The sequence below is a fragment of the Buttiauxella sp. JUb87 genome, assembly GCF_004361975.1.
Classification (GTDB): domain Bacteria; phylum Pseudomonadota; class Gammaproteobacteria; order Enterobacterales; family Enterobacteriaceae; genus Buttiauxella; species Buttiauxella ferragutiae.
On record NZ_SNVY01000001.1, the window covers coordinates 1038086 to 1268771 of the forward strand.

The 230686-nt window shown below is 50.1% G+C and carries 230 protein-coding genes, 2 tRNA genes, 1 pseudogene, 1 riboswitch and 1 other annotated feature (2 of these 235 cut by a window edge); of the genes and pseudogenes, 89 read left to right on the forward strand and 144 right to left on the reverse strand.

Annotated elements, in window-relative coordinates:
* From EC843_RS04840 to EC843_RS24635, 16 genes and pseudogenes are all read right to left on the reverse strand, one after another.
* Nucleotides 1-365: the 5' portion of a KilA-N domain-containing protein gene (locus EC843_RS04840; RefSeq protein WP_133522064.1), read on the reverse strand. Its footprint begins 163 nt before the window's first position; 365 of the gene's 528 nt are visible here — the first part of the coding sequence; its start codon is at nt 363-365; its stop codon lies beyond the left edge, outside the window.
* A gap of 191 nt (nt 366-556) precedes the next feature.
* Complete coding sequence (locus tag EC843_RS04845; protein ID WP_133521768.1) at nt 557-1087, reverse strand: DUF2514 domain-containing protein; 531 nt, start codon at nt 1085-1087, stop codon at nt 557-559.
* Nucleotides 1084-1563, reverse strand: coding sequence for a lysozyme (locus tag EC843_RS04850; protein WP_133521769.1), 480 nt, complete (start codon nt 1561-1563; stop codon nt 1084-1086). The genes EC843_RS04845 and EC843_RS04850 overlap by 4 nt, the downstream gene beginning before the upstream one ends.
* A complete protein-coding gene (locus tag EC843_RS04855) occupies nt 1564-1836 on the reverse strand; it encodes a hypothetical protein (RefSeq protein WP_133521770.1) in 273 nt (90 codons plus the stop codon).
* A gap of 585 nt (nt 1837-2421) precedes the next feature.
* Nucleotides 2422-3036, reverse strand: coding sequence for a hypothetical protein (locus EC843_RS04860; RefSeq protein ID WP_133521771.1), 615 nt, complete (start codon nt 3034-3036; stop codon nt 2422-2424).
* Nucleotides 3033-3698: a metallophosphoesterase gene (locus tag EC843_RS04865; protein WP_133521772.1), complete on the reverse strand. Its 666-nt coding sequence runs from the start codon at nt 3696-3698 to the stop codon at nt 3033-3035. Before EC843_RS04865 ends, EC843_RS04860 begins: the two co-directional genes overlap by 4 nt.
* Nucleotides 3695-3877, reverse strand: a complete 183-nt coding sequence (locus EC843_RS04870; RefSeq protein ID WP_133521773.1) for a hypothetical protein — start codon at nt 3875-3877, stop codon at nt 3695-3697. Before EC843_RS04870 ends, EC843_RS04865 begins: the two co-directional genes overlap by 4 nt.
* Nucleotides 3874-4236 carry a RusA family crossover junction endodeoxyribonuclease gene (locus EC843_RS04875; protein WP_133521774.1) on the reverse strand — a complete coding sequence of 121 codons (363 nt, stop codon included), beginning with the start codon at nt 4234-4236 and terminating at the stop codon, nt 3874-3876. Before EC843_RS04875 ends, EC843_RS04870 begins: the two co-directional genes overlap by 4 nt.
* Nucleotides 4233-4523 (reverse strand): DUF1364 domain-containing protein, encoded by a 291-nt coding sequence (locus tag EC843_RS04880; protein ID WP_133521775.1) that lies wholly within the window; start codon nt 4521-4523, stop codon nt 4233-4235. The genes EC843_RS04875 and EC843_RS04880 overlap by 4 nt, the downstream gene beginning before the upstream one ends.
* Nucleotides 4516-4908 carry a hypothetical protein gene (locus tag EC843_RS04885; protein ID WP_133521776.1) on the reverse strand — a complete coding sequence of 131 codons (393 nt, stop codon included), beginning with the start codon at nt 4906-4908 and terminating at the stop codon, nt 4516-4518. Before EC843_RS04885 ends, EC843_RS04880 begins: the two co-directional genes overlap by 8 nt.
* The gene (locus EC843_RS04890) at nt 4898-5071 is read right to left on the reverse strand and encodes a protein NinF (RefSeq protein WP_133521777.1); all 174 of its coding nucleotides are present in this window, start codon (nt 5069-5071) and stop codon (nt 4898-4900) included. Before EC843_RS04890 ends, EC843_RS04885 begins: the two co-directional genes overlap by 11 nt.
* The gene (locus tag EC843_RS04895) at nt 5055-5510 is read right to left on the reverse strand and encodes an ASCH domain-containing protein (protein ID WP_133521778.1); all 456 of its coding nucleotides are present in this window, start codon (nt 5508-5510) and stop codon (nt 5055-5057) included. Before EC843_RS04895 ends, EC843_RS04890 begins: the two co-directional genes overlap by 17 nt.
* Complete coding sequence (locus EC843_RS04900; RefSeq protein WP_243739138.1) at nt 5507-5650, reverse strand: NinE family protein; 144 nt, start codon at nt 5648-5650, stop codon at nt 5507-5509. Before EC843_RS04900 ends, EC843_RS04895 begins: the two co-directional genes overlap by 4 nt.
* A gap of 8 nt (nt 5651-5658) precedes the next feature.
* Nucleotides 5659-6339 carry an MT-A70 family methyltransferase gene (locus tag EC843_RS04905; RefSeq protein WP_133521779.1) on the reverse strand — a complete coding sequence of 227 codons (681 nt, stop codon included), beginning with the start codon at nt 6337-6339 and terminating at the stop codon, nt 5659-5661.
* Nucleotides 6336-6745: pseudogene (locus tag EC843_RS04910) on the reverse strand (recombination protein NinB). The gene EC843_RS04905 and the pseudogene EC843_RS04910 overlap by 4 nt, the downstream one beginning before the upstream one ends.
* Nucleotides 6720-7031, reverse strand: coding sequence for a hypothetical protein (locus EC843_RS24635; RefSeq protein WP_208111307.1), 312 nt, complete (start codon nt 7029-7031; stop codon nt 6720-6722). The pseudogene EC843_RS04910 and the gene EC843_RS24635 overlap by 26 nt, the downstream one beginning before the upstream one ends.
* On the opposite strand from EC843_RS24635, the gene EC843_RS04915 reads away from it, so the two are divergent.
* A complete protein-coding gene (locus tag EC843_RS04915) occupies nt 6977-7180 on the forward strand; it encodes a hypothetical protein (RefSeq protein ID WP_133521780.1) in 204 nt (67 codons plus the stop codon). The two genes, EC843_RS24635 and EC843_RS04915, sit on opposite strands and share 55 nt — an antisense overlap.
* 8 nt (nt 7181-7188) lie before the next feature.
* Here the strand turns inward: EC843_RS04915 and EC843_RS04920 are convergent, their stop codons facing one another.
* The 5 genes from EC843_RS04920 to EC843_RS04940 all read right to left on the reverse strand — a co-directional run bounded on the left by EC843_RS04920 (nt 7189) and on the right by EC843_RS04940 (nt 10008).
* Nucleotides 7189-7560: a hypothetical protein gene (locus EC843_RS04920; RefSeq protein ID WP_133521781.1), complete on the reverse strand. Its 372-nt coding sequence runs from the start codon at nt 7558-7560 to the stop codon at nt 7189-7191.
* Nucleotides 7557-8258 (reverse strand): replication protein P, encoded by a 702-nt coding sequence (locus EC843_RS04925; RefSeq protein WP_133521782.1) that lies wholly within the window; start codon nt 8256-8258, stop codon nt 7557-7559. The genes EC843_RS04920 and EC843_RS04925 overlap by 4 nt, the downstream gene beginning before the upstream one ends.
* Nucleotides 8255-9250: a replication protein gene (locus tag EC843_RS04930; RefSeq protein WP_243739124.1), complete on the reverse strand. Its 996-nt coding sequence runs from the start codon at nt 9248-9250 to the stop codon at nt 8255-8257. The genes EC843_RS04925 and EC843_RS04930 overlap by 4 nt, the downstream gene beginning before the upstream one ends.
* Nucleotides 9251-9326: 76 nt before the next feature.
* Nucleotides 9327-9665 (reverse strand): hypothetical protein, encoded by a 339-nt coding sequence (locus EC843_RS04935; protein ID WP_133521783.1) that lies wholly within the window; start codon nt 9663-9665, stop codon nt 9327-9329.
* 115 nt (nt 9666-9780) lie between these two features.
* Nucleotides 9781-10008 (reverse strand): helix-turn-helix domain-containing protein, encoded by a 228-nt coding sequence (locus EC843_RS04940; RefSeq protein ID WP_133521784.1) that lies wholly within the window; start codon nt 10006-10008, stop codon nt 9781-9783.
* Between the two features lie 104 nt (nt 10009-10112).
* Here EC843_RS04940 and EC843_RS04945 point away from each other — a divergent pair, with 104 nt between their 5' ends.
* The 21 genes from EC843_RS04945 to EC843_RS05050 all read left to right on the forward strand — a co-directional run bounded on the left by EC843_RS04945 (nt 10113) and on the right by EC843_RS05050 (nt 21373).
* Complete coding sequence (locus EC843_RS04945) at nt 10113-10826, forward strand: helix-turn-helix transcriptional regulator (protein ID WP_133521785.1); 714 nt, start codon at nt 10113-10115, stop codon at nt 10824-10826.
* Between the two features lie 109 nt (nt 10827-10935).
* A complete protein-coding gene (locus EC843_RS04950) occupies nt 10936-11499 on the forward strand; it encodes a hypothetical protein (RefSeq protein ID WP_133521786.1) in 564 nt (187 codons plus the stop codon).
* Nucleotides 11496-12248, forward strand: a complete 753-nt coding sequence (locus EC843_RS04955) for a DUF1828 domain-containing protein (RefSeq protein WP_133521787.1) — start codon at nt 11496-11498, stop codon at nt 12246-12248. Before EC843_RS04950 ends, EC843_RS04955 begins: the two co-directional genes overlap by 4 nt.
* The gene (locus EC843_RS24515) at nt 12224-12427 is read left to right on the forward strand and encodes a hypothetical protein (RefSeq protein ID WP_208111308.1); all 204 of its coding nucleotides are present in this window, start codon (nt 12224-12226) and stop codon (nt 12425-12427) included. The genes EC843_RS04955 and EC843_RS24515 overlap by 25 nt, the downstream gene beginning before the upstream one ends.
* Before the next feature lie 1274 nt (nt 12428-13701).
* Entirely contained in the window at nt 13702-13998 is a 297-nt protein-coding gene (locus EC843_RS04970; RefSeq protein ID WP_133521790.1) for a hypothetical protein, read from the forward strand.
* Nucleotides 13999-14000: 2 nt separating this feature from the next.
* Nucleotides 14001-14261, forward strand: a complete 261-nt coding sequence (locus EC843_RS04975; RefSeq protein ID WP_133521791.1) for a hypothetical protein — start codon at nt 14001-14003, stop codon at nt 14259-14261.
* 104 nt (nt 14262-14365) lie between these two features.
* On the forward strand, nt 14366-14671 hold the full coding sequence (locus EC843_RS04980; RefSeq protein WP_133521792.1) for a hypothetical protein: 306 nt from the start codon (nt 14366-14368) through the stop codon (nt 14669-14671).
* A gap of 90 nt (nt 14672-14761) precedes the next feature.
* Entirely contained in the window at nt 14762-14893 is a 132-nt protein-coding gene (locus tag EC843_RS04985; protein ID WP_133521793.1) for a hypothetical protein, read from the forward strand.
* Nucleotides 14878-15033 carry a host cell division inhibitory peptide Kil gene (locus EC843_RS04990; protein WP_133521794.1) on the forward strand — a complete coding sequence of 52 codons (156 nt, stop codon included), beginning with the start codon at nt 14878-14880 and terminating at the stop codon, nt 15031-15033. The genes EC843_RS04985 and EC843_RS04990 overlap by 16 nt, the downstream gene beginning before the upstream one ends.
* The gene (locus tag EC843_RS04995) at nt 15030-15320 is read left to right on the forward strand and encodes a host-nuclease inhibitor Gam family protein (protein ID WP_133521795.1); all 291 of its coding nucleotides are present in this window, start codon (nt 15030-15032) and stop codon (nt 15318-15320) included. Before EC843_RS04990 ends, EC843_RS04995 begins: the two co-directional genes overlap by 4 nt.
* Entirely contained in the window at nt 15317-16147 is an 831-nt protein-coding gene (locus tag EC843_RS05000; protein ID WP_133521796.1) for a PD-(D/E)XK nuclease-like domain-containing protein, read from the forward strand. Before EC843_RS04995 ends, EC843_RS05000 begins: the two co-directional genes overlap by 4 nt.
* A complete protein-coding gene (locus EC843_RS05005) occupies nt 16147-16707 on the forward strand; it encodes a hypothetical protein (protein ID WP_133521797.1) in 561 nt (186 codons plus the stop codon). Before EC843_RS05000 ends, EC843_RS05005 begins: the two co-directional genes overlap by 1 nt.
* Nucleotides 16707-17117, forward strand: coding sequence for a regulator (locus EC843_RS05010; protein ID WP_133521798.1), 411 nt, complete (start codon nt 16707-16709; stop codon nt 17115-17117). Before EC843_RS05005 ends, EC843_RS05010 begins: the two co-directional genes overlap by 1 nt.
* A gap of 71 nt (nt 17118-17188) precedes the next feature.
* Complete coding sequence (locus tag EC843_RS05015; RefSeq protein WP_133521799.1) at nt 17189-17482, forward strand: hypothetical protein; 294 nt, start codon at nt 17189-17191, stop codon at nt 17480-17482.
* 10 nt (nt 17483-17492) lie between these two features.
* Nucleotides 17493-17660, forward strand: a complete 168-nt coding sequence (locus EC843_RS05020) for a DUF2737 family protein (protein WP_133521800.1) — start codon at nt 17493-17495, stop codon at nt 17658-17660.
* Between the two features lie 112 nt (nt 17661-17772).
* Nucleotides 17773-18195 carry a hypothetical protein gene (locus EC843_RS24640; protein WP_133521801.1) on the forward strand — a complete coding sequence of 141 codons (423 nt, stop codon included), beginning with the start codon at nt 17773-17775 and terminating at the stop codon, nt 18193-18195.
* Nucleotides 18188-18847, forward strand: a complete 660-nt coding sequence (locus tag EC843_RS05030) for a hypothetical protein (RefSeq protein WP_133521802.1) — start codon at nt 18188-18190, stop codon at nt 18845-18847. Before EC843_RS24640 ends, EC843_RS05030 begins: the two co-directional genes overlap by 8 nt.
* A 1-nt stretch (nt 18848) precedes the next feature.
* The gene (locus tag EC843_RS05035) at nt 18849-19187 is read left to right on the forward strand and encodes a DUF551 domain-containing protein (protein WP_133521803.1); all 339 of its coding nucleotides are present in this window, start codon (nt 18849-18851) and stop codon (nt 19185-19187) included.
* Nucleotides 19184-19651, forward strand: coding sequence for a hypothetical protein (locus EC843_RS05040; protein ID WP_133521804.1), 468 nt, complete (start codon nt 19184-19186; stop codon nt 19649-19651). The genes EC843_RS05035 and EC843_RS05040 overlap by 4 nt, the downstream gene beginning before the upstream one ends.
* Before the next feature lie 145 nt (nt 19652-19796).
* Nucleotides 19797-20054: an excisionase family protein gene (locus EC843_RS05045; RefSeq protein WP_133521805.1), complete on the forward strand. Its 258-nt coding sequence runs from the start codon at nt 19797-19799 to the stop codon at nt 20052-20054.
* A 32-nt stretch (nt 20055-20086) separates the two neighbouring features.
* Nucleotides 20087-21373 (forward strand): DUF3596 domain-containing protein, encoded by a 1287-nt coding sequence (locus EC843_RS05050; protein WP_133521806.1) that lies wholly within the window; start codon nt 20087-20089, stop codon nt 21371-21373.
* A 35-nt stretch (nt 21374-21408) separates the two neighbouring features.
* Here EC843_RS05050 and fliE read toward each other — a convergent pair whose 3' ends face one another.
* Entirely contained in the window at nt 21409-21720 is a 312-nt protein-coding gene (fliE, locus tag EC843_RS05055) for a flagellar hook-basal body complex protein FliE (protein WP_121813821.1), read from the reverse strand.
* 217 nt (nt 21721-21937) lie between these two features.
* On the opposite strand from fliE, the gene fliF reads away from it, so the two are divergent.
* The 14 genes from fliF to rcsA all read left to right on the forward strand — a co-directional run bounded on the left by fliF (nt 21938) and on the right by rcsA (nt 33452).
* Nucleotides 21938-23620 carry a flagellar basal-body MS-ring/collar protein FliF gene (fliF, locus tag EC843_RS05060; RefSeq protein ID WP_064545527.1) on the forward strand — a complete coding sequence of 561 codons (1683 nt, stop codon included), beginning with the start codon at nt 21938-21940 and terminating at the stop codon, nt 23618-23620.
* Entirely contained in the window at nt 23617-24609 is a 993-nt protein-coding gene (gene fliG / locus EC843_RS05065; protein ID WP_064545525.1) for a flagellar motor switch protein FliG, read from the forward strand. The genes fliF and fliG overlap by 4 nt, the downstream gene beginning before the upstream one ends.
* Nucleotides 24602-25303, forward strand: a complete 702-nt coding sequence (fliH, locus tag EC843_RS05070) for a flagellar assembly protein FliH (RefSeq protein WP_064545523.1) — start codon at nt 24602-24604, stop codon at nt 25301-25303. Before fliG ends, fliH begins: the two co-directional genes overlap by 8 nt.
* Complete coding sequence (gene fliI / locus EC843_RS05075; protein WP_064545521.1) at nt 25303-26661, forward strand: flagellar protein export ATPase FliI; 1359 nt, start codon at nt 25303-25305, stop codon at nt 26659-26661. Before fliH ends, fliI begins: the two co-directional genes overlap by 1 nt.
* Nucleotides 26662-26743: 82 nt before the next feature.
* The gene (gene fliJ, locus EC843_RS05080) at nt 26744-27190 is read left to right on the forward strand and encodes a flagellar export protein FliJ (RefSeq protein WP_064545519.1); all 447 of its coding nucleotides are present in this window, start codon (nt 26744-26746) and stop codon (nt 27188-27190) included.
* A complete protein-coding gene (locus EC843_RS05085; RefSeq protein WP_243739126.1) occupies nt 27187-28407 on the forward strand; it encodes a flagellar hook-length control protein FliK in 1221 nt (406 codons plus the stop codon). The genes fliJ and EC843_RS05085 overlap by 4 nt, the downstream gene beginning before the upstream one ends.
* 124 nt (nt 28408-28531) lie before the next feature.
* Nucleotides 28532-28999: a flagellar basal body-associated protein FliL gene (gene fliL / locus EC843_RS05090; RefSeq protein WP_064545585.1), complete on the forward strand. Its 468-nt coding sequence runs from the start codon at nt 28532-28534 to the stop codon at nt 28997-28999.
* A gap of 4 nt (nt 29000-29003) precedes the next feature.
* Nucleotides 29004-30008, forward strand: coding sequence for a flagellar motor switch protein FliM (fliM, locus tag EC843_RS05095; RefSeq protein ID WP_133521807.1), 1005 nt, complete (start codon nt 29004-29006; stop codon nt 30006-30008).
* Nucleotides 30005-30415, forward strand: coding sequence for a flagellar motor switch protein FliN (gene fliN, locus EC843_RS05100; protein ID WP_064545513.1), 411 nt, complete (start codon nt 30005-30007; stop codon nt 30413-30415). The genes fliM and fliN overlap by 4 nt, the downstream gene beginning before the upstream one ends.
* A gap of 4 nt (nt 30416-30419) precedes the next feature.
* Entirely contained in the window at nt 30420-30812 is a 393-nt protein-coding gene (fliO, locus tag EC843_RS05105) for a flagellar biosynthetic protein FliO (protein WP_133521808.1), read from the forward strand.
* Nucleotides 30812-31549 carry a flagellar type III secretion system pore protein FliP gene (fliP, locus tag EC843_RS05110; protein ID WP_064545509.1) on the forward strand — a complete coding sequence of 246 codons (738 nt, stop codon included), beginning with the start codon at nt 30812-30814 and terminating at the stop codon, nt 31547-31549. The genes fliO and fliP overlap by 1 nt, the downstream gene beginning before the upstream one ends.
* An 11-nt stretch (nt 31550-31560) precedes the next feature.
* Nucleotides 31561-31830, forward strand: coding sequence for a flagellar biosynthesis protein FliQ (gene fliQ / locus EC843_RS05115; RefSeq protein ID WP_064545507.1), 270 nt, complete (start codon nt 31561-31563; stop codon nt 31828-31830).
* Nucleotides 31827-32612, forward strand: a complete 786-nt coding sequence (gene fliR, locus EC843_RS05120) for a flagellar biosynthetic protein FliR (RefSeq protein WP_064545505.1) — start codon at nt 31827-31829, stop codon at nt 32610-32612. The genes fliQ and fliR overlap by 4 nt, the downstream gene beginning before the upstream one ends.
* A 216-nt stretch (nt 32613-32828) precedes the next feature.
* Complete coding sequence (gene rcsA, locus EC843_RS05125; protein WP_064545503.1) at nt 32829-33452, forward strand: transcriptional regulator RcsA; 624 nt, start codon at nt 32829-32831, stop codon at nt 33450-33452.
* Between the two features lie 110 nt (nt 33453-33562).
* Here rcsA and dsrB read toward each other — a convergent pair whose 3' ends face one another.
* Complete coding sequence (gene dsrB / locus EC843_RS05130) at nt 33563-33751, reverse strand: protein DsrB (RefSeq protein ID WP_064545501.1); 189 nt, start codon at nt 33749-33751, stop codon at nt 33563-33565.
* Between the two features lie 101 nt (nt 33752-33852).
* On the opposite strand from dsrB, the gene yodD reads away from it, so the two are divergent.
* Entirely contained in the window at nt 33853-34074 is a 222-nt protein-coding gene (yodD, locus tag EC843_RS05135; RefSeq protein WP_064545499.1) for a YodD family peroxide/acid resistance protein, read from the forward strand.
* 426 nt (nt 34075-34500) lie between these two features.
* Complete coding sequence (locus EC843_RS05140; protein ID WP_064545497.1) at nt 34501-35322, forward strand: mannosyl-3-phosphoglycerate phosphatase-related protein; 822 nt, start codon at nt 34501-34503, stop codon at nt 35320-35322.
* Between the two features lies 1 nt (nt 35323).
* On the opposite strand, the gene dgcQ is transcribed toward EC843_RS05140, so the two are convergent.
* The 3 genes from dgcQ to EC843_RS05155 form a co-directional block, all read right to left on the reverse strand.
* Nucleotides 35324-37000, reverse strand: coding sequence for a cellulose biosynthesis regulator diguanylate cyclase DgcQ (dgcQ, locus tag EC843_RS05145; RefSeq protein ID WP_133521809.1), 1677 nt, complete (start codon nt 36998-37000; stop codon nt 35324-35326).
* 213 nt (nt 37001-37213) lie between these two features.
* Entirely contained in the window at nt 37214-37393 is a 180-nt protein-coding gene (locus tag EC843_RS05150; protein WP_064545493.1) for a DUF2158 domain-containing protein, read from the reverse strand.
* A 92-nt stretch (nt 37394-37485) separates the two neighbouring features.
* Complete coding sequence (locus tag EC843_RS05155; RefSeq protein ID WP_064545490.1) at nt 37486-38400, reverse strand: DUF808 domain-containing protein; 915 nt, start codon at nt 38398-38400, stop codon at nt 37486-37488.
* Nucleotides 38401-38577: 177 nt separating this feature from the next.
* On the opposite strand from EC843_RS05155, the gene yedA reads away from it, so the two are divergent.
* Nucleotides 38578-39495 carry a drug/metabolite exporter YedA gene (gene yedA / locus EC843_RS05160; RefSeq protein ID WP_064545487.1) on the forward strand — a complete coding sequence of 306 codons (918 nt, stop codon included), beginning with the start codon at nt 38578-38580 and terminating at the stop codon, nt 39493-39495.
* Here the strand turns inward: yedA and EC843_RS05165 are convergent, their stop codons facing one another.
* A complete protein-coding gene (locus tag EC843_RS05165; protein WP_064545485.1) occupies nt 39496-39996 on the reverse strand; it encodes a very short patch repair endonuclease in 501 nt (166 codons plus the stop codon).
* A 326-nt stretch (nt 39997-40322) separates the two neighbouring features.
* On the opposite strand from EC843_RS05165, the gene EC843_RS05170 reads away from it, so the two are divergent.
* A complete protein-coding gene (locus EC843_RS05170; RefSeq protein WP_133521810.1) occupies nt 40323-40820 on the forward strand; it encodes a hypothetical protein in 498 nt (165 codons plus the stop codon).
* A gap of 326 nt (nt 40821-41146) precedes the next feature.
* Nucleotides 41147-41794, forward strand: a complete 648-nt coding sequence (locus EC843_RS05175; protein ID WP_121813830.1) for a hypothetical protein — start codon at nt 41147-41149, stop codon at nt 41792-41794.
* Nucleotides 41795-41875: 81 nt separating this feature from the next.
* Here EC843_RS05175 and EC843_RS05180 read toward each other — a convergent pair whose 3' ends face one another.
* From EC843_RS05180 to drpB, 19 genes are all read right to left on the reverse strand, one after another.
* Complete coding sequence (locus EC843_RS05180) at nt 41876-43201, reverse strand: VasL domain-containing protein (RefSeq protein ID WP_133521811.1); 1326 nt, start codon at nt 43199-43201, stop codon at nt 41876-41878.
* Between the two features lie 16 nt (nt 43202-43217).
* Entirely contained in the window at nt 43218-45785 is a 2568-nt protein-coding gene (gene tssH / locus EC843_RS05185; RefSeq protein WP_133521812.1) for a type VI secretion system ATPase TssH, read from the reverse strand.
* A gap of 42 nt (nt 45786-45827) precedes the next feature.
* On the reverse strand, nt 45828-49262 hold the full coding sequence (locus EC843_RS05190; RefSeq protein WP_133521813.1) for a type VI secretion protein IcmF/TssM N-terminal domain-containing protein: 3435 nt from the start codon (nt 49260-49262) through the stop codon (nt 45828-45830).
* A gap of 4 nt (nt 49263-49266) precedes the next feature.
* Entirely contained in the window at nt 49267-49893 is a 627-nt protein-coding gene (locus EC843_RS05195; protein ID WP_133521814.1) for a DotU family type IV/VI secretion system protein, read from the reverse strand.
* A complete protein-coding gene (gene tssK, locus EC843_RS05200) occupies nt 49890-51284 on the reverse strand; it encodes a type VI secretion system baseplate subunit TssK (protein ID WP_133521815.1) in 1395 nt (464 codons plus the stop codon). The genes EC843_RS05195 and tssK overlap by 4 nt, the downstream gene beginning before the upstream one ends.
* Nucleotides 51284-51898, reverse strand: a complete 615-nt coding sequence (locus EC843_RS05205) for a type VI secretion lipoprotein TssJ (RefSeq protein ID WP_133521816.1) — start codon at nt 51896-51898, stop codon at nt 51284-51286. The genes tssK and EC843_RS05205 overlap by 1 nt, the downstream gene beginning before the upstream one ends.
* Nucleotides 51895-52950 (reverse strand): type VI secretion system protein TssA, encoded by a 1056-nt coding sequence (tssA, locus tag EC843_RS05210; protein ID WP_133521817.1) that lies wholly within the window; start codon nt 52948-52950, stop codon nt 51895-51897. The genes EC843_RS05205 and tssA overlap by 4 nt, the downstream gene beginning before the upstream one ends.
* 11 nt (nt 52951-52961) lie before the next feature.
* Nucleotides 52962-53261 carry a PAAR domain-containing protein gene (locus tag EC843_RS05215; RefSeq protein WP_064545467.1) on the reverse strand — a complete coding sequence of 100 codons (300 nt, stop codon included), beginning with the start codon at nt 53259-53261 and terminating at the stop codon, nt 52962-52964.
* Nucleotides 53261-53770, reverse strand: coding sequence for a hypothetical protein (locus tag EC843_RS05220; protein ID WP_133521818.1), 510 nt, complete (start codon nt 53768-53770; stop codon nt 53261-53263). Before EC843_RS05220 ends, EC843_RS05215 begins: the two co-directional genes overlap by 1 nt.
* A gap of 10 nt (nt 53771-53780) precedes the next feature.
* Nucleotides 53781-55748, reverse strand: a complete 1968-nt coding sequence (gene tssI, locus EC843_RS05225) for a type VI secretion system tip protein TssI/VgrG (RefSeq protein ID WP_133521819.1) — start codon at nt 55746-55748, stop codon at nt 53781-53783.
* 3 nt (nt 55749-55751) lie between these two features.
* Nucleotides 55752-56699: a type VI secretion system baseplate subunit TssG gene (tssG, locus tag EC843_RS05230; RefSeq protein WP_133521820.1), complete on the reverse strand. Its 948-nt coding sequence runs from the start codon at nt 56697-56699 to the stop codon at nt 55752-55754.
* Entirely contained in the window at nt 56690-58492 is a 1803-nt protein-coding gene (gene tssF / locus EC843_RS05235; RefSeq protein ID WP_133521821.1) for a type VI secretion system baseplate subunit TssF, read from the reverse strand. The genes tssG and tssF overlap by 10 nt, the downstream gene beginning before the upstream one ends.
* 12 nt (nt 58493-58504) lie before the next feature.
* Nucleotides 58505-58921: a hypothetical protein gene (locus EC843_RS05240; protein WP_121813842.1), complete on the reverse strand. Its 417-nt coding sequence runs from the start codon at nt 58919-58921 to the stop codon at nt 58505-58507.
* A gap of 46 nt (nt 58922-58967) precedes the next feature.
* On the reverse strand, nt 58968-59462 hold the full coding sequence (locus EC843_RS05245) for a type VI secretion system tube protein Hcp (protein WP_064545455.1): 495 nt from the start codon (nt 59460-59462) through the stop codon (nt 58968-58970).
* 25 nt (nt 59463-59487) lie between these two features.
* Complete coding sequence (gene tssC, locus EC843_RS05250) at nt 59488-60966, reverse strand: type VI secretion system contractile sheath large subunit (RefSeq protein WP_121813843.1); 1479 nt, start codon at nt 60964-60966, stop codon at nt 59488-59490.
* Nucleotides 60963-61451: a type VI secretion system contractile sheath small subunit gene (gene tssB, locus EC843_RS05255; protein ID WP_121813844.1), complete on the reverse strand. Its 489-nt coding sequence runs from the start codon at nt 61449-61451 to the stop codon at nt 60963-60965. Before tssB ends, tssC begins: the two co-directional genes overlap by 4 nt.
* A gap of 382 nt (nt 61452-61833) precedes the next feature.
* Nucleotides 61834-63249: a DNA cytosine methyltransferase gene (locus EC843_RS05260; RefSeq protein WP_133521822.1), complete on the reverse strand. Its 1416-nt coding sequence runs from the start codon at nt 63247-63249 to the stop codon at nt 61834-61836.
* A gap of 110 nt (nt 63250-63359) precedes the next feature.
* A complete protein-coding gene (locus EC843_RS05265) occupies nt 63360-64064 on the reverse strand; it encodes a phosphohydrolase (protein WP_064545446.1) in 705 nt (234 codons plus the stop codon).
* Nucleotides 64065-64167: 103 nt separating this feature from the next.
* Entirely contained in the window at nt 64168-64404 is a 237-nt protein-coding gene (gene drpB / locus EC843_RS05270) for a cell division protein DrpB (RefSeq protein WP_064545583.1), read from the reverse strand.
* A gap of 579 nt (nt 64405-64983) precedes the next feature.
* On the opposite strand from drpB, the gene ompC reads away from it, so the two are divergent.
* From ompC to EC843_RS05300, 6 genes are all read left to right on the forward strand, one after another.
* Nucleotides 64984-66117 carry a porin OmpC gene (ompC, locus tag EC843_RS05275; RefSeq protein WP_121813847.1) on the forward strand — a complete coding sequence of 378 codons (1134 nt, stop codon included), beginning with the start codon at nt 64984-64986 and terminating at the stop codon, nt 66115-66117.
* Nucleotides 66118-66426: 309 nt separating this feature from the next.
* Nucleotides 66427-67224 carry a DgsA anti-repressor MtfA gene (mtfA, locus tag EC843_RS05280; protein WP_121813848.1) on the forward strand — a complete coding sequence of 266 codons (798 nt, stop codon included), beginning with the start codon at nt 66427-66429 and terminating at the stop codon, nt 67222-67224.
* A gap of 100 nt (nt 67225-67324) precedes the next feature.
* Nucleotides 67325-67400, forward strand: a tRNA-Asn gene (locus tag EC843_RS05285).
* A gap of 266 nt (nt 67401-67666) precedes the next feature.
* A complete protein-coding gene (locus tag EC843_RS05290) occupies nt 67667-68710 on the forward strand; it encodes an extracellular solute-binding protein (protein ID WP_064545440.1) in 1044 nt (347 codons plus the stop codon).
* Nucleotides 68694-70382 carry an iron ABC transporter permease gene (locus EC843_RS05295; protein ID WP_133521823.1) on the forward strand — a complete coding sequence of 563 codons (1689 nt, stop codon included), beginning with the start codon at nt 68694-68696 and terminating at the stop codon, nt 70380-70382. The genes EC843_RS05290 and EC843_RS05295 overlap by 17 nt, the downstream gene beginning before the upstream one ends.
* Before the next feature lie 11 nt (nt 70383-70393).
* Nucleotides 70394-71086, forward strand: a complete 693-nt coding sequence (locus EC843_RS05300; RefSeq protein WP_133521824.1) for an ABC transporter ATP-binding protein — start codon at nt 70394-70396, stop codon at nt 71084-71086.
* A gap of 21 nt (nt 71087-71107) precedes the next feature.
* Here EC843_RS05300 and EC843_RS05305 read toward each other — a convergent pair whose 3' ends face one another.
* The 3 genes from EC843_RS05305 to EC843_RS05315 are packed head-to-tail and all read right to left on the reverse strand — an operon-like array spanning nt 71108 to nt 73101.
* Complete coding sequence (locus tag EC843_RS05305) at nt 71108-71410, reverse strand: putative quinol monooxygenase (RefSeq protein ID WP_121813850.1); 303 nt, start codon at nt 71408-71410, stop codon at nt 71108-71110.
* A 2-nt stretch (nt 71411-71412) separates the two neighbouring features.
* On the reverse strand, nt 71413-72066 hold the full coding sequence (gene nfsB, locus EC843_RS05310) for an oxygen-insensitive NAD(P)H nitroreductase (protein WP_064545432.1): 654 nt from the start codon (nt 72064-72066) through the stop codon (nt 71413-71415).
* Nucleotides 72067-72093: 27 nt separating this feature from the next.
* Nucleotides 72094-73101 (reverse strand): zinc-binding alcohol dehydrogenase family protein, encoded by a 1008-nt coding sequence (locus EC843_RS05315; protein WP_064545431.1) that lies wholly within the window; start codon nt 73099-73101, stop codon nt 72094-72096.
* A gap of 110 nt (nt 73102-73211) precedes the next feature.
* Here EC843_RS05315 and EC843_RS05320 point away from each other — a divergent pair, with 110 nt between their 5' ends.
* Complete coding sequence (locus tag EC843_RS05320) at nt 73212-74126, forward strand: LysR family transcriptional regulator (protein ID WP_064545429.1); 915 nt, start codon at nt 73212-73214, stop codon at nt 74124-74126.
* Nucleotides 74127-74176: 50 nt separating this feature from the next.
* Here EC843_RS05320 and EC843_RS05325 read toward each other — a convergent pair whose 3' ends face one another.
* From EC843_RS05325 to EC843_RS05355, 7 genes are all read right to left on the reverse strand, one after another.
* Nucleotides 74177-75691 carry an AbgT family transporter gene (locus EC843_RS05325; RefSeq protein WP_133521825.1) on the reverse strand — a complete coding sequence of 505 codons (1515 nt, stop codon included), beginning with the start codon at nt 75689-75691 and terminating at the stop codon, nt 74177-74179.
* 278 nt (nt 75692-75969) lie between these two features.
* Complete coding sequence (locus tag EC843_RS05330; RefSeq protein WP_064545425.1) at nt 75970-77403, reverse strand: EmmdR/YeeO family multidrug/toxin efflux MATE transporter; 1434 nt, start codon at nt 77401-77403, stop codon at nt 75970-75972.
* A gap of 205 nt (nt 77404-77608) precedes the next feature.
* Nucleotides 77609-78340 carry an ABC transporter ATP-binding protein gene (locus EC843_RS05335; protein ID WP_121815376.1) on the reverse strand — a complete coding sequence of 244 codons (732 nt, stop codon included), beginning with the start codon at nt 78338-78340 and terminating at the stop codon, nt 77609-77611.
* Nucleotides 78337-79212, reverse strand: a complete 876-nt coding sequence (locus EC843_RS05340; protein ID WP_064545421.1) for an ATP-binding cassette domain-containing protein — start codon at nt 79210-79212, stop codon at nt 78337-78339. Before EC843_RS05340 ends, EC843_RS05335 begins: the two co-directional genes overlap by 4 nt.
* Nucleotides 79209-80501: a high-affinity branched-chain amino acid ABC transporter permease LivM gene (gene livM, locus EC843_RS05345; protein ID WP_121815374.1), complete on the reverse strand. Its 1293-nt coding sequence runs from the start codon at nt 80499-80501 to the stop codon at nt 79209-79211. The genes EC843_RS05340 and livM overlap by 4 nt, the downstream gene beginning before the upstream one ends.
* A 10-nt stretch (nt 80502-80511) precedes the next feature.
* A complete protein-coding gene (locus EC843_RS05350; protein ID WP_064545417.1) occupies nt 80512-81426 on the reverse strand; it encodes a branched-chain amino acid ABC transporter permease LivH in 915 nt (304 codons plus the stop codon).
* A 163-nt stretch (nt 81427-81589) separates the two neighbouring features.
* Nucleotides 81590-82711, reverse strand: coding sequence for a branched-chain amino acid ABC transporter substrate-binding protein (locus EC843_RS05355; RefSeq protein ID WP_064545415.1), 1122 nt, complete (start codon nt 82709-82711; stop codon nt 81590-81592).
* A 455-nt stretch (nt 82712-83166) separates the two neighbouring features.
* Between EC843_RS05355 and EC843_RS05360 the strand changes: the two genes are divergently transcribed.
* Nucleotides 83167-83242 (forward strand) — tRNA-Asn (locus EC843_RS05360).
* 97 nt (nt 83243-83339) lie between these two features.
* Here the strand turns inward: EC843_RS05360 and ldtA are convergent.
* The 3 genes from ldtA to EC843_RS05375 all read right to left on the reverse strand — a co-directional run bounded on the left by ldtA (nt 83340) and on the right by EC843_RS05375 (nt 86479).
* Nucleotides 83340-84269 (reverse strand): L,D-transpeptidase, encoded by a 930-nt coding sequence (ldtA, locus tag EC843_RS05365; RefSeq protein ID WP_166642052.1) that lies wholly within the window; start codon nt 84267-84269, stop codon nt 83340-83342.
* Nucleotides 84270-84363: 94 nt separating this feature from the next.
* A complete protein-coding gene (locus EC843_RS05370; protein WP_133521828.1) occupies nt 84364-85806 on the reverse strand; it encodes a Cu(+)/Ag(+) sensor histidine kinase in 1443 nt (480 codons plus the stop codon).
* Nucleotides 85796-86479, reverse strand: a complete 684-nt coding sequence (locus EC843_RS05375; RefSeq protein ID WP_064545410.1) for a copper/silver response regulator transcription factor — start codon at nt 86477-86479, stop codon at nt 85796-85798. The genes EC843_RS05370 and EC843_RS05375 overlap by 11 nt, the downstream gene beginning before the upstream one ends.
* Before the next feature lie 182 nt (nt 86480-86661).
* On the opposite strand from EC843_RS05375, the gene EC843_RS05380 reads away from it, so the two are divergent.
* The 6 genes from EC843_RS05380 to EC843_RS05405 all read left to right on the forward strand — a co-directional run bounded on the left by EC843_RS05380 (nt 86662) and on the right by EC843_RS05405 (nt 96047).
* Nucleotides 86662-88047, forward strand: coding sequence for an efflux transporter outer membrane subunit (locus EC843_RS05380; RefSeq protein WP_133521829.1), 1386 nt, complete (start codon nt 86662-86664; stop codon nt 88045-88047).
* Nucleotides 88048-88081: 34 nt separating this feature from the next.
* On the forward strand, nt 88082-88426 hold the full coding sequence (gene cusF / locus EC843_RS05385; RefSeq protein ID WP_133521830.1) for a cation efflux system protein CusF: 345 nt from the start codon (nt 88082-88084) through the stop codon (nt 88424-88426).
* Nucleotides 88427-88511: 85 nt separating this feature from the next.
* The gene (locus EC843_RS05390) at nt 88512-89762 is read left to right on the forward strand and encodes an efflux RND transporter periplasmic adaptor subunit (protein WP_133521831.1); all 1251 of its coding nucleotides are present in this window, start codon (nt 88512-88514) and stop codon (nt 89760-89762) included.
* 10 nt (nt 89763-89772) lie between these two features.
* Nucleotides 89773-92910: a CusA/CzcA family heavy metal efflux RND transporter gene (locus EC843_RS05395; RefSeq protein ID WP_133521832.1), complete on the forward strand. Its 3138-nt coding sequence runs from the start codon at nt 89773-89775 to the stop codon at nt 92908-92910.
* A gap of 92 nt (nt 92911-93002) precedes the next feature.
* Nucleotides 93003-93701, forward strand: coding sequence for an RluA family pseudouridine synthase (locus tag EC843_RS05400; protein ID WP_133521833.1), 699 nt, complete (start codon nt 93003-93005; stop codon nt 93699-93701).
* Nucleotides 93702-94034: 333 nt separating this feature from the next.
* A complete protein-coding gene (locus EC843_RS05405; protein ID WP_133521834.1) occupies nt 94035-96047 on the forward strand; it encodes an acyltransferase family protein in 2013 nt (670 codons plus the stop codon).
* 127 nt (nt 96048-96174) lie between these two features.
* On the opposite strand, the gene EC843_RS05410 is transcribed toward EC843_RS05405, so the two are convergent.
* The 3 genes from EC843_RS05410 to EC843_RS05420 form a co-directional block, all read right to left on the reverse strand.
* Nucleotides 96175-97560: an FAD-binding oxidoreductase gene (locus EC843_RS05410; protein ID WP_133521835.1), complete on the reverse strand. Its 1386-nt coding sequence runs from the start codon at nt 97558-97560 to the stop codon at nt 96175-96177.
* Between the two features lie 290 nt (nt 97561-97850).
* Nucleotides 97851-99041 carry a cystathionine beta-lyase gene (gene metC / locus EC843_RS05415; RefSeq protein ID WP_064545393.1) on the reverse strand — a complete coding sequence of 397 codons (1191 nt, stop codon included), beginning with the start codon at nt 99039-99041 and terminating at the stop codon, nt 97851-97853.
* A 32-nt stretch (nt 99042-99073) separates the two neighbouring features.
* A complete protein-coding gene (locus tag EC843_RS05420; protein WP_064545391.1) occupies nt 99074-100306 on the reverse strand; it encodes a dicarboxylate/amino acid:cation symporter in 1233 nt (410 codons plus the stop codon).
* Nucleotides 100307-100530: 224 nt separating this feature from the next.
* On the opposite strand from EC843_RS05420, the gene EC843_RS05425 reads away from it, so the two are divergent.
* A complete protein-coding gene (locus tag EC843_RS05425; protein ID WP_064545389.1) occupies nt 100531-101457 on the forward strand; it encodes a LysR family transcriptional regulator in 927 nt (308 codons plus the stop codon).
* 84 nt (nt 101458-101541) lie between these two features.
* Here the strand turns inward: EC843_RS05425 and EC843_RS05430 are convergent, their stop codons facing one another.
* Complete coding sequence (locus tag EC843_RS05430) at nt 101542-101805, reverse strand: DUF1471 domain-containing protein (RefSeq protein ID WP_064545387.1); 264 nt, start codon at nt 101803-101805, stop codon at nt 101542-101544.
* A 427-nt stretch (nt 101806-102232) separates the two neighbouring features.
* On the opposite strand from EC843_RS05430, the gene EC843_RS05435 reads away from it, so the two are divergent.
* From EC843_RS05435 to EC843_RS05445, 3 genes are read left to right on the forward strand one after another with little or no spacing between them, the layout of a single operon-like run.
* Nucleotides 102233-102817, forward strand: a complete 585-nt coding sequence (locus tag EC843_RS05435; protein ID WP_232886870.1) for a DUF1571 domain-containing protein — start codon at nt 102233-102235, stop codon at nt 102815-102817.
* Nucleotides 102818-102832: 15 nt separating this feature from the next.
* A complete protein-coding gene (locus EC843_RS05440) occupies nt 102833-103303 on the forward strand; it encodes an SRPBCC family protein (protein ID WP_121815364.1) in 471 nt (156 codons plus the stop codon).
* Between the two features lie 37 nt (nt 103304-103340).
* Complete coding sequence (locus tag EC843_RS05445; protein WP_133521837.1) at nt 103341-104048, forward strand: GNAT family protein; 708 nt, start codon at nt 103341-103343, stop codon at nt 104046-104048.
* A gap of 299 nt (nt 104049-104347) precedes the next feature.
* Here the strand turns inward: EC843_RS05445 and EC843_RS05450 are convergent, their stop codons facing one another.
* Nucleotides 104348-104794: a GNAT family N-acetyltransferase gene (locus tag EC843_RS05450; protein ID WP_064545378.1), complete on the reverse strand. Its 447-nt coding sequence runs from the start codon at nt 104792-104794 to the stop codon at nt 104348-104350.
* A 51-nt stretch (nt 104795-104845) separates the two neighbouring features.
* The gene (locus EC843_RS05455) at nt 104846-105307 is read right to left on the reverse strand and encodes a DUF6389 family protein (RefSeq protein ID WP_064545376.1); all 462 of its coding nucleotides are present in this window, start codon (nt 105305-105307) and stop codon (nt 104846-104848) included.
* Between the two features lie 418 nt (nt 105308-105725).
* Here EC843_RS05455 and EC843_RS05460 point away from each other — a divergent pair, with 418 nt between their 5' ends.
* Nucleotides 105726-106559, forward strand: a complete 834-nt coding sequence (locus tag EC843_RS05460) for a hypothetical protein (RefSeq protein ID WP_133521838.1) — start codon at nt 105726-105728, stop codon at nt 106557-106559.
* Between the two features lie 375 nt (nt 106560-106934).
* Complete coding sequence (locus EC843_RS05465) at nt 106935-107558, forward strand: pyridoxamine 5'-phosphate oxidase family protein (protein WP_064545372.1); 624 nt, start codon at nt 106935-106937, stop codon at nt 107556-107558.
* Nucleotides 107559-107825: 267 nt separating this feature from the next.
* Here EC843_RS05465 and EC843_RS05470 read toward each other — a convergent pair whose 3' ends face one another.
* Complete coding sequence (locus EC843_RS05470) at nt 107826-108158, reverse strand: helix-turn-helix transcriptional regulator (RefSeq protein WP_133521839.1); 333 nt, start codon at nt 108156-108158, stop codon at nt 107826-107828.
* A 282-nt stretch (nt 108159-108440) separates the two neighbouring features.
* Here EC843_RS05470 and EC843_RS05475 point away from each other — a divergent pair, with 282 nt between their 5' ends.
* From EC843_RS05475 to EC843_RS05495, 5 genes are all read left to right on the forward strand, one after another.
* Entirely contained in the window at nt 108441-108911 is a 471-nt protein-coding gene (locus EC843_RS05475; RefSeq protein WP_241939767.1) for a carboxypeptidase-like regulatory domain-containing protein, read from the forward strand.
* A 2-nt stretch (nt 108912-108913) separates the two neighbouring features.
* Nucleotides 108914-109930, forward strand: a complete 1017-nt coding sequence (locus EC843_RS05480; protein WP_133521840.1) for a hypothetical protein — start codon at nt 108914-108916, stop codon at nt 109928-109930.
* Nucleotides 109931-109985: 55 nt separating this feature from the next.
* Nucleotides 109986-111938: a hypothetical protein gene (locus EC843_RS05485; protein WP_133521841.1), complete on the forward strand. Its 1953-nt coding sequence runs from the start codon at nt 109986-109988 to the stop codon at nt 111936-111938.
* 78 nt (nt 111939-112016) lie between these two features.
* Nucleotides 112017-112991, forward strand: a complete 975-nt coding sequence (locus EC843_RS05490; protein WP_121815356.1) for an MDR family oxidoreductase — start codon at nt 112017-112019, stop codon at nt 112989-112991.
* A 115-nt stretch (nt 112992-113106) separates the two neighbouring features.
* Nucleotides 113107-114396 (forward strand): Fic family protein, encoded by a 1290-nt coding sequence (locus EC843_RS05495; protein WP_133521842.1) that lies wholly within the window; start codon nt 113107-113109, stop codon nt 114394-114396.
* A 9-nt stretch (nt 114397-114405) separates the two neighbouring features.
* Here EC843_RS05495 and cobT read toward each other — a convergent pair whose 3' ends face one another.
* The 24 genes from cobT to dacD all read right to left on the reverse strand — a co-directional run bounded on the left by cobT (nt 114406) and on the right by dacD (nt 135187).
* Nucleotides 114406-115458, reverse strand: a complete 1053-nt coding sequence (cobT, locus tag EC843_RS05500; protein WP_133521843.1) for a nicotinate-nucleotide--dimethylbenzimidazole phosphoribosyltransferase — start codon at nt 115456-115458, stop codon at nt 114406-114408.
* A 96-nt stretch (nt 115459-115554) separates the two neighbouring features.
* Complete coding sequence (gene cobS, locus EC843_RS05505) at nt 115555-116298, reverse strand: adenosylcobinamide-GDP ribazoletransferase (protein WP_064545358.1); 744 nt, start codon at nt 116296-116298, stop codon at nt 115555-115557.
* Nucleotides 116298-116840 carry a bifunctional adenosylcobinamide kinase/adenosylcobinamide-phosphate guanylyltransferase gene (cobU, locus tag EC843_RS05510; RefSeq protein WP_121815353.1) on the reverse strand — a complete coding sequence of 181 codons (543 nt, stop codon included), beginning with the start codon at nt 116838-116840 and terminating at the stop codon, nt 116298-116300. The genes cobS and cobU overlap by 1 nt, the downstream gene beginning before the upstream one ends.
* Nucleotides 116837-118372 (reverse strand): cobyric acid synthase, encoded by a 1536-nt coding sequence (locus EC843_RS05515; RefSeq protein WP_133521844.1) that lies wholly within the window; start codon nt 118370-118372, stop codon nt 116837-116839. The genes cobU and EC843_RS05515 overlap by 4 nt, the downstream gene beginning before the upstream one ends.
* A complete protein-coding gene (locus EC843_RS05520; protein WP_133521845.1) occupies nt 118369-119178 on the reverse strand; it encodes an ATP-binding cassette domain-containing protein in 810 nt (269 codons plus the stop codon). Before EC843_RS05520 ends, EC843_RS05515 begins: the two co-directional genes overlap by 4 nt.
* An 11-nt stretch (nt 119179-119189) precedes the next feature.
* Nucleotides 119190-119867 (reverse strand): energy-coupling factor ABC transporter transmembrane protein, encoded by a 678-nt coding sequence (locus EC843_RS05525; RefSeq protein ID WP_133521846.1) that lies wholly within the window; start codon nt 119865-119867, stop codon nt 119190-119192.
* Nucleotides 119854-120135 (reverse strand): energy-coupling factor ABC transporter substrate-binding protein, encoded by a 282-nt coding sequence (locus tag EC843_RS05530; RefSeq protein WP_064545326.1) that lies wholly within the window; start codon nt 120133-120135, stop codon nt 119854-119856. Before EC843_RS05530 ends, EC843_RS05525 begins: the two co-directional genes overlap by 14 nt.
* A 1-nt stretch (nt 120136) precedes the next feature.
* Nucleotides 120137-120868 carry a cobalt ECF transporter S component CbiM gene (gene cbiM / locus EC843_RS05535; RefSeq protein ID WP_133521847.1) on the reverse strand — a complete coding sequence of 244 codons (732 nt, stop codon included), beginning with the start codon at nt 120866-120868 and terminating at the stop codon, nt 120137-120139.
* A gap of 53 nt (nt 120869-120921) precedes the next feature.
* Nucleotides 120922-121623 carry a cobalt-factor II C(20)-methyltransferase gene (locus tag EC843_RS05540; RefSeq protein WP_121815347.1) on the reverse strand — a complete coding sequence of 234 codons (702 nt, stop codon included), beginning with the start codon at nt 121621-121623 and terminating at the stop codon, nt 120922-120924.
* A complete protein-coding gene (locus EC843_RS05545; protein WP_133521848.1) occupies nt 121620-122417 on the reverse strand; it encodes a sirohydrochlorin cobaltochelatase in 798 nt (265 codons plus the stop codon). The genes EC843_RS05540 and EC843_RS05545 overlap by 4 nt, the downstream gene beginning before the upstream one ends.
* Complete coding sequence (locus tag EC843_RS05550; RefSeq protein ID WP_133522068.1) at nt 122414-123211, reverse strand: cobalt-precorrin-6A reductase; 798 nt, start codon at nt 123209-123211, stop codon at nt 122414-122416. Before EC843_RS05550 ends, EC843_RS05545 begins: the two co-directional genes overlap by 4 nt.
* Before the next feature lie 104 nt (nt 123212-123315).
* Nucleotides 123316-124041, reverse strand: a complete 726-nt coding sequence (locus EC843_RS05555; protein WP_121815345.1) for a precorrin-3B C(17)-methyltransferase — start codon at nt 124039-124041, stop codon at nt 123316-123318.
* The gene (gene cbiG, locus EC843_RS05560) at nt 124035-125096 is read right to left on the reverse strand and encodes a cobalt-precorrin 5A hydrolase (RefSeq protein WP_133521849.1); all 1062 of its coding nucleotides are present in this window, start codon (nt 125094-125096) and stop codon (nt 124035-124037) included. The genes EC843_RS05555 and cbiG overlap by 7 nt, the downstream gene beginning before the upstream one ends.
* Nucleotides 125077-125850 carry a cobalt-precorrin-4 methyltransferase gene (locus tag EC843_RS05565; protein WP_121815343.1) on the reverse strand — a complete coding sequence of 258 codons (774 nt, stop codon included), beginning with the start codon at nt 125848-125850 and terminating at the stop codon, nt 125077-125079. The genes cbiG and EC843_RS05565 overlap by 20 nt, the downstream gene beginning before the upstream one ends.
* On the reverse strand, nt 125843-126412 hold the full coding sequence (locus EC843_RS05570; protein WP_133521850.1) for a decarboxylating cobalt-precorrin-6B (C(15))-methyltransferase: 570 nt from the start codon (nt 126410-126412) through the stop codon (nt 125843-125845). Before EC843_RS05570 ends, EC843_RS05565 begins: the two co-directional genes overlap by 8 nt.
* Complete coding sequence (locus EC843_RS05575; protein WP_064545308.1) at nt 126402-127004, reverse strand: cobalt-precorrin-7 (C(5))-methyltransferase; 603 nt, start codon at nt 127002-127004, stop codon at nt 126402-126404. Before EC843_RS05575 ends, EC843_RS05570 begins: the two co-directional genes overlap by 11 nt.
* Nucleotides 126998-128146, reverse strand: coding sequence for a cobalt-precorrin-5B (C(1))-methyltransferase CbiD (cbiD, locus tag EC843_RS05580; protein WP_133521851.1), 1149 nt, complete (start codon nt 128144-128146; stop codon nt 126998-127000). Before cbiD ends, EC843_RS05575 begins: the two co-directional genes overlap by 7 nt.
* On the reverse strand, nt 128143-128775 hold the full coding sequence (locus EC843_RS05585; protein WP_121815339.1) for a cobalt-precorrin-8 methylmutase: 633 nt from the start codon (nt 128773-128775) through the stop codon (nt 128143-128145). The genes cbiD and EC843_RS05585 overlap by 4 nt, the downstream gene beginning before the upstream one ends.
* A gap of 9 nt (nt 128776-128784) precedes the next feature.
* Nucleotides 128785-129744 carry an adenosylcobinamide-phosphate synthase CbiB gene (gene cbiB / locus EC843_RS05590; protein ID WP_133521852.1) on the reverse strand — a complete coding sequence of 320 codons (960 nt, stop codon included), beginning with the start codon at nt 129742-129744 and terminating at the stop codon, nt 128785-128787.
* Entirely contained in the window at nt 129741-131123 is a 1383-nt protein-coding gene (locus EC843_RS05595) for a cobyrinate a,c-diamide synthase (RefSeq protein WP_133522069.1), read from the reverse strand. The genes cbiB and EC843_RS05595 overlap by 4 nt, the downstream gene beginning before the upstream one ends.
* 102 nt (nt 131124-131225) lie before the next feature.
* A riboswitch (cobalamin riboswitch) is annotated at nt 131226-131403 on the reverse strand.
* 303 nt (nt 131404-131706) lie between these two features.
* Complete coding sequence (locus EC843_RS05600) at nt 131707-132027, reverse strand: DUF496 family protein (protein WP_064545298.1); 321 nt, start codon at nt 132025-132027, stop codon at nt 131707-131709.
* Between the two features lie 155 nt (nt 132028-132182).
* On the reverse strand, nt 132183-133241 hold the full coding sequence (locus EC843_RS05605) for an FUSC family protein (protein ID WP_064545296.1): 1059 nt from the start codon (nt 133239-133241) through the stop codon (nt 132183-132185).
* 90 nt (nt 133242-133331) lie between these two features.
* The gene (gene sbmC / locus EC843_RS05610) at nt 133332-133802 is read right to left on the reverse strand and encodes a DNA gyrase inhibitor SbmC (RefSeq protein WP_064545295.1); all 471 of its coding nucleotides are present in this window, start codon (nt 133800-133802) and stop codon (nt 133332-133334) included.
* A gap of 218 nt (nt 133803-134020) precedes the next feature.
* Nucleotides 134021-135187 (reverse strand): serine-type D-Ala-D-Ala carboxypeptidase DacD, encoded by a 1167-nt coding sequence (dacD, locus tag EC843_RS05615; RefSeq protein ID WP_064545354.1) that lies wholly within the window; start codon nt 135185-135187, stop codon nt 134021-134023.
* A gap of 276 nt (nt 135188-135463) precedes the next feature.
* Between dacD and sbcB the strand changes: the two genes are divergently transcribed.
* Nucleotides 135464-136891, forward strand: a complete 1428-nt coding sequence (gene sbcB, locus EC843_RS05620) for an exodeoxyribonuclease I (protein WP_064545293.1) — start codon at nt 135464-135466, stop codon at nt 136889-136891.
* Between the two features lie 113 nt (nt 136892-137004).
* On the opposite strand, the gene EC843_RS05625 is transcribed toward sbcB, so the two are convergent.
* The 4 genes from EC843_RS05625 to EC843_RS05645 all read right to left on the reverse strand — a co-directional run bounded on the left by EC843_RS05625 (nt 137005) and on the right by EC843_RS05645 (nt 141793).
* Nucleotides 137005-138369: an APC family permease gene (locus EC843_RS05625; protein ID WP_064545291.1), complete on the reverse strand. Its 1365-nt coding sequence runs from the start codon at nt 138367-138369 to the stop codon at nt 137005-137007.
* Between the two features lie 206 nt (nt 138370-138575).
* Nucleotides 138576-139874, reverse strand: a complete 1299-nt coding sequence (gene gabT, locus EC843_RS05635) for a 4-aminobutyrate--2-oxoglutarate transaminase (protein WP_064545289.1) — start codon at nt 139872-139874, stop codon at nt 138576-138578.
* A gap of 126 nt (nt 139875-140000) precedes the next feature.
* The gene (locus tag EC843_RS05640) at nt 140001-140927 is read right to left on the reverse strand and encodes a LysR substrate-binding domain-containing protein (protein WP_064545288.1); all 927 of its coding nucleotides are present in this window, start codon (nt 140925-140927) and stop codon (nt 140001-140003) included.
* Nucleotides 140928-140965: 38 nt separating this feature from the next.
* Nucleotides 140966-141793 (reverse strand): SDR family oxidoreductase, encoded by an 828-nt coding sequence (locus tag EC843_RS05645; RefSeq protein WP_121815334.1) that lies wholly within the window; start codon nt 141791-141793, stop codon nt 140966-140968.
* 223 nt (nt 141794-142016) lie between these two features.
* Nucleotides 142017-142139 (forward strand) — a sequence feature (His leader region).
* 36 nt (nt 142140-142175) lie between these two features.
* Here EC843_RS05645 and hisG point away from each other — a divergent pair.
* The 8 genes from hisG to hisIE are packed head-to-tail and all read left to right on the forward strand — an operon-like array spanning nt 142176 to nt 149226.
* Entirely contained in the window at nt 142176-143075 is a 900-nt protein-coding gene (gene hisG, locus EC843_RS05655; RefSeq protein WP_064545284.1) for an ATP phosphoribosyltransferase, read from the forward strand.
* Between the two features lie 4 nt (nt 143076-143079).
* Entirely contained in the window at nt 143080-144387 is a 1308-nt protein-coding gene (hisD, locus tag EC843_RS05660) for a histidinol dehydrogenase (protein ID WP_133521853.1), read from the forward strand.
* Nucleotides 144384-145466: a histidinol-phosphate transaminase gene (gene hisC / locus EC843_RS05665; protein WP_064545280.1), complete on the forward strand. Its 1083-nt coding sequence runs from the start codon at nt 144384-144386 to the stop codon at nt 145464-145466. The genes hisD and hisC overlap by 4 nt, the downstream gene beginning before the upstream one ends.
* On the forward strand, nt 145463-146530 hold the full coding sequence (gene hisB, locus EC843_RS05670; protein WP_064545278.1) for a bifunctional histidinol-phosphatase/imidazoleglycerol-phosphate dehydratase HisB: 1068 nt from the start codon (nt 145463-145465) through the stop codon (nt 146528-146530). Before hisC ends, hisB begins: the two co-directional genes overlap by 4 nt.
* Nucleotides 146530-147120, forward strand: a complete 591-nt coding sequence (gene hisH / locus EC843_RS05675) for an imidazole glycerol phosphate synthase subunit HisH (RefSeq protein WP_121815329.1) — start codon at nt 146530-146532, stop codon at nt 147118-147120. Before hisB ends, hisH begins: the two co-directional genes overlap by 1 nt.
* 5 nt (nt 147121-147125) lie before the next feature.
* A complete protein-coding gene (gene hisA, locus EC843_RS05680; protein WP_133521854.1) occupies nt 147126-147863 on the forward strand; it encodes a 1-(5-phosphoribosyl)-5-[(5-phosphoribosylamino)methylideneamino]imidazole-4-carboxamide isomerase in 738 nt (245 codons plus the stop codon).
* Entirely contained in the window at nt 147845-148621 is a 777-nt protein-coding gene (hisF, locus tag EC843_RS05685) for an imidazole glycerol phosphate synthase subunit HisF (protein ID WP_133521855.1), read from the forward strand. The genes hisA and hisF overlap by 19 nt, the downstream gene beginning before the upstream one ends.
* Nucleotides 148615-149226, forward strand: coding sequence for a bifunctional phosphoribosyl-AMP cyclohydrolase/phosphoribosyl-ATP diphosphatase HisIE (gene hisIE / locus EC843_RS05690; protein ID WP_121815327.1), 612 nt, complete (start codon nt 148615-148617; stop codon nt 149224-149226). Before hisF ends, hisIE begins: the two co-directional genes overlap by 7 nt.
* A gap of 64 nt (nt 149227-149290) precedes the next feature.
* Here hisIE and wzzB read toward each other — a convergent pair whose 3' ends face one another.
* From wzzB to EC843_RS05900, 42 genes are all read right to left on the reverse strand, one after another.
* Nucleotides 149291-150277, reverse strand: a complete 987-nt coding sequence (gene wzzB / locus EC843_RS05695) for an LPS O-antigen chain length determinant protein WzzB (protein ID WP_133521856.1) — start codon at nt 150275-150277, stop codon at nt 149291-149293.
* 249 nt (nt 150278-150526) lie between these two features.
* A complete protein-coding gene (gene gndA / locus EC843_RS05700; protein WP_133521857.1) occupies nt 150527-151936 on the reverse strand; it encodes an NADP-dependent phosphogluconate dehydrogenase in 1410 nt (469 codons plus the stop codon).
* A gap of 146 nt (nt 151937-152082) precedes the next feature.
* The gene (cpsG, locus tag EC843_RS05705) at nt 152083-153456 is read right to left on the reverse strand and encodes a colanic acid biosynthesis phosphomannomutase CpsG (protein ID WP_133521858.1); all 1374 of its coding nucleotides are present in this window, start codon (nt 153454-153456) and stop codon (nt 152083-152085) included.
* A gap of 61 nt (nt 153457-153517) precedes the next feature.
* Nucleotides 153518-154969, reverse strand: a complete 1452-nt coding sequence (cpsB, locus tag EC843_RS05710; protein ID WP_133521859.1) for a mannose-1-phosphate guanyltransferase — start codon at nt 154967-154969, stop codon at nt 153518-153520.
* Nucleotides 154969-156072, reverse strand: a complete 1104-nt coding sequence (locus EC843_RS05715; RefSeq protein ID WP_133521860.1) for a glycosyltransferase — start codon at nt 156070-156072, stop codon at nt 154969-154971. Before EC843_RS05715 ends, cpsB (EC843_RS05710) begins: the two co-directional genes overlap by 1 nt.
* A 2-nt stretch (nt 156073-156074) precedes the next feature.
* Complete coding sequence (locus tag EC843_RS05720; protein WP_133521861.1) at nt 156075-157133, reverse strand: glycosyltransferase family 1 protein; 1059 nt, start codon at nt 157131-157133, stop codon at nt 156075-156077.
* Nucleotides 157130-158398 (reverse strand): oligosaccharide repeat unit polymerase, encoded by a 1269-nt coding sequence (locus EC843_RS05725; RefSeq protein ID WP_133521862.1) that lies wholly within the window; start codon nt 158396-158398, stop codon nt 157130-157132. Before EC843_RS05725 ends, EC843_RS05720 begins: the two co-directional genes overlap by 4 nt.
* Nucleotides 158399-158492: 94 nt before the next feature.
* Nucleotides 158493-159701 (reverse strand): hypothetical protein, encoded by a 1209-nt coding sequence (locus EC843_RS05730; RefSeq protein WP_133521863.1) that lies wholly within the window; start codon nt 159699-159701, stop codon nt 158493-158495.
* A gap of 3 nt (nt 159702-159704) precedes the next feature.
* Nucleotides 159705-160265, reverse strand: a complete 561-nt coding sequence (locus EC843_RS05735) for a DapH/DapD/GlmU-related protein (RefSeq protein WP_133521864.1) — start codon at nt 160263-160265, stop codon at nt 159705-159707.
* The gene (locus EC843_RS05740) at nt 160259-161380 is read right to left on the reverse strand and encodes a glycosyltransferase family 2 protein (protein ID WP_166642042.1); all 1122 of its coding nucleotides are present in this window, start codon (nt 161378-161380) and stop codon (nt 160259-160261) included. The genes EC843_RS05735 and EC843_RS05740 overlap by 7 nt, the downstream gene beginning before the upstream one ends.
* Nucleotides 161381-161469: 89 nt before the next feature.
* Nucleotides 161470-162786: an MATE family efflux transporter gene (locus EC843_RS05745; RefSeq protein WP_133521866.1), complete on the reverse strand. Its 1317-nt coding sequence runs from the start codon at nt 162784-162786 to the stop codon at nt 161470-161472.
* Nucleotides 162787-162817: 31 nt separating this feature from the next.
* Nucleotides 162818-163834, reverse strand: coding sequence for a CDP-paratose 2-epimerase (locus EC843_RS05750; protein ID WP_133521867.1), 1017 nt, complete (start codon nt 163832-163834; stop codon nt 162818-162820).
* Complete coding sequence (locus EC843_RS05755) at nt 163831-164661, reverse strand: NAD-dependent epimerase/dehydratase (RefSeq protein ID WP_133521868.1); 831 nt, start codon at nt 164659-164661, stop codon at nt 163831-163833. Before EC843_RS05755 ends, EC843_RS05750 begins: the two co-directional genes overlap by 4 nt.
* A 35-nt stretch (nt 164662-164696) precedes the next feature.
* Nucleotides 164697-166010 (reverse strand): lipopolysaccharide biosynthesis protein RfbH, encoded by a 1314-nt coding sequence (gene rfbH / locus EC843_RS05760; protein WP_133521869.1) that lies wholly within the window; start codon nt 166008-166010, stop codon nt 164697-164699.
* 26 nt (nt 166011-166036) lie between these two features.
* A complete protein-coding gene (rfbG, locus tag EC843_RS05765; RefSeq protein WP_133521870.1) occupies nt 166037-167119 on the reverse strand; it encodes a CDP-glucose 4,6-dehydratase in 1083 nt (360 codons plus the stop codon).
* Between the two features lie 4 nt (nt 167120-167123).
* Nucleotides 167124-167897 carry a glucose-1-phosphate cytidylyltransferase gene (rfbF, locus tag EC843_RS05770; RefSeq protein WP_133521871.1) on the reverse strand — a complete coding sequence of 258 codons (774 nt, stop codon included), beginning with the start codon at nt 167895-167897 and terminating at the stop codon, nt 167124-167126.
* Nucleotides 167898-167912: 15 nt separating this feature from the next.
* Entirely contained in the window at nt 167913-168887 is a 975-nt protein-coding gene (locus EC843_RS05775) for an FAD-binding oxidoreductase (protein ID WP_133521872.1), read from the reverse strand.
* A 5-nt stretch (nt 168888-168892) separates the two neighbouring features.
* A complete protein-coding gene (gene rfbC, locus EC843_RS05780; protein ID WP_133521873.1) occupies nt 168893-169441 on the reverse strand; it encodes a dTDP-4-dehydrorhamnose 3,5-epimerase in 549 nt (182 codons plus the stop codon).
* Between the two features lies 1 nt (nt 169442).
* Entirely contained in the window at nt 169443-170321 is an 879-nt protein-coding gene (gene rfbA, locus EC843_RS05785) for a glucose-1-phosphate thymidylyltransferase RfbA (protein ID WP_133521874.1), read from the reverse strand.
* Nucleotides 170322-170376: 55 nt separating this feature from the next.
* A complete protein-coding gene (gene rfbD / locus EC843_RS05790) occupies nt 170377-171279 on the reverse strand; it encodes a dTDP-4-dehydrorhamnose reductase (protein WP_133521875.1) in 903 nt (300 codons plus the stop codon).
* Nucleotides 171276-172361 (reverse strand): dTDP-glucose 4,6-dehydratase, encoded by a 1086-nt coding sequence (rfbB, locus tag EC843_RS05795; protein ID WP_133521876.1) that lies wholly within the window; start codon nt 172359-172361, stop codon nt 171276-171278. The genes rfbD and rfbB overlap by 4 nt, the downstream gene beginning before the upstream one ends.
* Nucleotides 172362-172732: 371 nt before the next feature.
* Nucleotides 172733-173629, reverse strand: a complete 897-nt coding sequence (galF, locus tag EC843_RS05800; RefSeq protein ID WP_133521877.1) for a UTP--glucose-1-phosphate uridylyltransferase GalF — start codon at nt 173627-173629, stop codon at nt 172733-172735.
* 177 nt (nt 173630-173806) lie between these two features.
* The gene (gene wcaM, locus EC843_RS05805) at nt 173807-175234 is read right to left on the reverse strand and encodes a colanic acid biosynthesis protein WcaM (RefSeq protein WP_133521878.1); all 1428 of its coding nucleotides are present in this window, start codon (nt 175232-175234) and stop codon (nt 173807-173809) included.
* A gap of 9 nt (nt 175235-175243) precedes the next feature.
* The gene (gene wcaL / locus EC843_RS05810) at nt 175244-176470 is read right to left on the reverse strand and encodes a colanic acid biosynthesis glycosyltransferase WcaL (RefSeq protein ID WP_133521879.1); all 1227 of its coding nucleotides are present in this window, start codon (nt 176468-176470) and stop codon (nt 175244-175246) included.
* A complete protein-coding gene (gene wcaK / locus EC843_RS05815) occupies nt 176467-177747 on the reverse strand; it encodes a colanic acid biosynthesis pyruvyl transferase WcaK (RefSeq protein WP_133521880.1) in 1281 nt (426 codons plus the stop codon). Before wcaK ends, wcaL begins: the two co-directional genes overlap by 4 nt.
* 72 nt (nt 177748-177819) lie before the next feature.
* Nucleotides 177820-179310: an MOP flippase family protein gene (locus EC843_RS05820; protein ID WP_133521881.1), complete on the reverse strand. Its 1491-nt coding sequence runs from the start codon at nt 179308-179310 to the stop codon at nt 177820-177822.
* 108 nt (nt 179311-179418) lie between these two features.
* On the reverse strand, nt 179419-180813 hold the full coding sequence (wcaJ, locus tag EC843_RS05825; RefSeq protein WP_121815304.1) for an undecaprenyl-phosphate glucose phosphotransferase: 1395 nt from the start codon (nt 180811-180813) through the stop codon (nt 179419-179421).
* Between the two features lie 119 nt (nt 180814-180932).
* Nucleotides 180933-182306 carry a colanic acid biosynthesis phosphomannomutase CpsG gene (gene cpsG / locus EC843_RS05830; RefSeq protein WP_133521882.1) on the reverse strand — a complete coding sequence of 458 codons (1374 nt, stop codon included), beginning with the start codon at nt 182304-182306 and terminating at the stop codon, nt 180933-180935.
* A gap of 61 nt (nt 182307-182367) precedes the next feature.
* The gene (gene cpsB, locus EC843_RS05835; RefSeq protein WP_133521883.1) at nt 182368-183813 is read right to left on the reverse strand and encodes a mannose-1-phosphate guanyltransferase; all 1446 of its coding nucleotides are present in this window, start codon (nt 183811-183813) and stop codon (nt 182368-182370) included.
* A gap of 2 nt (nt 183814-183815) precedes the next feature.
* A complete protein-coding gene (locus EC843_RS05840) occupies nt 183816-185036 on the reverse strand; it encodes a WcaI family glycosyltransferase (protein WP_121815301.1) in 1221 nt (406 codons plus the stop codon).
* The gene (locus EC843_RS05845) at nt 185033-185512 is read right to left on the reverse strand and encodes a GDP-mannose mannosyl hydrolase (protein ID WP_133522071.1); all 480 of its coding nucleotides are present in this window, start codon (nt 185510-185512) and stop codon (nt 185033-185035) included. The genes EC843_RS05840 and EC843_RS05845 overlap by 4 nt, the downstream gene beginning before the upstream one ends.
* A gap of 2 nt (nt 185513-185514) precedes the next feature.
* A complete protein-coding gene (locus EC843_RS05850; protein WP_133521884.1) occupies nt 185515-186480 on the reverse strand; it encodes a GDP-L-fucose synthase in 966 nt (321 codons plus the stop codon).
* A gap of 2 nt (nt 186481-186482) precedes the next feature.
* Complete coding sequence (gene gmd / locus EC843_RS05855; protein WP_064545254.1) at nt 186483-187604, reverse strand: GDP-mannose 4,6-dehydratase; 1122 nt, start codon at nt 187602-187604, stop codon at nt 186483-186485.
* Between the two features lie 130 nt (nt 187605-187734).
* Nucleotides 187735-188280 (reverse strand): colanic acid biosynthesis acetyltransferase WcaF, encoded by a 546-nt coding sequence (gene wcaF, locus EC843_RS05860; RefSeq protein ID WP_133521885.1) that lies wholly within the window; start codon nt 188278-188280, stop codon nt 187735-187737.
* A gap of 97 nt (nt 188281-188377) precedes the next feature.
* Nucleotides 188378-189130: a colanic acid biosynthesis glycosyltransferase WcaE gene (gene wcaE / locus EC843_RS05865; protein WP_133521886.1), complete on the reverse strand. Its 753-nt coding sequence runs from the start codon at nt 189128-189130 to the stop codon at nt 188378-188380.
* Between the two features lie 8 nt (nt 189131-189138).
* Entirely contained in the window at nt 189139-190359 is a 1221-nt protein-coding gene (gene wcaD, locus EC843_RS05870) for a colanic acid polymerase WcaD (protein ID WP_133521887.1), read from the reverse strand.
* On the reverse strand, nt 190334-191551 hold the full coding sequence (locus EC843_RS05875; RefSeq protein ID WP_133521888.1) for a glycosyltransferase: 1218 nt from the start codon (nt 191549-191551) through the stop codon (nt 190334-190336). Before EC843_RS05875 ends, wcaD begins: the two co-directional genes overlap by 26 nt.
* On the reverse strand, nt 191548-192033 hold the full coding sequence (wcaB, locus tag EC843_RS05880; RefSeq protein ID WP_074388546.1) for a colanic acid biosynthesis acetyltransferase WcaB: 486 nt from the start codon (nt 192031-192033) through the stop codon (nt 191548-191550). Before wcaB ends, EC843_RS05875 begins: the two co-directional genes overlap by 4 nt.
* A gap of 2 nt (nt 192034-192035) precedes the next feature.
* Complete coding sequence (gene wcaA / locus EC843_RS05885) at nt 192036-192872, reverse strand: colanic acid biosynthesis glycosyltransferase WcaA (RefSeq protein ID WP_064545201.1); 837 nt, start codon at nt 192870-192872, stop codon at nt 192036-192038.
* Nucleotides 192873-193003: 131 nt separating this feature from the next.
* Entirely contained in the window at nt 193004-195172 is a 2169-nt protein-coding gene (gene wzc / locus EC843_RS05890; RefSeq protein ID WP_121815295.1) for a tyrosine-protein kinase Wzc, read from the reverse strand.
* Nucleotides 195173-195174: 2 nt separating this feature from the next.
* The gene (gene wzb, locus EC843_RS05895; RefSeq protein ID WP_064545197.1) at nt 195175-195618 is read right to left on the reverse strand and encodes a low molecular weight protein-tyrosine-phosphatase Wzb; all 444 of its coding nucleotides are present in this window, start codon (nt 195616-195618) and stop codon (nt 195175-195177) included.
* 6 nt (nt 195619-195624) lie between these two features.
* A complete protein-coding gene (locus EC843_RS05900) occupies nt 195625-196758 on the reverse strand; it encodes a polysaccharide export protein (RefSeq protein ID WP_064545195.1) in 1134 nt (377 codons plus the stop codon).
* A 660-nt stretch (nt 196759-197418) separates the two neighbouring features.
* Between EC843_RS05900 and EC843_RS05905 the strand changes: the two genes are divergently transcribed.
* Nucleotides 197419-198999, forward strand: a complete 1581-nt coding sequence (locus tag EC843_RS05905) for a TerC family protein (protein ID WP_064545193.1) — start codon at nt 197419-197421, stop codon at nt 198997-198999.
* Nucleotides 199000-199104: 105 nt separating this feature from the next.
* Here EC843_RS05905 and asmA read toward each other — a convergent pair whose 3' ends face one another.
* The 3 genes from asmA to udk form a co-directional block, all read right to left on the reverse strand.
* Nucleotides 199105-200949 carry an outer membrane assembly protein AsmA gene (gene asmA / locus EC843_RS05910; protein ID WP_064545191.1) on the reverse strand — a complete coding sequence of 615 codons (1845 nt, stop codon included), beginning with the start codon at nt 200947-200949 and terminating at the stop codon, nt 199105-199107.
* 23 nt (nt 200950-200972) lie between these two features.
* Nucleotides 200973-201554: a dCTP deaminase gene (gene dcd, locus EC843_RS05915; RefSeq protein WP_064545189.1), complete on the reverse strand. Its 582-nt coding sequence runs from the start codon at nt 201552-201554 to the stop codon at nt 200973-200975.
* Between the two features lie 86 nt (nt 201555-201640).
* Nucleotides 201641-202282 carry a uridine kinase gene (gene udk, locus EC843_RS05920; RefSeq protein ID WP_064545187.1) on the reverse strand — a complete coding sequence of 214 codons (642 nt, stop codon included), beginning with the start codon at nt 202280-202282 and terminating at the stop codon, nt 201641-201643.
* A gap of 360 nt (nt 202283-202642) precedes the next feature.
* Between udk and EC843_RS05925 the strand changes: the two genes are divergently transcribed.
* The gene (locus tag EC843_RS05925; RefSeq protein WP_133521889.1) at nt 202643-205975 is read left to right on the forward strand and encodes a diguanylate cyclase; all 3333 of its coding nucleotides are present in this window, start codon (nt 202643-202645) and stop codon (nt 205973-205975) included.
* A 20-nt stretch (nt 205976-205995) separates the two neighbouring features.
* Here the strand turns inward: EC843_RS05925 and alkA are convergent, their stop codons facing one another.
* Nucleotides 205996-206847, reverse strand: coding sequence for a DNA-3-methyladenine glycosylase 2 (alkA, locus tag EC843_RS05930; RefSeq protein ID WP_121815292.1), 852 nt, complete (start codon nt 206845-206847; stop codon nt 205996-205998).
* A 98-nt stretch (nt 206848-206945) separates the two neighbouring features.
* Here alkA and yegD point away from each other — a divergent pair, with 98 nt between their 5' ends.
* A complete protein-coding gene (gene yegD, locus EC843_RS05935) occupies nt 206946-208304 on the forward strand; it encodes a molecular chaperone (RefSeq protein WP_133521890.1) in 1359 nt (452 codons plus the stop codon).
* Between the two features lie 31 nt (nt 208305-208335).
* Here the strand turns inward: yegD and EC843_RS05940 are convergent, their stop codons facing one another.
* Entirely contained in the window at nt 208336-208653 is a 318-nt protein-coding gene (locus tag EC843_RS05940) for a helix-turn-helix transcriptional regulator (RefSeq protein WP_064545179.1), read from the reverse strand.
* Nucleotide 208654: 1 nt separating this feature from the next.
* Entirely contained in the window at nt 208655-209002 is a 348-nt protein-coding gene (locus EC843_RS05945; RefSeq protein ID WP_064545177.1) for a type II toxin-antitoxin system RelE/ParE family toxin, read from the reverse strand.
* Between the two features lie 229 nt (nt 209003-209231).
* Between EC843_RS05945 and EC843_RS05950 the strand changes: the two genes are divergently transcribed.
* The 11 genes from EC843_RS05950 to yegQ all read left to right on the forward strand — a co-directional run bounded on the left by EC843_RS05950 (nt 209232) and on the right by yegQ (nt 226568).
* Entirely contained in the window at nt 209232-210482 is a 1251-nt protein-coding gene (locus EC843_RS05950) for an MdtA/MuxA family multidrug efflux RND transporter periplasmic adaptor subunit (protein ID WP_133521891.1), read from the forward strand.
* Nucleotides 210482-213607, forward strand: a complete 3126-nt coding sequence (locus EC843_RS05955) for an MdtB/MuxB family multidrug efflux RND transporter permease subunit (RefSeq protein WP_133521892.1) — start codon at nt 210482-210484, stop codon at nt 213605-213607. Before EC843_RS05950 ends, EC843_RS05955 begins: the two co-directional genes overlap by 1 nt.
* Entirely contained in the window at nt 213604-216684 is a 3081-nt protein-coding gene (gene mdtC, locus EC843_RS05960) for a multidrug efflux RND transporter permease subunit MdtC (protein ID WP_133521893.1), read from the forward strand. Before EC843_RS05955 ends, mdtC begins: the two co-directional genes overlap by 4 nt.
* Before the next feature lie 85 nt (nt 216685-216769).
* On the forward strand, nt 216770-218185 hold the full coding sequence (locus EC843_RS05965; protein ID WP_133521894.1) for an MFS transporter: 1416 nt from the start codon (nt 216770-216772) through the stop codon (nt 218183-218185).
* Nucleotides 218182-219576 (forward strand): two-component system sensor histidine kinase BaeS, encoded by a 1395-nt coding sequence (baeS, locus tag EC843_RS05970; RefSeq protein WP_064545167.1) that lies wholly within the window; start codon nt 218182-218184, stop codon nt 219574-219576. The genes EC843_RS05965 and baeS overlap by 4 nt, the downstream gene beginning before the upstream one ends.
* Nucleotides 219573-220295 (forward strand): two-component system response regulator BaeR, encoded by a 723-nt coding sequence (gene baeR / locus EC843_RS05975; protein ID WP_064545165.1) that lies wholly within the window; start codon nt 219573-219575, stop codon nt 220293-220295. The genes baeS and baeR overlap by 4 nt, the downstream gene beginning before the upstream one ends.
* Nucleotides 220296-220321: 26 nt before the next feature.
* On the forward strand, nt 220322-221029 hold the full coding sequence (locus EC843_RS05980) for a tetratricopeptide repeat protein (protein ID WP_133521895.1): 708 nt from the start codon (nt 220322-220324) through the stop codon (nt 221027-221029).
* 27 nt (nt 221030-221056) lie between these two features.
* Entirely contained in the window at nt 221057-222259 is a 1203-nt protein-coding gene (locus tag EC843_RS05985; protein ID WP_133521896.1) for a PcfJ domain-containing protein, read from the forward strand.
* Between the two features lie 32 nt (nt 222260-222291).
* The gene (locus EC843_RS05990; protein WP_133522072.1) at nt 222292-222978 is read left to right on the forward strand and encodes a DUF1266 domain-containing protein; all 687 of its coding nucleotides are present in this window, start codon (nt 222292-222294) and stop codon (nt 222976-222978) included.
* 11 nt (nt 222979-222989) lie between these two features.
* Nucleotides 222990-225098, forward strand: coding sequence for a DUF4034 domain-containing protein (locus EC843_RS05995; protein ID WP_133521897.1), 2109 nt, complete (start codon nt 222990-222992; stop codon nt 225096-225098).
* 108 nt (nt 225099-225206) lie between these two features.
* Nucleotides 225207-226568 (forward strand): tRNA 5-hydroxyuridine modification protein YegQ, encoded by a 1362-nt coding sequence (gene yegQ / locus EC843_RS06000; protein WP_133521898.1) that lies wholly within the window; start codon nt 225207-225209, stop codon nt 226566-226568.
* Between the two features lie 409 nt (nt 226569-226977).
* Here yegQ and EC843_RS06005 read toward each other — a convergent pair whose 3' ends face one another.
* Together EC843_RS06005 and EC843_RS06010 are read right to left on the reverse strand one after the other, a co-directional pair.
* Complete coding sequence (locus EC843_RS06005; RefSeq protein WP_133521899.1) at nt 226978-229347, reverse strand: diguanylate cyclase; 2370 nt, start codon at nt 229345-229347, stop codon at nt 226978-226980.
* A 247-nt stretch (nt 229348-229594) separates the two neighbouring features.
* Nucleotides 229595-230686: the 3' portion of an autotransporter domain-containing protein gene (locus tag EC843_RS06010; protein ID WP_232886676.1), read on the reverse strand. The gene runs 1053 nt beyond the window's last position; only the last 1092 of its 2145 coding nucleotides appear in the window; its start codon lies beyond the right edge, outside the window; the stop codon is at nt 229595-229597.

The following is a 230686-nucleotide window of genomic DNA, read 5'->3' on the forward strand; positions in this document are numbered from 1 at the left end:
TCGAGCCGGTTAAGTCGCGTCATGTTGCTTACGCCATTTAGCACTGCTTCACGGAAGGTGTTGTATACCCGGATTTCAAACATTGGATTCAGCCAGGCTGCATAGCGAATGGCGATTAACTCCAATCCCCAAGAACCCTGTTCTTTCCCGCCGCGTATGGTTTTTACCGATGCGATTTTTGTCGCATCGCTCAATGCCCTGATGAATCGCTTGATTTGACGGCTTTTAAGAAATTCACCGGGTCGCTGAGATTCATTTGCCTCACCTTTCATTACGGCGGCGGCATGCAGGTCATTGAGGCTGTATCGGCCATCGTGATCTACGCGAACTGAAATGCCATTAACAATTACGGTTGGGTATTGCATAGCGATTACCTTTTAGAAAGATGAGCCTGCTCGCACAGAAAAGCCGCCCCGAGATGGTCGCCACCATATACGGCAATTCTCAGGCTCAGCTTTCTGAAAGACTCGGGATGATTTGCGCTGCGAGGCGCGATGTTTACTGCGGGTATAAAAAAGCCCGACCGAAGTCAGGCTCTGTTACTTAGGGTGACGAATCACTTGGCGGTGGAAATGGAATCGTATGACCGCTCACATGCCATGCCATTTACTCGCCATTCGTCAGCAGTTGCTGCCAGTTGCTGATTTCGTTCGACAGATTTGCTGAGCACGTCGGCAAGCAATACTCCGGAGTTGGCCCTTGTCGCGCTTGCGTTGGCAATTGCGGAAAGCTTGCTGGTTTCACTTGCTGCGAGCTGACGCCGGATGTTTGCGATGGTGAGTTGCAACTTGTCAGCAGCAGACTGAGCGTTAGCAGCATCAAGCCGCGCTTTGTCGAGTTGAGTTTGTGCATCAGCTGTTACCTGGTTGATTTGGTTCTGGCGGCGCTGTTCTTCGGTGCGTTCCTGCTCTTGGCGTCCGGCGAGTTCGAGTAAGTCCTTTCCATCACGTTCAGCCCACTTGATATTCCAGTCCTGATTAGTGTCGAACTTTCCAGACTCGTAGCCATTGTGATGGAGTGCGTAGCCGATGCCGCCGAGTACCGAGAATACAAAAGCAATGATGAGTATCAGGTAGCGGGTTTTCATTTCTGGCCCCAGGTGCAAACCTCATATTCAACGTCGCGGCGATTCATCAGGCCTTTCCATTTCTTCCCGCCTGCGTATATCCACTGCTTGAGTCCGTCACACGCCGCCTGGTAATTACCGGCGTTGAGGTTACGCAGCAAGGAAGAGCGTTCAAATGCCGATGCACCAACGTTGAAACTAAAACTGATAAGAGCCGCTTTCTGGTATTCACTGGATGGCACCTTTACGGAACGCTCAACGGATTTGGCGAATGGCTGAAGGTCTTTGTCGAGAATGGCCTTGCACTCTTTCTCGGTGTACTTCTTACCGATGATGATGTCTTTGCCTGTGTGCCCGTAACAGACGGTGAGCACTCCAGCGACATCGTAATAAGGCTCGTATCGCACACCCTCAAGGTCAGGAATCAGCACCGCGGCTATTGCAAGAGCGCCAGAGCCTGAAACCGCGATCAGCTTATTGCGTAGAGACGAATTCATTCAAATCTCCCGGGGCGCTTTCTGACTTAGGTCAGCGATAACTTGAGCTGTTGCTGAAGGGTTTTTTACGTCTGTCTTGCTCAGGATGTCTTGCAGTATCTTCGTGCGCTTCATCTGCTCACGCTTGTTGAGCCGGTATGTGAGGACGCCGAGGATAATGCTAAAGGCGACACCAATTATGAAGCCCCAATCCTGTAGGGACAGGCTGGCAAAGAAAGCCGCAAGACCAGCACTACCATATGAGGCGTTACTGTATCTTTCGTCCATCTTCATAGTCTCTCTCCTCGCGTTGTTGGCGGGAGCTGTGTGTGTTCGGGGAAAGCGCCAGCACATGCCACGGCACGTTATCTATGAGTGATATTGGTTGCTGGATGGTTGGCGCTAAATAAGAAAGGCCGCCGATTGGCAGCCTAATTGTATATTTTTCAACTACTGCATTTTTTGCAGGAGTTCGATTTAGAAGGCCGCAGCATAACAATCACAGGTGAAAGCTGAATTGCCAGTTAGGGCTACGGCTCAGTTGAAATTGTGGCGGCTGGCGTCGATAGTGCCAGCTAGGAGGATTTCGGCCAGGTCGCAATGCCCCGCACCTCCGACCCTTATACAGTCTCGCGATCGACCTGCGAATTCACCACAACGAAAAGCGCCATCTCCATGCTATGCAAGGGTGGGCGTTACCACCAAATGACGCTTATCTGTTGTGCAGAAACAAGAAAGCCACCGGGATTAACCAGTGGCCTTTTGTTAGTGACGCTTCATTTCGTCGTCACCGCGCTCTTTCGTCTTTGACTCCTGAGCATACATGAAATGTAATATGCCCAGGTGACGTTTTCAAGTTATTTTTATCGAATATTCAATTTAAGCAGCAATTTGCTGATGAATCACCTCCATTTCACGTTGCAGACCATGGTAAACAGCAGCCTCAAGCAACTTCATGCACCACTTTACTCGGGTCTTGCTGTTTTCAATGTGCATACCGGTTAACTCGGTAATCTTGTATGCGATATCTTGCGAGCACTTGCGCTCGCAGTAGTATTTAATGGCTACTGCACGGATGGGGTTGTCGCCCTTGAATATCTTGCACATCACTGCTTCTACCAAATCAGCCTCTTCCTGTTCGTTGGCGCGTTCCAGAAGAGGTTTAATTTTTGAGTTCAGTAATACGATTTGCTGAGCTTTGACGAATAACTCAGTTCCGCTGTATCCCTGCTTATGAAGGTCTTCCACAACCTTAATGATTCTTCCGGCTTCCTGGTCAGTGCATCGCTCGCGGATCATCAGCCTTCCGATTACCGAGCACTTGCTCGTTTCTGGCCCTTCCTTGCCACCATACTTTGCTCCCCATACATCAAGCATGCAGCGCACCCACGCAGACTGTAGTGGAGTGATTGTCTGAACTGGTTTGAGGTATTTTTTGCGGAGATCTGACTTGCGGAGGGTGTTGGCTAACTGAGTGAGGACGTCGCTTTTCATGCTTCCCCCTGCAACTGGCGTAATGTGAGATTCCCGCAGAACACAGCACCGGTATCGATGTAGTTTTGATTCCAGTATTTGAGCGGATTCTTTGCCGGGGTATGCCCGAAGATAAACTCATCCGCTCCGGTGATCTGGCTACCGATCCCGTCCCACGCATTGCTGACTCGCTCACGATTCCAGATGACCTGCTCGGTCTTGACCGGTTTTCCAAACTCATATTCGCTGTGCGGATAGTCCGCATGGCAGATGACGTATTTCTTGTCGCCGGATACCAGTTCGATAATCAGCGGAAGCTCTGCCACTTTGTGAACCAACGCTTTTGCCTGGCGCTCTTTGTCATAATCGAGATAGAAGAACCAGCCACCACCGTTAGCCATCCAGTGATTAACGTTACCGTGCTCGCTAAGTCCATCAAGCATCATCTGTTCGTGATTGCCACGTACTGCGCGGAACCATGGGAAGGTGATTAGCTCCATGCACTCAACGTTTTCAGTGCCGCGGTCGATGAGGTCACCAACGGAGATAAGCAAGTCTTGTGTCGTATCGAATCCGATTTCATCCAACTTGTTCATCAGTAGCGTGTAGCAGCCGTGAAGATCGCCGACCACCCAAATGTTTCGATAAGCGGAACCGTCTATTCGCTGATAGATTTCTGTCATGCCCTGACCCTCCGGCGCTGTTTCGCTTTGCGGCGCTCTGCTGCTTTACCGGTTCTACGGTTATTGGTGAGCGGGTATGAGTAGCCATTCGTCTCCATAGGAATGGTGGCAATCATCGGTGGCTGCCAGCCATGCGACATAAATGCGCCTACCACACCTAATGCGATGCTTTTTTTCATGCTGCCTCCAGCTCTGTAATGATCACTTCCAGCCTGCCGCCCTTAACCACTTCGCAACGAACCATGCGCACGTCATCAATCAGGCTGTCGTCAGCAATGACGCCTGCACTGGTGAGCGAGTCGAGAGGTGCTTTGAATAGGTTGTCGAGGTCACGCCGGGCGCGTGTAGGTGGATATGCGAGAATTTTTACTTTGAGTTTGCCAGCTAGGTGGAACTGCTGATTTGCTTCGGTGATTTGTTGAGTTACTGCGGTGGTGTATTCCCTTCCCTTCTTGCTCTTTATCTTTCGGCCCCGGAAAACTGAGAAGAGGTGATTATTGCCGGGCGGCCAGGGTAGCGTTATTCGATACTCGTTCACGTTTTCACCAATCCCTCTTTCAGCCAGATAACCTGAGTTCGCGCCATTCCTTCCAGTGCGCACTCTTTCGCGTATTCGGCATCTACAACGTGCGTACGGCGATCAATCTCATCGTGACAGTGACTGCATGCGATTGTGGCGATAAGGTCAGGAGGTTTGATTCCGGTGCCGCATAAGCCGGGTAATCGGATATGGGCTAAGACTGAGGTTTCTGCGTTGCCGTTACACACTCCAGGAATTCTGACCTGGCATTCACGGCCTCGGGCTGCATTGCGTAAGTTAGCCATATTTTCTACCCCACTTCCGTTCACACTGCCGAATCCAGCTATTCATGTTGTTGGTGATGGTACTGTTATGTGGCCCTTTGTACTTTTCTCTGCCGGTTTTGCATCGCATGTGAATAACGAGCGCAAGAATCGGATAAGTGAAGGTGAGAATTGCTAACAGAATCGACGCTACGGTCACCTTAATGGTGAAGGCTGGCAAATCCCTTACTTCGGTATCTGGAAGCGCTACAACTTCATCCCACGCGTTATCTGCTACGTTGCTCATGACCTGAGTCGAGGCTGACAGACAATCAAAATAATTGAAGTCGTAACCGGCTGCGGCAGCCCAATATGGATTGTCCTGGAAGTGCCTGAAGGTTATCGGCCCGTATCTGCTAATTATCATCATTCATCCTCGAGTTCGGATCGGTTTCTACATACGCCTCGTGAGCGCATTCGTTACATGCGTAAACTTCGCCAGGCTGCAAAGGCTTTGTACACGCTGCGCAATATCCTGCTGCTGCGTTGCTGTTGCGCTGGTAGGTGGTGATGTCAGATGGCTGGAGCATTGATACCTCTCAACTCACCTTCCTCCACCTCGTAGCCTGTTTCGAAGAAGCTCAACTTCCCTTTCATCGTCAGGAATGGTAATGGTCTGGCATCGGAAAGGGTGAAGCCCTTGGGGCCAAAGAACCACGGAGAGACACTTTCAGAGATGCAGTCGGTGATGGTCGCAGCACCAACGATGCCACCACGCTCAATGCCTTTGTGTCCCGGCCAGTTTCCCGGGTGGCTGAAAGCATTCCAGGTCGGAAAGTCGATGTGGTACATCCTGTGCTTCAGCAAGATGTCAATAACTGCGCTGTAGTCGTCCATTGATGGCTTTGCTGCGCTGGCATGAATTAGTACTGGCCCGCGGTATTTGGTGTTCCAACTTCGGTTCTCAATGTCCTTGTACCCGTTAACGATTAGCCATGCCCACGGCTGACGGATTGAAATGGCTTTCATGCTCTTGTCCTTCTCATGCGATCCCATTTAGCGCGCAGCAGAACGTAAACGTAGTCATACGTTTTTACCTGGCTTTCGGTTGGGATTGGTTTGGGTTTGTTGCGGGAACGTTTGGTGGGTTTGAATATGGACGCATCCATTACTGCGACTATGCTGCTCTTTCGCTGGCGCATTCCTTATCTCCAGTCCAGTAAGTGCCGGTTATCGCTACACCAGGAACCAAGGAAACATCACTGTTGCACTGATTGCCCCATGCATCCCAGCCTGGTGATGACTCGCGAGCGAACAACTCAATGCGCGGCACATCTCCGTAAAGTTGCTCAAGCTTGTTTCTAGCCTCCCATGGTTTGCTGCTGTGCTCTCCGATCGGTGAGTAAATCACTTGCTTCACCGATGCCGATAAGCGCTCAAGTCCGGTACCGCGCACGGCGATCAGCAGGTCTTCCGTATTTGCCCGGGTGTAGTTGCCGCCGTTCATTCTGGTTTGCTTGTTCAGCAGATCGAGGAAGCCGTAAAAGTCCTGCACCTCCCCAGCCTCAAGCGCCTTATTGATGTGCTGCTCAGCCAGTTGGTTCAGCTTCACCCAGGTAAACCCTTTCATGGTGCGAACCTTGAAACCCCACGCCTCAGCCAGCTTGATTGCTTCCTCGCTGTGAGTGCCGGTGTACCACATGGCAAGCACTGCGTTTTCGTCTGCCAAATCCCACACTGGCAGCCGCATCAGGTCGGTCATGGTCATGGTGCTGTAGTGATCTTCCGCTGCGCCATTGCTGATTGTGTTGCTGTATTGCCAAGGCGGATCTGCGTAGATAAGTTTGAATTTATTCATGAATAACGTCCCTCTGTGAATTTAATCCCCTGCCCAACTGCCCAGGCCGTGACATATTCGATAAGACTCGCCATGCGGCTGACGCTCATCTCTGCGCTGCTCTCCCGGATGTTTACGAACTCTCCCTCAATGCCCGGAACAATCTCTGCCTGCTGCTTTGTGGCGACGGCGTGACCGCTAATGAGCAAACCTTCCACTGCTCAGGCTTCAGCTTCTTGCCGCACCATTCAGCCTGGCGAGCAATGTCACCCAGGAGCGCATGAAATTTTGCATTCTGATCGAGGTTGCGTTTGTAGTCGGAGATGCGGATTGTTACGGGTCGGTCTTTGTCGGTCAGGAGGGAGTTGATGATGTTTATTGCGTTCTGCCTGATTCGTTCGTCACGAAGCATTAGCGTTTGCTTCATCGCTATCTCCTTTAACGGTTATGCCAGCGGCGCGGAGGGTTCGCTCAACTTCTGTCATCCACACGGCATCGATACCACAATCGTGAGGTGAGAACGTGTCGAAGTCATATTTATCAATAACGATGCTGGCACGGCCTGCTTTCCACCCTCGCCATACCGAGTCAGTTAATGATGATACGTAACCACCGTCATCAAACTTAGCCAGCCCACCATTCAGGAGCCCATCTCTACATGCCGCTTCAAATCTCTGCTGCTCTTCTTCAACCTTCAGTGGTGATGTGGTCATTGAAGCTCTCCGAATGTGTAATCATCGTCGTGCAAAACATCGTCATGGACATAGATAAATCCACCATCGTCAGTGCGAGCCTCTTCGCCGTCATCATCAACATGGGGTTCAATGCTTCGCTGGCAGAGCGGGCAATATTTGGCATTTAATTGAGGGATCACGTTCGCACCCCACTCAATAATTGATTAATCCGATAACCCTGCCAGTTGGCGCGGCACTCTTCGAATACTGAATTGCCCGGCGTCGGCTCCATGAAAATGGCTGGCTTTGCCGGCTCTTTGCCGAGCTTGTACGAGCCGCGACCGTACATCACTGGCGGGCTTGACTTGTTAGCCGTGTAGGCTCGGATCCCCTTCTTACCCTGGGTGCAGATATTCCCGGCCTTCACCATTTTGGTAATGGCATCAGAAATGTTCTTCGTGTGGCTGCCCATTGCTTTGGCTACATCAGGCATCTTGATGCCGGGGTTATCTTTGATGATTAACCAGAGCTGGTATGCGCGGGATAGTTCTTTGATTTCGGTGGTCATGATTGATGCCCTCTCTTCAGGCCAAACTTCGACCGGATTTCTGCGAGCTTATCCAGTGCCTTATCGTTGCTAACCGGGATGCTCAGTTTCGGTATTTGAACGACTGGTGCCGGGATTGCCTCTCCCGCCTCGATACGCTTCGACATGGCTTTAAGTTCACTGGCGCAGCGCTTGCGCAGTTCCGGCTCTGTTAGGTTCAGAGATCGCATCTGGTTAAACAGCGCGGTCACCATCCAGAAACAGGCTGGCGATTCCCATGGGTAAGCTTCTGCCGAACTGTAATAGCCACGGTCACGGCTGTACTTCATGACCATGCGGTAAAGTTCATCCAGGTCAGGTAAGCCGTTAGCCTTGATAATTCCCTGCTTGCACCATGCGATGAATTGCCCCGGGGAAGGCCAGAATGCCGACTCACTGGCTCGGGCATGCTGCATACCTGCCGATAACTGATCGCGGGTTCTGATTCCGTTCTCAGCGAATGCAGCGATCCACTGACGTTTAGCCGCGGCTTCGTCGGACGGATTGCGGAATACTGTCGATACCGCAGCCGGGAATACTTGCTTCAGGTTCTGAAAAAGCGCGTCTACCAGCTTTTCAGCGTTTTCGTTAACGATGCTCACTGGCTCAGGGTTAGCCCCTGCCATGCTTGCCAGCGCACCGCCGTCACGGTTGGCGATAATGCTCGTCAGATTTCTCATATGAACTCCTGCCATGCTTCGCGTGTATTCCAGACTTCAGGCTTGGAAGATTCCGCAGCGCGAGTATTTCTACCTGGCTGATTCATCTGAGCCTTGAGTGTGTCCCATTTTTCACGAAGCTTTGCAGGGCTCATGACGTTGGTCTGCCAGAAGTGATCGGCATTCGCCCATTTGAAGACTTCGCATATTTCTTGATGGCTTACCGCGAGAGCGTTTCGCATCAGGCGGATATCGTTTGACCAGGATGACCAGGTTGGCTCCTGCGCTGTAGGTGAGATTATTTGTACTTTCTTGAACATCCATTCCGCAGCCTTCAGGTCATCTGCATTGCCCCACTTGTCACCTTTGGGGCTTTGCACTGCTGCACCTGGTCTAACTACAGGAAGATTTTTAGGGGGCTTGTCAGAGGATTCGTCAGAATTCTCGGACGTAGTCTTTTTATTATTGTTATTACCTTCTTGTTCATGATGCGCGGCTTTATGCTCGGGCTTATGCGCGGGGTGTGCCTCTGAGGCCGCGCCAGTACTGGCTTCGTTATGCTCGGGCTTATGCGCGGAGTTATGCGCGGGTAAATCGGGTGTTTTTTCAGCATATTCGGCATAGTTCAGGATAGTGATTAGCGTCCCTTTTCGCCGTTCTGCATGAACTGAAATCATCCCTTCTTTCTCAAATACAGTAAGCATCCTTTCAACTGCGTGGCGACTTGTTGGCTCCCCGCTTCTGTCGCAGAGAGCCAGACCAAGATCAGCTGAGGTCGTTACCAGTTGTCCGGTTTCCAGTCGCCATGTATGCCCTTTAAAGTTGGCTACGAATGGTTGTCTGGCAGCGTCGAGCAAGATGTTCTCCCAGAGCGTTCTGAGATAGACATCCTTTGCCCATAGTTGCTTCTTGACGCTCCGGTACAACGGGATGTAACCATTCTTCTGGTTCTCCATCCTGTTGCTCCTGCGCTTGCGGGCAGCGTTAAAATCAAAGAGTTCAGCAGTAGACATCGCCTCCCCCTCCACTGTTTACACATCCAGTTATTCCTGGCATAATTACTCCTGTGAATTGATCCAGTTATTCGCACTAAGCCGCAAAGGAGTTACAGCTCTCTTGCGGCTTTTCTTTTGTCATTTCCAGTTGCAGCCGTGAATATTCAAGCTGTATCCAGATCAAGTGCCGGTAGTGTTCAAGCGGCATCTTCCTTTCTCCAGACATCACAAAATCCTCTACACCGCTGGCGGCGAGAGTTTCCATAATCTCGGGGTACTTTTCTGTTCTGCGCAGGACGGTTGAGTCAGCTACGTTAAGCAGCTTTGCCACTACTGATTGACGGGTGTTTGATAATGCCTGGTGAGCAGCAGACAGCAGGTGCCGCCCGATAAACGCAATGGTTGTTGATTTGCGTGGATTTGCCTGTTCCATTTTGTAGTATTTCCCTTGGTGAATTAGTTAATTGCGTGACAATGCGGTGAGCAAGTCACTTTGGGTTTCCCCACAATGGCGGGGACGAGTTCAGCGTTTTAAAGAGCGGTGGTGCTTATGCTGCTTGAACTGGGTGAGGGAAAAGCCCCGGCAAATCAGGTCGGATTTCGTGAGCCTTTACTTCACCATTTGTTGCCGTGACCACGCGAACAACTTGTTCCGGGGCTACTTTCGACTTGTTGTGCAACCACTTGTAAACAGCCTGTTGTGTAACACCACATGCAGAACCAAGTTTTTGTTGCGATCCAACTAAGTCAATGGCGGTTTTAATTGCGTTGTTCATAACAACCTCCATTGTTAATAAATACCAGTATAAAACTATAGTTGTTTATTTTGCAACAACTATGCTCGTTTGATTGCAAACAACTGAAGTTGTAGATTATGGATATGAAAAATACGCTTGCCGAAAGGCTAAAAATGGCGCGGCTTCAGGCTGGATTATCCCAGAAGGTTTTGGGTGAGAAAGTCGGCATAAGTCAGGCTGCTATACAGAAAATTGAAAATGGGTCTGCGAAAACCTCGACGAAGCTCATAGAGATCGCCAGGGTTGTTGGTGTGCGTCCGGAGTGGCTATCTGAAGAGAAAGGCCCGATGAGTGCAGCAGAAATAGAGAACTCTATTCCTCCTGAAAGTGAGTGGGGAACAGTTGATGTTTGGGATAGCAAAACACCACTGAGAGATGATGAGGTGGAAGTGCCATTTTTGAAGGATATTGAATTCGCGTGTGGTGATGGTAGCTATAACGAGGAAGACTATAACGGGTTCAAACTGCGATTCTCCAAGTCAACCCTGCGCCGCATTGGTGCCAGCACTGATGGGCATGGAATTCTTTGTTTCCCAGCTCGCGGAAACAGCATGGAGCCAAATATTCCTGATGGAACAACCGTAGCAATCAACACTGAAGATAAAAAGATCATCGACGGAAAGATATATGCCATAAGCGAGGATGGGTGGAAGCGCGTAAAAATGCTACATCGTGTCGGTCCTGATACAGTAAGCGTACGTAGTTACAACGTAGCTGAGTATCCACCAGAAGATAAGCCAATCAGCAATATAGAAATCATTGGTCGTGTATTTTGGTGGTCAGTACTGGACTACTAGCAGTGGCCTGAAGATATCTTCGAGTAGGTGAATTTTGCGATTCGGTGATTAATTGCATTCTTGGAATCACTTTAGCTCACCTTGGTTTGGGAAAATGGAAATTTAATTAGTGGCTAAAACAGACGATTACCTACCCAGCCAAGCTGAGGTTGACCATGTACTTTATAGTAAAAAATCAGTCAATTTCACTGGAGTGAAATGGGGGCCAAAGCCTCCACCTAATAGGCCGTTGATGTGGTTACAAATGCAAATTATTCCCACCGATCAGGATGACATTCCTATACAAGGGTTATCCTTCCTTCTTCAGTGGAAGCCAGACCATGAGTCACAAACTGTCGCTGGAATTACTTACCCAAAAATTAATCTTGTTGCACTTTACAATAAGAAACGAATTTTTGCTGTAGATACTTATCCTTTTGATAAACATAAAAATAGCTATCGAATTGACAGGCCTGATTATCAAGACAGTGTTTTCGGACCTCACTATCATGTGTACTACGAGGAAGCTGGGTACTATAGTGAAAAAATTGGATTCCCTATTACTTCGGGCATAAAACCTGACGACCTGGTAGGGTATTGGAACTACTTTTGCAATAAACTCAATGTTACTTGTGCGGGGAAAATACCTATCCCTCTTGAGGATGAATCTGGACAGATAGGACTTGGATTATGATGTGCTCAACGGTGATCTCACAACTCGGTTTCGAATGCCATCCTATAGGCGAAACTATGAGAATTATCAGCCCATTCACTTATTGTGATGATGGGGAGCATGTTGGTGCATTTGTTAGAGAAGTAAATGGAAGGTTCTTGGTAAGCGATAGGTGTGACGCGCTCATGAACATGGAGGCGAGAGGCATATCCCTCACTAAAAAACGCCTAGATGAAATTCGTTATCTGCTTCATAGAGAAGGGGCTGAATTAAACGAGCGCGGCGAGATTATTGGCTGGGCCACTGAGAGTAACATTGGTTCAGTAACTTCAGATATCATCAGAGCTGGCATTCTTGCATCGACCTTATCAATTGATTGGTATCAGCCAGTTCAGGCTGAAAAATTCGAAAGTGTAGTGATCGATTACCTTTATCATTCTGTGGTGAAAGATCTAATTTCACTTAGAGATAATGTCATAGGAATGAGCGGACATCAGATAACAGTCCCCGTAACTTTAAAAACTGCCGAGCCGAAATATATATTCACCTCAAGCGTCAAGCATGGTGGTAGTTGGAACAGTGCCTATTCACTTCTCGGCAAGTTGATTGACCTGAAAAACGCCAATGATGCACTTAATAACCGATTCATAATCGTGGATAGTGACGCCATCGGGGATCAGATGCAGCAGCTTTCACTTCTTTTTAATGAGTCCAGCCATGTGTTGCCTTTTTCGAAGAGAGAGTCATGGATAAAGAGGCTTGCAGCCTAATGCATAACCCGGCCACCGAGCCGGGTTTTTATTGCCCGCTACTTAATCGCCACGCTACCTTTCCGAACTATCTCGGCGGCATCCCTGTTAACCCCCTTGCCGATCACATTACCCGTCTCCTTGCGGTACTGCTCCAGCTTGTCGATGATAGCCTGCTGCGTTACTGGCTGATTGGCTAACGATAATTCCATTACAGCCTTTCCCATAGCACTAACCATCATGTTTACTCGCTCTTCATCCAGATCCATGACATTCCCTCGATTGAATTTCGACCATAACAACCTACCACATAGCCGCTAAGATGGCATTTACAAAAAATAAACACCCAATAAAAACAACCACAAAGATAAAATAACAACTAAAAAAACCGAAACAAACAACAATGGTTGTTGACTATAAAACAACTATAGTTTTTAATTAGTCCATCAGCAGGACGCTGAAGCAGTACGACAAGGAACGCAGTCACTTTAACATTGATGGATTATTTCTCCCGCCCTTGTGGGAGACCAAAGAGTAATTGGCTTTGGGGTGTGGTGAGTCAGAAATGACTACTACGGCATATGGGTGACGGCAGGCTCGAAAGGCTGACCGTGTGACACGTTCGATTCGTGTAGCCGCAGGAATGCGCACACCACACCACCAAAGCTAATAACCGGAGGTGAACATGATCACTTTAGTTGCAAAGAATAGCGTTACTCGTCGCTACTTAAAGCGCGGAGAGTTGATGGCAAAGCGCCGAGCTGAATCTTGCGGCTCGGTAAAGACGGACGCTATTTCTGGACGAGTTGAGCTCGCTCTTCGCGCTCCAAACTGGCGTGAGCCTAAAGGCGAGTCAGGAGGTGCTTGTTTGCCACAGGTGGCGATCTTTAGCGCGGGATTCCGCAAGAGTGAAAATTTAACAGCGAGGTGATAAGGGATGGTAACTGACAAGCTAATAATAATCCGTGTCAAATCTACTGGCAGAGAATTCGCCTATCCCGCAAGTCGTTACAGCGAGCTTCCTACGGTCAGTATTGAGGCGGGCACTCCAGGTCACACTAACTTTGGACGCAGCGAGCTCGTATTCATGGAAGAGAACGGACTCGCGACCAGGGTCGGTTACGCAAAGCTGGCGTTGGATATCAGCTATGAACTTAATCAAACAGAAGCATGAGAACACATCAACTTCCCTGCCACAGGTGGCTATGTATAGCGCTGGGCATCGTAAGTCAGAGAACATTACAGCGAGGTAGTTATGTCAGAGCAAATAGAAGTGATTGATGTATTTCATCAGAACTACGGTCCAGAGGATGGTATCCCACCTCATTGGTGCTGCCAGTACCTCAAGAATGGATTCGCTGAATATGAATATTTCGACACTAAAGACGAGGCATATGATTACGCCTTTAAGCACGGCTACAAACCATTTTGAGGTCGCCTAGTGCGGCCTTTTTTATGCAGATTGGAGTGAATGATGAGTGAGTTCAAAGGAACGCCGGGGCCATGGCATGTAAGTGCGGAAGAGTGCCTTGTCATCCGTGATGATTACGAATTTTCGGTGGTTGCAAAATACGTTGGCTATCTGGCAGATGATGTTGAGATGGCAAACGCAAAGTTAATCGCAGCATCGCCTGAATTACTCGAAGCTTGCCAGCGCGCCCGCAACCAGTTTTACGCGGCAGGATATGAGCCTAAAGCTGGTTCAATGAACCCTACAGAATGTCTACTGGCTCAGTTAATCGCCGCTATCAGCAAGGCTACAGGAGAATAGATATGACGAAGAAGCAATTTTTCATGTACGACCCCGACAATGGATTTGAAACATATCCAACAGCAGAGTTAGCCAAAACCGCTGCCGAGGAAGCTATCGATTATTACCGTGGCGATGCTGGTGACGGCTGGCCTGATGAGGTGGCGCAGGTCTGCTGGGGCGAGATTAAGCAGGAGTCACAGCAGATCGGATTACGCCCATGCGAAGAAGGCGATCCGGGTAATTGCGAGATGATTTGTGATTACGCGCTAGAAGATGTTTAACCAGCTTCCGTATCTGCTTTCAGCTTTCCCTGAGAACAGATACTGAACCCTCGTTGTTCCGATTGCCGTCCATTGTGGCGGCATTTTTTTAACTGGAGAAAAGTATGAAAGAACTGCGCTTTTATGGTGCCAGTGATGACTTGTTTGAATGTGAAGGCGCTATTCGAGAGGAGATTGGCTGCTTTAACGATGCTGGTAAATATCACCTTAAATCAAGCGAAGGCGAGCTGTTGGTTGTTGGTCAATATCTTGATACCGGTTTGTGGAGTGTGGGGCTATCACCAGTCGGTGAAGGCGCTGCCGTACCGCCATGGCCTACATCCTATTCAATCTATGAGCATGGATATAGCACCCTGCTTACCTTGCAAGTTCCTGACGATACGGTGCTTGTCATGGAAGATGACGATTAATCACGCAGCCACCTTCGGGTGGTTTTTTATTGCGTCCATCCCTGAGCGTCAACGCTGATGAATGAACACAAACCTAACAGGAGCTCACCCATGATGTACGCCATCGCGGGCAGCGGCATCATGTCCGCTTACTACCCGCCAGAATCCGAACTATCCCGACGTTTCAAGCAAATCGTTAAAGCAGCCCGTAAGTACCTGGAGGCTTTATGCAGAGTTCACTGAGCATCAACCACAACAAGCTTAAAGCAGCGCAGAACAAGGCTGTTATCGCTCGCTACCTCGGAGACGGCCGGATGTGGTTACAGGCCAACGAAGAAATGAAGTCGGCAATTAACCACCCGTGGTATCGGAGGGGAAAATGAACGCTTATCGCGCTTATGACCGTGAAGAAGTGCGCCGTGAGAATGCCGAGGCACTCAAGGTGCTTGATGAGGAAGAAGAGGCAGAGTTGGCGGATCAGTTCGATAACGAGCTACCACTCAGCAAGCTCGAAGCAATGATCACCTCCTCCCTGAGCGCCGATAAGAGAGCCGTTTCACAGGCATTCATGGATAACGTTGAGTTTCAGGATGCGGCGGCCAACTTTCTGCGGCTTGCAGCGGAAATCATCGCAACCAACCAGGCGAAAATTAACAGGAGCTTCCAGTGAGCGAATTACGATCGGGGATTTATTACGACCTGTCGAATGAGGACTACCACAAGGATGAGGCTGTCGGCTCAACGACAATCAAGTCGATTAGCGTCAGCCCGGCAAATCTCTATTTCAACCCATTCAAAGGCAGCAAATCGGCGCAGATCGGAACGGCGATACACGCAGCTCTGCTTGAGCCGGAACTGTTTGAACGGGAGTTCCTGTTAAAGCCAGATATCAGCACCCGAGCATCAAAGGAATACAAAGCGCTGGCGTCTGGTTGCGATCCGGAAAAGATACTCATCGGCAATGAAGTCGACACCATAAACCGGATGATTGAATCGTCTGGCCTTAATGATGATTTTGCCGATTACATGGCGGCAAATGGGCGCTCAGAAGTTTCAATGTTCGCCACCTGCCCTATTACTGGCATGCGCCTCAAGTGCCGTTTCGACAGACTATCAGATAGCCACCCCTACCCGCTGGATGTGAAAAGTTGCAGGGACGCAACGCAGCGCGGATTCAGCCAGGCATTCGGTCAGTATCACTACCACGTGCAGGCGGCATTTTACTTGTACGTTCTGAAGCTGGTCACCGGGCGCGAGCTTAACCAGTTCTGTTTCTTCGCTATCGAGAACACCGCGCCATTCAAAAACTGCATGTACTACATCGGAGAGGACTCTCTTGAGCTCGGCAGAAAGATCATGTTTGAGGCCATGAATAAGCTCGTTGAGTGCATGGCTGGCGACACGCCGCAGACGGAAGGAATGGTCTTGCCATCAAGCGAAATCAACGTGCCTGGCTATCTGTTTGAAGAAGAATTTGACGAGGAGGTATATCTCTAATGGATCTGTCACAAACAATAATTCCCAAATCTGACCAGCTCAACTTTGAGGATGTGCAGTCGCAAAGCATAACGGCAGTAATCAAATCAGTTCGTGCTGGAAACAAAGAACAGCCGGTAATGATTGACCTTGAAGGTTTCGATGGTCGTCCATACAAGCCGTCTAAATCAATGCGTCGCGTTCTGATTGGTGGCTGGGGAAATGATGGGCATTCGTGGGTGGGTAAGTCACTGACACTTGTTGGTGACCCGTCAGTTAAGTATGGCGGCGTGGCAGTTGGCGGCATCAAAGTTAAGGCAATGAGTCACGTCGAGGCGGCATTCTCGCTAATGCTCACCACTTCCCGCGGCAAACGTACCGAGCACCGAGTTGAAAAGCTGAATGTCGTCGATCCGCTTTCATGGTTCTGTGAGCGGGCAATCGCTGCCACCGACAAGAAGCTCGAGCACTTCTACCAGAAAACGAAAGCCGCATTAACTGGCGATGAAGACAAACTCAAAAAGCTTGATGAAGCATACCAGGCGCGGAAATCAGAACTCGGAAATGAAAATGGTGAGTGATGAAACACTTAATTTTCTATCGGCGCGGGTGCAATAACTCAGGGATGAAGGAGCGAGTTTGCTGGCGGCTAAGTAAAGGGCCAGCAACCGGATCGGAGCTTGCCGCAATGCTCGGAATGGATTTACCAGCATTCAACCGCTATGCACGTAGCGCCCTGCTTTCTGGCTCTGCCACTGCGGTTATATCAGCAAGTGAATGGGTTAAGCTGGAAGGAAGGAGGCTGGACAGGATTTACACACTCGAAAGCATCGGCGGCAACCGGGTAAAACCAACCGCAGGTAAAAGCATTCTGGTTAGCAAAAGGACGCTGTCACACCTTCACCCAGGCATGAAAGAGAAGAACATCGAAGCGGCGAAGCGCCGGGCCAGACTTATCAAAGCTGGCATTTATATCGACGCACTCGGCTGATTCCAGCCACCTACCCCGACTATCAAATCCAAACACAAACCTCATCGCACTAGCGACTAAGGGGATTACCCATGGAAATGTATAAGTGCTGCCTCTGCAAGAAAGAGGTAGATGGCAATAACGCATATGAGTACCGCGGCTTTACTTCATGTGCTGATTGCTTCGACAAGGTCATTGAGAAAGTCGATATCCGGCGCGGTGAAATTATTGCCCGCAATGAAGCCGTAACCGCCCCGCTCGCAGGCCTTGATATCCATCCTGACTCAACCATTGGCAAAGCCAACAGAAAGCTTCTGGCTCCGGCTATTGAAGCATCCAGCAAAGAAACCTTAGCCGAGCAGCAGTATCGCGCCGGAAAACTCTGAGGGATTACCCATGCGAAGCAACTCATACAATCCCGATCTGACGCCGGGAGACTTAAAAATCGAACGCAGACAGCGCCCAATGCCAAGTGAAACAGAATTGAAAGCGCGGCATAGCTTCCCACCGCCTGACCAGAACCGGCACATCGACGCCTTCATGAAGAAAATAACTCACCACTGAGGCTCTCATGAACGCAACAGAGAGCAATGCAATACGAGCCACTGCGCGTACCTGTGGCGATATGCGACTAAACACGAACGCGAGCAATTTGCTCAGCATTGAGGGATGAGAGATGACAGTTAAACGTTATGACTTTTACTACAACGACGATTTTGGTGCGGAGTTTTCAGCTTTCCAAAATGAAAACTCCGATGGTGAATATGTCTCGCATGAAGACTATGCCGCGCTACTGAAAGAGCGTGATGCGCTGGTTGCGGAAAATGTGGGGTTGAAGAAATTCTGTAAGAGCGCGGCCTTCGATGCTGATTACGAAGCTGAGCTTTGCATGGAGCGCGGGGGATTTACTGACGCGCTTAACGATATCAAAACCCAGGCCACCGACGCTGCTATTGCAAACGTTCAGGCGCAGGGCGTGGATATGTTCGTCGCACATATTGACTACCCGCACAGCCCGGTGGATTTCACGCATGGATATGTTGATGAGCTTGCAAAAGCATTCGCCTCGCAACTGCGCAAGGAGTCCACCCATGACTAACCCAGCATACGAAGCCACTAACAGTGATGTGCGAATGATTGCGATAACTAAGCAATTATCAAGCTTAATGGTCGAGCGGTTCACCATGAATCCTATCAGCGCGAAGATTCTGCGTGAAGATTGGGAAAAGGAGTTTCCTGACAATGAATCCATAGCCCAACGCTTCAATGCACTGATAGCGGCGCTGGAAGCCGAAAATGCGCTAAACAAACATCTGGATTTGGCAATTCGCAAGGCTGAGGGTTGCAGTGAGGCGCTGAGGAGACGAGCAGAAGCCGCAGAGAATCGCAGGGATGAACTCGAATCCGCACCCAACGGCATGATGCAGCTATCCAATGAACTGACAGAGATGAAGCGGAAGTGTGCGGAGCTGCAAGAGCAGAAGGATAAATGGGCAGTATGGGCGATAGCTCTTGGCGCTAAGGCTGATGAGCTGGAATTTCGCCCACTATGCGTTAAGTCCAATGATGCTATGCGTGAAGCTGCGCCGCTATACGTTAAGTTGCCAGATGGTTCCAAGCCGTCAGTGATTCGAGGCGGGCAGCAGTCTACATCGTATCGAGCAATTATGAGCGGTTCCGGAGACTGGCTCCATAAGGACATGGTCATCGAAGCAATCCGCGCCGCTGGCGGCACAGTGGAAGGTGAGTGAGATGGGTAAAGTAACTTTCGTTGTTGAGTTTGAGGACGGGAAGGAACCGGCAGTTAACGCAGGTATTGAAATACTCGGCGGGAAGCTTGTGTCTGTGGCATGGCGCGATGCAGTTAATGAGGCGTGGTTTAGTGTTCACGACTGCCTGCCACCTGGTAACGAGAACGTATTGCTTTTTGATGCCAATGGTGAGGGCAAGCTAATTGGATGGCGTTCTTTATGGTATGGGATGGGCCAAGTCGAAACCGGCGAGTGGGAATGGTCATTCCAGATTGAAGGCATGACAGACCTCGACATCACCCATTGGGCACCTATTCCAGAAGGACCGGAGGATCTATGACTACCAATCGCATGGGATTAGAGCAGGTGCTGAGTGATGAGCGGCTTGAAGAAGTAGCAAATATTGGAAGCGTTGATCAGATGGCATTCCCTCCATCACATACACAGTGCGCAGCTATGGCGCGCGAGCTGCTGGCGTACCGGAAGGCAAGCAAGGAGCCTATTGGTGAGGTTTGCTTGGGAGAATATGACGACAGCGGTAGTCATCCTGATGCGCGAGTTGTCTGCCTACATTCGCATGCGGACTGGAATAATTTTACTGACGGATTCAAGTTATTCTCAACCCCGCCACCCCAGGCTGTGCCGGTGCCGGATGAATGGACTGATGCGCAATGTCTGGAGTTCCTGACGGTGGCATTCAGACACAATCGCATCAAGGGCGACATTGAGTTCAATGATATTCGCCTTGGCGTGAAGATGGCTAATGATTATCGACCGCCGAAAAGTGTCACAAATGAACCATAACCACCTCACCACTCACCAATAAGCTCGCATGTGAGCCATTGCAACAAGAATGGATTACGTGTGAGCTATTCGCAGTAAATTTCACCGATTAAAGACCATATATAACCTACCGCCGCGTGCGGTTTTTTTACGCCTGGAGAAAGCCATGAGCGAATTAATTCAACTGGTTCCAAATAAGTGGGTAACAGAAGAAAAGCTGATCCAAGTTACCGGCCTGCGTGAAGGCACCATTCGCCGCGCGCGCAAAACATCCTGGATGCAGGGGCGCCAATATCTGCACGTGTCGCCAGAGGGTGAGCCGAAACCTACCAGCGAGTGCATGTACAACCTTCCTGAAATTAATGTATGGATTGAACGCCAGGCATCAAATCAGCCTGGTGCCGCGGGACGCAAAAAAGCTTAACCTGTCACCCCTTTCAACAAACAGGAGTCATCATGGGAAAGATAGTGTATCCACCGGGTGTTGAGAACCACGGAGGGTTTTTGCGTATCTGGTTTATGTATCAGGGTAAGCGCGTTCGGGAGAAGTTGAGCATTCCCGATACGCCAAAAAACAGGAAGTCAGCGGGTGAATTGCGTTCGTCAGTGGCGTTCGCAATAAAGACCGGCACATTCAATTACGCAGCACAGTTCCCGAGCTCCTCCAACCTCATGAAGTTTGGCGAGGAAAGGAATGGCATCACAGTTAAGGATCTGGCTGAGAAATGGCTTTCGCTGAAAGAGATGGATATCTGCAATAACACGATGGGCCGCTATCAGTCTGCGTTAAGAAATACAATCCCAATGATTGGCGCCGGAACTCTAATCACATCAGTTAACCAGGAGAGGATGCTTTCGCTTAGGAAGGAGTTGCTAACAGGGTTACAGAATCCAAAGCGTGGCCACAAATCAGTTGTAATCGGGCGCTCGGTTGCCACCGTTAACTTTTACATGGGTGTGCTGTATGGAATGCTCTGTTTCGCTAAGTCTAATGGCTATGTGAAAGAGAACCCAATGGAAGGTATGGCGCCAATGCGTCGCTCTAAAGTCGAACCAGATCCACTCACTCGCGATGAGTTTATCCGGTTGATTGATGCTTGCGCCAACCGGCAAGTTAAAAACTTCTGGTCACTGGCTGTGTATACCGGTCTGCGTCATGGGGAAATGTGCGCATTAGCCTGGGAGGATATCGACTTGAAGGCCGGAACTATTACCGTTCGCCGTAACCACACGCTGAAGAAGGAGTTCACCCTTCCAAAAACTGACGCGGGTACGGATCGGGTGATTGCGCTTATTGATGCTGCAAAGGACATACTTCGTGATCAGGCCGAGATGACCAGATTAGGAAAACAGTATGAGATTGATGTGCTGCTCAGGGAGTACAGAAAGAAGGAAGTCCACAAATGCACGTTTGTGTTCAACCCTTCCCTGCATGCGAAGAACGGACGTTCTGGTCATCACTATGCCGTAGGCTCGGTAAACCAGAGTTGGGAGGCTGCTATGCGCCGCGCGGGATTACGCTATCGGAAAGCGTATCAATCCAGGCACACATATGCTTGCTGGTCTTTAACAGCCGGAGCGAACCCAAGCTTTATTGCTTCGCAAATGGGCCACTCGAATGCACAGATGGTTTATCAGGTTTACGGTAAGTGGATGGCTGATAACGACAGCGACCAGATTGCCATACTTAACCAGAAATTGTCGTCATTTGTCCCATCCATGCCCCACGCAAAAGCAGTTTGATGATAATTTCTTTATATATCAAATAGCTTAAACCACTAAACCTGCATATTCATCACTTCCTGATACGCCGACACCATCTTATTGCGCACCTGGATACCCATCTGTAGCGAAACCGACGATTTTTGCAGATCGACCATCACATCATTGAGCGCAACACCCGGTGTTCCGAGGGCAAAATTTTCAGCCTGAGTACGGGCAGCGGTTTGCGTTTCACTGATACGGCCAAGAGCTGCCTGTAACTCACCGGCAAAACTCACTTTTGGCTCGTAATTCTGAACCGGATTCCCCGCTGACAGCGCGGTTGCCTGCAACTGCTGAAGTACGCCTTCGATACCTTGAATTGCCATTTCCCTGCCCCAGTGATTTTAAACGCGGCAAGATTACCACCTTGTCACCAGGACAAAGGCGCTAAATAGCGGCAATAAATAGAGCTAATTCAGCCATCAAAACCGCTAAGAAAGAAAATAATAACGTTGCCATCTTTGTGGAACTTTTGTTGTGGGAGCTCGTTTTGTTCACTCTGTCTATTAAATATGTTGTCTACGCCCAGCTGCGAGGTGCTCAATGACCGCAGCAAGCCTGCCACAAACGCCGCAAAACAAAACCCAGGAGTGGCTGGCCCGCATTCGTGCAAATCCTAAAATCCCGCTAGCGGTCGCAGGCGCTGCGGCTATCGCCATTCTTGTCGCGCTGGTGCTGTGGGCCAAAACGCCTGATTACAAAGTGCTGTACAGCAATCTGGCCGAGCAAGATGGCGGTGCCATCGTCACTCAACTGACCCAGATGAATGTGCCTTATCGTTTCTCTGATAACGGCAGCGCGATTTTGGTCCCGGCAGATAAAGTCTACGATCTGCGTTTGCGCATGGCACAGCAAGGGTTACCGAAGGGTGGCGCAGTCGGCTTTGAATTACTGGATCAAGAAAAGTTTGGCATCAGCCAGTTTAGCGAGCAGGTGAACTACCAACGCGCACTGGAAGGCGAACTGGCGCGTACCATCGAAACGCTTGGCCCGGTCAAGACAGCGCGTGTGCATCTGGCGATGCCTAAACCTTCTTTGTTTGTTCGCGAACAAAAATCCCCTTCTGCTTCAGTCACACTTAGCCTGGAAGCTGGTCGTGCGTTAGACGAAGGACAAGTCAGTGCCGTGGTGCATATGGTGTCGAGTGCGGTTGCTGGTTTGCCGCCAGGCAATGTGACGCTAGTCGACCAGGGCGGGCATTTGCTGACGCAGTCCAATACCGCAGGCCGTGACCTTAACGATGCACAGCTTAAATATGCAATGGATGTCGAAAGCCGTTACCAGCGCCGCATCGAAGCCATTCTTGGGCCGATTGTCGGCAACAATAATGTCCACGCGCAGGTCACCGCACAAATTGACTTCTCTAATAAAGAACAAACACAAGAGCAGTATCACCCGAACAGCGATCCCTCTCAGGCAGCGGTGCGTTCGCGCCAGCTTAACCAAAGCGAGCAAGTGAATGGCCGTAACCCAGGTGGTGTGCCGGGTGCACTATCTAACCAACCTGCCCCACCGAATAACGCCCCCATTTCAACACCGCCACAAGCTACGCCAGCGAATGCTCAGCCGCAGCAAACACAGGCAACATCCACCTCTGCGCAGAGTGGCTCGAGTAACACCCAGCGTGACGAGACCACCAACTACGAGGTCGACCGCACCATTTTGCATACCAAGTTGAACGTCGGTGATGTTCAGCGGCTGTCTGTCGCGGTGGTGGTGAACTACCGCCAGCTTACCGATGGCAAACCACTGCCATTGACTGCCGATCAGATGAAGCAAATTGAAAATCTGACGCGTGAAGCGATGGGTTATTCCGATAAACGCGGCGATACGCTCAATGTCGTTAACTCACCGTTTAGCGCCAGCGACGAAACCAGTGCGGAACTGCCGTTCTGGAAGCAACAAGCCTTCTTCGAGATGTTGATGTCGGCCGGTCGTTGGTTGTTGGTGTTGATTGTTGCCTGGCTGCTGTGGCGCAAAGTGGTGCGCCCACAACTGCAACGCAAAGAAATGGCACAACAAGCCCTGGTTGAAGCCCAACGCCAGCGTGTGGAAGAGGAAGACGCCGTTTCTGTACGCCTGACGAAAGACGAACAGCAGCAGCAACGCAAAGTTAACCAACGCCTCGGCGCTGAAGTCATGAGCCAGCGTATTCGCGAGATGTCTGATAACGATCCGCGCGTGGTCGCGCTGGTGATACGCCAATGGATGAGTAACGAACTATGAGTATTAGCGGAACAGAGAAAAGCGCCATTCTGTTGATGACCATTGGCGAAGACCGTGCGGCGGAGGTGTTCAAGCATCTCAGTCCACGTGAAGTCCAGCATCTCAGTGCCGCGATGGCCAGCATTCGCCAGATTTCTAATAAGCAACTGACCGAGGTGTTGGCCGAGTTCGAACAAGAAGCCGAGCAGTACGCCGCGCTGTCGGTCAACGCGAACGATTATCTGCGTTCGGTGTTGATCAAAGCCCTGGGCGAAGAGCGTGCCTCCAGCCTGCTGGAAGATATTCTGGAAACCCGCGAAACCACGTCGGGCATGGAAACGCTCAACTTTATGGAACCGCAAAGTGCTGCGGACCTGATTCGCGACGAGCACCCGCAAATTATCGCTACCATCCTGGTTCACCTCAAACGTGCTCAGGCGGCAGATATTCTGGCGTTGTTCGACGAGCGTTTACGCCACGACGTGATGCTGCGTATCGCGACCTTCGGCGGCGTGCAGCCTGCGGCATTGGCTGAGTTGACCGAAGTGCTCAACAACCTGCTCGACGGCCAAAACCTCAAGCGCAGCAAAATGGGCGGCGTGAGGACGGCAGCAGAAATTATCAACCTGATGAAAACTCAGCAGGAAGAAGCGGTTATCACTGCCGTTCGCGACTTCGATGGCGAGCTGGCACAAAAAATCATCGACGAAATGTTCCTGTTCGAAAACCTCGTCGAAGTCGACGACCGCAGCATCCAGCGCCTGTTGCAGGAAGTGGAGTCCGAATCGCTGCTTATCGCCCTCAAAGGTGCCGAACAGCCACTGCGCGAGAAATTCCTGCGCAACATGTCGCAACGTGCGGCAGATATTCTGCGCGACGACCTCTCCAACCGTGGCCCGGTACGCCTGTCGCAGGTAGAAAACGAACAGAAAGCCATTCTGCTTATCGTTCGTCGCCTGGCAGAAACCGGCGAGATGGTCATTGGCACCAGCGAGGATACTTATGTCTAACGGGCTTGCGTGGAAAATCTGGACGCCAGACGATTTAGCACCGCCGTCGCAGGCATTTGAGCCATTGTTCGCCTCTGATGCTGAAGATGAACCCACTGAATCGCCTGAAGAAAGCGAGCCCAACTTGCAGCAGCAACTGGCGCAAATGCAGATGCAGGCGCACGAACAAGGTCATCAACTGGGTTATGCCGCAGGGCATACAGCGGGTGCAGAAGAAGGCCGTAACGCTGGTTTTCAGCAAGGCCTGGAGCAGGGGCTGGCTGAAGCTAAGCAACAGCAAGCACCGGTTCATGCGCGGATGCAGCAACTGGTTAGTGAATTCCAGTACACCCTGGATGCGCTCGATAGCGTCATCGCTTCGCGTTTGATGCAAATGGCACTGGAAGCGGCACGTCAGGTTATTGGTGAGTCAAAAGGCATTGATAACAGTGCGCTGATTAAACAGATCCAGGCGCTTTTACAACAAGAGCCGCTGTTCAGTGGCAAACCACAGTTGCGCGTGCATCCCGATGATTTACAACGTGTTGAAGAAATGCTCGGCGCTACACTCAGCCTGCATGGCTGGCGTCTGCGTGGCGACCCAAGTCTGCATCAAGGCGGCTGCAAAGTGTCTGCCGATGAAGGCGACCTCGACGCAAGCGTGGCAACGCGCTGGCAGGAACTCTGCCGCCTTGCAGCTCCAGGAGTGTTGTGATGACTGCCCGTTTAACACGCTGGCTCAACACGCTCGATAATTTCGAAGCGCGGATGTCACAGTTACCCACCGTTCGCCGTTATGGCCGACTGACACGGGCCACCGGCCTGGTGCTGGAAGCCACCGGTTTGCAATTGCCCCTTGGGGCGACCTGCATTATCGAACAGCACTCCAGAGATATTGAGTGCGAAGTTGTCGGTTTTAACGGCAAGAAACTGTTCCTGATGCCCCTTGAGGAAGTCGAAGGGATCTTGCCAGGTGCTCGCGTTTACGCGCGCGCCACCGCTGAAGGTGGCCTGCATAGCGGGAAACAATTGCCACTTGGCCCGGCACTATTAGGACGGGTACTTGATGGAAGTGGCCGTCCACTAGATAGCCTTCCGGCCCCTGAAACCACCACTATGGGGGCGCTGGGTGCCGCGCCATTCAACCCGTTACAACGAACGCCTATCGAACACGTTCTGGATGTCGGCGTGCGCCCAATTAACGCACTGCTGACTGTCGGGCGTGGGCAGCGTATGGGGCTGTTCGCCGGCTCCGGCGTCGGCAAGAGCGTGCTGTTGGGCATGATGGCGCGTTATACCCAGGCTGATGTGATTGTGGTGGGTTTAATCGGTGAGCGTGGTCGTGAGGTTAAAGACTTTATCGAGAATATTCTTGGCCCTGAAGGCCGCGCCCGTTCGGTGGTGATTGCCGCTCCAGCAGATGTTTCACCGCTATTGCGTATGCAGGGTGCCGCGTATGCCACGCGCATCGCCGAAGATTTCCGTGACCGCGGTCAGCATGTGTTGCTGATTATGGACTCCCTCACCCGCTATGCGATGGCGCAGCGTGAAATCGCGCTGGCGATTGGTGAACCTCCGGCTACCAAAGGTTATCCGCCGTCGGTGTTTGCCAAGCTCCCGGCGCTGGTTGAACGTGCTGGTAACGGTATCTCTGGCGGCGGTTCGATTACCGCGTTTTACACCGTGTTGACCGAAGGCGATGACCAACAAGATCCGATTGCCGACTCCGCGCGCGCCATTCTTGATGGTCACATCGTGTTGTCGCGCCGCCTTGCGGAAGGCGGCCATTATCCGGCTATCGACATTGAAGCCTCCATCAGCCGCGCCATGACCTCACTCATTACCGACCAACACTACGCCCGTGTTCGTCATTTCAAGCAGTTGTTATCCAGCTTCCAGCGTAATCGCGATTTAGTCAGCGTTGGCGCGTATGCCAAAGGCAGCGATCCGCAGCTCGACAAAGCCATTGTGTTGTGGCCGCAACTGGAAGCCTTTTTGCAGCAAGGGATTTTCGAGCGCAGCGGCTGGGAAGAAGCGTGCCAGTCACTGGAGATTATTTTCCCTGGGGTTTGATGTTCACAACAACGGTGGATGACGGGTTTCGTCGGTCGGTTAAGCGAAGCGCCATCCGACACTAGCTTGATGGGAGATCGGTATGAACCAAAGCACCGCACTGGATACCCTGTGTGACCTCGCAGTAAAAGAGGTCGACGATGCAGCAGTCCGCTTAGGTGAAATGCGCCGCGGCTGCCAGCAGGCGGAAGAACAACTCAACATGCTGATTAACTATCAGTTTGAATACAGCAGCAGCCTGAATGACAACATGAGCCAGGGGATCGCCAGTAACCGTTGGCAGAATTATCAGCAGTTTATACAGACACTTGAGAAAGCTATTGACCAGCACCGCCAGCAACTCTCGCAGTGGAACAATAAGGTCAACCTGGCGCTCAACTTCTGGCAAGAGAAGCAAAAAAGATTACAGGCCTGGCAAACTTTGCAAGACCGAAAAGCCGCGCAGGTGTTACTGGCCGAAAACAAGCTTGATCAAAAACTGATGGATGAATATGCCCAGCGGGCAACACTGAGGAAGGTCGAACAATGATGCAGCCCCTGATAATCACTTCTCCTGATGTCGCAAGCCGCTCGACTACTGCGGGCGGTGCCACCGTCGCAGATAAAGGTTTCAGCGAAGATTTTCTGAGCCTGCTCGGTAAAGCGTTACCCGGCGAGATTTCGCTGGCAGACGGCAAAACCGTGTCGCTTGAAGCCGCGCTGAATAAAACGGCGAGCAAAGGCACCAGCACTGCCGATGAAAAAGTGACTCTCGCCTCACTGCTGGGCAATCTCGACACGCCAGAAGCACTTTCCGCCCTGCTTGCTAATGTGAAGAAAACCAGCAGTGACGATAAAACAGTGCAAATTGAAGCGCCGAGTGAGCAAAACCATACCCTGAGCAATGCGGATATGCAGGCGTTGAGCGCCCTGTTTGCCATGTTGCCGCAGCAAACGCCAACCGCCAGCGCCCTGAATATGCAGCCTGAAACGGATGGCGAGGGTTCAAACGCGCTAAATGTTTTGCTCGCAGGCAGCGGTATCAAAAACACCCTGACGACGGATAGCCGTGACACCGCCAGCGCGTTAGACAAAACCCCTGGGCTTCTGGATAAATCCACGCTAGGGAATACTGCGCCGTCCACCAGCAACGAACCCGTGGTCGACACGAAAACCTTCGCCGCCTTAAACAATGTGGAAAATGGCAGCCGCGATAATGCCGCCAACAATACGGCCACTACATCAACGCTCACCGCACCAGCCTTCAGTACCGCAACCGTTGCCACACCGGCCACAACACAAATTGCCGTGCCTGTCGCACCACAGATTAGCGCACAACTGGGAAGCCAGGAGTGGCAGCAGTCGGTAAGCCAGCACATCGCTTTATTCACCCGCCAGGGCCAGCAAACGGCTGAGCTACGTCTTCATCCTGAAGATCTCGGCCAGATTCAAATCAGCATGAAACTCGACGATAACCAGGCGCAATTGCAGATGGTTTCAGCCCACAGCCATGTGCGTGCCGCACTCGAAGCCACGCTGCCCAACTTGCGTATTGCGCTGGCGGAAAGCGGCATTCAGCTGGGGCAAAGCAGTATCAGCAGTGAAAGTTTTGCACAACAGCAACAACAGCAATCCGGGCAACAGCAGCAACAGGCACAACGTTCAGCAGGCAGCTTCCCGTCGATGGGAGAGTCTGAATCGCTGGCCGTTCCTGCCAGTATTCAACGTTTAGCGTCGGGAAATAACGCGGTGGATATTTTTGCCTGAGCCGCTCTCCCTAAGCTAAACGTCAGATGTAGAGATAAAAATCCCCTGTTTTCGGGCCTTTGAACGCCCGCAGACACGGGATAATTGACCCATATGCAGTACCGATACAGGAAAGATGCGTTTTATGACTGACACCGCTTTGCCAAAAAGCCGCAAGGGCTCCATCTGGATGATGTTACTGGTCCTGATTACTCTTGCAGCGTGTGCTACCGCAGGTTACAGCTACTGGCGTATGAAGCAAGAACCGGCTTCTGCTCAGACGAAAGCACCGGAGCCACCACCCGCGCCCGTGTTTTACGCACTGGATACGTTCACCGTTAACCTCGGTGACGCTGACCGCGTGTTGTACATCGGTATCACGTTGCGTCTGAAAGACGATGCCACGCGTCAACGCCTGAGCGAATTCCTGCCAGAAGTGCGTAGCCGCTTGCTGCTGCTGTTCTCCCGTCAGGATGGTGCAGCCCTGGCGACCGATGAAGGCAAACAAAAACTGGTTGAAGCCATCAAGAATACGCTGGCTCCACCGCTTGTCGCCGGGCAACCCCAACAGGCAGTCAGCGACGTGCTGTATACCGCCTTTATTTTGCGGTAATCCCATGGGCGATAGCATTCTTTCTCAGGCCGAAATTGACGCACTGTTAAATGGCGACAGTGACAGTAGCGACGAACCGAAGGCTGGCTCGTCGCCAGAAACGGACATTCGTCCGTATGACCCTAACACTCAGCGTCGTGTGGTGCGTGAACGCCTGCAAGCGCTGGAAATTATCAACGAGCGTTTTGCCCGTCAGTTCCGTATGGGGTTGTTTAACCTGTTACGCCGTAGCCCGGACATCACGGTCGGGGCGATCCGCATTCAGCCCTATCACGAATTTGCCCGCAATCTGCCGGTACCCACCAACCTCAACCTGATGCACCTCAAACCGCTGCGTGGTACCGGTTTGTTCGTGTTTTCACCGAGCCTGGTGTTTATCGCCGTGGATAACCTGTTTGGTGGCGACGGGCGTTTCCCGACAAAAGTGGAAGGCCGCGAATTCACCCATACCGAACAGCGGGTGATTAACCGCATGCTGAAACTGGCACTGGAATCGTACAGCGATGCGTGGAAAGCGATTTATCCGCTCGATGTGGAATATGTGCGCTCCGAGATGCAGGTGAAATTTACCAACATCACCACGTCGCCAAACGACATCGTGGTGAACACTCCGTTCCATGTCGAGATAGGCAACCTGACCGGCGAGTTTAATATCTGCCTGCCATTTAGCATGATTGAACCGTTGCGCGAGCTGTTGGTGAATCCGCCGCTGGAAAACTCCCGCCAGGAAGACCAAAGCTGGCGCGATACGCTGGTGCGCCAGGTTCAGCACTCCGAACTGGAACTGATAGCCAACTTCGCTGACATACCGCTGCGTCTGTCGCAAATTTTAAAATTGAAACCTGGTGACGTGCTGCCGATGGATAAACCGGAGCGCATTCTGGCGCACGTTGACGGTGTTCCGGTGCTGACCAGTCAGTACGGCACGCTTAACGGTCAGTACGCTTTGCGCGTCGAACATTTGATCAACCCAATCCTGAATTCGCTGAACGAGGAACAGCCCAAATGAGTGATATTAATCAACCGTCCGACGACAATGCAGGCTCCGTGGACGATCTGTGGGCTGATGCGCTAAACGAACAAAAAGTCTCCACCAAGAGTACCGCTGACAGCGTGTTCCGTGCGCTGGAAGGCAATGACATTGCCGGGGCGATGCAGGACATCGACCTGATTATGGACATTCCGGTCAAGCTGACAGTGGAACTGGGCCGTACCCGTATGACCATCAAAGAACTGCTGCGTTTATCGCAAGGTTCGGTGGTGGCGCTGGATGGCCTGGCAGGCGAACCGCTGGATATTCTGATCAACGGCTATCTGATTGCCCAGGGTGAAGTGGTCGTCGTGGCCGACAAATACGGTGTGCGCATCACCGACATCATTACGCCATCTGAACGTATGCGTCGTCTGAGCCGTTAATTCGATGAAAACCCAGGCAATAGTACAGCAACCGGCTGCCGCCAGCACCGGCTCTTCGTTGGTGCAAGTGAGCGGAGCCTTAACGGCGATTATTATTTTTATCTTACTTGCCGCCTGGGTAGCAAAACGTTTTGGCCTGGCACCCAAAAACGGCTCCAGCAAAGAGATGAAAGTCAGCGCCAGTTGTAGCGTTGGCGCTCGCGAACGGGTGGTGATTGTGGATGTCGCAGACGCGCGTCTGGTACTTGGCGTCACCGCCGGGCAAATTACTCATCTGCATACGCTGCCCGCCGCAGCGGTCAGTGAATCGGTTTCCCCGGTTGCCCCTGCTGATTTCCATGATTTGATGAAAAAAAGCCTGATGAAAAACCTGCTTAAACGTAACGGGAAAGATTGATGAAACGTTGGATCCCCTTCTCGTTGCTCGGCTTGCTGCTTGTGATGCCAGCCGCCTTCGCACAATTACCGGGGCTTATCAGCCAGCCGATGTCCAACGGCGGGCAAAGCTGGTCGCTACCGGTTCAGACGCTGGTGTTTATCACCTCGCTGACCTTTTTACCGGCCATCTTGCTGATGATGACCAGCTTCACGCGCATCATTATTGTTTTTGGCCTGCTGCGTAGTGCATTGGGTACGCCGTCTGCACCGCCAAACCAGGTACTGCTGGGGCTGGCGCTGTTTTTGACCTTTTTCATTATGGCTCCGGTGTTCGATAAAATTTATACCGATGCCTATCAGCCGTTTAGTGAAAACAAAATCCAGATGGATGAAGCGCTGGAAAAAGGTTCTCAACCGCTGCGCGAGTTCATGCTGCGCCAAACCCGTGAAGCGGATCTGGCGTTGTTTGCCCGTCTGGCGAATACGCCACCGCTCGAAGGCCCGGAAGTGGTACCGATGCGCATATTGCTTCCGGCCTATGTTACCAGCGAGCTGAAAACGGCTTTCCAGATTGGCTTTACGGTGTTCATTCCGTTTTTGATTATCGACCTGGTGATCGCCAGCGTGCTGATGGCGTTGGGGATGATGATGGTGCCACCGGCAACCATTGCCCTGCCCTTTAAATTAATGCTGTTTGTCCTGGTGGATGGCTGGCAATTGCTGGTCGGCTCGCTGGCGCAAAGTTTCTACAGTTAGAGGGGAAAAAGATGACTCCTGAGTCGGTCATGATGATGGGCACCGAAGCGATGAAAGTGGCTTTGGCGCTCGCCGCCCCGCTGTTGATGGTGGCTCTGGTCACCGGTCTTATCATCAGCATGTTGCAAGCCGCCACACAGATTAACGAAATGACTCTTTCGTTCATCCCAAAAATTCTGGCGGTGTTTGTCACGATTATCGTCGCCGGGCCATGGATGCTTAATCTGTTGCTGGACTACATGCGCACGCTGCTAACGAACATCCCGATGAACATTGGATGATTCACGTTGATAGCGGGCAGTGGCTCACCTTACTGAGTATGGGATTCTGGCCATTTATTCGTATTCTGGCCCTGATCTCAACCGCTCCCATTCTCAGTGAGCGTTCTATTTCCAAAAAGGTGAAAGTCGGCCTCGCGCTGATGATCACCTGGATAATCGCCCCCACCATTCCCGCATCTGATGTGACTATTTTCTCAGCGGCGGGCTTTTGGCTCGCAGCACAGCAAATTCTGATTGGCATTGCGCTGGGCTTCACCATGCAGTTTGCCTTTGCTGCTATCCGCACCGCCGGGGAAATCATCGGTTTACAGATGGGACTGTCTTTCGCCACCTTCTTTGACCCTGGCAGCCGTCTGAACATGCCGGTGCTGGCGCGGTTTATAGATATGCTGGCGATGCTACTGTTTCTGATGTTTAACGGTCATCTATGGCTGATTTCGATGCTGGTCGACACTTTTCACACCCTGCCGATCGGCGGTGACCCGATCAACAGTAATGCGTTTATGGCGCTGACGCGTGCGGGTGGTTTAATCTTCCTTAACGGTTTGATGCTGGCACTGCCGCTGATAACGTTATTGCTGACCCTGAACATTGCTCTGGGTTTACTCAACCGTATGTCCCCACAACTTTCGGTGTTTGTGATTGGTTTTCCACTGACTCTTGCCGTCGGTATGTTAGTCATGACTGCCTTAATTCCTTTGATGGCTCCTTTCGCCGAGCATTTATTTAGTGAAGTATTTAATTTGCTTGCTGATATTGTGAGTGAAATACCCGCAAATTAATCCCACATTATTTGTATAGCCTTCATGAGGATATTCCTAAAAGCTTTCTTAAATAACATCCACCAGGATATATCCGGCGCGGCTTATATGCTTTTACTTATCTCACAGAATCTAACATTCACTTTACTTTGAGAAATTTCTTAGCAAATTATACATAACTTTACTGGATAGTTGTTATGCCTAAAAATACTTCGCGGGTAAAAGGGGGGGAATGTTATGTCAACGATCATTATGGATTTATGCAGTTATACCCGGCTAGGATTAACAGGATATTTGACCAGCCGTGGCATCCGAAAACGGCAGATGACCAACGTGGAGACTACCGAGGAGCTGGCTCACGCCTGTGAGTCGCAGTCACCTAATGTGGTGTTTATTAATGAAGACTGTTTCATCCATGATGCTCAGAGCAGCGAGAAAATTAAGCAGATCATTAATCAGCATCCCAATACATTATTTTTAGTCTTTATGGCAATTGCTAATATTCATTTTGATGAATATCTTTTGGTTCGCAGCAATCTGTTAATTAGCTCCAAATCAATAAAACCCGAATCACTAGATGAAATCCTTTCGGAATATTTAGCAAAAAATGCGCATTGCATCGGCCATATTAATTTACCCACGTTATCATTAAGCCGCACTGAGTCGAGCATGCTTAAAATGTGGATGTCCGGGCAAGGCACCATTCAAATATCAGATCAGATGAATATCAAAGCAAAAACGGTGTCATCGCATAAAGGAAATATAAAACGCAAGATAAAAACCCATAATAAGCAGGTGATTTATCATGTGGTGCGCCTGACGGATAATGTGACGAATGGTATTTTTGTTAATTTGCGTTAGAGATTAAACCGCAAGTGAATGTCGGATGTCGCTACGCTAATCCGACCAGGGAACGGCAGGTGTGGGGTGGATTAGCGCGAGCGACTCCACCAGAACCACCCAGCAACAGACTACTCCGAGCGTTCTACAAAAATACCATCCGGGTGGCCTGACTCGTTAAAAAACCAGATGCCCAACGGATACTCTTCCAGCGACACCAGGTACATCGTCCCTTCGCTAAATTGCTCAACAGCTAATACCACGCCTGGCCGACGCGGGCCGCCATCGGTTTTCACGGTGACGCGATCGTTGATATTCATAACAAAATCCCTCCGGTTTCTTTGTGCCAGTTTAGATCAAAAACGACTCATTCGCATCGGGTGTCTATACTTAATCTCGGGTACCCCTGGAGGACTACGGCATGAAGAGCACGAAAGAACTCAATGATAGCGCGCGTATCGATGTTGATGCGTTACTGGCGGCCATCAATGAGATCAGCGAAAGTGAAGTTACGCGTGCGAGCGATAGCGACGATCCCCATCGGGTCAGTATCGATGGACGCACCTGGCATACCTACACCGAACTGGCGGAAGCCTTCGAGTTGGATATACACGATTTTAGTGTCAATGAAGTGAACCGCTAGATATCCCCAAAATAATTGAGTTGCAGGAAGGCGGCAAATGAGTGAATCCCGATGAGCTTACTTAAGTAAGTGATTCGGGTGAGGGAATGCAGTCAACGCACCTGCAGCTTGAAGTATGAAGGGTAAAAAAATCCCGGCAGAGTCGCCGGGATTAAACTTGCGTAAGCAAGAAGCACTTGAAAAATTCGTTACATCAGGAAATCTGATGTGCGTTCACATTACCTCAGATTTATTTCAACACAATGAAATATTCACCATATGCATATTTATATTTTGAATATGACGGGGTGAAACGGGCCCTGAACTCCTTATCAGCCGCGGCTTTCCGGTCGTTGTTTGCCTACCCATAAAGGATTAAGTGGTTAGTTTGATTGAGAAGATTCTTAAGCACCGGGATCTCACTATTTGAATTTTAGGAGAAGCGCCATGCCACTTTTGCACGATCCGTTATTAATCATTTCAGATCTTGATGGCACGCTGCTGGAGCATCATTCCTATCGCTGGGAAGCCGCCAGTCCGTGGATCAGTGTGCTCCGTCAACACGGCATCCCGCTAATTTTATGTAGTGCGAAAAGCGCCGCTGAAATCCTGGACTGGCAACACGAACTTTCGTTAACGGGCCTGCCATTTATTGCTGAAAACGGCGCGGTGATTCAGCTTGACGCCCGATGGAGTGACAGTGATGCCTACCCTCGCCTGTTGACCGGAATTCACCATCAAGAACTGTTTGCTGTGCTCGATAAACTGCGCCAGAAATTTGGCTTCAAATTCACCTGTTTTGCCGATGTCGACGAGCACATCCTTTGCGAACTGACGGGACTGACACGCACACAGGCAAGCCTTGCGAAACTTAATGAAGCCTCGGAGACATTAATCTGGCGCGATAGCGAGGAGATGATGACCGCGTTTAGCGAACAGCTTGCCTCGCTGGGTTTGATGATGTTGCAAGGCGGGCGATTCTGGCATGTTCTCGATATGCAGGCGGGCAAAGACAAAGCCATTCACTGGCTGCAACAGCAATTTCAGCAACGCGAAGGGAAAACTTACATCACCATTGGGCTTGGTGACAGCCCAAGTGACGCTTTACTGCTCGATAGCGTCGACTACGCGGTTGTCGTCAAAGGTTACAGCAGGCAACCCATCACGCTGCAAAACGACACCCCACAGCGCGTGTATCGCAGCCAGAACTACGGCCCTGAAGGATGGAAAGAGGGTCTTGACCACTTCATCACCACCCCGTCTCGCTGATTTAGTCGTGACTACAGACCTGATTACGTCCGCCCTGCTTCGCTTTGTACAAGCGGTGATCGGCGTAAGATTGCAGCCGTTCGAAGTCGTAATCGTTAAATTCCAGCGCGCTACTAACGCCGAACGACGCACTGATTCTGGTGGTGTTCCCCTGCTTTAACAGCAACTCTTTGCTGTTGATACGCACTCTGATGCGCTCCGCCACTTTTACCGCTTCTTCCAGTGTCGTGTCAGGCAAAACGATACAGAACTCTTCTCCGCCCACTCGCCCGGCGACATCACCCTGGCGAAACGCATCACTGAGCATCGCGGCGGCATGTGTCAGGACTTTATCGCCACTGCTGTGACCAAACCTGTCGTTAATACTTTTGAAGAGATCAAGGTCCATCTGAATGACAGAGAACGGTTGCGCTTGCTGCTTACATTCCTGGGCGATTTTGTTCGCAATCTCGAAGAAAGCGCCGCGATTGTATAAACGGGTTAATGTGTCGTAATTCGCGCGCCAGCTCAGCGTTTGTTGCAGGCTGAACATATTACTCACCAGGCGGCGGATCACCATCCACGACACAAACAGCATTAGGGTGGATAACAACCACAACACGCTGAGCACGATACTAATACGCCCAAATTCACCACGCACCCCCTCTTCCAGGGTATGAACTTTTATCAGCAAGCCGTCGAAGTTGTTGAGTTTCGCCCAGGTAATAAAACGAGTATCCAAACGTAACTCACCCTGCTCTCCGGGCTTCGCTACCGTCACGGCATTGGCAATTTGAGCCAGTTGAGGAGCGGTAAATAACGCATGTTTCGGCATCCGTTTAGCCGAAGTCGCGATTGGATTGAGTTCGTTGTCATAGAGCAGCACCGTACCCTCATGATCGTCATATTTGGCTTGTTGTAAGAAGCTATGCAACGAGTCAATCGGGTAATCTAGCGCCAGCACGCCGTACCAACGCCCGTTGAAATCCAGTGGAATCGCCGCCGTGATTATCTGCCCGGAAGTGCTGTTCGGGTTAAAGGTGTGCGTCCATCGCAAAACCCGCGAGGGGTTATTTTGCGGCGACTGAGAAGAAAAATAGGGTTGCGCGATCAAACGGTAATACAGCGAGACTATCTTCGGGTCATTAACAGGAGCGGTGCTGGAGAGAAAAAAACCACTGCGCGATGCATAAAATATCCGTTGTGGTAACGTGCGCGAGCGGTCTGATAAGCGCATGATATAGCTCAATTCAAGGGCTGCGCTAAGCTCCGTGTGGAGAGTCTCGTCATCGCGTTCAAGCAACGGGCTACTGTTAACAAATTCGTCCGACACGCCATTCATCGGCAAGCTGCGATGTAGATCCAGCCGTAATTGCCAAAAAGGTTGGGTGCGGAAAAGGTCAAACTCAGCCAGGGATTTACGAGTTCGGTCCGTTGAGATGGGAGATTGCAGCGCATAGTGCATGGTATTGCGATAAAACAGCAGGCTATCAATGTTGTGCTGAAGTTGCCTGTCGAGCAGGGTCGCAACGCTGTCGAGGCTATTGCGCTGATTGGCAACGTAGGCACCTTCTAGCACCACAGCTTCACGCCATGTCAGCACAGTGGAAAAGATAAATACCACGATAAAACAAAGGTTAACCACCTTCCCTGGACTTTTGAAACGGCTTATCTCGCGCTGAATTGCATCGCCAAACACTCACACTCTCCCGGATACCGCAATCATCTAAAAGCCTGTCACAACTGCCGTAATTTTTTCTCGCAAAGCTGGGACGGTTCTGATTAATAGTGCTGCATATTATCACTCGCAGTGATTACTAATCATAAACATATTCATGAAAAGTATATCATTCCCGCAACTGACGGTATTCAAGAAATAAAAACGCCCGATCATTGACCGGGCGTTTCAGGTTTATCCTTGTGAGGCGCTCCTTGTTGCCAGTGGGGCTAAATCATCCTCGCGGAAGGCCTCACGCTTTACACCATAACCATCATACCAACGACACTCCACCATACCGCTGGAAAACCCGGTAACAATCATCCTTGGGCCACCATTCTTAGGTTGGACTTCATCGCTGACCACAAAGACCATAACTGCCTCCTGTATCAGGGGTGAAAACTTCTACAGTTATAGACAATGACCTGCTGTTTTGCCTGGTGATAAGCGTAAATAACTGCAAAAAATTAGTGAACTGTGTTGTTACGCAAGCGACTTATGCCATTTACGACTGCCAGCACAATGGCCCCGATGATAAATCCGATCACCAGATTCGCCACTGTTGGCCCCAGCAAATGAGCAATGCCGCCCAACTTCTGCGCCCAGTCTTCAATGGCGTGATGCAACACTGGCACGCCGTGCACCAAAATACCGCCGCCGACCAGGAACATCGCCAATGTGCCGACTACTGATAAGAATTTCATCAGCCACGGGGCAAGAATTAATAGCCCTTTCCCGATGCCACGAGCCACCACCGAGCTTTTTTCTACCAGCCAAAAACCGAGGTCATCCAGTTTAACGATAATGCCCACCAGGCCATAAACCCCGACGGTCACGACAATGGCAATACCGGACAGCACCAGCACCTGGTTAAGCAAAGGGGCCGTTGCCACAATCCCTAAGGTAATCGCGACAATTTCGGCAGACAGAATAAAGTCGGTGCGAATGGCACCTTTAACTTTATCCTTTTCGTACACCAGCGGGTCCTGCGCGGCGATTTCATCAAGCCGTTGTTGGCGGGCTTCGGGCGTTTCCTTGTGTTTGCGGGCATGAATGTTGTGCACCACTTTCTCAACACCTTCGTAACAAAGAAATGCGCCACCAATCATCAATAAAGGCGTGATAGCCCACGGCGCAAATGCACTGATGATCAGCGCCAGCGGAACGAGGATCACTTTGTTGATGGCAGAACCCTTCGCCACCTGCCAGACCACAGGTATTTCGCGGTTAGCTCTTACACCAGAAACCTGTTGCGCGTTGAGCGACAAATCATCGCCCAGCACCCCAGCCGTCTTCTTCGCCGCCATTTTTCCCATCATCGAAATATCGTCCAGCAGCGTGGCGATATCATCCAGCAAGGTTAATAAGCTACTTCCAGCCATTAAATGAACGTCCTTTTTTAGTTTGTCTGCCTAACAGTATATGGAAGAAAAGTGCATTAACGAAAATCAAAGCAGGCTGTCAATAAAAATTAACATAATCACAACAAGTAAAATGCTCGCCAGTCAGATAGTTTTGACGTTAACTATTAGCTCTCTTGCTAAAGGATGTGAAGACACATGCGCGTTCGTTCTGGTCAGTTGTTGCCTTTGGTTGCAGCTCTATTTGCGTTATATATCATCTGGGGATCAACGTATTTTGCCATCGCCGTTGGCGTGAAAAGCTGGCCGCCGTTTATGATGGCCGGGGTGCGATTCATGGCCGCTGGCATATTGCTGATGGCGGTTTTATTGCTGCGAGGCCATAAATTACCCGCCTTACGCCCGATGCTTAACGCCGCACTGGTTGGCGTCTTATTGCTGGCAGTGGGCAACGGTTTTGTTACGGTCGCTGAGCATCAACATGTTCCTTCAGGTATTGCCGCGGTGATGGTGGCAACCGTTCCACTATTTACGCTGTGCTTTAGCCGCTTGTTCGGTATTCAAACTCGCAAGCTGGAATGGCTCGGTATCGCGATTGGTCTGGGTGGTATCGTGTTGCTCAATAGCGGCGGCAACCTGAGCGGTAATCCGTGGGGTGCCATGCTCATTTTGATTGGCTCGATTAGCTGGGCTTTCGGTTCAGTCTACGGTTCGCGCATCGAACTCCCCACGGGCTTAATGGCGGGAGCGGTAGAAATGCTGGCGGCCGGGATTGTGTTGCTGGCCGCTTCCGCGTTAACCGGTGAGCATCTTGCGTCTTTACCAACCCCCGCAGGTTTTGCGGCGGTGGCTTACCTCTCTATATTTGGTTCCATTATTGCCATCAGCGCTTACATGTACCTGATTCGTAACGTCGCGCCTGCAGTTGCCACCAGCTACGCCTACGTCAACCCTGTGGTTGCGGTGTTATTGGGAACGGGTTTTGCCGGGGAAAGTTTATCGCCCATTGAATGGCTGGCGCTTGGCGTGATTATTTTCGCCGTGGTGTTGGTGACTTTAGGGAAATATCTACTGCCCCCAAAGCCGGTAGTGACAGTCTGTGAGGTAGAGAAGTAATCAGCCTGCGGGTGGCGCTTGCCACCCGTCGTCTTTAAGTTCGTGTATGCCAAGGGTGTCAATTTGTGCGTGATGCCCGCCACTGCAAATCCACTCCTCCAGACGTTCACAAAGTGCGGTGTCACTGAGTTTTTCGCGGCCCCGCAGCGCACATTCCCAAACCAAAAGTACTCGCCAGCCTTCGCTTAATAAACGCGTTGAATCGCGACTATCTCTCGCCACATTTTTGCCTATTTTCTCCAGCCAGAATTCGGTGCGCGTTGCCGGAACTTTAAATAAATAGCAGTGGTGGTGATGCCAGAAACAACCGTGGGTGAAGATAACGCAGCGGTGTTCATCGATGACAAAATCTGGCCTGCCAGCAAGGGTTGCGTCCTGCGTGCGGAAGGAAAAACCGCACTCGCTTAATAAACCCGCCAACCGCTTTTCGATAGCAGTATCACGCGTTGCGATAGCCCGCATATTCTTACTGCGAATAGTCTTGCTGTGGACATCCACCATCACGGTTCCTTTTATGGGCTAACGGGAATCACCTGATTAGCTACCAGATTAGCTACCAGATTAGCAGAACGCTGAAAAATAATAACTGGCGATCTGATTGTGTGCATTTTTGGCTATTAAGCCAAAACACGTTTTCCCGTAACATCATGTATCAAATATAAATTAACCACTAGCGGATTAATTTATAACCAACAAGTGAAATATTTTCAGCTTTAACCCGGCAAATTAAAGTGGCAGCATAGATTCATCATATCTTTATTTATTATAAATTAACGCTTCAATTGTTAATATTATTAACATCTATAACGGGTTTTAAATAAAATACCATGAAATATATCATCCCGGCATTACTGCTCTGTGCCGTATTCAATGCCTGTGCCAGCGACGCTGAAAATAATATCACCGATGATTATGTCACTGACTGGAATGCCGTCACCGAGGGGCAAATTGCGCCGACCTTCACGCTCGGCACAGATATAATCAACCTGTGTAAAACGGCAGCACCTGAACAATTTCGGCGCGAGATTATTCACCAGTGGGAACAAAAGACCGGCACTCATATGACGCAGAACGCTTTCCTGTCTGAGGACTTGCAGCTATTTGACCGTCTGGCAACCCTTTCCTGCCTTGAAGGTGCTGATTATCAGCATCAAGGAAATGGCGATCTTTTAATCAAATCACTGAATGCTCAGTTGCGGGTTTTAGATGCTAAAGACGGCAATGATGCTTTTGAACAAATCAAAACCATGGAATTCCAGACGGGTATTATGACCGCCAGATACGGAACCAGTATTGAGAAAAAAAGAACACATGGCGGTACATGAATTTTTAATCATTTAAAATGGGTGGATGTTGCTGAGACTAATCCACTCGACAATAATTTATTGAGAGAATGAATGATGTTAATGCCATACATTACCCTGATAAAACACTTGTTGAAAAAATACACCTAAGCGAAAAATAACATTCCTCAGCTAACTCTATGAAATCATTATTTCCTTTTACTGTATTACAAATATCTTAACAACATAATAAGTTGTGAAAAGCACTCAATTTATTATAATAAATTGAATCTGTTTTCACGTAACAATGAAACTAAAACGTCCACTCAAAATTCTCCAATACTTCTTCTTTTATATTTAGAGTCTTTATGTTTGAAAATTTAAAGAAACTTTGTGATGTTGCTCTTCTAAAAGCCAAAAACTGTACCTTTACCGGTGAAATAAATGCCTGGGTTTTCATCTGGTATCCTGAGGATCATCATCTGGGGCATGCAGCCATGCTGATTGGCGACTTAGACGACAACAGCCCTTATATCAGTTGGTGGCCAGGGAAAACCAAATCCAAACTTTCCTCCTACGTAAAAAAAACACCAGCCTATAGGGAAGGTTCTTTCAATAACTCAACGCATAAGTTTGAATTTTTCACCAGTGATTATAAGAGTGATGTTCATGATGAAGCTGATTGCCCGCATGTTATTTATGGGCTGAGAGATTTAAATACTTATAACATGCTGAAAGAATGGCATAAAATAAAGAGCAGTGCCATTCCGTCTTTTTCTCCGCTGTCAAAAAACTGCGCCACTGTTGTCAGTCGGGTTCTCAAGGCTGGGTTAAAAGGGTCACCTTTATACCATAAGGCATTTGGGTTATTTGGTGGCGAACAGTATATCTGGACACCCAAAAGGATCGCTGTGGCGTGCAATACGTTACGTGATAAAAATTATGCATTAAAAATTAATATACCAGGCCGGAATAGTGATCATTCCTTTGTAAAGACGCTCATCCGGTTAAGATAATAAAAAGCAACTTCCGACATACGTATAAAGAAGTTGCCAGTGTTTTCAATAATCTACAAACAGTAAAATTAAAAGATAGAATCATTTCTCTTTCAGGAGAAGATAGCGGCTATTTAATGCCTCGATCCGTTGCTCTATTTTCTTCATCACCGCCGGGTCACGTTTCTCGGGACCCGTTTGCTGTATTTCCCACAACAATGTTTCCGCCGCAGCGCCATTACTTTGTAAATCCTGCCTGATTTGATAAACCGCCGTTTTTAACTCCGACACCGTCATATATTTGCTCTGAGTCTTCTCGGCATTTAATAAGCGGGCATCCAGTTCATCCAGATGTTTGTTCGCTTTAATATAGCCATCCAGAGCTGGAATACTGCCTGCTTTCTCTTTCAACGCTGTTAGCCATTGCGCACTCACCTCATTATTCGGGAAATGCGCCTGCAATAAATCAGATAAACGATCGCCCCGCCCCACTAATGCATCTGCGGGCTGGGTGCTGAGCCAGTTAAGCGTTGCACCTGCCTGCTGCAAAATAGCCTGCTTTTGTTGCTGAATTTTCTCCGGCGGCACGTCATGCCATACAGACTCAGCCTGAATGCCGCCTTGCTCTAATTGCGCCACCGATGCGACGAGCTTTTCACTTAAACTCGGGGTTTGAAGAGTGTACAAACCTGCCGCAACCACCAGACTCAATCCCAGACCCGCCGCCATTCCTCCCAGCGCCCACAGTAACGGGCGTTGAGCCGGTACCGCCAGCGCCATTTCCGGCATCAGTATTGGTTCTGGCAACGGTTCCGGTTTTTCTATCGGCGGTTTTACTATCGGCGGCTTTACTGCACTCACCGTAGAGGGCGTTTTCGCCACCACTTTCTGCACCGGATAAGGGACAGAGCGGCAACGAACCTGTAAAAAATAGTGCAGATTTTTTAGCGAATCATGGCTGCGTGATTGCAGATTTTTCGAGTATTCGTACAGCACACCAATGCTTCTTTCCACCGAGCGCATTTCACCGTTGTTTTCCGGGCCATACTTCAGGGTGTAAATGTGCGTCGCGACATTGGCACAAAACCAGTCAATCAAAGATTGCCGCGCCTGCACAGCAGCCACCGGTGGCCAGCAGCGCACATTGTTATGGGTAAAAGCTGTGGTGAGAAGATCCAGCCCCTCGGCTAATCCTGCCCAGCTTTTCAGCTGCATATTGATGAGGCAAAACCACACGCCGTTTTGCAAGTCGTAGCCGTAATCCCGAAAGAGCTGGAAGCACTTATCCTCCAGCATTTTCCAGTCTGTGGCGCCAGAAAGCGCACCATTGAGGTGGCTAAGTTCACTGCTGAGTAACAAAAACGCTTTGCTGAGCCGTGGATCATGACTATTAATTTTTAATGCCCTGAGATTTACCATCGATTTCATACTGTTCCTTAGCGCTTTACGCCTGAGCTTTGGCCGCCGCGCGTTTTGACAGAGGCTGTTTTGCTAACGTGAGTTGCCCTCTGGCAACGCTAAGCTGTAAACGAACGTCGGCTTTTTCTTCGCTTGCCAGCAGTCGGTCAGTCAACAATGGCAGCAGCTCGCTATTAAGTACGGCGTCGATTTCCCGCGCTCCGCTTTGTGCTACCTGACAACGGCTGGCGACAAACTCCACCACTTTCTCGTTGTAAGTCAGTGCACAATCCTCTTCCCCGGCATGAGCAAAGCGTTCACACACTTTGTTAATCTTCAGACGGATGATTTTCGCCAGCGTTTCACCCACAACAGGCAGATACGGGATCAAACGCAAGCGGCCCATTAGCGCCGGGCGGAAGAAACGGTCAAATTCAGGGCGGATCAGCCTGGTCAGGTTTTTGTTATCCGCATCACCGGCCAGGCAGGCCTCCATCACCAAATCGCTTGCCAGGTTGCTGGTCAGAATAATCAGCGTGTTGCGAAAGTTAATCTGCTGGCCTTCGGCATCGTCCATGACCCCTTTATCGAACACCTGATAGAAGATTTCCATAACGTCCGGATGCGCTTTTTCGACTTCATCCAGTAACACCACACTGTACGGACGACGGCGCACCGCCTCAGTCAACACCCCGCCCTGACCGTAGCCGACATAGCCCGGAGGCGAACCTTTCAGGCCGGAAACCGAATGGGCTTCCTGGTATTCCGACATATTGATGGTAATCAGGCTCTGCTCACCGCCATAGAGTAGTTCCGCGAGCGCGAGCGCCGTTTCCGTTTTACCGACCCCCGATGGACCCGCCAGCATGAAAACACCGGTCGGTTTGGCCGGGTCACTCAGGTTGGCGCGCCCGATACGGATCTGTTGGGCGATTTCTGCCAGCGCATGTGGCTGGCCGATAACCCGCGCTTCGAGGCGCGCCACCAAATCACCGAGCTGTTGTTGCTCCTTTTCCATCATTCTGCCCAGCGGAATACCCGTCCACCCGGCAATAACGTCAGCCACACAGGTGGCATCCACGCAGTCATAGACCAGCGCCTGATCTTTATGAAGCTCGGCTAATTGCCCGTGTAATACGGCGATTTGCGCACTGTCTTCGGTGCCATTGATTTGCGCCACCAGCTCCTGTTGCTGTTGCCATACCGGCTGCAACTGGCTCAGGCTCAGGCTTATCTCTTTCTCGCGCTTATCCAGCCATTCCAGGCGTGGGGATTTGCCCCCCTCTTTTTGCAGGCTTTCGCGCTCGGCAATCAGGTTGTTCAGTAAGGCATTAAGATCTTCAATCTCTTTAGGGGCATGGCATTGAGAAACCGCGACGCGGGCGCAGGCGGTGTCCAGCAGGCTGATTGATTTATCCGGCAACTGGCGACCTGAGATATAACGGCTGGAAAGCCGCACAGCCGCAACCAGCGCGCTTTCCAGAATTTGCACGTTATGGTGTTTACCGAGCGCAGGTTTAAGTGAACGCAGCATCGCGATGGCGGTTTCTTCATCCGGCTCGGCAACTTTGACCACCTGAAAACGGCGAGCCAGGGCGGCATCTTTCTCGAAGTATTTTTTATATTCCGCCCAGGTTGTTGCCGCAACCACGCGCATTTCGCCACGCGCCAGTGCCGGTTTGAGCAAGTTAGCCGCATCATTTTGCCCTGCCTGGCCGCCTGCACCAATCAGGGTATGCGCTTCATCGATAAATAAAATCACCGGAGATGGGTACTCTTTCACCTCGCGTAACAGGGTTTGCAGACGTTGCTCAAATTCCCCTTTTACGCTGGCACCTGCCTGGAGTAACCCCATATCCAGCGAGAGGATTTCCATATTTTTTAGCGCATCAGGCACGGTGACTTCGATGATGCGTTGCGCCAGCCCTTCCACTAAAGCCGTTTTGCCTACACCTGGTTCACCGGTCAAAACAGGGTTGTTCTGGCGACGACGCAGGAGCACATCAATAATCTGGCGAATTTCCGACTCACGGCCCAAAGCCGGATCCAGCGTGCTGTTTCGCGCCTGTTCAGTCAGGTTGCGCGTAAATTTTTTCAGCGCGGAATCTATATTGTGGTCGGCGTGGGCTGCCGCCGCAGTACGAGACGAAGCACAAGCTTCGTGCAGAAACTGTTCTGCCTTTTCGCTATTGCATAACAGCGCTTGCTGTAGCACTGGCGCAAAGTGCGCCTGGCTGCGTTTGGCATCCACGAACAAGCATCCCATCAGCGCCTGCACCGACAGTTGTGTTTGTTGCCAGCAGACACTGGCATGCAGCCAGGACATTTCCAGATGCTCGACCAAAGATTCAGACAACACCGGGCTACGCGTATTGCCACTGCGTTGTTGGCTCAGGCTAACTTGTAGCGCCTCAAGTAACACATCCCCTTGCAGGCCAGCAATCAGGCATAACTGCTCAATCATGGCGGGCTTACGGGTTATCAACACCAGCAGTAAATGCTCAACCTCAACTTCATGATGGGTACGGCTCACCGCCAGGCTTATCGCGGCATCGAGGCAACCGCGCGCTTCAGTACTCAGTCTTTCAACAACTTTTTTCAGGTAGCTACCCATTGTCTGATTCCATTCACTATTTTTTAAAATGACCCCAGGCTCTCACTGGCATTGAGCAATGCGGGCGGGCAATTGAGAGAAATGATTATTTGGCACCGCTGAGCGCTGCTGCGCTTTTTTGTCCTGCAACGCAAGTTGTGCATCGGCATTGTCGTTTAGTGACTGGTTGAGCGCCTGCCATTGCTGCCAGGTTTCCCGAACCTTGTCTTGCGGCCCCGTCTGGTAGCGCACCAGAACTTCTTTGATGCCCATGGCGTCGAGTTGCGCCGCATCTTCAGGGAAGTCGCTGGCAAGATAGCGATGCTGTCCGTCGGACATGTCTTCAAGGAAGTCAGTCCAGGCCGAATCGCCAAAGTACTCGTACGTCAGGTCAAAACCAGGGAAGTTCACCACCAGCGTGATGCGGCTACAGTGGCCAGGACGCCAGCGGAAAGGTGCCTGTTCGCTGAAGTTCATGCTGCTGAGAGTCCAGCGTTGTTCATCACAAAACAGCGTCACACGCGTGCCGGTTGGCATCAGACGTGCACCACCAGGAATGGTCGCAGGCTGGCTTTTTAGCGTGATCTCGATGGATTTTGCTTCCAGCGCCGTTATCTGAGTTTCAAGTTTGCTCTGCTGTTCTTTCAGGGATGCCAGCACATCATCATTGCGCGTGCTGTCACGTTCTGGCATGGCCAGCACATCATCCGGGCGCAGAACGTGGTTAACCATCCGCAAAAACTCTGGCGTCAGGCCGGTTGTCAGGCCATCAAACTGCCCCGCCGCTGGCCCGTTGTCCCCCACTACAAGAACACTTTTTGCTGGCCCGCGAATAAAATCAGCGAGGTATTGCCCGCTCAATTCTTGCTGTTCTTTGTAATCCAGACGTGCGGCATTTTTTTCCATCGACCACAGCACCCGGCTTTGCCATTGATCCTGAAGCCAACAGCCCGATCGCTGCATGGCATGCGCCACCAGCCAGTGAGCATCGGTTTTATATAAAGCCCAGACGGCATTGAGCGCGAAGTCATCTTGTTCTGCGGAAACACTTTTGCGCAGCGTGGCAAAGCGGGTGTCCAGTTGCTGCAAAGGATTAGCCGCAGCATCTTCCCCACTCAGAAATAAACCACGGGTGAGTCGCTCACTTTTTACTGGCGTGACAAACGCATCAGAAACGGCAGCGCGCAGGCTCCCTTTCCAGGCCAGCCAATTTTTAATATTGAGGTCGCTCACCGCGCTATTTAGCGTTTTGTTGTCCAGCTTGATAACACTCGCCACTTTCTGTAAGAACGCTTTTTCCAGGCGGCCGGCGCTGTTCATCACTGAGCCGTTTAGCGGAGTCTGTTGCAGTTTTTCTAGCTGACGCAGTTCCCGCAGCCAGCGGCTGGCATCCTGGCCGGGAATATCGGCAAGTTGTTCCGTGGCATAGTGGGCAAATGCCATTGACGGGCTATTGCCCTGGTCGATTGACACCAGGGTAGATTGCCACTGAGCCCCATTTAGCACCGGTGCGGGCTGGTTGCTCATCGCCAGTATCAGGGTCATCCATTGGTTCTGGCGCAGTGTGTTCCAGTTTTGTTCAAAGGCTACCAGTACCGGCATGCTGACATTTTTACCCGCCGCTTGCCGGACTGTATCCAGCCAGTGCTGGATTTGCACCGATCCTTGTACCGTCCACAGGCCATCGAGCTGCACATTGTTTTGTGCCCAGGGCAGGAAATCTACCAGGTTAACCGGCGTCAGTGCCTGGGAAGGGGCTATCAGCCATCTCCAGGAAGTATCACTGTTGACCAGTTGCCCCAACAGTTTGCGTAAGGAATTCAGTTGTTCCGCGCCGCCGGGTTGCTGTAACAACTCACGCTGTAGCGCGATGTCATAGGCCAGAGGTAACGAAGAGTCCGCACCGGTCAGGCTCAACAAAGGAGACACGGGAGGGTGTTTTTCCAGTTCGGCAAGTGACTGCCCATCGAGCATTGCCTGTTTGGTCATAATGGCGCTGGCCAGGTTCAGGACTAACTCGCGTTTCCCCTGCGGCAGAGCTTCAGCAAACAATTGCTGATAGCGTTGTTCAGCCGCCTGCATGTTGACCGTGCTGCGCGGAGTGGCCGCCAGAATCGTTTCTTCCAGCTGGTGGTGCCGCTGATTAAGCAACGGCACGAATAGCAGATGCTGCAACGGTGATTCGTTCCAGCTCTCAATACCTTTAAGTTGCTGAACCTGCTGCTCAGGCGTCATATCCTGAAGGTTCCCGGCCCCCAGGCCGTAGCTGCTCGCCCCACTCCAGGCCAGGTAGAGCGACGCCAGCACACTAAAGGTCATGACTCCCCAGCGTTGAAAATAACGGCGGCTAAACCCGATCGGCGCGATTTCCCGCTGGCGGCTAAGCGTTGGCAGCAAGTGGCTGATCAGATTATGGGTAAATAGCGCTTTGCGTGCGGCGCTATTTTTACTTACCTGTTCGGTGGCGCTGAACCAAATCCCACCTAATTGTGCAGGTTCGAAGTAAGCGTCGGGTTCACATAATGCCGCCAGATAACGCTGCAAAGCAGGCTGCAACTGCATCAGTTGTTCCGGGAAATCCAGCAATGAGAGAGTGTCATTATCGGGATCACCGCCAGACAACATGCTGACCCGGACTTTATCCAGCCCGTCTTTCACGCAGGTAAAGAGCGGGTCAAGCAAAGCGGGGTCTTTACCATCAACAACCGGCGAAGTCAGCCAGTAATAGCCCAACGCCTGCTGACGCTGAGCAGGTGAAAGTTTGCTTGCCCACTGGCTAAAACCAGCGATTTGATCGCAACAGGTGACAAAAAGGTAGACCGGCAAACGGCGCTTGAGTTTTTTAATCAATGGCTCGATTTGCGTTCGAACAAGACGGGCATTGAGATGTAAATCTGCCGCCTCTTTTCCCCGTAAATCCGCGATGGAAACGCACACCACAATGCCCGCCGGAGAAGGTACGCGTTGGCACCAGTTAACCAGATTGAGCCAGCCGCGTTCAAAAGCAGGCGTTTTACTGAGGAAATGGCTCGAAAGGTCAAGGAAACCGGAGGAGTGGAAAAACCACCAGCGCAGGGTGCGCGTCGGCACCACCAGTGCACTTTCAGGCTCGTTTGAAAAAAGGGGCAGACCAGCACTCGCCATCAGCGTGGTTTTACCGCTGCGTTTACCCGTTAAGATAAACCAGGGTAGGTGCTGTTTACGCCTTTTGATGCGTTTAATCACCGACTCACCCGCTTTCCAGTGTTCAAACAGAACATGTTCCATTCGGGTCAGCGTTAAGCGCTGTTTCAAATAAAGAACATATTTGCTCTGAGAGATCCCGCGCAGCGAAAACCAGATTAAACGAACCACTAAAACAGCAATAATTAATGCAAACCACAGAATAACCGCAGCGGTAAAAGAGCGTTCACTAATCACCGCAATGCACAAACAAAAAACAAATAGCAAGCACAGCAATATTGCCCATGCAAAAAATTCAATCAGTTTTTTAAACATTTTATTACCCGGTAAAAAAACCTGAACCAATAGCTAACATAAGGGCATAGATAAATAACGGTAATGACAACAGCAACCCTTTACGTTGCCGCAATTTTTTACGCGTTTGTTGGTTTCCGCTAAGGGTTCCTGAGCCAGGTTCAACCAGGTTTGCCTCGTTTGGCCACTGTCGCCAGGCTTCGGGTAAGCACTCTCTTTCACTATCAATACGTTGTTGTAATAACTGGGCATCTTGTTGGGTATATTTCCCGTGAAAGCCCATCAATAAACAAAACAGAAACACCATTCTTAATGGCGTATTGGTTTTATCGAGGGTATCAAGGCGGGTGAAAAACTCTTCGCCACCAACAGAAATATTGAAGTAGTGCTTTTGCAGTAATGCTGCGCGCCACTCCTTAACCCAGGGAATGGTCGAACATAACACCCGTTCATCTAAATAAAGCACCACCGCAAAATAAGCATCTTCACATTCTTGTTGTTCATGGTGCAATTCAGATTCACATAATGCTTGCTCTAATAACTCTATGCACTGACTGCGAAAAACCGCGTAATCCTCATGTAATTGAGGTTGAGTCAATAACGTGGTCACCAGACGGAATAAAGGTAAATAACAATTCAATAAACTCATCATGATGGCACCACAAAAATAATTTGAACCTGCAAATCGTCCGGCATATCAGGCCAGTAACAGGAAATACCTTTTCCTTTGATAACCTTGCTCCACAGGTCGCTATCCTGTTCGATAACAAAATAGTGAGAGTCACTACGGTTCGGCACGCCTCGCGGAGGTTGGCGGCAGGCACTCACCGGAATCCCCGGCAAAGCATGCTGGATTAACATTTCGATCATTTGCGGCGGTGCCAGTTTGATACCGCCCTGGTTTTTTATCTGGCGATTTTCCATCGGGATGCTGGCAGAACGCAGCAATAACAGCGCCGTTTCGCTTTGTTTAAACTCGAGGCTTTTGAACTCACCGCTGAAAACGCCCTGAGAATCTTTCTCAAGCGTGACATACGTATTGTCCTCAAGAATCAGGCTGTTCAGCAGGGAAATCAATGTCCTGCGTGCGCTTTCAAAGCAATCCAGCAACCTATTATGGTTATAATCCAGCAGTTTGCTTTCGCTGTCTCGCCACTGCCCGTCAAAAGAACAACTGTCGCTAAAGGACGAAAGCTCGCCAATCAGCAGGCAGAGCAGGTTGTAAACCGTCCAGGGGTGAACCTGCCGTGCCTGGCAATAGTTTTTCAGCATCGGCAAGACACGATTAAGAGAGCGCATCGCCAGCAGCTGCGTCACCTGGTCGCCACGTTCAGCATCGTTCACCAGACGTTCGGAACGTTTATATTCCTCCAGTTTTCTGGCTCTGGCGCTCAGCTCAAAATAGACAGCTTCGATAAGTTTCTCTAGGCTTTGGGAGCCAAAGAGCGTCACCGATGGCGGGGAAAACGCCTCATCTAACGTGACCCGGTCATTGAGATAACGTAAGCGAGTTAATGGAATGCATTCGCAATCTACGGCATCGGCTTTTTCAGCATCGGATAGCAGGCGCACGTTGTAACACAAGCGCGCGACTGTGGCGTCTGGCGCATGATCGTAGACATCTTTCATCACCCGATCTTCCCCGGTATTCACCCAACGGGTGACCGCACGATCGTGCTCTTTTCCCAGCGTTGTGACGTTGCTGTGCTGCGGATCAAAACGACGCAATGCCAGCCATATGGGCAGCGTCTGGTCGCGTTGCTTCCAGATATCGCGGAAGTTTCGTTTTTCAATTTGGCAGTTTCCTGGCATCGATAAGAATGTCCCGCCAGGCATGATAAAGCGGATGTGATCGACACTGACCACATAATCGTCCAGCGCCGCTTTATTGATTTCGACTTCAATCAACCCATGGTTATAAGGTTGCGCGAGCTGTAAGCGCTGGGCAAGCTGCCACTCATGGTGCAAATCAAGCGATTGAAAATGCTGCGGTTGAAGATATAACCCGGAGTGCCAGTAAATTTGTTGTTGTTCGCTGTACATTACCCTTTTTCCTCGACGGCAACGGGCGCGGTGTTCTGGGCGATGTTTTCCGTCTCATTGGGTTCGCCGGCACTGACAATACTTTCACTGCCCAGCGTGACGGAAAATGTGACGGGTGATAGTGCCGATTGCCACACGGGCGACCACCAGCCGGTGCTGTGCGTGCTGACCGGGATTTCTGCCGTAAACATGTGTTGTTTAGTCGGGAACGGGTAATACCCGGCAACCAGCGCCAGGTTGCGCGTATTCTGTGCACGATCAATATGCAGAATATTGCTTTGTCCAGGCATCACGACATAGCGATCAAGCTGTAATACATCCCCTTCGTTGCCCGCTCCGGCAAACAGGCTTTTAAGCAACGTCGGATTATTCAATAGCTTATCCAGCGCCGGTTTATCTTTGGTCTGTAACAGCAAAACCGTACAACTGTTCGGCAGCTCATTGACGCTGTTTAGCCCCGGCTCTGCACGCAGGTTCAGGGTAATGGCACCGCTGGCAAACGGAGCGGATACCTTGTCAATAGACTGCTGACGCGCTTCCTGGTCGCCCGTGCTACACCCCGCAAACATAAGCATGCTGAGTAACAGACCCACGAAGCTGATTTGACCTTTCATTCTGTTTCTTGCCCTTTTAGTACTTTGTTGATGTCGCGCATACAGCTCTTGTCTTCCAGCATTTCATCAAGCCATTCGGTGAGTGTCATTCCCGCCCAACGCGCCGCACGCTCCATCAAAAAAGGGACCGGGCTGGAGGGTTCTGTCTGACGGAAAAAATGCGCAATTGTCAGCATTTGGCTGATGGCTAAATCTCGCGACATCTCCTGCTTTTGCGTCCTGCCAGCAAACATGGCGGATTCAGCAGATAAATCGGCTTCTTGTGGCGCTAATACATTGAGCGACATGATGTCGTCATAAGCAGGTGCCGCACGGTCAAACAGCCGTTTCATAAAGTCCTGCATCTCGGCAATGACGCTACGCGTTTGCCCCAGCGCAGATGAATCTGCCTGCGGGTTGACCTCGTCGTAGGTCGCTTCCAGGTGATTGAGCATTTCGATGAGCAGCTCGAGTGTTTCGCTCTGCGTCACAATTTTTTGTGGTACAAGCGAAAGTGCCCAACGATTAAATGTCTCCATAGAGAAGTCACTGTCTGAATCAGTACGGCTGCGGGCCATCGTGGATTGATGTTCCTGAAGGAGCACTTTTTGCCAGTGGTCCAGCGAGCTTTCTGGCTGCCCGAGTAACGGATAACTGTTCAACATCAGCGCCAGTTGGCGATCCAGACGATTCAGAATGCTGTGGCGAATAACCGCACCGTCTTCATCCAACTCAGGCCAGGCGGTTTGCCAATAGCGTTCGAGAAACGCTGCCAGAAACTGCGTTCCCTCCAGTAAACCCGCCAGGCCGTTTTGCTGAGTTAAACCCTCAACAAACCAGCAGGCGACCTGGAGATCTTTACTCTCCTTTTTCAAGACTTCGCGGCTCAGACGGATGACTTTGAGCCAGTCGGCCTTGCGTAATTCAGTTGCCCATTCACCCTGTGGTAAATAATCAGGATCGCTTTCGCGCGCCTGGCGAATATCGTCATAAATTTGTTGATATTCAACGTTGCGACCAGCGGGTTGCTCTTCACCGATCGGCACCAACAGTTCATCAAAATTTGTTTTCATTGCATCACACTCTAAGAAATCAAAACTGTTGGGCAGCCAACAACGATAGTGCCGCCGTGAGCCGTGCTGTCTCCCATCCGTGCGGCTGGCTTGCCACCAATCAGCACTTTGGTGCTGCCTTTAACCACTGAATCAGGAGGCCCGACGCACACCGCCATTGAACCGACTGTTGCGGCAGGAACCCCGCCAATCAGCACCGTCGGAGAGCCCGGCGTGGTGATTGGCCCACCGACGTGGGGGATGGGCGGCAAACCGGGGGTGACCATCGGGCAAACGTGCATGTCACCGACTCGTGCAGCGGGCTGGCCCATTAATGACCCCCTTGCACGGTGTGCCATTGGGCAAGCAGGTTTTGTGCACCGATAAACGGAGCGTTATCCGCCGCCAGCAGGACACTCAACTGTTTCAGCGCGCAGTGCAGCATCAACGGGGCTAAATGTGCTTCGGGATAAACAGCCTCAAATTCGTCGGGTGTCATGCTGCCCTGCATCCAGAACAGCGCCAGCCCTGCCGCACCGACTGGGGTATCAAAACCGAGGTTTTCCGCCTGCAGGAAAATATCCCGACGCAGCCCTTCATCGTGGGTTTTCAGCCACTGATTGATGTCGGCCACACACTGGAGAGCCGGTGGATTTAATGGCAACTGTGTGACTTGTTGCACCACCCAGCCGAGCACTTTTTCTGGCGTTTTATCAAGTACCAGGCTGGCAAGCGCATCTTCCCATTGGCCGGAAACCATCAGATTGAGTGCATTTTCATAGCCACTGTCAGCACTGCGATAACCGGTAAAAGCTTCTGGAGTCATTAATTTTTCTTTCATCATCATCGCCTTAACCAATCATGGTCACGCCACCCTTAATTTGCGTCATACCGCTGCCTTTAACTGTCACCATCGCGCCTTTCAGCTCTGCGGTTCCGCTGCCTTCAACCTTGATAGTGGTCGCGCTCAATGTGATGCCAGAAGGGGTGATAGATATCTTGCTGCTGCCCACTTTAAGTTCGATGCTTTGCGTCGATTCAATCACGCAGGCTTTATCGGCTTTCACCTTGCTGCCACCGCCGCTGATATCCATCTGATGTTCGCCACCACTGAGGCTGGCTTTTAAATTACCTTTGATATCAAGCGCGTAATCGCCACTTTTCAGCGTGGTATTGTGGTTGCCTTTTTCCAGCGTCAGCGCACGATCGCCCTGTTTCAGGGTTAACGTTTCATTGCCTTTGGTAATTTCAGTTGCACGGTCTTCGCCGATGGTTTCGGTGACTTGTTTGGTGATTTCAGTGATGACGTTATTTTTCACCGTCAACAGCAGATCTTTTTGTGAGGTAATCACCAGGCGTTCTTCGCCTTTTTTATCGTCGAATCGCAGTTGATGGCTCTCTTCAACGCTGCCATCAAGCGAACTACGGGAAACGAATCCGCTGTGATTTTTTTCATCAGGCAGCGTCAGTGGCGGTTTGTTTTGCCCGTTAAATACCGTGCCGGTAACCAGCGGATAATCCGGGTTGCCATGAACAAAACTAACGATCACCTCGCTGTTAACCCGCGGCAGGAACATCGCGCCAAAACGGCCACCCGCCCAGGGTTGCGACACGCGAACCCAGCATGAACTGCCGTCGTCTTTTTTGTTTTCGTTATCCCAGGGGAACTGGATTTTGATACGCCCGTATTCATCGGTATGAATTTCTTCCGATTTAGGGCCAACCACCGTGGCGGTCAAAATACCGGGAATATAAGGTTGAGGCGTGGTGTGCTCAGGCCGCCATGACACGCTGTCTCTCAGCAAATGAATCTGACAATGGAAATCCGGGATGCTGTCATCAATACTGCTGCTTACCCGCAGATGAACCGATTTAATGCGGTAGTCGCCGTGGCATGACGGATGGTCAGTCAGAGTGAATTTTTCACCACAGTGCACCCAGAAAGCTGAAGTCTCTGCCAGATATTGCTGACTGTCGGCTTCCAGTTGCTCCATCTTAAGCCTGGCCTGCGCCTCAAGCAGAGAGCGGTTGTCGTGACCGTTGGCATCAACGTAACTGACCCCCTGAACCGCGTAATCCTGGTCGGCCACCTTCGACTCCCCTTCAATACTGGCTGCCTGCTCCATGTTGAAGCCTTTTAACAGCACAGAAGAAGCAGCGAGTGATGAGTGCGCCGACCAGCTTAAAATGCCGTTCCCCTCCCCCAAATCCGTCTGCGGCATAAAAGGCAGTTGCGCCGGTGCCGTGGAGTGGTGGCAGGATGGATGGTCAGCCAGCACAAGCTGGTGCTGCCCCGCGGTATGGCTGAAGAAGTAGTAAATCCCCTCTTGTTCCAGCAAGCGGCTGATGAAGTCAAAATCTGACTCGCGGTATTGAATGCAATATTCACGAGGTTTATAGGTTGCACGCAGGCGTAACTCGATCTGGTTGATATTCTGCTGGCGCAACAGCTGGCACACTAAATCAGGCACCGTAATATTCTGGAACACTGCCAGATTACGACCCAGACGCAAGAAAGCCATACGTGGCTCGAGGCGGCCAACAAACGTGCTGATACCATCGGTATTATTCATTTCCACAATATGGGTGATGACGCCATGCACATAACGCTTGCGGCTATTGCGCCCAATCTCACAGGCGACTTCTTTACCGAGGAAACGCCCCATCTGCGCACTGCTTAATTCCGTACGAAACTGGATTTGGTAGCGGAAAGTGGATGAGAGTTGTTCCTCACCTTCAATGCTCATTAATGTCAGTGAATTAGCCGCATCCCCAACAAAGCGGATGAATCTATTGTTCTGCCCTAATACATTTGGCATGTCTTATTTTCCTTCCCGATAGACGGGTAATCGAATGGTGTGCTGGCCCGCTTCAGAGGCGCGCCCAAGACAAATATCCAGGCCAATTTGCCCCGTCCCCAGTTCAGTCATGCCGTTTGAGGTATTTTGGATGAGGATGTCGATATCAAAATCCAGCCCTGCGCCTACATAGTCGCGAATATGAGTCCACAGATTTTTGTAATGTCTGCCTTTTGACAGGAACAGACCGACATCCCGCAACGGCACAGGCCCAAGAGAGACGGTAAAATGCGATTGCCGATCCCAGTAGACACGCCCCAGCATCGGTGCTGAACCCAACGTTTGCGACGGTTGCCCAAGGCAGCAGCACAACGCCGGTTCCATCGATCGCCATTCCCCGGTAAACGGGGTAATTTTTGCCGGCACGGAGAAGCTATGTTTTAGCCACGTTTCTAAATTGAGCATCGAGCGAACCGAATGGGCGAACAAATCGGCATAGCGCAGTTGCTGAAAAGAAGATGGGCTTTGCATCACTCCCGCCAGCGCCTGAACCGCGTCGCTTAAAGGCAGCGTCGCCGAGAATTCGGCCATCGCGTAGTAGTGGTACTTTTGCCAGGCGAGGTAACGCAGGGTGTGCAGGCGGTGGTTAAAAATATCGAGAAACGCTTTAGCGGTTTTATCGCCATAGCGGTAATGTCGTTCAATCAACCATTCGGTGTAAACCGTCGGCAATGCGCCGAGCGCCCCGGTTAACCCAAAAGCCGCGACCTCCACCTGCCACTGATTTTTAGCTAATTGTTTAATCTCGCCGATTTCGCCTGACGGTGTATCAAGCGAAAGTGGGGAAATAAAACGCAGGTTATTTTCCAGTGCTTGCTTGCTTTCAAGCGCCTGTTTTTTCGTCAGATGGAGCAGCATGATGCGCACCTGCTGGAAAAAATTATGCGGGCTAAAACAGATATTCAGAGCCATGACAAGCGACCCGCACGAATCGGCCAGACACGCTGAGATTCCTCTTTGGATTCAATGACCGTGACCACACGCGTAAAGCTGTTAACCGGTGCATACAACGCCAAAAAACAATCGATAAAGCGGCAAAACAGGAAGTATTCCGCTTCGGTGCTGGCTTCGCTGGCAAACGTAATGCGTATCTCAATACCGCGTGAAAGGGATTGCGGATCCTGCGGGACTAACCTTGCGACGACAGGGGCAGACTCAACGCGCAACAGCAGATTGATCAGACGGGCGATCCCTGGATTATCAACAAAGTTATATAACGCCAGCGTCTCTTTGAGCACGCGTACCCCTTCCGGCCCGCCGATCAGCATATGATTGAGCGAAAGTTGCGAGATTAAACGCCAGCGTGCAGCCTGTTTTAACGGCGGCCTGACCGGAATAGTCGGGCGCGTTAATGCGGTGATTTTCATCCCGGCAATCGGCAATTCCGACTCAAAATCGCCGTCTGGATCGCCGTTACGCATCGTCGAAGGAAGTTCACGATTCGTGCAGGTGAGATTCAGGCTGACGACGTCACTTCCTGGCGTCAAAGGCTGCTCACTGCGGTCGGAAAATGCGATAAACAACGCCGGGACACTTCCCTCGCTGCTGTCAGTTTCGCGGTGCATGCATTGCCAAAAAAGTCCGGGTTCACCATCTTGTGCCGAATGGTCTAAACCAAATAATGGATAAATGGGGCGGGAAAGCGTTTCATTACCTTGTTTACGCATCGCCGAAACGCTATCCACTGACCAGATTTCCATGGCGTTCTGATGGCGAATATCAGGGATCACCAGATACTCCGCGATTTCATGGTCTGGCGTGATGGGTTCAGCGCGATGCTCAAACAAATTAATCGCTGGCGTACAGTTCAACAAAAATAAATTCTCGTTGACCATGGCCGCCATTTTTTCCAGCTGATTGGCAATCGTGCAGCGGTTGAAGGCTATTTTCAGGGTAAATTCACTTTTGCTGCCCGCGACAAAACCGTCAGGTAACGGAATATCAATAAAATGAAATTTCTGAGGAAAAAAGAAATAATCCTGCAACAGGCTATGTGTCGGTGAAATTCTCGAGTCACCTGCGAGCAGATTTTGATTCTCACCAAAACCGATACCACAAATATGCTGGGCAGAAAGCTGATAGCGCTGTTCATCCTGCTGCAAATGAATCGACAGCACTTCACTGCATAACAGCGTGTAGAGAATGTTAACGATATTGTTAGCGCCACTCAGATGGACACGCAGAGAATTCGCGCTTAATGTCGCACCTGGCCAGGTTGTCAGTTTTATATTGAGGTTCCAGCATAACGTTACCTCATCGAGATTCAGATGAGCTTTTGTCAAACTAACCGGTTGAATCATCACTGGATAAACGGTGCGAAAACGACAACTTTGATTCTCACCATGACGAGAGAATAAATACGTTTTGGCCTCGATTAAGTTGCCAGAAGTCAGCGCACTGACTTTGACGTCAGGAGACATTTGTACGATACACACTGAGGGAAACGGCCTCAGCAATTGCGGAGCCAACACATTAAGCAACGCGTGGGTCACTTCAGGCATATCTTCATCAAGACGCTGCTGGATTTGCGCAGTCACCAGCGCGAAAGATTCGATTAATCTTTCGATGTGCGGATCTTCCGACATTCCTTCAGAAATACCTAAACGGCGAGCAACTTTAGGGAAATGACGAGCAAAAGCTTTTCCCTGGATTTTAAGGTAGCCAAGTTCTTTTTGATAATATGAAATGAGTTTATTAGCTAACATGATTAATGCTCTTTAATCCCGAAGGAAAAACTGATTCAACACGTCGTCCCACATGAGGTGATAACGGACATTACCTAAAAAACCTTCTGCTTCAATAACAAAGGAGTTGATATGTTTCTGCGTTTCACCTGGATAAACATTAATACTTTTAAGCCTTGGTTCAAATCGTTGTAATGCGAGTGTAATTCGCGCCTGCATAATAGATATTTTCTCAAGGCGTGAGGTATCGCTGGTGAACACATCACTGACCCCATAATTAATGATTGACTCATTAATTAATCGAATGTTCTCAACATGGTAATTCAGAGGGCGTGAAGACAAAAGAAGCAGTATTTCAGAAACTAATACATCGCTTTTGTCTTCACCCTCCGCATCGTCATATTGATCATTCGGATTATCATCCGCCAGGCGCTGTAGTAAAGAGTTCATATTTTCATCTCAGTAAAACAGTGTGCTTTGCACACTGTTTAATTTATTACAGCTTGGTATTTTCAGTGATATTCCAACCCACTGGACCATATTTCTTGGTTTTACCACCAGGATCGACCATCTGAGTTTCAAATTTAAAGCTGCTAAATACGAAGCTCAGAGTTTCTTGTGGAATATCCCCTGCACTCTGCGCACCGATACTATGACTGGTCAGAATGCAGTTTTCATAGGTCCAGCGAACCATTTCATTATCTTTGTCGTCAGTTTTAACGTTCATCGCAACAATGATTTTTTTAATATTGGTGCCCTGGGCAACCATATTAACCAAATCAGTTGAAGTTGCATCTAGCTCTTTAGAGAAAGAAACAGAATCAAAATTAACGCCATCGCTATTCAACTGACCTGAACCATTGCTAATTTTAGCTGTACTATAAACACCATTATTAACATGACCGATTGAAATCCAACCGTCATATTTTTTATCACTCACACAACCTTTAACACCGTCAATTTGCATGAATAGATTATCAGCACTTGCCATTGATATATTTCCTTTTAACTAATGATTATGCACCTGTAGATGCAGGAAGTTCTGCTACCAGACGCAGTGACATACTGAGTCCTTCCAGCTGAAAATGGGGTTTAAGATAAACCACCGCGCGGTAACTTCCTGGGCTACCAGGAACATCAACGACCTCTACTGTTGCCTCACGCAATGGATGGCTGGCTTTAATATGAGCACCAACATTATCGGAACCGACAACATATTGGTTAATCCATGTTTGCAGGAAATCCTGGCATTCGGATTTGGACATAAAGCTACCCACTTTATCGCGCACAATAGATTTCATATAATGTGCAAAACGCGATGTCGTCATAATATATTGCAGCTGACTTGAAAGTTTGGCATTGGCATTAGCCAATTCAGAATCATATTTACGGGGTTTATTGACTGATTGCACCGCAAAGAATGCGGCGTAATCGGTGCCCTTACAATGAACTAATGGAATAAAGCCAAGGTCGGCGAGTTCTTTCTCACGGCGATCGGAAATAGCCACTTCTGTTGGGCACTGCATCACTTTTTCACCGGTTTGTGAAACAAAGCTATGTGTTGCCAGGGATTTCACCAGCCCACCGCCTTCTACACCACGAATTGCTGCGCACCAGCCATGTTCTTCAAAGGCTTCCACCATACGACCGGCTAACTCATAAGCGGCATTGATCCACAAATAGCTGGAGCCATCATTATTTTCGATAACTTTTTCTTCGAAATTAAACATCTCTACTGGAACTGTTTTCGCCCCATAAGGCAAACGACCGATAACACGCGGAAGTGTCAATCCAACATAGCGGGAATCATCGCTCTGGCGGAAGGACTTCCAGCGAGCATAATCTGAGGTATCAAACAATTTGCCGAGATCGCGTGGACGAGGCATCTCGGAGAAACTGCCCATTGAGAACATTCCCGGGTTAGCGGCCGTCAGGAAAGGTGCATGTGCAGCGGCTGCGACATGAGAAATCTGCTCCAGTAACAGAATATCTTCTGGCATTGCCTCAAATTCAAAATCACCGACAAATGCAGAATACGGTTCACCACCGAAGGTGCCATATTCGCTTTCGTAGATACTTTTAAATAATGACGACTGATCAAAATCTGAAGCTGATTTGAAATCGCGTAACAGCTCTTTTTTAGTACAGTTGAAAACACGCACTTTGGTGTTTTCAGTCACGCTACTTTGTACCAGTTTGTGTAGACCACGCCAGGAAGACTCCATTTTCTGGAATTCTGGAGCCTGAATAATATTACTGACCTGCGCGGAAAGCAGTGCATCTATAGCGGCAATACGCATTTCAATGCTGCCGACTAAATCGCTGGAAATAACAACAGCACCAGAGGCAACTTCAGACAATAAGTTGTCCATCTGAACCTTAACTTTATTACGATCTGACTCACGGCGAATCGCCTGAGTATTATCAATAATTTGATCGAGGAAATCGCTTGTTTGTGCAACTTCTGCGGCATTGATGACTTGAATATCACTCATTCTGCCTCTCCTTCGTCAGAAGTTACTGCACCAGAAGCCGTATTTTGCTGCTGTATTAATTCAAGCAATTGCTCTTTCAGGCGATCATTACTGGCAGTACGGTTGCGCAAGTCACTCAATTGCTCACGCATTTCCAAAAGCTTACGTAACGGCTCTACCTGCATTGCGATATTTTCAGGAGAAAAATCATCAATAGAATTAAATTTAAGCGAAACCGCCAGTTGACCTTCTTTTTGAGGTAAAGCACTTTCAATTAACATGTCAACGGAGGGGTTCATCCCTTCCATAACATCATTAAAATTATCTTTATCGATATGAGTGAAGCGGCGTTCACGTAACGGTGCTTCGTCACTGGCAAAACTACCGACAACACCGATGACTAAAGGCAATTCTTTTTGGATTTGTGCACCACCTACTTCCACATCATAGGTTATTTGCACGCGTGGGGGGCGAGACTTACTTAATTTATGTTGAGTGTTACTCATGTGGTTAATTTACCGTTTGATATTAGTGCAGCAACTAGTAATCCACATACTAAGCGAGATAAACACAACACATCTACTTAATGAGTTATTAACTGTTTATAAAAATCACCTTCATTTCATACATCACCAAATGCCCCCTTACCATCAACACTCCTGCACTTATATTTACTAAGCAGGCAATCCTTGAACAGAAATTAAAAACAGCTTAACTATTTATTAAGCCAGCATTCATTCATGACAAATAATTAATGTCATTGATTAATATCTCCTGATTCAAGTTGTTGGTGCGCCTTAGTACTGGCGCACCAACAGAATACGGGTTTATAGATTTCTCAACATAGATGTGGGTATCGCTGACGCTAATCCACCCGACAACGGCTGATTATTTATCCTGACCAGTAACGACAAGCTTTATGACTGGCTCAAGCAGTTTAGCGACCGCCGCAAAAGCAGGCACCACCACTGAATTACCAAACTGCCGATAGGCCTGAGTATCAGATACTGGAATACGGAACTTACTCCCCTGCACTGCCTCAAAACCCATTAAGCGCGCGCATTCACGCGGTGTTAAACGGCGTGGGCGACATTGCTGATTTTCCGCATTATCAAAATCTGCCTCTCCCAGCGATTTATCCCAACCACGATCCACGAGGATTTCTGCCCCGTCTTTGTAATAACGCGCGGATAACGTACGTGCCACGCTCACTGGGTTATTAGGGTCAACCAGACCGTAGCCAAAACCATTACCCTTCGCCTGGTGTTTTTTCGCGTAATTATAGAGATACTTCCAGAGTGTTGGCGTGAGAATATATTTCGCATCCACCGTCGGTTCCAGCAATTCACCAAACGTCGGGCGGCGTTGTGGATAACATTCGCTGAGTTTGCGCAGTGTAAAATCTTTATGCACATTGAGATCACGACGGAAACCGACCAGCACAATACGTTCGCGATGTTGAGGAAGAAAGTTTTTACCATCGATAATTTTAGGGTCGCCCGCCCCCATGATTGCGGCATCAGAGACTTCATAACCCAGGCTATCCAGTGTTTCCATAATGACGCGGAAGGTGTTGCCTTTATCGTGGCTTTTTAGATTTTTCACGTTTTCCAGCACAAAGATAGCTGGGCGTTTCGCGTCAATAATGCGTGCGACATCGAAAAACAGTGTGCCCTGAGTTTCACAGGCAAAGCCATGAGCACGGCCTAAAGCATTTTTCTTCGACACGCCTGCCAGGGAAAAGGGCTGGCATGGAAAACCGGCCAACAGTACGTCGTGATCCGGCATGATAGCCTGAATATGTGCAGTGGCCTGTTCATCGCTGACGTCAACACGGTGGCTGAGAGTAACATCGCGGATATCCTGATTGAACTGATGATTTTCAGGGCAACAGTACCAATTGGCTTTATAAGTGCGCACCGCGTATTTATTCCACTCGCTGGTAAAAACGCATTGCCCGCCAATGGCTTCAAACCCGCTACGAATGCCGCCAATACCGGCAAATAAATCGACGAATTTAAAGGCGTATTTCCCGTGGTGTGCAGGTAACTGCGGCAACATATTTTGCAGCATGGCGCTTTCTGCGGGTGTCAGCGTGCGAGGCGAAGATTTACGGTTATACCAACGGTTTAGTGATTCACGTGTCCAGTCGCCGCTGACCTGGCGCAAATGATGGGCCACTGTTTTCTGGTCATAGATTTCCAGAATTCGGCTCACTAGCGCAAAGTCTTCTTCTAGTTGCTGTTGTTGCAGGCGTTGGGATTGTTGTGAGAGTTGCTCGGCAATGGCGTCGAAGTCGTTCATCATGAACCAGTTTAGGGAAAATAGAGTGCAACTCTATCACTGATTTGACCCAGAGAAAAACAGAACAGCCCGCAACCAATGCGGGCATCATTTTAGTTTTAGAACGAAATTTATGAGGACTGTTTGGGGGAGGCGAATTGCTCGACAACACCACGATCGATACCGCAATAATCGCCCTTCAGTTCTGCACACAGCTTGGCCATGTAGTTAACCAAAAAATCAGCATTGAGCCAGGCCAGTTTACGCCCTGCCTCAGTTTGCATGGATTCAGGGAGCTTCAGCAGTTTTTTCTGGAAATGGTCAAGTGCATATGTGGAGTCATCCAACTCACGCCCACACGCTAACGGATCTTCGCTATCAAACAGTGGTCGACCCAGCGAGCCTGAAATATAAAACACTCTCGCCAGGCCAATTGCACCAAGTGATTCCAGGCGATCAGCATCCTGCACAATTTTCGCTTCAAGAGTTTGCGGCGCAATTTGAGCACTGAAACTGTGAGCACGCACCGCATGAGCAACCGCATCGTATAACGTACGAGGGAAATCGGGAAAATGAGCGTCAAGAATACGTAATGTTTCTTGTGCCGCCTGTGTAGAAGCGAGATGCCGTTCGGGATGGTTCTTTGGCAAATTGACGATGTCATGGAAATAACAGGCGGTGAGTACCACCAGCCAGTCGGCTTCGGTTGTTTCCATGATCTGTTGCGCGGTTTTCCATACGCGTCTGAAGTGGGCCACATCGTGGGCTTTATCGTCCTGCAACCAGTTATGGTGCAAGTACTCTTCGAAACGCTCTTGCCAGTGGGCTATTGGCATACGTGCTCCTTACTTCACAGCGGGATCCGGTACTTAATATGAGTACAAGATCACAAAATTAGCAAGTATCACCGTGACAACAACCCACTTTGGCACGATTTATTCACCTGGCCCGCGTGTACCAGGCGAGCCCACCTAATAATGCGGCTACCGCTCCCAGAACCAGCAACCCCATTAATGCCCCGAGCAGTTTTCCAGCCATCGAACCCATGTCCCCGCTGGTGACATTGCTCACCACCCAGAAGTAACGCAGAACTGCCCAAACCATGTACAGGCAAAATCCATAAAACAACCATAATGCCAATTTCCCACCTGGTGTGCGGGCGGGTTTCGCGTCCATAACGTCTGACATAACTCTCTCAACTGTTTAGTTTGTGTAATGCGATGGATACCCATCCGCTGCATGTGATTTTTATCACATTTATGCCGTTTTATGACAGCCTAAAACCTCTCTATTTAATCCGGAAGATTCTCAAATTGGCAATATATCAGGCCACCCCTCATAATTTTAACAATAAAATTACATTTGTGTATTTATCAACCATTCCCACGTTATTTATTTTATACACCCTTAATATAAAATTTAGTGATAATTAAATACAAAAATAAAAAAACTTATTTTCTAAATGCCAATTCTATCACTCACAAAGACTCATCGATAAAAATGCATTGTGTTTTGATATAAAAAATAGCAAACACATACTCACAATGCATTGGAAATATCCTAAAAATTAATAATTTACTTACTTTTCAATAATATAACTTAAGAATACACTGAAATATTTAGTCAAATTTCAACCAATACAGTTACATGTTTATTTATAAATAAACTGAACTAAGTGTAATAAGATTGCTGTGGATGTTGAGGACGAAATATAAGTAATCATTCATAATAATTATGACTTAAAGGAATATATAAATGAAAAGAACAGCATTGGCATTAGTGATCCCTGCTTTATTGGCAATGGGTTCTGCGCACGCTGCGGAAGTTTATAATAAAGACGGTAATAAACTGGACCTGTACGGCAAAGTTGATGCTCGTCATGTGTTCTCTGATGATTCAGGTCAGGATGGCGATGACACTTATATTCGCCTGGGCTTTAAAGGTGAAACTCAGATTACTTCCGAACTGACAGGTTATGGTCAGTGGGAATATAACATTCAGGCAGACAGCACTGAAGGCGATAGCCAATCATGGACTCGTCTGGGCTTCGCTGGCCTGAAATTTGGTGACTACGGTTCATTCGATTATGGCCGTAACTACGGCGTAGTTTACGACATTGAAGCCTGGACCGATATGCTGCCAGTGTTCGGTGGCGACTCTTACACCTATAGCGATAACTTCATGACTGGCCGTGGCAATGGCATGGCGACTTACCGCAACACCGATTTCTTCGGTCAGGTTGAAGGCCTGAACTTTGCTCTGCAATATCAGGGCGCGAATGAAGGATCTAACGGAGCCTTTGATCAGGAAGGCACTAACAACGGTCACAATGACATCAATTCACAAAATGGTGATGGCTGGGGCTTGTCCACCACATATGATTTCGGCATGGGCTTCAGCGCAGGTGCAGCATACGCCTCATCTGACCGTACCAACGAACAGCAAACCGGCTCAACTGCTGGCGGTGAAGATGCAGATGTCTGGACTGTTGGCCTGAAATACGACGCCAACAATATCTATCTGGCCACCATGTATTCGGAAACCCGCAACATGACGCCGTTTGGTGATGTTGATGGGTTTATCGCCAACAAAACTCAAAACTTTGAAGTCACTGCACAATATCAGTTCGACTTCGGTCTGCGTCCAGAAATATCTTACCTGCAATCTAAAGGTAAAGACCTGGCACAAGACTACGCACCAAACAGCGACTGGAACGACAAAGACCTGGTTAAATACGTTTCTGTTGGCGCGAACTACTACTTCAACAAAAACTTCTCCACCTACGTTGATTACAAAATCAACCTGCTGGATGGCGATGACGATTTCTACGCTGCAACAGGCATCTCTACCGATGACGTTGTGGGTGTAGGCATGGTTTACCAGTTCTAATCTGATCTAACCCGTTATTGCTTTACCTCAAGGCTCGCGCAAGCGGGCCTTGCTCTTTTAATTCCCCCGCCTCGCACTCATTTCAATTAGCTACGCTTCTACTGAAATTATTGATATATGAAATAATTTCTACCTCACCGCACAAGCTGTGACACTCGTCGTTGAATGGTGAACGGGTAAATGTTTGAATAATGTCACAGAGAATACACATACTCGTCTTCTCGCCAGCGCTGTTCAGATCGCTGGTCTGGTATTACAGTCACGGTATAGTAGTTTTCCGTTCAAGAGATGACTTTGCGAGCGAGTAACATGATTAAGTGGCCCTGGAAAGCAAGTGATTCATCTGCTGTCGCAGCACTGCCGTGGGAGCAGGCTTTATCTATTCCTGTTCTGGCGACACTCACGCCAGCTGAGCAAGAAAAGTTGACCCGTCTTGCGGATCGTTTTTTACAGCAAAAACGCCTGGTACCTTTGCAAGGTTTTGAACTTGATGAGCTAAAAAGTGCGCGTATTGCATTACTGTTCTGTTTGCCCATTCTGGAGCTGGGCATTGAATGGCTTGATGGTTTTCATGAGGTGCTTATCTACCCTGCCCCGTTTGTTGTAGACGACGAGTGGCAAGATGATATTGGCCTTGTGCATCATCAGCGCGTCGTACAGTCCGGGCAAAGTTGGCAGCAAGGCCCTATTGTCCTTAACTGGCTCGATGTGCAGGACTCTTTTGATGCCTCTGGTTTTAATCTGGTGGTCCATGAAGTGGCCCATAAACTGGATATGCGCAACGGCGACCGTGCCAGTGGAATTCCACTGATTGCCCTGCGCGATGTCGCAGGCTGGGAACATGACCTCCATGCGGCAATGAGCAACATTCAGGATGAAATCGACATGGTCGGTGAAAACGCCGCCAGCATTGATGCCTATGCCGCTTCGGAACCGGCAGAATGTTTTGCGGTGCTTTCAGAGTATTTCTTCAGTGCACCCGAGCTTTTCGCTCCTCGTTTCCCCTCACTTTATCAACGGTTTTGCCAGTTTTATTGCCAAAATCCATTGTTACGCTTGCGTGAGAGTGAAAACAGCCCGACATCTCACGGAAACACGGTGCATTAATTCAACAAGTTGAGCTTAATTTAATCATCTGAATCAAGGTGTTATTTTTGTTATTGACTCTTTTTGAACGTGACGTTACTATTTGCCTCGTTCAAACGATTCCTCTGTAGTTCAGTCGGTAGAACGGCGGACTGTTAATCCGTATGTCACTGGTTCGAGTCCAGTCAGAGGAGCCAAATTTAAGAAGCCTGCTTAGGAAACTAAGCAGGCTTTTTGCTTTTGTGACTTATTACTTTGAGAATCGCCCCCCTCTCCTGTAAGCCCTGCCACATCTGCCTGTGTGACACATCTAACCCTTCCAGTTAAAGTTGTGTAAATGTCGATATTCCACCCTCGCTCGCGATTGCAAACAATAGTGATTATCATTTATCTTGCGCCAGCCCGCAGGGATGCCTCTGCGCACTGAACCCCATTAGTTCAAATCACTCAGGGATACACAACGATGAATGAGTTTGTTCTGCCTCGCACTGGACTGCGCCGTATCACGCTTGCATCCGCACTGGTTTTCTCCGTCAGCCTGCCGGTTTTTGCACAAGACTCACTGACTCTCTACACCACCCGCGAACCGGGTCTGATTCAGCCATTGCTGGATAGCTGGACACAATCCAGCGGCGTGAAAGTCAACACGGTGTATATCAAAGACGGCATGCTTGAGCGCGTCAAAGCGGAAGGTAAAAATTCACCTGCCGACCTGCTGATGACCGTCGATGCAGGTAATCTCATTGATTTAGTTGAAGCAGGTGTGACACAGCCTGTGGATTCTGCGATGCTCAAAACCGCGATCCCAGCCAACCTGCGTGGTGAAGATAACCAGTGGTTCGCGCTATCAATGCGCGCACGCGTACTCTATGCAGACAAATCCCTGCCGATTGATAACTGGCATTACGAACAACTTTCCAGCCCGGAATACAAAGGCAAAGTGTGTATTCGTTCCGGACAACATCCGTATAACACCGCGCTGATCGCGGCGATGATTGCTCACCACGGTGAAGCGAAAACCGAAGAATGGTTGCGTGGCGTGAAAGCGAACCTGGCACGTAAAGCCACCGGTGGCGACCGCGATGTTGCCCGTGACATCCTCGGCGGCATTTGCGATATCGGCCTGGCGAACTCCTACTACATTGGCCATATGAAAAACGCCAAAGAAGGCAGCGATGCGCGTAAATGGGGCGATGCGATTAAAGTCGTGAAACCAACCTTCGAACAAGGCGGCACCCACGTCAACATCAGCGGTGCTGCGGTTGCCCGCTTTGCACCGAACAAAGCTGAAGCCGTGAAATTGATGGAATACCTGGTCTCCGCACCCGCCCAGCAGCTTTACGCCCAAGCCAACTTTGAATATCCGGTACTGAAAGGCGTCCAGCTTGATCCGGTAATTAGTGCGACTATCGGTGAAATTGACGTCGATAAAGTCCCGTTAACTGAAATTGTTAAATACCGTAAACAAGCGAGCCTGTTGGTAGATAAAGTTGGATTCGATCAATAAATCACTTCGTCTTCCGACGTTGCGCGGCCTGGTTTCCGGGCCGCAGTCATTATTAACACCGCTCCATCTTGCTGCGTTGTGTGTCGCATTAGGCGTGCTAATGCCTGTCGTTGCGCTTATCTGGCAGGCGACGCAGGCTGATTTTTCGCACTGGGATAATCTGGTCACATTTGTCCTGCCTTCGGTGCTAAAAAATACCGTTTTGCTGCTGGCAGGCGTGGCCGTGATAGTCGGCGTGATTGGTGTTGGCAGCGCCTGGGCGGTGACCGCCTGGGATTTCCCCGGGCGTAAAATTCTCAGTTGGGCGCTGTTACTTCCGTTGGCTATGCCGACCTACATCGTGGCCTTCGCCTGGCTCGATCTGCTGCACCCTATCGGCCCGCTGCAAACCTTCATCCGATTTTTACTGGGCTTCGACAGCCCGCGCCAGTTCCGGCTTCCCGACTTACGCTCATTGCCTGGTGCGATTATTCTGCTGGGTCTGGTGCTCTATCCTTACGTTTACCTGACGACCCGCGCTATGTTTATCAGCCAGCCAGCACATTTGCTGGAAGCGGCACGTACACTGGGTTGCAGCGCTGCGGGGACCTTCTTTCGTGTCGCGTTGCCGATGGCTCGCCCGGCGCTGGCAGTGGGTATCAGCCTGGCGCTTCTGGAAACGCTCAATGATATTGGGGCGTCGGAATTTCTCGGCGTACAAACCTTAACCGTCACGGTTTACACCACCTGGATTTCACGGTCTGATTTGGCTGCCGCCGCGCAAATCGCCTGCATGATGTTGATGTTTATTTTCTGCATCCTGACGCTGGAATTTTATGGCCGTAAAAAGCAGGGATTCAGCAGCCGTAGCCTGCGTGAGATTCAACCAACAGCAATACGCGGCTGGCGTGGTTGGCTGCTTGCCAGCGTTATTGCTCTGCCGGTCATTCTGGGCTTTGTCGCGCCCGTGATATTTCTGGCCTGGGAGAGCATGAAACGTTTTGGCGAAGAAAACCCACTCTCACCGGCGTTGCTTTCGGCATTGCAAAATACCTTGTTACTGGCGGCGGGAACCACACTGGTGGTGATTTGTGTCAGTTTGCTGGTGGCGTGGAGTGCACGCCACAGTGCCGCAGACAACGCGCTGCCAGGTTTTCGCCGTGGCGTGATGCGCCTTGCGTCATTAGGCTATGCGGTGCCAGGTACGATTCTGGCGATTGGTTTTCTCACACCCGCCATGGCCGTAGACCGCTGGCTGGCAGATTTGCTGGAGGTGCGTGGCTTGCCGCTGATGTCTGCCGGGGTCTTGCTGGTTATCTGCTGCGCCATGCGTTTTCAGGCCATTGCCATTGGTGCGCTGGATTCCGGCCTGAGCCGCATTCCGCCCTCACTGGAACAAGCCTCCCGTTTGCTTGGCGAAAATGGTGCAGGGACGTTTGCGCGGATTCATCTCCCGTTGCTACGCCCGGCACTAGTCAGCAGTGCGTTACTGGTCTTCGCCGATGCCATGAAAGAGCTGCCGACGACCCTACTTTTGCGCCCGGTGAATTTCGAAACGCTGGCGACACTGCTTTACGCTGAAGCCGCACGCGGAACCTATGAAGAAGGCGCCATCGCTGCGTTGATGATTGTTCTCGCAGGCACGCTACCGGTTATTTTGCTGGTTCGTCACCAGATGACTCGCACAGGTTAAAGGAAATATTTATGTCAGAAATTGCGTTACGCCTTCAGGATGTGCGTGTGGCTTACGGCAACAGTCAGCAGCCGGTGCTGAAAGGGTTTTCGATGTCAGTACGCAAAGGCGAGCTGGCATGTTTGTTGGGGGCATCTGGCTGCGGGAAAACGACGGTATTGCGCGCAGTGGCAGGTTTTGAACGGCTGCAAAGTGGTGAGATTTATGTATCGCAACAGCGTGTTGCCGCAGCGGGTGTTCATCTGCCACCTGAAAAACGCAAGGTCGGGATGGTGTTTCAGGAGTACGCGTTATTCCCGCATCTGACTGCCCAACAAAACGTGGCCTTTGGCCTGCGCCGCCTGCCGCGCGAGGAGCAACAAGTCCGCGTGACTCAACTGCTCAAAATGGTGGAACTGCATAGCCATGCCAGCCGTTATCCGCATGAACTCTCTGGCGGGCAACAACAGCGCATCGCTTTAGCGCGTGCGCTGGCGCCGAATCCTGAAATCCTGTTGCTGGATGAACCATTTTCTAGTCTGGATAAACAAACACGTGAACGGCTTGGGCGCGAGGTACGCGATATCTTACGCGAGGCCGGGCAAACAGCGTTGTTAGTGACGCACAGCGAGCACGAAGCGCAACTGATGGCTGACCATATCGGTTATGTGCAACAAGGTGAGTTTCGGGCGGGAGAAAAAACGGTGAGGGTCGAAAGCGTTTAACGCTAATCGCCCTCACGGGAGTTACGCTTCTACGGCATTCAAACGCACTAGCTGCAAAGGCTCAGCCAGCAACTCATCCATCTGCTGCACAAACGCCTGGAAATGCGGTAGCGCGATGTGTGCATCCAGCGCTTCCTGCCCTTTCCAGGATTCACGCATGTAAAACACATCTGGCGTATCTTCAAGCTGGAACAAGGCGTAATCCAGGCAGCCTTCTTCCTTGCGAGTCGGTGAAATCAGCGCCTGCAACGCAGATTTTAATTGCTCGCGTTGCCCGGCTTTCGCTTTCAGCACCGCAATAATCGACAGCGTATTATCAGCCACGTTTAGCACTCCGTTAAAATTTCGCTGAATTCGAGACGCGATTTTGGCAACGCGGCGTTGAAGTCTTCCACGCTGCGATAACCGATTGGCACGATAACCAGGCTGGTGAAACCTTTTTCACGCAGGCCAAATTCTTCGTCCAGAATGCGCGCGTCAAAACCTTCGATTGGCACCGCGTCGATATTCAGCGTGGAAACACCCAGCAAGAAGTTACCGACGTTGAGATAAACCTGCTTTTCCATCCAGTGCTGCGCATCTTTATAATCAAAGCGATGCATATTCACAAAATAGGAACGCCCTTTGTGCTGCCCCTCCATCGCCTGCTGGCTGGCAAAACGGCCATCGGCATTTTCCTGGTCCAACAGTTTAGAAAGATGCGTTTCATCAATCGCCGTTTTCGCGCAGAACACCACCACATGTGAAGCATCAAGTACTTTGCGCTCGTTGAACACATAGAAACCAGACGTTGCTTTGGCAATACGCGCTTTGGCTTCAGGTGTGCTGGCCAGAATAAAATGCCACGGCTGCGAGTTGGTGCTGGACGGGCTGAGGCGCAGCAAATCCTTCACTTTTTCGATGTTTTCAGCGGTGATTTTTTTGCTCGGATCAAACGCTTTAGTTGAGTAACGTGAAGCTGCTGATTGAATGATATCCATGATGTTTTCTCTATGATTTTTATGTAATTAGAAGCCTTCAAGCACGATTTTACCGACCGCACGATTGCTTTCAATTAATTCATGGGCACGACGTAAGTTTGCCGCGTTAATCGTTCCGAAATGTTCGCCCAACGTGGTTTGCAGCACGCGCTGGTCAATTAAATCGGCCACACGAGTTAACAGGCGGTGTTGCTCAATCATGTCGCGGGTTTCAAACATCGAACGGGTGAACATAAATTCCCAGTGCAGAGAAATGCTTTTCACCTTCAACGGACGCGCATCCAGCGTTTCCGGGTCGTCAATCAATGCCAGTTTTCCTTGCGGTGCCAGCACTTCAATCAGTTGGCTGTAGTGTTGTTCGGTTTGGTTAAGGCTGGCAACGTGAGTCACCTGCTTCACGCCAATCCGCGTCAGCTCTTCCGCCAGCGGCTTGCTGTGGTCGATAACATGATGCGCCCCTAAATCTGTCACCCATTTTTGGCTTTGCGGGCGTGAGGCGGTGCCGATAACCGTAATGTTGGTCAGCTTGCGCGCTAACTGAGTGAGAATAGAACCCACGCCACCCGCCGCGCCGACAATCAGCAGCACATCGTTTTCATTGCCCTTTTCTTTCACACCCAGGCGGTCAAACAACAGTTCCCAGGCAGTGATCGCGGTTAAAGGCAATGCAGCAGCAGAGGCGTTATCAATCGTTTTGGGTTTCAGAGCCACGATGCGCTCATCCACCAACTGGAATTCGCTATTGCTGCCAGGGCGCGTCAACGAACCGGCGTACCACACTTCATCGCCAGGCTTAAACAAGCTAACCGCTTCGCCCGTTGCCACCACTACCCCGACGGCATCCCAACCCAATACCCGTGGCTGGTCGGCTTTAAAACCGGCACGAACTTTGGTATCTACCGGGTTCACCGAAATCGCTTTCACCTCGACCAGCAAATCATGGCCTGACGCGACCGGCGTCGGTACAGTTATCTCGTTCAGGAAGTCCAGATTGCTGCCATCCTGTGCGGCTTGGGTTATCGCGATTGCTTTCATGGGTGCTCCAGAGATTAAAGGGTTCATCGTGTGAATGAACTCATGGTACAAGGTGTGCTGCTGGCGAAAAACAGCCGTTAGAAAACAACACTTATACTCGGAGAGTTAAAATGCTCAGGTTGGAAGACCTCACTTTGTTTGTCAGGGCCGCCGCCTTAAACAGTTTTAGCGACACCGCGCGTGAAGCCGGCTTGCAGCCAGCACAGGTTAGCACCGCGATTAAACGCCTTGAACAAACGCTGAATATCCGCCTGTTTGCCCGTTCTACTCGCAGCCTGCGGTTAACGCCCGAAGGCGAAACCTGGCTGCCGTATGCCATTACCGCGCTGCAAACCCTGGAAGCCGGATTTGAACAAATCCAGCCTGCGAGTGATGAAGTGCGCGGCGTGTTGCAAATTGCGGTGCCGTCCGATCTCGGGCGTAATATGCTGCTGGGCGTATTTCAGGCATTTCGCCGGGAGCATCCGGCACTGCATCTGAAAATTCTGTTTTCCGACCAACTGACCGACGTATTTAAAGATCCAGTGGATGTCGCGTTTCGTTACGGCAATAACGACGATGCCTCATATGTGGCGCTGCCACTGGCACCGGATAACCATCGCGTGGTGGTGGCATCTCCGTCGTATCTTGAACGTTGTGGCGAGCCGAAAACCATCAGCGAACTGGTGCAGCATGAAGCCCTGACCTATGCGATTCGCGGGCGGGTTTATGATAAATGGACATTAAACCTGGACGGCGATGCGCATCATGTGGCGGTGAAAAGCGCGATGATCAGCGATGACGCCGAAGTGATACGCCGTTTAGCGGTGGCGGGGGAAGGGATTGCTTATAAATCATGGCTGGATGTTAGCGAAGATGTCAACGCAGGCCGTTTGAAGATTATTCTGCCGCAGTATCAGGGTGATAGTGTGCCGCTGAATTTGATTTGCCCGCATCGTAAACAGCTTTCAACCACAGTGCGCTTGTTACATCAAGCGGTGAAACAGCGTTGCGACGAGTTACAGATTTCGTCGCGAAAAGTGTAACTCGAAGGGTGGATAAGCGCTGCGTCATCCACCCTTTACATTTAAACCGATTACGAAATCGGATACGTGTACGGCGCGTTAACGCCCAACGGCAAGCCAACTGCCCACCACACCAGCAGGAAGATGCTCCAGCAGATAAAGAAGATCACCGAGTACGGCACCATCATCGATACCAGCGTACCCACACCGGTGGATTTCACATAGCGTTGGCAATACACCACCACCAGTGGGAAGAACACCATCAGCGGCGTAATAATGTTGGTGGTTGAGTCACCGATACGGAACGCAGCCTGCGTCAGTTCCGGGGAGATCCCCACCGCCATCAGCATTGGCACCATAATTGGCGACAACAGCGCCCATTTTGCCGAAGCAGAACCAATCAGAATGTTCACAACCGCCGTCAGCAAAATCATACCAATAATGGTAGCTTCACCTGGCAACGCCATGGTTTTCAGCACATCGGCACCGGCCAGTGCAATCAAGGTACCAATATTGGAATCGCCAAACGCTTTGATAAACATGGCGCAGAAGAAGGCCATTACCATGTACGAACCCATTTTACTCATGGATTCATTCATCGCATTGATGACGTCTTTACCGCTGCTGAATGTCCCGGCGACAAAACCGTAAACAATACCAGGGATAATAAAGATCAAGAAAATCAGCGGCACGATAGATTTCATGATTGGCGCACCATAACTGGTCAGCGAGCCATCACTACCGCGCAGCAACGAAGTTTCAGGCCATGCCAGAGCGGCAAGCCCAGCCAGCCCCAGAACCATCACCAGGCCAGCCACTTTAAAACCACGGCTTTCCTGTATGCTGTAGTTGCTCATATCTTCGTTATGCTGATAATCACCGTCGATTTTCAGTTTTGACACGCGTGGCTCAACAATGCGTTCGGTTACCCACCAGCCAACCAGCGTAATCATCACCGTCGAACCGATGCCGAAGAACAGGTTACATAGCGTGTTAACGGTGTAAGTGTTGTCCAGCAACTGCGCCGCCGTTTGGGTGAAGCCTTGCAGTAACGCATCGTTACCGGTTGGCACCATGTTGGCCGCAAAGCCGCCCGATACCCCGGCAAATGCCGCTGCAATACCGGCTAACGGGTGGCGCCCGGCAGACATAAAGATAATTGCGCCCAATGGAATCACCAGCACGTAACCCGCATCAGCCGCCACGTGGCTGAACATGGCGACGAAAATAATCATCGGGGTTAACAGTTTCTTCGGCGTCACACGCAGCATTTTCTTCAGGCCGGTATTAATAAAGCCTGAGCTTTCTGCCACGCCGACACCGAGCATCGCCACCAGCACGATCCCCAACGGTGCAAAACTGGTAAATGTGGTGACCATCGAAGAAATGGTGACCGTTAAGGCCTCAGCTGAAAGCAGGTTATTAATCTTAACGGCTTCATTTGTAACAGGATTTATGACATCGAAATCAATGGTGGAAAGCACCGCCGACATTGCCATAACGACCAATAAAAAATAGAAAAAGATCAAAGCGGGTTCGGGTAATTTATTCCCTGCTTTCTCAACAGCGTTGAGAAATCCTGTCATTAGACGACCTTCCGTGTTCCTTGTCGTTGTACTCATTCCTACCTCTGCTCACTGTTTCATTCATAGAAGTTATTGTTTGGTGCAATTAATAACATTTTAGAATAATTAACAGCTACTAACTTTACGTTAATAGTCAAAACGAGACGTTAACAGGTGATAGATATCATGTTTTGGATGAATGACGAGATATTGAGCTGGTGGATAATTAATCATGCAGAATAAAAGTCGGATACCGCTACTGCGAATCCGACCAGGGAAGAACCGTCCAGATGAACGGTTTACGGGAGCGGTTCTTTTTTAGGACGAGGGTATTTTTTAAGCCAGCGACCGCTGACCATGCGCCAGTAGAACAATACGCCGCGCACTGTCCAGTCGAAGAACATCCCCATCCAGACACCGACCACGCCCATTCCCAGCACAATGCCTAATGTGTAGCCCGCCACCACGCGACAGCCCCACATACTTGCCATGGAAACCCACATGGCGAAACGCGCATCACGCGCCCCTTTCAAACCAGCAGGTAGAACCCACGAAGCCGCCCAAATCGGCATAAATGCGGCGTTCAACCAAATCAGGATTTTAACCACTTCTTTGACGTCATCTTCACTGGTGTAAAACGACGCCATCAAGCCGGCAAACGGCGCGGTTCCCCAGGCAATAATCGTCAGGCCAAGCGTAGACAGCCAGAATACGTGGCGCAGTTGCCGTTCCGCCTGGCCAATTTGCCCTTTCCCAAGACGCTTGCCGACAATAATGGTGGATGCCGAACCCAGCGCGTTCCCCGGTAAGTTAATCAACGCCGCAATGGAAAAGGCGATGAAGTTACCAGCAATCACGTTGGTGCCCATTCCGGCAACAAACATTTGCGTCAGCAATTTACCGGCGTTAAACAACACCGATTCGATACTGGCGGGAATACCAATCCCCAGCACTTCCCACAAAATGCCGACTTTCAGCGGGCGGAAATAGCTTTTCAGCGAGATACGCAACGAAGGGGCAAAACCCACCACCAGAACATAAATAAAGCCCAGCGCACCGATATAGCGTGAAATAGTCAGCCCAAGTCCGGCGCCAAAAAAGCCCAGCCCGTTCCAGCCCAGCGCGCCATAAATCAGGATGCTACTGATGATAATGTTGAGGATGTTCATCCCGCCATTAATCAGCAGCGGGATTTTGGTGTTCCCTGCCCCACGCAATGCGCCGCTACTGATAAGCGCAATCGCCGCCGCCGGGTAACTCCAGACTGTCGTTTGTAGATAAGACAACGCCAGCGCTTTCACTTCAGGCGTTGCCGCGCCAGCAATAATATTCACCACATATTCACCCGCAAGGTGAATACCGGCGGCCAGCCCGATGGCAATAATCGTCATCAGGATCAGCGACTGCCGTGCGGCATCACGCGCCCGTTTCGGGTCACGTTTACCGAGGCTGAACGCCACCACCACCGTAGTACCGAGATCCACCGCGGCAAAGAACGCAATAATCACCATATTGAAGCTGTCGGCCAGACCGACGCCTGCCATCGCCTCTTTCCCCAGCCAGCTCACCAGGAAGGTACTCAACACGCCCATCAATAAAACGCAGGTGTTTTCCAGGAAGATAGGCACTGCAAGGGGAGTTATTTCGCGCCAGAACAGGACACGATAACTTTTTCGTTTGGCATACCAGCGTGTTTTAGCCACACGCTGGTGAAGTGCTGCTTGTAAGTTCAAGATTGACCTTGGGGGGAAGTGAAACCACATTTCAAATAATGATTTACAAATCGTTATCCTGCAAAGAGTTTTTTGTATAAAACAGGTTCATCATCCTATCCCCTAAATAATTGGAGTTGCATCAAGACGGCAAACTCAGGAATCCCCAGGAGCTTACATGAGTAAGTGACTGGGGTGAGTGAGTGCAGCCAACGCCGAGGCAGCTTCAAGTATGACGGGGATAATCGCCGCCCAAATACGCCTTCCGCACTTCCTCGTTCCCCAACAACTCCTCGCCGCTGCCGCTCAACCTGATCTGCCCGTTGGCCATCACATAACCGCGGTCAGAAAGTTTCAGCGCGTGGTGGGCGTTCTGCTCCACCAGAAAAATCGTCATGCCGTTGCGCGCCAGTTCACGCAGCGTGTGGAAGATTTGCTTCACCACAATCGGTGCCAGACCCAGGCTTGGTTCATCCAGCAGTAACAATTTCGGGCGGCTCATCAGCGCGCGGGCAATCGCCAGCATTTGCTGCTCGCCACCTGACATGGTCATCGCTCGCTGTTTGCGGCGCTCTTTTAAACGCGGGAACAGATCAAACATGGTCTGCAAATCCTGCGCGGCATACTGATTACCGATGGGAATGGTGCCCATCAGCAGGTTTTCTTCGACCGTCATATCTGGGAAAATCCGCCGCCCTTCTGGGGCTTGCGCAATACCGCCAGACGCCACAAAGTGCGTCGATTTATGGCTGATGTCGTCGCCACGAAACAGAATTTGCCCGGCGCGAATACGGGGCTGGCCGAAAATCGACATCAACAACGTCGATTTCCCGGCCCCGTTCGCGCCAATCAACGCCACGGTTTCCCCTTCGTTGACCTGCAAAGAAACCTGTTTTAGCGCCTGAATCGCGCCGTAAAAAACGTCCACATTGCGAAATTCCAGCATCGCCTCACTCATACACTGACCTCGTCTTCGTCGGTGCCCAAATAGGCGGCAATCACTTTGTCATCGTGTTGGATTTGTTCAGGTTTACCCTGCGCAATCACATCCCCGTGGTCGAGCACAATGATGTGGTCGGAAATCTCCATCACCATGCCCATATCATGTTCAATCAGCAGTACGGTGATGCTGTGGTGGTCGCGCAGGAAGCGGATTATCTTACTCAGCGTGCGGGTTTCAACCGGGTTCAAACCCGCCGCCGGTTCATCGAGGCAGATCATTTCCGGCGCGGTACACATCGCACGGGCAATCTCGAGACGCCGCTGTTGCCCGTAAGACATCTCACCCGCCAGGCGGTTGGCGCAATCCACCAGTTCTACCACTTCCAGCCAGTAAAACGCGCGGTCCAAAGCCCGGCTTTCGGCGCGTCGATACGCAGGCGTATTCAGCACACCGGCCAGCAAATTACGGTTCACCTGCATGTGCTGCGCCACCAGCAGGTTTTCCACCACCGACATTTCCCGGAACAAGCGGATATTTTGAAAGGTTCGCGCAAGCCCGGCGCGGTTTACCAGGTGTGTGCCGCCGAACATTTTGTAGAACAGACGCGAACCCAGTTGCGCCGGATTAACCCAGTCGCCAGGCTGGAATTTCTGCCCGAGGATTTGAATCACGTTGGTGGTTTTATCACGCGTGTTAAACAAGATATTGCCGCCGGAGGCTTTATAAAAACCGGTCAGGCAGTTAAATACCGTGGTTTTTCCCGCGCCATTGGGGCCAATCAGTGCGGTAATCGACCCACGGCGCACCTCAAGATTCACGTCGTTAAGCGCTTTAATACCGCCGAAGTGCATCATCAAATGTTCGACGCTAAGAATCATTTCACTCATGGCGCCACTCCTTTGCGCACCACAAAGCCGCTACGATTGATGCGAATCAGGCCACGTGGCCGCCAAATCATCATCACCACCATTAACATGCCAAACAGCAGCACGCGATATTCAGCAAAACTACGCAGTAGTTCGGGTGTCACGGTCAGCACAAACGCTGCCAGCACCACGCCAATCGTCGACCCCATGCCACCCAAAACCACAATGGCGAGAATTAACGCCGACTCAAAGAAGGTGAACGATGTCGGGTTAACAAAGCCCTGATAAGTGGCGAAGAAGACCCCGGCAATACCCGCGGTGGAAGCACCCAGCGTAAAAGCAGATAGCTTAACCAGCACATGATTCAGCCCCATCGATCGGCAGGCAATTTCATCTTCACGCAACGCTTCCCAGGCGCGGCCAATTGGCATGCGTGTCAGGCGGTGTTTGATGTACAGCACCAGCAAAACCACCAGCACCAGGATGGTGTAGATAAAAATAAACTTCAGGTTGGGGTTATAGGTAAGATGGAAAAACTCATGGAACGGCACTCCGCCTTCTTCTTTGGCGCGCCGTCCAAACTCAAGGCCAAACAGCGTCGGCGGCGGTGCGGAGATCCCGTTCGGGCCGCCGGTAAACGTCAGCCAGTTGTTGAGCACCAGACGGATAATTTCCCCGAATCCCAGCGTCACAATTGCCAGGTAATCACCGTGCATACGCAATACAGGGAAACCAAGAAGCGCACCTGCCGCCGCCGCCATCAGCGCCGAAAGCGGTAACATCGACCAAAAACCCAGCCCGAGGTATTGATACCCCAGCGCCAGGCCATACGCGCCAATGGCGTAAAAGGCGACGTAACCCAGGTCCAACAACCCCGCGAGGCCCACCACAATATTCAGCCCAAGGCCAAGCAGCACGTAAATCAGCCCGAGGATCGCTACTGTCAGTACATATTTGGTCGCCACAAACGGGAAACAAACTGCCAGTGCAATCACCAGCGGAATAATCCAGCGCAGGCGGCTTTTGTATTCCGGTGGGCGCACATACACACCCGAGTTATCCGTTTCAAAGCGGCTCAAAAAACGTATCCCGGCGTGTGTGGTCAAAAAAGCGCTCAATAAAAAACGCCCGACCATCACCACTGCGATAATGACCACCAGCCGCTGCCCTTCGAAATTAAAGCTGTAGCCATCCAGCACCACACCTACTATCGGGCCAAAAACAATCAATGCGACAAGACCGGCGAAAATCGCGTCCAGCACGCAGCGTTTGAGGGAAAAACCTTCATGCATAACCGTTTCTGTTGTCATTTTTTCTCCCTCACACTTTGGCAACGAAAGGTCGGCCAAGCAGCCCCTGAGGACGGAAAATGAGGATCACCACCAGCAATCCAAACGAGAACACATCTTTGTAATCGGAATTCACCATGCCCGAGAACTGCGCCTCGGCAATACCAAGAATTAACCCACCAAGCATCGCGCCAGGCAACGAGCCAATCCCGCCCAGCACTGCCGCCGTGAACGCTTTGATGCCAATAATAAAACCGGCGTAGAAATCAAAAGTACCGTAGTTCATGGTGATCAACACACCCGCTAGCCCCGCCATCGCCGCACCAATCACAAACACCAGCGAGATAATGCGGTCGGTATTAATCCCCAGAATCGAAGCCATTTTGCGGTCTTGCTGAACCGCACGGCACATGCGTCCCAGCCTGGTATTACCAATTATCCAGGTAAGCAGCAACATGCCAGCAAACGAAGCAATCAGGATGAACACTTTGGTATAAGTGATTTGCACAAAACCATCGCCAATATGCAAACGGAGCACGCCATCAAGCATGGTGGGAATGCCCTGCTGGCGCGGCCCCTGGCTGATTTGTGCATAGTTTTGCAGAATCAACGACATGCCAATGGCGGAGATCAGCGGCGCTAAACGCGTCGAGTTGCGCAGCGGTTTATAGGCGATGCGCTCAATGGTCCAGCCATACACACCCGTCACCACAATGGTAAATACCAACGTGCCGAGGATCAGTAACGGGAATGATTGCAGGCCGAAGAACGACAGTAGCGCCAGGCCGATGGCGCACAGATAAGCGGAGATCATATACACTTCGCCGTGCGCGAAGTTAATCATGCCGATAATGCCGTAAACCATGGTGTAGCCAATGGCTATCAACCCGTAGACGGAACCTAGCGTTAAGCCATTAATCAACTGTTGCAGGAAGAATGCGTCCATAGATAGGCAATCTCTTTTAGGGCGGCGGACAAACTTCTTTTGTAGGTCGGGTAAGCGAAGCGTCACCCGACACTTTCACCTGCAATCACAGGCGTAAATGGTGGATGACGCTACCGCTTATCCCCCCGACAAACCCCAATAGCGTATTGTTGTCCAGCGAACCTTATTGGACTTCTTTGTATTTGCCTTTGTCGTCCCATTCATAAACGACATAGTCCGACACCTTCAGGTCGCCTTTGCTATCCCAGGCTTTTTTGCCCATCACAGTATCCACCGGATTAGCTTTCAGCCAGGCGCTGGCTTTAGCCGAGTCGGTGCCACCAGTGGCTTTAAATGCCGCAGCGATAGCCTGCACAGAGGCGTAGGAATAGAGGGTGTAGCCTTCTGGCTCAAATTTGTTAGCGCGGAATTTATCGATAACCGCTTTGCCGTCAGCAATTAAACGCGGATCTTTGCCGAAGGTCATATAGATGCCGTTGGTGTATTGCGGTCCGCCTGCCGCGGTAACCATCTCTTCGTTGACGATACAGTCGCCGGAGAAGAATTTGGCCTGCACGCCCTGCTCACGCATCTGGCGTACCAGTGGCCCCGCTTCCGGATGGCAACCGCCGAAGAACACCACGTCAGGTTTTTGTGCACTGATTTTGGTCACCAGCGCATTAAAGTCTTTTTCGCCGCGCGACAACCCTTCGTACATCACATCGTTGACGCCGCGTTTCGCCAGCGCTGCTTTGGTGGCATCCGCCAGCCCCTGCCCGTAGGTATCTTTGTCATGAATGATCACCACACGCTTGGCTTTAAGCTTGTCGATAATAAAATCGCTGGCGACCTGCCCTTGCTGGTCATCACGCCCACACATGCGGAACAGATCATTCATGTTTCGTTCAGTGATAATTGGGTTAGTCGACCCAGGGGTGATAGTCAGAATACCGGCGTCGTTATACACCTCTGAGGCCGGTACGGTAGATGAAGAACAAAAATGCCCGACCACAGCATTCACTTTATCCTGATCCACCAGACGGTTAGCAACTGACACTGCCTGTTTTGGTTCACAAGCATCATCACCCTGCACCAGCTTGATTTTTTCGCCGTTGATGCCACCGGCGGCGTTAATATCTTCCGCGGCTTGCGTCGCGCCATGCCAGTACTGATCACCATAAGTCGCGTTCGGCCCGGTAAATGGCCCAGCAACACCAATCACAATATCGGCGTGGGCGGAAAACGCCGTCACCAGACAACCAGCCAACACAAGAGAAAGAGGACTTCTGATAAATTTCAGCGACATTTGTATGTTCCTTAGCAAATCAGCAAAGAGGTTTATGCAAAACGGTGTAAGAGCCATTTTCAAAAGCAAAAACGCGAACAAAATACAAACTGCTTTTCCCTGTGATTAATCACGGCCTTGAACATTAAGCAAAATGGTTGCCAGAATTGTTAACCAAATGTCAATGTTTCGACATATGTCAGTATAGAGTGCGCTGGTAAGGCGCTCGGCACAACGCGATGAAATTACAGCGGGGATCACATCTGCTTAACAATAAAGCAAATAAGTGATGAACGAAGCGGCTTTGCACCAATAAAGAACTTACATAATGAAGGGATGCTGTTAGTTCAACCCAGACCAGGACAATTCGTGTTAAAACTCAACAAGTTGACTATAAAAAGAGCAAACAAAAAAGTTTTGCGCGAACCCTTTGACATGCCACGAGCTAATCGTTAATATGCGCCCCGTTAACCGATTCCTCTGTAGTTCAGTCGGTAGAACGGCGGACTGTTAATCCGTATGTCACTGGTTCGAGTCCAGTCAGAGGAGCCAAATTCGAAAGCCCGCTTAAGGAAACTTAAGCGGGCTTTTATGTTTTTACTTTTCGCGTCTCGAATTCCCGCGCCTGCCCTTATCCCAGTATTTAAAACTACCCGGTTTTTCCGGATACCATGCTAATCGGCACCGGCATCCCGGAACGGCGGGTTAACGCGGCACTCACCATGACGGCATCCACACCGTAACCTTCAGTCATATTGCGCAGTGCTGGGGTGATAGGCAGTGGGACTTTATTGTCAGATTCAAACTCCGCACGGTTGCGGGACAATGGCTCATGCACTTCCAGCCAACGCCGCCCGTCTGGCTCGACGGTTGCTTTCACCGGCTGGTCAATAAACTGCACGCGCGTCCCCACCGGCACGTTATCGAACAAATATTTTATGTCGTCTTTACGCAGACGGATGCACCCCTGGCTGACGCGCAGGCCAATACCAAAGTTGGCGTTAGTGCCGTGGATAGCGTACAGCTTGCCGATGTAAATCGCGTAAAGCCCCATCGGGTTTTCCTCACCTGGTGGCACGTAGGCTGGCAAGGTTTTACCCTCTTTCGCGTACTCGCGCCGGGTATTCGCCGTTGGTGTCCAGCCCGGAGCTTCTTGCTTACGCTCCACCCTCGTCACCCAGTTACGCGGCGTTTCGCGCCCAGCCTGGCCAATACCAATAGGTAGGATTTCTACCGTGTTGCTCTCCGGTGGGTAGTAGTAAAGCCGCATTTCGGCGACGTTAATCACAATGCCCTGGCGTACGGTGTCCGGCAAAATCACCTGCTGTGGAATGATCAACTGGATACCCGCTTTTGGCAGGAACGGATCGACACCTGGGTTGGCTTCCAGCATATTGCTGAAACCTTGCCCGTACTGCGCGGCATAATACTCCAGCGGCTGGGTATTCCCTTGCGGAACGCTAATGGTTAACGGCGCACCGACCAGGCGGCTACCCTCGGGTGGTAGCGGATAGCTGACTGCCAGAGCGCTACTGCTAACGGAGGCAAGCACCAGAGCCAGCCAGGATAATCGAATCATCATTTCCCTGTTCTCAAACATGATATAGATAAGCTAAATATAACCCTCCGTTGAGTTTTTTGTGAGGAAAGTCTTACAAAATAATAAGCGGGAGTCAGTCGGAAAATTTGGGCAGTGAGATGGTAAAACGAGTTGAAACCGCATCTGAAGCCACGCTAATTTTACCCTGGTGGACGGTAATAATAGATTTTACAATGGCCAGGCCAATCCCACTGCCCTCACTTTTTCTTTGCCTTGACGGGTCAACGCGATAAAAGCGATCAAACAATCGGTTGAGATGCTCTTCAGGTATAGGTGTTCCTGGGTTTTCAATAATCAGGTCAACCCATCTTTCGCGTTCATTAATATGCGCGGTGACGGTCATGTTGCCGGGAGTATAGCGAATCGCATTGGAGACAAGATTATTAATCACCCGGCGCAGCATCAGTGGGTCACCTTTGACTCTGGAAGCATCGCCGTTAATAGCAAGGCGGACGCCGCGCTCCTCAGCCCAGGCATCAAAAAACTCGAAGACTTTGCTGGTTTCATCCCTGAGGTCGAGCGTCACTTGTTCAGGAATGAGTTGGTTATTATCCGCCTGAGCCAGGAAGAGCATGTCGCTGGTCATCTTCGCCATGCGATTATATTCTTCGAGGTTAGAGTAAAGAACCTCTTTCAACTCATCATTACTTCTTGATTGGCTTAATAAAATTTCCGTCTGCGTCACCAGGTTGGTAATCGGCGTGCGTATTTCATGGGCGATGTCCGCAGAAAAATTAGCCTGGCGGATAAACACATCTTCTATCCGTTCAAGCATATGATTAAAAGAAATAACCAGTTGTTCAAGCTCAATCGGCACCCGGTCTGGCTCCAGTCTGACATCTAAGTTCTCAGAAGAAATGTCTTTTATTTTCATGCTGACATTTCTTAATGGCTGGTGCCCTTTATAAACTGCAAATAAAACAATGAGAACAATCAAAACACTGATTGCCAGGGCAATATAAATAAGGTCCACCTTTAGCGTATCAATGTAATGCTGGTGGTAGTCAAAGGACATTGCCGTCAATAAAATATAAGGCGCCTCATGGGTATTTTCAGATGTTTTAATGGGTGTTTCTATAATTCGGTAAATGGTGTTTTTATTCGCCATAGTAGAGTGTTTTTCATTTTCACTCATTTTCCCGGACCACAATAGTACCTTTCCTGCACCCGGATATTGTGAGGGAAGAATAGCACTCAGGTCGGCACCTTTAGACGAATGATAAAGAATATTATTATTCCCGTCACGAAGCAAAGCCGTAATATTCTGGTAACTGGTCAGGATGTCACTGAGCTTTTCTATTTTCTGCGCTTCACTTTTTTTCGGTTCTTTGATGATATTTTCCAGCACTGAACTGATTTGTTTCAGATCATAAACATCCCGCTCAGAAAAATGTTGTTCTACTGAATTTATCATCACCCAGGTAAAGATCAGAAAAGCGAGAATAGTCGAAAGACTAATAAATAAGGTCAACCTGACTGCCAGAGATAAAGGTCGACGTTTCGCGCTAATCTTCATCAGGCACCTCAAGAACATACCCGACACCGCGAACGGTCTGGATTAATTTAGGTTCAAAATCGTTATCAATTTTGGCGCGTAACCGCTTCACCGCAACATCAATGGCATTGGTATCACTGTCAAAATTCATGTCCCAAACCTGGGAGGCGATAAGAGAGCGCGGCAAGACTTCGCCCTGGTGGCGCAGAAAGAACTCCAGTAGTGTGAATTCTTTGCTGGTCAGCGTGATACGGCTTGCGCCACGGGTCACTTTCCTGGAAACCAAAAAAAGTGTCAGGTCGGCCACCTGAAACTGGCTTTCGGCGATTACTGTCGAGCCACGGCGTAACAGCGTCCTGACGCGAGCCAACAACTCTGCAAAAGCAAAAGGTTTTACCAGGTAGTCATCCGCGCCCAGCTCAAGACCTTTCACACGATGCTCAATGGTGCCTAAGGCGCTAAGCAGCAGGACCGGCATCCCTTTCTTCGCGGCCCGCAGCATGCGGACGATTTCCCAGCCATTCACGTCAGGAAGCATGATATCCAGTACCACCAGGTCGTAATCACCGGTCATCGCCAGATGGTAACCCGTCAAACCATTGTCTGCGAGATCAACGACGAAACCGGCCTCTTTCAAACCTTTGCACAGATATTCACCGGTTTTGGCCTCATCTTCGACGACTAATATTTTCACAACCTCTCCTCCCTTTCAGTGTGGTGGTGCCATTCTAGTGGGCAACAGGGCGAGATCAATGAGATAAGCGCAAAATGACAGCTTTGTCATTATCCTGTCACTCACCCAACAGAGTCGCTCCCGTAAAGTGTCTGCAGAATTTATCAGCCTGATGTAACCGGCTTGCAGGGACGAGAAGTGACATGTTCAAACTTAAGCTTTTAACACTGAGTACGTTATTCATTCTGACAGGGTGTATTTCGCTGGCACCCGATTATCAGCGCCCTGAAACGCCAGTCCCGCAGCGTTTCTCACTCTCGAAAAATGCACTGGTTCCGGCAACGGCCGGTTATCAGGACACCGGCTGGCGTAACTTCTTTGCCGATCCGCAGGCCATCAGGCTTATCGATACCGCACTGCAAAACAACCGAGATCTGCGGATGGCGGCGTTAAAAGTTCAGGAAGCCCGTGCGCAATACAATGTCACGGACGCCGACAGATACCCGCAGCTCAACGCCTCGGCAGAAACTACCTACAGTGGCGGGTTAAAAAGTGACAGTTCCACTGACCAAAAATATGAAGCAGGTATGGCCCTTAGCTTTGAACTGGATTTCTTCGGCAAACTGAAAAACATGAGTGATGCCGACCGGCAAAAATTCTTTGCAAGTGAGGAAGCACAGCGGGCAGTGCATATTCTGCTGATTTCTAATGTTTCGCAGAGCTATTTCAACCAGCGACTGGCGGCTGAGCAATTGAATATTGCCCGAGAAACACTCCAGAATTACCAGCAATCTTATGCCTTTGTGGAAAAACAGCTTATCACCGGCAGTACTAACTTACTGGCGTTAGAACAATCTCGTGGCTTGATTGAAAGTACCCGTGCAGAAATCGCCAAAAGAGAAGGTGAACTGGCACAAGCGAACAATGCACTGCAACTGGTACTGGGAACTTATACCGCTCAACCTGATGACCAAATCCACAGCGACAAAGATATTAATCCGGTACAGCTTCCGCCGAATTTATCTTCTGAGATCTTGCTGCAAAGGCCCGATATTCTGGAAGCCGAACATCTGTTAAAAGCCTCCGATGCCGATATTGGTGCCGCCAGGGCCGCATTCTTCCCTTCTATTTCATTGACGGGTGGGGTTTCAGGCAGCAGTACCGAGCTTTCAAGCCTGTTTAATCCTGCCAGTGGGATGTGGAATTTCGTCCCGAAAATTGAAATTCCTATTTTCAATGCCGGGCGTAATAGTGCCAACCTTGAACTGGCAAAAATTCGCCAGCAGCAGTCTGTTGTCAATTACGAGCAAAAAATTCAGACCGCTTTTAAAGAAGTTGCTGATGCTCTTGCGCTGCGTGAAACCATCAGCCAACAAATTACGGCACAGCAACGTTATCTTGCCTCACTGCAAATCACGCTACAACGTGCCAAAGGGTTATATTCCAGCGGTGCCGTGAGTTATATCGAGGTACTCGATGCAGAGCGTTCACTATTTTCAACACAGCAATCATTACTCGACCTGAGATATTCTCAACAAGTTAATGAAATCACCTTGTTTACGGCTCTGGGTGGCGGCTGGACTCAATAATTATTTTCGTTTTGATATCAGAGGAATCATTAATATGCGTTCAATTAAAATTGCTTTATTTGGCATTTTCTCAGTTGCTATGGTTGCCGGAGTTCAGGCAGCAGAATCGCCCCAAAGCGATGCGGTTGCCACCCTTACCGCCGCACAACAGCAAGTGATTACGGCCAAGGGTGTCATCAAAGATATTGATACTAAAAACAAGAAAATTACGATTGCACATGAGGCTATTCCGGCAGTCAGTTGGCCAGCAATGACCATGCGATTTACCTTCAGCGAATTAGACGCCAATATTAAATCACTGAAAGCTGGGAATAATGTAAATTTTAGTTTTATTCAGCAAGGTAATACTTCTCTGCTTCAGGAAATTAAGGCTAATTAGTGAGGTTCACTTCAAAATGGTGGATGACGCTATCGCTTATCCACCCTACAAATCCCGCTTGCCATTTTATTTATCAGGAAGAAATATGGCTTCTTTAAAAATAAAAAATACTGCGCTTATTATCAGCAGTCTGATCGTCGGAGGGATAATATCCGTTGCTGCTTACCGCTATTTTGCTTCTGTCCCTAAAATGGCCACGCAATCGACCGAGCGTAAGGTGCTTTTTTGGTATGACCCAATGAAACCCGATACCAGGTTTGATAAGCCCGGGAAGTCGCCCTTTATGGATATGGATCTGGTGCCGAAATATGCCGATGAAGGTAGCAGCGAAAATAATCAGGGCATTCGTATCAATCCGGCACAAGTGCAAAATCTGGGGCTGAAAACTGAAAAAGTCCAAATGGGGCGCTTGACCTATTCCCAGACGATTCCCGCCAATGTCAGTTTTAACGAATACCAGTTTGTTATTGTACAAGCGCGTTCAGAGGGGTTTATTGAAAAAGTTTATCCGCTGACGATTGGCGATAAAGTAAAAAAAGGCACCCCGCTGGTGGATATTACGATCCCTGAATGGGTCGAGGCGCAGAGCGAATATCTATTACTGTCTGAAACCGGTGGCTCCGCGACACAACTCAAAGGTGTGCTCGAACGTCTTCGTCTGGCGGGGATGTCTGAAGAAGATATTCAGCGCTTACGCAGCACGCGTTCTATTCAGACCCGCTTCACGATTAAAGCGCCGATTGATGGCGTGATCACCGCGTTTGATCTGAGAACCGGGATGAACATTTCAAAAGATAAAGTGGTTGCCCAGATTCAGGGCATGGACCCGGTGTGGATTAGCGCCGCCGTCCCCGAATCTATCGTGTATCTGCTCAAAGAGTCCTCCCAGTTTGAGATTTCTGTCCCGGCTTACCCTGGCAAAACTTTCACCATCGAAAAATGGTTAATCCTGCCGAGCCTCGACCCGGCTACGCGAACCCTTCAAGTGCGCCTGCAAGTCGATAATAAAGATGAACAACTGAAACCCGGTATGAACGCCTACCTGAAGCTCAATACCCAAAGCCCGGAAATGTTGCTGATCCCTTCTCAGGCGGTTATCGACAATGGCCGTGAACAACGGGTGATTACCGTTGATCATGCAGGCCAGTTTGTGCCGAAGCAAATCAAAGTACTGCATGAATCCCAAAACCAGACGGGGATTGAATCGGGCCTGAGTGAAGGTGAATCCGTTGTTGTCGGTGGTCTGTTCCTGATTGACTCGGAAGCCAATATTAGCGGAGCGCTGGATCGTATGCGTCAGAGCAATGCTTCCGCCAACGCGCATCCAGAAAAGTAAGGAGACGAAGATGATTGAATGGATTATCAGGCGCTCTGTGGCTAACCGCTTTCTGATAATGATGGCGGCCCTGTTCCTGAGCATTTGGGGAACCTGGACCATTATCAACACGCCGGTAGACGCCTTACCTGACCTCTCGGACGTTCAGGTGATTATTAAGACCAGCTACCCAGGACAGGCGCCTGAGATTGTTGAAAACCAGGTGACTTACCCGCTGACCACCACCATGCTTTCAGTGCCTGGCGCCAAAACGGTGCGCGGTTTCTCGCAGTTTGGTGACTCATACGTCTACGTGATTTTCGAAGATGGCACCGATCTGTACTGGGCGCGTTCGCGGGTCATGGAGTACCTCAACCAGGTGCAGGCTAAGTTGCCTGCGGGCGTTAACACCGAGATTGGCCCTGATGCGACCGGCGTGGGCTGGGTGTTTGAGTACGCGCTGGTTGACCGCAGCGGTAAACATGATCTCGCCGAATTACGTTCACTTCAGGACTGGTTCCTGAAATATGAGTTAAAAACCATTCCTAATGTCGCGGAAGTGGCCTCGGTGGGCGGCGTGGTTAAGCAGTACCAAATCCAGATCAACCCAATGAAGCTGGCGCAATATGGCGTGACGCTGGGCGAGGTGAAAAATGCGCTTGGCTCTTCTAATCAGGAAGCCGGCGGTTCGTCCGTTGAGATGTCCGAAGCGGAGTACATGGTTCGTGCCAGTGGTTATCTGCAAAATATTGATGACTTCAATAATATCGTGCTGAAAACCGCCGAAAACGGCGTGCCGGTTTATTTAAGGGATGTGGCGCGCGTGCAGATTGGGCCAGAAATGCGCCGTGGCATTGCCGAGCTTAATGGTCAGGGAGAAGTTGCCGGAGGCGTGGTGCTGTTGCGCTCCGGAAAGAATGCGCGCGATGTTATTGCCGCGGTTAAAGACAAACTTGAGGTGCTGAAAAAAAGCCTGCCGGAAGGCGTAGAAGTGGTGACGACATATGACCGTAGCCAGTTGATTGACCGTTCAATTGAAAACCTCAGCCATAAATTGCTGGAAGAATTTATTGTTGTCGCCGTGGTCTGTGCCCTGTTCCTCTGGCACTTGCGTTCCGCGCTGGTCGCTATTATTTCGCTCCCGCTCGGGCTGTGTATTGCCTTTATCATCATGCACTTCCAGGGGCTGAACGCCAACATGATGTCGCTGGGCGGCATTGCGATTGCGGTGGGGGCGATGGTGGACGCCGCCATTGTGATGATAGAAAACGCGCATAAACGGCTTGAGGACTGGGGGCATAACCACGCGGGGAAAAGTATTGATAACGAAACGCGCTGGAAAGTGATTACCGATGCCTCCGTTGAAGTTGGCCCTGCCCTGTTTATCAGCCTGCTGATCATCACACTGTCGTTCATTCCGATTTTTACTCTGGAAGGGCAAGAAGGACGTTTATTCGGGCCTCTGGCCTTTACCAAAACCTATGCGATGGCCGGTTCCGCATTGCTGGCGATTATGGTCATTCCTATTCTGATGGGTTTTTGGATCAGAGGGAAAATCCCTGCGGAAAACAGTAATCCACTGAACCGCATGCTGATAAAGATGTATCACCCGTTTTTGCTCAAAGTCCTGCAATGGCCAAAATTAACGCTGCTGGTGGCGGTGTTATCAATAATCACCGTGATATGGCCGCTCAGCAAAGTAGGCGGTGAATTCCTGCCGAAAATTAACGAAGGCGATTTACTGTATATGCCCTCAACGCTGCCCGGTGTCTCTCCTGGCCAGGCGGCGCAAATCCTGCAAACCACCGACAAACTGATCAAAACAGTACCGGAAGTGGCTTCGGTGTTTGGTAAGTCTGGCAAAGCAGAAACGGCGACCGATTCCGCCCCGCTGGAAATGGTGGAAACCACCATTCAACTGAAGCCGCAAGATCAGTGGCGACCAGGGATGACCGTCGACAAAATCATTGAAGAGCTGGATGCCACGGTGCGCTTACCGGGGCTGGCGAATCTCTGGGTTCAGCCGATTCGCAACCGCATTGATATGTTGTCTACCGGCATCAAAAGCCCGATCGGTATCAAAGTCTCCGGCACCGATCTTACCGACCTGGATGAAACTGCACGGCGTATTGAAGTAGTCGCCAGAACGGTTCCTGGTGTGACTTCGGCACTGGCCGACCGCCTGGAAGGTGGGCGCTATATTGATGTGAAAATCAACCGCGAAAAAGCTTCACGCTATGGTATGACCGTGGGCGACGTTCAGCTGTTTATCTCCTCTGCCATCGGCGGTGCCACGGTGGGTGAAACGGTGGAAGGTGTGGCACGCTATCCAATCAACATTCGTTACCCGCAAGGCTTGCGCGATAGCCCGGAAACGCTGAAAAAATTGCCAATCCTCACGCCAATGAAACAGCAAATCACGCTCGGTGATGTGGCCGACGTCAGCGTCCTCTCTGGCCCGTCGATGCTCAAAACCGAGAACGCGCGCCCGACCAACTGGATTTACATTGATGCGCGTGGGCGTGACATGGTGTCGATTGTCGACGATCTGAAAAAGGTAATTGATGAAAAGGTGAAACTTAAACCGGGCACCAGCGTGTCGTATTCCGGGCAGTTTGAATTACTGGAACACGCCAACAAGAAACTGAAACTGATGGTGCCAATGACCCTCGTGATTATCTTTGTGTTGTTGTATCTGGCCTTCCGCCGCTTTGATGAAGCGTTACTGATTCTGATGAGCCTGCCGTTCGCTTTAGTGGGCGGTATTTGGTTCCTGTACTGGCAGGGGTTCCATATGTCAGTCGCCACTGGTACCGGTTTTATCGCCCTCGCTGGGGTTTCCGCGGAGTTTGGCGTGGTGATGCTGATGTACTTGCGCCAGGCTATTGAAGCGAATCCGCAACTCGCGCGCCCGGAAACGTTCACCAGCGAAGGGCTTGATGATGCGCTTTACCACGGTGCGGTGTTGCGCGTCCGGCCAAAAGCGATGACGGTGGCAGTGATTATTGCTGGCCTGTTACCTATTTTGTGGGGAACCGGAGCGGGGTCCGAAGTGATGAGCCGAATTGCGGCGCCAATGATCGGCGGGATGATTACCGCACCGTTGTTATCGATGTTTATCATTCCGGCGGCCTACAAATTAATCTGGCTACGCCGACACAAAAACTAACTGACTAAACGGCTCCCGGCTCCGGGAGCCAAATTCGCCAGTCAGTTTAAAATTGGTTATCATCCGCACCCACTCTTCATCCGGGTAGCCTGATGTCTACGATTATCGATACCTTTATTGCCCCGCCGTGCCATGACACGATCGAAAATCTCTATCAGGACGATCACCTGGTCATTATCAATAAACCCAGCGGGCTGCTCAGTCTGTCGGGGAAAAATCCGCAAAATCTCGATTCGGTGCATCATCGGCTGGTACAGATATTCGCAGGCTGCACCCTGGTACACCGCCTGGATTTCGGAACTTCAGGGCTGATGGTGATTGCCCGCAATAAAGCGATAAATGCCGCCCTCTGCCAACAATTCAGCCAGCGCACAGTGACCAAAGTTTACAGTGCGCTGCTGTGTGGGCATGTGGAGCACAACGAAGGAATGATAGACGCAGCGATTGCCAAAGACCCGGCGCTGTTCCCGCTGATGTCAATTTGCGCAATCCACGGCAAGCCAGCTCGCTCTTTCTATCAGGTCGTTGAGCGCTTTTATCATGAACTGGCAGACGGGACGTTACTGCCGTTGACGCGGGTACAGCTCACCCCCGAAACCGGGCGTACTCATCAACTCCGCATCCACTGCCAGCAATTGGGCCACCCTATTTTGGGTTGCGACCTGTATGGTGGCCGCCTGCTGCCAGGCACAGAACAAACACCTCGGCTAATGCTGCACGCCAGTGAGCTGCATTTTGTTCATCCCATTAGCGGGGAGTTGATCAAAGCCCATCACGCCAGCCCGTTCTAAAAGGGAAAGCTGATGGTATAGCGCAGCAGAACTTTTCGTATGGTTTGATTGATGAAATAGATGATTTCATCGTTTTATTTACTCGCTGAATATATCCGCCAGCAAAAGCGCAGAAAAAGTATTATGCTTCACTGAATGATTAAGAACTGTCTGCTTGATCATTCCGACAAATCATTCCCCGGATAAATTTGTGTCGTTCAGCACACGTTTCCTGGTAGTTATGTCAGAGATGAAATTATATTCACCCCAAGTGTATTTTGTGCGCTTGTCGGGATTGATTTGTCACGATGCAGGTTGGCTGCATTATCGCGATATACTGGAATCTGGTAACTTATGGTTATTAATTTGTCCCGTCCTGCCTCGCTAACACCTAAAGCATTTCGCCATGATGTCAATGGGCTGCGAGCCTGGTCAGTATTAGCAGTCGTATTTTATCACTTTGGTATACCTGGATTTGGCGGCGGTTTTGCCGGGGTTGATGTATTTTTTGTCATCTCTGGATTCTTGATGACGGCCATCATCATAAACGGGCTGGAACTCAGTAAGTTTTCACTGTGGGCTTTTTATCTGGCGCGAGCCCGACGGATTATTCCGGCTTTAATAGTGTTATGCGTGGTGTTGCTCATTATTGGCTGGTTATGGTTGCCCACGGCAGATTATCGCGTACTGGCGGCCAATGCTGTAACGGCGTTAACCTTTGTCTCCAATCTAAAGTTCTGGCGTGAAGCGGGTTATTTCGATATTGCTTCCCACGAAAATTGGTTGCTACACACCTGGTCACTCTCGCTGGAGTGGCAATTTTATATTTTGCTGCCACTGGGCTGCATATTAATTTGGCGTTGGTTTGGTCGTCGTGGAGTTAAGTTTGCGCTGATTGCCGCAGGAGTGTTGTCGCTGGCGCTCTCGTTTTACGCCAGCCCACGGTTACCCGGGAGCGCATTCTATTTATTACCCACGCGCGCCTGGGAAATGTTAGCCGGTAGTTTGGTGTGGTGGCTAACTCGCCAACATTCCATGCCGCAGCAACTTGCCCGCGTGTTAGAGTTTATCGGTTTTATATTAATTGCGCTGTCGGTGACATTATTTGATTCTTCCCGACCCTGGCCCGGTGTTTATGCCATGGTGCCAGTAATGGGTGCGATGTTAGTTTTAATTGCTAATCGCCAGCAGTCTATTTTTACATCCAATATCATCGCCCGCCAAATCGGCGCCAGTTCTTACTCTATTTACCTTTGGCATTGGCCCTTAGTGGTCGCGTTGACCTATGCCAGCAAGCAGTACCATCCTGGCTGGATTGTGGCGGGAATAATATTGAGTGTGTTACTGGGTAAGGCTTCTTTACTCCTGGTAGAAAACCCGGCCCGTAAAGTACTCGCTTCGGTATCGCCCGGTAAGCAAAATTGGGTATTAGGAGCGGCCGTGATGTGTGCCGTATTACTGGCTGTGGCGGCTCGTTATCAACAACTGGAGAACCGTATTAATCCGGCGATTGAAATGGCGATGACTCCGAAGCTTAACAACGCTTCCCGTATGCAAGATTGCCTTCTTACGCCTGGCGATGGTAGTGAGTCGCCGAAATGTAGTTATGGCGAAGGTGAACTAACAGCTATTGTATTAGGTGATAGCCATGCAGGTATGGTGGCTTCTGTTATTGCTGATGTTGCACCCGGCTCTGTTATTGAGATGGATTATGCCAGTTGCCCGACTGTATTAGATTTTAAACGAAGGGAAGATATTAATGATGATTGTAAAACTTTTAATGATAAAGCCATTCAATTACTAAATCACGAGTACAAAAACAAACTGGTCTTTATTGCCAACAGAAGTTCTCTTGCTCTCCTTGGGCAAAATGAAAAAGATGCTTTTTTTAATATCCCGATGGGATACTTTGACACCCCAAATGATCGACCAAACCCAAATTTAAATAAACAGTTTACAGCGCAATTAATAAAAACCATGTGTGCCATTGAAAACAGCCAAAGGGTATTTTTAGTTCGCCCAATCCCTGAGATGGCAATGGATGTTCCCAATACCATGGCCAGAGCGCTTATGTTTGGCAACCCCGCCCGCGATATATCTATTTCACTGAAAGAATATCAGCAACGTCAAAAGGTGATTTGGGATGCGCAAGATGAGGCCGCGATGCAGTGTGGGGTCAAAATTCTCGACCCTCTACCTTATCTTTGCCACAGTGGTCGTTGCTGGGGTAACCAGGGTGGTCAACCGCTCTACTCTGATGATAATCATCTAAGTGAGTTTGGAAGTCAGTTATTGATACCGATGTTCCGACAAGCATTTGAACCAGAGGAATATACCGAGCTGACTAAATCACCGGGGAATGGATAGATATGCCGATGAAGTCGATACCCATCCCATTGCAATAGGAGCTGCATCGTGACTGCGCCTAACCTCTGACATTCACAGTGTGCGTAGCGTCTCGGCTACATACTGTTGTTAGGCGCAATACCTGGTCTCATACCGGTTTGATGTTCTGATTCATCCGGAAGAGGTTCGTCGGGTCGTACTTATTCTTGAGTTCCACAAGTCGGTTGTAGGTTGCACCGTAAGCAAAAGCGATACGGTCGCTCTCCTCCTGGGTGAGGAAATTGATATACGCACCGCTGCTGGCAAACGGTTGTGACTTAGCGAAGAATTCGCGCGCCCAGGCGATGCAGTGTTCATCCTCGGCGGCTGACTCCCAGCGACCGTGCACATTCATCACGTAATTGGCATCCCGGCTTGAGTAGGCCATAGCATCGGGTGCGGCGCTTGCTGTCTGGCCTCCAATCGTCCCGATGAAAATCTCACACTGAGGTGATGGCAATCTGGCAGCGTACTCGATGATGGCATCGATAACGCCCTCACTGAGTTGCGAGAAGTTATGTGACTTCCAGTAATTGCGCGCCCCCTTCGACAATAGCGGGTCGAATGCCTGCTGCCAGGCGATATAAGGCTGTACTCCGATATGCTCGCCAAGCACCGTGCCGAACTCACGTAGCGGCTCGATAAGCTTCTCGCCCTCTTTAGGGTCGCCCACATAACACAGCGCCAGCGCGACCATCTCTTTCCCGTGAACGTCGTCGGGCAAGAACGGAAGTGGAGGCGCCTTACGCGTGACCATCCAAACATTGAGCTCTTCCGGCATCGTCTCGGTGAACCGGGCGAACTGCGAGATAACAAGTTTTGCCTGAGAGAACGGAAAGACGATAAGCCCACTCAGCACGTTCGGCCCAACGGGATGGAGCTGGAATTCGAAGCGAGTCACAACTCCGAAATTGCCACCCCCGCCCCGCAGCCCCCAAAAGAGATCCGCATTTTCTGTTTCGCTGGCATGAAGTTGGCTGCCATCTGCGGTGATAACCTCCGCGGAGACCAGATTATCTATAGTCATACCGTACTTGCGACTCAGCCAGCCGAAACCCCCACCGAGTGTCAGGCCGGCCACACCTGTGGTCGAGTTGATGCCCAGGGGCGTGGCAAGGCCATGTGCCTGCACTACCTCATCAAAGTCGCCCAGGGTGCAGCCTGGCTCGACGCTGGCCCTTCTGGTGGAGAGATCCACTTGCACTTTCTTCATCAGTGAGAGGTCGATCATCAAACCGTCGTCGCACACGGCATTGCCCGCGATGTTGTGCCCTCCTCCACGGATTGAAATGAGGAGATTTTGCGTTCGTCCAAATTCGATGGCCTGCATGACATCCTCAGGTGAGATGCAGCGTGCTATCAGTGCAGGTTTACGGTCGATCATGGCATTCCAGATCTGGCGAACCTCGTCGTAGCCAGCCTCGTCAGGAAGAATCACTTCCCCCAGAAAATGGCTTTTGAACTCGTCGATATTGACCTTTAGTAACTCCTTCATGATTGTCTCCTGGCTTTGAATAACCCTACTAATTATGGTTGATTTCCTGAGCACTGATGCTTTGGAGGGTATTTATTGGGAAGTGTTTTGCTCTGGCCTGAATCAGAGTCAACACCGGATTATTCATCTAGCTGAGACGGGATTTTCTTGATGGAATAGGTTTGATTTTGATAGCGCCTGATGGCGAATATTTGAACCCCCTAAGGGGCTGATATGAATGGCTGAGCAAAGCCTGCAAGATTAATTAAGCCGGATAAGCGTCGACGCCATCCGGCCTTGATTACAACAGGTTAACTGATACGTGCGAATCCGGCTTCCAGATCGGCAATCAGGTCGTCAATATCTTCCAGCCCAATATGCACTCTGATTAGCGTTCCGCTAAAATCGACATTTCCTGCAGGGCGAATACTGTTCAGCTCCTCCGGCTGATTCGCCAGAACTAACGACTCAAATCCACCCCAGGAATAGGCCATGTGGAACAATGAGAAGTTATCGAGGAAATTAGCCATCTGTTCGTCAGTCAGTCTCTTTTTCAGTACAAACGAGAACAGACCCGAGCTACCAGCAAAGTCACGCTGAAAATATTCATGGCCTGGACATTCAGGTAATGCAGGATGATTCACCCGAGCGACTTCCGGTCTTGCCGACAGCCAACGGGCGATATGAATACTGCTCTCCTGATGCTGTTTAAGACGCACCGCCAGCGTGCGTAATCCACGGCTACCGTTGTAAGCCGTGTCGGCGTCCAGCGTTTGTCCCATCAGATAGGAGTTCTCACGCAGACGATCCCAGCAACGGGCGTTAGAGACAGCCGTACCCAGCATGCCGTCTGAATGGCCAATGGTGTACTTAGTACCCGCCTGAATGGAAATATCCACCCCAAAATCCAGTGCTTTAAACAACACGCCCGCCGCCCAGGTATTATCGATCATGATGACGATCTCCGGATTCACCGCGCGGATTGCCTTCACCATCCCCGGTACGTCCTGGACTTCCATAGTGATTGAACTCGGCGACTCCAGGAACACCACCTTAGTTTCTGGGCGGAGAAGGTCAACAATGCCAGCGCCAATCAGTGGATTGTAATATGTGGTTTCAACGTTGAATTTACTCAGGATCTTATTACAGAAATCCTGGGTTGGTTCATAAGCCGCCCCCGTCATCAGAATATGGTCACCACTTTGTACAAATGCCAGAATCGCATTGGTTACCGCTGCTGCACCGCACGGATAAAGCGCGCAGCCCACGCCACCTTCCAGTTCGCTCATTGCCTGCTGAAAGGCAAAGTGCGTGTAGGTTCCGCGACGGCCGTAAAACAGTTCACCGTTAGCGCGATTGGCCGTAGCAAACTTTTTATCTTTCACGGTATCGAACACCAACGAAGAAGCGCGCTGGATAACTGGATTCACCGCCCCTTGGGTAAAACGTTTGTCGCGTCCGGCGACGACCAGTTGAGTTTCAAGCTTAATTGCGTCTTTCATAACATCTCCTGTTCTTTAATCCGTGTGAAAACCTATACAACAGCGGCAGTAGAGCTGATTTCGGCGTTGGTCTGTTTTTTTCCAGCGAACCGCTCGACAATCTGTGCCGCATTCAAATCGTGGATAACATTAATCAGCGTGGCTGGTGCATCCGTAATCGTGCCCAGCACCACCAGCATCGGGATCGCTTCCATCGGTAGTCCTAGCGTGGTGACAATAAAGATCTCTCCCAGAAACGCACCACCCGGTACGCCGCCGACGATAATGGCGGAGAGGACAGCAATCAGCATTGTCAGGAAGAAAGTCTCGGTGGTGAATTCCATTCCCAGCACGGAATAGATAAAGACAATTTTCAACGCGGCAATCATCGCCACGCCGCCTTTATTGAGATTGACCAGCAGCGGAATGGACACATCAACGATTTCCGGGTTAATCCCCATCGCTTTACCGGCGCGCAGCGTAACGGGTAGCGTACCCAGTGAAGAACAGGTGCCCAGCGCAGTTGCCGAAGGTTCAATCGCATTACGCCAGAAGGCTCTGACCGCAGGAATTCCGCCACCGATGTATGAATAGAGAATAGAGCCGAAAATGAAGTAGACCAGCGTGGCAACCATAAACAGGCCAATCGCACGGGCAAAGGTTAACAACAGGGCAGAATCCTGACTGGCCATCGTTGCGGCGAAATAGCAGCCAAGGCCTATCGGTGCCACTTTCATAATGATTGAAACGATTTTCATGATGACGGTATTGGCATCTTCCAGCAGCAATGCAATACGTTTACCCGCCTGCTCCGACTGCCCAATCGCAACGCCTGCAATAATCGCCATTACGATCAGCGCCAGAATATTGGACTTTGAGAACAACCCGATAAAGTCATTCGTGGTGATCATACTGACAAAATCCATCTTTCCACTGCCCGCCTGCACGGATTGTGAGAGATCGATAGTGACGCCCTGCGCGGGGTTATACCATAGCGCCAGCGCCACAATCCCGGCAGCAGGAATAAAGGCCATCGAGATAGAAACAATGAAGATAATCGCCATAATACGTCCCAGCCTTTTCAGGTCGGTCATACTGGCGATAGAAGACATGACGCTGATCCCTACCAGCGGCACAATAATCATAAACAACAGGTTTAAAAATATCTGCCCTATTGGCTGGAGTGTACTTGCAAACGTTGGGGCGTATATACCTAACAACCCACCAATAACCAGTGCAATTAATAAAATAATAGAAGATCTGTAGGGTTCAAGTCGTGACCACATAACCGGTACCTTTTAATTAAAATTATATTAAATGAGATTAAATTCACAATTTGATGACTTTCTTTTTCGCCTCCTTATATTTTGTGACGTAACTCACTTAAGTTGCTATTTTTTCATTTTGCCAGCAAGTTGTTTCCTGTGATTCAATAGTTACATGTTTAAAATGCGAATGTAACGGCCTATTTGTACCGTTTTTGCAAATCACTTGTGAATAAAAGGAAAGTATGGGGACGCCGATTTCACTGAAGCATTTAGAGTTTTTCGTCAAAATCATCGATTGCGGAGGATTATCTGAAGCGGCTACTCAGCTTAACGTATCGCCTTCAGCGGTAAGCAAAAGCCTGACGGCCATGGAGGATACGCTGGGTACAACATTAATTAAACGTACCACCCGCAGTATCACCTTGACCGATGCCGGGCAATATTTATTTAACCGCGCCAATAAATTACTACAAGAATTTGATGAAACTCTGAATATAACATCCGGTTATTATCACCGCCCACATGGTGAATTACGGATAACCTGTTCTATCGCTTTCGGTTATTCCCGCCTGGTGAATCTGGTGGATAAATATCGCTCTCAGTTTCCGGATGTGAATCTGTATATCGATCTCAACGATAACTTCGTCAATCTTAACGAAACAGATTTCGACATCGCGCTGCGCATCTCAACTGCACCACCGCAAAACTACGCAATGCGCAAGCTGGTGCCAATCCGCTGGGCATACTGCGCATCGCCCAGATACCTGGCTAAAAAAGGGATGCCCCAGCGCCGTAGCGACCTGGTGGATCATGATTGTCTGGTTTACCCTGGCCTCACGCCGGTGCTGAAGGTCGCAGACGAACAGGATCGCCTGCACCAGTTGAAACTAAATATGCCAATCCAGGCCAACAGCAGCCTGGTGCTGTTGAAGGCGGTATTAGAAGATCAGGGCGTGGCGTATTTACCCACCTATCTGATTGGTGATCATATTCAAAAAGAAGAACTCACCCCGCTGATGCTCGACAGTATCATCACCTGCGAAACCCACGCCCTGTATGCGCTGTATTTTCCCAGCAAGTACAGTAACCCCAAGGTACGATCCTTTATTGATTTTATGGTGGCGGAACTCGGTCCTTTACCCGTATGGGACAACTGGATCCCGGGATGATTTCTCCGCCCTAAAAAATGGCAGGCTCCCATTAAAGGGAGCCGTTAACTTGCCAGATGAAACATCCTGTCTGGTGATAAAACGTTATTTATAGAGAGTCGCGGTTCCGTACACGCCCTGGTTATTATCGAAAGCAGAAGTGACTGTATAGGCGCTTGCGCCTTGTTGAGTGGCTTCAGCACGCAACTTGGCGTCCAGCTCATCAATGGTGCTGGCTTTTGCTGAAACTGAGCCCATCTCCTGTTTTAGTGTGGTCCCGTTTGGTAGCTCCTGGGCTGGGGCGGCTTGGGTGATTAAAGGGAGTGCAGCAAGGGTGACTACCGCAGAAAAATACAATAACTTTTTCATCATCACATCCTCATTAACTGAAATACAAAATAACCATTTAAAGTTTAGGTGTAATGAGGGAAGTGAGGAGTTCTGTTGGACAGATTGGACTCAAAATAAATGCTCTTCAACTATGCCGATCCGCTTAGAAAACCAGTGTCCATGCGATATCCCTGTGATCCAAGAGCCGCTGAGCAAAGCGAATAGACACGAGAATCAATTGTAAGTATCCGTTTAAACGGACCATACACTTTTAGATATTATCCGACATACTGATAGTGTTCTCAGGAGATCCTGTTTAACGGCTATTTCAAGGCAGGAGACAATCATTAGCGACTTAGTCTCTTTTGCAGTAATGCTGACAACATTACTTATCTTTAGCTTTAACGACACTGCATACGCGGCGGACAAAGCAGCTGTGGCGGCGGCTTTTTCGCAGAGTTCAGCCATGACCGATCCCATTATTCTCTCCCTGCAACATTTTGAACAAATCCAGTCATACCAGGTTACGGTGCGCTCCCGATCGCCTCAGGATGAACCTAAAATCATTCGCTATAGCTATCGTAAACCGGGCTATGTACGGATGGATTTTACTACGCCACATTCCGGCGCCGTCCTCATCTATAACCCGTTCAGTGGCAAAGTTAAGTTGTGGCCATTTGGATTGGGAACATTTCCTGTTTTGAATCTGTCGCCAACAGATTCACTAATACAAGATGGTAATGGTCATCGGGTGGATCAATCAGACTTAGGCGTTCTGCTGAATAATATTCGTCGTCTGCAACATGGCGGTACAACAGCCACTATTGGTGACGAGATAGTAACGGGCAAATCGACATTGCACTTATCCGTGGCCGGCCCTGAGGGAAAGACCGTCGATGCTGTTCACCAATATGAGATTTGGTTAGATAAGCAATCTGGATTTCCCATCAAAGTAGTCAGTTACGCCCCGGATGGAAAATTACTGGAAACCGTCTTCATGGATGCAATGGTTATCAACATCCATTTCCCCTCTGCTTTTTTCGCGCCGTAATGGGAGCTTTGCTCTATGGCTGACTATAAATTTTGCACCATCTGGCGGGTCGAAGCTTCTGTATCGGAGGTATGGGATATTCTTTGCCATCCGGACCTGTGGCCTGAGTGGTGGGGAAGTCTGGAGCAGATTATTGAGTTAAAGAAAGGTGATATTCAGGGGATTGGCGCTTTGCATCGTTATACCTGGAAAGGTGTGCTCCCCTATCGCATCACCTTTGATATCCATGTATTAAATATTACGCCCTTTTGTCTTTTAGAAGGGGAAGCCAGTGGCGAGGTTGAAGGACGTGGAGTATGGTCTTTTTCTGACAATGGAGTGGATACAATCGTCAGGTATGACTGGAATATCCGGACTAACACCCGATGGATGAACTACCTCGCGCCGCTGGCAGCACCCATTTTCCGCTGGAACCACCATATGGTGATGCGCGATGGAGCAAAAGGGCTGGCCCGCAAATTAGGGACTCGTGTCGAAGTATATTGATGAAGCGACTCTTTCAAAAATAAGAGGTAAATAATCTTTGAATACAAATAATTATGGTCAGACCGTTGGCTTTTCCTTACCGGACTGGCAGCCTGCACCTTTCCCTAAGCAGTGCATAATTCGCGGCCAACATTGCCATCTCTTACCTCTTGAAATCAGCCATTGCGAAGCCCTTTTCGAGGCATTTTCTGTGGCAGAAGATGACAGAGACTGGACCTGGCTTGGCGCAGAAAAGCCAGCTTGCTTACAGGACATGATGTTCTGGATTAAAAATAAAATCGAAGACCGCAACCTGGTGACATGGGCCGTGACAGAGATAAAAAGTGCCCGTCCGGTTGGGGTTGTCTGCTTTAACAATATTGATACGGTTAATGGTGTGCTGGAAATAGGGCATGTTACCTGGTCACCACTTATGCAACGAACCGTACTGGGAACGGAAGCCATTTATCTTTTGCTGAAGAATGCCTTCTGCATTGGCTATCGTCGTGTTGTCTGGCGCTGTGATTCACTAAATCTGGCTTCAAGAAATGCTGCCGAAAGAATGGGATTCATATTTGAAGGGCGATTCCGTCAAGCTATGACCCGTAAGCAACGTAACCGTGATACTGACTGGTTATCTGTTATCGATATTGAATGGCCGGTCATAGAAAAGGCTCTTACAGACTGGCTTTCGCCTGATAATTTTACGGAAGACGGTACGCAGAAGCTGAAGCTTGAAACTTATTTTCGCAGCAACAAACCTTGAACCACTTATTTTGTCTTCAAGGTAAGCAAGACGGCCTTTCCGTAGTACGGCGAGTGTGGACGGGCCGTCATGAAGAATGAATGGAAACTGCCGCTGGAGGTAAAAGGTCATTGATGATATTGGTGAAGTGTAATGCATTCACTTAGGGACAGAATAAAGGTCCGTAATTCCAGCGATTATGCCCCCTTTTCGCTTATGTTTTTTCCAGAGTATGCGTAGTCCTCTTTTGGCACCAAACAGGAAAAATAATGCCATCAGACTGCTATAAGCAAGGGGGTGGACTTGATTGTATGGGAAGATTAGGTTCTCTGTAGCTTCATATGCAACAAAGGGTATGGCCTGCCCTGGCCGTCAACTTCAGAACGACCTACAGTTTCAAAACCATGTTTTTTATAAAAGGTAACAGCCTGAGGATTCTGTTCGTTTACGTCGAGCTCATCAGCACCTTGCTCGTCGATAGCATGTAACAGGAGTAATTTCCCGATGCCTTTTCCGCGTTGACCTGCATCCACAAAGAGCATTTCAATGCGGTTTTCGCTTACCCCTGTAAAGCCCACGATCGAACTGTCACAGCTAAGACGAGCGCACGTAATAGTCAGGCCTGGAAGATACGTATGCAGTATCAGGGGGCATAGCGCCTGAATATCCTGTTCCTGTAAAAAATCATGCGTAGCACGTACGGATGATTCCCAGACCTTCAGTAATATCGGGTAATGAATTTGGGTACCCACTTCCATATTTATCATGATCTTATAATCCGTTAATTGTCATCGTATCGCCATGATAGCTGTGTGATATTATTTGTCACTGTGTGGCGTGCATTTGCTCAATGGTATAAGGCCTGTTGAAGAACATTCGTCTCCAAATACATATCCTGGAATTTTCAGACCTCCAGATAAATCCCATATTGTCTTAACCCAATCAATACTAACTTCAACAATCAAGTCATTGATCGAAAATGAAACTTCGTCAGGATCCAATATCGGGACATTTGGTTGTAATTTGCCCCCGATAAATTTCACATCAAATAGCAATCGATAATCCGCTATAGCTTTGTTGAGAACATATAGGTCCGGGCCACAAAGATGGACCATGACAGAAAACATTCCATCCTCATCCTGATTAGGATGGATACCGACGTCGACTGACTTAGCTTTTTCTGGAAGGTTAGTCTTGATCTTAAAGATCATATCGACTGCACTTTGTGTGTAGCCTTTTAACGTGTCTTGCAACACTTCTCTGTATTCAGTCTCCGTCAAAGCTTATGTCTCCCTAATTTTTTCTCATCACGCTGATACATAAATGGCTAAGGTTGTTAAGTTTTCCTTAATCGTAATCAGCCCTACATAATTTATCATACTTCGTCGCTGCAACTTCCGCTCCTGGCACGCAGCGGACAAATGCAGGGCACTGGAGTGTCGGCTTTGAGCTGTGAGTTCAACTAATGGATGCAACACACCGGTTAAATCGCTCTGCGGGTGACTCAAAGTCTAGTTTTTTAATCGCCTAGGTATCATCAGCTTGCTAAATAATGTGAGTCGAAAAATCGTTATAAATTCAGGTGTTAGTGTTTATAAACGTAGATCACTAAACTTTACAGTGTTTACTGTTCCGTTGCGCCTAAATCCCCTGCTATCGTTCAAGTTTCGGCATTATCCAGTAAAAGTGGGAACATCCATGGACAAGAAGGCCAAAAACATACTTTTTAAAACCTACTGGGGCAGCAACGGCTGGCTTTCCGAACGGGAGACAAAACCTGAGGACTTCGTCTATGCAAAGGGTCAAGGTTTGATGTTTAACCCCGTGAGTATATCGCACGATGTATGCATCAGCGAGATTCTGGCATGGGTAACGAAAATCTCTTCGACGAAGGCGGCTCAAGCATTTGTGTCTAGCCTGTCGACAAGGAGACTTGATTGGCGGTCTGGCGTAGCCTCATACCACCTTGCGTGCCAGATGGCCCTTCATCGCTACACGCCTGTTGTTAGTGGAAATGGCTACTTTCCTGATGGTACGGTTGCCACCACAAGCTATACATGCGCTGTTTGTCGTGATGTGGTGCCAGGCCTCACAATAGGTGATGACAAATATACTGATGAGGACCTCAATATCCTCAACTTCGAGCGGATCAAATGGGGAGGGGTCCGTCACGGCCAGTTGATCTACACGTGGTTTGATTTGCAAGAATTGGCTCACGCCGACATCCCTGCTCCGACGGATGAGGACGTACTCATCCTCCGAGATATCCTTGCGATTATTGAATCTAGCCAACCTAACGACCATGCTGGTGCATTGGAAAAGCGACTGGCTAGCGTTATAAAGTCCTCAAAGAACGAACGACGAGTGATCATCGACATTCTTGCCCACTTGGGCGTGCTCAAACCTGCGTCATTCGATCGACCTATTCACGGAAAGAGCGACTGGTCGGAGGCAGCGGCATGTTGGCGTGGTCAAGACAAATTTGATTGCGAGGCTGTCAGCAAACAGTTCGGCAAGTGGCTGCGTAGCTGACATCCACGACCAACGATTTCTGACACCCTAGTGCCGCTTTAATTAGAGCGGCCTACCTCCAAAGCTGCGAAAGTAACCATTGAATCTGCACGTCAGGTTTAAGTACACATCAAGCTGACGTCAGGATAAACAGCAAATACTGTCAGATTAAGGTTATTTTCTTATTTTCCAGACGCATCAAGAAGAATGTCGATGAATCTAGCCTGACACTATCGTTCAAAAAATATACTTAGCGTACGTTTCCGCACAGTTGGGCTTCAAATCCCTTACTCATGGAAAATAAATGCTGGTTAGCCATAAAAATGAACAAATAAAAAGCATCTGCTATAAAATATCAGCATGCATTCCGTTTTGAACTCAATGGAGGTGAATGAGATGGTTGATGAAAACATGCTAATTACTAATAGTCATGAGCTTGAGCAACTTTACGGTGCAGTAGCAAAACCTTCTTTAACGAAGGTGACGGACCATATTCATCCTGCCTACCGCCCCTTTATTGAGGCATCAACATTTGTGGCGCTTGCGACATCGGGACCGGATGGCCTGGATGTATCGCCAAGAGGTGATCCTGCAGGCTTCATTCACATTGAGGACGTTAAAACTCTACTTTTACCCGACCGCAGGGGTAATAACCGCATTGATAGTCTGCGCAATATTTTAAATGACAACCGGGTTGCGCTTCTCTTTTTAATTCCCGGCATTGGCGAAACTTTGCGTATAAGTGGGACAGCTGAAATACGTAAAGACCCGGCTTTGCTTGATAAATTCGCAATCAATAATCAATCCCCCAAAACGGTGTTGCGCATTTCAGTGGAAAGCGTTTTTTTCCAGTGTAGTAGAGCAATCATTCGCTCAAAACTCTGGGATCCTGCCACACAAATTGAGAGGAAGGCCCTTCCCAGCACCGGTAGTATCCTGAGTATGATTTCACAGTCAGAAATTGATGGTTTGGCTTACGACGAGGCCTTGCCGGAGCGATTGAAAAACACACTTTACTGATTGTTTCGGAAATGTGTCCCCGATACAGGGAGTGCTTAGCTGCTAACAGAAGAAAGCAATGCCACTACGAGAGCAGCTTGTACAATCTCTTAGTAACGTCCGCTCCTGGCACACAGCAGACCGTCAAAACTCATGGTCCACGGCAGAATCCAATCGCCCGCTCAGGTTTATCTAAGCAGGCTTTATTGTTTTTATACCCACCCAGACAATCTGGTTCTGGTTTCAGAGCAGCAAAGAAGCTAAATGGGTTTCAAAGCCGCTTCATTTCTATGAATGATTACCACACCCCTCGCCTCTTTTACTTTCCGCGAATTTTTTTGGGCGCATACGCATTGGTCTGCTAATCGGTTTACGTGTATTTGGGTCAAAGTAACGACTCGGCCAGATATCCTCAGCAGGAACATCAATCGCTTTGCTGATTAACATTTCGCCTTTTGCCCACGGGCGGGAGAGTGCATTTGCAAGCGTTGAAGAGCTCAATCCTGACTGACGGGATAAAGCTGCCAGTGAAGTGCCTTTTTTACGCAGGGCAGCGATGATATCCGCAGGATGCCAGTCGTTTTGAGTAGTCAATAAGATAAGACTTTTGGGTAACGTCATAAATATTCTCCAGGAGAAAAATTGTATGTGTTCCCGATGTGATATTCAGGCTGCGAAACCTGGCTGCGGATTTTGCCGCAGCGGCGCTGACTATACCGTAGCCGTTAGTGTTAACCAACCCACTAATGAGTAAGTTGCGAGTCGTTTTCCAAAGATATTTTGGTTGTTGCAGCAGGTCACATTGATGACTTTGCTACGACCTGGCTCCGCGATCGCCCCTCTTCTTCCTGATATGATAGATTCCTCCCAATGGAGCATTTCACTATCTAGAGTTATCCCGCAATGTCGAATAATCGAGCGCCGGTTTTTAAAGTTTTATCGCTGATGATAGTTTTAGCAGCCGCAACCTTTTTAAATGGCTGCGTTTACCATGATTACAACAGTCCGCATATCGAAGGTGTTTTAACCAGGCAAGGGCAACCGTTGGCTAACGTCAACGTTTCATTAGCCAATTCGGCGCAAATCATGCAAACCACCACGACTGATTCGAAGGGTTACTTTTCACTAGCGCCAAAAGGTGAATGGAATGTCTTTATTCCCATTGGGCCGCAAGACCGTTTCACTCGCTGGTCGGTGATTATTGAGCAGGGTTCAGAGACACTCACCGGATATCAAGATTCAGGTATTGGCGGTGTTTTCTCAGGCTATTCATCTAACGATCGTGTTTCGCTGAATTGTGATTTATCACAGGCAAACATAAAAACCGATGAGTCGGAAGTACATTATTTTTGCAAGGTGCAGACCAGGGAATAATTATGAAGCTTCGTTCTATCATGGGCATATTGCTTATCTCTCATTCGCTGCTCATTTCTATTTCATATGCGAAAACAGCGACCGTTACATGGAGTGATAATGCAGCCGTTGCTCCTGTTCGTGACTGTCGTATTCCGCTAAGAAAACTCTTAGCAAGCAGTAACCAATCTATGATTGCCGCCGAACATCCCAAAGCAACCGATCTGGATGTCCTTATGGAGAAACACGATGACCGCAAGGAAATGTGGTTTATTCAAATCATCAACGTGCGGCAGGCGCATGCAGATTCAGCCCCTGGCGCCGGGCATTATGGTTGGGTTGTCTACAATGAAAAAACGGGGGAGTTGTGGGATGAACGCGATCAGGAGCACCCGCAAAAGCTCACCACGGATCCTGCCGCATTAGAAAACTACCGCATGTGCAAGATGCAAGATGATCGGTGCTTTCAGGCAAACCAAAACATGACGGATGATCCGACAGGAGGTTTCTACCCTAACGCCTTTGAAGTAGAGGGGGACTCGAGCGTTCGCTATATTGCCAGCCAGGAAAAACGCCAACACCTTTATTGGGCACCGAACAAAGAGTGCACCGTAAATGCATTTGTTGTGAATAACGACAAAATACTGGCGCTATCATGGGGGCAACAACCGGGCTTTATCTGGAGTCGTTATGTCCATCCTGTCACCAAAAAAATTATTGAAGGATGGTTACCTGAAGAGGTCGTTAAAACAAAAGAGCAAATTTGTAATACCGCTAATCAACAGGCAACCGGCGAAAATGCAGCACCCATAAATTTTGTTATACGCACAGTCTCTAACCAACATCAGCGCCTCTATTTTTATGATGCGCCAAATGAAATTTGCCAGAACAGCACGAATGCTTTTCTTATTGATGGGGACAAAGTCCCCGCGTCGGATAAACCTCCGCAGGCAGGTTTCACTTTTGTGCGTTATACCCATCCTTCAACCCAGAATGTCACCAGTGGTTGGGTTCATACCCGTGGTCTGGTTCAACCTTAAGAGGCTGGTATTCACTACAGTGAAAACCCATATGTATATAAAAAGAAAAATACGAATGATGAGTCTCTTGCCGCTCTGCATCCTGATATCACTCCCCCTGATATCAGCAGCAGCAGATGTTGGCTTAAGCACAATAACCTTGAAAAATCCTACTTATAATCAAAAAGATAACCAGGATTACTACTACAATGGACCGTACTTTTTGATCCCCGGCACAGTCAACGAGGTCAGACAAAAACTGACTCAAGGTTTCCAGAATGCAGGGCTGGGTGATTTTCAATGGAAGGATGATTCTGACGTACTGTCCAAAATGGAACACCCGTGGCTTGAAGCCAGTTTCGCCAACCATCCGGAGTTAAAAAAAACCATAGATCAGGCGACTACTGCATTAGTGGACAACGCTCAACAGGCTGGTGCCTTCAGTGCCAGTGAAAAGGCAGAACTGCTTCAGGCTATTCCGAAGCAAGATAAAGACTATGTGGCACGACTTGAGCTTGCTAAGGCGCCGTTTTTCGAACAACGCATTAGCCGCTGGGAATTCAAACGGTCAGTGTCAGCGCGCCATTCAATCCTGCATGAGGACTTCGGTTACGTGATGGACGTATCCCCTATGTTAGCTCGCGGCCCGATGGTACTGGTCTGGTATGGCGGTCTGGAAACCAAAACCGAAAAAACGTTCAAAATGTTCAGTGGCCTGGGCGGAATAGGCCCAATTCCCGATCCCCACATTCAAACCACTAAAACGACAACAAGCGCAATAGACCAGGCGCTGCAACACAGCCTGAACAATTCGCTGGCAGACATGCAAGTACTGCCCGATGCTGAAGCCATGTCTATTATGCAACCGTGGTTCACTCAGGAAAAAGAAGCTCCACAAAACGCACAGCCAGAGGTGCCAGAAATAGCCATCACTGGCAATCCAACCACACCGGCCCCTGTTTTCGATGTCCCCGTCAGTAAAATCCCCGAGTTTTCAGGTAACGATCCCGAGCAGTTCAAAATCTATAGCCAGTCCTTTGAAGACTGGCAGATGCTGCTATTGCCCGATGATCAACTGATCGTATCAACATTCGCTAAAATGCAATCATTTGATTTTAAAGAAAATAAAATCAAGTTATTGCACAATTTCCAGGGGCAATCCGCCATTACCTCCCTCAAACTTGATGATACCGGCAGGTTATGGGGGCTGGACAAAGTCACCTCGTCGGCCAACGGCGAGCAACCCGGCGTAATCTATAAGTTACTTTCGTGGACACCTGATGGTAAAAAAAGCCGCGAGATTGCGCTCCCTGGCGTACGGCAGGCATTTTTGGAAAACTGGTTAATCAATCCGGGGGAAAACGTCGCGCTTTGGAGTAGCAATGACAGCCCAGTTTTTAACCTGTCCCTCAAAAAGGGGGAACTGATGAGCAAAGCAGGGATGGTTGAATCACGCGAAGCCGCGATAAGGCTGGTGAATTCATCTAAATCGCGAAGCCTCACCTCCATTAAATTTAACGACAACCTGGTTTGGCGGCAAGACTGGGGCGGATATGGTCTATCGGCTGAAACAGGGCAAGTCGTCCAGAGTGTCAAAACAAACGTTGATGGGATGTTCTTTGGTAGCCTGGAATCCAGATGGGGACTCGCTCCGTCAGAAGGTTCAGCTTACCAGGCTAACCCCATTTTTATCATCAATCTGGATAGCGGATTACCTTATCTGAAATTCGACAAACCCGTGTCCCACGTAGCGCGCACGGCTCACGGAAGATTATTGGCCCTGGATACCACTGTTCTTGAGATGAAAAGCGGGACGATTATTGCACAACTGGTTCCTGATACAGGTTACACCGTTGCTGCAAGCACCTTTAGCTGGAAAGGCGACAAATTGTGGGTCTATTTAAAAAATAACGACGGCGTTGAAAAAGTGATGATCTGGGATGTACCGGAATCATTGCGTGATGCCGCTTTGGGCAAGTCCTATCCCGATCAAGCGAATCTGGATACTTCCGCCGGACAGTGGCGCTAAAAAGTACCGGGCTTCTTTATTCTCAACGGCTTCGGGTATACCGTGTGGGGCATGAGAAACAAAATAAGAGGATTGATTATGAAAGCTGTGGTTCTTGAACAAGTTGACGGCCAGACGCAAGCCGAAGTGAAGCAAATTGCCGTTCCAGCTGAGGAGTTGGGAAATGTGCTGGTCGACGTCGATTGGTCAAGCCTGAACTATAAAGACGCGCTGGCAATCACCGGTAAAGGCAAAATCATCCGCAACTTCCCGATGGTGCCAGGCATTGATTTCGCAGGCCGCGTAGCGAGCAGCAGCGACAGCGCGTTTAGCGCAGGGCAAGAAGTGGTGTTGACCGGCTGGGGAGTGGGCGAAAACCATTGGGGCGGCCTTGCCGAGCAAGCTCGTGTGAAATCTGAATGGCTGGTTCCGTTGCCTGCAGGCTTAACCGCACGCAAAGCGATGATCGTCGGCACCGCAGGCTTCACCGCCATGTTGTGCGTCATGGCGCTGGAAGAAGCCGGCATTACACCGCAAAGCGGTGAAGTGGTAGTAACCGGTGCCAGTGGTGGCGTGGGCAGCACTGCCATCGCCCTGCTCCACGCGCTGGGTTATCAGGTTGTGGCAGTTTCTGGCCGTGAATCGACCCATGATTATTTGCGCCAGTTGGGCGCCAGCCGCATTCTGCCGCGCAGCGAATTTGCAGAAACTCGCCCGCTGGAAAAACAAGTGTGGGCTGGTGCGGTCGATACCGTGGGCGGGAATGTGCTCGCTAAATTGCTGGCGCAGATGAACTACTCTGGTTGTGTCGCTGCCTGTGGCCTGGCGGGCGGGTTCGCGCTGCCAACTACGGTGATGCCATTTATTCTGCGTAACGTGCGCCTGCAAGGTGTGGATTCAGTGAGCGCACCAATTGAGCGCCGAATTGCTGCGTGGGAGCGCCTGGCGAAGTTGCTGCCGGAGAGTTTCTATGAGATGGCGACGACGGAAATCAGCCTGGAGCAAGCGCCTGCTGTGGCAGAGAGCTTTATGAACAATGAGATTCAGGGCCGCACCTTAGTTAAGGTGAAGTAAGCTCTCGCCTCTTTCGCAAACTATCTCAATATTTATAAAAATTGAGATAGTTTGTTGTAGTTATCCCTCTCCACGACTAATCTATCTCAATAATATTAAAAATTGAGATAGATTGATGAAGCACCCTCCAGGCTTAATTCCATTTTCCGCATTCACTGGTGCGCAATTAGCAACCCACCAGCAATACAGCCGTATTCTGGACAATAAAGGCCGTTATTTGCCCTTCGATGAATTTCGCCATCGGGTCAAACGCGGTGAGGATCTGGAGCTAGCCTGGACGCTGACGCGCAACGCCCGTAGCGCTGCCTTACAACCCGTCAATTACCGTAATGAAGCTGGGGAACAAGCAGGGTTCAATATCACGCCACTTATCTCAGAAGTGTGTGAACTGGCGGACAAACACACCACACAAACGGCCTTAAGAGAATATCTCCAACAACTGCCTGCGGGGGGTGCCGAGTTATCGCAATTACAGCTCGATGAATCGATAACCAGTAGCCAGCTTGAAGGGGCCAATACCACGACACTGGTTGCGCGTAATATGCTGGAAACCGGGCGTCAGCCGCGTACCGAAGATGAGCAAATGATTGCCGGGAATGCCCGTCTAATGGCTAAAATCCCCGAACATCTGGCTGAACCGCTTACCATCGAGCTTATCCGGCATTTCCATGCTGTTGGGATGAGCGGCATCAACGACGCGAAATACCAACCCGGCACGTTTCGGGACACAGATGACATTGTGATTGCGGATTACGATGGCAATATCGCCCATAAACCACCCGCCGCGGCCACTATTCCCCAACGCCTGCAAGAGGTTTGCGATTTCGCCAACCATACCGACGGGCAATACATTCACCCACTCATTCGGGCGTGCATTCTGCATTTTATGCTCGCGCACGAGCATCCTTTCAGGGATGGAAATGGCCGCTCCAGCCGCGCGCTATTTTACTGGTTTATGCTAAAAAATGGCTACGAAGCATTCCGCTTTGTCTCGATAAGCCAGCTTCTGCATGCCGCGCCGGTTAAATATGCCCATAGCTACCAGTACACCGAGCATGATGTTATGGACATCACTTACTTTCTGGAGCACCAGGCAAGTACCATCAAACGGGCGACGACGAAATATCTCGATTTTATCCATGAAATTATCCGTCGCCGCGCGGCGGTTGATAGCCAACTGGCAGCCTCTGGCGCACTTTCCAGACTGCGACCGCGCCAGATAGCATTACTGAATATTATGTTGTCTGAACCTCAGAGGCTTTACACCGCCGCGGAGGTCAGCCAGCTATTGGGCGTTTCGGACGGTACCGCCCGCACCGCGTTGCGCGTTCTGGTACATGAAGGATTAGCCCGACAGGTGCAGGTTAATGACCAACAGACGGCGTATATCGTGGCAAATGGGTGACGGGGGAAATCACCCAGGCAGCACAATATTACTGTCCGCCAGCGAACCCATCTCATTGTGCATTGCGCACGCGGCATCAACCAGATGCATCGCCAGTGCCGCACCGCTGCCCTCGCCTAAACGCATGCCCATCTGCAAATATGGCTCCAGTCCTAACTTATTCATTGCGATCACCGCACCTTTTTCAGCAGACAGATGCGAAGGAATTAAGTATTCACGCACACCTGGCGCAATCTGGCAGGCCGCCAACGCTGAGGCATAAGACAAGAAGCCATCAAGAACTACCGGCAAACCCGCTGCCGCCACGCCAAGCATTACGCCCGTCATACCGACCAAATCAAAGCCGCCCACTTTTGCCAGCACGTCGATACCGTCTGCGGCATCAGGCTGATTCACTTTAATCGCCTGGCGCACGACGGCAATTTTGTGGTGCATTTTGTCAGACGGGAAGTTCGCCCCCATACCCACAACGTCGTCTGGTGAGCAATCCGTTAATACGCTGACCATCGCCGCCGCAGGCGTGGTGTTCGCCATGCCCAGTTCGCCGACGCCAAACAGCGTGACGCCTTCAGCGGCTTTTGCCATGGTGAGTTGCATGGTAGCCAGTAGCAAATCTTCGACCTGTTGGCGGCTCATTGCCGGGCCTTGCGCGATGTTGCCGCTGCCACGCGCGACTTTCATATCCAGCACGCCAGGCAGTACGTCGCTGTCGATACCGACATCAACTACATGAATCTCCGCACCGACGGTCGCGCCCAGTACGCATACGCCGGTATTTTTGCGCGTCATGTTCATTGCCTGAATCGCTGTGACAATTTGCGGGGAAATCGCCACACCTTCAGCATACACACCATGGTCGGCACACATCACGAGGATCGCTTTGCGGTTGGTGTTCAGGCCATTTTTCATGCCTGGCATTCCCGCCAGTTGCACCGCTAATGCTTCCAGGCGCCCGAGGCTCCCGAAAGGCTTTAACAGGCCATCAATGTGTTGTTGCGCGCGCGCCATGGCTTCGCTATCAAGCGGGGAAATGGTGGCCAAAAGGGAGTTCAGTGTTTGCATTTTTTTCTCTATACAACGTTATCAACATCGGGACAAAAAATGGTGGATGACGCTACGATTTTCGTAGGTCAGATAAGCGACAGCGTCATCCGACAACTAGCGCAACAGTGCCAACAAAAAAACAAGCTCGCCTAACTCAATAGCGGCACCCAGCGTGTCGCCGGTTTGCCCGCCGAGCGTGCGCTTCAACATCCAGCCAAGGCCATATATCGCAAGCAGCGTGATAACCAACGCCAGCAGGCCGGAAGACGGCAGCAAAAGAGTGCATAACACCGCGCCACCCAGCAACGTCAGCAGCGTTTGCGTGCCGGTCACTTTGCCGATAAACAGATTCCCCAGCCCTTTCTCACGCGCATACTTGTGGTTATGCATCAGCAGCACACTGGCGCTGCGCCCGGCGACAGAAGCCGCGGCGAGCAGCGCCAGCATGTTGCCGCCACGCAGCGCCAGTTCGCTCACCACCAGCACTTTTGTCACAATCACAAAAATCAGCGCCAGCCCGCCGTGGGTGCCAAGGCGGCTGTCGCGCATGATCTCTAACATCCGGTCACGCGTTCGCGCCGAGAAAATCCCGTCGCAGGTATCCGCCAGGCCATCAAGATGGAAACCGCCGGTCAGCAGCGCGAGCGCCAGCACATAACCCATTGCCGCTAAAGGTAAACCCGCCCACGGTTGTAGCAGTGTGAACACTACGCCCGCTAATGCGCCCAGTACCAGTCCGACAAACGGGAATGTCACAATGCCGCGCACATACTGATGCGTTTCGATACCATCCGCCCAGCGGGCGCGCACTGGAATGCGGCTCATAAACTGCAAGGTGGCGAAGAACAAACGGAAGATCATTTAATTTTTACTCCTATCCCTGAAACCACCAGCCAGACTTCGTCGGCACGCTGCGCCAGGCGCTGGTTGACGCGCCCGGCAATATCGCGGAAATGCCGCGCCAGACGGTTTTCCGGCACAATGCCCATTCCCACTTCGTTAGTGACTAAAATCACCTCTGCCGGAGTTGCCGCAATGGCCGCCAGCAAAATATCGACCTGCTGATTCACGACCTGCTCCATCGACTCAAAATCCCAGTCGTCTTCCGGCTTATCACCCGCCGCGTCGTACATCACGTTGGTAATCAGCGTGGTAATGCATTCCAGCAGCACCGCTTCTTGCGCTGAATTATGCTGATTAATCACCGTGTTTAGGTCGCGATATTGCTCAACCGTGCGCCAGTGCGCCGGGCGACTATCGCGATGGTGCTGAATGCGCGCTGCCATTTCACTATCGAAAATTTTCGAGGTGGCGATATACAACACGCGCTCAAAGTTTGCCGCCAGTTGCTCGGCGTGGCGGCTTTTGCCGCTGCGTGCACCGCCGGTGAGGAGTTTCATACTGCTTGCTCCTGATGCTCACGCATGATTTGGTAGATTCTTTCAATATCAATGTGTTCACGCATCGCGTCGGCAAGGATATTAAACTGCTGATCCTTATGCTTTTGAAAGTCGAACACTTCGCCTTGCCAGGCGGTCAGCCCTTTGCGCTGGCGCAGACTGTCGAGCAGGCTACGGGTAAATTCGCCGCTATCAAACAGACCATGCAGATAAGTGCCCAGCACTCGCCCGTCGTCACTGATTGCACCGTCAATGTGATGATAAGGCTGAGTATTGCATTCGGTGAAGGTAGCAAATGGCGCAGTATTTTCACCACGCTGCGTTTCACCCATATGGATTTCATAACCCTGGAGCGAAGTACCGGAACTGGCAGCAAATACGCCCGGAAGATCTGCCTGAACCTGCCCCGCCACGCGGGTGGTGGTTTTGACACTGGCAAAACGCGTAACCACATCCAGTAGGCCGATACCTGGCATTTCGCCAAGACCGGATTCCACTTCGTCGTAAATATGCTTCCCGAGCATCTGATAACCGCCGCAAACGCCCAGCACCGCGCCATTTTTACCGTGATGCGCCAGTAGCGCCTGCTCAAGGCCGTTTTCACGCAGCCAGCGCAAATCACCCAGCGTATTTTTACTGCCCGGTATAATCACCAGGTCGCTGTTTTGCAGTTCGTTTGGTTTGCTGACATAACGCAGGCGCACGTCGGGTTGCGCCGCCAGCGCGTTAAAGTCGGTGAAGTTCGACATATACGGCAGTTGCAGCACTGCAATATCTAAATCTTTCTCGGTCACGGAATCATATTTCCCGCTTTCCAGCACCACGCTGTCTTCATCTTCCAGATCAACGTTCAGCCACGGCATCACGCCAAGAACAGGCACGCCGGTTAATGCTTCAATCTGTTCGATACCGGAATACAGCAGCGCCACGTCGCCACGGAATTTATTAATGATCACGCCTTTGACACGCCATTTTTCATGTTCCAGCAACAGCGCGATGGTGCCGTAAATGGCGGCGAATACGCCGCCACGGTCAATATCGGCAACCAAAATCACCGGGCATTCCGCCAGTTCTGCCATCCCCATATTAACGATGTCACGGTCACGTAAATTGATTTCTGCCGGGCTGCCTGCGCCTTCCAGCACCATCACGTCGTGCTCTGCGGCAAGGCTTTGGTAGACCTCGCGGATTTGCGCTTTCAGTTGCGGTTTGTAGTTGTGATAAGTCACCGCATCCATATTGGTGGCGACTTTACCCATCAGCACCACCTGCGCTTTGCAGTCGCTGGTGGGTTTGAGCAGCACCGGATTCATGCGCACATCGGGGGCGATGCCTGCCGCTTCGGCCTGGAAAATCTGCGCGCGGCCCATCTCTTTGCCGTCTGGCGTAATGCCGGAATTGAGAGCCATATTTTGCGATTTAAACGGCGCGGTACGCTGGCCGTCCTGGGCGAAAATCCGGCACAGCCCCGCAACCAGCATGCTTTTACCCACGTCTGAGGCGGTGCCCTGCACCATGATTGAAAGGCTCATCCTGCTTCCTTTGCAACGCGCAAGGCGTCGAATAATTGAGTTTCGGTTTTGCACAGCGGGAACCCAAGTTGGCTGTGCAATTTGACCAGCCACGGCTGCACCAGCCCGGCTTCACGCAGCATGTCGGCCTGGCTAAAGACCGCGCCTGGCTCACCTGCCGCGACAATTTTGCCGCCGTTCATCACATACACGCGGTCACAGACCTCATAAATCAAATCAATATCATGGCTTGAGATCACCACATGCTTACCTTGTGCGGTGATACGGGCGATGATTTCAATCATCTGCTGACGGCCCGATGGGTCAAGCCCGGCGGTCGGTTCGTCGAGCAGTAAATAGTCGGCTTCCATCACCAGCGCCCCGGCAATTGCCACACGTTTCTTTTGCCCGTGGCTGAGATACTGAATCGGTTTGTGGCGGAAAGATTGCGCATCCACTAGTTCAATCGCGCGCTCGACACGGCGGGCAATTTCAGCTTCATCGACGCCAAGGTTACGCAGACTAAAGGCAATATCGCTGTCGATGTCGGTGTAGAAAATTTGCTGCTCCGGGTCCTGAAACACGGTGGTGACGCGCTGGCGGTGCTCAATCAGCCCGGCTTTAGTGTAATTTATCGCTTTGCCCTGCCACAACACCGCGCCCTGTTGCGGCCGTAACACGCCGTTGAGGTTCATAAACAAGGTGGATTTACCGCAGCCATTTTTGCCGACGATCCCCGTCACCGGGGACGCGCCAAAATCGAAGTTTAAACCGTGTAGTACGGTATCCTCCTGATAGCAAAAAGATAAATTTTGCGTGCTAAGCATTGGAGCGGTTCTCACAGGTGGAAATCACCCTGGTAAAGTTTGACATCCAGCGTGGTGGACATTTGCTGGTAACGCAGCAGCACGCGGGTAAATAACATGCTGATTAACATGGCTAGCGAGCGGTAACTGCCAGGCAAGGTACGATAACCGAAACGTAACGACTGAGCACGGTGAATGGCCTGTGCTTCGTCCAACAGGATGAAAATAAAACGCCAGGTGAGCAGGATTTGCTCGGTCAGCAACCGTGGCACTCGTAAGCGTTGCAGTAAGATGATGAGCTGCGGAAACGGCAGATTGAGCACCAGCCAGTAAGTGGCAGCCAGTGCCGCCAGGCTGCGCCAGAACGTCTGGTTCGCCACCAGTAAACCTTGCGCATCAATGCCGATATAAAACGAACCGAGCGGCACACTCAATAACAGTGATTGTGCGTTATGCGATGCGCTGAAAACGATAGTCACTACGCCGATGAGTAAAAAACCCAGCGGCACCGCCAGCCAGCGCAAATAGCGCATTGGCCCGACGCGCAACAACCAACAGGTAAGAGCCGCAAGCATCAACAACCAAAGCGCCTGCCCGACGGGCGGTAACGTAAACGCCAGCGTCATCATCAGCAGATACAACGCGAATTTGCGCAGCGGCGAAACTCGGCACCAACGGCTCTGGTAGCTGAGTTTATCAATCCCCAGCATGGTCGCCGCGTCGGCCCCGATAGAACCCCAGAATGTAGAAAATCACCGCCGTGCCGAGAGAGCCTTGCAAGGTGAACAACAGGCTTTCGATTTCGCTACTCGCCGGTTCATAAAGCGGCTGGAACCACGGTTTATAGTCTGGAGCGATGACCTGAATCTGGCCTTCAGCCTGGTCATCAGATCCCCCGTATTCGCCACCGTGGGGAATAAAGAACGGCACCACCATTAATCCCACCACCAGGGCGAGCAAAATCAGCGTTTTTTTCATGTTATTGGCTCCTGGCTGGAAGCATTTGTCGCTTGATGAGTTGGTCGTAAATCATCACCGTTAGCAGACCTTCAGCAATCGCAATCGGGATTTGCGTCAGGCAGAAGATGCCCATAAATTTCAGGCTGGAGCCGGTGATGCCGAAGTGTGGGTCCGGGAACGCCACGCCGAGCTGTATCGAGGTGACAAAATAGGTGGTTAAGTCGGCGACCATCGCGCACAGGAACACGCCCACGTCACGACGAAAACCGGCTTTGCAGGCCAGTTTCCACACCAGGTAACCGGCTAGCGGCCCAATCACCGCCATCGACATGCCGTTTGCGCCAAGCGTGGTCAGGCCGCCGTGCGCCAGTAATAACGCCTGGAACAGCAGCACGATGGCACCTAAAACCGCCACCACACCTGGGCCAAACAGAATGACCGCCAGGCCCACGCCCGTCGGGTGTGAGCAGCTTCCGGTGACCGACGGGATTTTTAGCGCCGAGAGCACAAAAATAAACGCACCGCACAGTGCCAACAGCACTTTCTGGTTGCTGTCGTGGGCGACGATTTGGCGTAAACGCACCAGGCCAACATACAAACAGGGCAGGAACAAAATCCACCACGCCAGCGCCCACATTGGCGGCAAAAAGCCTTCCATAATGTGCATGGCGAACGCTTCTTGCGGCACAATGAGCAACAGCATTCCCGTGCCTAAGCCGCTTAGCGAGAGTTTTTTAAGTAACGATTCCATGATTTTCCTTTAGCCGTTAATGTCGGGTGACGCTTCGCTTATCCGACCGACATCTACCACTGCTTGTTAACCAAAATGGTCGAAAAATACGGTAATTGCTGGTCGTCTGGCACCGCTTCCAGGTTACGGAAACACTGCTCGTTTGGTAACGTCGCCTCCGCCATTAACACCGCGTGTTGGATGATGCCGAGGTGTTGCAACAACGCTTTGATTTGTGCAAAACGCCCGTACACTTTCATCAACACCACGCAGTCGTGGGCGCGTAATGCCTGGCTTAATTCTTGATGGGAAGCGGTGCACGACATCACCGCCAGCGATTGCGCCTCCATTGCCAGCGGCAGTTGTGCGCGGGAAGCAATGGCGGCAAATGAAGTTACACCTGGCACAATTTCCAGCCATTCCGGGTTACCGATTCGCGCCAGCAAAAACACCCAGGTGCTGAACAGCATTGAATCACCGAGGGTGATAAACCCCACCTGTTTACCCTGCTCCACTTCATGTTTAAGGGCGGCGGCAGTTTCATCCCACACCACCGCTTTTTCGTCGTTATCGGCACTCATTGGGAAGTGACAAGTGCGCAGCTCGGTGCTGTCACTTAAGTATTCGCGCACAATCGATAGCGCCAGGCTGTCACCGCCTTTGCGCCCCGCTGGCGCGTACAGCACATCGAGCTTGCCGATGATACGGGCGGCGCGAACGGTTATCAGGTCGCTGGCGCCAGGGCCGGTGCCAAGAGCATATAAACGCCCGCTCATGCCGCGACCTCAACAAGTGATTTTTCCAGCGCACGCTGCAAATGGTTAACGAACATCGCACGGATTTGCGGGTTTTCCCCCAAACCTTGCAGCCACGACTGAGCTTCGATTCCCGCTTCCTGCAACTGTGTTTTCCAGGAGTCTTCCTCGTCGGATGCCATGTCGTTAATCGCATGGTCGCCCGCCACTAACATCAGCGGCATCAGGTGGACTTTGCGCACCTTTTCTTGCTGCAAGCCACGTACGATCAGGTCGATTTCCGGGTAGCTTTCTACCGCGCCAACGCGGGCGGGGATTTGGCGCGCTGCCATTAAATGGTCAAGACAGGCGTAGGCAGAAAACGCATGGTGACTGGCTCCGTGGCCCATAAATACTACCCGTTCGTCGGCGGCAAGTTTTGGCATCTGGCTTTGCAAGGCATCAAGCAACAACTCGTAGTCGTTGAAATCACTCAGCAGCGCCGTACCTAAGGCCACGCGCTGGAATAAGTGGCTGTATGCCTGCACTTCACGGGCGATTTTTTCGTATTCATCGCCGTTAATCACATGCAGCGATTGCACGGCAATATCCTGATAACCCAGTTCGGCAAGGCGCTTTAACGCTTGCGCGGGGGAGTCGATTTCCAGGTTATCGCGCTTTTTTAACTTGCGGATAATCATGCCGGAGGTAAAGGCGCGGAACCGGTCGCGGTCAGCAAAAGTGCGCCCCAGTTGTTCTTCGCAGGCAACAATATTTTTGCTACAGGTTTCGTGGTAACTGGTGCCGAAACTGATCACCAACAGGGCTTTTTTCATGCTTTCCTCTCTTGCAGCCAGCGTGTCACACGGCGGCTCACATCTTCACGGCTTTGCAGTAATTCGGGTCCAGTGACTAACGGCTGTGGACGAACCACCACCACACAGGGAATGCCGCGCTCCAGCGCCGGATTCACTTTGTCGAGATAGCCGCCTTCGGCACCGGATTCTTTAGTGATCACCACATCCGGTGAGCAGAAGGCGTAAATGGCGGCGTTGAACTCGGCGCTGAACGGGCCGCGCAACGCAATAATGTTGTCGACACCCAACCCCAGAGCTTCACATTCGGCAATCACTTCGCTGGTCGGTAACACCCGCGCCAGTAGCGTTTTGCCCGGCATTCCTTGCTGCCAGGCCGCCAGTTCTTTACTGCCGGTGGTCAGCAGCACGCGCGGGCCATATTCCTGCGCCACGGCACAGGCGGCTGGCAGGCTGGCGACTTTGTGCAGCAACGGGTGTTCCAGGTCATTGAGTTCGCTGCGGCGTTGGTAACGGCTGAGCGTTACCCCCACCGTTTCGCAGGCCGCGGTAATGTTGCGACTGAGCAGTTCAGCATACGGATGCGAGGCGTCAATCACCCAACGCACCGCGTGGCGCTGCAGCCAGTCAGTAATTTCATCGCGGTCGATACGCCCGACGCGGATTTGCCCGCCGATGTCGCCCGCCAGTGATTCGCCAACCGCCGTCGCCACCGACAAGGTGTAGGCAATGCGTTGTTCATCGAGGATTTGGCAGATGAACCGCGCATCGCTGGTGCCGCCAAATACCAGCACCGATGATTCGCCTGGGGCCATCATGTCGGATGACGCTGCGCTTATCCGACCTACGGAATCGAGTGTTCGGTGCATGATGTCGGATGACGCTGCGCTTATCCGACCTACCGGAGCGAGAGGTTCACTCATAGCTCGTAACCTCGCGGCGTAATCATTAATCCATCGCGCACGAAGGTGGTTTTGTTGCCGACAATCACCAGGCTGGTCATATCGACCGGCTCAAAGTCCATTTCGCCAAAGGTGGTCAGCCATTTTTGTTCTTTTTTGCGCCCGGCGGCCTTCACCACGCCAACCGGCGTTTGCGGCAGGGTAAACTCGCGCATTAATTCGAACGCACGTGCCAGGTGCCCTTCGCGGCCACGGCTGCGCGGGTTGTAGAAGCAGATAACAAAGTCGGCAGACGCGGCAGCAATAATGCGTTTTTCAATAACCGGCCACGGCGTTAATAAATCGCTGAGGCTGATATGGCAAAAATCGTGCATCAATGGCGCGCCGAGCAATGACGCGGCGGCGATGCTGGCGGTAATACCCGCCACAAGACGCACTTCAATATCCAGTTGCTGCGAAGTCACCAGCTCCAGCACCAGCCCTGCCATGCCGTAAATTCCGGCGTCGCCGCTGCTGATAAGCGCCACGTTATGCCCGGCTTGCGCCAGTTCGATGGCGGTCTGGCAGCGTTCGATTTCTTTGCACATACCGGTTTTGATCACCTGTTTGTCGCCGGTTAATGGCTTCACCAGGTGGGTATAGGTTTTATAACCGACGACAATTTCCGCTTCCTGCAAGGCCGCAATCGCTTCCTGGGTCATCATGGCTTCACTGCCGGGGCCAATGCCAATTACCGTTAACATCTGTCTGAAACTCCTAAAGTTATGGTGACGCCCTGCTCGCGCAGCGTGTTGCCCACCAGGTTTCCGTTGCTCATCAGCCACGCAGCGGGTTGTGACACGCTGCCCACGCCGACGGTGAGGCGCACAAATTCCGACGCCGGAAAGCGATATTCATGCTGGGCAAGTTGGTCAACGCTAAAGATTTCGAAAGGGATTTGTCGCAGGTGTGCCAGTTCTAACAACGCGGGTTCGTCCTGCTTGAGGGACACACTGCCAATCGCCCGCAAGGCTAGCGGGTCGAAATGATTGGCCGCCAGTTGCTGGTTTAACAAGCTGGCGACGGTGTGTGGCACGGTATCACGACGGCAGCCAATCCCCGCAACCACGCGCTTTGGCACCAGTTTAAACAACGGGATCGTCTGTGGCGGTAACGCATCGCGCAGCGTGACGCACACCAACGCATCCAGCTCTGGCAGCGCATCAAGATTGTCGACCGGGATAAAACCACGCGTGTCGTATCGATCGGCATGTAGCGCAAATTCGCTGTCCCACCACAGGCCAACGCGCTGTTGGCTGACCAACATTTGGTTGATGGTTTTCACCGCCTGGCGGAAATCCTGCATTGTGGCGTCAAGCGCTGCCGCCAGCGTATCGAGTGCCGCCAGTTGGTTAACATCGGTGGCGGTGGTAATGACCGGATCGGCCCCCAGGGTGGCGGCGAGCTGGCGCGTGAGTTGATTCGCGCCGCCAAGATGGCCGGAAAGCAGGCTGATCACATGCTCGCCGCGTTCATCCATCACCACCACCGCCGGGTCGTGCAGCTTGTCATTCACCAGCGGTGCAATCACCCGCACGACAATTCCCGTAGCGGCGATAAATACCAGCGCCGAATATTGACTAAATGCCTGTTGCACGGTTTGCGCGAAGCTGCCGCCGAACGGGATAAACCCCGGTTGCAGCAGTTTTTCACTGGTGAAACAGGTCAGTGGATGGGTTGCGCGCAACCGTTCGGCTAACGCCACGCCGCCAGGGGTGAGACAAAACAGCGCCATCGACTCAGGCTTTGCGGTATTCATGGCTGAACCCTGCGTCATAAAGTTTCGAGTAGTGGTACTCCTCGCCGAGGAATGCCCCGACCATGATCAGCGCGGTTTTGCGAATTCCGGCTTCACGCACTTGTTCGGCGATGGTGGTCAGGGTGCCGCGTAACACCTGGCAGTCGGGCCAGGTCGCTTTGTAGACCACCGCGACTGGCGTATCCGCAGGGTAACCCCCTTCAATCAGGCGCTCTGCCACGCGGTTAATGCGCTGCACAGAAAGGAAAATCGCCATCGAAGTTTGGTGCTGTGCGAATGCTTCTAACTGTTCGAGCGCAGGCATCGGCGTGCGGCCTTCAATGCGCGTGATAATCAAACTTTGCGAGACTTCCGGCACGGTGTATTCCACGCCAAGTTGCGCGGCAGCCCCCAGAAATGCGCTCACACCCGGCACAGAAACATAGCCAATTCCACGCTCAGTCAGCATTTCGCCCTGCTCACGAATCGAGCCGTACAGCGAGAGATCGCCGGTTTGCAGACGCACCACCAGCTTGCCCGCGTTTACGCCGTTCTCCATCAGTTCGATGATTTCTTCAAGATTGAGTGCTGCGCTGTCATGGCATTGCGCGCCTGGCGGACAGTAGTCGAGCAGTTCAGGGTTAATCAGCGATCCGGCGTAAATCACCACTTCCGCTTGTTGCAAGACGCGGTAGCCTTTCAGGGTGATCAGTTCTTTGTCGCCTGGCCCCGCACCAACAAACCACACTTTGCGGGTATCAAATTGTTCAGTCATGGCTTCCTTCCTTGAGGCAAGAAATCAAATACGTGGGGTTGTTCGGTTTGAAGTAGTGCCCGCTGCCAAGCCTGGTGAATTGCGCGACCTGCAATTGCAGACAGTCAACTTCGCTCACAGCGCACTGCTCGAGATGCGCTAAGGCGCAGGTTAAGTTTTCCAGCAGAATAAAGGTCATCACCAGCCGCCCGACAGGATGCAAATGGGCCAGCGACCAGTCGATAAGCTCGGTTAATTGCCCGCCGCTGCCGCCGATAAACACCGCATCGGCCATCACATTCAACTCAATTGGCGCGTAGCCGCTGATGATTTCAACGTTTGGGCAGTTAAAGAGCTGGCGGTTTTCCGCCATTAACGCCAGTGCATCGGGGTTGCGTTCAATCGAGCTAACTTGCAATTGTGGGTAGCGTATTGCCGCTTCCAGCGACACGCTGCCGGTGCCAGCGCCGATGTCGATCAAGTGCGTGGCGTGCTGTAATTGCAGGCGATCCAGCGCCTGAGTACGCACCACTTCTTTGGTCATCGGCACGCGGGCACCGCGTAAAAAAAGCTCATCTTTCATTGAGGATCACCACTACGTTCATCGCGTAGCTTTGCGCCACATCACTGGCTGGCAAGCGATGGATTCGTTCATCCGCTGACGACAGGTTCTCGCCAATAATGAGCGTCGGGTTCAGGCCACGCATCAGCATGGCCTGGGCGATGGCGTAAGGATCGATGATTTGGTCCGTCACCATTGCCACTTTTTGGTGCGCCGCAATGGCATTGAAATCAGGTTCACGCCCGTGGCTGCTGGTTATCCATAAGTCGTTCATATCAACCGCCGCTTTGGCACATAGATATTGGATAGAGCTAATGCCTGGCATAATGCGTAGCTGTTCGGGCGGGAAATTCGCCGCCAGCCGTTTGCCGATGCCGTAAACCAGCGGATCGCCCGAGGCCAGCACCACGACACGCTTATCCAGGCGCTCGCGGAGCCAAGAAATTAAGCCGTCAAGATCGCTATCCAGCAGACGGGTTTCAGCGCCGATATCAGCAAACAGCGCCAACTGACGTGCGCCGCCGACCAGAATCTGCGCTTCATTAATTGCAGCGTGCGCCTGCAAAGTGAGGTATTCCGTGGCACCAGGTCCAATTCCGACCACGGTTAGCATTGCTTTTCTCCCGCTAATTCCCCGGCAATCTCTGCGACCGGACGGCTACTGCCTAACACCTGGTTTTCGAACGAGAACAAAATGGCGTCGCATTTTGGCGGGGATTGGGTAAAACGCAGCATCTCGGCAACGCGCTCACAAATACGCATTGCCAGGCGTTCAAACACCCTTTGCCAGCCCTGTTCCGTAATGATTTCAAGCGCTGCTTCGGTGGTGTCGCACTGGCTGACGGCTTCGAGTAACGCAAACGGCGCGCCCATTAACGCGAGGTGAGCGACCAGCGTTTCCATGCGCCCGTCGGCGATGTGGCTGTGGGTGTGGAAAATTCCGGCGGCGACTTTCACCAGTTTGCCGGGGTGGCCAATCAGCACGATATGGCGATATTCGAGGCGCACCGCTTCCTGAATCATGTAGCCGACAAAGTTGCTCATCGTCACCACGCATTCACCATCCAGTTGCAGCTGTTCACGCACAAAGCGTTCGCCGTGGTTGCCCGGCACCAGAATCACTTTATCCAGCCCGGCTGCGCGTTTCATTTCCAGCTCTAACGCCAGCGAACGCTTCCAGCTCTCTTCAGACATCGGCATCACAATGCCAGTGGTGCCGATGATTGAAATGCCGCCCAAAATCCCGAGGCGATGGTTATAGGTTTTCTGCGCGCGCGCCTCGCCTTCCGGGGCAAAAATTTCAATTTCCGCACCGCGCTCAGGGCCAATCACTTCACGTACCGCCGCGTCAATTGTCTGGCGTGGCGTGCGGTTGATTGCTGATTCGCCAATAGGCAAGCCGATACCTTTGCGTGTGACCACGCCAATACCGGTGCCGCCGCGCAGGGTGATAGTGCCGCTGTTGTTGAGCTGCACGCGGGCAAATATCAGCATGCCGTGGGTGGCGTCGACATCATCGCCGCCGTCTTTGCGGATAGCCGCCGTCGCCTGTTGGCCTTCGATGACGGGCATTTCAACGTTGAGGTGTAGCGTGACGCCAGACGGTGTCACGATTGAAACCTGGTCAATGACGTGCTGGCGCAGCACCATGAGTGCGGCGACTTTTGCCGCCGCCGTAGCGCAAGAACCGGTGGTGTACCCTTTGCGATACGCCTTACCTTTATGCCAGACGCAATCGGCAGGTTGTTCGCTCACTGAGCCTCCCGCAGGCTATAAAGCAGCGCATTGACAATCGCCGCCGCAACGTTGCTGCCGCCTTTGCGCCCACGCGCCGCAATCGCCGGTAAGCCGCTTTCCACCAGCGCTTCCTTGGACTCTTCCGCCCCGACAAAACCGACTGGTACGCCGATTACCGCCGCCGGTTGTGCGCCTTTTTCCAGCAAGCGAAACAGTGCAGTAGGCGCGTTGCCGAAGACGAAGATCTTTTCGCCCTGTTCCTCTAAGGCAAGATCCACTGCCGCCATCGAGCGGGTCACGCCCTGTTCTTTGGCATGTGCCACCACGCGCGGGTCGCTGATATAACAGCGGCAACTGCAACCAAACTCGGCCAACAGGGTTTTATTAATGCCTGAGAGCGCCATGGTGGTGTCGGTGTACAAGGTGCAGCCGCGCTGCAAACTGTTTGTCAGTTGTGCAATGACATCCGGCGAAAACCACAGAATATCCAGCCACTCGAAATCGGCGGTGGTGTGGATAACCCGTTTGATTATCGCTTCCTCGGTCGCATCGTTAAAACGATACGCTGGGTGCTCAGCAGCAATTATTTCGCTAATGATTTCAAAGCTGTGTTGTTCAATAAGCTGCGGTTGTTGCAGATAGTTCATCGGGTGTCCTTAAGCGATGCCGAGCACGAGTGCGCGCATGGCGGCAAAGAGCAGTAAAGCCAACAGGGAAGCCAGCATCATCAGTTGAATAGTGCGGGTAATGTCATCGATGGCGACGCCGCGCTGCTCATCGCCCATCCACGGTTTTTCTACCCGCTCGCCAAAATAGGTGTTCGGCCCGCCGAGCCTGATCCCTAGTGCGCCTGCAACCGTGGCTTCAGACCAGGCACAGTTTGGGCTGCTGTGTTGATAGCGATCGCGCCAGCCAATGCGCAGAGCCTGACGGGGATTAGCCCGCAAGCAAAAAGCGGCGATGGTCAGTAGCAGCCAGCTCAGGCGAGCAGGAAAATAATTGGCAAGGTCATCGAGCCGGGCGCTGACATAACCAATGGCACGGTATTTTTCAGTTTTGTACCCCACCATCGAGTCCAGCGTGTTGACCGCTTTGTAGGCCATCGCCAGCGGTGCGCCACCTAACAGCAGGAAAAACAGCGGAGCAATCACGCCATCGACACTGTTTTCAGCCACGGTTTCTACCACCGCGCGGGTGATTTGCGGGCGCTCAAGTTGCGAGGTGTCGCGCCCAACAATCCACGACAATTTTTCGCGGCTTTCGGCCAGGGTTCCATGTTTGAGCGCGCGGTAAACGTCGAGTGCGGCATCGCTCAGGCAACGTGCGGCAAGTACGGTGTAAATCATCCACACTTCGACTAACCACCCGAGCCACGGATGCAGCAGGTTGGCGAGATACAATACGCCCCAGCTCACGCCCCATGTGGTGCCGACCACCACCAGCCACAGCACGCCACCACCGATTTTCAGCGCGCGGTCACTTTTGCAGAATTGGCGAATAATGCGTTGGGATACGGTGATTAGATTGCCTATCCAGCGCACCGGATGAGGCCAGTGCGGCGGGTCGCCAAACCAGTAATCCAGCAGCCAGGCCACGCCCCAGGCAAGCAATGTCATAGGTGATTCCTCGCAAGCGTTAGCCAGGGGGTGAGCAAATTCGCGCGTTGAGCGAAATGGACATGCAGGTAGCTGGCAAAAGTCGCCTGCTGCTGAACGCCTCCCTGCCAGCGGGAAACGGCGACACCATCACGCCATTTGCAGCAATCCAACGCTGCGGGCAACGGGCCGTTGAAATCGGAGTAATGAAATTCGTGGCCACGCAAGGTTTCGCCTTTTTTCGCCAGCAAGGTGTTTTGCACAGCGGTGGCCTCGCAATAGCCAAAACGTGTCAGGCGTTGGCCCATCTGGCTATGGCCTGGCAACACGCCGCACATGGCGTGGGTTTCGCCTTCACTGTCAGTCAGCGTTTCGCCCAAATACATTAAGCCGCCACATTCGGCATACAGCGGAATGTGCTGTTGATGGGCAGCTTGCAGGGATTCGCGCATGCGACTGTTCGCGGCGAGTTTTGCCGCATGGACTTCGGGGTAACCACCGCCAAGCCAAATCATCTGGCAGTCAGGGATTTTTGCGTCATGCAGCGGGCTGAAGCGCTGGATTTTCACCCCGGCGTGCTCGAGCATTTCGAGGTTATCGGGATAGTAGAAGTTGAAAGCTTCGTCTTCAGCAAGGGCGAGTGTTAGCCCGTCGGCCAGTGCGGCATCAGCAATGGCGGGCGCAGCACCCTGAGGCAGGGTATTAAGGCGAGATAACGCCAGAAGATGGTCGAGGTTAACGGTTTCTTCAATTTGCTGCGCCAGGCGCTGCCAGTGTTCATCTTGCGGGGAGTGTTCTTGTGCCGGAACCAGGCCGAGGTGGCGCGACGGTAACTCGACATCGGCCATCACCGGCAAGCGCCCTAAGACGGGCAAGCCGCAGTAACGGGTGATGGCATCAGCAAGTAACTGGTAGTGGCTGTCGCTGTTGACGCGATTGAGGATAACGCCTGCGATGTTTAGCGTTGGGTCAAAGCGCTGGAAGCCCATGACAGTGGCGGCAATGGAGGTAGACACCGCTTTGCCGTCGACCAGCAATATCACCGGGCAACCGAGCTGTTTTGCCATCGCGGCGCTGCTGCAATAGTTGGGGTCGGTGCCGTAGCCGTCGTACAACCCCATCACCCCTTCGATGACGGCGACATCTGCGTGCTGCATTTGTTTAGCGAACAAACCATTTAGCGTGGAAGTGGGCAACATGAAAGCATCGAGATTGCGCGAGGCAATGCCGCTTACTGCACTGTGCCAACTGCTGTCGAGATAGTCGGGGCCAATTTTGAAGGGTTGAACGCGAAGGTTGCGTTGCATGAAGGCGCGGAGCAGCCCGAGCATGACGGTGGTTTTACCACAGCCGCTGCTGGTGCCTGCAATGACGAATGCGTGTTTTGCTGCCGCTGCCATGGTTGCCTTATCACTGTTTCGGCAAAGCACGGATGTCAGCACGTACGCGCACCCTGAGGCTGCACGCATCTGATGACAACTGACTTCCCACCGAAGGAGTTGTTGAGAATAAGGATGACAAGTCGGTCTTCTGGCTTAGCGTCTCTCTCGCCCGCCCTTCCCAATCATTAGATCAGTGGTTTTGCGGGTTCGTCGGCATCACAGCAGCGGGGGCTGCGGGGGATTGTCACCCCCTTCCCAGCCACGGACTATTTTGGTTAATCGCGTGGCATAAACGAGTCAGTTATTGCGAGCATGACCTTCAAAGCATCACACTCTTAAATATTTAAAAGCAGACACAGTGTAAAAGCTAATAGATTTCGAGAGTTGCGCTATGACAATTTTTACTGATTTTTTAATCTTTACGGTAAATGTCGCTGACGCGTATCTGCCCCCCAGAGACTGGGGATAAAAAAAACCGCCTGGCGGCGGTTGGTAACACTGTTGGAAAAACTCTGCGTAGGTCAGCTAAGCGAAGCGCCATCCGACAACACTGGCGCAAACGGTGGATGACGCTTTCGCTTATCCACCCTACGACAGCTAATTAATCGGCCTTGATTTCGCCCATTACTTTCAGTTTTTTGGAAATTTCACGACGCTCTTTAGACAGTTCAGCGTTTTTGATGATGTAGTCATCAACACGGTCTTCATAGTCGGTTTTCATGCTGGCGATGATGCCTTGAATAGCTTCAATGCTCATACCCGGTTTGATGTAGTCGCTCAGGTTATCAAGCAGCAGAACACGTTTTGAGTTATCGCGGATCTTTTTCTGTACGTCCTGGATTTCACGCTGCAGTTTGTTTTTGCGACGGAACAGACGCACGAACTCAAGCACGTCCTGGAAAGATGGTTTGATTGGTTCCATTTTTATACCCCTGCTAATTTCATACTCGGATTCGTTAAGACAGCCGCCATAAGATAACCTTAATGGTAGCGGCAGCCGCTGATAATTCATTGTTTCGCTATCTTAACCTCAATTGCTGCTGAATCGAAACCAGCAATTCACACCAGGCTGAGCAATTATTTGCGTAACGCGCGACAGATCAACTGCGACAGCAATTCTAGTTGACGAGCAAGTTCCAGACTCAGCCAGACGTAACCATGAATAGGCGTTTCCTGAAGTTTCCCATTTTGGCCATTTTGTATGAGCTCGCGCAACTCGCTGACGATTTCAGTCAGCTTTTCATTGTTCGCTGAAATCGTCGACGGGTTGCCATCGTGCAAGGCCAGTGCGATAGCGGCAAGCGTGCCCTGGGTCATTTGTTGCGTTTCGCGCAGCGTGTGTGCGTTGATCATCAGGAAGTGGCTTTCCCTTGATGCCCAGTAAGCGTTGACCTGCAACTCAAGAGTGCACACCAGATTGCGGCTGACGGTTTGTATCGCCTCGAAGATAGACTTTTGAATGTGCGTTTCTTTGCTGCTTGGCCCGATGAGTGCACGCATTCTTACGACATCACTCAACACTTTGTGTAAATGTTTTTCAAGCCTGGGGCGCTCTAATAAATTAGGTGAGAAGCCCGCGTTGTAAACCCGGCCAAAGGCGGTGACGAAGTTCGCCATTTGTATGCGCCAGTGGATAAAGGCGCGCTGCGGATAAATGCTGGTAAATAACATCGCCAGCAACGAGCCGAAGATAACATCGCCGCTGCGCCAAAGGGCAATTTCCATGTCTCCTGCCGGTGCGCCAACCACCACCGCAAGAGTGATACCAATCAGCAGAGCTTGATACGGGCGTTTCCCCAACGCCAGATAGCCGCAGATGAACATGGCAATGGCACACCACACCAACATCAGCGGTAGCGAGAACAGCTCAAGTTTTAGCGCCACAAGTCCCATGACTGCACCGCATATCGTCCCACCAATTCGCTCAAAGGCGCGTGGCACGACGTTGCCCCAAAAAGAGATCGGCCCCATGACCACCACAAGCGTGATCAACGGCCATGTCCCTTCGGGCACTTTCAGAAGATGAACAATAAGAAAGGTGAGAATAAAAGCCAGTGCGATGCGGATCCCATGCACGATACGGTAATTGCGGTATATGCGGATCTCAAATGGGCTTAGTGATTTGTCAGGACGCACACTCAGTTCCCCAGAAAATAAAAAACGGGATTGTACCTGTTTTTATGGAATGAACATCACAAAGTTAGGGGGCATAAGCCCCCTTTAGCATCAGACTTGATCTGCCACCGGAATATACATGTCTATTTCCCATACTCCACTTTCTGAACCATCGTTAAGATAGTGTTCGAAGCAGGGTTTTCCGGTTATCTGGTAGCTATTATTAGCAAGGACGCTGTCAAAAAACAGATTCCACGGCTTGGCAAAGTCGTTGTCATCCACGCGGGCGCGTGCCACCGCATACTGGCCGCCCTGGATGCTCGTCACAATCACGCCTTCACTGTTATCCGGCACGGTAAAGTTTTCAGCCACCGAGACCACGGTGTCGCAGCGCAGTTTTTCTGCGGGTACGACATCGGGATTGTCGTAATAAACCGCCAGCCATTCTTCCCCGGCTATCTGGTGAGTTTTGACCCACAGGGCAAGTTGCTCAAAGCCCTGATGGACCGTTTGTTCCCACGGCCCAACCATATGAAAACCAGCGACTTTACGTTCATTCACTTGTTGTACGTTAAATTCCATATGACCTCCTGACAGATTTAAAAATACTGTATGTTTATACACCACTCTTGTGCAGGGAAACAATCCATTGTCAGGGTGATGTGGTTGCTTTGCGAGCAGGATCGCTTTTTGAAAAACTTTCGCCTGTAGATCCGCCTGTAGATCGTAGTACAGACCAGCCGTTCAGATGAAAAAAAGGGCCGACATGACTGTCGACCCTTTTAACACTGATTAAGGAATTACAATTTGTGGCTCAGATAGTCGCTAAACCGCGACCATGTGCTGCCCTTTTTGACGCCCGTTAGCGTCACCAACGGCCAGTGGGCAATCAGCTTGTCGCGATCAAAAAGCTCGATTTCACCCACATGTTGGTTGGCAGCAATCGGCGCTTCGATCTCTTGCTTGTCGAGGACATATTTAGCTTTGATGTTAGGGACTTCAGATTTTGGCAGCGCCAAAAAAACATCCTGATTTGTACCAACTTCGATCTGTTTTTTATCACCGTACCAGATAGCCTCAGTACCAATTTTTTTGCCTTTATGCAGAACCTGTACGGTATCGAAATTATCCTGGCCCCAGTGCAGTAATTTCCGCGCCTGATCTTCGCGCCCTTTCGGGCTTTCAGCGCCCATGACCACCGCAATTAAACGGCGCTCACCGACCACGCTTGACGCAATAAGATTAAAGCCAGCGCTCGCAGTATGGCCGGTCTTCAGGCCGTCCACATTCAGCCCTTTGTCCCACAACAAACCATTACGGTTCTGTTGCGTGATGCCATTCCAGGTGAGGCTGCGCTCACTATACATGTGATAAAACTCGGGTTCACCGTGGATTATTGCACGCGAAAGTACCGCAAGATCATAGGCTGTGCTGTGCTGGCCAGGTGCATCCAGACCATGAACCGTTTCGAAGTGGGTATCGCGCAGGCGGAGCTGCTGCACGTATTTGTTCATCATCGCTACAAATTGTGGCTGCCCACCGGCGACGTAATCTGCCAGAGCAACACAAGCATCATTCCCTGAATCAATAATTAACCCGCGGCTGAGGTCATGGACTGTCAGTCGGTCACCCGCTTTCAGGAACATTAGCGACGAGCCATCAAATACCGGATTACCTTTTGCCCAGGCATCTTTGCCGACAGTGACCATGTCGTTTGCCGTGATGCGGCCACTGTCGATGGCACGATCGACCACGTATCCGGTCATCAGCTTGGTCAGACTCGCCGGGTTGCGTCGCACATGCTCATTTTCCGCTGCCAGAATTTGCCCGGTGGTGTAATCCATCAATACCCAAGAGCCCGCCTGAATTTGTGGAGGGGGTGGCGCATTAACAAAGGTATCGTCGGCAAAAGCGGAGTGAGCAGAAAGTGACAGCAAGGAACAGACAACAAACAGACGGATCTTCAACGATATACCCTCAGTAACAAAAAATTCAGCCGCCACTTTTACTGCAGTTTGCGACTTTTTTCGCAATTAAATTGCAAAAATATATGAATGAGAGCGCTCGCATACAGTTGAGGAATATACTATTCCGTCATCGCGAAGACTTCTTGCAGGGCGGTTAATGGTTTACCATTGGCGGTTGCAGTACCTGATAACAATGATTGGCACATGGAGAGGGTTTTAGTGGGATTTCAGTTTAATAACAGTACGTTAAACAACACTCAAGGGCGGGAGTAAACCGTGGATAAGACAACGCAACAACCGACCTTCCTTTTTCATGATTATGAAACCTTCGGTAAAAGTCCATCGCTCGACCGCCCGGCGCAATTCGCGGCTATTCGTACCGATGCTGAATTTAACGTGATTGGCGAACCGGAAGTTTTTTACTGCAAACCGGCGGATGACTATCTGCCACAGCCAGAAGCCGTGATGATTACCGGCATTACTCCGCAACAAGCGCTGGCGCGTGGCGTCAACGAAGCGGATTTTGCAAAACGCATCCACACCATTTTTACCCATCCAAAAACCTGCGTCGTGGGTTACAACAATGTGCGCTTTGATGATGAAGTGACGCGCAATATCTTTTACCGTAACTTTTATGATCCGTATGGCTGGAGCTGGCAAAACGATAATTCGCGCTGGGATTTGCTCGATGTGATGCGCGCCTGTTACGCATTGCGCCCGGAAGGAATTGTCTGGCCGGAAAACGAAGACGGTTTGCCGAGCTTCCGCCTTGAACATTTGACCAAAGCCAACGGCATTGAGCATGCGAATGCACACGATGCGATGTCTGATGTGTACGCCACTATCGCGATGGCACAACTAGTGAAAACCCGCCAGCCGCGCCTGTTTGAGTATCTCTACAGCCACCGTTCCAAACACAAACTCACCACGCTGATTGATGTTCCGCAGATGAAACCGCTGGTACATGTCTCGGGAATGTTTGGCGCGTGGCGCGGTAACACCAGTTGGATTGCCCCACTCGCCTGGCACCCGGATAACAAAAACGCGGTGATTATGGTCGATTTGGCGGGTGATATTTCTCCACTTCTGGAGCTGGATGCGGATGCGTTGCGCGAGCGGTTGTATACGCCGAAAGCCGCACTTGGTGATACTGCGGCCGTGCCAATCAAGCTGGTTCATTTGAATAAATGCCCGGTCTTAGCGGTGGCGAATACGTTGCGCCCGGAAGATGCAGAACGTTTAGGAATCGATCGTCAACGTTGCCTGGATAACCTGAAGCTATTGCGAGAGCACCCTTCCGTACGCGAGAAAGCGGTGGCGATTTTTGCTGAAGCTGAGCCTTTTGTGCCTTCAGATAATGTTGATGCGCAGCTGTATAACGGCTTTTTCAGCGATGCCGACCGCGCAGCCATGCGTATTGTGCTGCAAACCGATCCGCAGAATTTACCCGCGCTGGACATTACCTTCGCCGATAAACGGATTGAGAAGCTGTTGTTTAATTATCGGGCGCGTAACTTCCCAGGCACCCTGGATGAAGCCGAGCAGCAGCGCTGGTTGCAGCATCGCCGTGAAGTGTTGTCTCAGGAAGCGTTGCAAGCCTACGCGCAAGAACTGGAAGCGCTGTATAACCTGCATGAAAGTGATAAAGAGAAGACGGCGTTGTTGAAGGAGTTGTTCGAGTATGCGCAGTTTTTAGTGGGGTGATAGCAAGATGTCGGATGGCGCAAGCTTATCCGACCTACAAAGGACAAGACCCGTTCAGGACGAAGCATCCATAACAAAAAGGCCGCTTGCGCGGCCTTTTTGGTGTTTAGCGATTACGCTAAATCTTCGTTGAACTGTGGAACCGGGTTACGGAAGCGACGAGTCACAAAGGCCAGATAGGTCAGGCCGATAGCCGCCCAAATCAGACCCAGAATCATCGAGCTTTCTTCCAGGTTAATCCACAATGCACCCACTGTCAGCGCGCCACAAGTTGGCAGCACCAGATAGTTGAAGTGATCTTTGATGGTCTTGTTACGGCCTTCGCGGATCCAGAACTGGGAAATCACTGACAGGTTAACGAAGGTGAACGCCACCAGCGCACCGAAGTTAATCAGCGCAGTCGCAGTAACCAGGTCAAATTTAACCGAGAACAATGCAATGATACCCACCAGAACCACGTTCAGCGCAGGGGTACGCCATTTCGGATGAATGTAGCCGAAGAAACGCTCCGGGAACACGCCATCACGGCCCATCACATACATCAGGCGTGAAACGCCCGCGTGTGCCGCCATACCAGAAGCCAGAACGGTCACGCAGGAGAAAATCAGGATACCGAACTGGAAGGCTTTGCCTGCCACGAACAGCATGATTTCAGGCTGCGACGCGTCCGGATCATGGAAGCGAGAGATGTCCGGGAAGTACAGTTGCAGGAAGTAAGACACCACAACGAAGATCACGCCGCCAATCAGGGCGGTCAGGAAAATCGCTTTCGGGATGACACGGCCTGCATCTTTGGTTTCTTCAGACAGCGAGCTGATGCCGTCAAAACCAAGGAACGAGAAACATAATATGGTCGCACCAGTTATCATCGGCACCACGTTGGCGTGCTCAGACCAGAATGGACGTGTGCTGGCAAGCGTACCGGCACCTTCGCCGTTTGCCACACCGTAAATAACCAGACCGGTGATAACAACCATAACAATCATCTGCAGCACAACAATCAGACTGTTGAAGTTTGCCACGGTTTTAATGCCGCGCAGGTTGGAGATAGTCATAAAGCCAACCAGCAGCACCACGAAAATCCACGATGGGATAGACGGCACCAGGGCTTCAAAATAGATTTTAGCCAGCAAAATGTTGATCATCGGCATGAACAGATAATCAAGCAATGCCGACCAGCCCACCATAAAGCCAACCACTGGGTGGATTGCTTTTTGAGCGTAGGTATAAGCGGAACCCGCAGACGGGAAGCGGCGTACTAGCTTTCCATAACTTAACGCGGTGAACAAAATTGCCACAAGGGCAAACGCGTAAGCCGTCGCGACATGTCCGTCGGTAAGGCCAGATACAATCCCAAATGTATCGAACAAGGTCATAGGCTGCATATAAGCGAGGCCCATCATTACTACCGGAATAAGCGTAAGGCTCTTACGGAGTTCAACACGAGATTTTGCACCTGCGGTGACGTTAAGCGACATGGTCATTCCCCCAAACGGCGAATACCTGCGCAAAAGCAAAAAGCTGCCCCATCTAAATTTCCTCGGCGACACGACTGTCGTTTTTTAAAAGCTAGTATCTATCCGGTACGAAGCCCGGCCTCTTGGTTTTTTTGGCGGATGCCTGTTTGACTGCTTGAACTTAATGCAAAAAAATAACCGACGCGTTTAACGTCGGTTTTTTGTTCTCATTTAGTGAGGCGCGTATTTTGCACTAATTCGAGGCAAGAAGACAAGATATTGAGGCCCTCATTAACAATTTCTTTTTCGGCTGTTAAAGGGACAAGAAAACGAATCACATTCGCACGCACGCCGCAGGACAATAAAACCAGTCCCTGCTTGCCTGCTTCTTTGACAAGTGCCTGAGTTAATTCTTTATTCGGACGATGGCTGTCACGCTCTTCGACCAGTTCCATCGCAATCATTGCCCCGTATCCACGCACATCACCGATGCAGTCAAATTGCTCTGCCATTTGCTGTAAACGCAGGGTGATTTGCTCGCCAATAATCTGGGCACGCTGATTGAGATTTTCCTGCTCAATAATGTCTGTAACGGCCAGCGCTGCTGCAATTGCCACCGGTGACCCGGCATAAGTACCGCCGAGCCCACCCGGCATCGCTTTTTCAAACAACGATTTCTTACCGACTAGCGCGGATAACGGGAAGCCACCCGCCAGGCTTTTGGCCATGGTGACGAGATCCGGCTCCACGCCGCTGTGTTCAATAGCAAAGGTTTTACCGGTACGGCAGAAACCACTTTGAATTTCGTCGGCAATTAACACAATCCCGTGCTTATCACATAGCGCACGCAATTGTTTCATAAAGGAAGGTGATGCTGCATAAAAGCCCCCTTCCCCTTGTACCGGTTCAATAATGATGGCGGCAACTTCATCCGGCGAAACATCAGCGGCAAAAATACCCGCCAGTGATGCCAAAGCCTGAGTGTCACTTACACCAAGATAAGCAGCAGGATATGGCGCGTGGTAAATACCAGCCGGGAACGGGCCATAACCTTTTTTATACGGCTGAACTTTACCGGTTAACGCCATGCCCAGCAGCGTGCGCCCATGGAACGCGCCACGAAATGCAATAATGGCCGAACGCCCGGTAGCAATACGCGCCACTTTAATGGCATTTTCCACCGCTTCTGCTCCTGTTGTCAGGAACAAGGTCTGGCAAGGTGCGCTTATCGGCACCAGTTTATTCAACCGTTCGGCAAGCTCAATATAGTTGCCGTAAGGCGTGACCTGGAAACAAGGATGGGTGAATTGTTCAAGCTGTTGACGTACTGCATCAATCACTGCGGGATGGTTATGCCCGGTATTCAGCACCGCAATACCAGAAGCAAAATCAATATAGCGTTTGCCTTCAACGTCCCAAATTTCCGCATTTTTCGCTTTTTCAATATAGACCGGCAACGCATTGCCGACCCCATGCGGAACTGCTTGCTCACGCCGTGACTGCCATTGCTGATTGGTTTGCTTCATACAGACTCCTTGCGCACAAAAAACCTCAACAAAACAAAGTTGAGGAGAGAATTTAAACGCGAAGACACTTTTCGAAGAAATATCGTTCCACTATAAACAATAGATGTGATGAATATGACCTGCCACTCACCCATTGGTATTATTTTTCGAGGTTCCGTACACCACAGCGATTTCAGGATTATTGACGATTTGCTCGCGCCACCATTCACTGGCAAGCCCTGCGGTTTGTTCATTCCAGCCAATCCACACCGGCACAAAAGGCACATGGGAAACGACGTCTTTTTCAATCAACACGCCGCTTTCGATAAAACGCTGCGCCATATAGCGCGGAACGTAGCCGCAACCAATGCCGCTTATCTGTAATTCGAGTTTGGTTTTGAAGTCAAAAACGGTGATAGCATCTTGATCTTCGAGTAAATGCATCGATCGTGACGGTTCCAGACGCGAAGTATCCCCCACAATAACCGCACGACTGCGTTTAATGACACGGCGATTCAGCGGCTCTTCGGCATCGGCCAGTGGATGATGAGGTGCGACTACAAACACGCTTTCGAGTTGGCCGAGCAAGGTAAAACCGAAACCGCTGAGGGATGGCGGGTCACTCATCGCACCAACAATAATATCGGCCCGCCCTTCGGTCAGCGCTTCCCATGAACCACCCAGCACACCGTTGATGAATTTCAGCCGTGTCACGCTGTAACTTTTGTAAAAAGCTTCGATCAGCGGCGTCAGCAAAGAAAAGGGAAACGAATCGTCGACGCCGATCACCAGCTCATTTTCCCAGCCCTGATGAAGTTTGATTGCCTGCTGTTCAAGTTCGCGTACGGAATGCAGCACTTCGCGGCCTTTTTCCAGCAGAAGTTGACCCGTTCGCGTAAAACGCGCGCGGTGGCCGGAGCGGTCGAGGATCTGGATATTAAGGTCGTTTTCGAGTTTTTGAACGGTGTAACTGAGTGCGGAAGGCGTTTTGAAGAGCTTTGCCGCCGCCGCAGCAAAGCTCCCTTCTTTATCAAGGGTATCGAGAATGATCAATACATCCAGCAGTGGTTTCATACTCGTTCCTGGCAGTCACGAGTCATGCCCCACAGCAGTTACTGCATGGGCATCACCAGCGGGTTTGGATACTGATATTCAAACCCAAGTTCATTGCAAATACGGTTGCCATCCACCAGCTTACCGCGGCCATTTTGCACTTCAGTTCTGAACTGTGGTGCGTCGAGATTCATCTGACGTGCCATCAAAGAATAGAACTCGGCACGCGTTGGGTGATCTGGCGCACATAAATTATAGATGTGACCGCCCTTTGGAGCCTGTAACAACAGCGTAATTGCTGAAATGACATCTTCCAGATGCACCAGATTGACGCCATGTGCACCATTCGCCACGTCAGTTTTTCCAGCTAAAAAGCGGCCGGGATGGCGTTCCGGCCCGACTAACCCCGCCAGGCGCAGAATATCGACCGACGTCCCAGGCAAATCATGTAACCAGGTTTCCAGCTCTTTAAGTACGCGACCACTGGCGGTAACCGGCTCAAGTGGCGACGTTTCTTTCACCGTTCCTTCTCTTTCGCCATACACCGAGGTGGAGCTAGTGAAAATGATACGCGGAATATCGTGAGCTAACGCGCTGTCGACAATTTCCTGCACCGCCTGCAGATAAAAATCGTCGCCTTCACCGGTGCGCCGAGCAGGCAGCGTGATGACCAACGCATCCACATCGAGCAATGCATCTAGATCGTCGCTCTCGCAAATCAGTTCAGGGGTCAGTTGCAGTTGATAACTGTCGATACCGCTCATGCGCGCGGCCTCGACGCCATCAAGGGTGGTTTTGCTTCCTGTCACTTGCCAACCCCGCGCTGACAAAGACATCGCAAGCGGCATTCCCAGCCAGCCTAACCCGACAATCGCAACTTTTTTCATGCATTCTCTCCTGGATTGCAGCATTTCTCACTGCTGCGATTTTTAGCTCTTGATTAAGGCTACGCCAGGACTGCGCAACTGACAATCAGTGCTGCTAAACAGAATATTAATTGCGGGGATAAAAAGCACTTGCGCTGAAAGGGGGAACTGGTTTAGGTTAATTGCACACAATGAATAGTCATTCATACGAGAATTTTATGACACGCGTTCAAAATACTAACCACTATCATCACCATCATCCTGACTAGTCTTTCAGGCGATGTGTGCTGGGAGACAGAAAAATCTTCCAGTGGTGCATGAACGAGTCAATAAGCCCCCGGAAGATTTCTTCCGGGGGCTTTTTTTTGGGCGTCAGACAAGAATTTACCAGGAGTATTTACCCATGTTAGACAACAACCGTTTACGCATAGCTATTCAGAAATCAGGCCGTTTAAGCGATGATTCACGCGAATTGCTCGCTCGCTGTGGCATAAAAATCAACCTGCACACTCAGCGCCTGATTGCGCTGGCAGAAAATATGCCAATCGACATTTTGCGTGTCCGTGATGACGATATTCCTGGGCTGATTATGGACGGTGTGGTCGACCTCGGCATTATTGGCGAGAACGTGCTGGAAGAAGAGTTGCTGACGCGCCGCGCCCAAGGCGAAGACCCGCGTTACTTCACGCTGCGTCGCCTTGATTTCGGTGGCTGCCGTTTCTCACTGGCGATTTCAGTTGATGAGCCCTGGGATGGCCCGGCAAGCCTCAACAATAAACGTATCGCTACTTCTTATCCGCACCTGTTAAAGCGCTACCTTGATGGCAAAGGCGTGCAATTCAAATCCTGTTTACTGAACGGTTCTGTGGAAGTTGCACCACGTGCGGGACTGGCGGATGCGATTTGTGACCTGGTTTCTACTGGCGCAACACTTGAAGCTAACGGCCTGCGCGAAGTAGAAGTAATTTACCGCTCTAAAGCCTGCCTGATTCAGCGTGACGGCGAAATGCCAGAAGCAAAACAACAACTGATCGACAAACTGATGACCCGCATCCAGGGTGTGATTCAGGCACGTGAATCGAAATACATTATGTTGCATGCACCAAGCGAGCGTCTGGATGAAATTATTTCTCTGCTGCCAGGCGCTGAACGTCCAACCATTCTGCCACTGGCGGGCGACCAGCAACGCGTAGCGATGCACATGGTGAGTAGTGAAACCCTGTTCTGGGAAACCATGGAAAAACTGAAAGCGCTGGGAGCCAGTTCAATTCTGGTGTTACCAATTGAGAAGATGATGGAGTAACACCATGGCAAACTTCAATACGTTGATTAACTGGAATGAGTGCGATGCAGCAGCGCAACAGGCGTTGCTCACCCGCCCTGCCATTTCTGCATCGGAAAGCATTACCCGCACGGTTGCTGAAATACTTAATAATGTGAAAGCCAACGGTGATGCGGCGTTGCGCGAATACAGCGCAAAGTTCGATAAAACCGATGTGCAACAACTGAAAGTCAGCGAGCAGGAAATTGCCGCAGCCGTGGCGCGCCTGGGTTCAGAAATTAAAGATGCGATGGCGGTGGCTGTTGCGAATATTGAAAAATTCCACGTGGCTCAGCAACTGGCGACTGTCGATATTGAAACCATGCCTGGCGTACGCTGCCAACAAGTGACGCGCCCGGTTGCCTCCGTCGGTTTATATATCCCTGGCGGCTCTGCCCCGCTGTTTTCAACCGTATTGATGCTTGCCACGCCAGCCCGTATTGCCGGCTGCAAAAAAGTGGTGTTGTGTTCACCACCGCCGATTGCCGATGAAATTCTCTATGCCACGCAACTGTGTGGTGTGCAGGAAGTGTTTCAGGTCGGCGGCGCACAGGCTATTGCCGCGCTGGCACTGGGTAGCGAAAGCATCCCAAAAGTGGATAAAATTTTCGGACCAGGCAACGCTTTTGTCACCGAAGCCAAACGCCAGGTCAGCCAGCGTCTTGATGGCGCGGCAATCGACATGCCCGCTGGCCCGTCTGAAGTTTTAGTGATTGCCGACAGCGGTGCAACGCCTGACTTCGTGGCATCCGACCTGCTTTCTCAGGCAGAACACGGCCCGGATTCACAAGTTATTTTACTGACCCCTGACGCGCAAATGGCGCAAGCCGTTGCCGAAGCCGTCGAACGCCAGCTTGCCGCACTTCCACGTGCTGAAACGGCGCGTAAAGCTCTGGAAAGCAGCCGCCTGATTGTGGCCCGTGATTTAGAGCAGTGCATTGAGATTTCTAACCAGTACGGCCCGGAGCACCTGATTATCCAGACGCGTAACGCCCGCGACCTGGTCGACTCTATCAGCAGTGCCGGTTCGGTGTTCCTCGGTGACTGGTCACCGGAATCGGCTGGCGACTACGCTTCTGGCACCAACCACGTCCTGCCGACCTACGGTTACACCTCGACCTGTTCAAGCCTTGGGCTGGCGGATTTCCAGAAACGTATGACGGTTCAGGAACTCTCGCCACAAGGTTTTGCAAGCCTGGCTAAAACCATTGAAACTCTGGCCGCCGCCGAGTTGCTGGATGCCCACAAAAACGCTGTTACCCTGCGCGTTGCTGCGCTGAAGGAGATGCAATGAGCATTATTGAGTTAGCCCGCGAAAATGTCCGCGCCCTGACCCCTTACCAGTCGGCTCGCCGTCTGGGCGGTAATGGCGATGTGTGGTTAAACGCCAATGAATATCCCACGGCAGTGGAATATCAGCTGACGCAACAGACGCTGAACCGCTATCCGGAATGCCAGCCAAAACTGGTGATTGAGCGCTACGCCGAATACGCTGGCGTGAAACCCGAGCAAGTTTTGGTAAGCCGTGGTGCCGATGAAGGTATCGAACTGCTGATCCGCGCATTTTGCGAACCGGGTAAAGACGCTGTGCTGTATTGCCCGCCGACTTACGGCATGTATAGCGTCAGCGCTGAAACCATTGGCGTAGAATGCCGCACCGTGCAGGCACTGGAAGACTGGCAACTTGATTTGCCCGCTATCGCCGAAAATCTTGATGGCGTGAAAGTGATTTACGTTTGCAGCCCGAACAACCCCACCGGACAGTTGATCAATCCTCAGGATTTGCGTGTTCTGCTGGAAATGGCACGCGGTAAAGCACTGGTGGTAGCCGACGAAGCCTATATTGAGTTTTGCCCGCAGGCCACACTCGCTGGCTGGTTGAATGAATATCCGCACCTTGTGGTGCTGCGTACACTCTCCAAAGCATTTGCGCTGGCCGGATTACGCTGTGGTTTCACCCTGGCGAATGAAGAAGTGATTAACTTGCTGATGAAAGTCATCGCGCCTTATCCGCTTTCGACGCCGGTTGCTGATATCGCCGCTCAGGCATTAAGCCCGCAAGGCATTAATGCGATGCGCGAACGTGTGGCGCAAGTGCTGGTGAATCGCCAATTCCTGGTCACCGCACTGCAAGACATTGACTGCGTTGAGCAAGTTTTCGACTCCGAAACAAACTATGTCATCGCGCGCATCACCGCCTCAAGTGCTGTATTTAAATCTCTGTGGGATCAGGGCATTATCTTACGTGACCAAAACAAACAACCATCATTAAGCGGCTGCCTGCGGATTACCGTTGGCACCCGTCTTGAGTGCGAGCGCACCCTTGCTGCGCTGCGTGAACAACCCGGCCTGACGGCCACGGAGGGCGTGTGAGCCAGAAAATTCTTTTTATCGACCGTGACGGCACCTTAATTTCCGAGCCACCGAAAGATTTCCAGGTGGATCGCATGGACAAGTTAGCCTTTGAGCCAGCGGTGATCCCCGCTCTGCTGCAATTACAAAAAGCGGGCTACAAGCTGGTGATGATCACCAATCAGGATGGTTTGGGAACCGACAGTTTCCCGCAGGCGGATTTCGACGGCCCGCACAACCTGATGATGCAAGTGTTTACCTCGCAGGGCGTAAATTTTGACGATGTGCTGATTTGCCCGCACTTACCTGCGGACAATTGCGATTGCCGTAAGCCTAAAATTGCTCTGGTGAAAGGTTACCTGGAAGAAGGTGTGCTGGATAAGCCAAACAGCTATGTGATTGGTGACCGTGCGACAGATATCGAACTGGCTGAAAACATGGGGATTCAGGGTTTACGCTACCACGGCGAAACGCTGAACTGGCCGATGATCGGCGAAAAGCTGACTAAACGTGACCGCTACGCCCATGTTGAACGCGCCACCAAAGAGACGCAAATCGACGTGCAGGTTTGGCTCGACCGCGAAGGCGGCAGCAAAATCAATACCGGTGTGGGCTTCTTCGACCACATGCTGGACCAGATTGCGACCCACGGCGGTTTCCGGATGGATATCAGCGTGAAAGGTGATCTTTATATCGACGACCACCACACCGTTGAAGACACCGGCCTGGCACTGGGCGAAGCGCTGAAAATTGCTCTGGGTGACAAACGCGGTATTACGCGCTTTGGTTTCACCTTGCCGATGGACGAATGCCTGGCACGCTGTGCGCTGGATATTTCTGGCCGCCCGCACCTTGAATATAAAGCCGAGTACAACTTCCAGCGCGTGGGTGATTTGAGCACCGAGATGGTCGAGCACTTCTTCCGTTCGCTGTCATACACCATGGGCGTGACGCTGCACCTGAAAACCAAAGGAAAAAACGACCATCACCGTGTCGAAAGCCTGTTTAAAGTCTTTGGCCGCACGCTGCGCCAGGCGATTAAAGTTGAAGGTGATACGCTGCCCTCCTCGAAAGGAGTGTTGTGATGGATGTGGTGATCCTCGATACCGGCTGCGCCAACCTGCATTCGGTAAAATCAGCCATTCAGCGCCACGGCTATGAGCCTTTGGTCAGCCGCGACCCGGATGTGGTGCTACGCGCCGATAAACTCTTTTTACCCGGCGTGGGTACCGCTCAGGCGGCAATGAACCAAATCCGCGAGCGTGAACTGGTCGATCTCATTAAAGCCTGTACCCAACCGGTACTGGGGATTTGCCTCGGCATGCAGCTATTAGGCGCGCGCAGCGACGAAAGCAACGGCATAGATATGCTGGGCATTATCGAGCAACCGGTGTTGAAAATGGTCGACCACGGTTTGCCTTTGCCACACATGGGCTGGAACCGCGTTTACCCGAAAGCGGGCGACCGCTTGTTCCGTGGCATCGACGATGGCGATTATTTTTACTTTGTGCACAGCTACGCGATGCCGGTTTGCGCCAATACCATCGCGCAAGCCAGCTACGGCGAAGCCTTCACCGCAGCGGTGCAAAAAGATAACTTCTTTGGTGTGCAATTCCACCCGGAACGCTCGGGTGCGGCAGGCGCAAAATTACTAAAAAACTTCCTGGAGATGTAAGCACCATGATCATTCCCGCTCTCGATTTAATAGACGGCACAGTGGTGCGCCTCCATCAGGGGGATTACGGCCAACAGCGCGATTACGGCAACGATCCGTTACCGCGCCTGCAAGATTACGAAGCACAAGGTGCGCAGGTGTTGCACCTGGTCGATTTGACGGGCGCAAAAGACCCGGCAAAACGCCAAATCCCACTGATTAAAACACTGGTGGCTGGCGTCAATATTCCGGTTCAGGTCGGCGGTGGAGTCCGTACAGAAGACGATGTGGCCGCGTTGCTGGAAGCCGGTGTCGCCCGCGTAGTGGTGGGCTCAACCGCCGTTAAATCACCTGAAGTGGTGAAAGGCTGGTTTACGCGTTTTGGCGCGGATGCACTGGTGCTAGCGCTGGATGTGCGTATCGATGAACAAGGCAACAAACATGTTGCGGTGAGTGGCTGGCAAGAGAACTCCGGCGTTTCGCTTGAAGAACTAGTGGAAACCTATCTACCCGTTGGGCTCAAGCACGTTCTGTGTACCGATATTTCTCGCGATGGCACGCTGGCGGGTTCGAACGTTTCGCTGTATGAAGAAGTTTGCGCACGTTTCCCGCAAGTGGCGTTCCAGTCATCCGGCGGCATTGGCGACATTGACGATATAGCCGCACTGCGTGGCACTGGCGTACAAGGTGTGATTGTTGGTCGCGCACTGCTGGAAGGGAAATTCAACGTAACGGAGGCGATTTCATGCTGGCAAAACGGATAATTCCTTGCCTGGACGTACGCGACGGGCAAGTCGTAAAAGGTGTGCAGTTCCGCAACCATGAAATCATCGGTGATATCGTGCCGCTGGCACAACGTTATGCTGCGGAAGGTGCAGACGAACTGGTGTTCTACGACATTACCGCCTCCAGCGATGGCCGTGTGGTCGACAAAAGCTGGGTGTCGCGCGTGGCGGAAGTTATCGATATACCTTTCTGCGTGGCAGGCGGGATTAAGTCGATTGAAGATGCCGCGCAAATTCTCTCATATGGCGCGGATAAGATTTCCATCAACTCCCCTGCTCTGGCAGATCCAGAGCTAATCACTCGTCTGGCGGACCGTTTTGGCGTGCAGTGTATTGTGGTGGGTATTGATACCTGGTTTGATAGCGAAACCGGCAAATATCACGTCAATCAATATACCGGTGACGAAAGCCGCACGCGCGTAACGCAGTGGGAAACCGTGGACTGGGTGCAGGAAGTGCAAAAGCGCGGTGCCGGGGAAATCGTCCTAAATATGATGAACCAGGATGGTGTGCGTAACGGTTACGATCTGGAGCAATTGAAGAAAGTGCGTGAAGTTTGCCACGTGCCATTAATTGCATCTGGCGGTGCGGGAACCATGGAACACTTCCTTGAAGCCTTCCGTGATGCAGATGTCGACGGCGCACTGGCTGCATCTGTGTTCCATAAGCAAATTATCAATATTGGTGAGTTGAAACTTTTTCTGGCTCAACAAGGCGTGGAGATAAGAGTGTGCTAACACAAGAACAAAGAGAAAAACTGGACTGGGAAAAAACCGCTGGCCTGATGCCGGTCATCGTCCAACACGCGAAATCTGGCGAAGTGTTGATGCTGGGATACATGAATGCGGAAGCGCTGGCACAGACTGAACAAAGCGGAAAAGTGACGTTCTTCTCCCGCACCAAACAGCGTTTGTGGACCAAAGGTGAAACCTCCGGAAACTTCCTGGGCGTGGTCAGTATTGCCCCAGATTGCGATAACGACACGCTGCTGATTCTGGTGAACCCAATTGGACCAACCTGCCATTTAGGCACCTCAAGCTGCTTCGGTGAAACCCATCATGACTGGCACTTCTTGTATCAACTTGAGCAACTGCTGGCCTCGCGTAAGAGTGCAGACCCGGAAAGTTCGTATACCGCGAAACTATACGCAAGTGGAACCAAGCGTATTGCCCAGAAAGTGGGTGAAGAAGGCGTGGAAACGGCGCTGGCAGCAACGGTTAATGACCGCTTTGAGCTGAAGAATGAAGCATCGGATTTGGTCTACCACTTGCTGGTGCTATTGCAGGATCAGGAGCTGGATTTAAGCGCGGTGATTGAGAATTTACGGGAGAGGCATAAGTAGGTTTAGGACGTTTAGATGTAAAAAAGGCCGCGTTTGCGGCCTTTCCTATGACTATCATTGATACCTATACAACAGGCTTATAGTTACGCAATGCGTTACGACCAAGCACAACACCCGAGCCAAGAATCAGCCCTACCAAAGCACCTAATACAAGCGTCAGTCCCTTTTTCGGGCTATCACGTCGAATAGGTAAACTTGGTTTCATCACGTAGCGAAACGCGTAAGTGGTATCTGGTTTAGATTTCAAAGCGCTAATCGCTAACAAAGTTTGGCGCGCATTGAAGTAAGACTCATCCAACGGCAATGGACGAGTTGCTTCGTTCTTTATGGTCGCAGAGAGCGCATCGCTACCCAGTACAAACAAGGTGTCTTCAGACAGCGTTTCAGCCTGCTGAACCAGGGTATTTTTGATGTTGGATTGCTGCGCAACAATCAATGCCTGATTCAGGATCTCCAGACGCTTGTCTTTGCGTTCCTGAGCAATTTTTTCTTTAGTTGCTAAATCTACTTTCAGATCGTCAACTTTAGAATTAATGCTGGTTTGCAAGTCATCATCCAGTTCAGTAACCACACGTTTGTTGATTTGCTGAATATAAGTTGTGAGCGTTTTTTGCGCATCTGCTGCACTTGTCGCCACATAGCTTACTTTCAGTGGGACCGGCTGATCTTTGACCGACTGCGTTATCGTCAGCTTTTCAGGTTTTTCTTGATTATCTAACTGTTCAGACAATGCAGATAAAGCAGAGTTAAAACGGCTAAAGAAACGCTGCTGGACATCGACAATCGTCGGAGCCCCTGTGCCATACAAAACGTCCATTGAGTTGTTATAATTCGCGATTTGCCCTGAGTCCGGCAATGTGATAATAGCTTCAGAGGTCCATTTCTCTTTAGCAACAAACAAATAGATCACTGCAAGAATAACGGTCGCTACAGCGAAAGCGATAATAGTCACTTTCCCTTTCCACAACTGCATTAAAAGATCAATCAAATCAATAGATTCTTCGTTGCTGTCGATGCGATTTTTTATCACATCATTGCTATTTTGATTCATGGTTACCCTAATCGAAATTGTTCAGAGAGGTAATTGTTTACAGCGCTAGTATAACAAGGGGTTATAAAAAAATTTGTTGAAAAGTATGTTTTCGTTTACAGCTCAAAACACCTTTTTAATGTTACTAAATTGTTACATTTACAACAGTAGCATCAACTATACTCAGGATTAGCATAGAAAACCAGAGAGCTTATCTTAAAAAAAACGGTCCCCGAAAGGACCGCTGGATAAAACATCTATAGATAGATTTTAATCAAGCCATTCGGTATGGAACACACCTTCTTTATCAGTTCGCTTGTAAGTATGCGCGCCGAAGTAGTCACGCTGCGCCTGAATCAAGTTGGCAGGCAGAACTGCTGAACGGTAGCTATCGTAGTAAGAAATAGCTGCAGAGAAGGTCGGTGTTGGAATACCGTTCTGCACCGCGTATGAAACCACATCACGCAGCGCCTGCTGATATTCGTCAGCAATTTGCTTGAAGTATGGTGCTAACAACAAGTTGGCAATGGCTGGGTTTTCTGCATACGCATCGGTGATTTTCTGCAGGAACTGGGCACGGATAATACAGCCCGCACGGAAGATCTTAGCAATCTCGCCATAGTTGAGATCCCATTTATTCTCTTCAGATGCGGCACGTAACTGGGAGAAACCTTGAGCATAAGAAACGATTTTACCCAGATACAATGCACGACGTACTTTCTCAGCGAATTCAGCTTTATCACCAGCAAATGGTTTAGCCTGCGGGCCACTAAGAACTTTAGATGCAGCAACACGCTGTTCTTTTAAAGAAGAGATATAGCGAGCAAAGACTGACTCAGTAATTAATGACAGAGGTTCACCCAGATCCAGTGAACTCTGGCTAGTCCATTTACCCGTACCTTTGTTAGCCGCTTCATCCAAAATCACATCAACCAGATATTTACCGTCTTCATCTTTTTTAGTGAAGATATCTTTGGTGATATCAATCAGGTAACTGCTCAGCTCACCTTTATTCCAGTCGGTAAAGGTTGCAGCCAACTCTTCGTTAGACAGATTCAGGCCATGTTTCAGCAGAGAATAAGCTTCAGCAATAAGCTGCATATCGCCATATTCGATACCGTTGTGAACCATCTTCACATAATGACCTGCGCCATCAGCACCGATATAGGTCACACATGGTTCACCGTCTTCTGCTACAGCAGCAATCTGTTTAAGAATTGGCGCAACCAATTCATAAGCGGCTTTCTGGCCGCCAGGCATGATCGATGGGCCTTTTAATGCGCCTTCTTCTCCACCAGATACACCGGTACCGATGAAGTTAAATCCTTCAGCAGACAGTTCACGGTTACGACGGATAGTATCCAGGAAGAAGGTGTTGCCACCATCAATCAGGATATCGCCCTTCTCAAGATATGGTTTGAGTGAATCAATGGTTTTGTCCGTGCCCTCACCAGCCTTAACCATCAACAGGATGCGGCGTGGAGTTTCTAGAGACTCAACAAACTCTTGCACCGTATAGTAAGGAACCAGCTTCTTGCCCGGGTTCTCTGCGATAACTTCTTCAGTCTTATCGCCTGAACGGTTGAACACGGAAACGGTATAGCCACGGCTTTCGATGTTCAGCGCAAGGTTGCGCCCCATCACTGCCATACCGACGACGCCGATTTGTTGCTTGGACATTACAAACTCCTGTCTATTGAGAGGTTACTACGACTTCAACGTCGTACTAATGCTGCCTTGATGTTAACTCAGGTTTGTGGGGCCTGGGTAGAGTTTGATCTTCACTAATGGCCCATTGCTGGGTCATTAGCTAATATTCAGGGAAGTTACAGAAGAAGTAATCTCATAATTTCAGCTGTTTTCTGCTCCATCAACATGGTATCACCACGTGATTCCACATTCAGGCGCACCACCGGCTCGGTATTTGAACTCCGCAGGTTAAAGCGCCAGTCAGCAAACGCCATACTCACGCCATCGGTGTGGTCCACTTCTTCAGCGTGTGGCGCAAAGTGCTGCTGCACCCGTGCAATCGCAACTTTCGGGTCGGCCAGCTTGCTGTTGATTTCCCCGCTCGCCGGCCACGCTGCCATGCGGTCACATACCAGTTCGCCCAGGTTTTTGCCTTTCAGGCACAACAGTTCTGTCACCAGCAGCCATGGGATCATCCCGCTGTCGCAGTAGGCAAAATCACGGAAATAGTGATGGGCACTCATCTCACCGCCGTAAATCGCATCTTCCTGGCGCATCCGCTCTTTGATAAACGCATGACCAGTTTTCGACATCACCGGTGTGCCGCCTGCGCGCTCCACGATATCGACCGTGTTCCACGACAGGCGCGGGTCATGAATGATTTTTGCCCCCGGCTGTTTTTCGAGGAACGCCGCCGCCAGCAGGCCAACGATGTAATAGCCCTCGATAAACTGCCCTTTCTCGTCGAACAGGAAGCAGCGGTCGAAATCGCCGTCAAAGGCGATGCCCATATCCGCGCCGTGTTCAATCACCGCGTTGCGGGTGTCGTCGCGGCATTCCGGTAATAACGGGTTCGGGATACCGTTCGGGAAATTGCCGTCCGGGGTGTTGTGGACTTTGATAAACGTCAGCGGCACGTTGAGCGCTTTAAAGCGCGCTTCGATAGCATCGACAATCGGGCCAGCCGCGCCGTTACCGGAGTTAATCACCAGTTTCAGCGGCTTGATGTTTTCCACGTTGATGTACGAGAACAGGTGGTCGATGTAAGCCTCAACCACGGAGATTTTCTGGTAGCTGCCGCGTTTAGCTGCATCAACCGGCGGGAAGTCATTGGCTTCGGCCAGGCGCTGTACATCGAACAGACCGGTATCGCCGCTGATTGGGCGGGCACCTTCGCGCACCAGTTTCATGCCGTTGTAGTCCATCGGGTTATGGCTGGCGGTCACTTCAATGCCGCCGTCCACGTTCAGATGCCAGGTGGCAAAATAGATTTCTTCGGTGCCGGACAAACCGATATCCAGCACATCGACGCCCGCGTCCTGCAACCCTTTCGCCAGCGCCAGTTTCAGCCGCTCACTGGTCAGGCGCACGTCGCCACCCAGCACGATGGTTTTCGGTTTCAGGTATTCGCCAAAAGCACGGCCAATTCGTTCAGCAATATCTTCGTTCAGCTCTTCGCACAACTTGCCGCGAATGTCATACGCTTTAAAACAGGTCAGTTTCTGTGTCATTTTCGCTCCCTGGAGCAACAGATTTCGTAGGTCGGATAAGCGCAGCGTCATCCGACAAAAGCTAAATGCGCCCGTACCGGTCCTGAAAACGCACAATGTCGTCTTCTTCGAGGTAAGTTCCGGAACGCACTTCAATCAGGTCGAGGGGGATTTTCCCGGGGTTTTCCAGGCAGTGCGTGACCCCCAGCGGAATGTAGATGGACTCGTTTTCGCCCAGCAGTTTCACTTCTTCACCCAGTGTCACTTTTGCGGTACCCGCCACCACAATCCAGTGCTCGGCACGGTGATGGTGCATCTGCAAAGACAGGCCCTCGCCCGGTTTCACGGTGATGCGTTTCACCTGGTAGCGGTCACCGGAATCAATGGTGTCGTATTTACCCCACGGGCGATACACTTCGCGATGATTATGATGTTCATGGCGGCCATCTGCTTTTAACTGCTCAACTATTTTTTTAACATCCTGCACGTGGTTCCGGTCAGCCACCAGTACAGCATCCTTAGTTTGAACGACGATCAGATCTTTCACACCCACGGTAGTGACTAGGCCCGATTCGGCATAAATATAGCTGTTTTCGGTATCGTGGCTAATGACATCACCATGATGCACATTGCCTTCAGAGGTCTTAGCACTGATTTCCCACAAGGAAGACCAAGAGCCGACATCACTCCAGCCTGCATCCATCGGTACAACAACGGCATCAGCAGTTTTTTCCATGACCGCGTAATCGATAGATTCGTCCGGACAGGCCAGGAACGCTGTTTCATCAACACGCACAAAATCCAGGTCCGGATTGATATTAGTCATCGCTTTTTCGCAAGCATCCAGAATATCCGGACGGAATTTTTTCAGCTCTTCAAGGTAGCGCCCGGCGCGGAACAGGAACATGCCGCTGTTCCAGTAATACTCACCACTGGCAACGTAAGCCTGCGCGGTGTCGATATCCGGTTTTTCGACAAACTGCGCCACGCCAAAGGCCACGGCATCCGCATCAGTGGTATTGAGACTGGCAACTTCGCCACGCCGAATATAGCCATAACCCGTTTCTGGCATATGAGGAACTATACCAAAGGTCACCAGTTTCCCAGCTTCTGCAAGTGGTATTGCATTCTGCACGGCTTCACGAAAAGCATCTTCATTCTGAATCACATGGTCGGCGGCGAGGATCAGCATCAAAGGATCCTGTTCCGGTTGATTACGGAGTGCCGCAAGAGCCGCCAAGGCGATAGCCGGTGCGGTATTACGTCCGGCGGGTTCCAGAACGATATTCTCCGTCAGCTTATTTAGCTCACGCAGTTGTTCCGCCACGATAAATCGATGCTCTTCATTGCAAATCACCACTGGGCTTTCGCACTCCACCCCATTTAAACGGCTAATGGTGGTTTGCAACATCGTCAGATCCCCTTTCAGGCAGAGGAACTGTTTCGGATAAAGTACGCGGGATAGAGGCCATAAGCGACTTCCCGAACCACCGGCAAGAATGACAGGAGTAATAGTTAAATTCTGAAACTCCATTATAAGCTCCTGTAAAGCGTATGTAATTTGTGAATCATTAATTTCTTTGTAAACATAGTCAGGAATCTTTTCTCAGCGTTGTGACCAAAATTATTATTTCCCTGCAATATAGTAATAATGGCTTTAGCAAGGGCTGAGCTATCACATGGTTCAACAACAATTCCTGTTTCTTGATTTTGATTTACCCATGAGACTCCACTTTTAGGTATCTTAGTAGAAATCAATGGCTTTGCATGTCTCATGGCTTCAAGTTGAACAACCCCGAAAGCTTCTGATTCATGGATAGAAGGAAGACAAAAAACATCACATAATTGATAGTATGAATCAAGCGCCTCAGAGGGAATCCCTCCCAAAAGGACTACTTTATGATTTAACTCATTATCTATAATTTTTTTCCTGAGAGATTCCAATAACTCCCCTTTACCTCCAATCAGTATAACAATGTTATCTGGTAATTCTCTCGCCGCATCAATTAAGTACTCAAACCCCTTATAATAAATAAGGCGACCGAGAGAAAATACTATCTTTTTTCCTTTGTACTTTTTTTGAAGAGTACTAAGGAACGTATAATTCTCATCAAATCTTCTTTCGTCAATACCGATGGGAATGCACTCAATTTTGCTTTGAACGTGCCTTAAACAATTTGAGCTTTCACCATATACTGGTGAAGTAACAATAATTTTATCTGCTCGAGCAAGAATCCAATTTTGCAGAGGCCTAAATAATCGCAATAGTTTTTTTTGCTTAACAATATCACTATGCCAATGTAAAACAATTTTTGCTTCAGTTCTGAATAGAAAGAGCGCCAGAACAGCAAGAGGATTGGGCAAATGAACGTGAATGATATTATAATTATTGCGTATTCTACGCCATTTATTAATGAAAGAGAATGAAATAGGAGTTGAAAATAAAACCCCAATAGTTGCGCTACGTAGAATTTTATAATTTACACCATCATTCTCATTAAGATTCTTATCATTTACACAAAGAACATCAATAGGAGTTGAATACATATTATCAAACCCATCGCTAATATCCCAAGCTACTTGCTCGACCCCACCAAAGACAGGTGGAAAAAATTTACTAAGTTGTAGTACTTTCATAATTAACTAACACCATCAATCAATGAATTAAACTTGCGGACCTCATTCTCGACATTAAAAGCTTTGATTCTTTCATACCCATGACATATCAGTTCAGCTCTTAAATCTCCATCAGATGTTTTATATGCACGGGATAATAAATTTCTTAGACTAACCTCATCAAAAGGATCAAAATACAGGGCAGAGTCAGCACAAACCTCTGGCATACTAGCCATATTCGATACCAATACTGGGCATCCAAATCCCATCGCTTCTAATGGAGGTAAACCAAAGCCCTCATAAACTGATGGGTAAATAAAGTATTTAGCGTTTCGATACAGATTAAATAATTTTTCTTCTGAGATATATCCAGTAAAAATTACTTTTTCCGAATCAATATTAATATTAACGTCTGAAAAAGCATTTCCCTTACCACCAACAATTATTAATTTACAGTCTGGCAAGTCAAGATCTAAAAATGTTTTAATTAAAAAATCCAGATTTTTTCTAGGTTCAATTGAGCCAACTGTTAGGAAATATTCTCCAATGAACTTATGTTGTTCATCTAAAGGTGGAGAATAAATAGCACCACTGTCGATAGAATTATATATTACCGATATAAACCCTTCATCACATTTGAGATATTTTATTATTTCTTTCTTTGAAAACTCACTGACTGTGATTATCTTTTTTGCACGCTTGGAGGTTAATAAATAATTACTTTTATAAATAAACCGATAAGAGCGTTTAAACCATTTTGGGTTATGGTAAAGCGACATATCATGGATAGTAAAGATTGAGTTGGCATAAAATATTGGGGCCAGACCCGAAAGGCAAACTAATAATGGACTACCCTGTCCTTTAAGAAATATAGGTAACTCAAACTGTTCCCAAAAATGCCCTGAATATTTACCAATTTTCATCGGATTAAATTCATCACCCAGAGACTGATCAATTACAACATTTGGCATAACATAAATTATATCATCTCGTAACTTGTTAAGTGCACGACATAGGTTAATAGCAAACTGTTGCACGCCTGTTTTTTTTTGAGTCAAAAATCGCGCATTAATATATATCATACTATTCTCTTGCTCCTACAAATAAAACAAAGAAAGATGAATATTGAGAAAAACAAAATAAATCGAAATGGAAGGACGAATAACATAGAAGATAATATATATAAATAAATAATATAAAGATTTCTATTATTTTTGAATAAGTTAGCAAAGAACATGGATGAGACTATAAAGAAGACTAGTCCGGGGATACCATATGAGAGAATAACGAAACTAAAAACATCTTTTGGTGCATAGCTTTCTTGCGCCACTATATCATATTGATTAATATATGATAAAAGCTCGGAGCAACTGACATTAATCTTAGAAATCGAAGAGCAATACTGTTCAATATACGGTTTAAGTGTAACCTTAAATCCGTATAAACCAGAACCGAACGGATAATCCAATGAGTGGTATATACTAGAAACTGGGAACCCAAAACGGGTTACATATGTAACTGTTTCAGACTCATTTGTGTGGCTAGAAATAAATTCGAATACATAAGGGTAAAATAGAGCAAGTGATAAATATACACTAAACATCGCAACAATAATCAGAATATATAAACCATTACCAAAACCCTTAAATTTAAATAAAACATGTAGGATGAGCAAAGCTGGAATGATTATTAATGTGAATTTCGCACCACTTAAAACCACAGCAACACCAAACAAAAATACAAACCAATTTTTATAATTGTAGTTTGAATAAAGTGAAATCAAAAACATCAAACCATAAAAATAACCACTGAGACTAGGCTCATTGAATGTACTCGAAAACCGAAAATTTTGATCATATAACCATGCACTGTCTAAGAATTTAGTATTATAACCGAGAAAGGCTAACGCATACAATAGAATCGATAAAAAAGCAACTAACACTGTGAATTTTATTATAGTATCTGTAATACAGTATTTTCTTTCTATAATTGGGGTGTAGAGAAAAATCACCATCCATAGTAAAAGATTCAAAATCAATGATAAGGATTTATCATACACTGAAAATTGATAGTATCCACCAATCAAAGTCCCAAAAGAAAAGATAAAGACCATACCAACTAAAAAAATAACATGCTTATTTTTTATCTTATAAAAGATAGTTAATAAAAATACCAGTACAAATTTCAAAAGAAAATCGAGTATACTTGAAAAACCCTTTGGTAACCCTAGTTGGGAAAAGTCTACACCACTAAAAAGAGCATTTATAAAAAGCACTATGATAATTATTTTAACAAAACTCATACTTAAACTATGGGACTTTAGCCTTGATTCATTCAAACCACTCACGTATTAACCTCACATGAATATAACGACACTACTTTGTATCCAAACAGTGTCGTTATAAAAACATTCTAATTGAATGCCAGACGAAATTTAAAAACTATTTTTTGTACAAAAAATCACAATTAGATAGACCAGCTAAGTATCGGAATGCTTTTACTAAAGAGATGTACCTATATGGGCCTAAAACTCTAAGAACGATTTTCATAATTTTAGAAAGATATGATAAGTTATTAGTTATAGATTTTTTGTCTATAATTTCATTTGATTTATTTTTCTCTTTAATTTTCAGAATCTGCAAATGATCAAAAAATAAATTTTGCGCTATTTCGCTGTTAAATGGGCTGCTAAATGAATCTTGTACAACAAAGTATGCACGCCTTGCCAGTAAACTAATTCTCTTCCCATTTGAATACGTTGAGAATTTATAATTTGGTAAACTTGGTAAACTATTTATTTTACTTTCGACTTCATTTTTATACTGCTCAAAAGCATTTCTTAAATCAGGCCTTATATCTAAGGAAAATCTGTTTTGGTGTTTACTAATTGAGTTTAAATCATTCAATCTTATACCGCTAAAATGATAAAAAACAAGGTCATACTTGTCATTGACTTTATTAAATCCATTTAATTTCCGCTCGTGAATATTCCAATATGCAACATTTAAACCTAAATGGCGGCTAATATATACACCTTCAAATAAACCAGGGACCAAATTAATCCACTTTTGATCGACGAATAATCCAGAGCTCTGCTCGTCAAAACATTCGTACCGGCATTTATCCATCCACCACTTGACCAAAGCTAGTGCATTAGCATCGTTGGCAATAGAAATGAACCCAAGATTATAAGTTCCCGAAAGTAAATGTGTCCTCTCTGCAGGAATGAGAGCATCTTTAATTGGGGAGCATATGTGCGGAGTTAAGAAAACTGAATGATCGGATAGATGCTTTAAAACATTGTCATATAGACTGTTATAAAAATAAATATCTGGATCAATATAAGTCACAGTATCATAGCCAGCATCCAAGAAATGTTTTAACATGAATGGTTTAATTGCTGTACAATATTCCGTAACATCATAATAGAAAGCCATTTTGTTGAAAATAATCGGTTCAATATCTAATGCATCTAGTAGTTTTATATCATTATTTTCACTATAATTTTTTATTTCATTTGAAATGCCATCTGCAATAATTATATTAAATTGAACTTCTGGATTTTGTGTTTCGAATGAATTTTTTAAAGTTAGTGCATAGGCCAAATAATTTTCAGCAATAATTGTAAACGCTACATGCTTGTAATTCATAACTTACCTCAAAAAACGAATAACTTCCGCAGGATTCCCTGCAGCAATAGAATATTCAGGGATACTTTTTGTCACAACAGAGTTCGCACCAATAATGGCCCCTTCGCCAATATTTACACCCGGAAGAATTATCGCACCATCTCCAATCCAAACATTTTTTCCTACGAAAACCTCACCTTTAGAAACTAGTTTTCGTCTATTAGGCATTAACTCATCTAGAAAAAATGTTGATCCATGAGAGTGATCAGTTATATGTACTTTACTTCCAATTAAACACCCAGAAGAAATGACAACTTTATTTAATGCTCCGATATGTGACCAATCAGATATGTTGACATCATCACCGATTTCTAATTTTGAGTCATCACTTATAGCCTGCAACCATAAGCCTTGGCCGGCAGAAAATTTTTTCCCAATGACTATTTGCTTAGGATTAATGATTTTAACACTCCGCCAGTCAACATTGATCTTTTTTGTATAGCAAAGAAAATATAGCAGGTTTAATATTTTATTCCTAAACTGTGTCGGTGCGTTAACTATAAACCAGAAAAAAAACCTTAACATATGACCTTCTTTATACTCATAAGCAACCGGATGAATATAGAATTAAGTTTACTAAATACTCTATGGACGAAAAAAACGAATTTACATAGGAAAGGACTTCGATATACAATGCTATAAATATTTTTATATTCACGCAAATCACCAAACGCTCTGTCTGTTACAGATATATAATTTTCAGATTCGAATTTTTTATTATCTCTACCTATATAACTCAAGAGAAGCAACATTGCGGACTTTCGAATACTAGTATTGTTTTTTGTTCCCACAGGAAAGAAATCATTTGTTATCCGGGTTAAATTACTCGCAAATACGGTGAACAGCTTATAACCACCTGTATTGCCAACTTGTACCACAACGTATTTGTTTTTAACGTATATAAAGTAATTCCCATTTACTAGAGCCGTATATACCCATGCTAATAGATTGAGGTCAGTATTCATGTACTTATCAATAAGTGTAATATCTACAAGATGCTTTTCCTTATTGATGATCACTCCAGAAATGAAGGTAAAGAATACACCAACTCTTTGAATGAATTTTTCATTAGTATTGTAAGTATCATATGTTATATTTTCTTTACTTCCTATAAACCCGTCACTATGAGCTTGCGAATCAATATAGACAACATCAGCGTTAATATTTCCATCAAGCATATTCATAATATTCGGTAAAGCATCAGGCATTAAATAATCATCATCACCTATGAGCCAGACAAACCGTCCTCTAGCTTTTATATATAGATTAGAATAGTTTCTTTCCCACCCCTCATTCTGTACATTTCTAACATATGAAACACACGAATTCTCACTAACTACTTGTGCACAATATTTTTCAGTATTATCTGTAGATGCATTATCACTTATGATAATTTCAAATTTCCCATCCAGTGAATCAATTTGGGATAATAATGATGATAATAATCGTTCTAAATAACTCACTCTGTTATAGGTCGGAATGCATATTGACAATAGAGGTTTTTGTTCTACCACTGGAAGCTCCATTTGTTTAAATTGATTAATAATTTCAAAAATCGCTAATGCCCCAACAACAAACTTGTTCGGACGATACTTCTTCAATATAAAATACGACAATCTAACTATTTGGATAATAGCCATAGAAAGTGAAATACATAAATTACAAAGTATATTCACGTGCATAGCAGAAAGACATACCCACCAACAAATATACTACAATTAATACACTCTTATTTATTAGCAAATATCAATTTTTTCATTCTACTTCTGTACATAATTGGAGTGATTATTACCACAGATAAGACAAATGAAAGAATTAGGCCACTTACAATTCCGTATATCCCATAGATATCTGCAAAGGACCATTGGAGAACAAAACTTAGTATTGCTTGGATGGGAACTAAATACCATAGAGGTTTCAAATAATTCATGCTTTGCAAGAGCATCACAAAAGTATCACTCCACACACGTAAGCAAAAATAAACGCCAAAGAGTAAGAATAAAATCCATGATATATTAGCTTTCAACGAAGGTGCTAAGATCGAAAACACCTGCTCATGAAAATAAAATATTGACACTGAACTCAACACTACCAAAGACAACCCAACAGTGATATAGCGATATACTACTTTATTCAAATCAGCCCATTTTTTTTTCATACGATACTCTACACAAACAGGCCACAGGGCTTGTAATAAGGCAGAATATATAAAAAATACAAAACTAAATATTTTCAGAAGGACAGAATATGTAACAATTTCTTGTGCTGATAGTTTTTGGGACATTACCAAATAGTCGGCCTGTAAAGCTATTGTTCCCATCAATGAAAATATAAAAAAACCTTTTGCCCTGTGGGCAACCATTGCAAGTAACGTGTGCACATATTTTTTATTAAGTTTTATCTTACCAAGAAGAGATATGTCAAATTTAAATAAATATATTGAAGGAATAATGGCTAATGGTCCAAAAAAAATCAACAACATAGCTAAAATATTTATTTTGACACCAATGAAATTCAAGACAAATATTATTAAAAAACCCAGTATAGTGCAGCAGCAGGAAACAATATTTGCTAACCACCCTTTTTGCTCTGCAAACCATATTTTAAAAAGCATAGCACCAAAACATGTAAAGCAAAAAATAACCATTGAAGTATAAAAAAGTTTACTCTTATCACCTACTTGATTGGGTGTGAAGTTTTTTAAATAAACATCCGCAATATATGGACTGGTAAAATATAGAACCACTAATATACATAACATTAATAATAAAGCAAAAAGCGTTGAGCAAAAAATTATTGGGTAATAGTTTTTTCCAACTGATTTCTTCTCTGATATATAGTTTTGTAGCGAATTCCCAATGCCAAAATCAGATAGGGCACCCCATGCAATCAACCCTGACAATAAAATAAATGCTGCGTAAGCATCTGCGCCAAGTATAGATATTATAATTCTAATGCTTACAATTTGAATGGCTGCTGAGATTACTCTTGAAAGCCATGATGATGCTGCGACCAAAATATGCGCTGGTATTTTTTTAATGTTCATAGTATTTATGCCCGCTTATGCGGGCATTCTTCTATAGTGAGCTTGTCCAATCATACATTCTTTGGACACCATTTGTTGCAGAAACCTCAGGAGCCCACCCAGTGGCATGATTAATTTTGGTAATATCCGCGACAAATACTCTCTGATCACTCTCTCTTACCGGTAAATTAGTATAATTCATTTTTATACCAGCATAATCTTCTAGTATCGAAAATAACTCAAGGAGAGAGAGACTATTTCCAATGGTACCACCAACGTTAAATGCATTGCCTCTAATATTCGATACATTCGCTAACGCTGTAAAATAGAGTGTAATCATATCGTCAGCATGCAAAACATCTCTCACTTGCTTACCGTTACCAGAAATTGTAAAAGGTTGGGATATACCTTTTTTGATCTCAGTCGCCTTTTGGCAGAACCAGCCAACCCACCCTTGATCATAGGTCGCAAACTGTCGCCCACCATACATTGAGGAATGTCTGAAAACAACAGAACTTAAGCCAAATATTCTTGAATAATCAAGCATGTATTGATCTGCGGAGCCTTTTGAACATCCATATGGCGAATGGAAATCTAATTGTGTTGACTCATCAAATCCGTTGGGTTTATCTACACAAGTATATCGAGAGTCAGTTTCAACATATTCGTATTGTTCAAGGTCACCATATACTTTATTAGTTGACGAATAAATTACATTACAATTTGGATTATATTGTCTAATTGCTTCCAATAGATTTATAGTACCACCTACATTTATTTCGAAATCCATGTAAGGATTATCAATTGATGTAGTCATTGCAACCTGTCCTGCCAGATGGAAACAACTATCAGGTTTGTATTTAGTCATTAATCGTGCAACGTCATTTTTATTACGAATATCACCGTGCACAAATTCAAATTTCCCTAAAGCCGACAACCATTGAAGGTTACTTGTCGCCCCTTTTCGAGACAAATTATCAAAAACGATGACATCAAAACCCTGGCTGATAGCATGTGAAGCGAGGTTGCTCCCTAAAAAACCACAACCTCCGGTAATTAGTAATTTCATACTCTTTCCTTATCAATTATTTCAGATATAGCACCAACAAGTGAATACTTCCTGCTCCATCCAAGATTTTTCAGTGCAGATGTATTTGCACAGCTAAACATCAATTCATTTTTTCTTTGTGGCACCACTCCAAATTCAATATTAGACTTACTATTTGTAATTGAGTGAACAGTTTCCACATACTCGCGAATTGAGATAGCCTCGCCTGACCCTATTTCAATTGAGTCAAATTTTGGAAAGTAATCAATGTTGCTAAGAATGCAATCAAATGCAGAAAGAAGATCCTCAACATAAAGAAAATCTCTTTTTTGGACACCTGATGTTGTTTGTATTGTTTCATTCCTTAGGCATTTACGAATAATCATAGACGTAAATTTGCTATCACTATCTAAAGCACCAAAGAAATGCTCCAACTTTAACTCCAGGAACCTATTATTATTACCCTCAACAATGAATTTTGCAATTTCAGGAAATTTTTGCTTGGTAAAGGCATAAGGACTAACCTCTGGAGGTAAAGATGTTCCACAATTGATGAATAACGTATTTGTCTGTGGCAATGATTCTAAAATTTTAGCTGGGAATATTATATTACTATCAAGTAAAGTAGAAAATAATTCATTCTTTCTCCCGTAACAAGCTACGGTATTAATAACTACATCAGGAGAAAATTTTACTATCTTTTCTATCCAGTGTTCATCAGTGGTCTCTATGAAGACATTGGCATCGGTATTTTTTCTAACTAGCCCAATAGTGATATGTTTATCGGATAGATGAGATATAAGTTGCGAACCCAGATATCCGTTTGCACCCGTGATCAAAATTCTCATAAATCTAAGGGGAGAAATCTCCCCTACCTCTGATATTAGAAATTCAAACCAAAGAATTCTTCGAACTTGCTGACAACATAATCTAAATGTTCAGTTGTCAAACCTGGATAAATACCAATCCAGAAAGTTTGATTCATAATACGGTCGGTATTAGTTAACTCACCAACTACACGATATTTCACATTTTCGAAATATGGCTGGCGGGTCAGATTACCAGCAAACAATAAGCGGGTACCGATTTTGACGTCGTCAAGAAACTTAACTAAATCAACACGGTTCACACCACTTGTTTCTTTTAGTGTGATAGGGAAACCAAACCATGATGGTTCAGATTTCTCGGTTGCTTCAGGTAGTTCCAGGAATTCTACGCAAGACTGTAAACCCTGTTTCAGGTAGGCGAAATTCTCTTTACGTTTTTGAACGAACTCTTCTACACGTTCTAACTGCGCAAGACCACAAGCTGCCTGCATGTCAGTAATTTTGAGGTTATAGCCAAGATGAGAATAGGTATATTTGTGATCATAACCATGTGGTAATGATCCTAATTTCTGCTCAAAGCGTTTACCGCAAGTGTTATCACAACCAGGTGCGCAGTAACAATCACGGCCCCAGTCACGGAAAGATTCAATCAGCTTTTTCAGTTCACCTGATTTAGTAAATACCGCACCACCTTCACCCATAGTAATATGGTGTGCAGGATAGAAGCTTACTGTTCCGATATCACCGAAAGTTCCCACCATTTGACCATCGTAGGTTGTACCCAACGCATCACAACAGTCTTCAATCAACCATAAATTGTACTTATCAGCAATACGGCGCACTTCTGTTAGATTAAATGCGTTACCTAAAGTGTGGGCAATCATAATTGCTTTAGATTTGTCAGTGACAGCGGCTTCAATCAGCGAAGCATCAATGTTGTAAGTTGGGATATCAACATCAACAAATACTGGAATCAAACCGTTCTGGATGGCTGGGTTAACTGTAGTTGGGAAACCAGCAGCAACGGTAATAACTTCATCGCCAGGCTTAAGGGCACGATCGCCTAATTTTGGCGAAGTCAGTGCAGTTAATGCCAACAAGTTAGCTGACGAACCAGATGTAGTGGTCAATACATGTGGAACACCAATGAATTCACCCAGTTTCTTTTCAAATGCGTCATTGAAGCGACCGGTTGTTAACCAACCATCTAATGAAGCCTCAACCATCAGCTGCAATTCTTTCGCGCCAATAACTTTACCTGATGGCGGTACGACACTGGCACCTGCAACAAAAGGTTTAGGACTCAATGCTTCATCAGCGTACTGGGCAACGAGTTGGGATATTTGTTCACGCAGGTTATTTACTGTCATTGCTCTGGTTCCTGTTACTAATAAACTTAACTTAAAGAAGAGGTTGTCATGTAGTCATGAATTTCGCGTTTTGTGCAAGCCAGCATATCTTCGCCGTTTCTCCACGCTTTATGCCATTCGACGATGCGACCCAATGTTTCCACCAGCCCCCAGCGGGGTTGCCAGCCTAAACGCATGCGCGCCTTCGAGCAATCTAATTTCAGATAATGGGCTTCATGTGGGTGGTCTTTACCGTCAAGTTGCCAGCTAGCATCTTCACCCCAAAGTTTCACTACCGTATCGACAATAAACTCAACGGGCTGAGCATCATCTTCACGCGGCCCGAAGTTCCATCCCTCCGCAAATTCAACACCATCGTTATACAGGTGCTGAGCAATGAGGATATAACCAGACAGTGGCTCAAGCACATGCTGCCATGGGCGAATGGAATGCGGATTACGAATGACGACGGGCTGATGATTTTCGCATGAACGAAGTATATCTGGGATCAATCGATCTAATGCCCAATCACCACCACCGATAACATTACCCGCTCTTACCGAAGCAAGTGCGACACCATGCTTTGCATACTGAGTTGGGTTAAAGAAAGAACTACGATATGCGGCTGCAACGAGTTCTGCGCATCCTTTGCTATTGGAGTAGGGATCATATCCCCCCATAGCTTCATGCTCACGGTAACCCCACACCCATTCACGATTTTCATAACATTTATCGCTGGTGATGTTTACTACAGCCTTCACTCCGCCCGTCTGCTTAACAGCTTCAAGCAAATGGACTGTTCCCATCACATTAGTCGAGTAGGTTTCAATTGGCTCATCATAGGACAAACGAACCAACGGCTGTGCCGCCATATGAAAAACAATTTCTGGCTTAAATGTCTGCATTGAATTGCGAAGTTGTTCGAAGTCTCTGATATCACCAATCTCAGACTCCATGACCTCGCCAATTTTCGCCATTTCGAACAGACTCGGTTCGGTTGGTGCTTGCAGCGAGTAGCCTTTTAATTCAGCGCCCATCTCTGCCAACCAAAGCGACAGCCAGCTTCCTTTAAACCCGGTATGGCCGGTAATAAAAACGCGTTTACCTTGCCAGAAATTCTTATCGATCATTCATTTACTCCCAGCGCTTCCAGGGGGCATTGCCTTTATCCCAGAGCTCTTCAAGGTAGGTTTTATCGCGTAATGTATCCATCGGCTGCCAGAAGCCTTTATGCTCATAGGCCATCAATTCACCTTGCTCGGCTAGCGTCATTAAGGGTTCTTGTTCCCACGTAGAGGCATCATTATCGATTAAATCAATTACCGATGGGTGCAGAACAAAGAAACCACCGTTGATCATGGCACCGTCGCCCTTTGGTTTTTCTTTGAATGAATGAACCTGACGATCGCGGATGTCGAGGGCGCCAAAGCGACCTGGTGGATAGGTGGCGGTTAACGTTGCTTTTTTACCATGTGCACGGTGGAATTCGATTGTTGCACCGATATCAACATCCGCAACACCATCACCGTAGGTGAACAAGAATGCCTCATCATCTTTTACGTATTCAGCCACACGCTTCAGCCGACCGCCGGTCATAGAAGAATCACCGGTATCAACCAGTGTGACATTCCATGGTTCAACACGTTTATGATGTACTTCCATACGATTTTCAGCCATGTGGAAGGTTACATCAGACATATGCAGGAAATAGTTCGCGAAATATTCCTTAATTACATATCCCTTATATCCACAACAGATAATGAAGTCGCGAATTCCATGGGAGGAATACATCTTCATAATATGCCACAGAATAGGTTTACCACCGATTTCAACCATCGGTTTTGGTTTTAAAACTGTTTCTTCACTCAGACGAGTTCCAAGCCCACCAGCCAATATCACCGCTTTCATGTCTAATCCTCTATTCTACTTAGATGCTGTGAAGGCATCGGAATAAAAATTATCTACAAATAAATTTTTTGCAATAAAGTCCCTTTTACTTGCATCGATCATCAGAGGTGATCCGCAAGCGTAAATATCGAAGGACTCGAGACTACTGAAATCTTCCATTACTGCATGATGAACAAAGCCTTTACGTCCGGCCCATGAATCATCACTACTTGAAACAACAGGAATAAAGTGCACATTATTAAATGTACTACTCCATTCTGATGGCAAATCCGAATAAAAATCTTTTGCTGTTGGCATACCCCAGTAGATATAGATTTCGCGTTTTGATTTATCCGCAAGCAATTGTTCTACCATAGCCTTTACGGGTGCAAATCCGGTGCCACCTGCAAGGAAAATAATAGGTCTTTCACTTGATCTGATAAAGAAAGTCCCACAAGGCCCTTCAAGACGCATAAGCGTATTTTCTTGAAGAGCATCAAATAGCAGGCTGCTCATTTGACCATTTGGAACATTGCGGATATGTAATTCAATGCCATCATTTTCATTTGCATTGGCAATCGAATAACTGCGCGTCACACCCTTAAATTGCAAGTTAATATATTGACCAGGTAGAAAGCCTGTTTTCGAAGTTGGCGGTGTGCGTAAAATTAATTTCAATACATCATGGGATGCCATCATTGCTGAACTGACTTTACATGGCACCACTCGTTTCACCTGCCCTGCTAACTCAGGGAAATAATGTGCATGCAACTCAAGACTGCTTCTCGGCTTACAGTTGCAGGTGAGTATACGATCCCCTTCACCATATAACTTACCTTCTGCATCGACAGCACTGCCGGCTAATAACTCAGACTCACAAACGCCACAGTCACCATTCTTGCAGCTGTGTTCAAGATGAATACCAGCGCTAAGCGCAGAGTCGAGAATTGATTCGTCATCCTTCCCGCTAAACTCAATGCTTGAAGGAAAAATTTTGATGATATGCGACACGATTGTTACTCAGGCAGAGAGATGAAATTAAGGGATGAGGCGATAGCATCCTTTGCAGACAATTCTGGAACACCCGACAATGGCCATTCAATGCCAATCGTTTCGTCATTCCATAGAATGCTACCTTCAGCTGAAGGTGCGTAATAATTTGTCGCTTTATAAAGAAATTCGGCAGTCTCACTTATAGTCAAAAAACCATGAGCAAATCCTTCAGGGATCCATAGCTGTCGCTTATTTTCTGCCGACAAATGCACACCAACCCAATGACCAAAAGTGGGAGAGCCTTTACGAATATCAACTGCGACATCAAATACTTCGCCAGCTGCACATCGCACTAATTTACCTTGTGCGTGCTCACCTTTTTGAAAGTGCAAACCACGTAGAACACCTTTACGCGATTTTGAGTGGTTATCCTGTACAAACTCAATCTGCCGACCAATGGCATCTTCAAATATTTTTTTGCTAAAACTTTCGAAAAAGAAACCTCGATCGTCACCAAAGACTTTCGGTTCAAAGATCATCACTTCTGGGATTGCTGTTTTAATTACATTCATATTAATGACCTTTAACCATTTTCAGCAGATACTTACCATAGTCATTTTTTGACAATGGCTCCGCTAATTTTTTAACTTGTTCAGCATCGATAAAGCCTTTACGGAAAGCAATTTCTTCAGGACAAGCTACTTTCAACCCTTGACGCAGTTCAATGGTCTGAATAAAGTTACTTGCTTCAATCAAACTTTGATGCGTTCCAGTGTCCAACCAGGCATACCCACGACCCATCATCGCCACGGACATACGTCCCTGCTCCATGTAGATCCGGTTAATATCAGTAATTTCTAATTCACCACGAGGAGAAGGTTTCAGGCTTTTCGCCATTTCTACAACGCTATTATCGTAGAAATAAAGTCCCGTTACTGCATAATTGCTTTTTGGCTCAAGGGGCTTTTCTTCAAGAGAAATTGCCTTACCTTCTTTATCAAACTCAACCACACCGTAACGTTCTGGATCATGAACATGATAAGCAAATACCGTAGCACCTGACTCTTTGGCAACGGCATTTTCAAGTTGTTTCTGGAGATCATGTCCGTAGAAAATGTTATCGCCAAGTACTAATGCGCAATTGTCATTTCCAATAAATTCTTCACCGATGATAAAGGCTTGCGCCAAACCATCAGGACTTTCCTGAACTTTATATTGCAGATTTAGCCCCCACTGGGAACCATCACCAAGCAACTGCTCAAAGCGCGGAGTATCCTGAGGAGTGCTAATAATCAAAATATCGCGAATACCCGCCAGCATCAGTGTACTGAGTGGGTAGTAAATCATTGGTTTGTCATAAATAGGCAGCAGTTGTTTACTAACCGCCATGGTTACTGGATACAAACGGGTTCCAGAACCACCAGCAAGAATAATACCTTTACGTGAAGTCATTTTTAATATTCCGTTTAATGAAGCAGCTAGCTCTCAGGCAACTAATTAATTTTTTTTATTGCGTATTCGAAGCAGCAAAGATTTCCGCTAGCATACGTTTAACGCCTGAATCCCAGGACGGTAGTGTTAAACCAAAGGTTTTTTGGAATTTGGTAGTGTCCAGACGTGAATTCTGAGGACGTTGCGCAGGTGTAGGGTATGCGCTTGTAGGAACCGGATTCGTTTTCATGACAGCTAATTCCAGACCCGCTGCTTTTGCTTCTACGAATACCAGATTCGCATAATCAAACCAAGTCGTCATTCCAGATGCAACCAAGTGGTATAGGCCCGCAACGTCAGGCTTAGCCATAGCCGTTTTTATAGCATGGGCTGTACAATCAGCCAGCAATTCAGCACCAGTCGGTGCACCAAATTGATCGTTAATAATAGAAAGCTCTTCACGCTCTTTAGCCAGTCGCAACATGGTTTTTGCGAAGTTATTACCTTTTCCAGCAAATACCCAACTGGTACGGAAAATTAAGTGTTTAGTGCAATTCTGTTGTACGGCAATTTCACCCGCGAGTTTTGTTTCACCGTAGGTGTTTAACGGTGCGGTCGCATCGGTCTCCATCCAGGGTTTGTCGCCATCGCCAGGGAAAACATAGTCCGTTGAATAATGAATCAGCCAGGCATTAATTTTTTCTGCTTCTTTTGCGATGGCTTCAACACTTGTGGCATTCAACAATTGGGCGAAATCACGTTCACTTTCGGCTTTATCAACTGCGGTATGGGCTGCAGCATTGACAATAACATCTGGTTTCACGCGACGAACCGTTTCTGCAACCCCTTCTGGGTTGCTAAAATCACCGCAATACTCAGTGGATTGAACATCGACTGCGATTATATTCCCGAGCGGTGCCAATGAGCGCTGTAACTCCCAACCAACCTGCCCTGTTTTACCAAATAATAAAATATTCATTTGCGCTCACCGTAATTCTGTTCAATCCAGGATTTATACGCGCCACTTTTAATATTTTCGACCCATTGCTGATTAGTTAAATACCAGTCAACCGTTTTACGAATCCCACTTTCGAAGGTCTCTTGAGGTTTCCAGTTCAAATCATGGCTGATTTTGCTGGCATCAATCGCATAACGGCGGTCATGGCCTGGACGGTCCGCAACATAGGTAATTTGTTCACGGTATGAAGTGTTTTTAGGAACCATTTCATCGAGCAGGTCACAAATAGTCAGTACCACATCGAGATTTTTCTTCTCATTGTGCCCACCGATATTATAAGTCTCGCCAAGCACACCTTGAGTCACAACCGTGTACAACGCACGCGCATGATCTTCGACATACAGCCAATCACGGATCTGATCGCCTTTGCCGTAGACAGGTAAGTTTTTGCCTTCGAGGGCGTTCAGGATTACCAACGGAATGAGTTTTTCCGGGAAGTGATATGGGCCGTAGTTATTTGAGCAGTTTGTTACGATGCAAGGCAAACCATAGGTACGCTGCCAGGCACGAACTAGATGATCGCTGGATGCTTTAGAAGCAGAATAAGGACTGCTTGGCGCATAAGAGGTTGTTTCGGTGAATAACGGAAGTTCTGCTCCTGCCGGGCATTCATCCGGGTGCGGTAAATCACCATAAACTTCATCGGTAGAAATATGATGGAAACGGAAATTGACTTTGCGAGCATCACTCATTTTTGACCAGTATGCGCGAGCAGCTTCTAACAACGTATAAGTGCCAACAATATTGGTTTCGATAAATTCAGCAGGACCAGTGATAGAGCGATCAACATGGCTTTCAGCAGCCAAATGCATTACCGAATCCGGCTGGTGTTCGGCAAAAATTTTGTCCAGAGTATTTCTGTCACAAATATCAGCCTGAACAAATGCGTAGCGATCATTAGTCGATACTTCAGCTAATGATTCTAAATTACCTGCATAGGTTAATTTATCGACGTTAACGACGCTGTCTTGAGTCTTATTTATAATATGACGAACGACCGCAGAGCCAATAAATCCGGCACCACCAGTAACAAGAATTTTCACGGGAAAGTCTCTCTATGATCTTGTAATAATTTACTTCGATAAAAAAATATCGGGCGTTTATTCTTAATGCAGCTAAAGATGGTATGAGTAAAATTTAGCCCCAGGCATGCTACCGCCCCTGGCTCAACAGCTACCAGTGGACTGAACTTCTTCTCGCACTACCCGTTTCGCCAGGTAGCGACCTACATTTTGCAACACATTCGGATATTCAGGGTGATGAATATTCGAATACGCAGCGGCAATTGTTATACCCGATTTTACCCAAAAAAAAAGGCAGTCAGCCGCAGTAAAGTTACAAAATTGTAACCGCACCGCCACTTTTGACTGCCATTCTTTTCATCAGACACCTATCTTCATTGATTACAAAGCAATCAACGAGCTAACAATTTCTGAATGCTATCCCTGAACTTCTGGCCTTCTTTATGGTTACGCAGACCATACTGCACAAATGCCTGCATATAACCCATTTTCTTGCCACAGTCGTAGCTTTCGCCGGTCATCAACGCAGCTTCTACTGCTTGTTTTTTGCTCAGTGCCGCAATGGCGTCGGTAAGCTGGATACGGCCCCAGGCACCCGGTTCGGTTTTCTCGAGTTCAGGCCAGATATCTGCAGATAAAACATAACGCCCTACCGCTGCAAGATCGGAATCCAGAGTCTGCGGCTGGTCAGGTTTTTCCACGAAATCAACAATGCGACCAATCTGCCCGTCGTTGCTCAGAGGTTCTTCAGTGGTGATCATCGAGTAATCAGACAAATCTACGTTCGGCATACGTTTTGCCAGAACCTGGCTACGCCCCGTTTCTCTGAAACGCTCGATAATTGCCGCCAAATTATAACGCAATGGGTCAGCGCTGGCGCCATCGAGGATAACGTCAGGTAATACAACAACAAATGGGTTATCACCGATGACTGGATGAGCACACAGAATGGAGTGACCAAGACCCAACGGTTGAGCCTGACGCACGTTCATAATGGTCACGCCCGGTGGGCAGATAGATTGAACTTCCGCGAGCAACTGGCGTTTAACACGCTGCTCAAGCAGAGCTTCAAGTTCGTATGAGGTGTCGAAATGGTTTTCCACGGCATTCTTTGAGGAATGCGTCACCAGCACGATTTCTTTGATACCGGCAGCCACAATTTCATCGACGATATATTGAATCATCGGCTTATCGACTATCGGTAGCATCTCTTTTGGAATCGCTTTTGTGGCAGGCAACATATGCATACCCAAGCCTGCTACCGGAATAACTGCTTTCAAATTAATCATATTCAAACCCACCTCAAAATGGTTCGGGGATTATAGTCTTTTCGTGCGCTGATGCCAGCATGAATTGATCCCCAAAAAATAGACCTTCATCTTAACGCTCTCAAGAAAGTACGCAAAACCAAAGTCTTGATTTAAGCCTTTCAAAAGCTCGGATAAATCGCAATCTGATTTGACAATCTACTTATTCACCGCTGGCAGAGCAAAATTCAATCCACTGGTGTTCACGTGTTGGTGATCCACCCGGTCAATGTCCACCGAACTACTGCCCTTCTCGTTCACCGCACGCACATTGGCAAGCGACAGCAAGGTATCCTCTTTGGCCATAAAACGGCCACGCACGTCTTTACGCAAATCGAAGTTGAGCTTCAACGCTGGACCGGCTTCAGAATACTGCATCACATCGATGTTTCTCAGAAACAAGTGTTGCGGTTTGTTATGCAGTTCAAGCGTTGCGCGTTTCATCGCCACATTGGTAATCGCTACGAAAGATGTCGCATTGCCTGATGAAATTTGGATGCCCCTACTTTTAAGCCGCATCTCCGTATTATCAAGCGTAATATCATTTAGTTTAAAATTTTGCGGAATAGACAAGTAGTTACCTTTAATTACCCCGTAACCAATCAGAAATCCCGCGCTGTTGACCATATCGACGTTATCAATAACGAAATTATCACAGCCATAAATAGCCACTGTCGCGTTATCGATGCCTGCATTCTTACTAAAAGTATGATTGATATTTCGAGCTTTAATATTGCGAATAACGAAGTGTTTACCGTTCTCAACGTGGACTAGCTGGCGGCAATTGCTACCCGTAATATTGGCAACAACAAAGTTTTTCACCGCCTGATCTTCCGGATATTCGTTGTCGTAGGTGCTGCCCGCCAGACCAATGCCAATCCCCCAGTTGATCTTCCCATTGGTGCAATCAATGTTTTCAATTACATGGTCGGAGATAAGCAAATTGTGGTCGTTGATTGCCACGTTCCATTCGATGGCGTCACCCTGCAATCGACTAAAATGGCCATTGGTGATCTTGACGTTTTCCATGCGATTGTGGAAACCCTGCCGCAAAATGGCGTAGTTCGCATCGTGTACCGTAATGCTATCAATCACCAGGTTGCGCATAGTGCGCTGGTCTTTGCCGCCGATGTAGATTTGCGTCACTGGCACAAAGCCGCTCATATCAATGCCTTTGATGGTGCAGTCTGAACCCCGCACATCAAGGGTGATATTGTTAAACCGCCCGCCCTTCTCGCCCAAAATCTGGCAGCCGTCTTGCAGCACAAAACGCCCTTTGCCGTTGCCCTTCAAACCACCCGCAACCCGCAAGGTTTTCCCTTCCGGTATAAAAATCGCAGTGTTGATGTTATCGCAGACTATATCGGCGGGAACGCTGACAGTATCAGCCATAGTAAATGCATGTTTGAAGGCGGCAATCCAGTCGCCGCTATAGAATTTTTGCACGCTGATTGCGCTGTTGCCCGCTGCCGCGAACACGCTACGTGGCAAGATGAATGGCACCGCGGCCAGCACGGAACTGGCTTTGAGTAACTGGCGGCGTGAGGAAGAGAAGGAAGTGTGGGGAGTTTTAGACTGTTTACGCATACGTCCTCATTACATACTTAACATCTGTAACTGGCGAGCTAAGTTCTGATAGATAACTTTTTGATTGAACTCGGTTTCAACTTTGTTACGAGCCAAACTCAGCATCGGTTTTAGCTCGCTTTCATCGATATTGCCGAAGTCCTGCAAGCTATCTGCCAGCGCTCCCGCATCGTTTTCTGGTACCAGCCAGCCAGAACGCCCCGAGTCAATCAACTCCGGGATACCGCTGTGTACGGTAGAAAGCACCGGGATCCCGACCGCCATCGCTTCCATCAGCGCGACAGGGATCCCTTCCATATCGCCGTCTTCACCCGTGACCGACGGCAGCAAGAATAAGTCGGCTTCATCGAGCATCGCTTTCACTTGGTGATTCGGCTTAAAGCCAGGCATAAACACCACATCGTCGAGCTGATACTGTTCGATAAGCGTGCGCAGGCGCGTTTCCCAGGGGCCGATACCAAGAATGTTGTAACGAAAGTTCACGCCGCGCTCTTTTAACAACAAGCAGGCGTCAATCGCCACATGCAGTCCTTTCTTCTCGGTCAGCCGTGCCACCGAGATAATCTCCAGCGTTTTAGCGGGAGCTTTCACGCGGCGCTGCGAGAAGCGCTCCATATCCACGCCCATGCGTGACACGCTAATTTTGTTGGCCGGGCAGCCCATTTTTTGCAGACGCCCTGCCCACAAATTGCTGATTGGCAGCATCAAGTCGCCACGGCTAAAGAGTTTTTGATATTCAGGGGTGTAATGCGCCAAAGCCTCACGACCCGAAATATCAATGCCGTGGAAAACCGTGGCGATCTTGCCTTTCAGCAAGCCAAGTTCACGCAGTTTTGCCGCTGTCACACCCGCCGGGCCGAAGTGGGCAATAAAGACGTCAGCCTGCACAGATTGTGGGTTACGGCCACAAATCGAGGAGAGAATCAGATTACGAGCTTCATCGCCATAGCGTTTTGCATTGAGCGCGCGCCAGGTTCGTGGGCGCAGCGAACCGCGCAAAGTATTCAACACGCGGGATTGCAGTTTTGCGACCTTGCCCGCAGGCTCGTCCATCAGCCAGGTGGTTTTCTCGGCGAGCTGGTACTCTTTGAAAGCCGAATGGGTATGGGTCAAATCGCCCTTTTGAATGGCGACGATTTCCACTTCATAGCCCATATCAATGAACGCGACGATTTGGTTAAGCACGAAAGTCTCGGATGCCACCGGAAATTTGAGCAAGAAGAAGCCGACTTTCATTTCACCCCCTTCACGCGCGCCAGAACTGACTCCACCATGCGCAGGCCATCTTCACGTTCGGCACGCACGGCATGCGCGAGGCGTTCATTGATTGCCGGCAATTGCCCTAACACATCCGCTACCACGCTCTGTAAGGAACCATTCAACAACTGGCGGATTTCGATCGCCATTTCCGGCATGCCTAGCTGCTTCATAATGCCTGCGGATTTGTGTTCATAGTTGATGGCAATCGCTGGGGTGCCGAAGTTCATCGAAATAATGGCGGAATGCAGACGCGTGCCAACTGTCAGCTCACATTCACCGAGAATCTTGCCCATTTCCAGGTCATTAAGCTCATCCATGACGACGTGATATTGCTCGGGAGAGTTCACATACTGCCGCAGGTTAAGCGCCACCATGCGATCATCCTTGTTGTAACTGTCGATACCGGTACAAGTCGAGAGCGCCAGTACCTGATAACCCTGGTCAATCACGCGATTCACCACCGAGGCAAATGCCTGCTCATAGGCTTGCTGCGTGGTGCCAAGACGTTTGTCAAAAGGTGCAAGTTCACGCAGCGTAATGGCGACCGTTTTCTTGCGTTTGATGGTATTGAGCCAGTGCTGCACCGCGTAGCTCGGCACAAAACTGTCATTATGATGATCCACCAACCAGGCGGTATCGACGCCCTGCTCCACTTTGCTGCTATCGATGTTACTTTGGTTCATCAAATCCAGGCTGACGGTTTCGCGTAAAATCAGCGCCTCGGCATGGCCGAAAACATAGCTCGCCAGGTGGTTAAATTGCGGGTCCTGGAATGGTCCAACGCTGTGACCAATCATGTAGACCGGCTTTTTCGCCATAAAACTGCATAGCGCGTGTTCAAACTGCGAAACGCCATACAAATCGACAAAGAACGAACCACCGACCTGAATAATCGCGTCATACTTTTGCAGCGACTTAACGAAATCGATAAACCCTTGTGGGATAGAGATATTACGCAAGCGCCCGTTGTCAGTGGCTTTCGCCATCAACACCTGATGCTGGTACTTACGGCGCAGGACTTTTTTCACGCGCCCCATCAGCCCGACCGCGTTGTTATGTTGTTTCATCTGCTTATACAGACCGTCACCCAGCACCGGGCGACCCAATAGCCAGGCCGAACTCACTGGATAACGGCTCATGACATCGACCTGGACGCTGTCATCAATCGTGGTGATGGCATCAATCAATCCGCGCAGAATGGCGCTGTCACCGCGGTTGCCGCAAGTGTGGTTGCCAAGAATCAATAACTTCATATAGACCTCTTTTTCAAATGGGGTTCTCTTGTTCCCTCTCCCTTGAGGGAGAGGGTTAGGGTGAGGGGGAAATTAGCCATGGCCCTGACCCCGGCCCTCTCCCACGGGGAGAGGTGGAATTCTTATAAACTGGCGCTTCATCTCTACCACCAGCGCATTACGGGAGGCTGCCAGCATCACGATAAACGCCAGGACACCGGCTGCAATTTGCACGCCGACCAGCAGGCCGAGCGAAAGATGCCCTTTAAGGACGATGCCCAAAGCAGCGCTGACCACAACGGTTGGAATAGAGAGATAAAACGGCAGCCAGATGCTCTGAATGTACTGGCGATAACTGGAACCGAGCACTGGCTTAATCATCACGAAATAGCTCAGAACGGTGTTCACCACCTGCACAAACAGGAAGCCAAACGTCACGCCCAATGCACCAGCGAGATGCCCACCGACAATAATCGCCGGGATGAACAGACAGGTTTTGAATACGTTGAATTTAAAACTGATATCAACCCGTGCTTTAGCCATCAGCAGCGAGCCGATGGGGTTACCGATAGAACGCAGCAGCCCGACCACACACAGCAGTTGCATGATTGGCGTAATAAACTGCCATTTCTCACCAAACACCAGCGGCACAAAATTATTCGACACCACCAGCAGGCCGAGTAGCGCCGGGAAATTAATTATCCCGACAATCGACAGCAGTTTGTAGAAGTTGATACGTAACTTGTCGGTATCGTCCTGAATCTTGGCAAAGGCAGGAAACAGCACGCGAGTGATAATCGGGTTCAGCTTCATCGGTGGCACCACCGCCACGTTGTAAGCGAGGTTGTAACCACCAGCGATGCTGGCACCAAGAATGCGCGCCAGCACCAGCGTGGACAGGTTGGTGTTCACATAATTGATAATGCTGTCTGCAGTTAACCATGCACCAAACTTCAGATTGGAACTGACCGATTTCAGCGAGAAATACAGGCCAGGGCGATAGATTTTGCGGCCAAAGAAGCCAAACAATGCGGTACGTACCGTGGTGTTGACCAGGTAACCCATAATCGCGGTCATGGCAAACGGGTAAAACATCGCAGCGCCAACCGTCACACTAAAGCCGGCCATCACTGAAACGGTTTCAATCGAGCCAATCTTTGAAAACTCGAGTTCCTTTTGCATTAATGCGCGGAATTGTTGGCCGTGCGGGATGATGATAAATGCAAATGAAAGCGTCTTAATCAACGGGGCAAGTGCCGGGGTACGCAGCACCGAGGCGATAACATCGCTGAGTAAAAATACCGACGCGAACACGACTACGCCAAGGCCGACGTTTAGCCAGTACAGCGTCGTCAGCTCAAGATGGCTTATCTCCTTACGCTGGATAATTGAGTTGGCAATCCCAAAATCCGACAACGTATCCGCCAGCGCAATAATCACCAGCGATACCGTCAACAAACCAAATTCGTGGTTGTCGAAAATGCGTGCAAGCCAAGTCATCTGCACGAGGCCGAGGCTAATAATAATCACCGTGGCGATGGCAGACCATTTAGCACCGCTGATGGTTTTTTCTCTCAGGCTCATGGTGTTATCCGTTAATGTGTCGGGTGGATAAGCGCATGCGTCATCCACCATTTACGTCGTTAGTGTCGGATGACGCGAGGCTTATCCGACCTACAAAAGGTTTGTCATCTAATACGCAGCTTTGTTAACAAAGCCTTTGAAAATGGTCAGGAAGACAATTTTGATGTCAAACCACAGGCTCCATTCGCGGATGTATTCCAAGTCAAACTCCACGCGCTTTTCCATTTTTTCCAGCGTGTCGGTTTCGCCACGCCAGCCGTTGATTTGCGCCCAGCCGGTAATCCCCGGTTTCACTTTATGGCGCAGCATGTAGCCTTCAATTAGCGAGCGATATTGCTCGTTATGCGCCACCGCATGTGGACGCGGGCCGACAATCGACATCTCCCCCATCAGCACATTGATAAATTGCGGCAGTTCATCCAGAGAAGTACGGCGCAGGAAATTGCCAACTGGCGTCACACGTTTGTCGCCTTTGGTGGCCTGCGTGACCACGCTGTCGTTTTCCATCACTTTCATGGAGCGGAATTTCCAGACTTTGATCGGTTTACCGTCCATGCCGTAGCGTGTCTGGCGGAAGATAACCGGGCCAGGGGAGGTCAATTTCACCACCGCACTGATGCACAACAACACCGGCGAAATAAACAGCAGGATCATGGCAGACAGCACAATGTCTTCGAGGCGTTTCAGCACGCGGTTAATGCCGTTGAGCGGCGTATCAAATAGCGGAACCACGGGCACACCGTTAACTTCTTCAGTGCGAGCGTTCAGAATATTGAAGGTGAAAACATCGGGGATCAGCATCACTGAACAAGTGGTATCGGTTAGCTCACGCACCAGTGATTTAATGCGTACTTCTTCGCTCATCGCCATCGCGATGTAGATATTGTCGATACGTCCGGCGCGTGCTTGTTCCACTAAATCTGCGAAACAACCCGCATAGTCACCATGCGGAGATTCTGGTTGCTGGTCGTCATACACGCCCGTGACATCAAAGCCCAGCCACGGTTCGTTGCGGAAACTCTCGGCCAGCGTATAACCCACCGGGAGCGAACCGGCGATAGCAATACGCCGCGTGTTGTAGCCCATATTGCGCAACCAACCGGCACCCAGTCGGATAAACGAACGGCACAGCATCATGCCGAAACTCGTCAGCACGTACCAGGCCAGGTAGACCCAGAAAGATCCGTCAAAGTCGGGATTAAACGCCAGTAATCCGGCGCTAAAGATCAGGCTCAACGTCCAGTTTTGCAGCAGCAACATCAGCTCGCTGGTGATCCTCACCCCACGCCATGAACGGTAAAAGTCGGTCATTCCGCCAATCATCTGGAAAACTACCAGAGCCAGGAGCGCCATCAGTAAGTGCATGTACAAAAACGGTAACCCGTTGACCTGACACACCACCCACAACCCAACAAACATAATGGTGATGTCAGAAAAACGTTGCACCATAGAGATCAACGATGCGTTGGTTTTTGGTAGCTCGCGCTTTTTTAGGTTTGTCATCGTTTTACCTTTATTAAAATTCCCCCTCACCCCGCCCCTCTCCCCCAGAAGAGGGAACAAAGAACATCCTCTCTCCTGGGGGAGAGGGCTAGGGTGAGGGCGACCTATGCATGGTCAGATCACTGATTCAACAGTTCCATAATTTCCTGCGTTCGTGCCTGCATCAGCTGCTCATTGCGCTTAGATTCCACATTCAGGCGCACCACCGGCTCGGTATTTGAACTCCGCAGGTTAAAGCGCCAGTCAGCAAACGCCATGCTCACGCCATCGGTGTGGTCCACTTCTTCAGCGTGTGGCGCAAAGTGCTGCTGCACCCGTGCAATCGCAACTTTCGGGTCGGCCAGTTTGCTGTTGATTTCCCCGCTCGCCGGCCACGCTGCCATGCGGTCACACACCAGTTCGCCCAGAGTTTTGCCCTTCAGACACAACAGTTCTGTCACCAACAGCCACGGGATCATCCCGCTGTCGCAGTAGGCAAAATCACGGAAATAGTGATGGGCGCTCATCTCACCGCCGTAAATCGCATCTTCCTGGCGCATCCGCTCTTTGATAAACGCATGACCAGTTTTCGACATCACCGGTGTGCCACCTGCGCGCTCCACGATATCGACCGTGTTCCACGACAGGCGCGGGTCGTGAATAATCTTCGCGCCCGGCTGTTTTTCGAGGAACGCCGCCGCCAGCAGGCCGACGATGTAATAGCCTTCGATAAACTGCCCTTTCTCATCGAACAGGAAGCAGCGGTCGAAATCGCCGTCAAAGGCAATCCCCATATCCGCACCGTGTTCAATCACCGCATTGCGGGTGTCATCGCGACACTCTGGCAGCAGCGGGTTCGGGATACCGTTCGGGAAATTGCCGTCAGGCTGGTTGTGGACTTTGATAAACGTCAGCGGCACATTGAGCGATTTAAAACGCGCTTCGATGGCATCGACAATCGGGCCTGCCGCGCCGTTACCGGAGTTAATCACCAGCTTCAGCGGTTTGATATTGGCCACATTGATGTACGAGAACAGGTGGTCGATATACGCCTCAACCACGGAAATCTTCTGGTAGCTGCCGCGAGCAGCCGTATCTACCGGCGGGAAATCGTTAGCTTCCGCCAGACGCTGCACATCACGCAGGCCGGTATCGCCGCTGATCGGGCGTGCCCCTTCGCGTACCAGTTTCATGCCGTTGTAGTCCATCGGGTTATGGCTGGCGGTCACTTCGATGCCGCCGTCCACGTCCAGATGCCAGGTGGCAAAATAGATCTCTTCGGTGCCCGACAGTCCGATATCCAGCACGTCGACGCCCGCGTCCTGCAATCCTTTCGCTAATGCCAGCTTCAGGGTTTCACTGGTCAGGCGCACGTCACCACCCAGCACGATGGTTTTCGGCTTCAGGTACTCGCCATACGCGCGGCCAATACGTTCAGCAATGTCTTCGTTCAACTCTTCGCCCAGGCGACCACGAATGTCGTAGGCTTTAAAACAGGTCAGTTTCTGTGTCATTTTCGCTCCCTGGAGCAACAGATTTCGTAGGTCGGATAAGCACAGCGTCATCCGACAAAAGCTAAATTCGCCCGTACCGGTCCTGAAAACGCACAATGTCGTCTTCTTCGAGGTAAGTGCCGGAACGCACTTCAATCAGATCAAGGGGGATTTTCCCTGGGTTTTCCAGGCAGTGCGTGACGCCCAGCGGAATGTAGATGGACTCGTTTTCGCCCAGCAGTTTCACTTCCTCACCCAGTGTCACTTTTGCGGTACCCGCCACCACAATCCAGTGCTCGGCACGGTGGTGGTGCATTTGCAAAGACAGGCCCTCGCCCGGTTTCACGGTGATGCGTTTCACCTGGTAGCGTTCGCCTTCGTCGATGGAGTCGTATTTGCCCCACGGGCGATATACTTCGCGGTGGTTATGGTGTTCATGGCGGCCATCAAATTTGATTTGCTCCACCACTTTCTTCACGCTTTGCACGTGGTCGCGGTCGGCAATCAGCACCGCATCTTTGGTCTGCACAACAATCAGATCTTTCACGCCAACGGTGGTCACCAGACCGGACTCGGCATAGATGTAACTGTTCTCGGTAGAGTGGCTGATGACATCGCCGTGATGCACATTGCCTTGTTGGTTTTTGGTGCTGATTTCCCACAGCGATGACCATGAACCGACATCGCTCCAGCCCGCGTCCATCGGTACTACCACGGCGTCGGCGGTCTTTTCCATTACCGCGTAGTCGATGGATTCATCCGGACAGGCGAGGAATGCGGCTTCATCGACACGCACAAAATCAAGATCCGGGTCGATATTTGCCATCGCTTTTTCGCAGGCGCTGAGAATTTCCGGGCGGAATTTTTTCAGCTCTTCCAGGTAGCGCCCGGCGCGGAACAGGAACATGCCGCTGTTCCAGTAATATTCACCGCTGGCAACGTAAGCCTGCGCGGTGTCGATATCCGGTTTTTCGACAAACTGCGCCACGCCAAAGGCCACGGCATCCGCGTCTGGGGTAATGAGACTGGCAACTTCGCCACGGCGAATGTAGCCGTAGCCGGTTTCTGGTAAGTCAGGCACGATGCCAAAGGTGACCAGTTTCCCGGCTTCGGCATACGGCAACGCATTACGCACCGCACTTCGGAAGGCTTCTTCGTCCTGGATAACGTGGTCGGCAGCGAGGATCAGCATCAGCGGATCGGTATCCGGCTGGTTACGCTTCGCCGCCAGTGCCGCCAGCGCGATTGCCGGTGCGGTATTGCGCCCGGCAGGCTCCAGCACAATATTTTCCGTCAGCTTGTTCAACTCACGCAGTTGTTCGGCGACGATAAAACGGTGTTCTTCATTGCAAATCACCACCGGGCTTTCGCACTCGACGCCGTTTAAACGGCTAACGGTGGTTTGCAACATTGTCAGTTCGCCTTTCAGGCACAGGAACTGTTTCGGGTAAAGCACGCGGGACAACGGCCACAAACGGCTGCCGTTTCCTCCAGCCATGATGACCGGATAGAGTCTGGAATGAGTCATAATTAACCCTGAATGTCCGCAATAAATTGATTCAACACGCTGTTTTTCTCGAGCGTGCGCTCGGCATAGTCACATGCCACAGTGTTGTGTTCTGGAAGTTGCAGGCAGCGCTCTATGCCCTCGGCTAAGGCGTCAACCGATTCCGGTTCGACACACACCGCAATACCGGAAAACGCCTCACAAAGCTGGCCAAGCTCGGTGTCTGCTTCTGCGGTAATCACCGCATTGCCGCCCACCGCAAGAATGTTGGTCAGTTTTGATGGCAGCACGGCATCAGCCGCACCACGGCGCTGGATAACCAGATGGCAATCGGCGAGTTTTAGCAAAGCGGGCAGCGCGTCGTAAGGCTGCAACGGATGGAACACCACGTTGTGCAGCCCTTTGTCTTGTGTGAGTTTTTGCAGGCGAGCTTTGCCGCCTCCCTGGCCAACAATCACGAATACATACGGCTGGAGTGCAAAACGCTCCGCCACTTCAATCACCGTTTCCAGCCCCTGCTTTTCGCCGATGTTGCCGGAATAGAGGATGATTTTTTTATCAACCGGAAGTTGCAGGTGGGTTTGTACCGCCAGAATTTCTTCGCGGGAAATACCGTGAAAACGCTCCACTTCCGACCAGTTAGGGAAGAAGATCACGCGTTTAGGATCAACACCCTTTTCGGCCGCTTTGTTCATCATCGAACGGGAAATCGTCGAAACGTTGTCGACGTTATGCAGACCGCTCTGTTCAAAGCGCTGCGCCAGGCGCGCCACTTTGCCCTGCTTTTTGCCCGCCATTCCGAGGCCGAGCATCGCGTCGACTTCGTAATCCTGAATATGGAGCAAGGTGCGTGCGCCGCTGAGTTTTGCGAGCAGGCGCATGCCCGGCACACAAAACAACGTCGGCACCACGCCGATAATGCGATCCGGCTTCCAGCGGCGTTGCGCCAGCAGCGGGAATAAAGAGCTCAGTGCAAAGCTGCCCAAATGAATCAGGCGCTTTAAGGTTGAAGGCTGCTTTGGTACATACAACGGGCAGCGCCAGACGGTGGCGGCCCCCACTTCTTTCTGGTACTTCCAGGCGGAATAATCGGGATGCACTTCCCAGACCGGATAGTAAGGTGGTGCGGTAATCACCCGCACCTCATGGCCCTGGCGCGTCATCCATTCCACCATCTCGCCGGTGTATTTGCCGATGCCCGTCAGCTCCGGTGAATAGTTAATGCCGTAGACCAGAATCTTCATAATCCGATGACCTTTTCTGTCTTACCAGCAAGGAAATAAGCGCGACTGTTGTCATGCACATCGCCGCGTGCAAGCCAATCAGCAGGTGTTAACCACTGATAATCACTGTGCTGCGCGTCCGGCAGTTGCAGCGCATCAGCGTCGACGCGCAGGCGAAACCCCAGCACGATGTAGTGCGTGGAAAATTCGGGGCCGGAGAAGTTGTCGTCATAGAAGTGCTGCCACACGCCGTAAAACTCACCGTCCTGCAGCGTGCGCGGCGTGCCTAATTCAGCCTCGGTTAAGCGCGCAAAAGCCCGCTCCAGAGTTTCATCTTTGCGTACCCGGCCACCCGGCACGAACCAAAAGTTCTGTGCCGGGCGCTGAGTGCGTTGCCCCAACAGGAACTCGCCGGCCTGATTTTCAACAATCAGATCGATGGAGAGAAGCGGCGTGGAGCGGACAACGGTGGCGAAGTCTTCAGCACTCAGAAACATCATTACCCCCGGAACCGTTTCTGGTTTTCGAGGAACCACTGGTAGGTGCTGGCAAGGCCAGGTTCCAGAGTGATTTCCGGATACCAACCCAAACGGCGCAGGCGCGTTACATCCAACAGTTTGCGCGGCGTGCCATCGGGTTTGGTGGCATCAAATACCACACGGCCACGGTATCCCGTGACTTTGGCGATGGTTTGCGCCAGTTCGCGGATGGTGCAATCCACACCGGTGCCGACGTTAATATGCGAAAGCATGGGCTCGGTATTTTCCTGCCACACTTCGCTAGCCAGTTCCATAATGTGGATGCTGGCTGCCGCCATATCATCAACATGCAGGAACTCACGCATTGGCGTGCCGCTGCCCCACACCACCACATCCGGCGAGTTTTGCTGTGTCGCTTCGTGGAAACGGCGCAGTAACGCAGGGATTACGTGCGAATTGCTTGGGTGGAAGTTATCGTGCGGGCCATACAAATTAGTCGGCATCACCGAACGGTAATCGCGACCGTACTGGCGGTTATACGACTCGCACAGTTTTATCCCGGCGATTTTGGCAATCGCATACGGCTCGTTAGTCGCTTCAAGCGTGCCTTGCAGCAGCTCGCTTTCCGCCATCGGCTGGTTCGCCATTTTTGGGTAAATGCACGATGAGCCGAGGAACAGCAACTTATTGACATTGTGCGTATGCGCGCTGTGAATAATGTTGCTCTCGATAATCAAGTTTTCGTAGATGAAGTCCGCCGGATAAGTGTTGTTCGCCACAATTCCGCCGACTTTTGCCGCCGCCAGGTAAACCTGGTCAATACGCTGTTCTGCAAAGAAAGCGTTAACCGCCGCGCCATCCAGCAGGTTCAGCTCGTCACGGTTACGCAGCACCAGTTCAACGTCTGCACGTTGCTCAAGCTGGCGCACGATGGCGGAACCGACCATCCCGCGATGGCCGGCAACAAAGATACGTTGTTTATTCATGCTCAGGACTCCAGCGCGATGGCAACCTCGTAGCCGTGTGACTTAAGCAACGAGTGTTTTTTCGCCGCTTCCAGATCTTTAGCGACCATCTCGCCAACCATCTCTTTAAGCGTGATTTCTGGTTTCCAGCCCAGCTTTTCGTGAGCTTTGGTTGGGTCGCCCAGCAGAGTTTCCACTTCAGCAGGACGGAAATAACGTGGGTCAACGGAGACAATCACGTCGCCTGGTTTCACACCAGGTGCGTCGTGGCCCGTAACAGAAACAACGATGCCCTTCTCGTCAACGCCAGTGCCTTCAAAGCGCAGTTTGATACCCAGTTGCGCGGCTGACATTTCCACGAACTGACGCACGGAATACTGCACACCGGTGGCAATCACGAAATCTTCTGGAGTTTCTTGTTGCAGCATCATCCACTGCATCTTCACGTAGTCTTTGGCATGGCCCCAGTCACGCAGGGAATCCATGTTGCCCAGATACAGGCATTTTTCCAGGCCCTGTGCGATGTTGGCGATAGCGCGGGTGATTTTGCGGGTCACGAAGGTTTCGCCACGGCGTGGGGATTCGTGGTTGAACAAAATGCCGTTACAGGCGTACATGCCGTAGGATTCGCGGTAGTTTACGGTTATCCAGTAAGCATAAAGTTTGGCGACGGCATACGGTGAACGCGGATAGAAAGGCGTGGTTTCCTTTTGCGGCGTTTCTTGTACCAGGCCGTACAACTCAGAAGTGGATGCCTGATAGAAACGGGTTTTCTTCTCAAGGCCTAAGAAACGAATCGCTTCCAGTAGACGTAAAGTCCCCATCGCATCAACGTCGGCGGTGTATTCCGGCGATTCAAATGAAACCGCAACGTGGCTCATTGCGCCCAGGTTATACACTTCATCCGGCTGCACTTCGGAAAGAATACGGGTCAGGTTGGAGCTGTCCGTCAGATCACCGTAGTGCAGATGGAATTTAGGATTACCGGAATGCGGATCCTGGTAAATATGGTCAACACGTTCGGTGTTGAAAGAAGAAGCACGACGTTTAATACCGTGAACTTCATAACCTTTTTCCAGCAGCAGTTCCGCCAGATAGGAGCCGTCTTGCCCGGTTACACCCGTGATGAGAGCTACTTTAGTCATAATGGATTTTTCCTCTTTTAACATGTCGACATCCCCCTCACCCCAACCCTCTCCCTCAGGGAGAGGGAGAACACCGAGCGGTCCCCTCTCCTGGGGGAGAGGGCTAGGGTGAGGGCGACGTTTAACCCCATTAGGGCGTAATACGTTCCCGAACCACTACAGCCGGGTTACCCCGGCAAACGGCATTCGCCGGTAATGATTTATAAATACTGCTGCGCGCACCGACGACGGTGCCATTGCCAATCGTCACGCCAGGTGAAACAAATACATCTGTTGCCAGCCAGCATTTCTCACCAATAACAATTGGTGTGGCAGTAATATCGAAATGTTTGCTCATATAATCGTGACTACCGGTACATAAATAACACTTTTGTGACACCACGGAATTTGCGCCGATGGTAATGTCACCCAGCGTATATAACACCGCGTCATCGCCCACCCAGGCATAATCGCCAAGAGTTAATTTCCATGGATAAGTAATTTTCACTGACGGACGTATCACCACGCCTTTGCCAATTCGTGCGCCGAATAAACGCAATAAAAAGGCTCTCCAGCGATATAAAACTTGTGGCGACCAGGCAAATAATGTTGCTTGTACCGCCCACCACAGTTGAACCTTAATAGGGTGCCCGCCACGGAAACCTTTCGGTACCGAGAAGCCATTTAATTCTTGCATAATATTCTCTTATTCACTTTGTCGGATGGCGCTTACGCTTATCCGACCTACGGGTCAGTCGTAGTTGTAGGGTGGATAAGCGCCAGCATCATCCACCTTATGCTTTGTTATAAAGTGCTTTAGCTTTTCCAGTGGTACGCAAACGAAGCCTGTAAGATAATTCTGCAATAAAACCCGGCACGCCTAATATTTTGCGCTGCACATTTCTTGCATCCCGACACAGCTCAATATTATTTGAAGTCGACACGCCACCCATGGAAAATTCGGATACCAGACCCTTGACGCGTTTAAATGCATAGCCTTTTTTATACATTCTGGCGGCTAACGCGTAATCAGATGAAACTTTATATTGCAGATCGTAAGGATATTTGCGCAGCCCAGACATCGGGAAAAATATCGCCTGATGGCTGGCGGGTAAACTATGGTAGATATAGCAGCCCTGCTTTGCCCGGCGTTCTATTTTGGTGCCATCACCAAAGTCTAATAATGCATCACCAATCACCATTGCATTATCGGTTAGCGGCATAGCAGCGAGCTGATGCGCGACAGTGATGATATCCGAATGGAAAATGTCACCTGAATTGAGGAACAAAGCATAACGGCCTTGAGCCATCTCAATACCTTTGTTCATCGCATCATAAATGCCGTTATCTTTCTCGCTGACATAGCGTAACTGGTACTGACCGTTGAGGTTTTCCAGAAATTCTGCCGTGCCGTCGTTTGAGGCGCCATCCACCACAACCCACTCAAATGTGATGCCTGGTGCCTTTGCTAAGTGAGCCAGCGACTGCCAGGTTTTTTCTATACCGGCGAGATTTTTATAAGCAACAGTGATGACACTTAATAACATATTGGACCTCAGGTGTTCGTAATTTTGAGTGCCTTACGCAAAATAAATGGGCAAACAATTAAGAACGCATATTCAGGGCTAAATATTGAGCCGGTAAAAAAGAGTGATACAGGCGTAAAAAGCCATAATTGCACACGGAAATTTTCATTATTCCCAAACGCCGTGCGCATCATTTTAACGACTTTCGACATATACCAAATTGTCAGTAATACTGCGAACCAGGAAAAATAAATAATCAGCAGATACAAACCATTGTCTACTGTTTTACCGACATCCGCACCGTTAAAGATTCCGAATGATGCGACATATTCATATAAAGATCCGAAACGAACCACCCCATCGATATTGCTCAATGAATATCCGACCATCGCTAACGGACCAATGATACGATAATACGATGACGACCCTTCCGTTCCTAAATCGCCAAGACGCGTCGCGATATAAGGGAATGCGAATATCAACCCGACTAAAAATACGGAAAGAGAAATAATTGCCAGAGGCAACTTCTTCTTTATGGCATTTTTATTAAGGTACTGAAATGCCCATTCAAGAAGATAAAACAGGATAAAAGTCATTACCCCTGAAAACGATCCTGAAAGAATTATCCCTGCCAGAATCATACCATCAATTTTTGGCGTTTTGATACCGAACTGTTTGATACTGAGCCAAATTGAGATTAATGCCAGAGCAAAAAATGCTGGCTCAAAATACAATGCCGTCGTTCGCTTACCGCCAAAGCTAATAAAGTTCAGAACATAGCTATTACTGTAAATAAGAAACTTCGAAATTTTCTCAATCAGGCTACTGCCGCCAGTCAGAATAATCTGTGCCATTTCCGCCGCAGCCAGCATCACAATAATGCCGACTACACCATAAAATACCCTTAGTATTTTATGGTGATTATGCTGTGAAATAGTTTTGAAGCGGCAGCTCCAGGTCATCGCCAGAATCAGCACGATATAAACAAACAATAGTGTCGAGGTGACATATTTACTGGCATCCAGCGATTGACCAAAGATGTAGTTAAATGCCGTCAGCCCCGCGCCAATGCCCAACGCAATCATCAATTTTTTTACGTTGATGCGTTCAATGTACAAAAAGAGGATCGCGGGCAAGAAGGTCACTATCGTTATCGGGAAGCTTTCCCCCAGTGAGGCCAACTTGACGTTGACCACCAGATAGATGAACGGCAGCAGCAGATAACTACAGATTTTGATAGAACGAGACATACTCCTCCAGCATCTGTTGTCCACTAAACGCCTGGCGACTGGCGCTTTTAAACGCCGGCAACTCTTTGCCAAACACCTGCTGCGCCAGTTGTTCTTTTGGCATTTTCACCAGTTCAAGCACGCGCCCATCGCTAAAGGTTTTACCACCGACTTTGCGCAGCACTTCATCTGCCGCTTCACTTTGCGTGGCAATCACCGGCACGCCAATCGACAACGCTTCGCACAAAATCAGCGGGTAGTTATCCACCTGCGAGCTAAACACCAGCGAGTCCATTTCATTCAGCTGGCTCATCAGCGCTTTTTTATCGGTCATGTAACCGTGGTTGACGACGTTCGCGCCGTTAAATGGCGAGAATTTACCGAAGGTGTGCAACTCGATTTCGTCGCCCAGTGCCATTATCGCCTGCACCAGTTGCTGATTGGTTTTGCCGTCATAACGTAAATCGTGCGCCACTACGGCGACTTTCGGTTTTGTTCGTGCTGCGTGCGTCAGCGGCAGTTCTGCCAGAATCGCTTCGGTTGCCACATCGATGCCGTTGTTAATGATTTTGCAGCGCCCTGCCCCGTAAATGCGGTTAAAGGCATCGGCTACATGCTGGCTCGGGGAAATAAACTGGCAGCCCAGTGCTAACATTTCGCGAAACAGCTGACGCTTGCTGTCGATCAACAGATGAGCGCGGTCGCGCTTCACTGGCGGATAGTTATTCAAAGAAGGGCATTTTTGGCAGCCGGTTTTCCAGCCGTCGCAGCCGTCGAGAAACGCACAACGCCCGGTAATGCTCCAGTGATCGTGCAGCGTCCAGACAAACGTGACATCCGGCTTATGCGCTTTGACGCGCTGGCAAAATGTCACCATCTCTTCGAGATTCAACCAGTAGCTGTGAACGACGTGGAAATGCAGAACCACGGGGCCCGCGCTACGCGTCACTTTGTGATACAGGTTATTGAGGTTGCCAAACGGGTCGCGGTTAAAAAAGCGAAATAGCACAATGTTGGCAATTGAAGTCAGGCGTGGCGTATGTTTTTCCACACCAGGGAATTTATCGTGGCTGGCGCTTTTCTTACCGCCTTTGCCGTAACCGTAGATAAAACGGGAACTGAAACCCGCCGCGCGGGCGCGTTGGTGGAGATCCAGCGCCACACCAGCAGCACCGCCTTCGGCGAGGCGCACGTTAAATTGCATGATATTCATTTTATAACCTTTATCTGCGCTTTCTGGCCGACCACTAACGCCCCATCCGGCACGCTGTCCAGTACCACACTGCCCGCACCGACAGTCACGTTATGACCCAAAGTGATATCACCAATAATCACCACGTTCGCGCCCAGTTCAACCCCGTTGCCAATCACCGGGCAGGCGAGGTTTTTGCCGCGATTGCCAATAGTGACGCCGTGACGAATAGTGAAATCATCGCCAGCGACCACGAATTTATTAATCACCACGGCATAACCGTGGTGAATGGTGAAGCGGCGTCCGATGGTGGCACCCGCCTGGATTTCATAACCAAACAGGCACTCGGTGATAAAGCGATACAGCAGGATGACGGGTGCAGCCCAGAGGTTGTTAATGACACTTTTTTTACGCCATACCGAGCAAAAGTGGGCTATGCGATAAGCCAGCACCATGCAGCATGGGCGAAGGCTCCAGGAGTTTGCGCGCAGATCTTCAAGCACCGTTATTTCCCCCGTAATCCATCAGCCAGGCGTTTGGTGTTACGCACACTCAGCAACGCTAATAAGGTGCGCAAAGACATGCGCTTATTGCGAATTTGATAGAGCGTAAACAGCTGGTATTTCTTGCTGGCGCGGTCGAATTTGTCTTTGTGCTTTTGATAGAAGTGAAAGTAACCGGCGAACTTTTTCGGGGATTTGGTTATCTGCATTTCGCCGTGGTTGATATGCAGAATTTGCGTGGCTTCTTCCACTTTCCAGGGCTGGCCGTATTCCACCACCATGCGCAGGAAAATGTCGTAATCCTGAGCGGCAGCCAGCGAGGTATCAAACAGGCAGGCTTTGAAGCGATCGGCGTAGGTAAACACCTGGTTGCCGATGATATTGCGCTTATAAAACAGCTTTAAGGAAAACGGCGATTTCGGGTACAGCGGCAGGCTGGCTGGCTGCGAGTAAACCTGGCCTTCGCAAACATAGTCATTGGCATACAAGAAAGCGTGCGTCACCAGTTGGTGTTGATGCGCCAAAAAAACCGACAGACGGTTGGGCGTCCATTCGTCGTCGTCGTCAATCCCGGTAATGAGTTCGCCCAAAGCCTGGCTGATGGCCTGGTTACGCACCGAACACGCACCAGAGTTGAAATCATTGCGCATGTAGCGCACACGAGCATCGCCGAGTTCGTCGACAAAACGCTGGAGCTGTTCAAAGGAGGAGGAACAGTCATCCACGATTAACATTTCCCAGTTTTCGTAATCCTGACGCAACACCGATTTGATGGCGCGGATCGCCAACTGCTGGCGGTTCCAGGTCGGCATATAGATAGAGATAAGTGGGCGTTTCATGACACTCCCCTTGAAATTTTTTATGACGAGTCAGTGGTAAACAACCCTCATCCCGGCCTTCTCCCTGAGGGAGAAGGAGCAATAGATCCCCTCTCCTGGGGAGAGGGTTAGGGTGAGGACGACAAACTTATCTATTTCGCATCAGATTTATATTCGTACTCGTAGTAACCGTAATCCTCGTATCCTGCCGCGCGGCGGAAGATTGAGTTGAGGATCACGCCACGCACGGCGATGCCGTTTTGTTCAAAGCGGCTGAGGCTGGCTTCGACTTCTTTGAGCGTATTCACCGCATAACGCGCCACCATCAGCGTGGTGCCAGCATGGCGGCCAACCACTGCGGCATCGGTCACGGCCAGAATAGGCGGGGTATCGATTAACACCAGGTCATAGTTCTTGCTTGCCCAGCTCACCAGTTCGCCAAAACGCTCGCTCATTAAGAGTTCGGAAGGGTTGGATGGCACCACGCCACGCGGCACGAGGTCGAAATTAGGCACCGAGGTTTTTTGTGCGCAGCGGGTAATATCTGCCTGGCCTGTCAACACTTCTGCCAGTCCATTGGTATTGGTCGTGCCCAGCAATTCGTGGGTATAGCCTTTGCGCATATCGCAGTCGATCAACAGCACGCGCTTGTTAGTCTGGCTAATTACCGCCGCAAGGTTGGCACAAACAAACGTTTTACCAATGGACGGGCTGACGCCAGTTAACATCAGCACATTGTTTGACGCCTGCATCATGGCGAAGTGCAGACTGGTGCGCAGGCTACGAATCGCTTCGATGGCCAGGTCCGTCGGGTTGCCCACCGCCAGCAATTGGCTCTGTTTATTGCGTTTCGCCCCTTTAACATTGCGCACAATGGCGTTGTCGTGGGATTTCTGCCATTCAGAAAGTGGGATACTGGCGTAGACACCAATTCCCGCTTCCTCCAGTGCCGCCGGGCTTTCAATGCCACGGTTGAACAGCGAACGTAACAACACGCCCATAATCGATAACATCAGGCCGAGAATAATGCTGCCAAAGATAATCAGCGCGCGTTGCGGTTTGACCATGCCCGGTTGGGTGATCGCCCCATCGACAATGCGCACATCGCCGACCGTGCTGGCTTCCGTGATTTTCAGCTCTTGCTGTTTGTTCAACAACTGCATGTAAACCTGCTGGCCGGACTCAACATCACGCGTTAAACGCACGATTTCCTGCTGAGTTTTCGGCATCGCGGTCACACGCCCGTTCAGGCGAGCTTTTTCCTCTTCCAGGGTCTGGCGCTTTTCCAATAGCGTGCGGTAAGCCGGATGCACTTTGGTGTAAAGCTTGGAGATTTCAGCCTCTTTGAAGGTCAACTCGTTGAGCTGCGCATCAATATTCACCATGGTGTCGAGGACAGATTTCGCTTCCAGTGACAGGTCAACGGAGTCTTGCTGTTGACGATAGGCGTTCAGTTTGTTTTCTGCCGCATCAAGACGACTGCGCACGTCCGGCAGTTGTTCGGCGAGGAATTTCAGGCTTTTCGCCGCCTCTTCCGATTTACGCTGGATGTTCTGCTCAAGATAGTTGCGGGTGATGCTGTCGAGGATTGCGCGGATTTGCTCTTTGTCTTCTCCGGTATAAGAGAGACTCAGCACCCCGGTGTCTTTGCCATTTTCGGCCACCGTCAGGTTGCCCTGAATTTGGTTTATCATGCCGAGCGTGGAGTATTTGGTCACCGTAAAGCTATCGCCAGGCTGTGCTTTAATCGCATTCACATTGATGGTGATGCCATCTTTGCTTAGCGGTTGCCCTACCTGCCCTTTCGCGCTGAGCCCGTTATCGCTGGTCAGTAAATACTGCGTTGGGCTGAGCACTTCCAGGGTAAAGAGATTTTTGCCCTGCCCTGCCGGAAGGGTAAAAGAGTCTACGACGACGGTGTCATTCTGACGACCTTGTAGCCGATCCCAACCGGCACCCAACAGCCAGAAACTGTTTTTCTGCACCGCAATATCAAGGTTAAGATCATCAACCGTTTTACCCAGCACCAGACGCGACTGAATCAGCTGAATTTCTGCGGCAGAGGCTGGTGGTTTGTTAGACAGTGCGGAGCTAATATTATTGACCAGTGAGTTACCAGCGTTTTGCTCGATTTGCACCAGGGCGTCGGCTTTATAAATTGGCGTGGCACACAGCGCATAAACCATCGCCAGCACTGCAAAGATTGCCGTGATCCCCAAAACCCACCAACGGGCTTCGAGAACCGTACCAAACAATCGGCCAATATCAATTTCATCATTGCCCTCAGTCGGGGCGCTCGAACGGTGTGATTTTTCTGTCATTGTTATCCCTGATGAGCGTTGAGTGCATGAGCCCATTTTTGGGCGCTCTGGTCCAGAAGACCGTAAACCGCTTCAAAAGCGTCGTGGCTTTTGCGATACGGGTCGGGAATTTCCCGCTCCGCATCCCAGTGACCAAACAACATCACCTTGCCGCGCATCTCTGGAGCCATTTCGCAAATTGCCGAAATATGGCGCTTTTCCATCGCAAGAATCAGATCGTATTCGCGACACAGTTTGCCGGAGATCTGTTTCGCGCAATGCCCCTCAAGTGAGAGGTTATGTTGTTGCGCCACACGTACAGCGCCAACATCCGCCCCTTTCCCCACCAGTGCCCCGAGCCCCGCCGAGGTCACGGTAAGCTGCGGGTGATAACTTTTCAGTAACCGCTCAGCGGTTGGGGAACGGCAGATGTTCCCCACACAGACAACCAATATTTTGTTGAACATAGCGCCTTACCAGGTATGGATATCTTTGACGGTGTCCGTCATATAACGAACGCCACTGATGGTTGGCAGCAGTTGGTTGATCAGACGGTTCCAGCGCGTGACCGGTGCGGTGGTGACATACACCACGTCATAAGGCTGCAACTGGAATTCGGTGCCCATCACCAGCGAAGTCGCATCGGACATATCAAGCTGATAAATGTTGGCAATTTTGCCGCCCTGCTTCTCTTTGATTGGACGAATCACAAAGATACCGCTGGCGTTTGAGGCGGTCATATCCAGACCTTCGGCCTGGCCGAGCGCTTCGGTCAGCGTCATGCCGCTGAAGTCCATTTTCAGGGTGGTCTGTTTCTTCACTTCGCCCATCACGAACACTTTCAGATCGTCATTGCGTGGCACGAATAAAATGTCGCCAGGATAGAGCAGATGGTTCTGGCTCAGGTCACCGTTTTGCATCAACGCTTGCAGGGAAATCCGTTTTTCCTGGCCGTTGTGCGTCAGCACGACGTTGCGCCAGTCGGCAGCATCGGTCAGGCCACCTGCGGCATTGATCGCATCCAGAACGGTGAGCGGGACGTTGGTAATCGCCTGCTGCCCTGATTTGTTGACCTGGCCCGAGACGTACGCTTTTTGAGATCTAAACCCAGCGATATTAACGTCCACCTGCGGATCTGCGATGTACGTCGCAAGGCGGCTGGTAATATCACTACGAATTTCAGAAAGGGTTTTACCGGTAACTTTCACTTTGCCGACGTACGGGTAGAACATGGTGCCGTCTGACTGTACCCAGTTCCCGGCATCGCTTGAGCTACGGTATTGGCCCGCAGGCGTGGTGAGTTCCGGGTGATCCCAGACGGTGACGTTCAGGACATCCCCTGGCCCTACGCGATATTGATAAGCAGAAATTTCCTGATCGAGGGACATATTTGGCTGAGCGACAGCCGGACGAACGCGTAATTGTTCTACCAGGCGCGGTGTTAACGGATACACGTTAACCATACGGTCCAGATTGAAATCTGAATCCTGTTGCTTGATAACATCTTTCCCCATCGTTGACATATTGCTTCCGGGGAGGACTGTGCAACCACTCATAAGGGTTACCGACACCAATAAAGGCATCAATTTAAGTTTGTATTTTATCATTGAGTATTTATCACTATGGCAGAGTAATTATCCTGAACGAATAAAATAAGTGACTCGTTAGGTTTATGAATGAGGCATGAATTGAAACCTGGTTGCCGTTAGGAATAACTGGCATCAATCCTAAAAAAACACTTATTTCCCGACATCCTATTGACAGAATAATTGAGGCTTATTCTCTGGCCTTCAAGCATGCTACCGCCCCTGGCTTGCAGCTACCAACCCACTAAAAATAAAATAGTTTTGTATACAGGAAATAATAAAAATACATCTATTATCAGATAACGATATCGATTGTTGCAGTTAAGCCTATATCAGGCAAGGCACCACCGAACAATATCGGGACTTTTAAGAATAATATTAACCGCACATTTATATCGCTTTAGGATTTTCTTTATATTGACAGGAAATTAATAAGTGGTACGTCAAACAATAATATACAGAACTATCTCATGTGAATTTCATTATAAGAAAATGCAATCGGCGTTTATTTCACAAAATAATGAATCGTTTACCATGGCAATTAAAAGGTTTTAAGCGGAGGATTACCTGGCATTTAAGCGGTGCAGGATTTATCCCACCCCTGACATTGCATTTTTTATCCTGGTTCACCATCATTTCATGGTGACATTTGTCATCTTTAGTGGAGCTACTGAAAAGCATATGGAGTGGATTGCCGACCCCTCGATTTGGGCAGGCCTGGTAACACTGGTCGTTATTGAGCTAGTCCTTGGAATCGATAACCTGGTGTTTATTGCTATTCTTGCCGAAAAATTACCTCCAGCCCAACGTGACCGCGCACGCGTAACCGGGCTTATCCTCGCCATGTTGATGCGCTTACTGTTGCTGGCCTCGATATCATGGCTTGTCACGCTGACTCGCCCGCTGTTTCATGTCGCCGATCTCGCCTTTAGTGCGAGGGATCTGATCATGTTATTCGGCGGGTTGTTCCTGATATTCAAAGCGACCGTTGAACTTAATGAGCGGCTCGAGGGCAAAGACAGCGAAAGCCAGACCCAGCGGCGTGGGGCGCGGTTCTGGCCCGTGGTGATGCAAATTGTGGTTCTGGATGCCGTGTTTTCGCTGGATTCGGTGATTACGGCCGTCGGGATGGTTGACCATCTACCCGTCATGATGGCGGCGGTGATTATCGCGATTTGCCTGATGCTGTTAGCCAGCAAAGCGCTGACACGTTTTGTGAATAGCCATCCGACTATTGTGATTTTGTGCCTGAGCTTCCTGCTGATGATTGGTTTTAGCCTGGTGGCTGACGGCTTTGGCTACCATATCCCGAAAGGTTATTTGTACGCCGCCATTGGCTTCTCAGTGATCATTGAAAGTCTGAACCAACTCGCCATTTTCAATCGCCGCCGCTTCTTATCAGCCGACCAGTCGTTGCGCCAGCGCACTGCTGAAGCCGTGTTGCGTTTGTTAAACGGTAAAAAGGAAGAGGCTGAGTTAGACGCACAGACGGCATCGTTGATTGCCGATCACGCGCAGCAAGACGAAATTTTCGAACCGCAAGAACGGCTGATGATTGAACGTGTGCTGAACCTGAACCAGCGCACAGTGAGCAGCATCATGACCTCACGCCATGACGTCGAACACATCAACCTGAGTGAGCCCGAGCCAGAGATCCGCGCGCTACTGGATAAAAACCAACATACCCGCGTGGTGATAACCGGCGATGACGATGAAATTCTGGGTGTGGTGCATATCATCGATTTGCTCCAGCAGTCGCTAAATGGCGAGCCGTTAAATCTTGAAGTGCTGATTCGCCAGCCACTGGTTTTCCCGGAAACACTGCCGTTGCTGACGGCGCTGGAGCAATTCCGTCATGGCCGAACACACTTTGCTTTTGTGGTGGATGAGTTTGGTTCCGTCGAAGGAGTGGTGACGTTAAGTGACGTGATGGAAACCATCGCTGGTAATCTGCCCAATGAAGTGGAAGAGATCGATGCGCGCCACGACATCCAGAAAAACCCGGATGGAAGCTGGACGGCAAACGGCCATATGCCGCTCGAGGATTTAGTCCAGTACGTACCGTTGCCGCTGGAAGACAAACGTAACTATCACACTATTGCCGGGTTATTGATGGAATCGCTCCAGCATATTCCGGTCACCGGAGAAACGGTTGAGGTAGGGAATTTCCTGTTACGCACTCTGCAAGTGGAAAGCCATCGTGTTCAGAAAGTGCAGATTGTGCCGCTCGAGGACGATGAAGAGATGGATTACGAAGTGTAAGGCGCGAAGTTAATGTCGGGTGACACTTCGCTTACCCGACCTACGAAAGAGATTTAGCCGTTGTAGGGCGGATAAGCGCAAGCGTCATCCGCCATATTGATGTGATTAAAGCTGCTTCAATAACTCTTTCACATCTTTCGAATTTTTGCTGTCTTTGTGCTTATCCAGCCAGTCATTCAATCGACGTTTCGCTTCACCCTGCAACTGCTTGCGCAGTGCCTGATCCACTTGCAGAGAGTAATTCAGCTTCTGCCAAGGACCATACACGCGCAATGGGATTGGCGTGGTTTTCAGCACCTCAATCAGCTTGCTGTCCCCTTCCCAACCGCCCAGCACGGTGACATTAAATCGGGTATCACATTGCTGTTTGACTAAATCCAGTGAACCTTGCCCGGTCAGCTCCAGCATAGAAGATTTCCCTTCCATTTTCTTGAGCTCCAGATTGCCGTTATTGAGCCTGGCCTGCGCCGTGAGGTTATCAAGCGTTGTGACATTGTCGAAGTTTTGTTTAGCCTGCACATCGCTATTGCTGCGCGTTACCGCTTGCTGAATCAACTGCTGGAAGTTCATCCCCTGCATAGTGGAATTTGACAGGGTAATGCTCGCATCACCTTGCCAACTGCGGCGGAAAGCGTCGGCATTGAGTTTGTCGCCGTTAAACTCCCCTTCCATCGACAGCAAGCCAGACAGGGCAATCGGATAGTCGAAGGCAGTCAGAATCTGCCCGATCTCGATGTTGTCTACTTTCGGATGGAAGGTTAATTGCGGTGGATTGTTGCGAACATCAAGTTCACCCGGGAACGACATGCTACCGCGCCCCAGATTCCCCGTCAGCTCAGACACCGTCATCAGACCATACTGGTTAGTCATCGCCGATTGCACATCGGTGAAGTTCAGCCCGCGCCAGCGCACACTGGAAGCGGCAAGGTTAACCTGCGCACTAAAGCCGCGCAGGTTCTGGTAAGTGGTATCTTCAATTCCTGAGGCGATAATCGGCCGTGGCAACGTCGGTTGCTGTTGCGCCCGCTGTACCGCCTGGGTGTTGGTTACTGCATTCGCAGCCACCAGAGCATCGAGATTCAATTTATTGGAGCGGAGATTGAGCACCCACTGAGGTTTCTCTTCCAGCACCACACTCGCGCTGCCTTGCAAATCACTGTCGTTCGCCGTCAATTGCAACTGACTGAGTTCGAGACGACGCTCAGGTTCAATCCAGCGTGCCGTCATCGAGCTAGTGCCAGAAATCCCGTTAGCAGGAAGATCGGCCCCTTGAAGCTGGTAATTGAACTTAGAGATAGTGGCGCTAAGCTGCTGCGGATAATCGGCAGCATTCAGATCGGCGACCAACGACATGTTCATATCGCGTTGATCGCGGTTAATGCGGCTGCTCAGCTCAATGTGCGCCTGTTTTTTCTCATTCTGCTCCATTTGCAGATTGATATTACGCACCGTGATTTGCTCGTCACCGGTGTGCTGGAACACCAACACGCTGTCGGCAACTTTCAATTTGGCGATATCGAAAGACCAACCTCGTGTTTCGTCAGGTTCCGGGATATTGCCTGATGGGCCAACTGGGGCATCTTTCGCACGGCGCTCTTCAGTTTGCGGGGTAAGTTGAATCACCGCCCCTTTGAGCATCACCTGGTGAACTTTTAATTGATGGGAAATCAGCGGAATTAACGCGACATCCAGACGCATGTTTTCAGCCGTGAGTAATGGCTGGCTGGCGCCGGGTGCCGTGAGTGACATACGCCCGGATAAAATACTCAGTTGTGGCCAGACGTGCCAACGCAGTGGGCCATCCAGATTCAACTGGTAGCCACTGCGTGATTCAACCTGGCGCACCATATATGCACGAAAGTCATTGGGGTTAACCAACAGCACCAACGCAGAAAGACCGGCTATCAGTACCACCAGCAAGATCATCAGCGTGGTTAAAAATCGTTTCATACAGCCCTCATACAGATGGGAACTCAGTCCTTATCAATACGGCTTGCAACCGCACCTTGCTGATCGCGATATTTTGCATCCTGGCGGCTGTTATAAGGGCGTGCCGCCGGGCCTGAGAGTGGCTCGAAGCTCAGTGCACCGATCATCATGCCAGGGCGTAAAGCCAGCGGTAGTTTACCGGAATTATAGAACTCAAGAACGATACAGCCATGCCAGCCTGGGTCAATACGGTGTGCGGTGACGTGCACCATCAGCCCCAAACGTGCCAGGGATGAACGTCCGTCTAACCAACCGACTAAATCAGCAGGCAGCGTAACGGATTCAAGCGTAACCGCCAGAGCCAACTCGCCAGGGTGCAGATAGAAGGCATCGCCTTCGTTGAGGACAATTTCGTCGCTCATCACGCGTTCAAGAGCGGCGCTCACTTCATCTTTCGGGCCGCTTAAATCAATAAACGGTGCTGTATGGCCGCTGAAGGTACGGAATTTGTTCCCCAAACGGACATCAACAGTCGCACCGCTAATGCGTTCAACTGGCGGACGAGGGGTAATCGTTAAGCGCCCGTCATCAAGCCAGGCTTCTATATCGCGGTCACACAAACGCATCGTTGATGCTCCTTATCAAGCTCAGTTTTGGTTACCCTGCCACAGCGCGCCAGATATAGCCACGCTACGACAGGTAAATACCAGGGTTATTCAAAGAACTGACTGATTTTCGCCTTCAGAATATCAATGGCGATACGGTTTTTTCCCCCGCGCGGCACGATAATATCGGCATACTGCTTGGAGGGTTCGATGAATTGTAAAAACATAGGACGAACGGTTTTCTGATACTGGGCCATCACGGAATCCATTGAACGGCCACGTTCGTTAACATCGCGTTTCATACGGCGCATCAGGCAAATATCCAGCGGCGTATCCACAAAGATGGAGAAGTTCATCTCTTCGCGCAGGCGCGCATCGGTCAGCAACAAAATCCCTTCCAGAATTATCACTTTCTTGGGCATTAAGTGAACAGTGTTACCGGTACGGGTATGTTCCACATAGCTATAAACCGGCAGCTCAATCGGATTACCGGCTTTCAGCGACTGAAGATGCTGGAACAACAAATTGTGGTCCATCGCGTTGGGATGGTCGTAATTGGTCTTGACTCGTTCTTCCATCGAAAGATGGCTTTGGTCTTTGTAGTAACTGTCTTCTGGAATGACACCAATGTGTTCATCACCAACCTGATCACGCAGTTCGCGATACAGTGTGCTGGCTATAAGACTTTTTCCTGAAGCCGACGCACCGGCTATCCCGATGATGACGCATTGATGGGACTTGTCAGTCATGTTGTAACGAGCCTTGTTGACTTAAATGTTGAGGAGGGGCGACGTGAGAGACGTCAAACGCGGCAATTATAGGGAGATCCGCCCGCTGATACCAGAGTAATGCGCTTTGGGAGGTGATTTAAGCTACCAGACAGATAAGCTGCACAAAGCAAAGGAATCAATACCCATGCAATAAGAATGGTTTTTCACGCAAAAGGAAAATAAGTCTGTCAAATATCAGTATTTATGACTTCTTGATGCTAATTTATGACCAGACTACATAGGAAATGTAAATTGTTTGTACTAGCATAAACCGAAACTTATCTTTTTATTTGCATCCGGGCATGGCACCTGGCGGCACGCCTTAACGGATTTGCGGTAATGATCAAACAAAGCACAAAAGAGTTATTCGCGATGCCTTCCTTCGTACTGCCTGTGGGGTTGGGGCTTTTAAGCTTTATATTTACCTGGTACTCGCTGGAATTATCTCTTGTAGGGACTGTTTTAGCCCCACTGTGGTTCCCGACCTCCCTAATGATGGTGGCTTTATTCCGCAATACTTTCCGTAAATGGCCCATGGTCATTGCGGTGTGTACATTAGGAAATCTCTGCGCTTCCGCTATTTTTCAGCCACTGCATGAGATTAGTCTCGGGTACACCATCATTAATATTATTGAGGCGTTGCTCGGCGCCTCATTAATGCGCCGCATGTTGCCGCAGCATAACCCGCTGCAAAACCTGAGCAATTGGGTCAAGCTGGTCATCTGTAGCGCGATCGTTCCGCCTATTGTCGGCGGCGTACTGGCGTTATGGCTGGCAGGTCCTGATAGCGGTAACCTCGCCAAAACTTTTTTCGTCTGGGTGCTCTCCGAAACTATCGGCGCGCTTGCGTTAGTGCCAACGGCGTTATTGTTTAAACCTGGCTATTTATTGCGCCATAAAAATCCCAATTTATTACTAGAAACCATATTCACTTTGGTCGTTACGTTGGCCCTTAGCTACCTGACACTGCGTTATATGCCGTGGCCATTTACCTTTATTATTGTGTTTCTGATGTGGAGTGCGATTCGCCTGCCACGTCTGGAAGCCTTTATTGTTTTCCTCGGCACATTGATGGTTGTTTCATTAATGATGGCTACTCACAACCAGGTCTCCATGGAGCCTCATACCACGGTAATGAATAATGCTCCGTGGCTCCCCTTCCTGATGATTTTATTGCCTGCCAACGTCATGACCATGGTGATGTATTCATTCCGTGAAGAGCGCAAGCACATCACTGAAAGCGAAGCGCGTTTTCGTAACGCGATGGAGTATTCCGCCATCGGTATGGCACTGGTTTCGACAGACGGCCAGTGGTTGCAAGTCAATAAATCGCTGAGCAAATTCCTCGGTTATACGGCAGAACAACTGCGTTCGCTGACGTTCCAACAAATCACCCATCCGGAAGATTTACACGCCGATCTACAGCAACTCAATATGTTGGTCAGCGGCAGTATTAATAGCTATTCGATGGAAAAACGCTATTACACCAGTAAAGGTGATGTGGTGTGGGCGTTACTGGCCGTTTCTATCGTGCGTGACGTTGACGGTTCCCCACTCTATTTAATCGCGCAAATTGAAGACATTAACGACCTCAAACATACCGAGTGGGTGAACAAACGTCTGATGGAGCGCATCACGCTGGCTAATGAAGCAGGCGGCATTGGTATTTGGGAATGGGATCTGGGGAGCGATGTTATCAGTTGGGATAAACGCATGTTCGACCTCTACGAAGTCCCGCCACATGTGAAACCAACATACGCTTTGTGGCTTGAACGTATTGTTGCAGATGACGCGGTCGCTGCTGAGAAAACGGTGCGCGATGCCCTACAAGCTCGTATTCCGTTTAAGATGGAATACCGCATCCATGTTAAAGAAGGCGTTCGCCATATCCGTTCGCTAGCAAACCGCGTGCTGAATAAAAATGGTGATGTTGAGCGCCTGCTCGGCATCAACATGGATATGACGGAAGTTAAGCAACTGAACGAAGCGCTGTATCAGGAAAAAGAGCGTCTGCACATCACGCTGGATTCCATCGGTGAGGCCGTAGTTTGTACCGACGTCGATATGAATATCACCTTTATGAACCCGATCGCCGAAAAGCTCAGCGGCTGGCCGCAACAGCAGGCTATCGGCCAACATATTCTGGCTATCCTGCACATCACTTTCGGCGACACAGGCCCGGTGATGGAAAACATTCATAGCGGCGATTATTCACGCACCACCATCGAACATGAGGTGGTTCTGCATTGCCGTAATGGCGGCAGTTACGATATCCATTACAGCATCACGCCGCTCACCACGCTCGATGGGCAAAGTATCGGCTCAGTGCTGGTTATTCAGGATGTGACCGAATCGCGCAAAATGCTCAAACAGTTGAGTTACAGCGCCTCGCACGATGGGCTAACCCACCTTGCCAACCGCGTCAGCTTCGAAAATCATCTCAAACGTTTGCTGCAAAGTGCCGGAGAAAATCGTCAACGCCATGCCCTGGTGTTTATCGACCTCGACCGCTTTAAAGCGGTAAACGACACCGCGGGTCACGCTGCTGGCGATGCATTACTGCGTGAATTGTCGTCATTGATGCTCAGCATGTTACGCACCGGCGATTTCCTCGCGCGCCTGGGTGGCGATGAATTTGGCCTACTGCTGCCTGATTGCTCATCGGATAATGCGCGCCATATTTCTGAGCGAATAATCCAAAGCATTAATGACTATCACTTTACGTGGAATGGGCGTTTACATCGTATCGGCGCAAGTGCCGGTATCACGCAAGTTGATGCCGACAACCGTATTGCGTCTGAAGTACTCTCACAGGCGGATATTGCCTGCTACGCCTCGAAGAATGGCGGGCGTGGCCGGGTTACGGTGTTTGAATCTTCACAGCACAGCATCCGCAAAGAGAATCAAAACCTGCCGATGGATGAGCAAAAGCGCATCATTAACGACAGCCCAATCCTGATGGTCGCCCGTGCCATTGCCCCACCGCGCATCCCGGAATCGACCAGTTTCTATCTGCTGTCATTACGTTTCTGGGGAAGTGACGACGCGGTGCTGGATGAGTCTGCATTCCGCGCCGCAGTAACGGACAAAGAGCTGCAATGCACACTCGATCTGCGGATTTTCGAAGAGTTCTTCAGTAAATATGCCCAGCCAGTGACCAATAAAGGCTTTGGAGTGGCGCTAGCCCTCTCCTCTCACGGTCTCGCCAGTGACACAGTGGTCGATGAAATCCTGGCTCGTTTAGCGCGCAGTGTGTTGCCAGCACGCTTGCTGCACCTGGTCATCCATTGCGAAGCGCTACAGAGTGAAGATGAAAAGATTGACAGGAACCTGCAACGCCTGCGTGACAGCGGCTGCCATTTAATCCTCAGTCACGTCGGGCGTGACCTCGACATCTTTAAACGAATTTCACGCCAGAAGTTCAGCTATATCATTGTTGATGAGGAACTGATTCAGAACGTGCATTCCAACCTGATGGACGAAATGATGGTCACCATTATCCACGGTCATGCACAGCGCCAGTTCCTGCAAACCATTGCCGGGCCAGCCGATATGCCGATGGTAATGGACACGCTTTCCGGCATCGGCATCGACCTGATCTATGGTGAAGCTGTCACCCAACCGCTGCCGCTGGAGATGTTGCTTAATACCAGCTATTTCGCGATTAACTGATTCCCTGTGGGAATTGGGATTCAATCGGGAATATCGGGGTGCCAACCCTCGCTATACCAAATATGCAACAACGCATAAGAACGCCAGGGTTTCCAGCGGTCGGCATAACGGCGAATTTGCGCCGGTGTCATGCCCGGGAATCGTTGCTTAATCAGGTAATCATCGGCCAGGAAGACATCGCTGGCCTGCCAGCCGCGTAAAGCAATGTAGTTTGCTGTCCAGCGGCCAATGCCTGGATACGTTGTCAGCGCCTTGACCCCTTGTTCCACATCTGCAGGGCACTGTTGCGGAAATACCCCTGCCACCATTAAACGCGCCAGATGGATAATCGCTTCGCCGCGTTTAAGCGGCATTCCCAGGGCTTTGAGCTGTTCAGGGCTTAATGATGCCAGGCGCTCGGGCGTTGGGAAAATCCGCCAGTTCGGGTCTTCGGCCATTGGCTCACCAAAAGCTTGCGCCAGTTTGCTGGCGAGTTTTGCCGCCATCGCCACACTCACCAGTTGACCTAAAATCGCCCGTATCGACTGTTCAAAAGTGTCCATACAACCCGGCAAACGCAATCCTGGGCGGGCCGCCGATAAATCCCCCAGGCTTTCAAGAATGATCTGCGGCTGGCATTCGAGATCCAGCAGTTGCTTTATACGTTGCAGAACTTCACTGGCAACCGGCTGCAAACCTGCACTCAGGGTCACATTCAACTGACAGGCCGCTTCGTCAGGAACTAGCGTCAGTAATCCCTGATAGTGACCGAGTGCAAAGCTGCGGCAGTAACGTGTTTCACTGACGGTTTCAATGCCACTGACCGCGCGGCCAGCCAGAAATCCAAACATCCACTGCCAGTCATAAGGCGGGTTGTAGTTCAGTTGATACATTATCTCGTCCTGTGGTTCGTTAACTTCTGCCCAAATAGTTGCCCGACGCCTGACATTCCGCTAAAGTCGCCCCCCTTCTTCACCGGCATGGGGACGTTATGCAATTTATAGGCTTTGATTATGGTACTGCAAACTGCTCTGTAGCAGTGATGCGCGATGGTGTTCCACAAGCGCTGGAGATGGAAAACGGTTCAACATTGCTTCCGTCGATGCTGTGTGCACCAACGCGTGAAGCGGTCAGTGAGTGGTTATATCGCCATCATGAGGTTCCGGCAACCGGGAAAGAAACCCAGGCTTTGCTACGCCGTGCGGTCTCTTTTAACCGCGAAGAAGATATTGATGTTTTGCCCGGTAGTGTGCAGTTCGGGCTCAGTTCCCTGCGCCAGTACATGGAAGACCCGGAAGAGGTTTACTTTGTTAAATCGCCAAAATCTTTCCTTGGCGCCACCGGCTTAAAACCGCAGCAAGTCGCGCTGTTTGAAGATTTAGTCTGCGCCATGATGCTGCACATCCGCAATCAGGCGCAAAGCCAGGTGGCCGAGCCGATTACCCAGGCCGTGATTGGCCGCCCGATTAACTTCCAGGGCTTAGGTGGCGATGAAGCAAACCAGCAGGCGCAAGGTATTCTTGACCGCGCAGCACATCGTGCTGGCTTTAAAGATGTGGTGTTTCAGTTTGAACCGGTAGCCGCAGGCCTGGATTTTGAAGCCACGCTAACCGAAGAAAAACAGGTGCTGGTCGTCGATATCGGTGGCGGTACCACCGACTGCTCAGTCTTGCTGATGGGGCCGCAATGGCGCGCCCGTCGCGACCGCGAACAAAGCCTGCTCGGCCACAGTGGCTGCCGTGTTGGCGGTAACGACCTCGATATTATGCTGGCGTTCAAACAGCTTTCCCCATTATTAGGGATGGGTGGTCAAACAGAGAAAGGCATCGCACTGCCAGTATTGCCGTGGTGGAATGCGGTGGCGATAAACGACGTTCCCGCGCAAAACGATTTTTACAGCAGTGCCAATGGCCGCATGCTCAATGAACTGGTACGTGATTCACGCGATCCTGAAAAAGTCGCGTATCTGCAAAAAGTCTGGCGTCAGCGCCTGAGCTATCGCCTGGTGCGTGCTGCGGAAGAGAGCAAAATTGCGCTTTCCGACAGCCAACAAGTCGCCACGCTGCTGCCGTTTATCAGCAAAGAATTAGGCTGCGAAATCAGCCAACCCGAGCTGGAAAGTGCGATTAGCCAGCCGCTACAACGGATTCTGGAGCAAGTCACGCTGGCACTGGAAAACAGCGCCGTGAAACCGGATGTGATTTATCTTACCGGCGGTAGCGCCCGTTCACCGTTGCTAAAACAGGCACTGGCGCAGCAATTACCAGGCATTCCGCTGGCAGGCGGCGATGATTTCGGCTCGGTGACCGCAGGTCTGGCCCGCTGGGCTGATGTGGTATTTAAAGACTAAAACACAACGCCGTGGGGAAACTCACGGCGTTTTAGATTTTCAGATGTTTCACCCCATCGGGAAATTCAATTTGCAGCGAAAGCTTGCCGCCCAGCGCTTCGATATAACGCTTTAACGTCCCCAATTTGACTTCATTACCGCGTTTTTCAATCGCCGTCACCGCCGGTTGGCTAATGCCCATCGCGTCGGCCAGTTGTTGCTGCGACCAGCCCATTTGCTCGCGAATCATATTCAAACAGCTTTCCAGAATCAGTTCCTGAGTCGCTTCAGCTATTCGTTGCTGACTTTCAGGTGAACGACGAGCAATTAACTCTTCTAATGTGCTGTAACCTTTCGGATTGTTTTTCATATTATTTTTCCTGTGACTTCAACCAAGCTATAAACTCTTTGTCCGCAATCGTGATCATCGATTCGTAGAACCGTTTAGTTTTCGACTTATCACCTGCGCACAACAGAACAGCATTCCGGCGGTAATCAAAAATATAAAATGCCCGAACGGGCTTACCCTGGTGCTGAACTCTCAACTCTTTCATGTTGGCAAAACGTGAACCATTTACAGTGTCGGCATAGGGACGAGGCAAACAAGGCCCCCAAAACCGTAAATGCCCCATCACTGCAAGCATCTTTTCCTGAAGATCATTGTGTTGCTCATCAAACCATTCTTCATACCGTTTTGTAGTCAATATCTTCCATGTCATAGCGTCGCCTTATAAACTATAGGTTATATTCGTAATATAAACTACAGTTTATTGCTGAAGATATGAACAGGATACTATTCAAGCGTATTCCTACGAGCCTGTACGCAAAAAACCGCCTTCTAAGACTTATCCATACAGTACTTCATATTTCCTCCATTTTTCCGCCACCCTCACTCACTACACTAGTATCATTAGGCCTATAGGCTCCAGGAAGAGAACACTTACAACTATGAAAGGCACTCGCACCGCACGTGGGTTATGGATTGCAGCCGCAGTCATTGTCGTTATTGCCGCCGTTTTTTACTGGCGCAGCACGAATTCCAGTAACGACACCGCAGGTTCGCAATCAGCACAACAGCGCTCCGCTGGCAGTCGTCATGGGATGCGCGGTGCGGCGCTTGCTCCGGTTCAGGCGGCAATAGCGACCAGTGAATCGGTGCCGCGTTATCTCACTGGCCTCGGTACCATTACTGCGGCAAATACCGTGACGGTACGCAGCCGTGTCGACGGGCAATTACAGGCGATTCACTTCCAGGAAGGGCAACAAGTTAAAGCCGGTGATTTGCTGGCAGAAATCGACCCAAGCCAGTTCAAAATCGCTCTTGCCCAGGCTCAAGGCCAACTGGCAAAAGATCAGGCGACTCTCGCCAATGCTCGCCGCGATTTGGCGCGTTTTCAGCAACTGGTCAAAACCAACCTGGTATCCCGCCAGGAACTGGACGCCCAACAAGCGTTAGTCAATGAATCTGTCGGTACTATTAAGGCCGATGAAGCCGCCGTTGCCAGCGCGCAATTACAGCTCGACTGGAGCCGCATCACCGCACCGATTGATGGCCGCGTCGGTTTAAAACAAGTCGATGTCGGCAACCAGATTTCCAGCAGTGATACCACTGGCATTGTGGTTCTCACCCAAACGCACCCTATCGACCTGATTTTCGCCTTGCCTGAAAATGATATTGCCACGGTGGTAAAAGCACAGAAAGCGGGTATGACACTGAGCGTCGAAGCGTGGGATCGTACCAACAAGCTGAAACTAAGCAGCGGTGCTTTACTGAGTCTCGATAACCAAATCGACGCCACCACCGGTACCATCAAACTCAAGGCGCGTTTCAATAACGAAGACGACGCGCTGTTCCCAAACCAGTTCGTTAACGCGCGCATGTTGGTGGATACCCAGCAAAATGCAGTCGTCATCCCGACTGCAGCAGTACAAATGGGTAACGAAGGCAACTTCGTTTGGGTGCTTAATAGCGAAGATAAAGTCAGCAAACATCTGGTAACCATCGGCATTCAGGATAGCCAGAAAGTCGTGATCACCGCCGGAGTTTCTGCCGGTGACCGCGTGATAACCGACGGTATTGACCGCCTGACCGAAGGCGCCAAAGTGGAAGTGGTTGAAGCACAATCCGCGACCTCAACCACTCCGGCAAAAAGCACTGACGCGCCAGCAAAACATCATCGTAACGGAGCGGCTTCCTGATGCAGGTATTACCCCCTGGCGCCACAGGAGGCCCATCGCGCCTGTTTATCCTGCGGCCTGTTGCCACCACCCTGCTAATGGTGGCTATCTTAATTGCCGGGATTATCGGTTACCGCTTCCTGCCAGTTTCAGCGCTACCAGAAGTCGATTACCCGACAATTCAGGTCGTCACACTCTATCCAGGTGCCAGCCCGGATGTGGTGACGTCGGCGATCACCGCCCCACTTGAACGCCAGTTTGGGCAGATGTCTGGCCTGAAACAAATGTCTTCGCAAAGTGCCGGTGGTGCTTCGGTGGTGACGCTGCAATTCCAGCTAACGCTGCCGCTTGATGTCGCCGAACAAGAAGTGCAGGCGGCGATTAACGCCGCCACTAACCTGTTGCCGACTGACCTGCCGAACCCGCCGGTTTACAGCAAAGTGAACCCGGCCGATCCACCGATTATGACGCTCGCCGTCACCTCAACCGCCATGCCAATGACGCAAGTCGAAGATATGGTGGAAACGCGCGTGGCACAGAAAATCTCCCAGGTTTCCGGTGTCGGCCTGGTAACGCTTTCCGGCGGCCAGCGCCCTGCGGTGCGCGTGAAACTGAACGCGCCAGCGATTGCCGCACTAGGTTTAACCAGCGAAACTGTACGCACCGCAATTACCAGCGCCAACGTCAATTCGGCAAAAGGCAGCCTTGATGGCCCGGACCGCTCCGTGACGCTATCTGCAAACGACCAAATGCAGTCTGCCGCGGAGTATCGCAATCTGATTATTGCTTACCAGAACGGTGCGCCGATTCGCCTTGGCGATGTCGCCACCGTTGAGCAAGGGGCGGAAAACGCCTGGCTCGGTGCATGGGCCAACAAGCAGCCGGCGATTGTGATGAACGTGCAACGCCAGCCTGGCGCGAATATCATCGACACCGCCGACAGCATTCGTGCGATGTTGCCCGCATTAACCAAAAGCTTGCCTAAATCGGTCGAAGTGAAATTACTCAGCGACCGCACCACCAATATTCGTGCCTCGGTCAGCGACACCCAGCATGAGTTGATGCTCGCCATCGCCCTGGTGGTGATGATTATTTACCTGTTCCTGCGCAATGTCCCGGCGACCATTATCCCGGCGGTGGCGGTTCCGCTGTCGTTGATTGGTACCTTTGGCGTGATGGTGTTTCTTGATTTTTCGATCAACAACCTGACGCTAATGGCGCTCACTATCGCCACCGGTTTTGTGGTTGATGACGCGATAGTGGTGATTGAAAACATCTCGCGTTATATCGAAAAAGGCGAAAAGCCGCTGGCTGCCTCATTGAAAGGGGCCGGAGAAATTGGCTTTACGATTATCTCACTGACCTTTTCGCTGATTGCGGTACTGATCCCCCTGCTGTTTATGGGCGATATTGTTGGCCGCCTGTTCCGCGAGTTTGCCGTCACGCTGGCGATCGCCATTTTAATCTCAGCGGTAGTGTCATTAACGCTAACGCCGATGATGTGCGCACGCATGTTAAGCCACGAATCGCTGCGCAAACAGAACCGTTTTTCGCGCGCCAGTGAGCGTTTCTTCGACCGTGTGATTGCCGGATATGGCCGCCTGTTGACCCGCGTGTTGCACCACCCGTGGCTGACACTGGGCGTGGCGTTTGGCACCCTGGCGCTGACGGTGGTGCTGTGGATTTTCATTCCTAAAGGCTTCTTCCCGATTCAGGATAACGGGATTATTCAGGGCACCTTGCAGGCCCCCCAATCGGTTTCGTTTTCCAGCATGGCGCAGCGCCAGCAGCAGGTTTCCGATGTCATCATGAAAGATCCGGCGGTCGAAAGCCTGACGTCGTTTATTGGCGTGGATGGCACCAACCCGTCGCTCAACAGTGCGCGTTTGCAAATCAACCTCAAGCCGCTGAACGACCGTGATGACCGCATTCCGGTGGTGATTCAGAGGCTGCAAAATAATGTGGCTAAAGTGCCGGGCGTCGAGCTTTACCTGCAACCGGTGCAGGATCTGACCATCGACACCACCGTCAGCCGCACGCAGTATCAGTTCACCTTACAGGCTACCTCGCTTGACGAACTCAGCACCTGGGTGCCGCAACTAACCGAAAAACTGCGCGCGCTTCCGGAACTCGCGGATGTCAGCAGCGACTGGCAGGATCAGGGGCTGGTGGCATATATCAATGTTGACCGCGCCAGCGCCAGCCGCCTGGGTATTTCGATGTCAGATGTCGATAACGCACTGTATAACGCCTTTGGTCAGCGCCTGATTTCCACCATTTACACCCAGGCAAACCAGTATCGCGTGGTGCTCGAGCACGACACCAGTACCACGCCTGGGCTAGGCGGGCTGGATAACATTCGCCTTGCCAGCACCGATGGCGGCAGCGTGCCGCTCAGCGCCATTGCCAAAATCGAGCAGCGTTTTGCACCGCTGACCGTCAACCATCTCGACCAGTTCCCGTCGTCCACGTTCTCCTTCAACGTCACCAGTGACCATTCGCTCGGCGAAGCGGTGCAGGCGATTACGGCGGCGGAAAAAGATCTGGCGATGCCGGCAGACATTAGCACCCAATTCCAGGGTAGCACCCTCGCCTTCCAGGCGGCGTTAGGCAACACCATCTGGTTGATTGTTGCCTCGGTAGTGGCGATGTACATCGTGCTCGGCGTGTTGTACGAAAGCTTTATTCACCCGATTACTATTTTGTCGACGTTGCCAACGGCAGGTGTCGGGGCGCTACTGGCGCTGATGCTGGCGGGAGCCGAACTGGATGTTATTGCCATCATTGGCATCATTTTGCTTATCGGTATCGTCAAGAAAAACGCCATCATGATGATCGACTTCGCGCTGGCCGCTGAACGTGAACAAGGGATGAAACCCTACGACGCGATTTATCAGGCCTGCTTACTGCGCTTCCGCCCGATACTGATGACCACCCTTGCTGCGTTGCTGGGTGCATTACCGTTGATGCTGTCGATGGGCGTGGGTGCGGAACTGCGCCGCCCGCTGGGTATCGGCATGGTCGGCGGGTTGCTGGTCAGCCAGGTGCTAACGCTGTTTACTACGCCGGTTATCTATTTGCTGTTCGATAACCTGTCGCACGCGGTGCGTCGCCGTTTTGCTCGTCGTGATGAGGAAGTGCTGTGAAATTCTTCGCACTGTTCATCTATCGGCCAGTCGCCACCATTTTACTGACTGTCGCCATTACCTTGTGCGGCGTGCTGGGCTTCCGTCTGCTGCCGGTAGCCCCGCTGCCGCAGGTGGATTTCCCGGTGATTATGGTTAGTGCATCACTGCCGGGCGCTTCGCCAGAAACTATGGCTTCGTCGGTTGCCACACCGCTTGAGCGCGCACTCGGGCGCATTGCGGGCGTAAATGAGATGACCTCATCAAGTTCACTGGGCAGTACGCGCATCATTCTGGAATTTACCTTCGACAGGGATATCAACGGCGCTGCACGCGATGTGCAGGCGGCAATCAACGCGGCGCAAAGTTTGTTACCGAGCGGAATGCCAAGCCGCCCGACCTACCGCAAAGCCAACCCGTCAGATGCGCCGATTATGATTCTGACGCTAACTTCCGACACCTTTTCCCAGGGGCAGTTATATGATTTTGCCTCCACGCAACTGGCGCAAACCGTGGCGCAAATTGATGGCGTGGGCGATGTGGATGTCGGCGGCAGCTCGCTCCCGGCGGTACGCGTGGCGCTCAACCCGCAGGCGCTGTTTAACCAGGGCGTTTCACTGGATGCCGTGCGTACCACTATTGATAACGCCAACGTCCGTCGCCCGCAAGGTGCGGTGGAAGACAGCTCACGCCGCTGGCAATTGCAGACTAATGATGAACTGAAAACCGCAGCCGAATATCAGCCGTTGATCATCCATTACAACAACGGTGGGGCGGTGCATTTGAGCGATGTCGCCACCGTGAGCGACTCGGTGCAGGATGTGCGTAACGCCGGGATGGCGAACGCGAAACCGGCGATTTTGCTGATGATCCGTAAGTCACAGGAAGCAAACATCATCGAAACGGTGGACCGCATTCGGGCAAAAATCCCCGATCTGCGTGAAACCATTCCGGCTTCAATAGATTTGCAAATCGCTCAGGATCGCTCGCCAACCATTCGTGCCTCACTTGCGGAAGTCGAGCAATCGCTGGTGATTTCAGTCGCGCTGGTGATTCTGGTGGTGTTCCTGTTCCTGCGCTCTGGCCGCGCCACGCTTATCCCAGCGGTAGCGGTTCCGGTGTCGTTAATCGGCACGTTTATCGCCATGTATCTGTGCGGCTTTAGCCTGAACAACTTGTCGCTAATGGCGCTAACGATTGCCACCGGTTTTGTGGTGGATGACGCCATTGTGGTGCTGGAAAATATTTCACGTCATCTCGAAGCGGGAGTTAAACCGTTGCAGGCCGCACTTCAGGGGGTGCGCGAAGTCGGGTTTACCGTGCTGTCAATGAGCTTATCGCTGGTGGCGGTATTCCTGCCGTTGCTATTAATGGGCGGGTTGCCTGGCCGCTTGTTTAAAGAGTTTGCCGTCACGCTGTCGGTCGCCATCGGGATTTCGCTGGTGGTGTCGATTACCCTGACGCCGATGATGTGTGGCTGGTTATTAAAGAATAACCCGAAGCATTCTCCGACTCGTCAGCGTGGATTTGGTCGCCTGCTAGTGGCGATGCAGCAAGGCTATGGCCGCTCGCTGAAGTGGGTGTTGAATCATACCAAACTGGTTGGCGTAGTGCTGTTGGCGACCATGGCGCTCAACATTTGGTTGTATATCGCCATCCCGAAAACCTTTTTCCCGGAGCAAGATACCGGGCGTTTGATGGGCAATATTCAGGCCGACCAAAGCATTTCCTTCCAGGCGATGCGCGGTAAGTTGCAGGATTTCATGAAGATTGTGCGTGATGATCCGGCAGTGGAGAACGTCACCGGCTTTACCGGTGGTTCGCGCGTTAACAGCGGCATGATGTTTATCTCGCTCAAGCCACTTTCCGAGCGCAAAGAAACCGCACAACAAGTGATCGACCGCCTGCGCAAATCACTGGCAAAAGAGCCGGGTGCCAGCCTGTTCTTGATGGCGGTGCAGGATATTCGTGTCGGTGGTCGTCAGGCCAACGCCAGTTACCAGTACACGCTGCTTTCCGATAATTTGGCCGATCTGCGAACCTGGGAGCCAAAAATCCGCCAGGCGCTGAGCAAACTGCCGCAACTTGCTGACGTTAACTCCGACAGCCAAAACAACGGCGCGGAAATGGATCTGCTTTATGACCGTGACTCGATGGCGCGTCTGGGAATTAGCGTACAAGACGCCAATGCCTTGTTGAATAACGCCTTCGGCCAGCGCCAGATTTCAACCATCTATCAGCCGCTTAACCAGTACAAAGTGGTGATGGAAGTTGACCCGCGCTATACGCAAGACATCAGCGCACTGGATCAAATGTTCGTCATTAATAAAGAAGGCAAAGCGATACCGCTGTCGTGGTTTGCAAAATGGCAGCCGGCAAATGCGCCGCTGTCGGTGAACCATCAGGGGCTTTCTGCCGCCTCGACGGTTTCCTTTAACCTGCCGACGGGTGTCTCGTTGTCACAAGCCAGTGAAGCTATCGACCGTACCATGACCGCGCTCGGCGTGCCTTCAACGGTGCGCGGCATGTACGCCGGTACCGCGCAAGTTTTCCAGGACACCATGAAATCGCAGGTGTTGTTAATCATCGCCGCCATCGCCACGGTCTATATCGTGTTGGGAATTTTGTACGAGAGCTACGTTCACCCGTTGACGATTCTGTCGACTTTGCCGTCTGCGGGGGTTGGCGCATTGCTGGCGCTGGAAATTTTTGGTGCGCCATTTAGCCTGATTGCGCTCATCGGTATCATGCTGTTAATCGGCATCGTGAAGAAGAACGCCATCATGATGGTGGACTTCGCCATCGACGCGCAGCGCAACGGCAATCTGCAACCTGAAGAGGCCATTTTCCAGGCCTGCTTGCTGCGTTTCCGCCCGATTATGATGACCACGCTGGCAGCGCTGTTTGGCGCATTACCTTTGGTGCTTACCAGCGGTGATGGCGCGGAACTACGCCAGCCGCTCGGGATTACCATTGTCGGCGGTCTGGTGGTCAGCCAATTGCTGACGTTGTACACCACGCCGGTGGTATATCTGTTCTTTGACCGTTTACGGATGCGGTTTGCGCGTAAAACCACTTCAGCAATCGCTGGCGGGTGACGCTTTGCTTAACCGCCCTACAAAACCTTGCCGTTGTAGGGTGGATAAGCGCCAGCGTCATCCACCGTTTATGAAGGATAGTTAAATGACTGAACTGCCTGCTGCCGTGCGCTGGCAACTGTGGATTGTCGCCTTCGGCTTCTTCATGCAGTCGCTGGACACCACCATCGTCAATACCGCCCTGCCCTCCATGGCGGCGAGCCTCGGTGAAAGCCCGCTGCATATGCACTCGGTGATTGTGTCGTATGTCTTAACGGTGGCGGTAATGTTACCCGCCAGCGGCTGGCTGGCTGACCGTGTTGGCGTGCGCAATATCTTTTTCACCGCCATCGTCTTGTTCACTATCGGTTCGCTGTTATGTGCCCATGCTGCAACCCTTGACGAGCTGGTGATGGCGCGCGTGGTGCAAGGGATCGGTGGCGCAATGATGGTGCCGGTTGGGCGTTTGACGGTGATGAAAATCGTCCCGCGCGAGCAGTATATGGCGGCGATGACCTTCGTCACCTTGCCTGGGCAAATTGGCCCGTTGCTTGGCCCCGCGCTCGGCGGCGTGCTGGTGGAATACGCCTCCTGGCACTGGATCTTCTTAATTAATCTTCCGGTGGGCATTATCGGTGCCATCGCCACGCTGTGGCTGATGCCGAACTACACCATGCAGACGCGCAAATTCGACATGATGGGTTTTGTGCTGCTGGCCTTCGGTATGGCGGCGCTGACCATTGCGCTGGATGGCGCCAAAGGTTTGGGCATCACGCCATCAACGCTGTGGATGTTGGTCGGCGGCGGATCGGCGGCAATGGCGCTCTATTTGTGGCACGCCAAAGCCAATGACAACGCTTTGTTCAACCTCAATCTATTTAAGACGCAGACCTTTTCACTCGGTTTACTGGGCAGCTTCTGCGGACGCATCGGCAGCGGCATGATCCCGTTTATGACGCCAGTGTTTCTGCAAATCGGCCTCGGGTTTTCGCCGTTCCACGCTGGGTTAATGATGGTCCCGATGGTGTTGGGCAGCATGGGCATGAAACGCATTGTGGTGCAGGTGGTAAACCGCTTTGGCTACCGCAACGTGTTAGTCACCTCCACGCTCGCTCTGGCACTGGTCATCTTATTGTTTATGGCAACCGCGCTGATGGGCTGGTATTACGCGCTGCCGGTGGTGCTGTTCTTGCTCGGAATGGTGAACTCCACCCGCTTCTCGTCAATGAACACCCTGACGCTAAAAGATCTGCCTGACGATCTGGCAAGCTCCGGCAACAGTTTGTTGTCGATGGTGATGCAGCTTTCGATGAGTATTGGCGTCACCATCGCCGGGTTGCTACTGGGCATGTATGGCCATCATCAACTGACGGCAGATAACACCGTGGTTCACAGCGTCTTTATGTATACGTATCTCAGCATGGCAGTGGTTATCGCTCTGCCAGCGCTAATTTTTGCTCGCGTCCCGAAGGACACCACCAAAAATGTCGTGATTGCGCGGCGTAAAAGGAGTAGCTCATGAAGCTGTGGCGGCCAGGCATTACCGGCAAACTGTTTTTGGCGATTTTCTCCACCTGCCTGGTGGTACTCGCCACCATGCACTGGGGCGTGCGGCTCAGCTTCGAACATGGGTTTATTGACTACATCAAACGCGGCAATGAACAGCGTCTGGAGATGCTCAGCGAAGCGCTGGGTGAACAATATGCGCAGCACGGTAACTGGCAGTTCCTGCGCAACAACGACCGTTTTATGTTCAAGCTATTGCGCTCTTTTGAGCATAGCGATGATGAAAATCATAACCTGCCACCCCACGGCTGGCGCACCCAGTTTTGGGTTGTCGATGAAGATTACAAAGTACTGGTTGGCCCGCGTGGCCCGGTTCCCGGCGATGGTATGCGCCGGGCGATTAACGTGAATGGCCGTGACGCCGGTTGGGTGGTGGCTTCGCCCGTTGAACGGCTCACACGCAACACCGATATTAATTTCGACAGGCAGCAACGTCGCACCAGTTGGATTATCGTCGCTTTCTCCTCCCTGCTTGCGGCGGCGGCCACCTTCTTCCTCGCTCGCGGGTTACTGGCTCCGGTGAAACGGCTGGTTGAAGGCACCCATAAACTGGCCGCCGGGGATTTCACCACTCGCGTCGATCCCACCAGCCAGGATGAACTGGGCAAACTGGCGCAAGACTTTAACCAACTTGCCAGTACGCTTGAGAAAAACCACAACATGCGCCGCGCTTACATGGCGGATATTTCCCATGAATTACGCACCCCGCTGGCCATTTTGCGTGGCGAGCTGGAAGCGATTCAGGATGGCGTGCGCAAATTCACCCCTGAATCCGTTGTCTCGCTACAAATGGAAGTCGCGACGCTAACCAAACTGGTTGATGACTTGCACCAGTTGTCGATGTCCGACGAAGGGGCATTGGCCTATCAGAAGCAGTCGCTGGATATTATCAACCTACTGGAAATTGTTGCTGGCGCGTTCCGTGAGCGTTTTAATTCGCGCGGTTTAACCATTAGCCTGGCACTGCCGGACAGCGTGACCATTTTTGGTGATAGTGACCGTTTAATGCAATTATTCAATAATTTGCTGGAAAACAGCCTGCGTTATACTGATGCCGGTGGGCAATTGGTTATTTCCGGTGAAGTGGTGAATCAGCGTTTCGTGATGCACTTCGCCGACAGCGCGCCGGGCGTCAATGACGAACAGTTGACCATGTTGTTTGAGCGCTTTTACCGAACTGAAGGTTCGCGCAACCGCGCCAGTGGCGGCTCAGGGCTTGGGTTGTCTATCTGCCAGAACATTGTCGACGCCCATAATGGCAAGCTTTCCGCGACCCATTCGCCTTTCGGCGGGGTTAGCATTACAGTAGAGTTACCGCTGGAGCCAGAATCGTTGAGACCTGTATGACCGAGTTACCGATTGACGAAAACACACCGCGCATCTTAATTGTTGAAGACGAGCCTAAGCTCGGCCAACTGTTAATTGATTACTTACGTGCTGCGGGATATGCACCAGAATTAATTACCCACGGCGATAAAGTGCTGGCTTTTGTGCGCCAGACACCACCGGATTTAATCCTGCTCGACTTAATGCTCCCCGGCACCGACGGCCTGACACTGTGCCGTGAAATCCGCCGCTTCTGCGAAATTCCCATCGTGATGGTGACCGCCAAAATCGAGGAAATCGACCGCCTGTTAGGGCTGGAAATTGGTGCCGATGATTACATCTGCAAACCTTACAGCCCGCGTGAAGTCGTGGCTCGAGTCAAAACCATTTTGCGCCGCTGCAAACGCCAGCGCGACCCCATCGCTGCCGATGAAATTAGCCCGTTGATTATCGATGAAAGCCGCTTCCAGGCCAGCTGGCACGACAAACTGCTGGATTTAACTCCGGCTGAATTTCGTCTGTTAAAAACCCTGTCACATGAACCGGGTAAAGTCTTTTCACGCGAACAACTGTTAAACCAGCTTTATGACGATTACCGCGTCGTCACCGACCGCACCATCGACAGCCATATTAAAAACCTGCGCCGTAAGCTCGAAGCGCTGGATGAAGAACAGTCGTTTATCCGTGCCGTGTATGGCGTGGGTTACCGCTGGGAAGCCGATGCCAGCCGGATTGATTAACCTCATTTATACGGATGTGAGTGACAATGAAGATACGCAATTGTGCGTTATTGCTGCTGGTATCGGGCATGGCCCATGCAGAAATCACCGAACAACAAATGGCCGCCGACTGCGCAAAAATCCCTTCTTACGCAAGCCAGGGCGAACAATTCTACAAAGCCAAAGATTACCCTAAAGCACGCGAAGCCTTCGAAAATCAGGTGACCTGGAGCGAAGGTTGCCGACTCGATGACCAGGCTATCGCCACCGCGTACAACAATGTGGCACTCACCTGGATGCGCCAGAAAGAATGGCGTAAAGCTCGCGCCTGGCTGATGCTCAAACCTGACGATGCCAAGTCTGTTTACAACCTGGGGCTTATCAAAGAAAAGCTGGCGGCCTTGCCGAAGCCGACTTCCGCTGCGGGTGAATACTGGAATTACGCTGGGCTGGCATCCTGGGAGACATTCACCTTAAAAGACCTCGAAAAAGAATCCGCCTATTCTGTTGATTTTCAGGGTTACTATCTCGGCATGATGGCGCTTTATTACGGCCCCAATATGGGCGAGTTCTCAGAGAAGGTGACACTCAAAAACAACAAAGGGGTTATCGCTCTGCGGGAAGGCGACTATATTCAATGTGACATCTCGCTCACCGTTTCGCCCGAAGCCATCGACGCCACCACAGGTGAACCCGCTGAATGCGGTTTTGGCATGAACGTCCGAGCCGATGGGCACTATCTGCGAGTAGACTGACGCTGACAAACCAGGCAAGGGAAAGCCATGTGTGACAATAACGCTCAAAAAACCTATCAACCGCGCAATGTCATCAACTCGACCGATGTCATGGCGACAATCGTCATGCGCAGTGAACAGCGCAGCGATAGCGAAGACATTCGCCGCTGGTTGGCCAACCATTTTTATCGCTGGGTGATTGGCAGTTTCCCTCACGTAAACCCGGTACGCAACGCAATTGATTACGCCACCTGGTTCGGAACCGGCACTGACATGCCTGCATGGTTACCGCCGAAACTGGCCGACGGCGGCACGTTCTATTATCTCGACCCACAGCATCCGGACATCCACGCCACTGAGCGTAATGTGGTGGAATTTCTCTCCCGCCAAAACGACACCCGTCTGGCTGGAAAACTACAGCGTATTAACTGTTTTACCGTACTGGAGATGCGCGAGGCTGAGCATAAAAAAATGCAGCGCCGCCGTCAGCAAGGCTGGTGCCCCACCACCCAGGAGGTGCTGAAAAAAGTCATCAGCGTGGCCAGCGGGACGCTGTATGAGTTTGACGCCACGCATCCGGCGCTACGCAGTGAAATGGCCTATGAATCCTGGCATATGCAGCACTGTGTGGGGCACTTCCAGGATGCTAACGCCCTCACTGGCGGTTACGGCGATCACTATGCCAGCCACCTTGAACAGGGGTCGATGCGCCTGTTCAGCCTGCGCGACGATAACAATATTCCCCACGTCACCATCAGCCTGCGGGTCACCTCGGATGGGCCTGAGATCGAGCAGATCAAAGGTAAGCAAAACCGCCATCCGGTAAAAAAATACGCCACCGACGTTCTGCATTTACTGCGCCATGTTGCCCCGCTACCGGTACGCCATGCCGACTGCGAAGGCATGGGTATCGTTTATGAAAAGACAGCGGAACATCAAGGCTGGAAATTCATTACCGATATCCAGGACGAGGGATTTCTGCTGAGCGTGCTACACAACAATTTCCATTTGCTGCAACACTTCGCCACGCCGCCCATCGCGTTCCAGTGGTTGCTGCTTCACAGCGCGCCAGGCGAACTGCACCATCTGCAAGCCATTGACCCGACGGTGGCAACCGCGGCTGAAATGCTGTATCCGCAAAAAAAATGGCACCCGACATTTGCCGGGAAAAACACCAGCAGCGAACCGTTTGAAATTGAAGGCCTCACGCTGCAAACCACCCGCTATCTTACCGCTGACGAGAGGAAGTAACGTTGCATCTCCTCCTTTCACTGCTAATCGCCATGCTGATTATTTTCTGGAGAGCCAGAAAAAAAGCGAAGCGAGCTAAAACCAGAACAGCGCAAGAACCAGGAAAAGAACATCTTGAGAAAAGACGCCACGATACCCGTCGACGCCAATGGGCACTGGCGCTGGCTGATATTCTCATGTTGCGTAACGGGCTTAAAACTAAAGACATCACGCTAACGTTCAAGATTGATAACGCTAAACGCCAGCAACTGGCGCAACAGGTAAAAAAAGAACTCGGGCTGAAAGAAGATCTTGATGGCGGCGCACTACGCGGACAAGTGGCTGATATTTTAAATCATTGGCCTGGCGGTGTGGGTCAAACACCCTACGGTTTTTATGACCAGTTAGCCGCCCGTGGGCAGGTACGCGACGCACTGGCTTTCGACTGCGCGCGCACCGCCTTTCTAACACGCTGCATCGCCGGGTTAGGCTGGTGCAGTGAAGAACAAGCGTGGCTGGTTTTACTGCTCAACGGCCAGCGCGCCCAGGACTGTTTCAGCAGTTGGGAAGATTACGCCACCGCCTACGTGCGCGCTCGCCAGATCTGGCTGGAACTCCACCGCACCCCAGCGACGGTTGCCGGGCGCGATCTTCAGATCGTCATGCAATATCTGGAGGATCCGTTCAGTCACTGGCGGGCATTGCCGTGGAATGAATTTAAAATTTTCGAACTGAATTGAGGGATGAACACATGGAACTGAACGATGCCGTTATTAACGCCACCGCGACAATGTGTAACAGCAAAATGGAGGAAAATAGCGGGCAACGAGAGTGGTTTATCGCCGACATTGCCAGCCAGCTGCAAGCGAAACGCTACGACGAACTGGACGCCCTGTTTAACCATGCGCTGGCGGAAAGCTTCACCAGCCGCGAGGCGGAAAGACGCTACTTCCACGCCTGGACACAGATGTGTAACCCCCTCAATGATATGGAGCCACTGGTTGAAGCTGGCCCAGAAGGGTTGGCGCTGATCAAAGCCTGGCAAAATGCCCGCCCGCGTTCCACTCACGCCTGGCTTGCCGAAGCGCAATACTGGAACCATCGTGCCTGGCTATACCGCAGCTACGGCTGGGCGCGCGATACGACGGACGCAATGTGGGTTTGCGCCAGCGCCTGCAATGAACAGATGGTGATTGCTGCAATCAACGCTATTGACTGCGAACCGCGCCAGTGGATGGCGGCCTCACTCGCCAGCACCAACGCGCAGGTATTTGGCGAACCCGACTGGCTGGCTGATTTTCTGGAAGGTGCAGAGACTGCTGGCGCCGCTGGCGTACCGAAACTGGCTAAATTTCATCTGCGTTCACCGCAAGAAATGGACGCGCTGATGGCGTATTCCGGTTTATCACTGGACAAAGCCGTCTGCCCCTCCCTGCCACGCCCACAGGTGCTGCCAGCACCCGACAACGAATCCCCCCAAAAATACTGGATAACAGTATGTCTGGCCATTTTCCCGACGGCATACCACGCGCTGGACGAGTATCTTCCGTTTCGCATGCCACGCTGGCGCGGTTCCCATCAAGAAATTGAGGAGTTCCTCGCATCGCCATCCTGTGCGCATCTGTCTGATAGCGAGCGTGAGCACCTGGAACTGCTGATCTGGTGGGACGAATGCCGCGACCTGCGCATCAAAGATATTGACTCCCCAGCAACCCTTGAGAAAACCATCGCCAAAGCGGAAGCCATTGCCTGCCATGCCCGCAACCAGGAAGACCGCCACAATGCGCTGGAATGGCTGCTGGACTGCTATGACGACTCAAAGAATGAAGAAGCACTTTGGCGCTGTATCCAGCGAGTAGTCATGGAGAAAAAGAGCCTAAGTAACTATTTCACCTATCAGGCACTCAAATTTGCGCTCCGCGATTTCCCGGACAGCCACTGGATTTATAATTTTATTTGCCAAAACTCACAACAGGCAGAAGGCTGGGCGGCGTTGATTTATCGCGGTTATTTCCAGCACGCAGGGCTGTTTGGCTTTGAGAAAAATGAACAACAGGGTAACGCCTGGCTTGCGAAAGTTTCAGCCATAAAATACAGCGCGACCTGGAAATGGACCATCCGCTCCTTCGGTTGGCTCAACCGCCCGGAGTATTGCGTAGCGCTGGCAGAAGCTGGTGCGCAGCGTAATATCCCCGGCGCACTCCAATGGCTGGGTGATGAGTATAACAATCGTATCGATGGCACTCTTGTCCCTTATCAAACCGCGACTGCACTGGACTGTTATCAGCGCGCCGCACAAATTTTGCTCGAGCAAATCGCCCTTCGCGACAGCACGCGGAGCCTGATCGCCAATGGCGGTTATAGCGAATATGAAGCGGATTTACGGGATATTCAATTCAGCCTCGCTATCTGTAATCAGCGATTGTGTGAGGAAGAAAGCGACTGTGCTAAGTGGCCCGGCTACGAAAAAAATCTGCTGGATAACCTCTGGCAGGCGCACCAGTTGGGTCACGAACAGGCCTGGGCACTATTCATGCTCAATATTTTTGAAGTCACCGATTTGACGCTGGCACATGCGCATTTGGCGCTGGTGCAGGAAGAAGCTAACAAAGGCACGTTGCAGGCGATGGTGACGCTGTCGCGTTTGTATGGCAACAAGCAGGATAAGACGTTGTTTAATATCAAACAAAGTGCGAGATGGGCCCATTTTGCCGAAGCACTCTATCCGGATAGTGATGTGGTAAGAGATTGCCTGGCTGTGGTGCATTTTGACACGTTCTGGAAACGTTTACGTTACGCCTGGCACACCGCGCGTATCCCGGCCTCCGAACTGCCAGGCGAGGTCAACCCGATGGTGTAGCCGTTTACTCAGGCGCTCACTGGCGATACAATGCCCGCCCTAAAATTGTGCCTTAAAACCATCGCATCCTGTGCGGTGGTTCTGACCTGAAATCAGAACGAGAAAATCATGTTTAAACCAGAACTTCTTTCGCCAGCCGGAACGCTGAAAAATATGCGTTACGCCTTCGCCTATGGCGCCGATGCTGTGTATGCGGGCCAACCGCGTTACAGCCTGCGAGTGCGCAATAACGAATTCAATCACGAAAACCTGCAACTGGGCATCAACGAAGCCCATGAGCTGGGTAAAAAATTCTACGTGGTTGTCAACATTGCCCCGCACAACGCCAAGCTGAAAACCTTTATCCGTGACCTGAAACCGGTTATCGATATGGGCCCGGATGCGCTGATCATGTCCGATCCTGGTTTAATCATGATGGTGCGTGAAGCATTCCCGAAAATGGATGTTCACCTTTCGGTGCAAGCCAACGCCGTAAACTGGGCAACCGTGAAGTTCTGGAAACAAATGGGGCTGACCCGCGTGATCCTTTCCCGTGAACTGTCACTCGAAGAGATCGCCGAAGTGCGTGAACAAGTGCCGGATATGGAACTGGAAATTTTCGTTCACGGCGCATTGTGCATGGCTTATTCAGGCCGCTGCCTGCTTTCTGGTTACATCAACAAGCGCGACCCAAACCAGGGAACCTGCACCAACGCCTGCCGTTGGGAATACAAAGTTGAAGAAGGCAAAGAAGATGATGTCGGTAATATCGTGCATCTTCATGAGCCGATTCCGGTACAAAATATCGAGCCAACTTTGGGCGCAGGCGCACCGACTGACAAAGTGTTTATGATGGAAGAAGCCAAACGCCCAGGTGAATACATGACCGCGTTCGAAGACGAACACGGCACTTACATCATGAACTCGAAAGATCTGCGCGCCATTGAACACGTTGAACGCCTGACCAAAATGGGCGTGCACTCACTGAAAATCGAAGGCCGCACCAAATCCTATTACTACTGCGCGCGTACCGCTCAGGTTTATCGCCGCGCGATTGACGATGCCGCTGCCGGTAAGCCATTCGACCCAACGCTGCTGACCACACTTGAAGGTTTGGCACATCGCGGCTACACCGAAGGTTTCTTGCGCCGTCACAATCACGACTCGTATCAGAATTATGATTACGGCCATTCGGTTTCTGAAACCCAACAGTTTGTCGGCGAATTTACCGGTGAGCGTCGTGGCGAGCTGGCGGCGGTAAAAGTGAAGAATAAATTCCTGCTCGGCGACAGCCTGGAATTAATGACGCCGCAAGGTAACGTCACTTTTACGCTGGAAGTGCTGGAAAATACTAAAGCGCAGCCGATTGACGTGGCTCCGGGCGATGGTCACACCGTATGGATGCCTGTGCCGGAAGATGTCTCGCTGGATTATGCGCTGCTGATGCGCAATTTGGCAGGTCAGACCTCACGCGATCCTCACGCTAAATAGTTAATTTAGGGGATTTTTTAGCGCAAGAGGATTTCTTAGAAACCGATCACATACCGCTTCGTTAGATGCGGTTATTATCGCTGAGCTGAAAAACATAACCCATAAATTCAAGCTATACCCTAAATAATTCGAATTGTAGAAAGGCGGCAACGCAGTGAATCCCCAGTCAGTTATTCAAGTAAGTGACTGGGGTGAACGAGGAAAGCCAACGCATCTACAATTTGAAGTATGATGGGTATGTACCAGGAACCACCTCATTGGCCTGTGCAATCTCCCTTGCGCAGGCCTTCTTTTTTGTACTTATCCCGTTTGAGGTGCTTTTTACATCCAGTAGATTGGTTGCTCGTGACGCAGTGTGCCATCGCAAAAGCAACGGCACTCTTCAATGCTGTTCCCCCAGGCGTCAGGGCTAATGAAGACTATTGCACTGAAGTCCTCGGCGCATGACATATTCTGTATCCGGGGTCGGCTTACAAAACACTTCCACTGCATTGCTGCCACTCTTTTTGGCACGGTACATGGCTTCGTCACCAGAATGCAGTAAATCGCGAGCGTTATCTGCCAGGTCTGGGTACATCACCACACCGATACTTGATGAAATATCCAGCTCCACACCATCGTCCATGATGAAAGGTTTTTCAAGAAAGGCACGGATTTTCTCAGCCACCAAAACAGCATCTTCTGTGTTGCTAACATCAGGCAGGAGGATAACGAATTCATCGCCGCCGATGCGCGTGGCAATATCAGACGCTCGTAGAACAGCCTGTATCCGGCTCGCAACCTGCATCAGTAACCAATCGCCGGCATTGTGCCCATACTGATCGTTGACCACCTTGAACTTATCCAAATCAATAAACAGCAGTGACAACTTGCGCTTTTCCCGCTGGGCGAGCGCAAGCATTTGCCCAAGCCGCTCTTCCATCATCCGCCGATTGGGCAAACCGGTCAGCGGATCGACAAACGCCATGTTGCGGATGGCTTCCTCCGCAGCTTTACGCTCTGTGATATCCATCATGACGCCCACTACACCCGCCACTTCGCTGTTGCTGTCGTGGAATACTGCCTTGCTAAACACCCCGTCCCGACATGATCCATCGCGATGCACTATCCTCGCTTCATAGGCCATAGAACCTGGATGATCTAACAGAGCGATGTCTGCCTCGACAAAGACCTGAGCCACTTCCTGAGGCCAGAGATCGAAAGCGTTTTTGCCCAGGACTTCTTCGGGTGATTTTCCTTTGAGTTCTTCGAACGCCCTGTTACACATCAGATAGCGTCCGGCACAGTCTTTAGCGAATACCGGGTTAGGGATTGCGTTGATGAGGGTTTGCGCAAACAGTAATTGGTTGGCGAGTTCTTCACGAACCTGAGCCAGTGCTTTCTCCGCCGTCTTACGCTTGGTGATGTTCCGCGAGCTGCCCACTGCGTGGGTCGGTTTTCCTGCGTAGTCCAGCATGATAGTCGCCGCTGCCTCGATAGGGACACAATGCCCTTCCCTGTGCAAGACCTCTGTCTCAATATGGATGAAACGGCCCGTCATATCACCGTCATTAACGCGCTGAAAATGCTCCGCCAGTACATCTCGACACTGCCTGAATGAGTCCGGTGACATCGAGGCAGCCAGACAGTGACTGGACAATTCTTCCTGCTTCCAGCCACGCAATCTCTCCACTGAAGGGCTGATATAGCTGTACTGCATCGAGGGGTATTGCATCACCCAGACCACATCGTTACTGTTTTCTGCTATCAGGCGATAGAGTACCTGGCTTTCATGCAATGCCTCGGCCAGACGCGAACGCTCGATGACCATTTGCGCGAGCCGGGCGTAGTCTTCTAGCAGGGCAAGGTCATGGATATCCGGTACTGCTGGCGCTCGTTTATACAGGGTGAAGACTCCGAGGATTTCCCCTTCATTGTTTTTGATAGGCTGAGCCCAGGATGCACGCATTCCGAGGTCGAGCGCTTTTTCACGCTTTTCGGCCCAGCATGGATGTGTTGCCACATCCTCCGCAATGACTGTTTCTCCACGAAGAACGGCTGTCACAGCAGACCCGAATCCTTCCAATATTGGGAGACACTTTGTCGCGCTTAACCACGCCTCAGACAAATCAGGTGCGGAACATCCTCTCAGCTCTCGGCCATCGTCAGAAACTAACAATACAGCTCCCTGCATGCCGGGACGATACTCATTGATAATACTCACCATGGTGTCCAGTACTCTGGACAGTGGAGCATTCTGACTCAGTTGCTCCAGCACCTGATTGTTCAGCCACAGAATATGGTTACGTGCAGACAATTCACGGGTGCGTTCCCTGGCCAGTTCCTCGAGCTTGCGGTTTTGCTCTCGCATTGCAATCAATGGGTAAATTTCGTCTTGCTGACCTGAACTGTACGGAATAGAGATACCGCTATGCGCAATTTTCCAGTCATCATTTTCTAGTCGGAAAATCAATACCAGCCGGGCCGTTTCGTTCGACAAAATTTGATCAACAATGGGCAAATGAATATGGAAGAAGGCTGTGACCACCACCACATCGTCACTGACATCCTGGAAAGAAAGATCCAGCGTTTCGATGCGCAGACGTTCGGGTATTTGTGCGAAATCCTGGCGGGTTATTTCCACCCACTCATCCGAGTTTTTGACCAGAAAATCACCGCTGCCGGTGTAGCCACTGAAATTGTTACTGAACCGCGTGGTTAGGCGTTCATCGCGTGCTGCGTACATCTCGATGTACTCGTTGTACAACGATCGGATAAGTTCCTGGCGGTCTTGCTGCATTTGCGGCCCATCATAATTATTATTGTATGGGTCAGAACCCTACCTCAATGAGATAGGGTGAGCTTTGATCTTATACAACATCAGTTATAATTCAGACCTGTTATCATTCACCCAAATTATCAATACCATCACTCAGAAGAAGATGAAGCACCACTTTGGCATGTTCAGATGCAGTAGGTGTAATAGTGCGGGCTCCCACAAAGCCGCAGATACTGCGACAGCATCTGCAGCTTGCAGGGTATTAACATTACCAGTGGTAGGAATAACTCAACCCAACCTGCATACCGTCGTTCTGATAATCAGTCGTCTGGTAACCGACATTCCCGCGCAGGGTTGAATTAGGGGTGATGTAATAATTTACGCCGACTTGTGCATAAGGCTTAACGCTTTGGCTATCGCCACGGTCGTAAATAGAATCCGCATCGTTGACATACTGAATCAAGCCGGTGAACGCATCACGTTTATGATGAAGCTTAATATCAGCACCGACACCCGCATCTAATTCGACAGACTCAGTGAGCTGATGATTCATATCAACACCTAACTGAAGATCGAAGTTTTCATTGCCCATGCGCCCATAAGTAGCAGGGAAATCAATATTATCTTGTTCAGTGTAACCGGCACGAGAAACCTTATGATATTTCAGCGCAGCCAGTGGGGTTACGCGTGTTTGTTCGTTGAGAACAATACCGTAACTGGCGGTTAAGCTGGCGTAATAACCTTTAATTTTAGAATTCCCTTTGCCCGCTTCTGTCCCATATTGAGCGGCACGGCTAATTTCCAGTCCTTGTTGTAAGAAGGCCGCTGAAATTTCCGAACTGAAGCCGACGTTATCTTTATTTTCCTGGTAACGTAACCACGTCCCCACGCCAGGTTGGTTATTCCCACTGGTTTTATAACCTTCGACCAGATTAGTATGATTGGCTAAATTCAGTGACCCACCCATCGTCCAGTTTTCTGCCGGGAAACGGAATGAACCAAACAGACCTGTCGCAATACGGTTATTTTGGTGAACGTCATCATACTGGGTAAATAAACCTACGCAGTGGTCACTATCGCCCATCTGGCAACGGCTTTCAGCCAGGTTATATAACGCGGTCTGATAGAGATCGAGAATCTTATAGCCGTTTTCTGCCATTTTGTTGATTGACTGGCGTGTTTTATTGATATCAATTGGGTCTGATACCAAGGGCACTGTCGGCTCACGCGGATCAATCGGTACAATCGGGTCAACTGGTTTTGGTGGTTGAGTGCGATCATCCGTGTCCGGCGGAACAATTGGGTCAACTGGCTTCTGCGGGTCAACCGGATCAACTGGTTTCGGTGGATCAACTGGGTC

Bases quoted from the DNA above. Each gene is read 5' to 3' on its own strand.
- EC843_RS05420 (WP_064545391.1), bottom strand. From the start codon at position 100,306: ATGTGGTCACGACTTGAACCCTACAGATCTTCTATTATTTTATTAATT.
- wcaD (WP_133521887.1), bottom strand. From the start codon at position 190,359: ATGTCTCGTTCTATCAAAATCTGTAGTTATCTGCTGCTGCCGTTCATC.
- EC843_RS05435 (WP_232886870.1), top strand. From the start codon at position 102,233: ATGACCGATCCCATTATTCTCTCCCTGCAACATTTTGAACAAATCCAG.
- fliH (WP_064545523.1), top strand. From the start codon at position 24,602: ATGTCTAACGGGCTTGCGTGGAAAATCTGGACGCCAGACGATTTAGCA.
- EC843_RS05395 (WP_133521832.1), top strand. From the start codon at position 89,773: ATGATTGAATGGATTATCAGGCGCTCTGTGGCTAACCGCTTTCTGATA.
- metC (WP_064545393.1), bottom strand. From the start codon at position 99,041: ATGAAAGACGCAATTAAGCTTGAAACTCAACTGGTCGTCGCCGGACGC.
- EC843_RS05980 (WP_133521895.1), top strand. From the start codon at position 220,322: ATGAAGATACGCAATTGTGCGTTATTGCTGCTGGTATCGGGCATGGCC.
- EC843_RS05475 (WP_241939767.1), top strand. From the start codon at position 108,441: ATGTCGAATAATCGAGCGCCGGTTTTTAAAGTTTTATCGCTGATGATA.
- wcaE (WP_133521886.1), bottom strand. From the start codon at position 189,130: ATGTTATTAAGTGTCATCACTGTTGCTTATAAAAATCTCGCCGGTATA.
- EC843_RS05170 (WP_133521810.1), top strand. From the start codon at position 40,323: ATGAAATATATCATCCCGGCATTACTGCTCTGTGCCGTATTCAATGCC.
- EC843_RS05490 (WP_121815356.1), top strand. From the start codon at position 112,017: ATGAAAGCTGTGGTTCTTGAACAAGTTGACGGCCAGACGCAAGCCGAA.
- EC843_RS05480 (WP_133521840.1), top strand. From the start codon at position 108,914: ATGAAGCTTCGTTCTATCATGGGCATATTGCTTATCTCTCATTCGCTG.
- EC843_RS05040 (WP_133521804.1), top strand. From the start codon at position 19,184: ATGACTACCAATCGCATGGGATTAGAGCAGGTGCTGAGTGATGAGCGG.
- EC843_RS05450 (WP_064545378.1), bottom strand. From the start codon at position 104,794: ATGATAAATATGGAAGTGGGTACCCAAATTCATTACCCGATATTACTG.
- hisC (WP_064545280.1), top strand. From the start codon at position 144,384: ATGAGCATTATTGAGTTAGCCCGCGAAAATGTCCGCGCCCTGACCCCT.
- EC843_RS05730 (WP_133521863.1), bottom strand. From the start codon at position 159,701: ATGAATTACAAGCATGTAGCGTTTACAATTATTGCTGAAAATTATTTG.
- EC843_RS05940 (WP_064545179.1), bottom strand. From the start codon at position 208,653: ATGAAAAACAATCCGAAAGGTTACAGCACATTAGAAGAGTTAATTGCT.
- EC843_RS04860 (WP_133521771.1), bottom strand. From the start codon at position 3,036: ATGAAAAGCGACGTCCTCACTCAGTTAGCCAACACCCTCCGCAAGTCA.
- EC843_RS05265 (WP_064545446.1), bottom strand. From the start codon at position 64,064: ATGCCAATAGCCCACTGGCAAGAGCGTTTCGAAGAGTACTTGCACCAT.
- EC843_RS05625 (WP_064545291.1), bottom strand. From the start codon at position 138,369: ATGTCGCTTAACGTCACCGCAGGTGCAAAATCTCGTGTTGAACTCCGT.
- udk (WP_064545187.1), bottom strand. From the start codon at position 202,282: ATGACTGACAAGTCCCATCAATGCGTCATCATCGGGATAGCCGGTGCG.
- gabT (WP_064545289.1), bottom strand. From the start codon at position 139,874: ATGAAGCAAACCAATCAGCAATGGCAGTCACGGCGTGAGCAAGCAGTT.
- EC843_RS05190 (WP_133521813.1), bottom strand. From the start codon at position 49,262: ATGTTTAAAAAACTGATTGAATTTTTTGCATGGGCAATATTGCTGTGC.
- hisF (WP_133521855.1), top strand. From the start codon at position 147,845: ATGCTGGCAAAACGGATAATTCCTTGCCTGGACGTACGCGACGGGCAA.
- EC843_RS05300 (WP_133521824.1), top strand. From the start codon at position 70,394: ATGTCAGAAATTGCGTTACGCCTTCAGGATGTGCGTGTGGCTTACGGC.
- cbiB (WP_133521852.1), bottom strand. From the start codon at position 129,744: ATGACATTGCTTGCCTGGGGCGTGGCCTGGCTGCTGGATTACTGGTTT.
- EC843_RS05950 (WP_133521891.1), top strand. From the start codon at position 209,232: ATGAAAGGCACTCGCACCGCACGTGGGTTATGGATTGCAGCCGCAGTC.
- EC843_RS05955 (WP_133521892.1), top strand. From the start codon at position 210,482: ATGCAGGTATTACCCCCTGGCGCCACAGGAGGCCCATCGCGCCTGTTT.
- baeS (WP_064545167.1), top strand. From the start codon at position 218,182: ATGAAGCTGTGGCGGCCAGGCATTACCGGCAAACTGTTTTTGGCGATT.
- EC843_RS05325 (WP_133521825.1), bottom strand. From the start codon at position 75,691: ATGACAGGATTTCTCAACGCTGTTGAGAAAGCAGGGAATAAATTACCC.
- EC843_RS05315 (WP_064545431.1), bottom strand. From the start codon at position 73,101: ATGAAAGCAATCGCGATAACCCAAGCCGCACAGGATGGCAGCAATCTG.
- cbiG (WP_133521849.1), bottom strand. From the start codon at position 125,096: ATGAATACCGCAAAGCCTGAGTCGATGGCGCTGTTTTGTCTCACCCCT.
- sbmC (WP_064545295.1), bottom strand. From the start codon at position 133,802: ATGGAATTTAACGTACAACAAGTGAATGAACGTAAAGTCGCTGGTTTT.
- EC843_RS05340 (WP_064545421.1), bottom strand. From the start codon at position 79,212: ATGAGTGAAATGATTCTTAGCGTCGAACATTTGATGATGCACTTCGGC.
- EC843_RS05165 (WP_064545485.1), bottom strand. From the start codon at position 39,996: ATGGTGGATGTCCACAGCAAGACTATTCGCAGTAAGAATATGCGGGCT.
- EC843_RS05470 (WP_133521839.1), bottom strand. From the start codon at position 108,158: ATGACGTTACCCAAAAGTCTTATCTTATTGACTACTCAAAACGACTGG.
- fliO (WP_133521808.1), top strand. From the start codon at position 30,420: ATGAAAACCCAGGCAATAGTACAGCAACCGGCTGCCGCCAGCACCGGC.
- cobT (WP_133521843.1), bottom strand. From the start codon at position 115,458: ATGCAAACACTGAACTCCCTTTTGGCCACCATTTCCCCGCTTGATAGC.
- EC843_RS04995 (WP_133521795.1), top strand. From the start codon at position 15,030: ATGAACGCTTATCGCGCTTATGACCGTGAAGAAGTGCGCCGTGAGAAT.
- fliP (WP_064545509.1), top strand. From the start codon at position 30,812: ATGAAACGTTGGATCCCCTTCTCGTTGCTCGGCTTGCTGCTTGTGATG.
- EC843_RS04925 (WP_133521782.1), bottom strand. From the start codon at position 8,258: ATGAGAAATCTGACGAGCATTATCGCCAACCGTGACGGCGGTGCGCTG.
- EC843_RS04915 (WP_133521780.1), top strand. From the start codon at position 6,977: ATGCCGCTTCAAATCTCTGCTGCTCTTCTTCAACCTTCAGTGGTGATG.
- ompC (WP_121813847.1), top strand. From the start codon at position 64,984: ATGAAAAGAACAGCATTGGCATTAGTGATCCCTGCTTTATTGGCAATG.
- EC843_RS04955 (WP_133521787.1), top strand. From the start codon at position 11,496: ATGATGTGCTCAACGGTGATCTCACAACTCGGTTTCGAATGCCATCCT.
- drpB (WP_064545583.1), bottom strand. From the start codon at position 64,404: ATGGACGCGAAACCCGCCCGCACACCAGGTGGGAAATTGGCATTATGG.
- EC843_RS05175 (WP_121813830.1), top strand. From the start codon at position 41,147: ATGTTTGAAAATTTAAAGAAACTTTGTGATGTTGCTCTTCTAAAAGCC.
- EC843_RS05335 (WP_121815376.1), bottom strand. From the start codon at position 78,340: ATGAGTGAGGCGATGCTGGAATTTCGCAATGTGGACGTTTTTTACGGC.
- EC843_RS05755 (WP_133521868.1), bottom strand. From the start codon at position 164,661: ATGAGAATTTTGATCACGGGTGCAAACGGATATCTGGGTTCGCAACTT.
- cobU (WP_121815353.1), bottom strand. From the start codon at position 116,840: ATGAAACTCCTCACCGGCGGTGCACGCAGCGGCAAAAGCCGCCACGCC.
- fliL (WP_064545585.1), top strand. From the start codon at position 28,532: ATGACTGACACCGCTTTGCCAAAAAGCCGCAAGGGCTCCATCTGGATG.
- EC843_RS05645 (WP_121815334.1), bottom strand. From the start codon at position 141,793: ATGAAAAAAGTTGCGATTGTCGGGTTAGGCTGGCTGGGAATGCCGCTT.
- EC843_RS05355 (WP_064545415.1), bottom strand. From the start codon at position 82,711: ATGTCGCTGAAATTTATCAGAAGTCCTCTTTCTCTTGTGTTGGCTGGT.
- EC843_RS05155 (WP_064545490.1), bottom strand. From the start codon at position 38,400: ATGGCTGGAAGTAGCTTATTAACCTTGCTGGATGATATCGCCACGCTG.
- fliJ (WP_064545519.1), top strand. From the start codon at position 26,744: ATGAACCAAAGCACCGCACTGGATACCCTGTGTGACCTCGCAGTAAAA.
- mtfA (WP_121813848.1), top strand. From the start codon at position 66,427: ATGATTAAGTGGCCCTGGAAAGCAAGTGATTCATCTGCTGTCGCAGCA.
- EC843_RS05520 (WP_133521845.1), bottom strand. From the start codon at position 119,178: ATGCTTAGCACGCAAAATTTATCTTTTTGCTATCAGGAGGATACCGTA.
- cpsG (WP_133521858.1), bottom strand. From the start codon at position 153,456: ATGACACAGAAACTGACCTGTTTTAAAGCGTATGACATTCGCGGCAAG.
- EC843_RS05570 (WP_133521850.1), bottom strand. From the start codon at position 126,412: ATGAAAGATGAGCTTTTTTTACGCGGTGCCCGCGTGCCGATGACCAAA.
- EC843_RS04895 (WP_133521778.1), bottom strand. From the start codon at position 5,510: ATGAAAGCCATTTCAATCCGTCAGCCGTGGGCATGGCTAATCGTTAAC.
- EC843_RS04900 (WP_243739138.1), bottom strand. From the start codon at position 5,650: ATGGATGCGTCCATATTCAAACCCACCAAACGTTCCCGCAACAAACCC.
- EC843_RS05020 (WP_133521800.1), top strand. From the start codon at position 17,493: ATGCGAAGCAACTCATACAATCCCGATCTGACGCCGGGAGACTTAAAA.
- tssI (WP_133521819.1), bottom strand. From the start codon at position 55,748: ATGCCAAATGTATTAGGGCAGAACAATAGATTCATCCGCTTTGTTGGG.
- fliR (WP_064545505.1), top strand. From the start codon at position 31,827: ATGATTCACGTTGATAGCGGGCAGTGGCTCACCTTACTGAGTATGGGA.
- EC843_RS05905 (WP_064545193.1), top strand. From the start codon at position 197,419: ATGGAGTGGATTGCCGACCCCTCGATTTGGGCAGGCCTGGTAACACTG.
- EC843_RS04855 (WP_133521770.1), bottom strand. From the start codon at position 1,836: ATGAAGATGGACGAAAGATACAGTAACGCCTCATATGGTAGTGCTGGT.
- EC843_RS05150 (WP_064545493.1), bottom strand. From the start codon at position 37,393: ATGGTCTTTGTGGTCAGCGATGAAGTCCAACCTAAGAATGGTGGCCCA.
- wzzB (WP_133521856.1), bottom strand. From the start codon at position 150,277: ATGAATCAAAATAGCAATGATGTGATAAAAAATCGCATCGACAGCAAC.
- EC843_RS05405 (WP_133521834.1), top strand. From the start codon at position 94,035: ATGGTTATTAATTTGTCCCGTCCTGCCTCGCTAACACCTAAAGCATTT.
- hisH (WP_121815329.1), top strand. From the start codon at position 146,530: ATGGATGTGGTGATCCTCGATACCGGCTGCGCCAACCTGCATTCGGTA.
- hisD (WP_133521853.1), top strand. From the start codon at position 143,080: ATGGCAAACTTCAATACGTTGATTAACTGGAATGAGTGCGATGCAGCA.
- rfbC (WP_133521873.1), bottom strand. From the start codon at position 169,441: ATGAATGTAATTAAAACAGCAATCCCAGAAGTGATGATCTTTGAACCG.
- yodD (WP_064545499.1), top strand. From the start codon at position 33,853: ATGAAGAGCACGAAAGAACTCAATGATAGCGCGCGTATCGATGTTGAT.
- EC843_RS04870 (WP_133521773.1), bottom strand. From the start codon at position 3,877: ATGAAAAAAAGCATCGCATTAGGTGTGGTAGGCGCATTTATGTCGCAT.
- EC843_RS05050 (WP_133521806.1), top strand. From the start codon at position 20,087: ATGGGAAAGATAGTGTATCCACCGGGTGTTGAGAACCACGGAGGGTTT.
- EC843_RS05140 (WP_064545497.1), top strand. From the start codon at position 34,501: ATGCCACTTTTGCACGATCCGTTATTAATCATTTCAGATCTTGATGGC.
- EC843_RS05495 (WP_133521842.1), top strand. From the start codon at position 113,107: ATGAAGCACCCTCCAGGCTTAATTCCATTTTCCGCATTCACTGGTGCG.
- EC843_RS05005 (WP_133521797.1), top strand. From the start codon at position 16,147: ATGGATCTGTCACAAACAATAATTCCCAAATCTGACCAGCTCAACTTT.
- cpsB (WP_133521883.1), bottom strand. From the start codon at position 183,813: ATGACTCATTCCAGACTCTATCCGGTCATCATGGCTGGAGGAAACGGC.
- cpsG (WP_133521882.1), bottom strand. From the start codon at position 182,306: ATGACACAGAAACTGACCTGTTTTAAAGCCTACGACATTCGTGGTCGC.
- wzb (WP_064545197.1), bottom strand. From the start codon at position 195,618: ATGTTCAACAAAATATTGGTTGTCTGTGTGGGGAACATCTGCCGTTCC.
- ldtA (WP_166642052.1), bottom strand. From the start codon at position 84,269: ATGATTCGATTATCCTGGCTGGCTCTGGTGCTTGCCTCCGTTAGCAGT.
- alkA (WP_121815292.1), bottom strand. From the start codon at position 206,847: ATGTATCAACTGAACTACAACCCGCCTTATGACTGGCAGTGGATGTTT.
- EC843_RS05410 (WP_133521835.1), bottom strand. From the start codon at position 97,560: ATGAAGGAGTTACTAAAGGTCAATATCGACGAGTTCAAAAGCCATTTT.
- EC843_RS05640 (WP_064545288.1), bottom strand. From the start codon at position 140,927: ATGAAACCACTGCTGGATGTATTGATCATTCTCGATACCCTTGATAAA.
- EC843_RS04935 (WP_133521783.1), bottom strand. From the start codon at position 9,665: ATGGAACAGGCAAATCCACGCAAATCAACAACCATTGCGTTTATCGGG.
- EC843_RS05010 (WP_133521798.1), top strand. From the start codon at position 16,707: ATGAAACACTTAATTTTCTATCGGCGCGGGTGCAATAACTCAGGGATG.
- EC843_RS05390 (WP_133521831.1), top strand. From the start codon at position 88,512: ATGGCTTCTTTAAAAATAAAAAATACTGCGCTTATTATCAGCAGTCTG.
- EC843_RS05290 (WP_064545440.1), top strand. From the start codon at position 67,667: ATGAATGAGTTTGTTCTGCCTCGCACTGGACTGCGCCGTATCACGCTT.
- dcd (WP_064545189.1), bottom strand. From the start codon at position 201,554: ATGCGTTTGTGTGACCGCGATATAGAAGCCTGGCTTGATGACGGGCGC.
- tssC (WP_121813843.1), bottom strand. From the start codon at position 60,966: ATGAGTGATATTCAAGTCATCAATGCCGCAGAAGTTGCACAAACAAGC.
- rfbD (WP_133521875.1), bottom strand. From the start codon at position 171,279: ATGAATATTTTATTATTTGGTAAAACAGGGCAGGTTGGTTGGGAGTTA.
- EC843_RS05240 (WP_121813842.1), bottom strand. From the start codon at position 58,921: ATGAACTCTTTACTACAGCGCCTGGCGGATGATAATCCGAATGATCAA.
- EC843_RS05085 (WP_243739126.1), top strand. From the start codon at position 27,187: ATGATGCAGCCCCTGATAATCACTTCTCCTGATGTCGCAAGCCGCTCG.
- EC843_RS05425 (WP_064545389.1), top strand. From the start codon at position 100,531: ATGGGGACGCCGATTTCACTGAAGCATTTAGAGTTTTTCGTCAAAATC.
- EC843_RS05320 (WP_064545429.1), top strand. From the start codon at position 73,212: ATGCTCAGGTTGGAAGACCTCACTTTGTTTGTCAGGGCCGCCGCCTTA.
- EC843_RS05750 (WP_133521867.1), bottom strand. From the start codon at position 163,834: ATGAAATTACTAATTACCGGAGGTTGTGGTTTTTTAGGGAGCAACCTC.
- galF (WP_133521877.1), bottom strand. From the start codon at position 173,629: ATGATTAATTTGAAAGCAGTTATTCCGGTAGCAGGCTTGGGTATGCAT.
- EC843_RS05875 (WP_133521888.1), bottom strand. From the start codon at position 191,551: ATGAATATCATGCAATTTAACGTGCGCCTCGCCGAAGGCGGTGCTGCT.
- EC843_RS05550 (WP_133522068.1), bottom strand. From the start codon at position 123,211: ATGGCCCCAGGCGAATCATCGGTGCTGGTATTTGGCGGCACCAGCGAT.
- EC843_RS05380 (WP_133521829.1), top strand. From the start codon at position 86,662: ATGTTCAAACTTAAGCTTTTAACACTGAGTACGTTATTCATTCTGACA.
- livM (WP_121815374.1), bottom strand. From the start codon at position 80,501: ATGACAACAGAAACGGTTATGCATGAAGGTTTTTCCCTCAAACGCTGC.
- EC843_RS04990 (WP_133521794.1), top strand. From the start codon at position 14,878: ATGCAGAGTTCACTGAGCATCAACCACAACAAGCTTAAAGCAGCGCAG.
- EC843_RS05945 (WP_064545177.1), bottom strand. From the start codon at position 209,002: ATGACATGGAAGATATTGACTACAAAACGGTATGAAGAATGGTTTGAT.
- fliM (WP_133521807.1), top strand. From the start codon at position 29,004: ATGGGCGATAGCATTCTTTCTCAGGCCGAAATTGACGCACTGTTAAAT.
- EC843_RS04880 (WP_133521775.1), bottom strand. From the start codon at position 4,523: ATGGCTAACTTACGCAATGCAGCCCGAGGCCGTGAATGCCAGGTCAGA.
- EC843_RS04985 (WP_133521793.1), top strand. From the start codon at position 14,762: ATGATGTACGCCATCGCGGGCAGCGGCATCATGTCCGCTTACTACCCG.
- EC843_RS04845 (WP_133521768.1), bottom strand. From the start codon at position 1,087: ATGAAAACCCGCTACCTGATACTCATCATTGCTTTTGTATTCTCGGTA.
- gndA (WP_133521857.1), bottom strand. From the start codon at position 151,936: ATGTCCAAGCAACAAATCGGCGTCGTCGGTATGGCAGTGATGGGGCGC.
- EC843_RS05045 (WP_133521805.1), top strand. From the start codon at position 19,797: ATGAGCGAATTAATTCAACTGGTTCCAAATAAGTGGGTAACAGAAGAA.
- EC843_RS05260 (WP_133521822.1), bottom strand. From the start codon at position 63,249: ATGAACGACTTCGACGCCATTGCCGAGCAACTCTCACAACAATCCCAA.
- EC843_RS04865 (WP_133521772.1), bottom strand. From the start codon at position 3,698: ATGACAGAAATCTATCAGCGAATAGACGGTTCCGCTTATCGAAACATT.
- tssH (WP_133521812.1), bottom strand. From the start codon at position 45,785: ATGGGTAGCTACCTGAAAAAAGTTGTTGAAAGACTGAGTACTGAAGCG.
- baeR (WP_064545165.1), top strand. From the start codon at position 219,573: ATGACCGAGTTACCGATTGACGAAAACACACCGCGCATCTTAATTGTT.
- wcaF (WP_133521885.1), bottom strand. From the start codon at position 188,280: ATGCAAGAATTAAATGGCTTCTCGGTACCGAAAGGTTTCCGTGGCGGG.
- tssK (WP_133521815.1), bottom strand. From the start codon at position 51,284: ATGTACAGCGAACAACAACAAATTTACTGGCACTCCGGGTTATATCTT.
- rcsA (WP_064545503.1), top strand. From the start codon at position 32,829: ATGTCAACGATCATTATGGATTTATGCAGTTATACCCGGCTAGGATTA.
- EC843_RS05460 (WP_133521838.1), top strand. From the start codon at position 105,726: ATGGACAAGAAGGCCAAAAACATACTTTTTAAAACCTACTGGGGCAGC.
- asmA (WP_064545191.1), bottom strand. From the start codon at position 200,949: ATGAAACGATTTTTAACCACGCTGATGATCTTGCTGGTGGTACTGATA.
- EC843_RS05245 (WP_064545455.1), bottom strand. From the start codon at position 59,462: ATGGCAAGTGCTGATAATCTATTCATGCAAATTGACGGTGTTAAAGGT.
- EC843_RS05400 (WP_133521833.1), top strand. From the start codon at position 93,003: ATGTCTACGATTATCGATACCTTTATTGCCCCGCCGTGCCATGACACG.
- EC843_RS04905 (WP_133521779.1), bottom strand. From the start codon at position 6,339: ATGAATAAATTCAAACTTATCTACGCAGATCCGCCTTGGCAATACAGC.
- EC843_RS24640 (WP_133521801.1), top strand. From the start codon at position 17,773: ATGACAGTTAAACGTTATGACTTTTACTACAACGACGATTTTGGTGCG.
- EC843_RS05015 (WP_133521799.1), top strand. From the start codon at position 17,189: ATGGAAATGTATAAGTGCTGCCTCTGCAAGAAAGAGGTAGATGGCAAT.
- EC843_RS05575 (WP_064545308.1), bottom strand. From the start codon at position 127,004: ATGCTAACCGTGGTCGGAATTGGACCTGGTGCCACGGAATACCTCACT.
- fliN (WP_064545513.1), top strand. From the start codon at position 30,005: ATGAGTGATATTAATCAACCGTCCGACGACAATGCAGGCTCCGTGGAC.
- EC843_RS05600 (WP_064545298.1), bottom strand. From the start codon at position 132,027: ATGGAACCAATCAAACCATCTTTCCAGGACGTGCTTGAGTTCGTGCGT.
- wcaL (WP_133521879.1), bottom strand. From the start codon at position 176,470: ATGAAAGTCGGCTTCTTCTTGCTCAAATTTCCGGTGGCATCCGAGACT.
- EC843_RS05350 (WP_064545417.1), bottom strand. From the start codon at position 81,426: ATGGACGCATTCTTCCTGCAACAGTTGATTAATGGCTTAACGCTAGGT.
- EC843_RS05735 (WP_133521864.1), bottom strand. From the start codon at position 160,265: ATGTTAAGGTTTTTTTTCTGGTTTATAGTTAACGCACCGACACAGTTT.
- wcaA (WP_064545201.1), bottom strand. From the start codon at position 192,872: ATGAAACGCCCACTTATCTCTATCTATATGCCGACCTGGAACCGCCAG.
- EC843_RS05545 (WP_133521848.1), bottom strand. From the start codon at position 122,417: ATGAAAAAAGCCCTGTTGGTGATCAGTTTCGGCACCAGTTACCACGAA.
- rfbF (WP_133521871.1), bottom strand. From the start codon at position 167,897: ATGAAAGCGGTGATATTGGCTGGTGGGCTTGGAACTCGTCTGAGTGAA.
- EC843_RS05430 (WP_064545387.1), bottom strand. From the start codon at position 101,805: ATGAAAAAGTTATTGTATTTTTCTGCGGTAGTCACCCTTGCTGCACTC.
- fliG (WP_064545525.1), top strand. From the start codon at position 23,617: ATGAGTATTAGCGGAACAGAGAAAAGCGCCATTCTGTTGATGACCATT.
- nfsB (WP_064545432.1), bottom strand. From the start codon at position 72,066: ATGGATATCATTCAATCAGCAGCTTCACGTTACTCAACTAAAGCGTTT.
- EC843_RS05595 (WP_133522069.1), bottom strand. From the start codon at position 131,123: ATGGCAGCGGCAGCAAAACACGCATTCGTCATTGCAGGCACCAGCAGC.
- EC843_RS04940 (WP_133521784.1), bottom strand. From the start codon at position 10,008: ATGAACAACGCAATTAAAACCGCCATTGACTTAGTTGGATCGCAACAA.
- EC843_RS05720 (WP_133521861.1), bottom strand. From the start codon at position 157,133: ATGATATATATTAATGCGCGATTTTTGACTCAAAAAAAAACAGGCGTG.
- EC843_RS05585 (WP_121815339.1), bottom strand. From the start codon at position 128,775: ATGAACTATCTGCAACAACCGCAGCTTATTGAACAACACAGCTTTGAA.
- fliE (WP_121813821.1), bottom strand. From the start codon at position 21,720: ATGGCAATTCAAGGTATCGAAGGCGTACTTCAGCAGTTGCAGGCAACC.
- yegD (WP_133521890.1), top strand. From the start codon at position 206,946: ATGCAATTTATAGGCTTTGATTATGGTACTGCAAACTGCTCTGTAGCA.
- wcaK (WP_133521880.1), bottom strand. From the start codon at position 177,747: ATGAAGTTATTGATTCTTGGCAACCACACTTGCGGCAACCGCGGTGAC.
- gmd (WP_064545254.1), bottom strand. From the start codon at position 187,604: ATGACTAAAGTAGCTCTCATCACGGGTGTAACCGGGCAAGACGGCTCC.
- EC843_RS05990 (WP_133522072.1), top strand. From the start codon at position 222,292: ATGCTGATTATTTTCTGGAGAGCCAGAAAAAAAGCGAAGCGAGCTAAA.
- cpsB (WP_133521859.1), bottom strand. From the start codon at position 154,969: ATGGAGTTTCAGAATTTAACTATTACTCCTGTCATTCTTGCCGGTGGT.
- fliF (WP_064545527.1), top strand. From the start codon at position 21,938: ATGACCGCAGCAAGCCTGCCACAAACGCCGCAAAACAAAACCCAGGAG.
- wcaM (WP_133521878.1), bottom strand. From the start codon at position 175,234: ATGCGTAAACAGTCTAAAACTCCCCACACTTCCTTCTCTTCCTCACGC.
- EC843_RS05840 (WP_121815301.1), bottom strand. From the start codon at position 185,036: ATGAAGATTCTGGTCTACGGCATTAACTATTCACCGGAGCTGACGGGC.
- rfbA (WP_133521874.1), bottom strand. From the start codon at position 170,321: ATGACTTCACGTAAAGGTATTATTCTTGCTGGTGGTTCTGGAACCCGT.
- fliI (WP_064545521.1), top strand. From the start codon at position 25,303: ATGACTGCCCGTTTAACACGCTGGCTCAACACGCTCGATAATTTCGAA.
- hisG (WP_064545284.1), top strand. From the start codon at position 142,176: ATGTTAGACAACAACCGTTTACGCATAGCTATTCAGAAATCAGGCCGT.
- EC843_RS05220 (WP_133521818.1), bottom strand. From the start codon at position 53,770: ATGAAAGAAAAATTAATGACTCCAGAAGCTTTTACCGGTTATCGCAGT.
- EC843_RS05715 (WP_133521860.1), bottom strand. From the start codon at position 156,072: ATGAAAGTACTACAACTTAGTAAATTTTTTCCACCTGTCTTTGGTGGG.
- EC843_RS05985 (WP_133521896.1), top strand. From the start codon at position 221,057: ATGTGTGACAATAACGCTCAAAAAACCTATCAACCGCGCAATGTCATC.
- EC843_RS04980 (WP_133521792.1), top strand. From the start codon at position 14,366: ATGAAAGAACTGCGCTTTTATGGTGCCAGTGATGACTTGTTTGAATGT.
- EC843_RS05370 (WP_133521828.1), bottom strand. From the start codon at position 85,806: ATGAAGATTAGCGCGAAACGTCGACCTTTATCTCTGGCAGTCAGGTTG.
- EC843_RS05530 (WP_064545326.1), bottom strand. From the start codon at position 120,135: ATGAAAAAAACGCTGATTTTGCTCGCCCTGGTGGTGGGATTAATGGTG.
- EC843_RS04930 (WP_243739124.1), bottom strand. From the start codon at position 9,250: ATGTCTACTGCTGAACTCTTTGATTTTAACGCTGCCCGCAAGCGCAGG.
- EC843_RS05740 (WP_166642042.1), bottom strand. From the start codon at position 161,380: ATGGCTATTATCCAAATAGTTAGATTGTCGTATTTTATATTGAAGAAG.
- EC843_RS24635 (WP_208111307.1), bottom strand. From the start codon at position 7,031: ATGACCACATCACCACTGAAGGTTGAAGAAGAGCAGCAGAGATTTGAA.
- EC843_RS05820 (WP_133521881.1), bottom strand. From the start codon at position 179,310: ATGAGCCTGAGAGAAAAAACCATCAGCGGTGCTAAATGGTCTGCCATC.
- EC843_RS04920 (WP_133521781.1), bottom strand. From the start codon at position 7,560: ATGACCACCGAAATCAAAGAACTATCCCGCGCATACCAGCTCTGGTTA.
- EC843_RS05465 (WP_064545372.1), top strand. From the start codon at position 106,935: ATGGTTGATGAAAACATGCTAATTACTAATAGTCATGAGCTTGAGCAA.
- rfbG (WP_133521870.1), bottom strand. From the start codon at position 167,119: ATGATCGATAAGAATTTCTGGCAAGGTAAACGCGTTTTTATTACCGGC.
- EC843_RS05195 (WP_133521814.1), bottom strand. From the start codon at position 49,893: ATGATGAGTTTATTGAATTGTTATTTACCTTTATTCCGTCTGGTGACC.
- yedA (WP_064545487.1), top strand. From the start codon at position 38,578: ATGCGCGTTCGTTCTGGTCAGTTGTTGCCTTTGGTTGCAGCTCTATTT.
- EC843_RS05565 (WP_121815343.1), bottom strand. From the start codon at position 125,850: ATGACTGAACAATTTGATACCCGCAAAGTGTGGTTTGTTGGTGCGGGG.
- EC843_RS05180 (WP_133521811.1), bottom strand. From the start codon at position 43,201: ATGAAATCGATGGTAAATCTCAGGGCATTAAAAATTAATAGTCATGAT.
- EC843_RS24515 (WP_208111308.1), top strand. From the start codon at position 12,224: ATGGATAAAGAGGCTTGCAGCCTAATGCATAACCCGGCCACCGAGCCG.
- EC843_RS05925 (WP_133521889.1), top strand. From the start codon at position 202,643: ATGATCAAACAAAGCACAAAAGAGTTATTCGCGATGCCTTCCTTCGTA.
- tssG (WP_133521820.1), bottom strand. From the start codon at position 56,699: ATGGCTCTGAATATCTGTTTTAGCCCGCATAATTTTTTCCAGCAGGTG.
- rfbH (WP_133521869.1), bottom strand. From the start codon at position 166,010: ATGACAGTAAATAACCTGCGTGAACAAATATCCCAACTCGTTGCCCAG.
- EC843_RS05215 (WP_064545467.1), bottom strand. From the start codon at position 53,261: ATGGGCCAGCCCGCTGCACGAGTCGGTGACATGCACGTTTGCCCGATG.
- cusF (WP_133521830.1), top strand. From the start codon at position 88,082: ATGCGTTCAATTAAAATTGCTTTATTTGGCATTTTCTCAGTTGCTATG.
- EC843_RS04885 (WP_133521776.1), bottom strand. From the start codon at position 4,908: ATGATAATTAGCAGATACGGGCCGATAACCTTCAGGCACTTCCAGGAC.
- EC843_RS04970 (WP_133521790.1), top strand. From the start codon at position 13,702: ATGAGTGAGTTCAAAGGAACGCCGGGGCCATGGCATGTAAGTGCGGAA.
- EC843_RS05525 (WP_133521846.1), bottom strand. From the start codon at position 119,867: ATGCTGGGGATTGATAAACTCAGCTACCAGAGCCGTTGGTGCCGAGTT.
- EC843_RS04850 (WP_133521769.1), bottom strand. From the start codon at position 1,563: ATGAATTCGTCTCTACGCAATAAGCTGATCGCGGTTTCAGGCTCTGGC.
- dsrB (WP_064545501.1), bottom strand. From the start codon at position 33,751: ATGAATATCAACGATCGCGTCACCGTGAAAACCGATGGCGGCCCGCGT.
- EC843_RS05555 (WP_121815345.1), bottom strand. From the start codon at position 124,041: ATGTTAACGGTAATTGGCATTGGCCCCGGCAGTGAAGCCATGATGACC.
- EC843_RS05440 (WP_121815364.1), top strand. From the start codon at position 102,833: ATGGCTGACTATAAATTTTGCACCATCTGGCGGGTCGAAGCTTCTGTA.
- EC843_RS05205 (WP_133521816.1), bottom strand. From the start codon at position 51,898: ATGAAAGGTCAAATCAGCTTCGTGGGTCTGTTACTCAGCATGCTTATG.
- wcaJ (WP_121815304.1), bottom strand. From the start codon at position 180,813: ATGACAAACCTAAAAAAGCGCGAGCTACCAAAAACCAACGCATCGTTG.
- EC843_RS05035 (WP_133521803.1), top strand. From the start codon at position 18,849: ATGGGTAAAGTAACTTTCGTTGTTGAGTTTGAGGACGGGAAGGAACCG.
- EC843_RS05485 (WP_133521841.1), top strand. From the start codon at position 109,986: ATGATGAGTCTCTTGCCGCTCTGCATCCTGATATCACTCCCCCTGATA.
- EC843_RS05515 (WP_133521844.1), bottom strand. From the start codon at position 118,372: ATGAGCCTTTCAATCATGGTGCAGGGCACCGCCTCAGACGTGGGTAAA.
- wzc (WP_121815295.1), bottom strand. From the start codon at position 195,172: ATGACAGAAAAATCACACCGTTCGAGCGCCCCGACTGAGGGCAATGAT.
- EC843_RS05850 (WP_133521884.1), bottom strand. From the start codon at position 186,480: ATGAATAAACAACGTATCTTTGTTGCCGGCCATCGCGGGATGGTCGGT.
- EC843_RS05030 (WP_133521802.1), top strand. From the start codon at position 18,188: ATGACTAACCCAGCATACGAAGCCACTAACAGTGATGTGCGAATGATT.
- EC843_RS04890 (WP_133521777.1), bottom strand. From the start codon at position 5,071: ATGCTCCAGCCATCTGACATCACCACCTACCAGCGCAACAGCAACGCA.
- tssB (WP_121813844.1), bottom strand. From the start codon at position 61,451: ATGAGTAACACTCAACATAAATTAAGTAAGTCTCGCCCCCCACGCGTG.
- tssA (WP_133521817.1), bottom strand. From the start codon at position 52,950: ATGAAAACAAATTTTGATGAACTGTTGGTGCCGATCGGTGAAGAGCAA.
- EC843_RS05995 (WP_133521897.1), top strand. From the start codon at position 222,990: ATGGAACTGAACGATGCCGTTATTAACGCCACCGCGACAATGTGTAAC.
- yegQ (WP_133521898.1), top strand. From the start codon at position 225,207: ATGTTTAAACCAGAACTTCTTTCGCCAGCCGGAACGCTGAAAAATATG.
- cbiM (WP_133521847.1), bottom strand. From the start codon at position 120,868: ATGGAATCGTTACTTAAAAAACTCTCGCTAAGCGGCTTAGGCACGGGA.
- hisA (WP_133521854.1), top strand. From the start codon at position 147,126: ATGATCATTCCCGCTCTCGATTTAATAGACGGCACAGTGGTGCGCCTC.
- EC843_RS04975 (WP_133521791.1), top strand. From the start codon at position 14,001: ATGACGAAGAAGCAATTTTTCATGTACGACCCCGACAATGGATTTGAA.
- fliQ (WP_064545507.1), top strand. From the start codon at position 31,561: ATGACTCCTGAGTCGGTCATGATGATGGGCACCGAAGCGATGAAAGTG.
- EC843_RS05900 (WP_064545195.1), bottom strand. From the start codon at position 196,758: ATGATAAAATACAAACTTAAATTGATGCCTTTATTGGTGTCGGTAACC.
- EC843_RS05845 (WP_133522071.1), bottom strand. From the start codon at position 185,512: ATGTTTCTGAGTGCTGAAGACTTCGCCACCGTTGTCCGCTCCACGCCG.
- EC843_RS05540 (WP_121815347.1), bottom strand. From the start codon at position 121,623: ATGAGCGGGCGTTTATATGCTCTTGGCACCGGCCCTGGCGCCAGCGAC.
- EC843_RS04945 (WP_133521785.1), top strand. From the start codon at position 10,113: ATGAAAAATACGCTTGCCGAAAGGCTAAAAATGGCGCGGCTTCAGGCT.
- tssF (WP_133521821.1), bottom strand. From the start codon at position 58,492: ATGTTAGCTAATAAACTCATTTCATATTATCAAAAAGAACTTGGCTAC.
- EC843_RS05965 (WP_133521894.1), top strand. From the start codon at position 216,770: ATGACTGAACTGCCTGCTGCCGTGCGCTGGCAACTGTGGATTGTCGCC.
- EC843_RS06005 (WP_133521899.1), bottom strand. From the start codon at position 229,347: ATGCAGCAAGACCGCCAGGAACTTATCCGATCGTTGTACAACGAGTAC.
- EC843_RS05745 (WP_133521866.1), bottom strand. From the start codon at position 162,786: ATGAACATTAAAAAAATACCAGCGCATATTTTGGTCGCAGCATCATCA.